Origin of the sequence: Serratia sp. CY29653, from assembly GCF_052169255.1 — a bacterium.
Taxonomy (GTDB): Bacteria; Pseudomonadota; Gammaproteobacteria; order Enterobacterales; family Enterobacteriaceae; genus Serratia; species Serratia sarumanii.
Genome location: NZ_JBJNLC010000001.1, coordinates 56012 through 283869, shown reverse-complemented (window position 1 = coordinate 283869; position 227858 = coordinate 56012). Strand labels below are relative to the sequence as shown.

Below are 227858 nucleotides of genomic sequence, written 5' to 3'. Positions count from 1 at the left end.
GCAGACGCGCTGCACCAGACTATTGCCGCTACGCCGGACGATCGGCGGCGCGTAACGGCGCTGCTGGCGCTGAAATCGGTGTTCGGCGAATCGCTGGCAACGCATGCGGCGTTTGCCGACGCGGTGACGCAAGCCTATTTGTCGCTGCGCGATCGCGGTGCGCGTGAAACGGTGAAGGAGTGGGTGCTGCGGTGAGAAGCCTGCAGGGCCGAGAATAACCATGCCGGCGTAACGTTACGCCGGCATGGCGGAACGACTTAACGATAAACGACCGTCATAACAGCGAGTTTCTTCTGTTGGTCTACCCACTTCATTTCGGTTGTGCCTAGATTTAGCGGAAGTTCTTTGCGTGTAGTATCAAAACCTGACAACGCTTGCTGGGCCTGATAACGCTGGCCGTTGCGGTAACATTGCGTATTCGCCTTAGAATCTGCAATATTGACCGTGCAAGGACTTTCAACGATAGAACCGACGAAGCGAATTACCCCGCCGGCCACTCCTGCATGACTCACTGCCGTCCATGAAAACAACATTCCTACGATCAAAAATAACCGAAAGGTATTCATGGCAACCTCATTTTTAGTTAAGCCAATTTAACCATAGAGGATCTTGTTAGGAATAATCGCAAGGAAAGGGACGAGATTTGATCGTTAATCGCGTCATTAACAATGTAAAAACAAGCTACTAACAAAAGTTAACCGCATCTAATACAGGGTTTTATCTAAGAATTTTCTTGTTATGAACGGTGGATTTTGTCGGTTGAAAAGCGCATGGTGACGTGCAAAATTTGCGAGATAGAGCACAAATTAAATCGCGGCGGTTTCACCGATAAGGCTGCGTAACTCATTTATTAAGCAGGTTAATTTTTGCTCCAGGAATTATTAATGACCAAAACCAATTTGATTACCGGTTTCCTCGGCAGCGGTAAAACCACCACTATCCGCCATTTGCTGGCTCATAAACCCGAACATGAGCGCTGGGCGGTATTGGTCAATGAATTCGGCGAGATCGGCATCGACGGCGCGCTGCTGGCAGACAGCGGCGCGGTGCTCAAAGAGATCCCCGGTGGCTGCATGTGCTGCGTCAACGGCCTGCCGATGCAGGTGGGCTTGAATATGCTGTTACAGCAGGCCAAACCGGATCGGCTGCTGATCGAGCCGACCGGGCTCGGGCATCCGAAACAAATTCTGTCGCTGCTGACCCAGGAGAGCTATGCCGGCTGGATCGATCTGCAGGCCACCCTGTGCCTGCTGGATGCCCGCCAGCTCAGCCAGCCCCGCTACCGCGACAACGAAAACTTCCGCGATCAGCTGGCCGCGGCCGACGTTATTTTGGCCAGCAAAAGCGATACCTATCAGCCGGAAGACAGGCGGGCGCTGGAAGCCTGGAGGGCGCAAGATCCGCTGCGGCGGCCCTGCTATGCCATCGCGCAAGGCGAAGCGGATGTCGCGCTGTTGTCACTTCCGCGCACGAATCGTACAGAATTGCCGGACGCGCAGCATCATCATGGTCAGGCGAAAACGCAGGGGCTGGCGGCGCTGCGGCTGCCGGAGCACGCCCGCTGGCGGCGAGCGTTGAACGAGGGGCAAGGCTTCACCAGCTGCGGCTGGATTTTTGACGGCGACACCCAATTCGACACCGTCGGCTTTATGGAATGGGTGCGACTCGCGCCGGTAGAACGCGCCAAAGGCGCGGTGCGCATCCCCGAAGGCACATTGCTGATCAATCGTCAGGGACAGGATCTCAACATCGAAACCCGCCCGGTCGCGCCGCTCGACAGCCGAATTGAGCTTATCCACAGCGAAAATGCCGATTGGAACGCCCTGCAATCCGCCTTGTTTAAGATTCGTTTAAGTTAGACCCCGTACCGTTGCCCCCCGGTTGCCGCAGGGCGGCCGGGTTTTATTTCGTTTTCATTTTGCCAACAGGTTATGTCATGACACGCCGCAATTTACCCCTCATTCTCCTCTTCAACTTACTGGGCGTTGCGCTGTTTTTGTCCTGGTTCCTGCCGGCCAATCACGGCGGCTGGTTTACCCTGGACTCGGCGATCTTTTTCTTCTTTAACCGCCATCTGGCCACCGACCCGGCGTTTTTGCACCTGGTCGCCATCACCAACAACCGCGCGTTTGACGTGATTTCGCTGCTCGCCATGGGCCTGCTGTATTTGTACTTCTACCTGAAGCAGGACGCCGCCGGCCGCCGACGCCTGGTGATCACCGGCGTGGTGATGCTGCTGACCGCCGTGGTGCTGAACCAGCTTGGCCACCTGCTGCCGGTGAAGCATCCGAGCCCCACCCTGACCTTCGACAATATCTATCGCGTCAGCGAGTTGACCGGCATCCCCACCAAGGACGCTTCCAGCGACAGCTTCCCCGGCGACCACGGCATGATGCTGATTATTTTTTCCTGCTTTATGCTGCGCTATTTCGGCCGCCGCGCCTTCGCCGTCGCCCTGCTGATTACGCTGCTCTTCTCATTGCCACGCGTGATGATTGGCGCCCACTGGTTTACCGATATTGCCGTCGGCTCGCTGTCCGTGGTGCTGGTTGGCGCCAGTTGGGTGCTGATGACGCCTTGCAGCGACTGGATCGTCGATCGGTTGAATCGCCTGTTGCCCGGCAAGCATCGCCCCGGCCAACCATAACTTGCGTCTATGACTCATGCCGGGAGGCGCTCGCCTACCGGCCTTAATCCCTTCGCTGAGCGCAAAATATCGTCACCGCCCGTTAACGCTTTTGCAACCTGATTTCACGCCAGATTCATACATCGGACAATTGGCGTTTTTTATATGAAGATTTACATTATGTTACATCACAAATTCATATAAAAAAGACGGGAAAAAGGCTCGCAATCCCCTATTTGTTCCGGTAATCTCAGATGCGTTTGTGCCTGGTTTAAGTCGAATCAGTATGGAATCCGATAAAAATGTGCGTTCTCGCACGTTTTCAACGGTAACTGGTTGTCGATGCAACAGGTGCGGACTAGGCTCGTTTCGTTTGGCATTTTTCAGGTAGCGACTTTCGTCGTTAAGGACTTCAAGGGAAAACAACAACAATGGTCAAATCTCAACCGTTTCTGAGATATTTTTTGCGGGTAGTCCCTGCAATTGCCGCTGCGGTTATGCTCTCCGCATGCAGCTCGACTCACACTTCGAACTTGAATAACGCACAAACTGAGATGCGTGCAGTTAATGACAAAGACGGTCTTTTACTGCAAGCCTCTCAGGATGAATTCGAAGCGATGGTCCGCAACGTTGACGTCAAGTCAAAGATTATGGATCAGTACGCGGACTGGAAAGGCGTTCGCTACCGTTTAGGCGGTGACAGTAAGCGCGGCATCGATTGCTCGGCGTTTGTTCAACGCACCTTCCGCGAACAGTTCGGCATGGATTTACCGCGTTCTACCTATGAACAGGAAGATCTCGGCAAGAAAATCCAGCGCACCAAGCTGCGCGTCGGCGATTTGGTGCTGTTCCGCGCAGGTTCTACCGGGCGCCATGTCGGCATCTATTTAGGCAACGATCAGTTCGTTCACGCCTCCACCAGCAGTGGGGTCATGATTTCCAAGCTGACCGATAACTATTGGAATAAACGTTATCGAGAAGCGCGCCGGGTGTTGACCAACGGTTAACGGCGCAATGCCTTGAAGATCCTGAATACCAAACGAGCGATAAGCGCCGCCTACGGGCGGCGTTTTTTTTGGTTGTCTAACAGATATCATCAAGATTGCTCCCTGCCTTATCGCCATCTTTCTCCGCTTAACGCTGCCGCACGCCATTATTTTGATAAACTGTTGGCAGGAAATCGCGCCATCGAGGAAAAACTCGCCTATTATCGTCAGATGACGGCAACGGCGCCCCGGCGTTATTTAAAACGTTTCCGCTTAAAATAGGCGCATTATATTTCTGTCGGCGACGCCGCATATTTAAACAACGCCGCCGGTTGGTACGGGATAAAAAGGCAAAAATGAAAAAAAAGCCGTTGGCACAATCCATTAAATGGCTGCGCGACACCCCTGACGCCCTGTTGCAGAGGACTCGGTTATGGGCTTGAAAAGAGCTTTTGCCCGCAGCGTGTCTCACCGACAGCGCAGCCTGGCTAAAAGCGGCGTCGCCGCCCTGGTATTTTTTACGCTCTTCACCGCGGTCACGCTTTCTTTGATTAACCACCAGCGCACGCAATATCAACATAAGGTCGAAGCGCGCACGCAAAAGTTCACGCTGGGTTATATCTCGCACCTGAAGACGGTGATGCAGCAAATGATGCCGCTGCTGGCCAAGCCTTGCCTCTCAAGCCAGTCGGATATTACCTACCAGGCGGCCTTTACCAGCGGCGTGCGCACCTTCCTGTTGGTCAAGGACGGCTACGCCTATTGCTCTTCCGCCACCGGCGATATGATGTTGCCGATGAAAAATCTCTACCAGGATATCGACTGGAATCTGGCCCTGGATCTCAAGCTGCAGCAGGGCACGCCGATCGTGCCGAACAAACCGGCGGTTGCGGTTTGGCTGCGGCATCCCGACGAAAAGGCCACCGGCATCCTCGCTACGCTGGACATCGATCTGATGCCTTATCTGCTGTTCACCTCGCACGACGAACAGGCGCCGGGCATCGCCATCGTGATGGGCAACCGCGCGCTGACCACCTTCAGCCCGAACCTGATGCCGGTCGATCAGTTGCCGAAGGGCAAGGCGGATAAACTGACGCTGCCCAATCTGCCGCTGACCATCCTGTTCTACAACGAGAAACTGACCCCCAACGACATTCGCCTGACGCTGCTGGGCAGCCTGGTGCTGTCATTGATGATCGGCGTACTCTGCTATTACATGCTGCTGCTGCGGCAAAGCCCGGAACGCGCACTGCTGCGCGGCATCAAACGCAACGAGTTCTTTATCGAATACCAGCCGGTGTTCCATACCGACAGCAACAGCATCGGCGGGCTGGAAGCGCTGATCCGCTGGCAGCATCCGATCGAAGGCCGCATCCCGCCCGACGTCTTTATCCCCTACGCCGAAAGCAACGGGCTGATCGTGCCGCTCACCCGCCACCTGTTCAGGCTGATCGCCGAAGATGCGCCGCAGCTCGCCAAAGCGCTGCCGCGGGGAGGCAAGGTCGGGCTCAACATCTCCCCCGCCCACCTGAGCGCGCCGTCGTTCCACCAGGACGTGTATGAACTGTTGACGCAGCTGCCGGGCGATTACTTTACGCTGGTGTTTGAAATCACCGAGCGCGGCATGGTGGAAGAAGAGAGTGCGCTGGCGGAGTTTGACTGGCTGCACAAACAGGGCATCGAGATCGCGGTGGACGATTTTGGCACCGGGCACAGCGCGTTGATCTATCTTGAGCGCTTCACCATGGATTACCTGAAGATCGATCGTGGCTTCGTCAACACCATCGGCCAGGACACGGTCACCGCGCCGGTGCTGGATGCGGTGATCTCGTTGGCGAAAAAGCTGAAAATGCTGACGGTGGCCGAGGGCGTGGAAACCGCCGAGCAGATGCAGTTCCTGCAAGAACACGGCGTCAACTTCATGCAGGGCTACTACTTCAGCAAGCCGCTGAGCATCGACAATTTCGTCGCTTACTGCAATGCTCATCAGGTCTTTGATTATCAGGCAAATAAATAGTTAGTCTTTAAGCATCTTTACCCTGCGCCCGCCCGAAGAATGTTATGCTGGGCGCAGGTTGTACTTTATTCCACAGCAGGAGCTTACCGTCTGATGTCCGTGCGCATTTTCGCTGCTCTGGTGCTCTCGGCACTGAGTTTCGGTCTGCGGGCCGAAGCCCTCAACGAAAGCTACGCTTTCGCCCTTCTCGGTGAACCGAAATACGCCACCGACTTCAGCCATTTCGACTACGTCAACCCGGCGGCACCCAAAGGCGGCGACGTGCGGCTGGCGGCCATCGGCACCTACGACAACTTCAACCGCTTCGCTACCCGCGGCGTGCCCGGCGAACGTACGATGGAGCTGTACGATACGCTGTTCACCAACTCCGACGACGAACCCGGCAGCTATTATCCGCTGATTGCCGAATCGGCCCGTTTCCCGGCCGACATGCGCTGGATGGAGTTGGATATCAACGCCCGCGCCCGCTTCCAGGACGGCAGCCCGATCACCGCCGCCGATGTGGCCTTCACCTTCAATAAATTCATGACCGAAGGCGTACCGCAGTTTCGCTCCTATTACAAAGGCGTCACGGTCAAGGCCATTTCCCGGCTGACGGTGCGCATCGAGCTACCTAAAGCCAACCGTGAGCAAATCCTCAGCCTGCTCAGCCTGCGCGTATTGCCGGAAAGTTTCTGGAAAAACCATAAGCTCAACGAACCGCTCAGCACCCCGCCGCTCGCCAGCGGCCCGTATAAAATCGCCGATTACCGCCTCGGCCAGTACATCACCTACCAGCGAGTGCGCGACTACTGGGCCGCCAACCTGCCGGTGAACCGCGGCCGCTACAACTTCGACAGCATTCGCTACGATTATTACCTGGACGATAAAGTATCGCTGGAAGCCTTCAAGGCCGGCGCTTACGATTTCCGCATCGAGCCGTCACCCAAAAGCTGGGCCACCCAGTATCAGGGCGGCAACTTCGCGCGCAACTACATCATCAAGCAGGACGAGACCAACCAGGCGGCGCAGAATACCCGCTGGCTGGCGTTCAACCTGCAAAAACCGCTGTTCGCCGATCGTCGGGTACGGGAAGCGATCGGCCTGGCTTTCGACTTCAACTGGATGAACAAGGCGCTGTATTACAACGCCTATCAGCGCGCCGACAGCTATTTCCAAAACACCGCCTACGCCGCCCGCGGCTACCCGGACGCCGCCGAACTGGCCTTGCTGGCGCCGCTCAAAGGCCAGATACCGCCGGAGGTGTTTACCAGCATCTACCAGCCGCCCTCCTCCGACGGCAGCGGCAACGATCGGCAAAACCTGCTGAAGGCGACCCAATTGCTGAAAGAAGCCGGTTGGGTGGTCAAAAATCAAAAGCTGGTCAACGCCAAAACCGGCCAGCCGTTCACCTTCGAACTGATGCTGCTGAGCGGCAGCAACTTCCAGTACGTATTACCCTTCCGCCACAACCTGCAGCGGCTGGGCATCGAGATGCAAATTCGCGAAATTGACGCCTCGCAGTACACCCGTCGCATGCGTGAACGCGATTTCGACATGATGTCGACCGTATATATGGCGATGCCGTTCCCCAGCGCCGATCTGCAAATCCTGTGGGATTCGCAGTACATCGATTCCAGCTACAACACGGCCGGCGTTAAAGATCCGGCGGTCGACAGCCTGGTGAGGCAAATCGCCGCCCATCAGGGCGACGAAAAGGCCCTGTTGCCGCTCGGCCGCGCGCTGGATCGGGTGCTGACCTGGAACAACTACATGCTGCCGATGTGGTACTCCAACCACGATCGCTACGCCTATTGGGACAAGTTCTCCACGCCGTCGATCCGCCCGGCCTATGCGATCGGCTTCGATAACTGGTGGTACGACGTCAACAAGGCGGCGCGTTTACCGGCTCAACGGCAATAAGGAGTCGGAATGGCGGCCTATCTGATACGCAGACTGTTACTGGTGATCCCCACGCTGTGGGCGATCATCACCATCAACTTTTTTATCGTGCAAATTGCCCCCGGCGGCCCGGTCGATCAGGCCATCGCCGCCATTGAGCTGGGGCATGGCAGCGGTTTTGGCAGCGGCGGCGTCAGCGAAGGCCTGGGCCATGCCCGGGCAGGCATCGCGGCTGGCGACAGCCAATACCGCGGTTCGCGCGGTCTGGATCCGGAGGTGATCGCCGAGATCACCCAACGTTACGGCTTCGATAAACCGCTGCACGAGCGCTACTTCACCATGCTGTGGAACTATATGCGCTTCGACTTCGGCAACAGCCTGTTTCGCGGCGCTTCGGTGATGCAGCTGATCGGCCAGAGCCTGCCGGTCTCCATCACGCTGGGCCTTTGGAGCACGCTGATCATCTACCTGGTGTCGATCCCGCTCGGCATCCGCAAGGCCGTCCACAACGGCAGCGCGTTCGATACCTGGAGCAGCACGCTGATCATCATCGGCTACGCCATTCCGGCTTTCCTGTTCGCCATCCTGATGATTGTGCTGTTCGCCGGCGGCAGCTACCTGGACTGGTTCCCGCTGCGCGGCCTGGTCTCCAGCAACTTCGACACCCTCTCGTGGCCAGCGAAGATCGCCGACTACCTGTGGCACATCACGTTGCCGGTGTTGGCGACGGTGATCGGCGGCTTCGCCACCCTGACCATGCTGACCAAAAACTCGTTCCTCGACGAGATCCGCAAGCAGTACGTCACCACCGCCCGCGCCAAGGGGCTGGATGAGAAAAAGATCCTGTACCGCCACGTATTCCGCAACGCCATGCTGCTGGTGATCGCCGGTTTTCCGGCCACCTTTATCAGCATGTTCTTCACCGGCTCGCTGCTGATTGAGGTGATGTTCTCGCTCAACGGCCTGGGGCTGCTGGGCTACGACGCCACGCTGCAGCGCGACTACCCGGTGATGTTCGGCACGCTGTATATCTTCACCCTGATCGGCCTGCTGTTGAATATCCTCAGCGATATCACCTACACCCTGGTCGATCCGCGCATTGACTTCGAGGCCCGCCAATGAGCCGCCTTAGCCCGATCAACCAGGCGCGCTGGGCGCGCTTTCGCCGCAACCGGCGCGGCTACTGGTCGCTGTGGATCTTTTTGGTGCTGTTCACCCTGAGCCTGGCCGCCGATCTGATCGCCAATGACAAACCGCTGTTGGTGCGTTATGAAGGCCGGCTGTACCTGCCGTTTATGATTAGCTACAGCGAAACCGCCTTCGGCGGCGAACTGAATACCGAAGCCGACTATCAGGATCCGTTCGTGCAGCGGCAGATCGAACGGCACGGCTGGGCGGTATGGGCGCCGATCCGCTTCAGTTACGACACCATCAACTTCGCCACCGAAGTGCCCTTCCCCTCGCCGCCTTCGCGTCACAACCTGCTGGGCACCGACAGCAACGGCGGCGACGTGCTGGCCCGGGTGCTGTACGGTTTTCGCATCTCGATGCTGTTCGGCCTGGCGCTGACGCTGTTTTCCAGCCTGATCGGCGTGTGCGTCGGCGCGACGCAAGGGTATTACGGCGGGCGTTTCGATCTGTGGGGGCAACGCTTTATCGAAGTGTGGTCGGGCATGCCGACGCTGTTTCTGATCATTCTGCTGTCGAGCATCGTCCAGCCCAATTTCTGGTGGCTGCTCGGCATCACCATCCTGTTCGGCTGGATGAGCCTGGTGGGTGTGGTGCGCGCCGAATTCCTGCGCACCCGCAATTTTGACTACATCCGCGCCGCGCGCGCCATGGGCGTGCCGGATCGCGTTATCATGTCCCGCCATATGCTGCCCAACGCCATGGTGGCGACGCTGACCTTCCTGCCGTTTATCCTGTGCGGCTCGATCACCACCCTGACGTCGCTCGATTTCCTCGGTTTCGGTCTGCCGATCGGTTCGCCGTCGCTCGGTGAGTTGCTGCTGCAAGGCAAAAACAATCTGCAGGCGCCGTGGCTCGGCATCACCGCCTTCCTGGTCTTGGCGGTGCTGCTTTCGTTATTAATCTTTATCGGCGAAGCGGTGCGCGACGCCTTTGACCCCAGCAAGGCGCATTGATATGGCCACTCCTTTGCTCGCTATTCAGGATCTCAGCATCGCCTTCCGCCAGGGCGACACCGTCACGCCGGTGGTCAACGAACTCTCGCTGCAAATCGCGCCGGCGGAAACGCTGGCGCTGGTAGGGGAATCCGGCTCCGGCAAAAGCGTCACCGCCCTGTCGATACTGCGCCTGCTGCCCGCGCCGCCGGTGGTTTACCCTGCCGGCGACATTCTGTTCAACGGCGATTCGTTGCTGCATGCGCCGGAAGCGGCGCTGCGCAAGGTGCGCGGCAATCAGATCGCGATGATCTTTCAGGAACCGATGGTGTCGCTTAACCCGCTGCACACCATCGAGAAACAGCTGGCGGAAGTGCTGATGCTGCACCGCGGCCTGCGGCGCGATGCCGCGCGCGCGGAGATCGTCGAGTGCCTGGAGCGCGTCGGCATCCGCCAGGCCAAAAGCCGGCTGCAGGACTATCCGCATCAGCTGTCCGGCGGCGAACGCCAGCGGGTGATGATCGCCATGGCGGTGTTGACCCGACCGAAACTGCTGATCGCCGACGAACCCACCACCGCGCTCGACGTCACTATCCAGGCGCAGATCCTGACGCTGCTGCAAGAATTGAAACGAGAGATGGACATGGGGCTGCTGTTCATCACCCATAACCTGAATATCGTGCGCCGCCTGGCGGACAACGTGGCGGTGATGCGCCAGGGGCGCTGCGTGGAGCAAAACGCCCGCGCGCGGCTGTTCAGCCGGCCGCAGCATCCTTACACGCAGCAGCTGCTGGCCGCCGAAGACGTCGGTGAACCGCTGCCGTTGCCTGCCGCGGCCAACGGGCGCCCCGGCGACGAGCGGCCGCTGCTCAAGGTGGAGAACCTGCAGGTGCGCTTCCCCATTCGCCGCGGCCTGCTGCGCCGCACGGTGGATTATCACTATGCATTGAAATCATTGAGTTTCGAGCTGCGGGCCGGGGAAAGCGTGGGGCTGGTGGGGGAATCCGGCTCGGGCAAAAGCACCACCGGGCTGGCGCTGCTGCGCCTGTTGGCCTCGCAGGGCGCCATCTGGTTCGACGGCGAACCGCTGCATCCGCTCACGATGAAGCAGATGCTGCCCTACCGCAGCCGGATGCAAATCGTCTTCCAGGATCCCTATTCCGCCCTGAACCCGCGCCTGAACGTGCAGCAAATCATCGCCGAGGGGCTGGAAGTGCACCAGCAGCTTAGCGCCGAGCAGCGGGAACAGCGCGTGATCGAGGTGTTGCAGGAGGTCGGCCTGGATCCGCAGCTGCGCCACCGCTATCCCACCGAGTTTTCCGGCGGGCAGCGCCAGCGTATCGCCATCGCGCGCGCGCTGATCCTGCAGCCGCAGCTGCTGATCCTCGACGAGCCGACCTCTTCGCTGGATAAATCGGTGCAGGCGCAGATCCTGGCGCTGCTGAAATCGCTGCAGCAACGCCACCGGCTGGCTTATCTGTTCATCAGCCATGACCTGCAGGTGGTGCGTTCGCTATGCCACCAGGTCATCGTGCTGCGACAGGGAGAAGTGGTTGAACAGGGAGACTGTCGGGCGATTTTCGCGGCGCCCGCAGCCGACTATACCCGTCAACTGCTGCAGTTAGCGGATTAGCGGCGAATTCAGAAAGGGTATTGCGCGCTGAGCGGTTCGGCGATCGCGGCGCCGACGTTTTTCAGGCGGCACATGGTGGCGCTCTCGTCGCTGCGCTGCACGAACAGGCAAGGCTCTCCTTCCCATTCGACAATCGCGCAGTCGACCTGAATCTCCTGCAGCGACAGATTGAGCTGTTGCATTACCTGCCAGGCCTCGGCCCCTTCATGGCTGAGCAATTTCAGCCCAATCAGGTTGTTATCTTCGTCTATTCCGTTAAACGGAATCGGTTCGACCTTCACGCCGGTGAAACCGGATAGCCAACGATAACTTTGCGGCAAGCGATGCACTACCGAAAGTTGGATACTCTCCACATGAAATCCCTAGTTTGAAAAGGTGAAACACTTTTACCTGACAGGGTTACTAAGTTATAGCCGTTGACTCCCGACTCTGCCGCGCACAAATGTTATTTAAATGTAAATTTTGCCGCAAACCATTAACCTGACCCCGTGCTTGCCGATGCCACGCCATTTTTTGGCGCGCCGTGCGGTGTTATTTCACGGCATTTTGCGACTCAGCTCGCATTTTTGCGTTATATGTAACCCTTTCCCGCAGCGATCTCAACTCTTTTTTCTTGCAATGCGACTACTTTTCCGTCGCCATATTTTTACATTGAAGAAACATTTTACCCGCCACGTTAGCGCAGCCTCTCCTGCTAATGCCTTGATTTACATCAATCCTAATACAAACCACTCGCGCGGCGCAGCCGACAGAACGCCGCGCCTCCCGGGGAATATCGGGCGGCACGATGGCGGAGTTTTTTAACAAAAAGCACACAGATGGGAAAATGACCGATTAATTAGCAGGCATATATTTAGCAACAAATTATTCATTGCCGGTTGCACCCTGAAATGGCAGGGCGCAACCCCATGACGCTGCGGGGCGAAACGCCCCAAGTCGGAAGAACGTCAGGCTGCGCGATCGCGCGGCCGGCTGGCGTAAACGTAGAACAGCACCGCCACGATGCTGCACAGCGCCATCGAGGTGACCATTGGCCAGGCGCTTTTGCCCGGCGCCATCGACAGCACCGCCCCCACCAGCGCGCCGATGCTGAAGCGCAACGTGCCGGCCAGGGAAGACGCGGTGCCCGCCATATGCGGAAAATCATCCAGGATCACCGCCATGGCGTTGGAGGAAATCATCGCGATGCACCCCAGGTAGACCGCTACGCCGATCACCAGCGCCCAGAAGCCCAGGCCGACGGCGCTTACCGCCAGCAGCCACAGCCCCATCGCCAGCTGCACCAGCAGCCCCAGCTTGAACATCTTGACCGCGCCGAACCGCCGCACGTTGCGGCTGTTGATCAGCGTCGTCAGGAACAGGAAGACGATGTTCAGCGCAAAATAGTAGCCGAAGTGCTGCGGCGAAACGTGGTTCAGTTCGATGTAGACGAACGGCCCGGCGCTGAGGAACGAGAACATGCCAGCAAACGAGAAGGCGCTGGCCAACATGTAGCTCAGCACCCGCTTGTGACGGAACAGCGAACCGAAGTTGCCCAGCGTGGTGCGCAGGTGGAACCGCTGACGCCGCTCTTTCGGCAGCGTCTCCTTGATGAACAAGGCCACCAGCAGTGAACCGATCAGCGCCGCGGCACCCATGGTCCAGAAGATGGCGTGCCAGCTGAACCACAACAGCAGCGCACCGCCGATCATCGGCGCCAGCAGCGGCGCGATGGTCATCACCAGAATGACGAACGACATCATGCGCGAGAACTCATCCTTGGTGAACATGTCGCGCATCAGGGCGTTAATCACCACGCTGGCGGCGGCGGCGGCCAGACCGTGCAGGAAACGCAGCCCGATCAGCTGATCGATAGACTGCGCCATGGCGCAGGCGCAGCCGGCGATGGCAAAGATCAGCGTTCCCCACAGGATCACCGGCTTGCGGCCGATGCTGTCCGACATGGGCCCATAGAACAGCTGCCCGAAGGCAAAGCCGAGCATATAGGCGCTGAGCGTCATCTGCACGCTGCCGGACTCGACGCCAAACTGGGCGGCGATCACCGGCATACTGGGCAGGTACATGTCGATCGCCAACGGCATCAACATGGACAACAGGCCCAGAATGAAAATCAAACCGAGATGAGAGGTTCGGTTCTGTTGCACGTTCCACGACTCCTTAATCGGCCGCAATCAATGATCGGTTATCAGTCCTGCAGGTGCGGCGCGCCCACGCTGGCGATCTCTTCTTCGGTCAGTGGGCGGTATTCGCCCGGCGCCAGATCGTCATCCAGCACGATGGCGCCGATGCGCTCACGGTGCAACTCGATCACCCGGTTGCCGACGGCGGCGAACATCCGCTTCACCTGGTGGTAGCGCCCTTCGCTGATGGTCAGGCGCACCACGCGCTCGTCGACCTGCTCCAACGTCGCCGGCCGCGTCAGATCTTTCTCGTTGTGCAGTTGCACCCCTTCGGCGAAACGCTGCGCGGTGTCTTCCGCCAACGGGTGCTCCAGCGTGACCAAATAGGTTTTCTCGCAGTGGTGGCGCGGCGACGTGACGCGGTGCGACCACTGGCCGTCGTCGGTCATCAGCACCAGCCCGGTGGTGTCGATATCCAACCGCCCGGCGGCGTGCAGCTTGTACGCGACCGGCTCATCGAGGAAATACAGCACCGTCGGATGATCGGGATCGTCGGTGGAGCAGACGTAGCCCTGCGGTTTGTTGAGCATGAAATAGCGCGGGCCGTTCTGCTGCTGCAGCGGATTGCCGTCGAACGCCACTTCTTGCTCCGGGGTCAGTTTGATCGCCCCGCTCTTCACCACCTCACCGTCAACGGTGACGCGTTTAGCCCGAAGTTCGCGCGCGACCAGCGCACGGCTGATGCCTAACTGCTGAGATAAAAACTTGTCCAATCGCATGGGATCTGCTTTGCCTGTCGTTGTTATGATCGCATTGATCGTATTGCCAAAATATGACGCCCGCCGTTGCACCGGGTGCAAATGGCAGGTTCAGGGGGGAAATCGCGTGGGGGAACAGCGATTGCTGTCACACGAGTATAGCGGCACAACGCGTTGCCCGACAGGGGTAATTTTCACGCTTCTCGCACCGCGCGCGCGCAGAAGGCATAATAATAGAAATTTTTCGGCCGCCCGGGGCGTAAAATGTCACGCTTTCTGTGGGAACAGAGGTGACAAAACCGCTTCCCGGCGGCCCATTCCAACCTACGGCGTTCACTTATGGCCTTTACCCTACGCCCCTACCAACTGGAAGCGGTCGAAGCCACCATCAATCATTTCCGGCGGCACCCCGAACCGGCGCTGATTGTGCTGCCGACCGGCGCCGGCAAAAGCCTGGTGATCGCCGAACTGGCGAAGCGCGCCCGCGGGCGGGTGCTGGTGCTGGCGCACGTCAAGGAACTGGTGGCGCAAAACCACGCCAAATACTGCGCCTACGGCCTGGAAGCGGACATCTTCGCCGCCGGCCTGCAACAAAAAGAGAGCGCCGGCAAGGTGGTGTTCGGCAGCGTGCAGTCGGTGGCGCGCAACCTGCCGCTGTTCGACGGTGCCTTCTCGCTGCTGATCGTCGATGAATGCCACCGCATCAGCGACGACAACGACAGCCAGTACCAGCAAATCATCCAGCATTTGCAGAAAACCAACCCGCAGCTGCGGCTGCTGGGGCTGACCGCCACGCCCTATCGCCTGGGCAAGGGCTGGATTTACCAGTATCACTACCACGGCTTCACCCGCGGCGACGGCGCCAGCCTGTTTCGCGACTGCATCTACGAGCTGCCGCTGCGCTACATGATTAAGAACGGCTTCCTGGTGCCGCCTGAGCGGCTGGACATGCCGATCGTGCAGTACGATTTCAGCCGGCTGGAGGCCAGAAGCAACGGCCTGTTCAGCGAAGCGGATCTGAACCGTGAGCTGAAGCGGCAAAACCGCGTCACGCCGCATATCATCAGCCAGATTGTAGAGTACGCCCAAGATCGTAAAGGGGTGATGATCTTCGCCGCCACCGTCGAGCACGCCCGCGAGATCCACGGCCTGCTGCCGAACGGCGAGGCCGCGCTGGTCAGCGCCGAAACGCCGCCCGCCGAGCGCGATGCGCTGATCGAGGCGTTCAAACAGCAGCAGCTGCGCTATCTGGTCAACGTAGCGGTATTGACCACCGGCTTCGACGCGCCGCACGTCGATCTGATCGCTATTCTGCGCCCGACCGAGTCCGTCAGCCTGTATCAGCAGATCGTCGGCCGCGGTCTGCGGCTGGCGCCCGGCAAGGAGGACTGCCTGATCCTCGACTACGCCGGCAACCCGCACGATCTGTTCACGCCGGAGGTCGGCGTCAGCAAGCCGCACGGCGACAGCCAGCCGGTGCAGGTGTTCTGCCCGGCCTGCGGCTTCGCCAACCTGTTCTGGGGCAAGTGCACCGAGAATGGCGACATCATCGAGCACTACGGCCGCCGCTGTCAGGGCTGGCTGGAAGACGACGACGGCCACCGCGAACAGTGCGATTACCGCTTCCGGTTCAAGAGCTGCCCGCACTGCGGCGCGGAGAACGACATCGCCGCGCGCCGCTGCCATCAGTGCCAGGAGGTGCTGGTCGATCCCGATGACATGCTGAAGGCGGCGCTGAAGCTGAAAGACGCGCTGGTGCTACGCTGCGGCGGCATGGAATTGCAGAGCGGCCGCGACGACAAGGGCGAATGGCTGAAGGCCACCTATTACGACGAGGACGGCACCAGCACCAGCGAGCGCTTCCGCCTGCAGACGCCGGCGCAGCGCAAAGCGTTCGAAATGCTGTTCCTGCGCCCGCACCAGCGCGCGCCGGGCGTGCCGTTCGCCTGGCACACCGCCGCCGACGTGCTGGCGCAACAGCAGGCGCTGCGCCATCCGGATTTCGTGGTGGCGCGCAAACGCGGGCAGTTTTGGCAGGTGCGCGAGAAAGTGTTCGATTATCAAGGCCGTTTCCGCCGCGCCAATCAGTTGGCCTGAGCGAACGGCCCTCAATCTGGGCAGGTTTTCGTTGCCCTGCAGGCGGCTTTCCGTTAAAATGCCGCGCGCTTTACCTGGGCCTGCCCAGCGTGAAAGCGGAATTCCGAACTTGCTACTTGGGTCGCCTGTAGCAGGGTAAATTTTCTTTTAAGAGAAAAAACAATGTTCACTATCAATGCAGAAGTACGTAAAGACCAGGGTAAAGGTGCGAGCCGCCGCCTGCGTGCAGCAAACAAATTCCCAGCTATCGTTTACGGTGGCAAAGAAGCTGCAGTTTCCATCGAATTGGACCATGATTCTGTCAAGAACATGGAAGCTAAACCAGAATTCTACAGCGAAGCAGTAACTCTGGTTATCGACGGTAAAGAAACCAAAGTTAAGGTTCAGGCTGTACAGCGTCACCCGTTCAAGCCAAAACTGGCTCACATCGACTTCGTTCGCGTTTAATCGCTACGTTTTCGAACCTTTCGGGACGCCGAAATAAAGAACGCCGCAATTGCGGCGTTTTTTATTGTCTGCGATTCGGCGCGCTTACTTGCCGCTGCCGGTCCGGCGCTGCAACTGATCGCGCAGATTCGGCGGCGTGCCTCTGATGGTCAGGGTGTCGGTGGCCGCATCCCAGAAAATGCGCTCGCCCAGCAGCATGGCGTCGAAGTTCAGGCTGATGCCGCCGCCGCTGCCGGCGAATTTGGTTAGCTGGCGCAGCGTGCCGCGATCCGCCGGGAAGCTCTCTTCCAGCTCATACCCTTGCTCGCTTGAGAACTGCATGAAGTCTTTCTCGCCGACCGGCGACAGCTCCTGCGACAGCACCTGCAGCTCAATCTCTTCGCCCGCCTGCAGCTGTTCGTTGCAGTAGCTGTACACCTGCTGGCGCACCGACTGGCGCTCGTTCTTGTCCAGCTGCGCATCGGCGCAGTAGTCGTCCACCGCCTGCAGCAGCCCACGGTTTTGCGCCTTGGCGTCCAACCCTTCGGACGCCGCCAGGAAATCCATGAAGAAGTCGGCGACCTTGCGGCCCACGCGCCCGCGCAGGAAGGTCAGGTAGCGGGTCGATTCCGGGTTGGTTTCCCATTCGGTCAGATCGATGCGAGCGACGATATCGGCGTTGTTGATGTCCAGATAGTGCGTGGTGTTGATATCCAGCTCTTCGTTAACGCGCATGCTGTTACGGCTGTTCAGCACCGCGATCAGCAGATACTCCACCGCCAGATAACGGTATTGGCCAAACAGCACCACGCCGCCTTCGGCGAACGGATACTTCGCCAGTTCGTCGCGCAGGCGGCCAGTCGCCGCGCGGCTGAAGGCCAGAAAGTCCTTATCGTCCTTGCGGCAGGTGCGCAGCGCTTCCGCCAGCTCGCTGCCTTCGTTGAACAGACCCAAGGCCTTGCTCTTGGCGCTATAGACGCGATGCAGTTCCGTCATCATTTCTTCCACCGCCGCGTTGGTGGGAAGCAAGGAATCGCGCAGCACCACGTCCAGCGTTTGCTCGTCGCGTTTCACCAACTGGTGCAGAGCGATCTGGTCGATATCCAGACTCATGGTAAATCCTCCTGTTCTTTAGGCGCGTATTCAAACACTGAAGGCCCCGCCCTGCAATACTAAAAACCGCGGCAAACCGGAAAGGCGCTGCGAGGGGCAGCCCCGGCGCGGGCGAACAATTTCCCGAATGACAGGAAGTGATAAAAGAGCGGAAAATCACTGCCCTATACGGTAAGATAGGGCACTTTGCAGATTACTAAGCGCAATTTTATGCCACAATCATCCCGTTACAGTGACGAACACGTTGAACAACTGCTCTCAGAGCTGGTCAATGTTCTGGAAAAACACCATACCCCCACCGATCTTTCCCTGATGGTGCTGGGCAATATGGTCACTAATTTGATCAACACCAGCGTTGCCCCCGCGCAGCGGAAAACCCTGGCGAGATCGTTCGCGGAAGCCCTGCAGGCTTCTGTCCGTGAAGATAAAGCACATTAATATTGACTTATGGTGACAAACCGTCAGCGTTATCGTGAAAAAGTCTCCCAGATGATCAGTTGGGGGCACTGGTTCGCCTTATTCAACATTTTGCTCGCCCTTGGGCTGGGCAGCCGTTACCTGTTTGTCACCGACTGGCCCGCATCCCTGCTGGGCCGGGTTTATGCCTTTGTCAGCCTGCTGGGGCATTTCAGCTTTATCGTGTTCGCCGGCTATTTGCTGGTGATCTTCCCGCTCACCTTCGTGGTGATGTCGCAGCGGCTGCTGCGATTTATTTCCGCCGCGCTGGCCACCATCGGGCTCACGCTGTTGCTGGTCGACAGCGAAGTGTTCTCCCATTTCCACCTGCACCTCAATCCGGTGGTGTGGGATCTGGTGGTCAACCCGGACCAAAGCGAGCTTTCGCGCGACTGGCAGCTGATGTTCATCTGCGTGCCGGCGATCTTCCTGGTGGAGATGCTGTTCGCCACCTGGAGCTGGCAGAAGCTGCGCAGCCTGAACCGCCGCCGCTTCGGCAAACCGCTGGCGGCGCTGTTTATCAGCGCCTTTTTCGCTTCGCACCTGATTTACATCTGGGCCGACGCCAACTTCTATCGCCCGATCACCATGCAGCGAGCCAACCTGCCGCTCTCGTACCCGATGACCGCGCGCAAGTTCCTCGAAAAACACGGCCTGCTCGACCAGCAAGAGTATGAGCGCCGCCTGATGCAACAGGGCAATCCGGAAGCGGTGGCGGTAGAGTATCCGCTCAGCGATCTCAGCTACGGCGATAAAGGCAGCGGCTATAACCTGCTGATGATCGTGGTGGACGGCATTCGCGCTAAAGACGTGGCGCAGGACATGCCGGCGCTGACGCGCTTCGCCCAGGAAAACGTGCGTTTCAGCGATCATTACAGTTCGGGCAACCATGCCGATACCGGGCTGTTCGGCCTGTTCTACGGCATTTCCCCGACCTATCTGGACAGCGTGCTCGCCGGCCGCAAGCCGTCGGCGCTGATCGCTGCGCTCGGCGATCGGGGCTACCAGCTGGGGCTGTTCTCCTCCGATGGCTTCAACGCCAGCCTGTACCGTCAGGCGCTGTTGACCGACTTCTCGCTGCCGACGCCGGCGCCGCAAAGCGACGCGCAAACCACGCAGCAATGGCAGCGTTGGCTGGCGGATCAGGGTAGCAAAGAGCCGTGGTTCTCCTATATCAGCTTCAGCGGCGCCGAGACTGTCGAAGGCGACAAAACCCCGGCGCCGGCAGACTTTATTCGGCGCTATCGCACCGGCGCGCAAGACGTGGACGCCCAGATAGCCCAGGTGCTGGACACCCTGAAACAGCGCGGCCTGCTGGATAAAACCGTGGTGGTGATCACCGCCGAGCACGGCGTCGAGTTCAACGACAGCGGCAAAGGCCAATGGGGCGCCGGCACCGGCTTCAACCAGGCGCAGCTGCAGGTGCCGTTGGTGATCCACTGGCCGGGCACCCCGGCGCAGACCATCAGCAAGCTGACCGGCCATAACGACGTGATGCGCACCCTGATGCAACGATTGCTGCACGTGAAGACCGCGCCGAAAGACTATTCGCAGGGCGAAGATCTGTTCACCGCCCAGCGCCGCAACGACTGGATCGCTACCGGCGATGGCAATCAGCTAGTGATCATCACGCCGACGCAGACGCTGATGCTGGACAACAGCGGCAACTATCGCGTCTACGATCAGAACGGCGATGAAATAAAAGACGAGAAACCGCAGCTTGCTCTGCTGTTGCAGGTACTGACCGATGTAAAACGCTTTATCGCCAACTAACTGCTTAAAACTAAAGCAATCAAGTGGTGAGGCGCTTGCATTAACATCGGGAATCGGTAGTATGATTTTTCATAGCGTCGGCATGTAGCGCAGCCTGGTAGCGCACCGTCATGGGGTGTCGGGGGTCGGAGGTTCGAATCCTCTCATGCCGACCAAATTTAAGAAAACCTGCTGTTACAGCAGGTTTTTTTTCGTCTGCCGTTTACGCGGAAAGTTTGACGATCGCCGCTGGAATCCCCTGGCGCACCGCCGCACCGGTCACCCAGTCCAGCCAGGTGTTCGGCACTTCACGCGTCGGATCGGCAAACCCCAGATCGTTGAGATTGATGCCGGCGGCAATGCGCTTATCCATCGCCAGCGGCTCGCCGTCCAGGTAGTGCTGGCTGGCGCCCATCTCCCGGTGGCCGTAGCCGTGTTCCACCGCGATCACGCCGGGCATCACCCCCGCCAGCAGACTGATCTGCGCCTCCCGACTGCCGCCCGGGGTGCTGATGCTCACCCAATCACCGTGTTGAATGCCGAAACGCGCCCCGTCCGCCGGGTTCAGCGCCACCAGGTTCACCGGCTTCACGTCGTGCAGGCGCCGGATCACCGCGGTGGAGCTGCTCATCACATTGGATTTGAAGGACATCAGCCGCAGCGGCCACTGCCGCTCAGGGTAGAGTTCTTCCACCGCACGGCCGTCAGACAAACGCGCCGGGTAGCAGGTTGGGCAGCCGCTGAAACGCTCGCCGGTAATCGCATGCCGGTGCTTCGCCACTTCCGCATTCCAGATCTGCAGCGGCTTCTCCCAGCGGTTGCCCACGCTGCCGTCGCGGCGGCCGCTGTCATGACCGGCGAAGCGGCCACCGCGGCTGTAGATAAACGCCACGCGGCCGATCTCATCGGCGCGCAGCGTCTGCGCAAGCTGCGGCAACAAGCGATCGACGCCGCTCAGCGCCAGCTCTTCCTCCCTCACGGCCGGCACCGGCGCCTTGCCGGCAAACGCCACGTTGGCGGCGGCGCGCAGATAATAATCCTCGGCGCGGTTGAGCGGCAGCAGCCCGCCCCGGCCGTCGCCGATAGCGCGATCGCCGAACCCCGGCAGCGCCAGGCGTTTGGCGACGGCGATGCAAAACGCCTCCATGGAGATCGGCTGCCCTTGCGCCGTTTTCGCGGTCGCCGGCGTCACTATCGGCCAGCGCGCAGTGGTGGCCTTGCTGGCGACGCCGCCCCAGGGGGCGCTGAATCCCCAGCTCTCAAAGTTATGGGTGTCCGGGACGATATAGTCGGCCAATGCCGTCGTTTCGTTGATAAACGCATCGATGGCGATAAACAGCGGCAAACGCGCCGGATCTTTCAGCCGCTCTTCCGCCACGCCGCGCAACCCGGCGATACCGTACAGGGGGTTGGTCATGTTCGAGATCCAGGCTTTCAGCCCGTACGGATATCCCGCCAGCGCCGACGTCAGCAGCTCGGTCAACTGCCCGGCGACGAACGGATACCAGGGCGCCCTGGCCGGCCAGGGCGAAACGCCCGCCGCCACTTTTTCGCGGTATTCGTCGGAGGTTTCATAGGCGGCCTTGCTGCGCGCGATATTCAACCCCTTCGGTTTTACCAGGCCGGGAAACTCGACCAGGTTATAGCGCGGCCCCTCGGCGAAACCGTTGAATTTGCCGCCGCCGACGAACACCCCGCCCGCCAGGCTCAGGTTACCGATCAACACGTTGAGCATCATCACCGACCAGGTATTGTAAAACCCGTTCGCCGCCATCATCCCGCCATGGGCGATCACCGCTGCCTTGCGCCCGTGGGCGGTAAAGGCCTCGGCCAGCGCCGCGATGCGCGCCACCGGTACGCCGCATTCCCGGCTGTAGGCTTCCGGCGACAGCTTGTCGGCCGCCTCTTTCAGACACTGAAAGCCGCTCTTCACCGCCACCTGCGCGCCGTCGTGCAGCGTCACCGTGCGGGTTACCCACAGCTCGGCGCTGTCACACGTCTCGGCCGCCACCAGTTTCCCCGCGCCGTTGACCACCAGCGGCGACGCCGACTCGGCGCCGTTCAGATGGGCCTGCGTCAGATGCTGCCCCGCCAACGGGTGCTCGCTCTCGGCGATCACCAGATGCGTGGCGTTGGTCCAGCTCTTCTCGCCGGCGCGTTGCATGGCCGCCTCCGACGGGATGGCGAGATAACCGGCCTGATAACGCCGATTGTCGAGGATCCAACGGATCATCGCCATCGCCAGCGCCGAGTCGGTGCCCGGCAGTATCGGGATCCAATGGCCATGATCGTCCGCCAGCGTGGTGGTCAACGGCAGCGCCGGCGCCACTACCGCGTAGCGGAATTCGCTGCGCAATCTGGCGCTGGCCAACTGCCGGGCCTGCCGCTTGAACGGGTTGCCGGACTGCGCCGGCGAGGTGCCCATAAACAGCGCGAATTCGACCTGTTCCCAGTCCGGTTTCACGTGCGGATTCTTGTCCAGATCGTTCATCAACGCGCCGGAACCGGCGCGGTAGGCCAGCCCGCAGTAAGCGCCGTGCGCACCGAAGTTTTTGCTGCCGAAGCTGTTCTGGGCGAAGCGCCGCAGGAAGCTGTCGCGCCCGTCATCACCGGCGTTGGTCACCAGCAGCTGGTTGGCTTTCGGCCCCAGCCCCGGCTGTCGGGCATCGATCGGCGTTTCCAGATCGCGGATCGCCCGCAGGCCGTCCACATGCCCCTCGCCGAACAGATCGCCGCCCTCCACCACTTCGGCGATCATCTGCTCGAAGCTGATGCGCTGCCACTTGCCCTCGCCGCGCTTGCCGACGCGCTTCATCGGCTCCAGCACGCGCAGCGGGCTGTAAAGCCCCTCCAGCAGCGTAGCGCCCCGCGCGCAGGCGGTGGAACGCGCGTCGAGGCCGCTCTCCCCGCCCAGCTGCGCCAACGCGTCCTGCAGCGGCAACGCAGAATCGAGGTGCCGCTCCTGAGACAGCGGATGATATGGGTTGCCGGCGATACGCAGTACCCGGTCGGTCTGCCTGTCCACCCGCACCCGCACGCCGCATTGCGTCCAGCAACCGAAGCACTGGGTCATCGAGATGGCCTGCTGCGGATTGCCTTGCCATTCCGGCATAGCCCGCCCTTCGGGCTGCAGAGAGTTGCCGTTGATGCGATCCAGAGTCACGCGCCCTGAGGTGCCGTGAATCAAGCCGTCGATCGCCCGTTTGGCGACCTCGCGATAGCTCAGGCCGAAAGCGGACAGCCCGCCGAAGGCCAGGCCCACTTTCAACCACTGACGCCGGGTGAGTTTAGCCATGTTGTTTTCTCCGCAGTAAAAACGCCTGTGCTTCACGCACCATGATCATTAACGCCAGCCACAGCCCGAAAGTGCCGACGATCGCCAGCAAGCCATCGGTACCAAGCGGCAGGCTATAGGGGGAATAAGACGCGTTGTATTTCGGGATGGTTTGCACTTCGATCAACAGCGTCCAGCGCATCAGCCAGCTCAGCCCCAGCGCGCCGGCCACCAGCAGCGGCGCGCCGCCGCGCGGCAAACGTCGATAGGCCGCCCAGGCGGCCCACGCCAGCGCCAGCCCCCACAGCGCGATCCAGCCGGCAGCATACTGGCGCGCCGTCGCCTGCGTCTGCAGCCAGTGGCGTACCGCCGCGCCGGATAGCGTATCGCCGCACACCCACAGCAGGATCGCCCCGCCGAGCGGCAGCAGCGTCAGCAGCATCCCGCGCGCCAGCGGCGCCTGCAGGCCGGGCCGTTTGCGCATCGCCAACAGCAACAGAGCCAAGAGCGCCTGCAGCGCGCTGAGGAACATCACGATCGGAAATGCGTAGCTGAACCAGATTGGGCGCGCGCGCACGACGGAAACCTCGCGCCCGGTGTACAACAGCAGGCCGATAGCCACCAGCGCGCAGGCGGGCGCGATCCCACGCAACAGCGCAACCGGTCTGCCCGTCAGCCGTGTAAATTCAATCGCGATAAACCACAGGCCGATCAGCAAGGTAAACAACGGCAAGAACAGCGCGCCCCACGGCATCCACGACCAGGGCGTCGGGTAGGCGTAAAAATGCCAGAAACGGGCGGTTTGATGCAGATCGGCGATCAACGCCAGCGGCGCGGTGATGGCGCACGTCAGCCCGATAAACAGCGCCGCGCGCTCCAAATGTGCGGCGTTGTCTCCACCGCGCCAGCGCCACACGCAGGCCAGCAGCGCGGCGCAGGCGGCAATGCCGATAAAGAAGAAATATTGCACGGCCCACGGCAGCCAGCTCACCGCCTGCGGCTGGCTCAAAACCTCTGCGATCATCAGTTGGCGGCTCATCGTCCCTCTCCCCATAAGGCGACCTGCGCCCGCCCCGGCAGCGGCGTGACGAAGGCATCATCCAGCCCCAGATAAAACACGTGGGGCGCGGTTTGGTTCTCCGGCTTGAGGACTTTGATCTCGGCCTCGTGACGCCGCAGCAGCTTGCTCAGCGTGCTGTGCGGATCGCGCATATCGCCGATGATCCGCGCCCCACCCACGCACGACTCCACGCATGCCGGCAGCAATCCCGCCTCCAGCCGGTGTACGCAGAAGGTGCATTTGTCCGCCGTTTGGGTGGCGTGATTGATAAAACGGGCATCGTACGGGCAGGCCTGCACGCAATAGGCGCAACCCACGCAGCGTTTGTTGTCGACCACCACGATCCCGTCCTCGCGCTGGAAGGTGGCCTGCACCGGGCACACCGGTACGCAGGGCGGGTTGTCGCAGTGGTTGCACAGCCTGGGCAGCAGCACGTTGGTCGCCACCGCTTCGCATTCGAGGCTGACCTGGTACTGGTTTACCGTAGTGCGAAACTCCCCGTGCGGGGTCTGGTTTTCAATGGCGCAACTGACGGTACAGGCCTGGCACCCGACGCAGCGCCGCAGATCGATCAGCATCGCGTAGCGGCGGCTGGCATCCCCCTCGCGCCGCGTCGGCGCTAACATCAGCCCGGCCTCCGCCACGGGGATCAGCGAAGCCCCCGCCGTCAACACGCCCAGCCGCTGCAAAAACTGCCGTTTACCGAAATCCATGCGCCTCTCCCATGCCCTGGGCATCATCCCGATCACGCTATTGATGCCCGTTAGATGAATAAACAATGTCGATGATTTACAGTGTAAAAATGACATTGGGCTCAGCTCTATTGTGGTTAACCACATACCGAACCCAACGTTGATCTAAAACAAGTGGCGGCAGGCAAATTGCCCATCAGGAGGGGCCGTGAGGGTCGTGTTATTACTGCTGTTCAGTCTCGGCTGGGGGATGGCGGCACAGGCGGGCGAGTGGTCGGTCGGCGTGCTGGCGATGCGCGGCGATGCGGCGACCGCGCGTGACTGGCAGCCGTTGATCGACAGGCTCAACGGCAGCGTCGGCGGAGAACGCTTCCGCCTGCGGCCGCTCGATCTGGCGCAGATGCGCGAAGCGGTCAATCGGGGCAGCGTGCAGTTCGTGGTCACTAATCCGGCGCAGTTTGTGCAGCTGAACAGCCACTATCATCTGCGCTGGCTGGCGTCGTTGCGCGCCGCCAACGGCGATCGGGCAACGGGCAACATCATCGGCAGCGTGATTCTGGTGCGGCGCGACAGCGGCATTACGACGCCGCAGGCGCTGATGGGAAAAACGGTGGGCGCCATCGATCCGCAGGCCTTCGGCGGCTATCTGACCGGCTATAAGGCGCTCAGCGACGCCGGCATACGGCCCGAGCGCGATTTTCACCTGCGCTTTACCGGTTTCCCTGCCGACGCCCTGCTCTATCTGTTGCGCGAGCGCGCCATTCAGGCCGCCATCGTCCCGGTCTGCCTGCTGGAGAAAATGGGCAAGGAAGGCCTGATCAACCCGGCGGATTTTCGCCCGCTGCTGCAACAAGCCACGTCGGCTCCCTGCGTCACCAGCACGCCGCTTTACCCCAACTGGTCGTTCGCCGCCCTGCCCGGCCTGGATAACTCACTGGTGGATGCGGTGGCGAGAGCCTTGCTGACCGCACCGCCCCAGTCTCCCTTCCTGTGGGGCGCACCGGCCTCGACCAGCGAGGTGGAAGCGCTGCTGCGCGCCGTCAATCAGCACCCGGAACAGCGGCGGCTGTGGCTGGATATCAAGAGCTGGCTGATCCAGCATCAGACGGCCGTCGGCCTGTCGCTGGCGCTGCTGGCGCTGTTGATCGTCAACCATATCTGGATCGCGCTGCTGGTGCGCCGACGCGGGCGACAGCTGCTCCGCGCCGACGAGCAACTGCGGCGGCAGGAACGGGCGCTGGAAAACGCCAGGCAGCTGAACGTGCTGGGGGAGATGGCCTCCGGCTTCGCGCACGAGCTCAACCAGCCGCTGGCGGCCATTCGCCACTATGCGCAGGGGTGCCTGATCCAACTGCGCAACACGGACGCCGGGCATCCGCTGCTGGGGCCGCTGGAAAATATCGACCGACAGGCGCAGCGCGGCGGCGAGACGATTCATAACCTGCGCCAGTGGGTGCAGCCCACCGCGGAGGCGATAGACCAAACGCGCTGGCGCCCCACCGCGGTAAGCGAAACCGCCGAGCGGGTGTGGACGCTGCTGCGCCTGACGCAACGCTATCCCGACCTGACGTTGTTCAATAACGTGGCGCCTTCGCTGACGCTAACCCTGCCGCCGGCGCTGCTGGAACAGTTGCTGGCGAACCTGCTGCTGAATGCGGCGCAGGCCGGGGCCAATGCCGTCTGGCTTTCCGCCGCCAAGAGCGAACGGGCGATGGAGTTGCATCTGCAGGACAACGCGGGCGGCATGACAACGGCCGGGCTGGAACAGGCTTTTCGCCCCTTCAACACCACCAAGGCCGGCGGCATGGGGCTGGGGTTAGCCATTTGCCGGCGCCTGGCCCGCTATGGCGGCGGCGAAATCCGCCTGGCTAACCGCCCGGCTCCCGACAGCCGCAACGGGCTGTGCGTAACGCTGCATTTCATATTGGATAACGAGGAAAACCATGTCGCTAATTTATCTGGTGGATGATGACGTCGCCGTCACCGACGCCTGCCATTTTTTGCTGACCAGCCTCGGCCACGGCGTGCAATGCTGGAATGACAGCGCCGATTTTCTGGCGCAGGCGGACCTGTTTCAGACCGGGATCGTCTTGCTGGACATGCGGATGCCGAAGCTCGATGGTCACCAGGTTTACGGGGAGCTGCGCCGCCGCGGCAGCACGCTGGCGGTGGTGTTCCTGTCCGGCCATGGCGACGTGCCGATGGCGGTGGAGCAGATGAAGTACGGCGCGGTGGACTTCCTGCAAAAACCGATCGCCGCTGAACCGCTGATCGCCGCCCTCGAACGGGCGCAGCAGGTCGCCGCCGAGGCCTGGCAACGCCATGAAACTTGCGGCCGCTACCGCACGCTCACGCCGAAAGAACGCGACATTGCGCAGCTGGTGGTGCGGGGCATGATGAACAGGGAAATGGCTGAGCGGTTGAATATCGCCCTGCGCACCGTGGAGGTTCACCGGGCAAAAGTGATGGAGAAAATGCAGGCCGCCAGCCTGGCGGAATTGGTGATTCAGCTGCAGGATTTACCGCACACCGCGCAAGAATGAACGCATCATGCAAAATTCCGCGCCCCCTCTTGCCAACCGGCCTTCCTCAGGCCAGAATACTGTACATTAAATCAGTGTTTACAGGTGAGACATGTTTGTAGAATTGGTGTACGACAAACGCAACGTCGCTGGGTTACCCAACGCCGCCGAGATTATTCGCAACGAGCTGGAAAAACGCGTGCATGCACTGTTCCCGGAAGCGGACGTGCGCGTGAAGCCGATGCAGGCCAACGGCCTGAACTCCGACGCCAGCAAAAGCGATCGTGAGAAGCTGAACCGAATGTTGGAAGAGATGTTCGAAGAAGCGGATCAGTGGCTGGTCACGGATATTTGAACCCTATCTGATAGCCGGCTCGTCCACCGGCTATATTTCTGCCAGAATAAGCCACATCCCCCCCAATCCCTCAGTGATAAATGCCCTAGGTTCCAAGCTCCGTGCGGCTGATAAAACCCCGGCTATAGGTTAATACCTATACTGTTTGTTCCTGCGGCAAGTGTAAAGATCATAACAAAAAGCCCCAGCATCGCTGCTGGGGCCTCTGTCATGGTGCCGGCTACCGGAATCGAACTGGTGACCTACTGATTACAAGTCAGTTGCTCTACCTACTGAGCTAAGCCGGCTGAATTTGGCGGAAGGACAGAGATTCGAACTCTGGGAGCTGTTACACTCGACGGTTTTCAAGACCGTTGCCTTAAACCACTCGGCCATCCTTCCAATGGGCGCTGATATTAGCGATACCGTTATGAAATGTCTATCGTTTTGATGCAAAAAAATGGCATGGGCGGCGCAGTTGCCTAAACTTCAGGCCTTAAACGCTTAAAAAATGAAAAGCCCCGCGCAAGCGAGGCTTTTTTGGTCGGCCAAAACGCGATTATTTCGGCTGAGAATCGTAGTCTGAACAGGTTTGATAGCCCTTGTTCATGACATGGCCCGTGTCGTTGTAGCTGACAAAGTACGTCTGCACCTTGCCGTCGCGCGGCGCCACCGCATAGGTGTCGCAGGTGCCCTGCGCATGGATCAGCGTGGCGGACGTCGACGGCGGACCGGCGATAGCCCGCACCTGCTGCTTGGTCATCCCTACTTTGACATCGCTGACCACCGGCTCATTGACATAACTGGCTGCGCGATCATAGGTGGTGCAACCGGCAAGAATGGAAAATACCGCCGCGGTGCCGACGGCCAAAACCAACTTCTTCGTCATAGCTTGTCCTCTTGGAGTGCATTTGTTGTTCCCTAAGTCTAGAAGCGGGAAGGCTTTTCTACAAATTCCCCTTTGTCGATCGGTGCGCTTTTGCACTCAAGAGGCCATCGCCGGCGTGCCAGCAGATTCAAAAACCGAAATCGCTCAGCGCTGGAACATCGTCCGGGCGCCGGCCGAGCGGCCAATGAAAACGCCGATCCTGTTCGCGAATCGGCATGTCGTTGATGCAGGCATGGCGGTTGATCATCAGCCCCTCCTGATTGAACTCCCAGTTTTCATTGCCGAAGCTGCGATACCAGTTGCCGGAATCGTCGCGCCATTCATAGGCGAAACGCACCGCGATGCGCGCGCCGTCAAACGCCCACAGCTCCTTAATCAGCCGATACTCCAGTTCTTTCGCCCATTTGCGTTGCAAAAAGCCGACCACCGCCGCGCGGCCGTCGACAAACTCCGCGCGGTTACGCCAGTGGGTATCGAGGGAATACACCTGCGATACGCGTTCGGGATCGCGACTGTTCCAGGCATCCTCCGCCAGCCGCACCTTCTCGATGGCGGATTCGTGGGTAAAAGGCGGCAATGGGGGTTTAATGCTCATGTTCATCTCCTGAGTGAAGGCATGTAGACAACTCTGTCTACACCTTTACGCTAGCGCAAGTAGACAGAGTTGTCTACAATCACTCGAAAATAGCCCCGGAGAAAATGATGACCGCCGATCTCAACGCCTTGCCCGCCCGCCAGCGCATCCTGCTGACGGCGCACGATCTGTTTTATCAAGAAGGGATCCGCGCCACCGGTATCGATCGCATCATCAAGGACTCGGGCGTGACCAAAGTGACCTTCTACCGCCACTTTCCCAGCAAGAACGATTTGATTACGGCGTTTTTGACCTATCGCCATCAGCAGTGGCTCAGCTGGTTCAGCACATCACTGGCCCGCCATGTGGCGCAGACCGGCGGGTTGCTGCCGGCGCTGGCGCCCTGCCTGGCGGAATGGTTCGACGATCCGCGCTTTCGCGGCTGCGCGTTTATCAATACTGCGGTGGAGATAGCCGATCTGCTGCCGGAAAGCCTGCACATCGCCGGCCGGCATAAGCGGCAGATGGCGGATGAACTGGCGCGCCACCTGCCCGCCGGGCCGCAGCGGGAACAGCGGGCGGCAATGCTGGCGATGCTGATCGACGGCGCCATCGTCAGAGTGCAGATAGAGCGGCAACCGCAGGCCGCGCTGCAGGTGCTGAATGCCGCGTTGGACATGTTGGCGCAAGGCGGGTTCGATCAGTAATTGGCCCAGATGCCCGGCGTCACCAGTTCCAGCAGGTGGGCGTCGGGATCGCGAAAATAAATGCTCTCCCCGCCGTGTTCCCAACGCATTCGCCCCTCAATCTCCACGCCGTTGGCCACCAGATGCCGTTCCCAGTGCGGCAGTTGCTCTTTCGCCACCGCCAGCCCGATATGCGCCGGCCCCACGCCATCGTGCGCGGGAATAAACCCGGTCGGATAGTGCGCCCCGCGCAGCGAATCGCCCTCGATAAACAGCAACAGTACGCTCCGATCGCCGACGTTATAGGCGCGAAACCTTTCATTGGCGACCATTGCCGGCAGCTTCAGCACCTGCCGGTAAAAAGCGTCCGCGCGTTCAATATCGCTGACGTACAGCACCGTTTCGATCACCTTATCGATCTTGAGTTCCATATCACCTCCGTTCTGTTTGCTGTACTCACAGCGTAGGCCGAGCGGAGGCGATCCGAAGCGCTTCCCATGCCGACAACGGATCAATCCGTGCTTTTTACCGGCAAAAAAAACGCGGCCCGAAGGCCGCGCTGTGTCATTCACACGCTGGAGCTTAGAACTGGTAAACCAGGCCCACGGCAACCACGTTGTCGGTGTTGATGCCGGCAGCGTCGGTGAAATCGTTGTTGTCCACCAGGTTGATTTTGTAATCAACATAGGTAGACATGTTTTTGTTGAAGAAGTAGGTCGCACCCAGGTCGACGAATTTGACCAGATCTTGATCGCCGTAGTCCTTGCCGTTGCCGGCGCGGCCCAGGTCTTTACCTTTGGTCTGGTTATAGCCCACGAACGGACGCAGACCGAAGTCGAACTGGTAGTGCGCGTAGGCTTCGAAGCTCTGCGCCTTGTTGGCGTAGCCATAAACGCTGCTGTCGGAACTGCCGAAACGCGCCGCGTTGTAGGACTGGGTGAACATCACCGCCAGGTAAACGTCGTTGGCGTCATATTTCAGACCGCCGGAGTAACCTTCCGCCTTGTCGCCGCGGCCCATAATATTGCGGTACGCGCCGGCGCCGTTCTGCTCGCTGGTGCGGCGAGAGTTGAAGAAGGCGCCCGCGGCGCTGATGCCGTAGCCCATGTCATAGCTCATGGACATACCGTAGCCTTCGCCGTTTTGGCCCAGGACGTCACGACCGTTGTTGGTCTCTTCGCCGTTGCCGTTTTTACCCTGGTACTGCAGGGCAAAGTTCAGGCCGTCAACCAGACCGAAGAAGTCGTTGTTACGGTAGGTCGCCAGGCCGCTGGAACGCTGGAACATGAACTGGTCGGCGCCGTAGGTCATACCGTCGAACTCAGGCTGCAAGTCGGTATACGCCGCGACGTCGTACAGCACGCCGGTGTTACGGCCGTAGTCGAAGGAGCCATAGTCGCCGAATTTCAGACCGGCGAAGCCGTAACGGGTGAAGTTCTTGTTGTCCTGGTTTTCAGCGTGGTTCAGGTTCGCCTGATATTCCCACTGGCCGTACCCGGTCAGTTGATCGCTGATTTGCGTTTCGCCGCGCAGGCCAAAACGCATATAAGACTGATCGCCGTCCACGCCGTTGTTGCTGGAGAAATAGTGAAGACCGTCGACTTTACCGTACAAATCCAGTTTATTACCGTCTTTGTTGTAGATTTCCGCCGCGCCTGCTGTGCCTGCAACCAGCAGTGCGGGTACCATCAGAGAGAGTACTCGAAGTTTCATCGTTATTATCCTCGTTAATTATGTCGAGCTACGGCCACTGCCCTTTTCGAGCATTATTAGCACGACTGTGCATTACCATTCTGGTAACAAGGGTTATATTAATCCAGAAAGAAAATGATACCAAGCATCCGATAGTGTTTCAGTGTAATTAATAAAGGTTTCAAAATGTAAATACGCGCGAACTTTCACAAAACCTTACAGACAAACAAAATAAAGCACTTAAAGACAAAGAATAGATTAATTGATAAAAAATCATGTAGTTATACATATCTTTAAGAAAAAAAAGCCAACCATACAATTGAGACGGGCAATAAGCACATTGTGCCAAAACGCTCCCCACACGCAGCCGCTATAATCACTTCGCTATCATCATTATTTTCATTATTACCTTCATTATCGGAAGATAATTTCTGCATTCCTTTTAACCGGCTTCTGGCCGGTTTTTTTATTTCCCTCCATACTCCCCTCACAATTTCGACTCGCACAAATAGCAAGCAAATAAATAACCCAATGATATAGTTTCATTAATTTACCGCCGCACTAATTGCTAATCTTTTCCCTTGTTTTAGCCTACAAATTGAGCTTGCTTTTCATTTCGTGCTTTATCTTGCCGATTATTTCCCGCCGCAGGCACAATTAGCCGCAGAGTTTCAGTTCTGGTAATCTGAAAAAAGCGCACCTTCAGCGAGTAAAATTCATGATGCCCTTTCAACCCGACGTGCTGTGGCGGCGGCTGCAAAGTTCCCCCTTCCGCGCTCGCTTTCGTTTAAATGCCAAAGACCAGGCTTATCTGGAGGGCAAAGGATTGCCCCTTATCCTCAGCCATGCCCGCGATTTTATCGATCGCCGCCTGGCCGCCGCCTACCCTAAAAACGACGGCAAGCAAACGCCGATGCGTGGCCACCCGGTATTCGTCGCCCAACACGCCACCGCCACCTGCTGCCGTGGCTGCCTGGAAAAGTGGCACGGCATACCGCAGGGCGTCGCACTGGACGAGCGGCAAAAGGACTATATTGTCCAGGCTATCGCGCTGTGGCTGGTGCGCAGGGGCGGCGCCAGGGATGTGTCAGGCACGAATATTTTCGACCCGGATCGCGGATTGTGATAAAAACTGTCAGTAACTTTCACCATTCTTTTGACCCAAGATCCTGACGCTTACATGACAGCCACCTTGTGCAATGAACAGCAAACGCCCGGCGTTCCTCAACAGATCGCCACCCGTCTGGCCTTTTTCGTCGCCGGTCTCGGCATGGCCGCCTGGGCGCCGCTGGTCCCCTTCGCCAAAGCGCGCATCGGCATCGACGACGGCTCGCTCGGCCTGTTGCTGCTCTGTATCGGCGCCGGCTCCATGCTGGCGATGCCGCTGACCGGTTTCCTGACCGGCAAATTGGGCTGCCGCTCGGTGATCTTGATGGCGGGGCTGGGATTGTGCATCGATCTGCCGCTGCTGGCGCTGATGGACTCTCTCGGCGGCATGGCCGTGGCGCTGCTGCTGTTCGGTGCGGCGATCGGCATGATCGACGTAGCGATGAACGTTCAGGCGGTGATCGTCGAACGCGCCAGCGACAAGGCGATGATGTCCGGCTTTCACGGTTTCTTCAGCATCGGCGGCATTGCCGGTGCCGGCGGCGTCAGCGCGCTGCTGTGGCTGGGGCTGACGCCGCTGCAATCCACCCTGCTTACCGTACTGGCGGTGATAGTGCTGCTGGCGCTCGCCAGCCGCCATCTGCTGCGTGAGAGCGGCGCCGACGACGGCGGGCCAATGTTCGTCTTGCCGCGCGGCTGGGTGATGTTCATCGGCATTCTTTGCTTCATCATGTTCCTGGCGGAAGGCTCGATGCTCGACTGGAGCGCGCTGTTCCTCACCACATTGCGCGGCGTCGAACACAGCCAGGCCGGTCTGGGCTATGCGCTGTTTTCCATCACCATGACGCTCGGTCGCCTCAATGGCGATCGGGTAGTGAACTCACTGGGCCGCTACCGGGTGTTGCTGCTGGGCAGCCTGTGCGCCGCTCTCGGCCTGAGTCTGGCCATCGCCTTCAATCACGCCACCGTGTCGCTGGTCGGTTTCATGCTGGTCGGCCTGGGCGCCTCGAACGTGGTGCCGATCCTGTTCAGCGCTGCAGGCAACCAGCGTGACATGCCGGCCAATTTGGCGATCGCCTCCGTCACCACCGTCGGCTATGCCGGTATTCTGGCCGGCCCGGCGCTGATCGGCTTCATCGCTCAGTTTTCCAGCCTGACGGTGGCCTTCGCCTGCGTAGCCGCTCTGCTGTTGGCGGTGACCGCCAGCGCCAGGGCCGTCACTCGCTGATTCAGGAATGCGCAGCCACTATGCAAAATAAACAATTGACCATCAGCTCCAGCAACATTACCCGCTGCTTCCTGCTGTTTATCGTGCTGCTAACGATCGGCATCGGCCTGTATGGCTACAACTACACCAATGCCTGGCTGGCGGAAAAGAAGTACGCGCTGAACAGCATTGCCGGTTCGCTGCAAAAGCGCATCGATACCTACCGCTATATGACCTATCAGGTCTATGACAAATTCGGCAATGCCCCGGCGCAGAATGTCGATCCCGGTTTGCAGGAAACCCGCCTGCGGCCCGACGTCTATTATATCGAGAAACCGCACAAGAAAACCGACGCGGTGATCTTCGGCAGCCATGACGAGAGCACGCTGGCGATGATCGCCAACATCTCGGATTACCTGGACACCCGCTGGGGCGCCAAGACCGAAAACTACGCCATGTATTACCTCAATGGTCAGGACAACAGCCTCAGCCTGATCACCACCCAGCCGCTCAAAGAGCTGGCTTCGCGCTTTCGGGAAAGCTACCTGACCACCTCGGCGGACGAACGCCGCGCCGAGATGCTGCAGCAGGCCAATATGCTCGACGAGCGCGAGAGCTTTTCCGATCTGCGCAAGCAGCGCTTCCAGAACGCCTATTCGTTCTCGATTCGCACCACTTTCAATCAGCCAGGGCATCTGGCGACGGTGATCGCCTTCGACTTGCCGATCAACGACATCATTCCGGCCAATCTGGCCCGCGCCAATTTCCTGTTGCAGCCGGACGATGTCGATCTCGACGACAGTACCATCCCGGCGGAAACCGTCCTCGGCACCCATGCGACGATGAGCGGCGGCTGGGTGGAGTTCAGCGCCGCCCTGCCCAATGCGCCGCTGAAGGTGGTGTATCGCGTTTCGGCCATCAATCTGGCCATCGACCTGCTGCGCAACAACATCTGGCTGATCGCGGTCAACTTGCTGCTGCTGGCGCTGTCGATGCTGAGCATCTACTTTATCCGCCGCCAGTACATTCGCCCGAGCGAAAACATGGCGGTGGAACTGGAGGCCGAGCGCGCGCTGAATCAGGAAATCGTCTCCAGCCTGCCTTCCGGCCTGCTGGTCTACAGCTTCGCCAACAATGCGGTGATCGCCAGCAATAAAATCGCCGAGCACCTGTTGCCGCACCTCAGCCTGCAAAAGATCGCCCATATGGCCGAACAGCATCACGGGGTGATCCAGGCGACGGTCAACAACGAGGTGTATGAAATCCGCATCTTCCGCAGCCAGCTGTCGCCGGACACCTACCTGTTCCTGATGCACGATCAGGATAAAGAGGTGATGGTGAACAAGCGGCTGCAGCAGGCACGGCGCGAATACGACAAAAACGTTCAGGCGCGCAAGCTGATGCTGCACAACCTGGGCATTGAGCTGAATCAGCCGGTACGCCAGATGCACGATCTGGTCGATCGTCTGCACGGCCGGCCGGATGAGGAACAGCAGCAGGCGCTGCTGGGCCAGCTGACGGCGGCGTCGGCTTCGGTGCTGGAATTGATCGATAACATCACCCTGCTGACCCGACTGGAAACCCAGGACTGGCAACCCTCGCGCGAGCCGTTTAGCCCGACGGCGATGATCGACGAGTTGCTGTTGGAGGCCCTGCCCGCCCTTAATCAGAAGGGGCTGGCGCTGTTCAAGCATTTCCAGCTGGACGTCGAGCAGAACTATATCGGCGACGCCAACGCGCTGCGCAAGGTGATCTCGCTGCTGGTGCATTACGCCATTATCACCACCGCCTGCGGCAAGATTTCCCTGGTTGTCGACCATGAGCCCGAGCACCCGGATCGCCTGATTTTCCAAATCAACGACACCGGCTCCGGCATCTCCAACGAAGAGATCAGCAACCTCAACTATCCGTTCCTCAGCCAGACGCTGGTGGACCGCTTCAACCACGGTTCCGGCCTCACCTTCTTCCTGTGCAATCAGCTGTGCAAGAAGCTTAACGGCCAGTTGGACATTCGCAGCAAGGTGGATATCGGCACTCGCTACACCATTCGCGTCGCCATGGAGATGGAGAAAAAAGAGCCGCAGGAGCAGGAAAAACTGCTCGACGGCGTCACCGCCCTGCTGGACGTCACGTCGGATGAAGTGCGCGGCATCGTGACCCGTCTGCTGCAGGCCTACGGCGCCGACTGCCTCGTCGCCGACGATCGCGCGGTCAATCGCGATTATGACGTGCTGCTGACCGATAACCCGCAGCGAGCCGATGATTACACCCTGCTGCTGGCGACCGATGAGCCGGGTTGGCAAGCGCTGGATAAACGCTACATTCGGGTGAACTACAACCTGAACGGCGCATTAATCGACGCCGTGCTGATACTGATCGAACAGCAAATGGCCGCGCTGGAACAGGAAGAAAGCCCGCTTTCATTGAGTTCAGAAGATATCCAACTCTATGAAAAACAATTGAAATCAAGTGATTACTATGGGCTGTTTGTCGATACAGTACCCGACGATGTCAAAAAACTGTATACTGAGGCGGGCAGCAGTGATTTCAATGCGCTGTCACAAACCGCACATCGCCTGAAAGGCGTGTTTGCCATGTTAAATCTGCTTCCCGGCAAGCAGCTGTGCGAATCGTTAGAACAGCGCATCGCAGAAGGTGATGCGCCCGAGATCGAGAATAACATCAGTCAGATTGATTTTTTCGTCAGCAGACTGCTGAAGCAAGGTAGCCAACAACATGAATAACCTGAACGTAATTATTGCTGATGACCATCCTATCGTACTGTTTGGCATCCGGAAGTCACTTGAGCAAATTGAATGGGTGAATGTCGTTGGGGAGTTCGAAGACTCAACCGCACTGATCAACAATCTGTCCAAGCTGGACGCCAACGTGCTGATCACCGATCTGTCGATGCCGGGTGACAAGTATGGCGACGGCATCACGCTGATTAAGTACATCAAGCGTCACTATCCGCAGTTGTCGATCATCGTGCTGACCATGAACAACAACCCGGCGATCCTGAGCGCGGTATTGGATCTGGATATCGAAGGCATCGTGCTGAAACAAGGCGCGCCGACCGATCTGCCGAAGGCGCTGGCCGCCCTGCAGAAAGGCAAGAAGTTCACGCCGGAAAGCGTCTCTAAACTGCTGGAGAAGATCAGCGCCAGCGGCTATGGCGACAAACGCCTGTCGCCGAAAGAGAGCGAAGTGCTGCGCCTGTTCGCCGAAGGTTTCCTGGTGACCGAGATCGCCAAGAAGCTCAACCGCAGCATCAAAACCATCAGCAGCCAGAAGAAATCGGCGATGATGAAGCTGGGCGTCGAGAACGACATCGCCCTGCTCAACTACCTCTCCTCCGTCAGCATGACGCCGTTGGACAAAGACTAAAGCCTGACTCACGGCAGGTTAACACCAAACAGGCACGGCATTCGCCGTGCCTGTTTGCTTTTCAAACCTCGCTGCGGCTGTAGCGCACCTGCTGGCTGTAGTAAGCCAACGTCTGTTCCAGCGTCTCCAGCGTGACCGGTTTCGACAGGCAATTATCCATACCCGCCTCAAGGCAACGCTGCTTCTCTTCCGCCAGCGCGTTCGCCGTCACGCCGATCACCGGCGCGCTGAACTGCATCTGCCGCAGCGCCTGCGTCAGACGATAACCGTCCATATTCGGCATATTGACGTCGGTCAGCACAATATCGACGCGATGCTGTTTCAGCACGCCGAGCGCGTCGACGCCGTCGTTGGCGGTCACCACCTGATATCCCAGCGATCCCAGCTGATCGGACAACAGGCGACGGTTGATCGGATGATCGTCGACCACCAGCAGATGAATATCGCCGTTGTCCGCCGCGCTGGCCTTGGCGGGCACCGGCAGCTGCACCAGCGCCTCTGCCGCGCCGCTGCCGACGCCGAACAACCGGTTGAGCAAGGTCAGCGTTTCACGCGGCGTGGAGGTGCTGTGCATCCAATAGCCCGGCCGGGTTTCCTGTGATGGGCCAATATGCTCGGTGGAGAATTGGATCTGAGCCAGCAGCGGCGCATCCAGCATCAGCGGATGATCGCTGAGCAGCACCTCTCCCGCGGCGGTCTCCTGCCCGTCATAGCGCTGGATATCGGCGCCGTAGCCGCCCAGGATCGCCATCAGGTAGCTTTCCAGCCGCTGATTGCGGATATCCAGCCACAGCCGACGCCCCTGCCAGGTATCGCTGGCCTGCGGGATCGGGAACTGGGCGTTAAACAATGGAATGCGAATGCTGAACAAGCTGCCCAGGCCCGGCTCGGACTCGACGGAGACGTCGCCGTCCATCAGGTTGACCAATTTCTCGCAGATCGCCAATCCCAGGCCGGTACCCTGGAAATGACGCTGCACGCCGGTCCCCACCTGGAAGAACGGATCGAACAGGCGCGAAATCTCCTTCTCCGGGATGCCGACGCCGGTATCGCGCACGCTGAACTCCAGGTAGCTGCCGCGGGTGCAGACCTGCAGCACGATACAGCCGGTATCGGTGAACTTGATGGCGTTGTTCACCAGGTTGGAGAGCACCTGCTGCAGCCGCACCGGATCGCCGAAGAAGCGCTCCGGCACGTTCTGTTCGATAAAGCAGTACAGCCCCAGACGTTTCTTGACCACCAGCGGCAAATAGTTGCCGGCGATATGGGTGATCACCTCCAGACAGGAGAACTCGCGCGGTTCAATCTTCAACTGCTCGGACTCGATTTTGGAGAAATCGAGAATGTCGCTGATGATTTTCAGCAGCAGGCCGGAAGAGTTGTTCATCGCATTGACCAGCCGATCGACCCCTTGCGGCAACGCCTTGGTTTGCAGCAGATCAAGGTTGCCGATAATGCCGTACAGCGGCGTGCGCAGCTCATGGCTGACGGTGGCCAGGAACATCGATTTCGACTGGCTGGCCTGCTCCGCCGCCGCCGCCATCTCCTGCAGCGACTCTTCCATCTTCACGCGCGCGCTGACGTCCACCAACACGCAAATCGCCACCTCTTCGTTACGGTAGCGCGAATGGACAAAGCTGATCTGCAGGTTGTTGTTGTTGCTGGTCATCACATCGACGAAATTCGCCTGCTGTTCGCAAATGATGCGCGTTATGCGATCGCGATCTTCGTGGGTCAACAGGTTGATGTAGTTATGCGCCAGCTCGTTACTCAAAATATTGGTGCCGTCGCTGATGCGCAGGATACAGATGCCCACCGGCGCCGAAGCGACGATCTTGCGGTTGAACTGCTCGTGCTCTTCCAGGCGGAAGGCGTTGTCCTCCGCCGGCAGGAACATCTTGCGCTCAAACAGCCACGCCAGCGTGAACAGCACGATGGCCGACAACAGGTTCAGCAACAGCGCGTTGAGGATCAGCATTTTGAAGCGTTCCACCACGCTTTTCACCGGCAGCGCATAGACGATGCTCAGCGAAGAAGGCGGCAGCGCTTTCTTCAGGATCAGGTCGCGGTAATTGTCGACATAACCGAAGTAGGCATGCTCTTCGGGGTAGCTGTTGAGCGCAGCGGCATAGCGTTCGCCATCCGCCAGGCGCAGCACCGGCTCGTTGTTCTCATCCAGCAGCGTGACGCCGATCGGCAGGTTGCCGGCGGTAACGAAATCTTCCAGCCGAACGGTTTGCTCGATGCCCAGCAACGCCTCCAGCTTGTTGCCGATATAGAGAGGCGTCAGCACGTACAGGTAACCGACGTCCGGCCGCTGCGCGCTGGGGCTGATCCAATACAGGTTGTTGTCTTTGTCGAGATTCTTGGCGTTGCGGTATTTCAGAATCCGCTCGTGCAGCAACTTCAGCATGTTTTCCCGATTGGCGCTCGCGTTGCCGCCGCCGAATTCCGCCATACACAGGCTGTCGCCGCCGATGAAGAACACCCGGTTGAGATCGTAGGCCGCCACGAAGTTCTCTTTCCAATACTGGATCAGGCCGCTCAGCGAATCGAGCGAACTGCGATAGGTGGTGCTCAGCGCGCAGTTGGACTCCGGGTACAGCGGAAAGAATTGCGGCGGGCTGCCCTTGCCGGGGATCACGCCGCTGAACATGTCCAGGCCGCTGACCGAACCGTTGAGGCGATTTTCCGCCATATACTTGATGTCGCGAATGATGTCAGCGGAGTGACGGATGTAGCCCTGCGCCTGGTCGAAGTTGAGGTTGTACTCCTGCCGGATGTCCGATTCTTTCTGATGCAGGATATTCAGAATATAAAAGGTGGTGAGCAGCGCACCCAACGACCACAGCAAAATCGCCAGTACCCGGAACAGATAGCGGGATATCTTCAGCGTAGTTCGAAAAGAGGCTAAGTATTTCAATCGGATACCATACGAAAGTCAGTGGCGGCGCACGCTGTCGCCGGCGCGGCGGCCGGCGGCTCGGTGCGCCAATTAAACCATATAACTGAAAAAGGGCCTAGCATCGCTGCCAGACCCTTTTGTCTCAGTGCATCATGGTGCCGGCATGCCGACGCCCTTTGCTTTAAACGTTGTCGTCATCCATCGGCTCAGCCGCGTCGTCGCCATCGTCCAGCGGCGTGGTGTCTTCTTCCACCGCTTCCGCGCCCGGCTCCAGGCTGTCCAGCTCTTCGTCTTCCACCGGCTCGGCCACGCGCTGCAGACCGACGACGTTTTCGTCTTCCGCCGTGCGGATCAGCGTCACGCCCTGGGTGTTACGGCCCACCACGCTGACTTCCGAAACGCGGGTACGCACCAGCGTGCCGGCATCGGTGATCATCATGATCTGGTCGCTGGTTTCCACCTGCACGGCGCCGACCACCTGGCCGTTACGCTCGCTCACCTTGATGGAGATAACCCCCTGGGTGGCGCGCGACTTGGTCGGGTACTCGGTCACCGCGGTACGTTTACCGAAGCCGTTTTGCGTGACGGTCAGGATGTCGCCTTCGCCGCGCGGCACGATCAGCGAGATCACGCTATCGCCTTCGCCGAGGTTGATGCCGCGCACGCCGGTCGCGGTACGGCCCATCGAACGCACCTGCGTTTCCGGGAAGCGCACCACTTTACCGTTGGCGGAGAACAACATCACTTCGTTGCTGCCGTCGGTCAGATCGACACCGATCAGCTCGTCGCCCTCGTTGAGGTTGACGGCGATGATGCCGGCGCTGCGTGGGCGGCTGAACTCGGTCAGCGCGGTTTTCTTCACGGTACCGCTGGCGGTGGCCATGAACACGTGGCGCCCTTCTTCATACTCGCGCACCGGCAGAATGGCGGTGATACGCTCATCGGCTTCCAGCGGCAGCAGGTTGACGATTGGGCGACCGCGCGCGCCGCGGCTGGCTTCAGGCAGTTGGTACACCTTCATCCAGTACAGGCGGCCACGGCTGGAGAAGCACAGGATCGTATCGTGGGTGTTGGCCACCAGCAGGCGATCGATAAAGTCTTCTTCTTTGATACGCGCCGCAGACTTGCCTTTGCCGCCGCGGCGCTGCGCTTCATAGTCGGACAGCGGCTGATACTTCACGTAGCCCTGGTGAGACAGAGTCACCACCACGTCTTCCTGGTTGATCAGGTCTTCGATGTTGATGTCGGAAGTATTGGCGGTGATCTCGGTGCGGCGGCCGTCGTTGTACAGCTCTTTGACTGCCACCAGCTCTTCGCGGATCACTTCCATCAGTCGCTCTGGGCTTTCCAGGATAAAGATCAGCTCGGCGATAAAGTTGAGCAGCTCTTTATATTCGTCCAGCAGCTTCTCGTGCTCCAGGCCGGTCAGTTTCTGCAGGCGCAGATCCAGAATCGCCTGAGCCTGCTGCTCGGTCAGGTAGTATTTGCCGTCGCGGATGCCGAACTCCGGCTCCAGCCACTCAGGGCGGGCGGCGTCGTCACCGGCGCGCTCCAGCATGGCGCTGACCTTGCCCAGATCCCACGGCTGCGCCACCAGCGCGACTTTCGCTTCGGCCGGGGTCGGCGCACGGCGAATCAGCTCGATGATCGGATCGATGTTGGCCAGCGCGATAGCCAGCGCTTCCAGGATATGGGCGCGGTCGCGGGCCTTGCGCAGTTCGAAGATGGTGCGGCGGGTAACCACTTCGCGGCGGTGACGCACGAAGGCTTCGAGGATGTCTTTCAGGTTCAGCAGCTTAGGCTGGCCCTGATGCAGCGCGACCATGTTGATGCCGAAAGTGACCTGCAGTTGCGTCAGCGCATACAGGTTGTTCAGCACCACTTCGCCGACCGCGTCGCGTTTGACTTCGATCACGATGCGCATGCCGTCTTTATCGGACTCGTCGCGCAGCGCGCTGATGCCTTCCACACGCTTTTCTTTCACCAGCTCGGCGATCTTCTCGATCAGACGCGCCTTGTTCACCTGATACGGGATCTCGTGAACGATGATGGTTTCGCGCCCGGTCTTGGCGTCGGCTTCCACTTCCGCGCGCGCGCGCAGGTAGACTTTGCCGCGCCCGGTACGGTAGGCCTCTTCAATGCCGCGACGGCCGTTGATGATCGCCGCCGTCGGGAAGTCCGGCCCCGGGATGTGTTCCATCAGCCCTTCGATGCTGATGTTTTCATCGTCGATATAGGCCAGGCAGCCGTTGACGACTTCCGCCAGGTTGTGCGGCGGGATATTGGTGGCCATGCCCACGGCGATGCCCGACGAACCGTTGACCAGCAGGTTCGGGATCTTGGTCGGCATGACGGCCGGGATCTGCTCGGTGCCATCATAGTTAGGCACGAAGTCGACGGTTTCTTTTTCCAGATCCGCCAACAGTTCGTGAGCAATCTTGGACATGCGCACTTCGGTATAACGCATCGCCGCGGCGGAGTCGCCGTCGACGGAGCCGAAGTTACCCTGACCGTCCACCAGCATGTAGCGCAGTGAAAACGGCTGAGCCATACGCACGATAGTGTCGTAAACCGCGCTGTCACCGTGCGGGTGATATTTACCGATCACGTCCCCGACGACACGGGCCGATTTCTTGTATGGTTTATTCCAGTCGTTACCCAATACGCTCATCGCGTACAGAACGCGACGGTGAACCGGCTTCAGTCCATCACGAACATCTGGCAGCGCACGTCCGACAATAACGGACATCGCATAGTCCAGATACGAGTTTTTCAACTCGTCTTCGATGTTTACCGGTGTGATTTCTCTGGCAAGGTCGCTCATGGAGCTGCTATCCCTCTACTAATGATTCATCTGCCCGCTGCCATAGTGGCAAAGGTGTAAAACTATATCACAAAGCACGCTTTACGGGAAAATAACCGCCGCTGTTTCACGGAAATTGTGCAGATAAGTGCGCTAAAAACGCATCGGCGCAGACGATGCCGCGCCGGAACATGTATAATCCGCGCAACGAGAACAAGGAGCCAGACAAGCCCATGAACGCAGAATCATCCAGCCGAGTGCAAAACGTTGACCACCAGGAAATCGCCAAGTTCGAGGCCGTCGCCTCCCGCTGGTGGGATCTGGAAGGCGAGTTCAAACCGCTGCACCGCATCAACCCGCTGCGCCTGAACTACATCATGCAGCGCGCCGGCGGCATTTTTGACAAGCAGGTGCTCGACGTGGGCTGCGGCGGCGGCATTCTGGCGGAAAGCATGGCGCGCGAGGGCGCCAAGGTGACCGGGCTGGACATGGGCGCGGAGCCGCTGCAGGTCGCGCGGCTGCACGCGCTGGAAAGCGGCATGGACGTCACCTATGTGCAGGAGACGGTGGAAAGCCACGCTCAGGCCAACCCGCAACGCTACGACGTGGTCACCTGCATGGAGATGCTGGAGCACGTGCCGGATCCGGCCTCGGTGGTGCGCGCCTGCGCCCAGCTGGTGAAACCGGGCGGCCACGTGTTCTTCTCCACCATCAACCGCAACACCAAAGCCTGGCTGATGGCGGTGATCGGCGCGGAGTACGTGCTGAAGATGGTGCCGCAGGGCACCCACGATCATAAGAAGTTCATTCGCCCTTCCGAACTGATCGGCTGGGTCGACGGCACGCCACTGCGCGAAAAGCACATGATCGGCCTGCATTACAACCCGATCACCGATCATTTCAAGCTTGGGCGCAACGTTGACGTGAACTACATGGTGCACACCCAGCACGAAGGTTAAGCGCTGTAAACCGCGCCGGCCCTGCATTACCGGGGGGCGGCGCCATTGGCGTATTCGGAAAAATACCTAATTTCCGCGATTTCGCTCAAAATACCCGTTGTAAACAGTTTTTTAGAATATTAAATCAGATCAATATGCCGTTTTTTTCTAACGTTTAATAAAGCGCCAAACGATCGATTTTTTCAGTTTTTCAGTAAAATCTGATCGCGCTTATTGAGAAGCTTGTCGCGCCAGTCACGGCGCGCACTGCGAACGGCAAGTTACATTTCACCCCCAAGTTATCCACAAATTAGGCCGGTTTTGTTCACTTGCAAACGCCGTTTTTTCTCACTATCTTGTTACCTCACCGACATACAACCCCTATATATAGTGTTTACATACTGAGCAGAGCGACTACACTTCTGCTTAGGGGCACCATACGGACAGGTAAAACACCACATGAACCAAAGTCTGCTTGTAACTAAACGCGATGGCCGTAAAGAGCGCATCAATCTCGACAAAATCCACCGGGTCATCGATTGGGCCGCAGAGGGATTACACAACGTCTCGGTTTCTCAAGTAGAGTTGCGTTCACACATTCAGTTTTATGACGGCATCAAAACCGCCGACATTCACGAAACCATCATCAAAGCCGCAGCCGATCTGATCTCCCGCGATGCGCCGGACTATCAGTACCTGGCCGCTCGCCTGGCGATCTTCCACCTGCGTAAAAAGGCTTATGGCCAGTTCGAGCCGCCGAAGCTGCACGCTCACGTGACGCGCATGGTCGAGATGGGCAAATACGATAAGCATCTGCTGGAAGACTACAGCGCTGAAGAGTTCGAGCAGATGGATTCCTTTATCGATCACTGGCGCGACATGAACTTCTCTTATGCCGCCGTCAAGCAGCTGGAAGGCAAGTATCTGGTGCAGAACCGCGTCAGCGGCGAGATCTATGAAAGCGCCCAGTTCCTGTACATGCTGGTGTCCGCCTGCCTGTTCTCCAACTACCCGCGTGAAACCCGTCTGGACTACGTCAAACGTTTCTACGACGCGATTTCCACCTTCAAGATTTCGCTGCCTACGCCGATCATGTCCGGCGTGCGCACCCCAACCCGCCAGTTCAGCTCCTGCGTGCTGATCGAGTGCGGCGACAGCCTGGATTCCATCAACGCCACCTCCAGCGCCATTGTGAAATACGTTTCGCAGCGCGCCGGCATCGGCATCAACGCCGGCCGCATCCGCGCGCTGGGCAGCCCGATCCGCGGCGGTGAAGCCTTCCATACCGGCTGTATTCCGTTCTACAAACACTTCCAGACCGCCGTCAAATCCTGCTCGCAGGGCGGCGTGCGCGGTGGCGCGGCAACGCTGTTCTACCCGATGTGGCACCTGGAAGTGGAAAGCCTGCTGGTGTTGAAAAACAACCGTGGCGTTGAAGGCAACCGCGTGCGTCACATGGACTACGGCGTGCAGCTGAACCGCCTGATGTACCAGCGTCTGATCAAGGGCGAAGACATCACCCTGTTCAGCCCGTCCGACGTGCCGGGGCTGTATGACGCGTTCTTCGCCGATCAGGACGAATTCGAACGCCTGTATACCCAGTACGAGAAAGACGACAGCATTCGCCAGAAGCGCGTGAAAGCGGTTGAGCTGTTCTCGCTGATGATGCAAGAGCGCGCCTCTACCGGCCGCATCTACATCCAGAACGTCGACCATTGCAACACCCACAGCCCGTTCGATCCGCAGATCGCGCCGGTGCGTCAGTCCAACCTGTGCCTGGAAATCGCCCTGCCGACCAAGCCGCTGGAAGACGTCAACGACGAAAACGGCGAGATCGCGCTGTGCACCCTGTCGGCCTTCAACCTGGGCGCGATCGACAGCCTGGACGATCTGGAAGAGCTGGCGACCCTGGCGGTGCGCTCACTCGACGCCCTGCTGGATTACCAGGATTATCCGATCAAGGCCGCGCACCGTGGCGCGATGGGCCGCCGCACCCTGGGCATCGGCGTTATCAACTTCGCCTATTACCTGGCGAAGAACGGCGTGCGCTACTCCGACGGCAGCGCCAACAACCTGACGCACAAAACGTTCGAAGCCATTCAGTACTACCTGCTGAAAGCCTCCAACCGCCTGGCTCAGGAACAAGGCGCTTGCCCGTGGTTCAAAGAGACCACTTATTCGCAGGGTATCCTGCCGATCGACACCTACAAGAAAGACCTGGATGCGGTCTGCAGCGAGCCGCTGCACTACGACTGGGAAACCCTGCGTAAAGAGATCCAGGAAACCGGCCTGCGCAACTCGACCCTGTCTGCGCTGATGCCATCGGAAACCTCTTCGCAGATTTCCAACGCCACCAACGGCATCGAGCCGCCGCGCGGCCACATCAGCATCAAGGCGTCGAAAGACGGCATCCTGCGCCAGGTGGTGCCGGAGTATGAGCGCCTGAAAGACAACTACGAGCTGCTGTGGGAAATGCCGAGCAACGACGGCTATCTGCAGCTGGTGGGGCTGATGCAGAAATTCATCGACCAGTCGATTTCGGCCAACACCAACTACGATCCGACCCGCTTCCCGGGCGGCAAGGTGCCGATGAAGCAGCTGTTGAAAGACCTGCTCACCACCTACAAGTTCGGCGTGAAAACGCTGTACTACCAAAACACCCGCGACGGCGCGGAAGACGCCCAGGAAGATTTGCAGCCTGCCAAGGCCGGCGATGACGACTGCGAAAGCGGCGCCTGCAAGATCTAAAGTTTGACCTAGCGGGCCGGAATTTTCCGGCCCCTTCATTTAGCCACGTTACGATGGATTCAGGCTTATGGCTTACACCACTTTTTCTCAGACCAAAAACGACCAGCTGCAAGAGCCGATGTTCTTCGGCCAGTCGGTAAACGTTGCGCGTTTCGACCAGCAAAAGCATGAAATCTTCGAAAAACTGATCGAAAAGCAGCTCTCCTTCTTCTGGCGCCCGGAAGAAGTTGACGTCTCCCGCGATCGCATCGATTACCAGGCGCTGCCGGAGCACGAGAAGCATATCTTCATCAGCAACCTGAAGTATCAGACGCTGCTGGATTCCATCCAGGGCCGCAGCCCGAACGTCGCTCTGCTGCCGCTGATCTCGATCCCTGAGCTGGAAACCTGGGTGGAAACCTGGTCGTTCTCCGAGACCATCCACTCCCGTTCCTACACTCACATTATCCGCAACATCGTCAACGATCCGGCGCTGGTGTTCGATGACATCGTCACCAACGAAGAGATCAAGAAGCGCGCGAAAGACATCTCCGGCTACTACGACGATCTGATCGAGATGACCAGCTACTATCACCTGCTGGGTGAAGGCACCCACCAGGTGAACGGTAAAACCGTCACCGTCAATCTGCGCGCGCTGAAGAAACAGCTGTACCTGTGCCTGATGAGCGTGAACGCGCTGGAAGCGATCCGCTTCTACGTCAGCTTCGCCTGCTCCTTCGCGTTCGCCGAGCGCGAACTGATGGAAGGCAACGCCAAAATCATCAAGCTGATCGCCCGCGACGAAGCGCTGCACCTGACCGGCACCCAGCACATGCTGAACCTGATGCGTTCCGGCGCCGACGATCCGGAAATGGCGGAGATCGCCGAGGAATGCCAACAGCAGTGCTACGATCTGTTCGTGCTGGCTGCCCAGCAGGAAAAAGAGTGGGCGGAATACCTGTTCCGCGACGGCTCGATGATTGGCCTGAACAAAGACATCCTGTGCCAGTATGTAGAATACATCACCAATATCCGCATGCAGGCGGTCGGCCTCGGTCTGCCGTTCGAAACCCGCTCCAACCCGATCCCATGGATCAACGCCTGGCTGGTGTCCGACAACGTGCAGGTGGCGCCGCAGGAAGTGGAAGTGAGCTCCTACTTGGTTGGCCAGATCGACTCGGAGATCAACGCCGACGACCTGAGCGACTTCGAACTGTAAGCGATGGCGACGCCAATCGTAACGCTGCGCGCCGCCGGCACGCAGCTCTCCTGTCCCAACAGTGAAAGCTGCCTGCTCGACGTGCTGGAGTTGCACGACGTGCAGGTAGAGTACCAATGCCGCTCCGGCTATTGCGGCGCCTGCCGCCTGAAGCTGGTGAAAGGCGAAGTGGCCTACCGCCAACAGCCGCTGGCGTTTATCAACGCCGGCGAAATCCTGCCCTGCTGCTGTATGCCGCTGACGGATATCGAGCTGGAAATGTAAAGTCGGGTGCCGGAAACCGCGCCTGGAGACCAGAAGGCGGGGTTGCCCCCGCCCTATGATTACCGCTTCACCTCACACGCCAACCTGATCAGGATAGTGATATTTTCCTGGTAGATTTTCAGCTCGCACAGCGAGTCTCTTATCATCCAGATAAATAACAAAACCGTAATACATACAACGGTTAGCGAGTGAAACACATGCTTTAAGCGCATGCTTGCCTCCTTGCTGTGAAGGGGCTACCATACCGGTGTCTAGGCGGTATGTGCAGCCCCATTCTGATTGAGAGTCAGTCTGGGGCTTTCATCTATCCGCCTTGCCACACAATGCCCAAGACGAACAGTCTCAAGCACCCGCCAAAAGAGTAACAGCATTCCCTCGCCGCGAATATCCCCTATAAGATTATGATTAATCAGGGATATATAACTATCCTCAAAGTAATTCGCTTAGCGCCCCTTTCCTGCCGAGGCGGAAAAATAACGCGCCGGAGAATCGCCAAAGGCTTTGCGAAACATGGAGATAAAATTACTCTGCGAGGCATATCCCAGCGTTTCCGCGATCTGCAGCACGGTTTCGCCGCGCAGGCACTCAGGAACTACGGTGCAGATCTGCAAACGCGGGGCGCGGCGGCGATACGCCTTTCACGCCTGGCGTCCGAACGGCTGCAGCAAAGCCGTGACGCCGGCAACTCGGCGCCATGACCGTCACTCGATAATTTCCACCACCTCCAGCCAGGCGTTTTTACCGCACACCTGGCCCCCATTTAGCCAACGGCGCAGCATATCCAGCGCCAGCATCGCCACCGACTCCTGCCGCAGCCGCAAGCCGTGGCGCGACGCACGATAACGCACGGTCTGGCCAATGCCGCCGCGCGGTGTGTGCAGCGCAATGCTCACCTGCTCGTCGCACATGGCGCTGACTGCCAACGCCAACGGCGCGCCGGTCAATTCCGCCAGCGAGCGGGCGCGCGCCAGCGTGGTTTCCAGCGTTTCGATGCAGTGCGCCGGCAGCAGCTCTCCCCCTGCCAGCGGCGCCCCTTCGCTCTGCAGCTGCAGATTGATCAACCCGGCGCTGAACTGTTCGCTCAACGCCAGCTTCAGCCCTTGCTGATTCAGGCGCTGCGTCAGCGTCGCCGGCAACCCGGCTGTGCCTTCAAAAATGCAGTTGTCCCCCGCCACCTCGCGCACACGCCGCCAGGCCTGATCCATTTCCACACGCCGGCTTTCCGGCCCGGTCAGCTTCAGCTCGATGATCGGGCTGGAGGAACGGTAACCCAGCACCACATCCGGCGGCAGCGGCATACCGTCCAGCTCGGCGGCCAGATCGCTCTCTGAGGTGCCGAAGGTGGTCAGGCGCAGGCAGAGTGGCGGCGTCGGCAAGGTGAAGCGTTGGCGTAGACGCGGCACGATCTGCTGTTCGACCATCACTTTGAATTCCGACGGCACGCCGGGGGTGAAGAACATCTGACATCGGTTCAGCTGCAGCGCGAACCCGCAGGCGGTGCCCACCGGGTTATCCAGCATTTCCGCGTTGGCCGGGATCTGCGCCTGCTTGCGGTTGGAAGGGGCCATCGGCCGCCCGCGCTCGGCGAAATAGGCTTCCATGCGCGCCAGCCAGTCGGCCCGTTCGACCAGCTCTACGCCACAGGCTTTGGCGGCGGCCAGCGCGCTGAGATCGTCGCTGGTCGGCCCCAGGCCGCCGTTGACGATCAGCACATCGGCGATATGGCTTCTTTCCTGCAGGATCTCGATCAACGCAGAGAGGCTGTCCCCGACCGTTTCCCGCCCGCTCATCGGCACTCCCTGCTGGAACAGGTAGTCCGCCAGCCAGGCGGCGTTGGTATCAATAATTTGCCCGTGCAGCACCTCATCGCCGGTGCTGAGCATCTCCACCCTTAACATTGATCTCTCCCACATTTTTTGGTCATTCCACTATAGAAGCCCGTAAATAACTTTTCACTAGCCGCCTGCGGATAATTTCAGCCATGGGCCCGTTCCTCATGTGCCATGCAGCTCGCCGCAATGTAAACATTAATGTACATCATGCGTAACGTCGGTTTGACACAAATTAGGGCTTCCACTATCCTGCCATCCTCATAAATCGTTACCTATAATTTTCAAAATCTTTCGGCTGGTAGAGAAAAAACGTGAAGAATCGCACTCTTGGCAGTGTTTTTATCGTGGCGGGCACCACCATTGGCGCCGGGATGCTGGCGATGCCGCTGGCGGCGGCCGGCGTCGGCTTCGGCGTCACGCTGGCCTTACTGGTCGGGCTGTGGCTGTTGATGTGTTACACCGCGCTGCTGCTGGTAGAGGTTTACCAGCATGAGCAGGCGGATACCGGTCTGGGCACCCTCGCCAAACGTTATCTCGGCGGCGGCGGCCAGTGGCTGACCAGCTTTAGCATGATGTTCCTGATGTACGCCCTCACCGCCGCCTATATCAGCGGCGCCGGCGAACTGCTCGCCACCAGCATCAGCCAGTGGACATCGCAGGACTTCCCGGTGTCGCTCGGCGTTCTGCTGTTCACCCTGGTGGCCGGCGGCGTGGTATGCATCGGCACCCACTCGGTCGATTTGTTCAACCGCATCCTGTTCAGCGCCAAAGTGGTATTTCTGGTGGTGATGCTCGGCCTGATGTTGCCGAATATCCACCAAACCAACCTGATGACGCTGCCGCTGGAGCAAGGCCTGGCGCTGTCGGCCATTCCGGTGATCTTCACCTCTTTCGGCTTCCACGGCAGCGTGCCGAGCATCGTCAACTATATGGGCGGCAACATTCGCAAACTGCGCTGGGTGTTTATCATCGGCAGCGCTATCCCGCTGATGGCCTACATCTTCTGGCAGTTGGCAACGCTGGGCAGCATCAGCTCCGACACCTTCGTCGGCATTCTGGCGCAGCAGGCCGGGCTGAACGGTTTGTTGCAGGCGGTGCGCGACGCGGTGGCTTCGCCGCACGTTGAACTGGCGGTGCACCTGTTCGCCGATCTGGCGCTGGCGACCTCGTTCCTCGGCGTCGCGCTCGGGCTGTTCGATTTCCTGGCCGACCTGTTCAAGCGGCAAGACAACGTGCGTGGCCGCCTGCAAACCGGCGCCATCACCTTCTTGCCGCCGCTGGCCTTTGCGCTGTTCTATCCGCGCGGCTTCGTGCTGGCGCTAGGATTCGCCGCCATTGCCTTGTCGGTGTTGGCGCTGCTGTTGCCTTCACTGCTGGTGTGGAAAACGCGCAAAAAACATCAGGCGCAGTATCGCGTCTGGGGCGGTACGCCGGCGCTGGCGTTGGTGTTTGTCTGCGGGGTGACGGTGATCGCCATTCAACTGGGCATCGCCAGCGGCATGCTGCCGGCGGTGGGGTAAACCAGGCAGAAAAGATAAAGGGGCCTGAAGGCCCCTTTTTCACAGTGTCAGAAGCTCAGACCCACGCCGACGTAAGGGCCATCGGCCAGCGTGTTGTCGCGACGCCCGTCTTTGCCTTCCATTTGCATGTAACGGTAGCCCACGTCCACGCTCAGCGGACGGAACTTCCAGCGCAGGCCGCCGCTGGCTTCGTTATAGGCTTTCACGCCGCTGGTGAAGGATTCAGGGGCAAAGTACCCTTCGCCGTGCAGGCTGAAGTAACGGTTGATCTCCCACTCCAGGCCGCCGCCCAGCGCCACCGCCCCGCCGCTCTTCCCATCTTTCGGGCTGAGGTACAGCGCTTTGGCACCCACGGTCGCCGTCAACGGCCCCAGCGGCACGCCGAAGTTCAGCCCCAGGCTGCCGACGTTACCGTCGTGGTCGCTGCGCGCCCAGTTGCCGGTCAGGCCCAGACCAGAAGAGCCGGTGCTCATGCCAACGCCCAGGTTGGTGTAGTGCTGCCCGGCTTCGCCCGACACGCTGATGGCGTTCGCCGCGCCGGTCACCAACAGCAATCCTGCCGCGCACGCGACCCAAGTCTTTTTCATCATCTTTCCCTCTGGTTTGTCATCCGTACCGAATGATCGAATCAACGCATAATAATAACGTCACGAGTCTATACCAAAGCGCAATGAGTATTTAAGGGATAAAAGCGAAAAAATTCTTCAATAATCAAATAAATGTAAATATTTGCAAACAAGATTCTATATTCGTCAAGGCAATGCCAACGATAACCGAGACCTATTTGCCGCCGCTCGGCAATAGAGCTACAACTAGTAGTGGCTTTGACCAAGGTCAGGGGAAGAAGCCCCGCCAAAGGACTATGCTGATGAACGCTTAAACCGCCCGAGTCTTTACTTAACTGCACTACGATAAGGAGCAAGTGATGAGCAAGAAAGGACTGACCACCGCAGCCGGCGCCCCGGTTGTCGATAACAATAACGTGATCACCGCAGGCAAACGCGGCCCGATGCTGTTGCAGGACGTGTGGTTCCTGGAAAAATTGGCCCACTTCGACCGTGAAGTCATTCCCGAGCGCCGCATGCACGCCAAGGGATCCGGCGCTTACGGTACCTTTACCGTCACCCACGACATCACCCGCTACACCCGCGCCAAGATCTTCTCCGAGATCGGCAAACAGACCGACATGTTCATCCGCTTCTCCACCGTCGCCGGTGAACGCGGTGCCGCCGACGCCGAGCGCGACATTCGCGGCTTCGCCATGAAGTTCTATACCGAAGAAGGCAACTGGGATTTGGTGGGTAACGATACGCCGGTGTTCTACCTGCGCGATCCGCTGAAATTCCCCGATCTCAACCACGTGGTGAAACGCGATCCGCATACCAACCTGCGCAACCCCGTCTACAAGTGGGACTTCTTCTCCCACCTGCCGGAGTCGCTGCACCAGCTGACCATCGACTTCAGCGATCGCGGCATTCCGAAGTCCTATCGCCACATGCACGGCTTCGGCAGCCACACCTTCAGCTTTATCAATGCCGCCAACGAACGTTTCTGGGTGAAATTCCACTTCCGCTGCCAGCAAGGCATTGAAAACCTGATGGATGACGAAGCGGAAGCGATCATCGCCAAGGATCGCGAAAGCTCACAGCGCGATCTGTTCGACGCGATCAAACGCGGCGACTTCCCGCGCTGGAAGCTGCAAATTCAGATCATGCCGGAACACGAAGCCTCGCAGACGCCATACAACCCGTTCGATCTGACCAAGGTGTGGCCGCACGGCGACTATCCGCTGATCGACGTCGGCTATTTCGAGCTGAACCGCAACCCCGACAACTACTTCTCCGAGGTTGAGCAGGTGGCGATGAACCCCGCCAACGTGGTGCCGGGCATCAGTTTCTCGCCGGATAAAATGCTGCAAGGCCGTCTGTTCTCCTATGGCGATGCGCACCGCTATCGCCTGGGCGTCAACCACCACCAGATCCCGGTGAACGGCGCCAAATGCCCGTTCCACAACTACCATCGCGACGGCGCGATGCGCGTGGACGGCAACAGCGGCAACGTCGCCACCTACGAACCAAACAGCTTCGGCCTGTTCCAGGAGCAGCCGGACTTCAGCGAGCCGCCGCTGAGCATTGAGGGCGCGGCCGACCACTGGAACCATCGTGAAGACGACGATTACTACAGCCAGCCACGCGCGCTGTTCAACCTGCTGAGCGCCGAAGAGCACCAGCGCATGTTCACCCGCATCGCCGGCGAACTGTCGCAGGTGCCGGAGCAAATCCAGCGCCGTCAGGTCGAGCTGTTCACCAAGGTGCACCCGGACTACGGCGCCGGCGTCGCCAAGGCGCTGGGGCTGAAATAACCCCCTGCCGTCATCCACTCAGCCGCCCTTTCGGGCGGCTTTTTTATGCCTGAGAGAGGCGCTGCGCCACCCATTGCTGCAACTGGCGGCGCGAAATCTTGATGCCGCCGTTTTTCAGCTCGTCAGGCAGCGGGAGCAGCACCGACGGGCGTTGGAAATTGGCCAGCTTGTCCTGCGACCAGGCGAGCAACGCCGCCAGCGACAGCGACGGATCGCCGTCGATTACCGCCACCGGCCGCTGGCCGAACTCGACGTCCGCCGCCGGCACCACAAACGCCTGCGAGATCTGCGGGTGCGCCGCCAACACGCGTTCGATATCCTCCGGCTGCACCCCTTCGCCGCCGCTGAAAAACAGGTTGTCCAGCCGGCCCAAAATGCGCAGTTCCCCCTCGGCCATCGCGCCGCGATCGCGGGTCGCGAACCAACCCTGTGCATCCGCCAGCGGCTGCAGCTGGCCATGACGCCAGTAGCCGAGCGCCAGGCTGTCGGCGCGGATCCAGACCTCTTCGTCCACCAGTTTTACCTCGCGGCCGCTGAGCGGCAGGCCGACGCCCGGCCGCGCATCGGCGCGCTTGGCGCACACCGTGGAAGCCAGTTCGGTCAGCCCATAGCCGCACCAGCAGCGGATCCCCGCCGCCTCCGCCCGTTCGGTCAGTTCCACCGGGATCATCGCGCCGCCGAGCAGCACCGCCTTCAGCGTCATGCCCGCCAGCGGTTGCGCCAACAGCCGCCACAGCTGGGTCGGCACCAACGAGGCGTGCGTGCATCCCGCCAACGCCTCGTTCAGCGGGTGCATCTCGCGCACCGCCAACCGGGCGCCCGCCGCCAGCCAGCGCCAGACAATGCCCTGTCCGGAGACGTGAAACAGCGGCAATGACAGCAGCCAGCAATCCTCGCGCTGAAACGCCATCAGCCCCAACACCCCGGCGGCGCTGGCCAGATGGTTGGCATAGCTGTGCGCCGCCGCTTTCGGCATGCCGCTGGAACCGGAAGTCAACGTCAGCGTCGCCAGACGCTGCGCATCCCACGTCGGCAGGTCTGGCCAACGCGGCTCGGTCGACGGCGGGGTCAATCGAATCACGTCTTCCGGCAGCGCCGGCAACGAGTCTGGGTCGAAGACAAAGGTCATATCCAATTCCGGCAACAGCTGCGCCAGCAGCGGCGTCGGCAAGGCGGGATTGAGCGGCAACAGGCGTGCGCCGCACTGCAACAGCGCCAGATAGGCCAGCAGCAGTGGATAGCTGTTTTTACCGCACAGCGCCACGCCGCAGCCCGGTTCAACGCCCTGATGCTGGAAATCCGCCGCCAGCTCATCCACCTGGCTCTGCAACGCCAGCCAGCTCAGCGGTTGTTCGCCGAGCATCAGCGCCGTCGCCTGTGGCTGAGTGCGCGCCCAGTGTCGCCACGGCCAATCGTTCAACGGCGCCATAGGCACTCCAGCGCCGAGACATCCAGCAGCGGCAACGCGATGCCCGGCCACGGGCGCAGCACCTGCGCCTGCATCAACCCCAGCGTGTCCAGGCCCGGCACGGTATCCGGCGTCAGCCAATGGGCAATGCGCGCCAGCTGGGTCAACCCCAGGCTGGATTCGAGGCTGGAGCTGATCACCGCCGTCAGCCCCGCCGCGTGCGCCTGCGCCACCAACGCCTGGCAGCGCGTCAGGCTGCCGACCAGCGTCGGCTTGATCACGATGGCCGCCACGCCCGGCTCGGCCTGGACTACAAAGTCCGCCTCGCGCACGCTCTCATCCCAGGCGATGGCGATGCCGGTCGCCCGGGCGAAATCGCGTGATTCATCACGGGTCTTGCAGGGTTCTTCCAAAAAGGCGATGCGATCGCGCCACGCCGGGTTGACGTATTTGGCGAAGCCGTCGGCTTTGGCGCGGGTCCAGCTGCGGTTGGCGTCCAGCCGCAGCCGCAGATCCGGCAGCGCCTCCAGCAGCACGTTGACGATCATGCCGTCACGCACCGCTTCATACAGCCCCACCTTCACTTTCGCGACTTTCTCGCCCGGCAAGGCGCTCAATGTCTCGAACAGCTCATCCGGATCGCCGGTACACAGCGGCGCCTTGCGAAAATCCGCCTGCGTCGGCAAGCGCTGCTCCAGCTCGGCCTGCGCGCAGCTGAGCCCAAAGGCCACCGAGGGCAGCGTGCTGTCATCCGGTTCGTTGCCCGCCAACCAGGCCTGCAGCCAGTCCAACGCGGCCTGTTCGGCCTGCGCCAGCGTTTCCCGGCTGAATTCCGGCAGCGGCGCGATCTCGCCCCAGCCTTCACGCTCGCCCTGACGCAGCTGCACCACCCATCCGTCACGCGTTTTCAACCGCTGATTGCGCAGCACCACACCCGCCTCCATCGGCAGGCTGTAACGGTAAAGCGCCGCGCTGCGGTTTACCCCGTTCATTACGGGTTACGCTTGAATTTGCTGAAGTCCGGCTGACGCTTCTCGTTGAACGCGTTGCGCCCTTCCTGCCCTTCGTCGGTCATGTAGAACAGCATGGTGGCGTTGCCCGCCAGCTCCTGCAAACCGGCCTGGCCGTCGCAGTCGGCGTTCAGCGCCGCCTTCAGGCAGCGCAGCGCCATCGGGCTGTTCTGCAGCATTTCGCGGCACCAGCGCACCGTCTCTTTTTCCAGATCGGCCAGCGGCACCACGGTATTGACCAGCCCCATGTCCAACGCGGCAGCGGCATCGTACTGGCGGCACAGGAACCAGATTTCGCGCGCCTTCTTCTGGCCGACGATGCGCGCCATGTAAGACGCGCCCCAGCCGCCGTCGAACGAGCCCACTTTAGGGCCGGTCTGGCCGAAGATGGCGTTATCCGCCGCGATGGTCAGATCGCACATCATGTGCAGCACATGACCGCCGCCGATCGAATAACCGGCCACCATCGCCACCACCGGTTTCGGGCAGGTGCGGATCTGGCGCTGGAAGTCCAGCACGTTGAGGTGATGCACGCCGCTGTCGTCGCGATAGCCGCCGTAGTCGCCGCGCACTTTCTGATCGCCGCCGGAGCAGAAGGCCTTATCGCCGGCGCCGGTCAGAATAATGACGCCGATGCCGTCGTCGTAACGGGCGTTGGCCAGCGCGTCGATCATCTCTTTAACCGTTTGCGGGCGAAACGCATTGCGCACCTGCGGCCGGTTAATGGTGATTTTGGCGATGCCGTCGGCGGACTTGTGATACAGAATGTCTTCGAAATCGCCGGTGCAATCCTGCCAGGCGATGGCGGCATACAGCTGTTCTTCATTCGGATAAAGCATGTTCGGTTCCTTTAACCAGGGTTAACGAGAAAGGTCTGCAGCTCGGCGACGAAATCCTGCGGATTGGCCAGATGCGCGTTGTGGCCGGCCTGCGGCACGATGCGCAACGGCAACCCGGCGTCGCGCGCCAGCCGTTGAAATTTGGGGTCGTTCTCACCGCACAACACCTGCAGCGGCACGCTCAGTTGGCGCAGCTGCGGCGCCAGATAGGGCTGCCGCCCGAGCGACGTGGCTTCGAGCATGTCGGCGATCGCCGGGCCGCTGTTGACCGAGCGCGCGGCGATCAGCGCCTGGCGGTGCACATGGCTAAGCTCTTTGAACACCGGCTGCTGATACCAGTCCGCCAGGACCTCGGCGATCGGCTCACTGCGAAAACGCGCCGCCCACAGCGCATCCTGTTCGCAGCGCCGACGGCGCTGCTCTTCGTCCTCCAGCCCCGGATTACCGCCCTCGACGATCACCCCCTGCAGGCCGGCATGGCGGCCGTGGCAGGCGTGATACATGGCGATGCGCCCGCCGAGCGAGTAGCCCACCAGCCAATAGCGTTCGATATTGCGCAGCTGCAGCGTGGCGGCAATCTGCGCGCTGATGTCGTCGAAGCCGCGGCAGCTCACCGCCACGGAATCACCGTGGCCGGGCAGATCGATGGCCAGCGATGGCCATTCCGGGCAGCGTGCGGCGATCACCCGCCATTCATTGTTGTTGCCGAGCAGGCCATGCAGCCACACCAGCCACGGGCGGCCCGCTTCGCCCTGTTGCAAAATTCGCGTCGCCAGCATCATTGCACCGCCATCTGTTGCACCAGGTATTGCAGGCTTTCGGCCCCCGCGCTCGGCGGCACCTGCAGTTCGATAAGCGTGGCGCCGCCGCGCCGCCAGCCTTGTTCAACCGCCTGTTGCAGCTGGCTCCAGTTCTCCGGCCGCGCGTAACCCAGTTGGAACATCGCCGCCGCGTGGCTGAACTCGACGTTCTGCGGCATGCAGTAAAAGCGCTGACGATCCTCTTCCGGCGTCGGCAGCAGCGAGAAAATTTGGCCGCCGTTATTATTGACGACGATCAGCACCGTCGGCGCCGAGCTCTGGCGCAGCAGCGCCAGCGCATTGAGGTCATACAGAGCGGAAAGATCGCCCACCACCGCCAACGTCGGTCTGTCGGTGGCGCGCTGCACGCCGGCAGCGGTGGAGATCAGGCCGTCGATGCCGCTGGCACCGCGGTTGCTGAATACCGGGTAGGCGACGGGCAAAGGCGTTAGCGCATCGATGAGCCGCACTACCAGGCTGTTGCCGAGAAACAGCTGGCCGTTCTCCGGCAGCAGTTCCGGCAGGCGGTGCGCCAGCTGCGCTTCGCCAAAGTTATCGTGCAGATGCGTGGATGCCGCCGTCAGCGCTTTATCCGCCAGCACGGCCAGCCCGGCGGCCCAAGGCTGGCGCGGCTGCGCCAGGTGCTGCGCCAACCACTGAGCTACGCCGGCGCGCAGGCGCCGCCCACGGTGCTGGGCCGGATCGAGCCGCCCCGGCAGCTCGTCGATGATCCAATACTCTTCAGGCCGGCACTGCGCCTGCCACTGCAGCAGGCGTTTGCCGGTCAGGCTGCCGCCGAACTGCACCACCAGCTGCGCATCTTGCAGTACGCGCTGCGCCTGCGGATGAGCGAGCCACAAATCGGCGCAGGGCAGCGGTTGCCCGGTCTGCGACAGCACGTCGCCGATCAGCGGCCAGCCCAGCGTTGCGGCCCATTCGGCCACCTGCGCGCCCTCTTGCGCGCTCATACGCCCGGCCAGCACCACGCCGCGTTTCTGCCGCCAGAAGAACCAGTCCGGCTGCGGCAATGGCGCCGTACGCGTCTCGCTTTCCTGCAGCCACGGGCGATCGCTCTGCCACCAGTCGCCCAGCGCGGCGGACCAATCGGCATAGTGACGTTCGTCGCCGCCGTACAGCGGCTCGGCGAACGGGCAGTTGATGTGCAAAGCGCCGTGTTGCAGGCGCGCCATCGCGCTGTCGACGCTGGAGGCCAGCCACGCGGCCGGAATATCCGGCGTAGGACGCGGCAGATCGATCGCCAGCGTCGGGTGGCTGCTGTAGAGGCCGTTTTGACGGATCGCCTGATTGGCGCCGCAGTCGATCAACTCCGGCGGCCGATCGGCGGTGAGAAACACCAGCCGCTCACCGGTCAGGCCGGCTTCGATCAGCGCGGGATAAAGGTTGGCCGCCGCGGTGCCGGACGTGACGATCACCGCCACCGGCTCACGCGCCGCCTTCGCCAGCCCAAGCGCCAGATGGCCGAGCCCGCGCTCGTCAAAATGGGTATGACAGATAAACGATCGGTTAGCCGCGGCGGCCAGCGTCAGCGGCGTGGAGCGCGATCCCGGAGCGATACAAACATGCCGCACCCCATGGCGGGCCAGCGCCTCGAGCAGCACAGCCGCCCACCGGCGATTAAAAACACTTGTCGACATAGTTCGCTCACAAGTCAGTTAACAGAGATCGTCTCCGGCGCAGCCGACGGACGCCGCGCCTGTAGTTACGCTCTGTATTATATGAGGTGTTATTTTCACGGCTTTTGCGCCAGCGCAAGAACGCCGTATATCCCTGGGCGTTTACACCAGATAATTATTTGATTTAGAACAAAAAACAAACAATAAAAACACAAATACTTTACACCCGCGACATTCTGAGCTCAATCCGCCCATACAAAAATCAGGGAAATACCCAGTGAGTTTATCCTGACGGATCTTCCCGCCACAGCAAGTCAACCTCCATGACATACCGTTGCTGATCGGGCATAGGTCAGAACGCCCCGCCTCGACAAATGTTTATTAAAATTAAACAATACGATTAAAAAACAGACACATCTCATTCTGAACAGCTATACTGGAAAGGTCTGTTCCTTCCTGCAACAAATCCACGCCATATGTTCCCGGCGCCAGATACAGGATGTTCACGCACTCCCAGCGGGTTTACCGGCTGCCCTTTTGGTCAGAAGTGAGGAGCTTTTGTGTGAAAGAAAAACTTATCAATTGGTTAAGAAGTCAACGCAAAAACAGCAAAATAAAGCCGCTCGCCGCCAGAAGCGCTAAAGGCGAACCGGAACCGCTCGGCGGCACCATCAAGGCCGAGCTGTTTTCCGTCGATCAGATGGAACGCTACGGCCAGCGTCTGGCACGCTCTCACAAACTGGCGACGCGTAAGACCCCCTACTATTTGCTGAAGCGGCTGGATCACAACGAACGGGTGCTGGCTGAGAGCTGCCGCCAGCTCAGCAACGGCAAAAAAAGCAGCATGACGCCCGCCGGGGAGTGGTTGCTCGATAATTACTATTTGATCGAAGAGCAAATCCGCGTGGTGCGACATCACTTGCCTAAGACCTTTGGCCGCGGCTTGCCGCAGCTGACTGCACCGCACAACTGCCCGCGCATTTACGACATCGCCGCCGAAGCCATCACCCACGGCGACGGGCGCTGGGACGCAGAGAGCCTGACACGCTATATCGCCGCCTATCAAAAGGAAACCAATCTGACGCTGGGTGAACTGTGGGCGCTGCCGGGCATGCTGCGTCTGGCGCTGATAGACAACCTGCGCCGCGTCAGCGTCGAGGTAGCGCAGGCTCAGCGTGAACGCAACCTGGCCGATGACTGGGTCAATAAAATGCTCGAATCGGCGGAAAACGATCCGGCCAATTTGATCATCGTTATCGCCGACATGGCGCGATCCAATCCGCCGCGCACCAGCGCCTTCGTCGCCGAGCTGGTGCGCCGTCTGCAGGGCCACGGCACCATGCTGGCGCTGCCGCTCACCTGGGTGGAACAGCGTCTGGCGGAGGTCAGCATGACCTCCGATGAACTGATCCACCGCTTCAACCAACAGTTGGCGGTCAGCCAACTGTCGGTCAGCAACAGCATCGCCGGCCTGCGCCAGCTGAGCGAAATGGATTGGGCGGAATTTGTGGAAACCATGAGCCTGGTAGATCAAACGCTGCGTCAGGATCCGGCTGGGGTGTATCCGATGATGCACTTCGACACCCGCGATCACTATCGCCACGTGATCGAAATGCTGGCCCGCCACAGCCCGCACGACGAGGTACAGGTTGCGCGACACGTGCTCAACATGGCGCGAGTGGCGGCGGAAGATCCCGTCGGCGATGCGCGCAACCATCACATCGGCTACTACCTGATCGACGACGGCAGACCGGCGCTGGAACAGCAGTTGGCGGTACGCCTCGGCCGCATTACCCGGGTGCGCCACGCGCTGAACCAGGCACCGCTGCTGTCCTGGCTCGGCAGCCTCAGCCTGCTCACCACCGCCAGCTGTGCGGAACTGTTGCGCCACGCGGCGGGCAGCGGCATCAGCTGGTGGGGATTGGCGCTGCTGTTTTTCCCGTTGGCGATCGTCGTCAGCCAATTCGTGCTTAACCTTCTCAGCGAGGTTACGACCCGCAGCCGGGAACCCCGACCTTTGCCGAGGCTCGATTTCTCCTGCGGCATTCCGGCCGAGTTCCGCACATTGGTGGTGATCCCCACCCTGCTCGACGAGAAAACCGGCATCGACCGGCTGCTCAACGCGCTGGAGGTCTGTTATCTGGGTAATGCGATGAAACACCTGCATTTCGCGCTGCTCACCGACTTTAACGACGCCCCGCATCAGCGGCAGGCTGACGACGCCGCGTTGCTGGCTTACGTCAGTGAAAAAATCGGCGCGCTGAATGCACGCTATCCCTGTGAAGGGCCGGGCCACTTTTTCCTGTTCCACCGCGATCGGCAGTGGAATGACAAACAGGGCGTGTGGATGGGGCTGGAGCGCAAACGCGGCAAGCTGAATGCGCTTAACGACTGGCTACGCAACCGCGACAACGCCTTCTCCAGCCTGGTTGGCGCCGGCCTTGAGGCTCTGAAAAACGTCAAATACGTCATCACCCTCGACAGCGATACCGTATTGCCGCGCGACACCGCTCACCAGCTGATCGCCGCCATGGCGCATCCGCTCAACCAGCCGCAGTATGACGAAAACAGACAGCGCGTGGTGGAAGGCTACGCCATTTTGCAGCCGCGCATGGCCGAAGAGATCCCGCGTTTTGGTCAGGGACGTTACGCCGCCTTATGCAGCAGCACGCCGGGCAACGATCCCTATACGCGCATGGCGTCGGACATTTATCAGGATCTGTTTGGCGAAGGCTCATTCATCGGCAAAGGCATTTACGACGTGGACGTGTTTGCGCGCAGCCTGCAAGGCACCTGCCCGGAGAATTTAGTGCTGAGCCACGATCTGCTGGAAGGTTGCTATGCCCGCTCGGGGCTGTTGAGCGATGTGCTGTTGTATGAGCAATATCCCAGCAACTATCTGGTCGACGTGGCGCGCCGTTCGCGCTGGATCCGCGGCGACTGGCAGTTGCTTAACTGGCTGCTGCCGCGGGTGAAAAAAGCGGACGGCTCACGCTGCGCCAACCCGCTGAGCGCGCTGTCGCAGTGGAAGCTGTTCGACAACCTGCGCCGCAGCCTGGTGGCCCCCAGCCTGTTGCTGCTTTTATTCTGCTGCCTGACAGGGTTGCCCAACACCGGTTACTGGCTGGCGGTGGTCTTTATCCTTCTGCTGCTGCCTTCCGCGCTGGCGCTGCTGCAGGACATCGCGCGCAAACCGCCACGCCGCCCGTTTCTCCAGCATGTGCGGCTGGCGCTGAAGGGCACGCTGCACCGGTTGGCACAAATCGGCCTGCGCCTCGCGGCACTCCCGCACGAAGCGCTGTACAGCCTGAAAGCGATCGCCGTTACCCTATGGCGCCTGCTGTTCAGCCAACGCAATCTGCAAGAGTGGACCAGCTACGCCCAGAGCAAAACGCGCCTGCGGGTGACGCCGACCAATTTCTATCGCGCCATGTGGGTCAATCCGCTGGCCGGGGCGGGGTTGCTTCTGCTCACCGCGTGGCATAACCCGATGGCGCTCGTCGTCGCCTTGCCGCTTTCCGCGCTGTGGGTATTCGCGCCGTTCTTGCTCTACTACCTGAGCCGCGAGCCGCAGCGCAGCAAAACGGCGATCGATGAGGAGCAACGGCGCTTCCTGCGCCATACCAGCCGCCAGACCTGGGACTTTTTCAACACCTTCGTCAATGCTCAGGAGAACTGGCTGCCGCCGGACAACTATCAGGAAATACCGGAACCGGTGATAGCGCACCGCACCTCGCCGACCAATATCGGTTTGTCGCTATTGGCCAACCTCACCGCCTGCGATTTCGGCTACCTGACGCTGTGCGAGGCGCTGCGCCGCATTGAACTGACGCTCGATACGCTGGATCGCATGGAGCACTATCGCGGCCATCTGTACAACTGGTACGACACGCGCACCTTAGAGCCGTTAAACCCGCGCTATATTTCCAGCGTCGACAGCGGCAACCTGGCCGGGCATCTGCTGACGCTCTGCGCCGGGCTGCCGGCGCTGGCCCAACAGCCGGTCATCGATCCGCAGCGGATAGTGGCCGGTCTGGGAGACAGCCTGGAACTGCTGGAACAGCAGTGGGGAAACGCAGCGCCGAAAAACCTGGCCAAACTGCGCCAACATTGGCAACAGGCGCAAAACAGCCCGTACGCCGCGCTGCTGCTTGAATTGGACGCCATGCGCAACTACAGCAACGGGTTGCAGGAGCCGGCGTTAAACCACGGCGAAGAAACTAAACGCTGGGCCGGCGCGCTCCATCAGCAGCTTAATGAACTCTGTGCGGAATGGGCGCAATGGTATGGCTGGCTGAGCGATGCGCCGCCGGATCTGGCGCAGCCGCCCAGCCTGCGCTGGTTGGCCGACGCCCCGGCGAACCTGGGGCTTTCGGCCGAGCAACAAAGTCGGCTCGATGCCGCCGCCGCGCTGGCGCAACAGCGCCTGGCGCAACTCGGCAGCCTGCGGCAGCGGCTGGAAAAAATGGCGCAGATGGACTTCCACTTCCTGTATGACGAATCGACCCACCTGCTGAGCGTCGGCTTCAACTGCGACCATAACCGCATGGACAGCAGCAAATACGATCTGCTGGCGTCGGAAATCCGTCTGACCAACTACGTGGCCATCGCGACCAATCAGGTGCCGCAGCGCAGCTGGTTCGCCCTTGGCCGGCTGTTCACCGTCATCGACAAGGAGCCTGCGCTGATGTCGTGGAGCGGGTCGATGTTCGAATACCTGATGCCGCAGTTGGTCATGCCCGCCTATCCCGATTCGCTGCTGGTGCAGATGTGCCGCGCGGCGGTGGCGCGCCAAATCGCCTGGGGTAAGGAGCGCGGCGTCCCCTGGGGCGTTTCCGAATCCGGCTATTTCGGCTTCGACGCGCAGCAAAATTATCAATATCACGCCTTTGGGGTGCCCGGTTTGGGGCTGCGGCGCGGCCTGGCCGACGATATGGTGATCGCCCCTTACGCGACGCTGATGGCACTGATCGTTGAGCCCGTCGCCGCTTGCAATAACCTGCTGACGCTGGAACACAACGGCGCCAAAGGGCGATACGGTTTTTACGAAGCGCTCGATTACACCACCGCACGCCTGAGCCGCGGGCAACTGTACACGATCGTCCGCTCCTACATGGCACACCACCAGGGCATGGGGTTCCTGGCGCTGTCGCACCTGCTGCTGGATGCGCCGATGGTGGCGCGTTTCGCCCGCTATCCCGCCTTCCAGTCAGCGCGCCTGCTGCTGCAGGAACGCGTGCCGGACGCAGTCGAGCTCTATAGCCCGCGTCGTCATTTCGAAACCCACGAAGGCACCATCCAGCCGGCCAGCTTCAGCGCGCGTGAATTCACCCGCGTCGATACGCCGATACCCGAAGTGCAACTGTTGTCCAACGCCAACTATCATCTGATGCTGTCGCAGGCCGGCGGCAGTTACAGCCGGTGGCAAAACCTGGCGCTGACCCGTTGGCGCGAGGACGCCACCCGTGATAACTGGGGCGCTTTCTGCTACCTGCGCGATCCGCAAACCGGCGAAGTGTGGAGCAATACCTGGCAACCGATCGGCGGCGGCGGCGCCAAAGACTATCGCGCGGTGTTCAACGACGCCGGCGCCGAATTCCAGCGCCATCTGGGCACACTTTCGGTCAAAACGCAGGTGGTGGTTTCGCCGGAAGATGATATCGAACTGCGCCGCCTGACGCTCATCAACCGCGGTAAACAGCCGCGCATCCTTGAGATCACCAGCTATGCCGAAGTGGTGCTGGCACCGGCCGGGAACGATCTGGCGCACCCGGCCTTTAGCAATCTGTTCGTGCAAACCGAGCTACTGCCAGACCAGGAAGCGATCCTGTGTCATCGCAGACCGCGCGAGCCCAAAGAGACGTGCCCGTGGCTGCTGCACATGATGACGGTACAGGGAAACAGCGCGCAAACCTCGTTCGAAACCGATCGCGGCATATTTATCGGCCGCGGCCGCACGCCGGCCAATCCGCAGGCGTTGTACCACAATGCGCCGCTGACCAACAGCGCCGGGCCGGTTATCGATCCGATCATCGCCATCCGCCAGCGCGTGGTGCTGGAACCCAACGTTCCGCTGACGCTGGATGTGTTTTACGGCGTTTGCGAGGATCGCGCCTCCTGTCTGGCGATGCTGGAAAAGTATCGCGATCGCCACTTGGCGGATCGCGTCTTCGAACTGGCCTGGTCACACAGCCAGGTGGTGTTGCGCCAACTGAACGCCAATGAGGAAGACGCCAATCTGTTCAACCGTCTGGCCGGCGCCGTGGTGTTCCCGGCGCAGGAAATGCGCGCCGGCGGCGGTGAAATCATCAGCAACCGCCGCGGCCAGTCCGGGTTATGGGGGCATTCGATCTCAGGCGATCTGCCGATCGTGCTGCTGACGGTCAGCGACGCGGAGAATATCGCGTTGGTGCAGCAGCTGATCCAGGCACACAACTATTGGCGCCTTAAGGGGCTGCAGGTGGATCTGGTGATCCTCAACGAAGACGTCGGCGGCTACCGCCAGGATCTGCAAAATCAGATCATGGGCTTGATCGCCGCCGGCATGGAATCCACCCTGACCGACAAGCCGGGGGGCATTTTCGTGCGGACCAGCGAACATATGTCGCCGGAAGACCATCGTCTGCTGCTCAGCGTGGCGCGCATCTATCTCGACGACCGACGCGGCGGTTTGGCGGAGCAGCTCAACCAACGCCTGCAGCTGCCGCAAACCCTGCAACAGCCGCTGTCTCCGGTCACCGCGTCGTCGAAGCTGGCGACGGTAGACAACCTGCCGCGCAACCTGCATTCGCCGCAGTTGCCCGCCATCGAAGACCTGCAATTCTTTAACGGGCTGGGCGGATTCTCCAGCGACGGACGCGAATATGTCATTGCGATGAACGAGAACAAGATCACTCCGGCACCCTGGTCAAACGTTATCGCCAACCCGCTGTTTGGCACGGTTATCTCAGAAAGCGGTCAGGCCTATAGCTGGTACGAAAACGCTCACGAGTACCGGCTGACGCCGTGGGATAACGATCCCATCAGCGATCGCGGTGGCGAAGCGTTTTATCTGCGCGACGAGGAAAGCGGCCACGTCTGGTCCCCCACGCCGCTGCCAGCCCGCGGTCGCGGCCACTATTTGACGCGCCACGGCTTTGGCTACAGCGTGTTCGAGCACCGCGAAGGCGGCATCGACAGCCAGCTGACGATGCTGGTGGCGCAGGACGCGCCGGTGAAGCTGTTTTTGCTGACGCTGACCAACGGTTCAGGCCGCACGCGCAAACTCTCCGCCACCGGCTACATGGAATTCATCCTCGGCGATTTGCGCAGTAAAACCGCCATGCACGTCGTGACACAGGCCGCGACGACGACGGGCGGCTGCGGCATTCTGGCCACCAACCATTACGGCGGCAACGGTTCCGAGCGCACCGCCTTTTTCGGCGTTACCGGCGCCCACTGTTCCATCAGCGGCGATCGGCGTGAATTCCTCGGCCGCAACGGCACGCTGGCCAATCCGGCGGTGCTGAAACTGCGCCGGCTTTCCGGCAGGGTCGGCGCCGGGCTGGATCCGTGCGGCGCGGTACAGTCGGCGCTCAGCCTGATCGACGGCGATCAGCGCAGCCTGGTGTTCGTCCTGGGACTGGGACAAAACGCCGACGAGGCCGACATGCTGCTGCAGCGCTACCTGGATGAAGATCGCCTGCAAGACGAACGGCAACAGGTCGCCGCCTATTGGGACGGCATCCTGAATAAGGTGCAGATCGGCACGCCGCATCCGGCGGTCGATCTGCTGGCTAACGGCTGGCTGCTGTACCAAACTCTCTCCTGCCGCATTCAGGCACGCAGCGGCTACTACCAATCCGGCGGCGCCTTTGGCTTCCGCGATCAGCTGCAGGACACGCTGGCACTGACCCACGCCGCGCCGCAACGGCTGCGCGAACAGATCCTGCTGTGCGCCTCACGCCAGTTTATCGAGGGCGATGTGCAGCACTGGTGGCATCCGCCGCAGGGCAACGGCGTGCGCACCCGCTGTTCCGACGACTATCTGTGGCTGCCGCTGGCGATGTGTCATTATTTGGACGCCACCGGCGACGAGAGCATTTTGACCGAACAGGTGGGCTATCTGGAGGCGCGCCAGCTGGCGCCCGGCGAAGAGTCCGCCTATGAACAGCCGGCGCAGAGCGCAGTGCGGGAAAGCCTGTACCAGCACGGCGCGCGCGCGCTGAAACACGGCCTGACCTTCGGCGAGCACGGGTTGCCGCTGATGGGGGCCGGCGACTGGAACGACGGCATGAACAGGGTCGGGCTGGAAGGCCGCGGCGAAAGCGTCTGGCTCGGCTTCTTCCTGTTTTCCATCCTGCAGCGCTACGGCGATCTGGCGGAACGCCACCACGATGACGACCTGGCCGCACAGTGCCGCCGCCAGGCCGCCGCCCTGAAGGACAACCTGCACAACCATGCCTGGGATGGCGAATGGTACCGCCGCGGCTATTTCGACAACGGCGAACCGCTCGGCTCACACCTGGCCGCGGAGTGCCGCATCGACGCCATTGCGCAAAGCTGGTCGGTGCTGTCCGGCGCCGGCGATCCGCAGCGCAGTCGGCAGGCGATGCAGTCATTGGATACACATCTGGTCGACCCGCAGGCCAGGCTGATCAGACTGTTGACGCCGCCGTTCGACGGCAACGGTCCCGATCCCGGCTATATCCGCGGCTATCTGCCCGGCGTGCGGGAAAACGGCGGCCAATACACCCACGGCGCGGTATGGGCGGTGATGGCCTTCGCCGAAATGGGTGACATCGAACGCGCCTGGCAGCTGATGGCGCTGATCAACCCCATCAACCACAGCCTGGACAGCGCCGCCGCCGAACGTTACAAAGTCGAACCTTACGTGGCGACCGCTGATGTCTACGCAGTTGAGCCGCATATCGGCCGGGGTGGCTGGAGTTGGTATACCGGCTCGGCAGGCTGGATGTATCGCTTGATTCTCGAGTCGTTGCTGGGCCTGAAACGCCGCGGCGATCGGCTGACGATCGATACGCGTCTGCCGGCCGACTGGCCGCAATTCACGATCAACTACCGCGAAGGCGCCAGCGAATATCAGCTGGTCGTGCGCCAGGGAGAAGGCGAAACGCAGATCATCGTTGACGGCATCCCTCAGTCGGAGCCGACGATCGCGCTGCGGGACGACGGCAGGATCCATCAGGTGGAAGTGATTTTGGGGAAAGAAGATACGTAGCTGTCGGGCGGCGGCGCAGGCCGCCGCCCGACGTCGTTATTTTCTGGCCAGCAGCAGCCCCAGCACCAGCCCGACGGTGGCGCCGATGCCTACGCTGTGCCAGGGTTTATCCCGCACGTAGTCGTCGGTGCGGTGTACCGCTTCTTTGGCGCGCGCATAGTAGGATTCGCCGGTGTTCGCCCAGCGCGCCTTAACCTCACTCAGCGCCTGCTCGGCGTGCGACTTGATGTCGATGTAGGCCTGATCCGCGCGATCGCCGGTGTATTGCAGCACTTCCTCCAGCGTCTCGGTCAGCATTCTCAGATCGTCATCCAGCGTAGTTTGCTCAGCATCCGTATGTCTTGCCATAGTGAGATCTCCGTGGTTGAAAAATTAAGCGTTCCTACACTATAGACAAGGATCGCCGCCTGCGGCCATCGGACTTTTACCCTAAAACACCAATTGCACCTTGGCGGCCTGGCGCTTATCGCCGGCAAACTCCAGCGCCTGCGCCAGTTGCCCGCTGGCGAACTCCGCCGACAGCAACGGCAGCGGATCGACCACGTCGTCGGCCAGCCACGCCACCGCCAGCGCAAACTCCGCCACGAAGCGGAAGGATCCGAGCAGGTTCAACTCCTTGGCGATCAACAACATCAGCGGAAAATCGGGGAAGCTGGCGCCCATGCCCACCTGCACCACGGTGCCTTTGGCGCGGGTGATCTCCAGGCAGCGCTGCAGCGACTGCGGATGCCCCGCCACTTCGAAGGCGACGTCGAAATACCCTTTGTCCTGCTGATAACCGCTAACATCGTCGTCCGCAGCATGCAGGCACCGATCGGCCCCCATTTGCCTGGCGATCGCCAGGCAGCGCGGGCTGAGATCGGCACAGACAATTTCGGCGGCGCCCAGCGCTTTCAGCGCCGCCACCAGCAGGCAGCCGATCGGGCCGACGCCGGACACGAAGATCTTTTTCCCCGTCACGTCGCCGGGCTGCTTCGCCGCGTGGATCGCCACCGCCAGCGGTTCAGCGAACACCATCACCCTGTCGTCGCGATCGGTGCCGTAAGGAATGCACTGCGCGCTGTCCACCACTTTGTATTGGGTAAAAGCACCGTCGACGTGCGGAAAATACATCGCGCTGCCGAAAAAACGCATCTCGACGCATTGATTGCTTTGCTGCGCCAGACAGTATTTGCACTGCCCACAGGGTTTGCTGGGATTGAGCGCCACCTTCTGCCCGACCGGCAGCTGCGGCGAATCGCTGGCGACCACTTCGCCGATCACCTCATGGCCCAGCACCATCGGCTGGCGCACCTGAAAATTGCCGACCCTGCCTTCCTGAAAGTAATGCAGATCCGAGCCGCAGATGCCGCCGCGGCTGATTTTCACCAGCGTTCCCTGCCCCCGGTAATCCACTTCTTGCGCAATCACCGCCACGTCGCGTTTGCCATTGACCACGCAGGACTGGGTTTGAATTTTCATCTCAACACTCCACGAAAAAAGGTTACACCGCCGCCGACATGCCGCCATCGACAAACAGCAGTTGCCCGTTGACGAAGGCGGAGGCGTCGGCGGCCAGGAACACCGCCGCGCCGATCAACTCCTGCGGATCGCCCCAGCGTGCGGCGGGCGTGCGTTGGGTCAGCCAGGCGGTGAAGGCCGGATCGTCGGCCAGCGCCTGCGTCATCTCGGTTTTGAAGTAGCCGGGGGCGATGCCGTTGACCTGAATGTTGTAGCGCGCCAGCTCCACGCACATGCCTCGCGTCAGCATTTTCACCGCGCCCTTGGAGGCCGCATAAGGGGTGATGGTGTCCCGCCCCAGCTCGCTTTGCATCGAGCCGATGTTGACTATCTTGCCGCGCCGGCGCGGCACCATATAACGCGCCACGGTTTGCGACACGATGAAAACCGCCTTCTGGTTGACGGCGATGATGTCGTCCCAGTCTTGCTCCGGAAACTCGGTGAACGGGTGGCGGCGCTGGATGCCGGCGTTGTTGATCAAGACGTCTATCGCGCCGATATCCGCTTCGATACGATCGATGGCAGCATGCACCGCCTGGGAATCGGTAACGTCGAACGCCGCCGCATCGGCGCGCAAGCCCTCTTCGCGCAGGCGATCGGCGGCGTGTCGGGCATGTTCGTCGGTGGTGGCGTTGACCAGAATATGCGCGCCTTGCTGCGCCAGGCCGCGCGCCAGCAGAAAACCGATGCCGCGCGAGGCGCCGGTGATCAAGACAATTTTGTTATCCAGTGAAAACAGGTTGTTCATGGTGATTCCCGGCCATCAGGCCTCCAATCGGACAGGCCTCTATCTCAGCCGATTGTTACCGGTAAAAACGTGATGGAAATCACTGAACATCATGTTACGAAACCCTGTTACCCTTAACGTGATCTCACGCAGGCAGCAAGCGGGCAAAAGCAGTTATCCAATTGAAAAATAGCTATTTTCAATAGGAGCGCATTCATTGTTATCGCCAAATCGATTTGTTAACATACCGCTATCCACCCTTGCCGCGCCGCCCGTGAAGGCCACCGAATGAAACACCCTCGCGTTACGCTACAGGACATCGCACAATTGGCCGGCGTGACCAAAATGACCGTCAGCCGCTTCCTGCGCACGCCGGAAAAAGTGGCGACCAACACCGCCGAACGCATTGCGCAGGTCATGCGGGAGCTGAACATCACTGACGCCGATACCGCACAGGCCGGCAGAAAACCGCGCATCGGCGTACTGATCCCCTCCTTCAACAACCAGATCTTCGCCGATCTGCTGGCCGGCATCGAATCCGTTACCCAAGCGCGGGGTTACCAAACGCTGGTGGTGAACTACGATTACAGCCCGCAGCGGGAAGAAGAGCAGATCGCACAGCTGTTGAGCTACCCGATCGCCGGGCTGATCCTCACCGACTCTGCGCATACCTTGCGCGCAGAGACCTACCTCGGCGCCGCCAAAATCCCCCTCGCGCAGGTGATGGATCTCGACGCGCCGCCGGGGCGGATTGCGGTGGGGTTTGATAATGAACAGGCGGGGTATGACATGACCGAAGCGCTGCTCGCCAGCGGCAAACGGCATATCGTTTACTTTGGCGCCATGTCGGACGCCCGCGACAATAAACGCTATCGGGGGTACTGCCGCGCCATGGCGGCTCAGGGGCAAACACCGCGCCAGATCACGCCGCATCAGGTCTCTTCGGTTTCGATCGGCGCCGACATGCTGGCGATGGCGCGCGAACGCTACCCGCAGTTGGACGGTATCCTGTGCACCAACGACGATCTGGCGGTGGGCGTGTTGCAGGCCTGCCTGCGTCTCGGCGTGCGCGTGCCGCAGGAGATTGCGCTATCGGGTTTTCACGGCCTGGATATTGGCCAGGCGACCACGCCGGGCATCGCCAGCGTGATCACGCCGCGCTTTGACATGGGGAAAACCGCCGCTGAAATGCTGCTGCTGCGGATCGCGGGCGAACCCTGCGCCGAGCGCCACGATCTGCACTACCGCCTCTCACTCGGCGGCACCGTTTGAGCCGGCATTCGGGCTGACCGGCTGTGCGGCACGGGCTTTTTCGCTGCGCGCCGCCCACCACAGACCGCTGTTTTTCATCGCATAGCCAAACAGCAAGCCCACCAACAGAGAAAGCGTCACCAGCGGCCAATCTCCGCCGCCGGCGAAGGTCGCACAGGCGCCGATAAAGGTGCCGGGCACAAACCCCAGCCACTGCTGTTTGGCCTGAATGCACATCAGAAACGCAACGACGCCGGTCAGCAGATACCCCAGCAGCTCCCACTGCGGCGCCAGTTCGCTGCCGTGGATGATCGCCATTGCCCAGAAGACGCCGCTGCAGCAGGTCAACGCGCCGATCAACAGCCCTTTCAGCCCGCCCTGCGGGCAGGCGAAATACGCCGTGCAGCCGAGAAAACCGGCCCAACCGATCAGCCCCAGGCTGACGGCAACCCAGCCCCACACGCCGGAGAGGATCCCGGTAGTAACGGCAATGGCGAAAAGAACGTTCATAAAGTGACCCGCGGCAAAAAGAAAGCGCGCAGTTTACCCGAAAGCCGGTTATTTCATGTGATTAAAATCACAACATAAATGCAATTAAAGAATAATTAATTAAATAAAAGAGACTTAAATCACAAAATCATTAACGTGGGAACCCTACACGTACCGTCATCCATGCCAACAACAGGCATACCGTGGTGCTGCTCAGGAACAGCAGATGGGTTGCCTGCTGCAGATCGACACGGTCGACCACGATCCCCAGCAAGATCGGCACCCAGTTGGCGATATAAGCGATAACGTAAAACAGTGAAAGCAAACGCGCATGGCTGGCCGGCGGCGAAATCAGGTTTACCAGGGTCGCGCTGCCGACGAAAATGGCGCCGTAAGCATAGCCGGCCACCACCAGGCCCGCAGCCGCCAGCCACAGTGAATGCCATTGGATCGCCGCAGCGAATACCACCGCCGCCAGCACCTGCGCCAGGCAACCGAACAACAGCGAATGACGGGCGTTAAGGCGGCGGCTCAGGATCTGGCTAATACCGGCGATCAACAGATACACCGCAATCGCATAGCCAAAGACGCCCCGCTGGTGCATGCCTAACAGCGTTTCCGCCACGCTGGGGCCAATAGCCAAAATGCTGGCGGCCAGAGCCCAACAGATAAACAGCGCCCCGGCACAGACAAAGAATTTACCGCCGGTGGCGCGCAGGCCGTCGAGCAGCATGCTTTTTTCTGTCGCCGTCGGCGCAGCGCGGGTCGGCGCCGTGACCACGCCACGCGGCCACGAGAACATCACGCCCAACGCCGCCACGGCGGCAATGACCATGATGAAAGCGAACGGCAGCGTCGTGGGATGAAAACCGGTCTGCAAAGCGACGCCACTGAAGATCGGGCCCAGCGCTAACCCTGTGGTAAAGGACAACGTGGCGATCAGCGCGGCGTTTTTACCGCCGTCTTGTGGCCCAAAACGCACCAGGGCGATGTTTGCCGCCCCGGTCAATGCCCCGGTGCCCACCCCGGCCAGCAGTCGCGCCATGAGCATCATGACAAAGGTATCCGCCAGCGCAAACAGCAGCGCACCGCTCAACACCACCAGCAATGCCGGCACGATCACGCTGCGCAAATCCTTCACTTTGCCGGCCAGATTGCCGACGCCGAACAAAGAGATCAGTACGCCGGCGGCGTAGGCACCGTAAACGACGGTCAGGCTGACGGAACTCAGCGCAAACTGCTGCTGATACAGCGGATAAAGCGGCGTCGGCGCACTGCTGTTCAGCAATGCCGACATCAAAGCCAGCGCCAGGAACAATAAAATGGTCCTGCGCGACGCCTGAGCATTTTGCGGCGCCGCGATCTGGCTGGCGGTATTTTCTGACATGTTTCAACTCCCAAAGTCGGCAGACGGCGGCCTGCCATCGACATCTTTCTCACCCGGCGGGCCGGGAACGGCGCTTATCATAGCGTTACGGCGACGGGCGAAGTATCGTCAAGAATGAATCACCCTGATGTATTCTTGCATCACCGGAGAAATAACCGCCGATGTGCAGGCCGCTAGCCGTCTTTCTCTCCCCCAGGGCAGAGCAACGCTTTATGATATAACCCGTTATCATTCGTCCGGCCCGGCCTGTTTCCTACCGCGCCGACAAATCTGCAGAGAGGAAATGGCATGATAAATTGGGACGACGCGCGCTTCTTTTTGGCCGTCGCGCGCTGCGGCACGCTACGCAAAGCCGCCAGCCAGCTGCATGTCGATCAGGCGACCGTCGGTCGACGGCTGTCCGCTTTCGAGGATGCGCTCGGCTCCAAGCTGTTTATCCGCACGCCGAAATCCTTCGCCCTCAGCCCGCTGGGGGAGCAAATGCTGGCGGACGTGATGAAGATGGAAAATGCGGTGCAGGCGATCAACCGCAAAGCCGCCAGCGGTGACGAAAGCCTGTGTGGCAACGTGCGCATCGCCACCACCGATACCCTGGCCGAAGCCTTCGTGATGCCGGCGCTGCAAGATCTGCGGGAACGCTACCCCGCCATCACCGTCACGCTGTTGACGGCGGTCAACATCGCCGATATTTCTTACCACGGCGCGGATCTGGCGATCCGTGGCGCCCGCCCCGATGACGATGAGCTGATCATCAAACGCTTAGCCACCATCGAAATGGGTCTGTACGCCAGCCCACACTATCTGGCACGGCGCGGCATGCCGCTCAGGGGCGAGCAGCTGCGCGGCCACGATCTGCTGATGTTCCCGCGCGATCTGGTGCCGCGCCACTGGAACAATTTCTGCGGCGAGGCCCTGCACGAGCCCAACGTGGTGCTGCAATGCAATTCGCAGCTACTGCTGCGTTCCGCCACCCGCAGCGGGCTGGGCATCGGCCTGCTCTCCGCGTTTTTGGCGGACAAAGATCCGGAGCTGGTGCGCCTGTTGCCGGAGAACAAAGACTGGGTGGATATCTGGCTGGTGTTGCATCCCGATTTGCAACGCGCCGCCCGCGTGCGCGCGGTAGTGCAGGCGCTGGAAACCTCGTTTAGCGCCCATTACGGCTGAGTGCCGTTTCCCCATAAAAAAAGGCCGCCGAAGCGACCTTTTTATCGTTTGAAGGGTTATCAGAACGTCGGCTGCGCCATCTGCACCAGCGAAATCAGCGGCTGCGGATAGACGCCCAGCAGCAGCACCAGCGCGGCGGAGATCAGCACCACGACGCCACCGGCGGTCAACGCCCAGTTGTTCGGGGTATCGCGCTGCAGCGATTCCGGCGCGCTGAGGAACAGGCTGACGGTCACGCGCAGGTAGTAGTACAGGCCGATGGCGCTGCCTACCACGACTGCGCCGGTCAGCCACCACAGGTGTGCGCTGACGCCCATCGCGATCACGAAGAACTTACCGATAAAGCCCAGCGTCATCGGGATACCGGCCAGCGACAGCATCATCACCGTCATCACCGCGGACAAGATTGGCTTATGCCAGAACAGACCACGGTAAGAGAACAGCGAATCCGCATCCGGGCCGCGGTACGGGCTGGACATCAGGCTGACCACGCCGAAGGCGCCCAGGCTGCTGAACAGGTAACCGGCCAGGTAAACGCCGGCGGTTTCCAGCGACAGCTGATGGGTTTGCACCGCAATCAGCGCCACCAGCAGGTAGCCCAGGTGAGCGATCGACGAGTAGCCCAGCAGACGCTTGATGTTGGTCTGGCTGATGGCCATCAGGTTACCGAACAAGATGGAGCAGAACGCGATGATCGACAGCACCATGCGCAGCGCTTCGTTGTCGGCGGCCGGGGCATACAGGAACAGACGCATCACGACCGCGAAGATCGCGATCTTGCTGGCGGTCGCCAGGAAAGTCGAGACCGGCGCAGGCGCGCCCTGATACACGTCCGGCGTCCACAGTTGGAACGGCACCAGCGACAGCTTGAAGCCCAGACCGACGATCATCATGCCCATACCGGCCAGGATCAGCGGCTGGTGCATCATGTTTTCCTGCAGGCTCTTGCCGAGGCCGGCCAGCGACAGATCGCCGGATTCGGCATACAGCAGCGCCATGCCGAACAGCAGGAACGACGACGCGGCGGCGGACAGCAGCATGTACTTGATGGCGGCTTCCAGCGGGCGCTTCTGGCGGTAGGCGTAGCCCACCAGGCCGAACAGCGGCAGCGAGATCAGCTCGATACCGATGAACAGCGAAGCCAGATGGTTGGCGCTCGCTAGCAGGATGCCGCCCATGGCGGCGATCAGCACCAGCAGGTAGAACTCTTCGCGGTTATCCGGATAGCCGACCAGCCACGGATAGGCGAAGGTGCAGGTCGCCAGACTCGCCAGCAGCACCAGCCCGGTGTAGAACATCGAGTAACCGTCAACCCGCAGCAGCGGGGTGACGTCCATTGGGCCTGCCTGGCCGACAAAGTACAGCGAAAGCAGCGCCAGGTTGAGACCGATCACGGTCAGGGTGGCGTTGATAAAGTGGTCGCGTCGCCACGCAATGCCTAGCATCACAACCACCACCGTCAATCCGACGATCAACAGCGGCAGCAGTGCGATCAGTTGTTGAGGAGTTATTGTCATGGCGAATTACGGCCTTGTTGTTGAAATTGCTGAAACTGACGAACCAAACCAGTGTTGCACGTTGCTCATCGCCGCGTTGGAAGTATCCAGAATCGGCTGCGGGTAAACCCCCAGCAGAACCAGCAACACCACCAGCAGCAGAATGATGAACAGTTCGCGCGCGGTCATGCCCTGCAGCGGCTGGTCGGATTTAGGCGCACCGTAGTAAGCGCGCTGCATCATGATCAGCGAGTAAACCGAAGCGAACACCAGACCGAAGGTAGAAATCACGGTGATCACCGGCACCACCTGGTAGCTGCCGAACAGAATCATGAATTCGCCGACGAAGTTACCGGTACCCGGCATCCCCAGCGTAGCCACGGCGAAGAACAGCGACAGCGCAGGGATGAACTTGATACGCCCCCACAGGCCGCCCATCTGACGCATGTCGCGGGTATGCAGGCGCTCATACAGCTGGCCGCAGATGATAAACATACCGGCGGCGGACAGGCCGTGCGCGATCATCTGGATCACCGCGCCCTGATAAGCCAACTGGCTGCCGGTGTAGATGGCGATCAGCACGAAGCCCATGTGCGAAACCGAGGTGTAGGCGATCAGACGCTTGATGTCGGTCTGCGCGAACGCCATCCAGGCGCCGTAGAAGATGCCGATCACGCCCAGCCACATGGCGATTGGCGCAAACTCGTGCGAAGCCTCAGGGAACAGCGGCAGGCTGAAACGCAGCAGGCCGTAGGCCGCGGTTTTCAGCAAGATGCCCGCCAGATCGACGGAACCTGCGGTCGGCGCCTGGCTGTGCGCGTCCGGCAACCAGCCGTGCAGCGGCACTACCGGCATTTTCACCGCGAAGGCGATGAAGAAGCCCAGCATCAACAGATATTGCACGTTGTGGGACATCGGCGTTTGCAGCAGGTCTTCGTAATCGAAGGTCCACACGCCGGTGGCGTTGTAGTGCACGAACACCAGGCCCAGGATCGCAATCAGCATCACCAGACCGCTGGCCTGGGTGTAGATGAAGAACTTGGTCGCCGCGGTGATGCGGGTTTTACCGTCCGACGCCTTGTGGCCCCACAACGCGATCAGGAAGTACATCGGCACCAACATCATTTCCCAGAAGAAGAAGAACAGGAACATGTCGATGGCGAGGAACACGCCGATAACGCCGCCCAGGATCCACAGCAGGTTGAGGTGGAAGAAGCCCTGATACTTCTGGATTTCACGCCAGGAACAGAGGATCGCCAGCACGCCCAGCAGACCGGTCAACACCACCATCAGCAGCGACAGGCCGTCCAGCGCCAGGTGGATGGAGATGCCGAAGCGCGGGATCCACGGCAGCAGGAATTCGCTCTGCCACTGCGGAATGCCTTTCGGCGTGGTCAAGGTATAGCCGCCCTGCAGCCACAGCTGCAGAGAGAGCGCCAACGTCAGCCCCATTGCGATCAGCGCTATCCAGCGCGGCACCTTAGTACCGAAGCGCTCAAGCTGCCAGCACAGCAGACCGCCGATAAAGGGGATAAGAATTAGCCAAGGTAATAGCATGGCGTTTTGTGTCCCTTATACGAATAATTTCAAACTTTGTACGTAGCGCCTGCCCGGCGCTACGCCCGAAAAATGCGTCTGTTTAAATTATTCAATTAAACCAAAATCAACAGAGCCAATACGACCACTGCACCCACACCCATAGACGCTATATACCAACGCACCTGACCGTTCTCGCTCACCGTCAGACCGCGGTTCCCCCAGCGGGAGAAGACGGCCGGCAGGTTCATCAGCGAGTTCAGCGGATCGCGCTGCAGCAGCTTCGCAATGCCCAAGTACGGCTTGACGAACACTTTGTCATACAGCCAGTCGAAGCCCCAGGCATGGAACCACCAGGTCGAGAAGAAACGCCCCGGCGCGCTGTTGGCGATGCTGTTGACCAGGCTGCGTTTGCCCAGCCACAGCGCGGCCGCCAGCAGAATGCCGACGATAGCCACCACGCCGGAGGTGATTTCCAGCGTCAGCACGCTGCCGTGCGCCAGCTCGGTCGTCTCCGGCAGCACGCCCTGCAACGGCGGCACGATCATCGCGCCGACGAAGGTAGACAGCACCAGCAGAACCAACAGCGGCAGGTGGTGAGTGATGCCTTTACCGGCATGCGCTTTGATTTTCTCTTCGCCGTGGAACACGATGAAAATCATACGGAAGGTGTACAGCGAGGTCATGAATGCGCCGACCAGGCCGGCCACCATCAGGTTGATGTGGCCGTTGGCCATCGCGCCCGCCAGGATCTCGTCCTTACTGAAGAAGCCGGCCGTGACCAGCGGCAACGCAGACAGCGCCGCGCCACCCACCAGGAAGCAGACGTACACCAGCGGGATGCTCTTGCGCAGGCCGCCCATCTTGAAGATGTTTTGCTCGTGGTGGCAAGCCAGGATCACCGAACCGGACGACAGGAACAGCAGCGCCTTGAAGAACGCGTGGGTCATCAGGTGGAAGATCGCCGCGTCCCATGCCTGCACGCCCAGCGCCAGGAACATGTAACCGATCTGGCTCATGGTGGAGTAAGCGAGCACGCGCTTGATGTCGGTCTGCACCAGCGCGGCGAAGCCGGCCAGCAGCAGAGTGACCGCACCGACGATGCCCACCAGGTGCAGCACTTCCGGCGCCATCAGGAACAGGCCGTGCGTACGGGCGATCAGATAGACGCCCGCGGTCACCATGGTCGCCGCGTGGATCAGTGCGGAAACCGGGGTTGGGCCCGCCATCGCGTCCGCCAACCAGGTTTGCAACGGCAGCTGCGCCGATTTACCGACCGCGCCGCCCAGCAGCATCAGGGTCGCCCAGGTGATGGCCGTATCGCCCACCGCCAGTTTCTGCGGTGCCAGGATCATCAGCTCGCGGATGTTCAGCGTGCCCAGCTCGTTGTAGAGGATGAACAGCGCAAACGCCAGGAACACGTCGCCCACGCGGGTCACGATGAAGGCTTTCATCGCCGCCGCGCCGTTGGCCGGATCTTTGTAGTAGAAGCCGATCAACAGGTAGCTGCACAGGCCCACGCCTTCCCAACCCAGATACATCAGCAGCAGGTTGTCCGCCAGCACCAAGACCACCATGCTGGCGATAAACAGGTTGGTGTAAGCGAAGAAGCGCGAGTAGCCCTCTTCACCGCGCATGTACCAGGAGGCGAACATGTGGATGAAGAAGCCGACGCCGGTGACCACCGACAGCATGGTCAGCGACAGGCCGTCCAGCACCAGGGTCACGCCGATATTGAAGTTGCCGACGGCCATCCAGGTCCACAGGCTTTGCTCAAACAGCTGCACGCCGGCGGCTTTCTGGGCGAAGAAATCCATCGCCACATACACCGTGACCAGCGCAGCCAGGCCGATAGAGCCCACGCCGACGGTAGCCGCCGTGTTCTCAGACCAACGACCGCGGGAAAATGCCAACAGCAGGAACCCGATCAGCGGTAGCAGAATTGTTAAATATAATAGGTTCATCCGCGCATCTCACTGACAGTATCAATATTCAGGGTATGACGACGACGGTAGAGCTGCAGCAGCAGCGCCAGGCCGATACTGGCCTCGGCTGCCGCCAGGCTGATCGCCAGGATGTACATCACCTGCCCGTCCGCCTGGCCCCAGTAGCTTCCCGCCACGATAAACGCCAACGCCGCAGCGTTGATCATCACTTCCAGGCTGATCAGCATAAACAGCAGGTTGCGGCGCACCAGCAGCCCGGTCAGCCCGAGCACAAACAGGATAGCCGCCAGGATCAGGCCGTGTTGAAGAGGGATCATGCTTGCTCCTCCGATTTTCTTCTCGCCATTTCTCCACTCGCCGGCGCGTTGCTCAGCACCTCGCCAGGCTTGTGCTCGCGGCCGATATGGAAGGCGACAACCAGACCCGCCAACAGCAGCATTGAAGCCAGCTCAACCGCCAGTACGTAAGGCCCGAACAGGCTGATGCCCACCGCCTTCGCGTCGACCATCTCGCCGCTGATACCCTGGTCGGATACGCTGCGGATCGCGACGATCAATACCACCAGCAGCGCCAGCGACAGCAGGCCAGGCCCGATCCACACCGACGGCTTCATCCAGTCGCGCTCTTGCTGCTGCACGTTGCCGAGGTTCAGCATCATCACCACGAACACGAACAGCACCATGATGGCGCCCGCATAGACGATGATTTCCAACGCTGCGGCAAAGTAGGCGCCGAGCGAGAAGAAGACTGCCGAGATCGCCAATAACGAAACGATCAGATACAGCAGCGCATGCACAGGGTTGGTATGGGTGATCACGCGAATCGTCGCGGCCACCGCAATCAAACCTGCCAGGTAAAATGCAATTTCCATGCTTGCTGGCTCCTTAGGGCAACAGACCTTTGACGTCGATCGGTTTGGCTTCGTTTTCGGCTTCGCCTTTGGCTTTGCCGTCAATCGCCATACCGGCCATCCGGTAGAAGTTATATTCCGGATATTTACCCGGCCCCGAGATCAACAGATCTTCTTTTTCGTACACCAGATCCTGACGCTTGTACTCACCCAGTTCGAAATCCGGCGTCAGCTGGATAGCGGTGGTCGGGCAAGCCTCTTCGCACAGGCCACAGAAAATGCAGCGCGAGAAGTTGATGCGGAAGAACTCCGGATACCAACGGCCGTCTTTCTGCTCCGCTTTTTGCAGCGAGATACAGCCGACCGGGCAGGCAACCGCACACAGGTTACAGGCGACGCAGCGCTCTTCGCCGTCCGGATCGCGCGTCAGCACAATGCGGCCGCGGTAGCGCGGCGGCAGGTAAACCGGTTCTTCCGGATACATCTGGGTTTCGCGCTTGGCGAAGGCATGCATGCCAATCATCCAAATGCTGCGCACCTGGGTGCCGAAACCAACCACTAACTCTTTCAATGTCATGGTTTATTCACCCCTTATTGAGCGTTGTACAAAATGACCGCGGCGGTTGCCAGCAGGTTCAGCAGCGTCAGCGGCAGGCACACTTTCCAGCCGAAGGACATCACCTGGTCATAACGCGGACGCGGCAGCGCGGCACGGATCAGGATGAACATCATCATGAAGAAGGCCGTTTTCAACGCGAACCAGATGAATGGCGGCAGGAACGGACCCTGCCAGCCGCCGAAGAACAACGTCACAATCAGGGCGGACACGGTGACGATACCGATGTATTCCCCCACGAAGAACAGACCGAACTTCATGCCGGAATATTCGATGTGGTAACCGTCGGCCAGTTCCTGCTCGGCTTCCGGCTGGTCAAACGGGTGACGGTGACACACCGCCACGCCGGCGATCGCGAAGGTCACGAAGCCGAAGAACTGCGGAATGACGTTCCAGACGTGCGCCTGGGATTCAACGATGGCCTGCATGTTGAACGAATCCGCCTGCATCACCACGCCCATCAGCGACAGACCGATGAACACTTCGTAGCTCAGGGTTTGCGCGGAGGCGCGCATCGCGCCCAACAGCGAGTATTTGTTGTTGCTCGACCATCCGGCGAACAGCACGGCGTACACCGCCAGGCCGGCCATCATCAGGAAGAACAGAATACCGATGTTGAGATCGGACACCGCCCAGGTCGGGCTGACCGGCACGATGGCAAATGCCAGCAACAGGGAAGTAAAGGCGATCATCGGCGCCAGGGTGAAGATCACCCGGTCGGAGAATCTCGGCACCCAGTCTTCCTTGAAGAACATTTTGATCATGTCGGCGACCAGCTGCAGCGAGCCGCCCCAGCCTACGCGGTTCGGTCCGTAGCGGTTCTGGAACAGGCCGAGCAGGCGGCGTTCGCCAAAGCTCATGAATGCCCCGCACGCCACGACCACCAACAGGATCACGACCGCTTTAAGAATGGCGATCAGAATGTCGATCACCTCAGGGGTAAACCAGCTCATCGTGCCGCCTCCCGCAGATTGTCTACCTTAGCACCCACCAAGATCGGCGGGATCCCTGGCAAGCCGAGCGGCAAACCAACCTGGCCCTGGGTCAGGGTTTCACTCAGACGCACCGGCAGACGCAGGGTCTGGCCCGCACAGCTGAACTCCACCAGGCTGCCCGCGTTGACGCCAAGCGTCGCCGCGTCGGCCGGGTTGACCATCACGTAGGCTTCCGGCATGCGCTGCTGGATCACGTGAGAGCGCTGCGACATTTCGTCGCTGCCGAACAGGTGGTAGTACGGCGCGACACGCCAGCCGTCGTTCGGATTGAACGCGGCAGGCACGCGGTCGAAGTAACCGAGGCTGCCCTCCCCCGCTTCGATCAGGCGCACGCCCGGATCGCCGTGGCGCAGTTTGCCGCCCACTTCGGCCTGGAACTTGTTCCATGCCTGCGGTGAGTTCCAGCCTGGCGCCCAGGCGAACGGGATCTGCTGACGATCGGCCAGCGGGCTGTTGTTCCCTTCCATCGAGAAGGCGAACATGGTGTCTTTATCCTGCGGCTGACGCGGCTCATGCACGCTGATGTTGGCGCGCATGGCGGTACGGCCGCTGGAGCGGTGCGGCGAACGCGCCAGCTTCTGACCGCGAATGCGGAAAGTCGCGTCCGGCGCGGCGTCGACGATGCCCTGCAGCTGCGGCAACGCGGCGACGCAAGCGGCGATCACGTCATCGAGCTGGGTCCAGTCCACGTGGCGGCTGGTGTAGGTGGAGTGCAGCGAGTGCATCCAGCGCCAGCTTTCCAGCATCACGGTGAACTGATTCTTCTTGGCGTCGTCGTAGTAGGCCGGATCGTATACCTGGAAGAAGCGCTGCGCGCGGCCTTCCTGGTTGATCAGCGTACCGTCGCTCTCGGCGAAGCTGGCCGAGGAGAGGATCAGGTTGGCTTTGTCCATGATCGCGGTGCGCTGGTGGTCGGCGACGATCAGGTTATTAACCTTGGCCAGCGCCGCGTCCACCTGCGCCGCCGGCGCATGACGATAGAGATCGTTTTCCATCACGATAGCGGTATCGGCTGCGCCGCTCGCCAGCTGTTCCAGCGCCTGATCGAGCGAACCGCCGCCGATCATCGCCAGGCCCATGCTGTTGGCTGCGCCCGCCACGAAGGTGATGCCGACATCGGAACCGCGGCCCTTCAACGCTTTGGCAATGTTGGCCGCCGCTTCGATGATGGCTTCGCTGCCGGCGTTGCTGCCGGTAATAATCAGCGGTTTGCGTGCGCCGGTCAGCGCCTGCACGATGATATCGACTTTCTTGTTCAGGCCTTCAGCCAGATCGTTCACCGCCGGCGCCGCGCTGTCCAGCGCGTGAGCGATGGCGAAGCCGAAGCGCGCCTGCTCTTCCACCGGCGCGCGGTAGTTCCAGGCGGCGATGTCGTCCAGGCGGGTGTTGTCGACGTTGGTGGTGAACAGCGGGTACTTGGCGTGCTGACCGATGTTCTGCACCGCCGCGATCTGCCAGTCGGCCACGCGTTGCGCCGCCGCCATCGCGCGGGCTTTGCCCTTGACGGCCTGGCGCACGGACAGCGCGATACGCGCACCGGTTTGCGTCAGGTCTTCGCCCAGCACCAGCACCGCGTCGTAATCTTCGATCTCACGCAGCGCCGGTGTATGGACGCCGCCGTTTTTCAGCACGTTCAGCATCAGCGCCAGGCGTGATTGCTCCGCCTGAGCGATACCGGTGTAGTAGTTCTCGGCGCCGACCAGCTCGCGCAGTGCGAAGTTGCTTTCCAGGCTGGCGCGCGGGGAGCCGATGCCGATGGTTTTCTTCGCCTGACGCAGGATGTCCGCCGCGCCCTGCATCGCCTGCTCGGCGTTCAGGGTGATCCAGTCATCGCCGCGCAGCTGCTGCGGTTGACGCGGACGATCTTTCTGGTTGACGTAGCCGTAACCGAAGCGGCCGCGGTCGCACAGGAAGTAGTGGTTCACGCTGCCGTTGTAACGGTTTTCGATACGGCGCAGCTCGCCATAGCGCTCGCCCGGGCTGGTATTACAGCCGATGCTGCACTGCTGGCAAATGCTCGGCGCGAACTGCATGTCCCATTTACGGTTGTAGCGCTCGGAGTGCGTTTTGTCGGTGAATACGCCGGTCGGGCACACTTCCACCAGGTTGCCGGAGAACTCGCTTTCCAGCGTGCCGCTTTCCGGGCGACCGAAGTAGACGTTATCGTGCGCACCGTACACGCCGAAGTCGGTGCCGTCCGCATAGTCTTTGTAGTAACGCACGCAGCGGTAGCAGGCGATACAGCGGTTCATCTCGTGCGAGATAAACGGCCCCAGCTCCTGGTTGTTGTGGGTGCGCTTGGTGAAGCGGTAGCGGCGGAAGCTGTGGCCGGTCATTACCGTCATATCCTGCAGGTGACAGTTACCGCCTTCTTCACAGACCGGGCAATCGTGCGGGTGGTTGGTCATCAACCACTCGACCACGCTTTCACGGAACTGCTTCGCTTCGCCGTCATCGATGGAGATGAAGGTGCCATCGGATGCCGGGGTCATACAGGACATCACCAAACGGCCGCGCGTATCTTCCGCGTTTTGGTATTGCTTTACCGCACATTGGCGGCAAGCGCCGACGCTTCCCAGCGCCGGATGCCAGCAAAAGTAAGGAATATCAAGGCCGAGGGAAAGACAAGCCTGCAGCAGGTTGTCCGCTCCGTCTACCTCATACTCTTTGCCGTCTACATGAATCGTAGCCATAGTCAGCATGCTTCCAAGTGGCCTGCCTTGCGGCAGGCGTTAATCAAAAATTCTGGCCGTGTTCGGGCGAGTCGGCTTACCAGCGCTGCTTCAGCAGATTGTTCGGCTGAATGCCGCCAATCGCATGGGCGTTGCTGAAGTGCTGCACGGCGATGCCCGCCTCGAACTCTTCACGGAAATATTTAATCGCGCTTTGCAGTGGCTCTACGGCACCTGGCGCGTGGGCGCAGAAGGTTTTGCCCGGGCCGAGGGAACGGCACAGCTGTTCGAGGGTTTCGATATCCCCCGGCTGCCCTTCGCCGTTTTCCAACGCACGCAGGATCTTCACGCTCCACGGCAGGCCGTCGCGGCATGGCGTACACCAGCCGCAGGACTCGCGGGCGAAGAACTCTTCCAGGTTACGCACCAGCGGCACCATGCCAATCTCGTGGTCTACCGCCATCGCCAGCGCGGTGCCGAGACGGCTGCCGGCTTTGCCGATCGCACCGTATTCCATCGGCAGATCGAGATGATCGGCGGTCAGGAAGTCAGTCCCCGCGCCGCCTGGCTGCCAGGCTTTGAAGCGCAGACCGTCGCGCATGCCGCCGGCGTAGTCTTCCAGGATCTCGCGCGCGGTGGTGCCGAACGGCAGCTCCCAAACGCCCGGATTTTTCACCCGGCCGGAGAAGCCCATCAGCTTGGTGCCTTTGTCCTCACTGCCGGAGATGCCGGTGTACCACTCCACGCCGTTCGCCAAAATGGCCGGCACGTTGCACAGCGTTTCGACGTTGTTGACGCAGGTCGGCTTGCCCCACACGCCGGCGCTGGCCGGGAATGGCGGCTTGGAGCGCGGGTTGGCGCGGCGGCCTTCCAGCGAGTTGATCAGCGCGGTTTCTTCGCCGCAGATGTAACGGCCGGCGCCGGTGTGCACGATCAGCTCGAAATCAAATCCGGTGCCGAGAATGTTTTTGCCCAGATAGCCGGCTTCGGTGGCTTCCGCGATGGCGCGACGCAGATGCGCCGCCGCTTCGATGTACTCACCGCGCAGGAAGATATAGCCGCGGTAGGCTTTCAGCGCGAAGGCGGAGATCAGCATGCCTTCCACCAGCAGGTGCGGCAGCTGCTCCATCAGCAGGCGGTCTTTATAGGTGCCCGGCTCCATTTCATCGGCGTTACACAGCAGGTAACGGATGTTCATGGATTCGTCCTTCGGCATCAGGCTCCACTTCAAACCGGTGGAGAAGCCCGCGCCGCCGCGGCCCTTCAGCCCGGAGTCTTTCACCAGGTTGACGATCTCGTCCGGTGCCAGGCCTTTGAGGGCCTTTTCCGCGCCGGCATAGCCGTTTTTGCTGCGGTATTCGTCCAGCCACAGCGGCTGCTTGTCATCACGCAGCCGCCAGGTCAGCGGATGCGTTTCGGGAGTGCGTACAATGTGCTTGGTCATTGATACTGCTCCAGTAGCGTCTCGATATCTTCAGGCTTCAGCTGACTGTGAGTGTCGTCGTCAATCATCATGGTCGGCCCTTTATCGCAGTTGCCCAGACAGCAGGTCGGCAGCAGCGTGAAGCGGCCATCAAAAGTGGTTTGACCCGGCTTGATGTTCAGCTTCTTCTCGATAGCGGCCTGAATGCCCTGGTAACCGGTGATGTGACAAACAACGCTGTCACAATAACGGATCACGTGACGTCCTACCGGCTGACGGAAAATCTGGCTGTAGAACGTGGCCACGCCTTCTACGTCGCTGGCGGGGATGCCCAGCACTTCCGCGATGGCGTAAATCGCACCGTCCGGAACCCAGCCGCGCTGCTTCTGCACAATTTTCAGTGCTTCGATGGAAGCGGCGCGCGGATCCTCGTAATGATGCTTTTCGTGCTCGATCGCATCACGTTCTTCCGCACTCAGTACAAATGCATCAACGCCGCTCTGAGGAGCGGCTGCGTTGATGGGCTCGAGCGCATCATTGACTGCGTGATTGTCTTTTTGAGAGTGCATAATTAGCGGTCCACATCTGACATAACAAAATCGATACTACCCAGATAGACGATCAGGTCGGAAACCAGGCTGCCACGGATGACCGATGGGATCTGCTGCAGGTGCGCAAAGCTCGGCGTACGTACCCGGGTGCGGTAGCTCATGGTGCTGCCGTCGCTGGTCAGGTAGTAGCTGTTGATCCCTTTGGTGGCTTCAATCATCTGGAATGATTCGTTGGCTGGCATCACCGGGCCCCAGGAAACCTGCAGGAAGTGGGTGATCAGCGTTTCAATGTGCTGCAGCGTGCGCTCTTTCGGCGGCGGCGTGGTCAGCGGGTGATCGGCCTTGAACGGGCCTTCCGGCATGTTGTTCAGGCACTGTTCGAGGATGCGCAGGCTCTGGCGCAGCTCTTCCACCTTCAGCATCACGCGGGTGTAGCAGTCGCTGGTGCCGTCGCCGACCGGCACTTCGAAGTCGAAGTTCTCGTAGCCGGAGTACGGACGCCATTTACGCACGTCGAACTCGACGCCAGTGGCGCGCAGGCCGGCGCCGGTCACGCCCCACTCCAGCGCTTCTTTGGCGTTGTAAGACGCTACGCCGATGGAACGGCCTTTCAGGATGCTGTTCTTCAGCGCCGCTTTCACGTAGGAGTCCAGACGCTTCGGCATCCAGTCGAGGAATTCACGCAGCAGGCGATCCCAGCCGCGCGGCAGATCGTGCGCGACGCCGCCGATGCGGAACCAGGCCGGGTGCATACGGAAACCGGTGATCGCTTCCACCAGATCGTAGATTTTCTGACGGTCGGTAAAGGCGAAGAACACCGGGGTCATCGCGCCGACGTCCTGAATGAAGGTGGAGATGTACAGCAGGTGGCTGTTGATGCGGAACAGCTCGGACAGCATCACGCGGATGGTGTCGACGCGCTCCGGCACCTTGATGCCGGCCAGCTTCTCGACCGCCAGCACGTAAGGCATTTCGTTCACGCAGCCGCCGAGGTACTCGATACGGTCGGTGTACGGAATGTAGCTGTGCCAGGATTGGCGCTCGCCCATCTTCTCGGCGCCGCGGTGGTGATAGCCGATATCCGGCACGCAGTCGACGATCTCTTCGCCGTCCAGCTGCAGAATGATGCGGAACGCACCGTGCGCGGACGGGTGGTTCGGGCCGAGGTTGAGGAACATGAAATCTTCGTTCTCGGTGCCGCGCTTCATGCCCCAGTCTTCCGGCTTGAAGGTCAGCGCTTCCATCTCCAGATCTTCTTTCTGCTTGGTCAGCACGAAAGGATCGAATTCGGTGGCGCGCGCCGGGTAGTCCTTGCGCAGCGGGTGCCCTTCCCAGGTCTGCGGCATCATGATGCGCGACAGGTGCGGGTGGCCGTCGAAGGTGATACCGAACATTTCCCAGGTTTCGCGCTCGTACCAGTTGGCGTTCGGGAACACCTTGGTCGCCGTCGGCACGTGCAGGTCTTTTTCAGACAGCGCCACCTTCAGCATGATGTCGCGGTTGCGTTCGATGGAAATCAGATGGTAGAAAACGGAGAAATCCGCAGCGGGCAGGCCGTCGCGGTGGGTGCGAAGACGTTCGTCCACGCCATGCAGATCGAACAGCATGACATACGGCTTCGGCTGTTTTCTCAGGAACGTCATTACTTCCAGCAACTGGTCAGGTTTAACCCATACCACGGGCATGCCGGTACGGGTGGCCTGAACAGTAAAGGCTTCCGGCCCAAAACGGTTGCGCAGTTCGCCGATCACCGGGTCGTCAAGGTGATCTCGGGTCTGCCAGGCAGGCAAGGCGTCGTGCGTCGTCAAATCTGTCATAATTTTTTTTCACCACACTAAAGGGTTATTCGCCGCAAGTTTCACTTTTCGCTGTGTTAACCAATAGCGCACTAAGATGGACGTTAAATGAACGTCTTAAATCTCGTCAGGCGTCCGGAGGTTGGTCACCGCGATGCGCTCGCCGTGTTTACGCTCTCTTTCAGACTGCATATTGGCGCGGTAAACGCCCTGATCGCCGACAACCCACGACAGCGGGCGACGTTCTTTGCCGATGGACTCCTGCAGCAGCATCAGCGCTTGCATATAGGCTTCCGGACGCGGCGGGCAGCCGGGAATGTACACGTCGACCGGCAGGAACTTGTCCACGCCCTGCACCACGGAATAGATGTCGTACATGCCGCCGGAATTGGCGCAGGCGCCCATCGAGATCACCCACTTAGGCTCCAGCATCTGCTCGTACAGGCGCTGGATGACCGGGGCCATCTTGGTGAAACAGGTACCGGCCACCACCATCAGGTCAGCCTGACGCGGGGAGGCGCGCAGTACTTCCGCACCGAAACGCGCCACGTCGTGAACGGCGGTAAACGACGTCACCATCTCCACGTAACAGCACGAAAGGCCGAAGTTATACGGCCAAATAGAGTTTTTACGCCCCCAGTTCACCATGTCATGCAGCGCATGTTCGAGTTTACCCATGTAAACCGTGCGGTGGACCTGTTGTTCCAGGGGATCGGCGACGATCTCCTGTTTTTGCAGGGGATAACGGTCGTTCTCACCGTTCGGGTCTATGCGGGTGAGCGTATAGTCCATCTTAATGCCTCGCTGTTACTGCGGATGACTGTTGGTGTTAGTGATCGTGCTCGGTTTGCTGCGGCGTTGGGAACGCGCCGGAGTCCAATCCAACGCGCCGACGCGCACCAGATAAACCAGACCGGCCAATAGCACCAAAATGAAAATGGCGGCTTCGATAAAGCCTACCCAACCGCTCTCGCGAACCGAGACCGACCAGGCGTACAGGTATAAGGCTTCAACGTCGAAAATAACGAAGAACATGGCCACCAGGTAGAACTTGGCGGACAAGCGCATGCGCGCCGTACCGACCGAGTCGATGCCTGATTCAAACGGGGTGTGTTTGGCGCGCGCCCGGGCTCTCCCGCCCAAGAAGAACGCACCCAGCAGCATTAAGCCGCAGAGCCCGATAGCCACGACGAGAAATACGGCGAGCGCCCAGTGATGAGCGATAACTTCAGTGGTTGTTGACATACTCTATGCTTACTCATCAAAAGTGGCGTCGATCGCGCTGCTCTTGTCACCGGCAGTTAGTGCGCCACATCGATTTAAGGGAAGGATAAATAACCACACAAACAAACTGCTTTTACAGCGAGTTAGGCAGCGTTTTTCTGTGGGCTTTTTACTCCTTTCTATAACCTTTTGTCAACTTTGACAAAAGTATCTACACACTAGTTTACATACGTATCATTTGATTAACATTTGATGCGCCAGGGGCTGGCTAAATCGTGTCAGTTAATTTTTGTGTAGAAACAGATAGATATAAACCAACGTGCACATTTCAGTTTTACTATACCATTGTCTCAGGAATTCCCTGTTCTTCCACTCACTACCTAGGGGTATTTTTTTGATCCAGGACACGTTTTCAGCATAAATCCTCAAAAAAAGTGTGGCCCTTTAACAATTTTCCTCAAATTAAGCCGCAAAAACGGCCGCTATAAGCTAACAAAATAACCCTGCTATTACCATGCCTTTAACCCATTCAATCTTATTGCTCAAAAAACACACTCAGCGTCTTAAACCCGGCCAAACTCTCTTTTCAGTAACGCTTAAAAGTTAATAAAACAGCCAACTCATAACAAAATCGTCATTAAATCCCTATAACAGTAAAAATCGCCAAAAAAAGGACAAAAAAAACCTCCGCCGAAGCAGAGGTTTTCATCAGATCTAACGCCGCGGCGTTATTCTTCTTCGTCTACCAGGCTGGCGTCATCCTGATCGCCCTGGAGACCGGCTTCCGCGCCGTTGAAGCCATAGCTGTCATTGCCGCCCTGCATTGCGCTGAAGATGGCCATCGCCAATTCGTTGCTGCACTGCGCGTTTTTGCACAGCGCATACTGGGTATCCGGCAGCGGCGGCAAACCTTCCACCGCCCCCAGCACCCGCAGGTCGGGGCTCATCATCTCGATCGGCCGCGCGGTCACGCCCAGGCCGGCCTTACAGGCCGCCCGCACCGCGGACAGCGTGGAGGCGACGTAGGCGATGCGCCACGGGATACCGGCTTCGTCCAGCTGCTTGATCGCCAGCGCGCGGAACGGGCTTGGCTCATCCATCACCACCAGCGGGATCGGTTCGCCGGCCTGATAGTGGTAATCGGCGGCGCAGTACCACAGCGTCGGCGATGTGCGCAGCACGATGTGCGGGTGCCCGGCCGGATCGGCCGTGGTCACCGCCAGATCGATCTCGCCCTCTTCCAGCAGATCGACCATCGTCGTGCTGCGCTTTACGCGCACGTCAATGGACAGCTTCGGATAGATGGCGGTCACGCGGTTCAGCAGGAAAGGCAGAATGGTATCGGCGGTGTCGTCGGAAGCGCCGATGGTCAGAACACCTTTAATATTGTTGTACATCAGCGAGGTACAGGCTTCGTCGTTAAAGCGCAGGATCTTCCTGGCATAACCGAGAAGCTGAATACCATGCTCAGTCAGGAGTTTGTTGCGCCCATGGCGGGCAAACAGTTCTTTGCCGACCAGTTGCTCTAATCGCTGCATTTGTTGACTGACGGCTGATTGAGTACGGCATACGGCGACGGCCGCCGCCGCGAAGGTATTCAAATCAGCAACCGCAACAAAGGTTCTTAGCAGATCGAGGTCGAGATTAAGTATCGGACGATTTGCAGTTGTCATAGTGTATTCTTCACTTTTTTAAATTCTAATTTACGAACTACTACCCTGGTGTGTTTCTCAGACGCCGTTGAAAAGGACGGAGCCTGTTATGACAGTACCCCACTCATAAGTGGAGGGCAAAAAAATTACTTATGATTCGTTACCTCTATCGCTTTTTAAAATGCGATCTATCGATGGTGCTTATAGAACGCGGGGGGCTGAATATCGGTAGAAAGGGAAAACCCCCACCGAACCTGAGATTTTACTCATTCATACTGCCTAATTTCCACTCCATTCGTGCTACTGAGAACCCTTATCAACCGGCGTTCAGACTGCATTACAGAGCAAAAAAGATAAATAATTAACGCTACCGACTTCATGTTACTACTCAATGAATTTAATAAATTCAATCAGTAAGATTTTTACTTTAAATAATAATCCTATAACCACATAAACAATGCTTAAGCTAAAATATAAAGTAAAGCTAATGTAAATATGCCATTTTCTTAGTGTGGTGCGCTAACCGACAACCCGCTATCAGACAACTCCGGTATTATCGTTCCTTTACAGTTTATTGAAGCCCATTCTCACTTTCGGCTTATCAGTTCACTGCTGCCGGCCGCGATCGCCGGCACGTCGCGTTTATCGACGCGGGATTTTACAGAACAAAACCCTAGTAAAATTATAGTTCATGAAATTATGAACCACAAAATAACTTTACCGTTGCTTATCATAACTAAAATCTCCCGTTACGACATGCATTTGCACCAAAGGCGTGCAAAACCCTTCAAAAGCAACTACGCCAGGAGTACATTGGGCGGGTTGCGGCGTCCCATGGTAGGAGCGCCCCTATCCCAGCAAAAGGCTCAACTTTTTATGTCCCCCATTGAGAAATCCAGCAAACTGGACAACGTCTGCTATGACATTCGCGGCCCGGTGCTTAAAGAAGCTAAACGTCTTGAAGAAGAAGGCAACAAAGTCCTGAAACTGAACATCGGCAACCCTGCCCCGTTCGGTTTCGACGCCCCTGACGAAATCCTGGTCGACGTGATCCGCAATCTGCCCACGGCGCAAGGCTATTCCGACTCCAAGGGCCTCTTCTCGGCGCGTAAAGCGATCATGCAGCACTATCAGGCGCGCAACATGCGTGACGTGACCGTTGAGGATATCTACATTGGCAACGGCGTCTCGGAACTGATCGTCCAATCCATGCAGGCGCTGCTCAACAGCGGCGACGAAATGCTGGTGCCGGCGCCGGACTACCCGCTGTGGACCGCCGCGGTATCGCTGTCCGGCGGCAAGGCCGTGCACTACCTGTGCGATGAGCAGGCCGGCTGGTTCCCGGATCTGGACGACATCATCAGCAAGATCACCCCGCGCACCCGCGGCATCGTGATCATCAACCCGAACAACCCGACCGGCGCGGTTTACAGCAAAGCGTTGCTGGAACAGATCGTCGAGATCGCCCGTCAACACAACCTGATCATCTTCGCCGACGAGATCTACGACAAGATCCTGTATGACGAAGCCGAGCACCATTCGATCGCCGCGCTGGCGCCGGACTTGCTGACCGTCACCTTCAACGGCCTGTCGAAAACCTACCGCGTGGCGGGCTTCCGCCAGGGCTGGATGGTGCTGAACGGGCCGAAGAAGCACGCCAAAGGCTATATCGAAGGGCTGGAGATGCTGGCTTCGATGCGCCTGTGCGCCAACGTGCCGATGCAGCACGCCATTCAGACCGCGCTGGGCGGTTATCAGAGCATCAGCGAGTTCATTCAGCCCGGCGGCCGCCTGTACGAACAGCGCAACCGCACCTGGGAGCTGCTCAACGACATTCCGGGCGTCTCTTGCGTAAAACCGCAGGGCGCGCTGTACATGTTCCCGCGCATCGACGCCAAGCGCTTCAACATCCACGACGACCAGAAGCTGGTGCTGGATCTGCTGCTGCAGGAAAAAGTGCTGCTGGTGCAGGGCACCGCGTTCAACTGGCCTTATCCGGATCACGTGCGCATCGTCACCCTGCCGCGCGTAGACGAGCTGGAAATGGCTGTCGGCAAGCTGGGCCGCTTCCTGGAAGGCTACCACCAGTAATCGCCTGGGGCGCAGCGCCTTGTTGCGCCCTTCTCTCACTGCCCGGTTGCAAAATTCGCCGTCACTGCTTCACAATGGGGCCCTCACTTGCCGTTAAAGAGAGCACCATGAGCCAGAGCCATTTCTTCGCCCATCTGTCCCGCCTGAAACTGATCAACCGCTGGCCGCTGATGCGCAACGTGCGTACCGAGAACGTTTCCGAACACAGTCTGCAGGTGGCTTTTGTCGCCCACGCGTTGGCGGTGATCAAAAACCGCAAATTCAACGGCAACCTCAACGCCGACCGCGTTGCGCTGCTGGCGATGTACCACGACGCCAGCGAAGTGATCACTGGCGACATGCCAACGCCGATCAAGTACTACAATCCGCAGATCGCCCACGAATACAAGAAGATCGAAAAGATCGCCCAGCAAAAGCTGCTGGACATGATCCCCGCGGAGCTGCGCAACGATTTCCGCACCATTCTCGATGAGCACTACTACAGCGAAGATGAAAAGCAGGTAGTGAAGCAGGCAGACGCACTGTGCGCCTACCTGAAATGCCTGGAGGAACTCTCTGCCGGCAATAACGAATTCACCCTGGCCAAGGCGCGGCTGGATAAAACCCTGGAACAGCGCCGCAGCCCGGAAATGGACTACTTCATGGACGTGTTCATCCCCAGCTTCAGCCTGTCATTGGACGAAATCAGCCTCGACAGCTCGCTGTAACCCCGCCGGCGCAGCCTCGCTGCGCCGTTAAAAGCCGTAGAGCCACGGCACCACAATCACGCTGACCGCCATCACCAGCAGGGTGAACGGCACGCCGAGACGCACGAAATCGCCGAACTTGTAATTGCCCGGCCCCAGCACCAGCGTATTGACCGGTGAAGAAACCGGCGTCATAAAGGCGGCGGACGCGGCGATGGCGATAATCATCGCGAACGGGTATGGCGAAACGCCCATTTCGCGCGCGGCGGCGATGGCGATCGGCGCCATCAGCACCGCCGTCGCGGTGTTGGAAATAAACAGGCCGATGGTGGCGCACAAGACGAACAGGCACAGCAGCATCACGCGCGGCCCCGCACCGCCGGCGACGTCCATCAGCCCGCTGACGATCAGATCCACCCCGCCGGTCTTTTGCAGCGCCTGCGCGAACGGCATCATGCCGACGATCAAAATGATGCTCGGCCAATGGATCGATTTATAGGCGCTTTCCATATCAATACAGCGGAACTTGCCCATCAGCAGACAGGCGATCAGAGCCGCGATCGGGTTGGGGATTTCGTCGGTCAGCATCATCGCCACCATCAGCGCCAGACAAAACAGCGCGTGCGGCGCCTGCGTGATCGCCGGCGCCACTTCGTCCACTTCGGCCGGCAGATTGAGCACGATAAAGTCGTGGGTTTTGGCCTGCAGCTGACGGATCGCCTTCCAGTCGCCGATCACCAGCAAGATGTCGCCCAGCTCCAGCGGCTCGTCCACCAGCTTGCCGCCCAGCGTCTCGCCGTGGCGGCGGATGCCCACCACGTTCAGATCGTAGCGGCTGCGGAACGCCGCTTCGCGCAGGCTTTTGCCCAGCAGCGCCGAGTCCGGGATCAGCGACACTTCGGCCATGCCGACGTTGCGCGACTGTTCCGAGAAGTAATCGCCGCGCAGCACCATCGGCTCCAGCCGCTGCTCGCCGCAGAATTCGCGCAGATCGACCTGGCTGTCCGACATGTCGATCAAGAGGACGTCGCCCTCGCGCAGCTCGGTGCTGCCGGAAGCGCTGACCATCACCCGCCGGAAGCGTTTCCAGCGCTCAATGCCCACCACGTTGGCGCCATAGCGCGCACGCAGGTGCAGCTCATCCAGCGAACGCCCGATCAGCGGCGAAGCGCTGCGGACAGCCAGCCGCCGCGCGCGGCCGGTCAGCTTGTAGTCGCGGATCAAATCGCGGAAGGTTCGGCGCTGCCAGTCATCGCCGGCTTTGCCCGTGTCACCGCTGCCCAGCCAACGCCGAGCGATCAGCATGTAACCGACGCCCAGCGCCAGCACCGCCAGACCGATGGGCGTCACGCTGAAGAAGCCGAAACCATGGATGCCTTCACGCACCAGTTCGCTGTTGACCACCATGTTGGGCGGCGTGGCCACCAGCGTCATCATGCCGCTGATGAGCCCGGCGAAGCTGAGCGGCATCATCAGCCGCCCCGGCGCAATCTTCATTCTCGCCGTCACGCTGAGCACCACCGGGATAAAGATCGCCACCACGCCGGTCGAGCTCATGAACGCGCCCAGCCCGGCGACCGTCACCATCAGCAGCATCAACATTTTGGTTTCGCTGCTGCCGGCCACTTTCACCAGCCAGTCCCCCACCTGATAGGCCACGCCGGTGCGCACCAGCCCTTCGCCGATCACGAACAGCGCCGCGATCAAAATCACGTTGGGATCGCTGAAACCGACCGTCGCCTCCTGCAGACTGAGCGTGCCGCTCAGCACGAAGGCGATGATCACCAACAGCGCCACCACGTCCATACGCAGCTTGTTGGTGGTAAACAGCACGATGGCAATCAGCAGTAAACTCAGCACCCACAGTAATTCGCTGTTCAAAACGGCCTCATCCGGCAAATGTCCAAGGGTCTAAAAAATAGCATAAAAAAACCCCGCCGAAGCGGGGTCTAATCAATTAGGGTGAAGATAATGCCGCTCAGGCCAGCCGGCGAACGATCGCGCCCTGCGCCGTTTTATCGACGGCGATCTGCGCCAGCGAATCCAGCCGCAGGTCGACCTGATCCAGCTTCGGCGCATCCGCCGGCGCGTTGACCGCAATCACCTGGCAGCCCGCGGCCAGGCCGGAGAGAATGCCGGCCGGCGCGTCTTCAACCACCACGCACTCGTGCGGCGCCAGCCCCAGGCGCTCGGCGCCCAGCAGATAGGCGTCGGGCTGTGGCTTACCGTGTTTAACCTGCTCGGCGGTGATGAACACCTCCGGCTGCGGCAAACCGCCGGCCTCGCGGCGAGCGCTGGCCACCGGCACCGAACCGGAGGTGACGATCGCCCAAGGGATGCCGAGCGCGTTCAGGCGCTCCAGCAGCGCGATGGCGCCCGGCAGCGCGCGAACGCCGTCGGTATCCTGCGCTTCCACCTGCTCCAGCAACTCGAACTCGCGCTGAATTTCCGCTTCGCTTTCGCCCGGCATAAAGTGGCGCAGAGAAGTAATGGCCTGTTTACCGTGAATGAAGTCCAGCACCGCTTGCGGGTTGACGCCGCGGCGTTCGGCCCAGTGCGTCCAGGCGCGCTCTACCGCCGGCAGCGAATCCACCAGGGTGCCATCAAGATCGAACAGAAAACCCTTACACTCCACAGAAAACCTCTTCTTAATCAAGCATTGATGATTTGCGCTATCTCAACGGCGCTCAAGTGATACTGGCGCGGACAGGCCAACCAGATCGCCAGCATGCGCTGGTATTTTTCCCACATTTTGGTCTGGGCGTTGAAACCGTGGCTGCCGGAATCGAAGTGAGTATAGCGCCCCTCGGTGCTGACCAGGAAACGCACGTAGCTCAGGTAGCGCGCCTCGGTGGCGGCGTCGAAGCCGAGAAACGCCAGGCGGCGCTCGTCCAGATCCTGCTTCTCTTTCAGGTTGCCCCAGGAAACCTGCAGCGCATGGTGCATCTCCATCACGTTGATGATGGTGCGGCACACCTCTTCACTCAGTTCGCCGAAGTCGCGATCCAGTTCGCGCATTTGCAAACCGAAGCCGCGTTCGACGATGGTTTGCAACCGGCGATAACGGTCGCCGTTGTCCGGATCGAGCAGGGTCATCATCTTGTACTGGTTCGACAGGATCAGCCGCTGGGCGTTGGTCATTTCCATCAGGATTTCCTCATTTCTGTGTGATGGCGGGAGCATCGCACAGCGCAAGAACGCAGGAAATCACAACTCGACCGTTCTTTGATTTAAACCGGGGTTATTGGCGCTTTGACGAGAAAGGCCGCACAACGCGGCCTTTTTCATTTACAGATCGTCGAGGAAAGTTTTGTCCAGCTGCTTGAAAGCGCGCTTGAGCAGATCGGCCAACGTCTGATAGGTCGGCGTGCCTTCGAGCGGCGCCACCGCCTGCCCGGCTTCCGTCAGCTTGTTGCGCACCTCATGGAACCATTGCAGCAGCGTCGGCGGCAGCGGCGTGACCGAACGACACCCCAGCCACCACAGCCCCTGCATCGGCAGGCTGCAGGCGAACAGCGCGGTGGCGATCGCCGGGCCGAGCTGGCCGCCGAGCGCAATCTGCCAGGTCAGCGTGAAAATCGCCAACGGCGGCATGAAACGGATAGCGAAACGGGTGGCACGCGCAACGCGGTTCTCCGGAAAGACCGGTGCCAGACGTTTGTCCGACGGCCAGGTTTTCATATAATGCTGCCCGCGCTGGAAGACCTGAAACCAGCTTACGGAACCGGACGGTTTGCTCGTCATTGCGTACCTCAACGTCACGTAAAGAAACTAAAAGCGTGCTGCCAGAGACCATACTAAAAAATTTGAAGCTTTAAATTTATTTTGTGTTTACACCGGGCTATCGGTATCCTAAGCCGGCCTTGTGGCCGGTAGAAGATGACGCAAACTTTGTCAACTTTTAGCCCTATAAAAATCAAGATTATTTAAACCGCAGAGAAATCATCGGTTTTTCCATCATCCTGTGATTTGTGCACGTCACATGATGTTAATCATAAATGTCATCGGCACTATGCGCTACGCTTGTTGTCTGATTGACGATTAATTCACCACGTGTTTTCGATTTTCTTTTAACAACACGACTATTTAAGTAGGTACTTCCATGTCGAGTAAGCTAGTACTGGTTCTTAACTGCGGCAGTTCTTCTCTGAAATTCGCCATCATCGATGCCGTTAACGGCGACGAATTCCTCTCCGGTTTGGCCGAGTGTTTCCACCTGCCTGAAGCTCGCATCAAGTGGAAAATGGACGGCGCCAAACACGAAGCTGCCCTGGGGGCCGGCGCTGCACACAGCGAAGCGCTGAACTTCATCGTTAATACTATTCTGGCACAAAAACCAGAGCTTTCCGCGCAGCTGACCGCCATCGGCCACCGCATCGTGCACGGCGGCGAGAAGTTCACCGCTTCCGCCGTGATCAACGACGAAGTTCTGCAGGGTATCAAAGATTCCGTGCCGTTTGCACCACTGCACAACCCGGCTCACCTGATCGGCATCGCGGAAGCGCTGAAATCCTTCCCTAACCTGGCCGACAAGAACGTTGCCGTGTTCGACACCGCGTTCCACCAGACCATGCCGGAAGAATCTTACCTGTACGCCCTGCCGTACAGCCTGTACCGCGACCACGGCGTTCGCCGCTACGGCGCGCACGGCACCAGCCACTTCTACGTGACTCAGGAAGCCGCGAAGATGCTGAACAAGCCGGTGGAAGAAGTGAACGTGATCACTTGCCACCTGGGCAACGGCGGTTCCGTTACCGCAGTGCGCAACGGCCAGTGCGTTGACACCTCGATGGGCCTGACCCCGCTGGAAGGCCTGGTGATGGGCACCCGCAGCGGTGACATCGATCCGGCTATCATCTTCCACCTGCACGATTCTCTGGGCATGAGCGTTGACCAGATCAACAAGATGCTGACCAAAGAATCCGGCCTGCTGGGCCTGACCGAGGTCACCAGCGACTGCCGTTACGTTGAAGACAACTACGACAGCAAAGCCGACGCCAAACGCGCCATGGATGTGTTCTGCCACCGTCTGGCCAAATACGTCGGCGCATACAGCGCGCTGATGGAAGGCCGTCTGGACGCGGTGATCTTCACCGGCGGCATCGGCGAGAACGCCGGCATGGTGCGTGAGCTGACCCTGAACAAACTGGGCCTGCTGGGCTTCGAAATCGACCACGACCGCAACATGGCCGCTCGCTTCGGCAAATCCGGCGCCATCACCAAAGACGGCAGCCGCCTGGCGCTGGTGATCCCGACCAACGAAGAGTTGGTCATCGCGCAGGACGCATCCCGCCTGACCGCGTAATGCTCTCAAAACACCGTCAGCCCAGGCTGACGGTGTTGTTTTAGCCTCATGTTAATCGTGAAGAGGACTATTCTGTGTCACGTACTATTATGTTGATCCCCACCGGCACCAGCGTCGGCCTGACCAGCGTCAGCCTGGGTGTCATCCGCTCCATGGAGCAAAAAGGCGTTCGTCTGAGCGTGTTCAAGCCTATCGCTCAACCGCGCACCGGCGACAACGCGCTCGACCAGACCACCACCATCATCCGCAGCAACTCCACCATCCCGGCGGCCGAACCGCTGCGCATGGACTACGTTGAGGGCCTGCTGAGCTCCAACCAGCAAGACGTGCTGATGGAAGAGATCGTGGCGCGTTACCACGAGAACACCAAAGACGCGGAAGTGGTGCTGATCGAAGGCCTAGTGCCGACCCGCAAGCATCAGTTCGCCAACGCGCTGAACTACGAGATCGCCAAAACCCTGAACGCCGAGATCGTCTTCGTGCTGGCGCTGGGCAACGACTCCCCGGCGCAGCTGAAAGAGCGCATCGAACTGGCGCGCACCAGCTTCGGCGGCAGCAAGAACAAAAACATCACCGGCGTGATCATCAACAAGCTGAACGCACCGGTCGACGATCAGGGCCGCACCCGTCCTGACCTGTCCGAAATCTTCGACGACTCCACCAAAGCCAGCATCGCCCACGTCGATCCTGCGCAGCTGTTCGCCAACAGCCCGCTGCCAGTTCTGGGCTGCGTGCCGTGGAGCTTCGATCTGATCGCCACCCGCGCCATCGACATGGCTCGCCACCTGAAGGCCCGCGTGGTCAACGAAGGCGACATCATGACCCGCCGCGTGAAGTCCGTGACCTTCTGTGCGCGCAGCATCCCGCACATGCTGGAACACTTCCGCCCAGGCTCTCTGCTGGTGACCTCCGCAGACCGTCCTGACGTGCTGGTCTCCGCCTGCCTGGCGGCGATGAACGGCGTGGAAATCGGCGCCATCCTGCTGACCGGCGGCTACGCCATCGACGAGCCGATCAAGAAGCTGTGCGAACGCGCCTTCCAGACCGGCCTGCCGGTGTTCATGGTCGATACCAACACCTGGCAGACCTCGCTGAGCCTGCAGAGCTTCAACCTCGAAGTGCCGGCGGACGACCACCAGCGCATCGAGAAAGTGCAGAACTACGTGGCCAGCCACATCAACACCGAATGGATCGACTCGCTGACCGCCACCTCCGAGCGTTCACGCCGCCTGTCTCCACCGGCGTTCCGTTACGAGCTGACCGAGCTGGCGCGTAAAGCCGGCAAGCGCATCGTGCTGCCGGAAGGCGACGAGCCGCGCACCGTGAAAGCGGCGGCCATCTGCGCCGAACGCGGCATCGCGGAATGCGTGCTGCTCGGCAACCCGGAAGAAATCCAGCGCGTCGCGGCAGCGCAAGGCGTTGAGCTGGGCAAAGGCATCGAAATCGTCGATCCGGTCGCCGTGCGTGAAAACTACGTGCCGCGTCTGGTTGAGCTGCGCAAGAGCAAGGGCATGACCGAAGTGGTCGCGCGCGAGCAGCTGGAAGACAACGTGGTGCTCGGCACCCTGATGCTGGAACAAGGCGAAGTCGACGGTCTGGTCTCCGGCGCGGTTCACACCACCGCCAACACCATCCGTCCGCCGTTGCAGCTGATCAAAACCGCGCCGGGCAGCTCGCTGGTGTCCTCCGTGTTCTTCATGCTGCTGCCTGACCAGGTACTGGTCTACGGCGACTGCGCGATCAACCCGGATCCGACCGCCGAGCAGCTGTCTGAAATCGCCATCCAGTCTGCGGATTCCGCCGCGGCCTTCGGCATCGAGCCGCGCGTAGCGATGATCTCCTACTCCACCGGCAACTCCGGCGCGGGTAGCGACGTCGAGAAAGTGCGCGAAGCGACCCGTCTGGCACAGGAAAAACGCCCGGATCTGATCATCGACGGCCCGCTGCAGTACGACGCCGCCATCATGGCCGACGTTGCCAAGTCCAAGGCGCCGAACTCACCGGTAGCCGGCCAGGCGACCGTGTTCATCTTCCCGGATCTGAACACCGGCAACACCACCTACAAAGCGGTACAGCGTTCCGCTGACCTGGTCTCCATCGGGCCGATGCTGCAAGGCATGCGCAAGCCGGTGAACGACCTGTCGCGCGGCGCACTGGTTGACGATATCGTCTACACCGTTGCGCTGACGGCGATCCAGTCTTCCCAGGCTGACGCTGCCGCCGCCAAGGCGTAATTCATCGCCAAACGAACAAGGGCCGGCATTGCCGGCCCTTGTTATTTCATTCATCCCTTCTCTCGCTTTATTACTCCGCACTGGCAATAACCTGCAAAATCTGTCCGTCGCTGATTTTCAGCGAGAAACTGCGCTGCCAGAAACGTTTGGAATCTGCATCCTGAGGATCTACGGTACTGATTGCCACGGTGTATGGCACATTGCTCTCAAATGCCTTGAACGAGTATGGGATACATTGGCCGGGCGTAATCGTCTCAACGGGCTTCGGTGGTAGAGTGGTCCTACGCCAGAGCTCATGCGTTTGGCTATCCAACCGTTGTTCAATAGCGATGCTGACCAGACTGACCCTGCCACTCTGTGTTGGGTAGGCTTGCGGTAAAGAGAAACAGAGATCATTTCCCCGCAGCGTAATATCCGCAGCGTAAAAACGTTGCTTTTCAAGCATACAGCCACTGAGCAACATCATCATGATGATGAGGGTATAGATTCTTCTCATTTCAGGTTTTTCCTGTCGGCAGGAGCATTAAGAAATCCTTTCAAAACATGCTCATAACGGCTTTTCAAATCTGGACCTATAATACCTTGCATCAGTTTCACCTCAAACCACCGTTCTTTGCCATAACGAGAAAGGATGAAGTAATCTGCAAGAAGGCTGGCTTGTGCCTCCATACCATAATCAGCTAAGGAGTAGTAATCAGGCAGCGAGTATTTATAAGTTACCGCCCAGCTCATTATTCCCCGCAGCCGGACGTTCATCCCCATCTGATACTGCCATACGTGGGCCATTTCATGCATGAACCACCATAGGTAGCGCGTTGTTTCTGTCGAAAAATCTTCCCTGAAGTGTTTTTCAGGCCAATAAAGTTCACCATTAGGCGTAACGGCCGTTTCCTCATTCTGCAAACCAAACGGGAAATAGCTCGCGTTATGCACTTTAACAAGACTGTAGTCGATGGCATTTTTATAGAGAAAACGGGATAGCGTGATCTCGCCTAGCGTCAGCCTTCTGAACGAGCCTCTTGCTGTTATCATTATTCACTCCATGAATATAACTTATTGTATTTATTAGACTGTTTTTATTATCTCTTTTTACCCAAGCATTGGCCATCTATTATCCATTAAAAACAAAAAGCCCCCTAAGGGGCTTCTCAGTTGATAACGCGTGAGTCATAACTCAGATACTGGGCAGGAAGGTATGTGCTTTATACATAGCACCAGACCTCATTCGTTACAGCAGTTGTGATTGACTCGAGAACTATTTTTGCAGCAACTGCCCGGCGGCCTCCAGAATATGCTCGGCGGTCAGGCCATACTCCTGTTGCAAGAACGCTTGGGTGCCCACCTGGCCGTAACGCTCCTTCACCCCCACGCGCCGCATCGGCGTCGGGCACTCTTCCGCCAGCACCTCCGCCACCGCCGATCCCAGCCCGTTATGAATGCTGTGGTTTTCACAGGTGACGATGCGCCCCGTCCTGGCCGCGTAAGTTTTGATCAGTTCACGGTCGATAGGCTTGAGGGTGAACATATCGATCACCGCCGCGCTGACGCCCTGCTGCGCCAGCCTCTGCGCCGCCTTCAGCGCCTCCGCCACCATGATGCCGTTGGCGATCAGCGTAATGTCGTCGCCGTCGCGCAGCAGGTTGCCCTTGCCGATGGTAAAGCGCGAGCCCTCCTGATAGATGCGCGTCGCCTGCTTGCGAATGGTGCGCACCCAGTAGAAGCCGCGCAGATCCATCAGCTGGCGCAGAATGTCGGCGAACATGGTGGCGTCGGTCACTTCCAGCACCACCGAATGCGCCAGCCCGCGCACGATGCCCATGTCCTCGAACGACATGTGGGTGCCGCCGTTGTGGCAGGCGCTCACCCCGGCGTCGGAGGCGATCACCTTGACGTTGTTGCGCTGATAATCCAGCGACATGAACAGCTGATCGAAACAGCGGCGGCTGGCGAAGGCGGTAAAGGTATGCACGAACGGCACCCGGCCGGTGAGCGACAGCCCGGCGGCGACGCCGATCACGTTGGCCTCCATGATGCCGCAGTTGATCACGTGCTGCGGGTGATCCTTGTGTACGCCATCCATCGCCATCGAGCTCATCAGATCCGCCTCCAGCGCGATGATCGGCGCGCCCGCCTCAATCTGCCGACGCACCGCGCCGGCGTAGACTTTGCGCATTTCGACGGCGTCGTTTTCCAACTGCGTCACTACGTTAAACATGGGCGGCCTCCAGTTCGGCGATGGCTTTTTCGATTTCCTGCTGCACGTCCGGCGTCAGGCGCAGGTGGTGAGAGTTCGACAGGTTTTCCAGATAGGCCACGCCCTGCCCTTTGATGCTGTCGAGCACGATCGCCAGCGGCCGCTGTTCGCCGCCGCGCGCCGGCGCCACCGCCGCCAACAGCGCCGCGATATCGTCGCCCTTGATGGTCTGCACCTCAAAGCCGAAGGCGCGGAACTTGGCGGCCAGATCGAACGGTTGGATCACCTCGTCCAGCGCGCCGTCCAGCTGTTGCTTGTTGTAATCGATGAACAGCGTCAGGTTGTTCAGATTGTGGTGGGCGATAAACTGGAACGCCTCCCAGCACTGCCCTTCATTCAGTTCCCCATCGCCGAGGATGCTGAACACCCGATTGCGGCGCCCCGCCAGCCGATGGGACAACGCCATGCCGGCGGCGATCGACACGCCCTGCCCCAGCGAGCCGGTGGTGGCGTCCACGCCGCGCGTGCGCAGCCGGTCCGGATGGCTCGGCAGACGCGTGCCGTTCTGGTTGAGGGTCTTCAGCTCCGCCAGCGGGAAGTAGCCCTTGATCGCCAGCGTGCTGTACAGCGCCGGGCCGGCGTGCCCTTTCGACAGCACGAAGTCATCGCGCTCCGGCCAGTCCGGATCCGCCGGATCGATGCGCATCACGCTGCCGTACAGCACCGCCAGCGTCTCCACCACCGACATGCAGCCGCCGTAGTGGCCGAAGCCCAGCCCGGTCAGCGCCTTCAGCGTTTCCAGGCGGATCGCACGCGCCAGGATATGCAGCTCTTCAATTTCCGTTTCGCTCGTTGTGTAGTTCATCAGTCTGCCCTCGCTATTTCTCGACGCGGTCAGCGGCCGGCGCGCCTTTGCGTTTGCCCAGGAAGTTATGCGCCACCAGCAGCGCGAACACGGCGACGATCGCCAGCATGATCATCTCTTTCGACATAAAGCGCGCCATATTGCCCAGCAGGATGCCGATCGCGCCGAAGTCGGCGTCGGAGAAGGTGGTGTTGGCAAAGCCCAACGCCCCCAGCACCGGCAGCAGCAATACCGGCAGGAAGGTGATCAGCAGCCCGTTGGCGAAGGCGCCCAGCATCGCGCCACGCCGCCCGCCAGTCGCGTTGCCGAACACCCCAGCGGTAGCGCCGGTGAAGAAGTGCGGCACCACGCCGGGCAGGATCAGCACCATCTTCAACTGCCCCAGCAGGAACAGCCCGGCCAATCCGCCAAGGAAGCTGAACAGGAAGCCGATCAGCACCGCGTTGGGGGCATAGGGATAGACCACCGGGCAATCCAGCGCCGGCCGCGCGTTAGGCACCAGTTTTTCCGAGAAGCCGGTGAACGCCGGCACGATTTCCGCCAGAATCAGGCGCACACCCTGCAGGATGATGAACACCCCGGCGGCGAAGGTGATGGCCTGAATGATCGAATACACCAGGTAGTTCTGGCCGCCGCTGAGCTCGCTTTCCACATAGGCCCGCCCGGCGCAGATCGCCAGGATCAGGTAGATGACGATCATGGTCATCGAGATCGAAATGGAGCTGTCGCGCAGGAAGCTGAGGTTTTTCGGCAGGTTCATCTCTTCGGTCGAGCGCGAGTTTTTACCCACCTTCGAGCCGATCCAGCCGGACAGCACGTAGCCCAGGGTGCCGAAGTGGCCGAAGGCGATATCGTCATTGCCGGTGATGCGGCGCATATAGCGCTGGGCGATCGCCGGGAAGAACGCCATCACCAGCCCCAGGGTCAGCGCGCCGGTAAACACCAACTGCACGCCCTCGAAGCCCGCCACCGTCAGGATGATGCCGATCATGCAGGCCATGTAGAAGGTGTGGTGGCCGGTCAGGAAGATGTATTTCAGCCGGGTGAAGCGCGCTACTACGATATTCGCCACCATGCCGAACGCCATGATCAGCGCGGTGGAGGCACCGTATTTCTCCAGCGCGATGGAGACAATGGCTTCGTTATTCGGAATGATGCCCTGAATATTGAACGCATGTTCGAACATGCCGCCCAGCGGATTGAGCGACCCGACCAATACCGTGGCGCCGCCGCCCAAAACGATAAAGCCGAGAATGGTTTTTACCGTGCCTTTCACCACGTCGGAAAACGATTTCTTTTGCGCCAGCAAACCGATCAGCGCAATAAGCCCGACCAGTACCGAAGGCACCTTTAATATATCCACCACAAACTTAAGCGTTTCCTGGATAAACATATCCACCTCGCCAATCGTTTTATTCAGATGATTGAGTGGGCTTCGAAGTAAGCGCGCAGCTTGGCTTCCAGCTCATTAATGTCGATGATGTTGCTGATCACCACCAGCTGCTCGGCCGGTACGCTGGCGCTGTCGGCGATGTCTTTCGCCATCACGAACACGTCGGCGGCGCCGGGGGTGGCGGACGACAGATCGGAGTGTTCGACCTCGGCCTCCACGCCCATCTTTTTCAGCACCTTTTTAATGTTCATTTCCACCATAAAACTGCTGCCGAGACCGGAACCGCAAATCGCCATGATTTTCATAATATCCACCTGTTGAATTTAGCGTGTAGGGTAGCGCCGCCGGTCATATTCCCGGCGTTGTTAGCATTAATCGTGTTCCTGGTGATTAAACGTTAATAGCGGGCGATAATATCCTCGATTTGCCGTTTATCTTTGGCGTGAAATAACGCCGCCATGGCCTGATTGTCTGAAAATAATTCCGCCAGTTGCGAAATCAATTCGATGTGGCTGTCGCCGTCGGGCGCCGAAAGCATCACCACCACCTGAACCGGATCGTTATCTGCGGAATGAAAGTTCACCCCCTGATGGATCTTCAACAGCGATAATCCCAACGCGTTGGCGCCCTCTTCGGGCCGGGCGTGCGGCATGGCAATGCCCGGTGCCAGGACGAAGTAAGGGCCGAGCTTCTCCTGCTGATGAAAGATCGCCGTCAGGTAATTCGGCGTGATCACGCCGTCTTGCAGCAGCGGCTGCGCGCTCAGCGTGACCGCCTGGCGCCAGTCCTCCACCCGTTCGCACAGCTGTATATGATCGGCGGTCAGCCACTCTTTCAGCACGTTACCCTCCTAAAGGTTGATGGTTTCGGCCGGTGATTAATTCACCGACGACGGTAAAACTTTAATCAACCCCTCCCGGCTACACAGTGATGGATATCACAAAGATAGCGCTACCAAAGCGCTATCATGCAGATCTGTGATAGCGCTATCAAAACGCCGCGCCGCGGCATGGCGTTAACCACAATTTTTTCTCGCTCTTTCGGGTAACGGGGTAGAATGTGCCGCATACGGGGATCGTCGAAGCCGCGCCGTCGGCTTCCCGCCCTCACCATTTTTATGCGCCGCGCGCGCATTTCAGTCGGGATTAGGCATGTCGATCGGTAAAAAACGACGCAGCACGGGCAGGGTGACGTTGGCTGACGTAGCGCAGCTGGCGGGCGTCGGCACCATGACGGTGTCGCGCGCGCTGCGCACGCCGGAGCAGGTTTCAGACAAACTGCGCGAGAAGATTGAAGCCGCGGTAAGCGAACTGGGGTATCTGCCCAACCTGGCCGCCAGCTCGCTGGCGTCGGCCTCGTCCTACACCATCGCCATGGTGGTGCCCAGCCTGTCCGAATCCGGCTGCGCCGAGATGTTCGCCGGCCTGCAGAAAGTGCTGCAGCCGGCCGGTTATCACATCATGCTGGCGGAATCGCAGCACCATCTGGAGCGCGAAGAGAAGCTGCTGGAGACCCTGCTTTCCTACAACCTGGCGGCGGCGGTGCTGCTCAGCGTCGAGCATTCGCAAAACGCCCGCAACGCGCTGATCGCCGCCAACATTCCGGTGGTGGAGATCGGCGCCGTGCGCGCCGATCCGATCGACATGAGCATCGGCATCGACTACGTGGCGGCAATGTATCAGCTGACGCAAACGGTGATCGCCAGCGGCTACCAGAACATCGGGCTGCTGTGCGCCAACCAGGAACAGTGGATCTTCCAGCAGCACCTGCAGGGCTGGCACAAGGCGCTGCTGCGCAACCATATGTCGCCGCATCGGGTGATCAACGCCGCGCAGCCCGCCAGCTTCAGCACCGGCGCGCAGCAGCTGCCGGAATTCTTGCTGGCCTGGCCGGAGCTGGACGCGCTGGTGTGCGCCTCGGACGAACTGGCCGGCGGCGCGCTGTATGAATGCCAGCGGCGGCGCATCAAGGTGCCGGACAATCTGGCGGTGGTGGGGTTCGGCAACAGCGAGTTCAGCCGGGTGTGCCAGCCGCCGCTGACCACCATGACCATTCCGCATCGCGACATCGGCATTCAGGCCGGCCAGGCGCTGCTGGCGCGGCTGAACGAGCAGCCCTGGCAGCCGGCAGGCTCCCTGCCCGCCACGCTGTGCCGCCGCGACAGCTGCTGAATCCGCACCATAAAAAAAGCCGGTCGATGACCGGCTTTCTTACGCGTTGGCGTCTCAGTGGTTGTCGAGCGGCTTGCCGTAATCCTGTTCGTTGTTGCGCGTCAGCCACAGCGACAGCGCCTTCAGCGAATCCGGAGTAAACTCGTCGCAGCGCGCGGTGATCTCTTCCGGCGTCAGCCAGCACACCTCGGCCACTTCTTCTTCCTGCAGCGCGAACGGGCCGTGCGATACGCAGCTGAACAGCGCGCCCCACACCCGGCACTGCTCTTCTTCGAAGTAGAACAGACCGTGTTCGGCGAAAGGCACGCCGGCGATGCCCAGCTCTTCTTCCGCCTCGCGGCGCGCCGAGTCCAGCACGTTTTCACCGCTTTGCACCACGCCGCCCGCCGTCGCGTCCAGCCAGCCCGGGTAGAAGTCTTTGATCTCGGTACGACGCTGCACCAGAATTTTTCCCATTCCATCATGCACCACAATATAGGTAGCACGATGACGCAGCCGCTCCGCCCGCATCTGTTGACGACTGGATTGCGCAATCACCTCGTTTTGCTCGTCGACGATATCAACCCATTCGGTATCTGCAGCCTGACCCTGTTCCGCCATCCTCTAAAACCTTCTATTTTGGCGCGATGCATCCCGCGCGCTGGTTAATCAATGAGTGTTTTTCAAAGATTTTTATTGTGTGTGTATAAATTAGTGCGTTTAGCGTGTTAACGCCACTTCCGCGACGACCTTGCCGTCGTCGAGCGTCAGCACGCGCAAAGTGCCCCGATCCAACATGCCGTAGCTGGCCGGAAAGCCCCCTTTGGGGATGCTGACCGAGCCCGGATTGAAGCAATAGATCTCACCCTGCCGCTCCGCCTGCGGCAGATGCGTATGGCCGTAGGCCAGGACGTCACCGCGGGATAATGGCGGCAGTGCCGAGGGATGATAAAGGTGACCGTGGGTCAAAAACAATCGTCTTTTTTGCAGTAAAACCTGTTGCCAGGGCGCCTCGATGGGAAACGTCAGCAGCATCTGGTCGACCTCGCTGTCGCAATTGCCGCGAACGGCGATGATCTTGTCGCTATAGCGATTCAATCGTTCGGCAACCTGAGCAGGTTGATACCCGGCCGGCAGCGCGTTGCGCGGGCCGTGATTCAGCAAATCACCCAGAAGAATCAACCAGTCGGCGCCGTTTTGTGCGAACAATTCCAGCACGCGTTCGGTAGCAGGCAGCGAGCCGTGGATATCCGAGGCGAACATCAGCTTCATAACCTTGTCCTATAGAGGGAAATAAGCGCCATTTTACCGCGCCGGCGCCGTGCGGCAAACCGCCGCCCGCCCCGGTGGAGAATTGTGATCCAACCGCGCAGATAGCATCGGACGAATCCCACATAGCCTGCTATCCTTAGCTGCTATTGTTGGATCTCTGATATACCTTTGTGCGCGGCGAAGACCGCAGCAACGTGTAATGAATTACAGATCACCTTACCGCAGGAGGCAACATGATTGACCTGTATTACGCGCCTACTCCCAATGGTCACAAGATCACCTTGTTTTTGGAAGAGGTCGGCTTACCCTACCGTATCCATCGCGTAAACATCAGCGCCGGCGAGCAGTTCAAACCGGACTTTCTGAGCATTTCTCCCAACAACAAAATCCCGGCGATCGTCGATCAGCAACCGGTGGACGGCGGCGAGCCGATCAGCCTGTTCGAATCCGGTGAAATCCTGCTGTATCTGGCGGAGAAGACCGGCAAACTGCTGAGCAAGGGCCTGCGCGAACGCGCCGCCACCCTGCAGTGGCTGTTCTGGCAGGTGGCCGGGTTCGGGCCGATGCTCGGGCAGAATCACCACTTCAACCACTACGCGCCGCAGCCGGTGCCCTACGCCATCGAGCGTTATCATCTGGAGACCAAGCGGCTGTATGGCGTGCTGGAAGCCGAACTGCAAAAACACCCGTACCTCGGCGGCGACAACTACAGCATCGCCGATATCGCCACCTACCCGTGGGTGGTGTCGCATCCGCGCCAGCGCATCGATCTGGCGGATTACCCGGCGGTGCGCAACTGGTTCGAACGCATCAGCAACCGCCCGGCGACCGAGCGCGCCTACAAACTGGCCGAACAAGGCTAAGTGCCTCCCCGACTCCCCTTTGACCGGGGAGTCACATCGTCCCTGCGTTATCATTTCCCTACTTTCCGTGTATTCTGAACGCCAATAATCAGACCTATGGAGAATCTCTGATGTCTTTCAGTCAACCCGACGCCGTTATTCGCATTAAAAATCTGCGGCTGCGCACGTTCATCGGTATCAAGGAAGAGGAAATCAACAACCGACAGGACATCCTGATCAACGTGGTGATCCACTACCCGGCGGACAAGGCGCGCAACAGCGAAGACATCGCCGATGCGCTCAACTACCGCACCATCACCAAAGCGATCATCCGCCATGTGGAAGATAACCGTTTCGCGTTGCTGGAAAAATTAACGCAGGATGTGCTCGATATCGTAAAAGAACACGCCTGGGTGACCTATGCTGAAGTGGAGATAGATAAACTTCTGGCTCTGCGCTACGCCGATTCTGTCTCCATGACCATGAGCTATCGCAGGGACTAACTCAGGGAGGTCGACCATGCGGATCCTGATCACCGGCGCAACGGGATTGATCGGCAGCAGCCTGACGGCCAGGCTGCTGGCGCTTTCTCACCATATTACGGTACTGACGCGAGACGAACGGCGGGCTCGGGCCCGGCTCGGCGACCAGCCGAGCTATTGGCGCACGCTGGACGACCGGCAGTCGCTGGATGACTTCGATGCGGTGATCAATCTGGCCGGCGAACCTATCGCCGACAAGCGCTGGAGCGCACAGCAGAAGCAGCGGCTGTGTCATAGCCGCTGGGATCTGACCGAACGCTTGGCGCAGCTGATCAAGGCCGGCAGCACGCCGCCCGGCGTGCTGATTTCCGGTTCCGCCGTCGGCTACTACGGCGATCAGGGGCAGGCGGTGGTCACCGAAGAGGAGCCGCCGCACGACGAATTCACCCACCAGCTGTGCCAACGCTGGGAAGCGCTGGCGCTGCAGGCGCAGAGCGACGCCACCCGCGTCTGCCTGCTGCGCACCGGCGTGGTGCTAGCGCCGCAGGGCGGCGCGCTGGCCAAAATGCTGCCGCCGTTCCGCTTCGGGCTGGGCGGCCCGATCGGCGACGGCCGCCAATACCTGCCGTGGATCCATCTCGACGACATGGTCAACGGCATTATTTATCTGCTGGATCACGCCACGCTCACCGGCCCGTTCAACATGGTTGCCCCCTACCCGGTGCATAACGAGCAGTTCGCCGCCCAATTGGCCAACGTGCTCGATCGCCCGGCGTTTCTGCGGGTGCCGGCGTTCGTCATGCGTTTGTTGATGGGGGAAGCGGCGGTGCTGGTGCTCGGCGGCCAGCGGGCGGTGCCGAAGCGGCTGGAGGAGGCCGGCTTCCACTTCCGCTATCTGGAGCTGGAGCAGGCGCTGGATGACGTGATTAATCAGCGGGCCGAAGCCCGCTGATCTGACGTTACTTCAACGCGCCGGACAGGAACTGCTGCAGGCGCGGGCTTTTGGGGTTGCCGAACAGCTCGGCCGGCGGCCCCTGTTCTTCAATCAACCCTTTATGCAGGAAGATCACGTGGTTGGAAACGTGGCGCGCAAACTCCATTTCGTGCGTCACCACCACCATGGTTTTCCCCTCCTCCGCCAGCTTCTGCATGATGCGCAGCACCTCGCCCACCAGCTCGGGATCCAGCGCCGACGTCGGTTCGTCGAACAGCAGCACTTCCGGCTCCATCGCCAACGCGCGGGCGATAGAAACGCGCTGCTGCTGGCCGCCCGACAGGTGCACCGGGTATTTGCCGCGCGCCCGCTCATCGATGCCCACCTTATCCAGATAACGCACCGCGCGCTCGTGCGCGTCGGCCTTGCTCAGCCCCAGCACCTGCACCGGCGCCTCCATCACGTTCTCCAGCACCGTCATGTGGCTCCACAGGTTGAAATGCTGGAACACCATGGTCAGGCGAGTGCGCAGCAGCTGCAGTTGCTTCTTGTCGAACACCTTCAGCTGGCCGTCTTTGTCGCGCACCATGCGGATGTCTTCGTTGTTCAGGCTGATCGAGCCCTCGCTCGGCTTCTCGAGGAAGTTGATGCAGCGCAGAAAGGTGCTTTTGCCGGAGCCGGAGGAGCCGATGATGCTGATCACATCCCCGGCGTTGGCCGCCAGCGAGACGCCCTTCAGCACTTCGTGGTCGCCATAGCGTTTGTGCAGTTCCGTGACGGCTAATTTATTCTCAGACATGGTTTTTCTTCCCGTCATTTATCAGTGACTAACGTGTGCCATCCAGCGTTTTTCAGCCTTGCGGAACAGGCTGATTAACACGTAGGAGATGATCAGGTACAGCACCGCCGCGATGCCGAAAGCGTAAAACGGCTGATAGGTCGCGGCGTTGATGTCGCGCGCAATCTTCAGCAGATCCGGCACGGTGGCGGTAAACGCCAGCGCGGTGGAGTGCAGCATCAGGATCACTTCGTTGCTGTAGGCCGGCAGCGCGGTGCGCAGCGCCGAAGGCAAAATGATGCAGCGATACATCTTGAAGCGCGAGAAACCGTAGGCGTTGGCGGCCTCGATTTCACCGTGCGGCACCGAGCGGATGGCCCCGGCGAAGATCTCGGTGGTATAGGCGCAGGTGTTGAGCGTCAGCGCCAGGATGGTGCAGTTGAGCCCGCTGCGGAAAAACGCATTGAGAAACTCGCTGCCGCGCACGATCTCGAGGCTGTACATGCCGGAGTAGAACACCAGCAGCTGCACGTACAGCGGCGTGCCGCGAAACACGTAGGTATAGAGCCACACCGGGAAACGCACCCAGCGGATGGAAGAGACGCGCGCCACCGCCATCGGGATCGCCAGCAGCCCGCCCATCACCACCGAAGCGATCAGCAGCCACAGCGTTACCGCCACGCCGGTGAAACGGTAGCCGTCGCTCCACAGCAGCGACTGCCAATACTGTTGCAAAATCTCGATCATAGCTCGGCCCTCTTGACGCCCAGTGAGTAACGCCGTTCAAGCCACAGCAGCACGCCGTTGGAAACGGTCGTGAAGATCAGGTACACCACGCCGGCCACGATGGCGAAGAAGAACGGCTGATAGGTGCCTTTCCCCGCCAGCTGCGTGGCTTTCACCACGTCGTTCAGGCCGAGGATCGACACCAGCGCCGTCGCCTTCAGGATCACCTGCCAGTTGTTGCCGATGCCCGGCAAGGCGAAACGCATCATCGCCGGGAACAGAATGCGCCGGAAGATCTGCGCGCCGCTGAAGCCGTAGGCCGTCGCCGCTTCGATCTGCCCTTTCGGCACCGCCAGATAAGCGCCGCGGAAGGTCTCGGTAAAATAAGCACCGTAGATAAAACCGAGGGTAATGATGCCGGCGCCGAGCGGATCGATATCGATCTGCGAGAAGCCCAGCAGCGTAGTGATATTGTTCAGCGCGATTTGCAGACCGTAAAAGATCAGCAGCATCAGCACCAGATCGGGCACGCCGCGGATCAGCGTGGTGTAAGCGCCGAACAGGCCGGAAATAAGGGGGTTGTGGGAGAGTTTGCCGCCGGCGCCGATCAACCCGATCACCACCGCCAACAATACGGAACTGAGGGCCAACTCCAGCGTCACCAGAGCCCCCTCGAAAATCAGTTGGGAATAGCCTTGCAGCATCTACTTCACCCTGTGGTCTAGGATCCGAACCATCGGGGCCGGCGCACCGGCCCCGCAGTCACAGCATGGAACGGTTAGCGGATTACCCGCCGTAGACGTCAAAGTCGAAGTACTTTTTCGCGTATTTATCGTAGGTGCCGTCTTTGCGCATTTCGGCGAAGGCTTTATCCAGCGCGGCTTTCAGCTCGGTATCGGCTTTGCGCAGCCCCATGCCGGTGCCGACGCCGAAGAATTTGTCATCCTTCACCGATTCGCCGGCGAACGCATAGTCTTTGCCCGGCGGCTGTTTCAGGAAGCCGTCGCTGCCCGCCACTTCATCCTGGAAGGCGGCGTCGATGCGCCCGGACGCCAGATCGGCGTAGACCAGATCCTGGTTCTGGTAAGGCACCACCGTGACGCCCTTCGGCTGCCACATGGCGTTGGCGTAGGCTTCCTGGGTAGTGCCCTGCAGCACGCCCACGCTCTTGCCTTTCAGGGCGTCCACGGTAGGCAACAGCTTGGAGCCCTTCGGCGCGATCAGACGCGCGTTGGCGGCATAAAGCTTGTCGGTAAAGGCGATTTCCTGCTGGCGTTTTTCAGTGATGGACAGCGAAGAGATGATGGCGTCGATTTTCTTCGCCTTGAGGGATGGGATCAGCGCGTCAAAGTCGCTCTCCACGAAGGTGCATTGGGTATTTATGCGTTTGCACAGCTCTTTGGCCAAATCGATATCGAAGCCGACCAGCTCGCCTTTGGCGTTTTTGGATTCAAACGGCGCATAAGTCGGATCGGTGCCGATCTTCAATGTCGATGGGATAGCGGCGAATGCGCTGTTTGCGGCCGCCAAAGCCAAGACTAAAGGAAGAACCTTAACCAGCTTTTTCATAAATTACCCTCAAATTGATTTTTTTGATGCCACTACGGGCATTACTTTTCCCCACCAAATCAATTTGCAGTAATCGTGCCACATTAGGTGCTACGGGCGGAGGGAACGGCTCCGGCCTTCACAATACTGTTTCCTGGGACGATAACCGCAAAATTAAATCGGCCGCTCGGGGCCGCGCCACTGGCAGCCGCGACAAGGCGGCGCCATGAAACAGTGAACGTGATGAAGTAGGATCATTATGGTGCATGCGCCGCCCTAATTCAGTGCGGTGTTGCACAAATGTACCAATTTGGGGATGAAAATGTTAACTAACGCCCTGCCAACGGGTGAACAGATCGGCCGGCAGTTCGATATCAAACTGATCGATCACCCGATTGACGGTCTGATCGATGATGTCTTCCACGCTTTTCGGCTGGTGGTAAAACGCCGGCACCGGCGGCATGATCACCGCCCCCATCTCCGCCGCCTGGGTCATCAACCGCAGGTGACCCAAATGCAGCGGCGTTTCCCGCACGCACAGCACCAAACGGCGGCGCTCTTTGAGCACCACGTCGGCGGCGCGAGTCAGCAGCCCGTCGCTGTAACTGTTGACGATGCCGGACAGCGTTTTGACTGAGCATGGCAGGATCGCCATGCCCAGGGTTTTGAAGGAGCCGGAGGAGATGCCGGCGGCGATGTCGCGCGCATCGTGCACCACGTCGGCCAGCGCCTGCACTTCCCGCAGGCTGTACGGCGTTTCCAGCGCCAGCGTCTGTCTTGCCGCGTTGCTCATCACCAGATGGGTTTCCACCTCTGCGACGTCGCGCAGAACCTGTAACAGGCGCACGCCGTAGATGGCGCCGCTGGCGCCGGAAATGCCGATGATGAGTCGTTTCATGGAAAATGGCCTCTGCCGTAAAAAGTAAGATCAGGCAGACTTTGCCGCAATGGCGAGGGATAAGCAAGTCACAGGAGCAAGGCGCACCGCCGCAGACGCGGCGATGCACCCTGATGGATCAACGCAGGCGGTTAGCCTTCGTTATGCAGTTCCAGATTTTCCGCTTCGGTTTGCACCCGCAGCGCCTTGGCGTCGTCGTTGCGCAGCGACTCCAGGTATTCCAGATAGCTTTGATCGACGTCTTTGGTCACGTAGATGCCGTTGAACACCGAGCATTCGAACTGGGTGATGTCCGGGTTCTCTTCGCGCACCGCTTCGATCAGATCGTCCAGATCCTGGAAGATCAGCCCATCGGCGCCGATAATCTGGCGGATTTCATCCACTTCTCGCCCGTGGGCGATCAGTTCGTTGGCGCTCGGCATGTCGATGCCGTAAACGTTCGGGAAACGCACTTCCGGCGCGGCGGAAGCCAGGTACACCCGCTTGGCGCCCGCTTCGCGAGCCATCTCGACGATCTGTTCCGACGTGGTGCCGCGCACGATGGAGTCATCCACCAGCAGCACGTTCTTGTCGCGGAACTCGGCGCGGTTGGCGTTCAGCTTGCGGCGCACCGACTGACGACGCGCCTGCTGGCCCGGCATGATGAAGGTGCGGCCGACGTAGCGGTTCTTCACAAAGCCCTGGCGGTAGGGCTTCTCGAGAATGCGCGCGATCTCCAGCGCGATGTCGCAGGAGGTTTCCGGAATCGGGATCACCACGTCGATATCCAGATCTTCCCACTCGCGGGCAATCTTCTCGCCCAGCTTCTGGCCCATGCGCACGCGGGCGCTGTAGACCGAGATCTTGTCCATAAAGGAGTCCGGGCGCGCGAAATAAACGTATTCGAACAGGCACGGGTTGGTTTTCGGATTCTCTGCGCACTGGCGGGTGAACAGCTGGCCCTTGGTGGTGATATACACCGCTTCGCCCGGCGCCACGTCGCGCAGGAACTCAAAGCCCAGGGTATCCAGCGCCACGCTTTCGGAAGCCACCATGTACTCGCTGCGGCCATCCTCCAGCGTGCGCTTGCCGATCACCAACGGGCGAATGCCGTTCGGATCGCGGAACGCCAGCAGACCGTGGCCGATGATCATCGCCACGCAGGCGTAAGCGCCGCGCAGTTGCTGATGCATGGCGGCGACCGCGGTAAAGATGTTGTCGGCCTCCAGCGGGTAGTGCGGGAAACGGTCCAGCTCGCTGGCCAGCACGTTCAGCAGGATTTCCGAGTCGGAGGTGGTGTTGACATGGCGGCGGCCGCTTTCGAACAGCTTTTGGCGCAGCTCATGGGCGTTGGTCAGGTTGCCATTGTGGGCCAGCGTAATGCCGAATGGCGAGTTGACGTAGAAAGGCTGGGCCTCAGAGGCGCTCGAGCTGCCGGCCGTCGGGTAACGCACATGGCCAATGCCCATGTTGCCCTGCAAGCGTTGCATATGGCGCGCCTCAAACACATCCTTCACCAGGCCGTTGGCTTTACGCAAACGGAACCCGTTGTGGGCGTCAATGGTGACGATGCCTGCGGCATCCTGGCCACGGTGCTGAAGCACCGTCAGCGCATCATAAATCGACTGGTTTACCGGCATGAAACCGGCGATACCGACAATACCGCACATGTTGTCTTTTCCTCATCAGCGCTACCGCCCCGGCAATTGGGTCGGCAAGAAACTCGACGTGCTCTGCAGGTAGTCAAAGAACCACCTGATGACGTAACTGAACTGGGGAATGAGCTGCGACTGTTTCCAGTCGGCACTCTGTGAAAAGCCGGTAAAGGTATCCAGGAAGAACAGGATCGCCGCGACGATCAATACTCCGCGCAGCGCGCCGAAGCAGATGCCCAGCACCCGATCGGTGCCCGACAACCCGGTTTTCTCTACCAGTGAGCTAATCACATAGTTAACAATAGCCCCTACGATCAAGGTCGCGATGAACAAAATCGCGATCGCGATGCCGTTTCGCACCAGTTCATCTTCAAAACGAGTGAAATAGACCGCAAGGTAAGAGTAGAAATGGCTGGCAACAAAAAACGCACATCCCCATGTCACAAGTGACAATGCTTCGCGAACAAACCCTCGGATCAGGCTCACCAGAGCCGAAAATCCAATTACCGCTATAATGACGTAATCAATCCAGACCATGAACTATTCCAATGATGAATCGCCCCTGCATCCAATTCGCGGCGAATTCTAACAGAAAAAGAAAACGTTTGCGTAGGGGATTTCCTACCACGTTACAAATAAAAAGCGGCGATCAAAAAATTCTCAATTGCCGCGCCTACATAGGTGATTTCGCCTGTAAAAGGCGCGGTTTTTCTCGCTTTCTCTCCACCACTCCTTCATTCAGGGGCGCATCGTGCTGCGCCCCTGCGGGGTTTAACGGCCGTACGGCTTCACCTGCCCGCTCAGCCCGCTGATCGAGTTCAGCGACGGCAGCGCCGCCTGCAGCTTCTGCCTGGAGGCGTCCGGGCCGACGTAGATGCGGGTGATCTGCCCCTGCACCGGCGTTGATGGCACGGTGAAGGCGCGATAGCCCGAGAGGCGCAGCGAGGCGACAATCTCGTTCGCCTTGGCGGCGTTCTTCAGCGCCCCGAGCTGCACGACGTAGGCTTGCCCGGCCGGCGCTTTTTCTTCCGCCGGTTTCGGCTGCGGCGCCGGCTCAGGTTTCGGCTCCGGCTTCGGCACCGGCTTCACTTCCACCGGCTTCGGTTGCGGTGCCGGTTTCGGTTTCACTTCCACCGGTTTGGTTTCCACCGGTTTCGGCTTGGGCTGCGGCACCGGCTGAGGACGCGTCTCGACCGGCGGCGGCGCCACCTGCGTCGGCTGCTGAGCGCTCTGCCGCACCGCCTGTTGCGCCGCCGCTTCATTGGCCGCCTGCTGCTCGACCAGCGCGCCCGCCCCTTCCGGCGGCTGCGCCGGCAGCGGTTGCGTCACCGGCGGCAGCACGTCGTTCTCCTCGACGTCGCCCGGTTTCGGCACCAACGGAATGGCCGCGAATTCATCCTCGTAATGCTTCTTTTTGCCGTCCAGCAGCCCTGGCAGGATGATCACCCCCAGCGCCACCAGAATCACGGTTCCGACCAGTCGGTTCTGAAATTTACTCGCCACTCACACTCCCCGCATCTCGTCTAACGCCGCCATCACCTGCGCCACGGTGTGGAACGATCCACAGACGATCACAATATCCTGTTTATCAGCATCCTGCATAGCCTGCCGCCAGGCAGTTTCGACATCATTAAAGCGGCGCGGTTCCTTCAGATGTTGCGCCAGCTGTTCGACGCTGGCGCCGCGCGGCCCGTCGAGCGGCGCGCAGTACCATTCATCCACCTGCTCGCTCAGGCAGGCCAGCGTGCCGGCGATATCCTTGTCCGACAGCATGCCCACCACCGCGCGCACCTTGCCGCCTTCGCGCGGCAGTTTGGCCAGACGCCCGGCCAGATAGCCGGCGGCGTGCGGGTTGTGCGCCACGTCGAGGATCAGCGTCGGCTCCCGCCGCACGATCTGGAAACGCCCCGGCAGCGTCGCCTGCTGCAGCCCGGTGAAGATCGCGCGTTCGTCGATTTCCAGCGGGGAGCAGTTCAGCGCCGCCAGCGCGGTAGCGGCGTTGGCCAGCGGCACGTTCGGCGTCGGCAGATCGGTCAGCAGCGTGTCGCCGCCCTGCCACTGCCAGCGATCGCCCTGCTCGCTGAAGCTCCAGGCTTCGCCGCGGCGATACAGCGGCGCGCCCAGCGTTTCGGCAACCTGACGAATGCTGTCCGGCATGTCGGGTTCGCCCACCACCGCCGGCTTGCCGCTGCGGAAAATGCCGGCCTTCTCGCGGCCGATGCTTTCGCGATCGTTGCCCAGCCAGTCGGTGTGATCGAGCGCGATGCTGGTAATCACCGCCACGCTCGGATCGACGATGTTGGTGGCGTCGAGACGCCCGCCCAGGCCCACTTCCAGGATCACCACGTCGAGCCGCGCCTGTTTGAACAGCTGCAGCGCCGACAGGGTGCCGAATTCGAAATAGGTCAGCGACGTTTCGCCGCGGCCGGCCTCAATGGCGGCGAACGAGCGGCTGTGCTCCGCTTCGCTCAGCTCTTCCCCCTGAATGCGCACGCGTTCGGTATAGCGCACCAGATGCGGCGAACTGTAGACGCCGACGCGCAGGCCGGCGGCCAGCAGAATGGCTTCGAGGGTGCGACAGGTGGTGCCTTTGCCGTTGGTGCCGGCAACGGTGAACACCGTGGGGGCGGGGGTCAGTAAATCCAGATGCGCCGCGACGCGCTGTACGCGCTCAAGGCCGAGTTCGATCGCCTGGCTGTGCAGACGTTCCAGATAATAAAGCCACGAGCTCAATGGCGACGTGGCTTGGGGAATTTGGTGGTTTTGCATGAGTCCCATCACTGAACTTGGGTTCATTAATCCATCAGGGCACCACCCTCACCGCGGTAAAGGCGATGCGCTTCGTGACTGCCGCCAGCCTGCAAACCGCAGCGAGATAGGCCACGGCCGGCAGGGAACGGGCATCAGCCGTCACTTAGCCACAAAGTGGCGGCTGAACCCGGGCGGGATCTGTCTTTGCCTCAGGCGTCGGCCTGCGGCTCCGGCTCAATGACCGGCGCGGCCTCATCGAAATGCGGCTGCGGCTGGTTGGTCAGCTTGGACAGAATGCTCGCCAACGTTTGGCGCATTTCCGGACGGCGAACGATCATGTCGATCGCGCCTTTTTCGATCAGGAACTCGCTGCGCTGGAAGCCCGGTGGCAGTTTCTCGCGCACGGTCTGCTCGATGACGCGCGGGCCGGCAAAGCCGATCAGCGCTTTCGGCTCGGCGATGTTGATGTCGCCCAGCATCGCCAGGCTGGCGGAAACGCCGCCCATGGTCGGGTCGGTCAGCACGGAGATGTAAGGCAAGCCGCGCTCCTGCATCTTGGCCAACGCCGCGCTGGTTTTCGCCATCTGCATCAGCGACATCAGCGCTTCCTGCATGCGCGCGCCGCCGCTGGCGGAGAAGCACACCAGCGGACAGTTGTCCTCCAGCGCCTGCTCAACCGCACGCACGAAACGCGCGCCGACCACGGAAGACATCGAGCCGCCGATGAAGGCGAACTCGAAGGACGCAGCGACGATCGGCATGCCGTACAGCGTGCCCTTCATCACCACCAGCGCGTCTTTCTCGCCGGTCGCTTTCTGTGCGGCAACCAGACGATCTTTATAGCGCTTGGAATCCTTGAATTTCAGAACGTCCTTCGGCTCCAGATCGCTGCCCAGCTCCACTTCGCTGCCTTCGTCCAGCAGGGTATGCAGACGCGCGCGCGCGCCCATACGCATGTGGTGGTCGCACTTCGGACACACTTCCAGATTACGCTCCAGCTCGGCGCGGTAGAGGACCTGGCCGCAGCTGTCGCATTTGGTCCAGACCCCTTCAGGAATGCTCGCCTTACGGGTTTGTGTGATATTGCTCTTGTTAAGAATTCGTTCAATCCAGCTCATCGATGACCTTTCTGTTTGAACCTGGCACACGCCAGTCCGCTGTTCATGCTTTAACAATCCCCCTGAAAACACCCCAATGAAAAAATGCCCGTTCGCGGCGCGGCAAGCGCGGCGACTGAGGCATCGGCTTCAGGGTTGTTCGCAGGAACAGACCATAATGTCGCTCATTAAACCATATCGGCCCGACGCTGTGGACAAAAAACTGGTCGAACCGACAGGTTAAGCGATGTTTTTACTGTTTTTGCTGGCGGGCGGCCGCGCGCTTGTGGCGCCAAATTTCAATCACGCCCGGCAGAATCGAAACGATGATGATCCCGACGATCAACAGTTTCAGGTTCTCCTGCACCACCGGCAGATCGCCGAACAGGTAGCCAGCATAAGTGAAGAGCAGCACCCAAACCAGTGCGCCAATCACGTTGTAGGCGGCGAAGTGGCGATAGGACATATGCCCCATACCGGCGACGAACGGCGCAAAAGTACGCACGATCGGCACAAATCGCGCCAGAATAATCGTTTTTCCACCGTGCTTCTCATAGAACTGGTGCGTCTTGTCCAGGTAGCTGCGGCGGAAAATTTTCGAATTCGGGTTGCTGAACAGCTTCTCGCCGAACAACCGCCCGATAGTGTAGTTCACCGCATCGCCGAGGATCGCCGCCACCACCATCAACGCCACCATGGTGTGCACGTTCAGATCGTTGGTCGGCAACGCCGCCAGCGCGCCGGCGACAAACAGCAAAGAATCCCCCGGCAGGAACGGCGTCACCACCAGACCGGTTTCGCAAAACAGGATCAGGAACAGAATAGCGTAGACCCACATGCCGTATTGTGCGACCAGTTCGGCCAGGTGCACATCAATATGCAGAATGAAATCAATAATAAACTTGATGATGTCCATAAATTCTCTCATTGATACCGGGTGTTTCAATCACCCGGCAGAAGCACAAGGGAGCGACGCGTTCAGGCGTGCCGGCGTTTAATCGTCGGGCAAAAACAGCGGCCCCATCGGCGGCCGCGGTAGACCAAAGTGGTCAGGATAATCCACGGCAACCAGATACAGCCCCTCGGCTCGCGCCGTCGCCGCCGCCAGATTGCGATCCTTCAGCGCCAGCAGCTCGGCCATCCAGTTCTCATCCTGATTGCCGCAGCCGATCTCCATCAGGCTGCCGACGATGTTGCGAACCATGTGATGCACAAAGGCATTCGCCTTGATATCTACCACAATATATTCGCCGTAGCGCGTAACCTTAACGTGTTTTACGCAGCGCCACGGGGTGCGCGACTGGCACTGCACCGCGCGAAACGAAGTGAAGTCGTTCTCGCCCAGCAGCGCCTGTGCCGCCCGATGCATGCGATCGGCGTCCAGCGGGTGATAAAAATGCGTCACTCCCTGTTGCAGCACCGCCGGCCGGTAGCGATGGTTGAAAATAATATAGCGGTAGCGGCGCGCGGTGGCGCTGAAGCGCGCATGGAAATCGTCGGCGACGGGGCTCACCCAGCGCACCGCGATGTCCGGCGGCAGATGGGTGTTCACCCCCATCGTCCAGGCGGCGTCCTTGCGGCGCGCGGTGGTGTCGAAATGCACCACCTGCCCGGTGGCGTGGACGCCGGCGTCGGTGCGCCCGGCGCACAGCACGGTAATCGGCGCATCCGCCACCTTGCTCAACGCCTGCTCCAGGCGTTGCTGCACGCTGGCCACTTCTTGCTGCCGCTGCCAGCCGTAGTACCGGCTGCCGTCATATTCGATGCCCAGCGCGATCTTCAGCGTCGGCTGAGCGGGCGAGACCACCTCAGACATCAGTACATCTGCTCCTGCACCAGACGCTCGGCGGTTTCGACAGCCATCAACGCGCCGCCGAAGCGCACATTGTCCGCCACCGTCCAGAACTGCAGCAGTTCGGGGATGCCGTAATCGTTACGCAGACAACCGATGCTGAGCGCATCGCTGCCGGAGGCGTCGGTGACCTGAGTCGGGTAATCGTCCTCTTCGCTCAGCTGAATGTCCTCGACCTCTTCCAGCTCGCTGCGCGCCTCTTCGGCGGACAGCGGGCGCAGCGCTTCCAGGTGCACCACCTGCGCGTGGCCGTAAAACACCGGCGACTGAACACAGCTCACCGAAATCGGCAGCCCTTCATCCTGCAGCACCTTGCGCACCTGATCGACGATCAGGCGTTCTTCGCGCACGCTGCCCTGCTCGTCGGCAATCAGCGGCAACAGGTTGAACGCCAGCTGCTTGCCGAAAACGCCTTCCTCCGCCGGGATGCCGTTCAGCAGGCGTGCGCTCTGGCCGGCCAAGTCGTCCACCGCCGCCTTGCCGCGCGACGATACCGACATCAGCGTGGTGACGTGCAAACGCGACAGCCCCGCCTGTTCGGTCAGCGGCTTGATCGCCGTCAGCAGCTGGCTGACCATGCTGTCGGCCACCGCCACAATATTGCGGTTGCGGTAATCCGCCAGCACCTGCGGGTTAACGCCCGGCACCACCAGCGGCACATCCGGCTCCATGGCGAACAGGCCGCTGGTGTCGATCACCAGGCAGCCCATGTTGCCGGCTTCTTCGGCATAGCGCGCGGAAGCGTCGCTGCCGGCGACGAAGAAGGCCAGCTGCGCCTGCGACCAGTCGAACTCTTCGGCGTTTTGCACCAAAAGAGACTTGCCGTTAAAGCGCACATTGGCGCCCGCGCTGCGTTCGCTTGCCAGAGGATAGAGCTCACCCACCGGGAACTGGCGATCCTGCAACAATTCCAGCAACGCTTCACCTACCGCGCCAGTGGCGCCGAGCAGCGCGATATTCCAGCCGTCAGACATCGGGTTTTCTCCAGAGTATTTCATTCATAAAAGCAGACGGGCAGTGCAGCCACCGCCCGATAATCTTTGCCGCTCACTGTAGCGGCGTTGGCTTAAGACAACCTTACGCGCTATGCCACGCTGAAGCCCAGCTTGCCGAGCAGCTCGGCGCTGGCGCTGTCATCGCATTGCACGGCCAGCGAAGACCACTCGCGGCGCTCCTGGTAGTGCTTGCGCAGGCGATCGAATTCGCCCGGTTGCCCGGCGACTTTGCGCAGCGGCGCATCATCGCGGCGCACATCATACACCAAGTGCATCAATCGTTTTAACCGCGCTTCATCCAGCGGCCCGTTGAGGCGGATCTGGCTGAACTCCGGCACCGGCAGCAGCGAGGCCAACGCCACCTGCTGCGGCTGCCCCAAATGGCGGCTGAACGCCTCGAACACCTGGGTGGTGCCGCGCGCCTTGCCTTCCAGCGTATACCCGGCGATGTGCGCAGTGCCGATATCCACCCGCGCCAGCAGCGGCAAGGAGAGATCCGGCTCCGGTTCCCACACGTCCAGCACCGTGCTCAGCTTTTTGCCTTTTTCCAGCGCCTGCAGCAGCGCGGCGTTGTCCACCACCGGCCCGCGGCAGGCGTTGATCAGAATGCGGTTGTCAGGCAGCGCCGCCAACAGCTCGGCGTCCGCCAGATGCAGCGAATGGTATGGGCCGGATTTATTCAGCGGCGTATGGAAGGTCAGCACGTCGGCCTCGGCCACCAGCTTCTCCAACGGCCAGAATTCCCCGGCGTCGCCGCGATCGGCGCGCGGCGGATCGCACAGCAGCGTGCGCACGCCCAGCGCCTTGAGGCGCGCGTCCAGGCGCGAACCGACGTTGCCCACGCCGACGATGCCGACGGTTTTATCCCGCAGGTGGAAGCCGTCGCGCTCGGCCAGCAGCATCAAGGCTGAGAACACATACTCAACCACCGCGATGGCGTTGCAGCCCGGCGCGGCGGAAAAGCCGATGCCCTGCCGTTGCAGCCAGGCGTCATCGACGTGATCGGTGCCGGCGGTGGCGGTGCCGACAAAGCCGATGCGGCTGCCGGCCAACAAGGCTTCATTGACCTTGGTGACCGAACGCACCATCAGCGCATCGGCATCCGCCAGCGCCTCGCGCGGGATCGGGCGGCCCGGCACCGCCTGCACGTCGCCCAGGCGGCTGAACAGCTCGGCCGCGTACGGCATATTTTCATCAACCAGAATTTTCACTGCGTTCTCCGACGGTTTACGGCTATTTGTCTGCGAAATAGTGTGCCACTGAATCATGCACGGCGAAAGCGCTCAGGGGTGGTGCCGGCGATCTGCTGGAACATGACGATAAAGGCCGACGCGGAGCTGTAGCCGACGTCCAGCGCCACGTCCTGCACCGTCTTGCCCTGCTCGAGCAGCGACACGGCGTGCAGGAAACGCAGACGCTGGCGCCATTCGCTGAACGACATGCCCAGATCCTGCTGGCAGCGGCGCGACAGCGTACGCTCGGTGGTGTAGACCCGAGCCGCCCACGCCGCCAGCGAGGTGTTGTCCGCCGGGCAATGTTCCAACGCTTCCAGCACCGGCGCCAAAAACTTGTCGTCCGACGACGGCAGATAGGTTTGCTGGCGCGGCGACAGACGCAGCTGGTCGATCAGCACCTGGCACAGGCGCAAATCCTCCTCCGCCTGCGGAATGTACTGTTTGCGCGCATAGAAATCCTCGGCGATGGCGCGGAAGATTGGCGTCACGCTCACCAGGCAGGGATCGGCGGGCATGCCGGCGCACAGTGCCGGCGTGATGTCCACCATGCGGCACTGCGCCAGCCGTTGGTTGTAACAGGAGTGTTCGATGCCCGCCGGCGCCCACAGCACGAACTCCGGCGGCGCCAGAAAGCGCTGCCCGCCGATGCGCAGCACCATCACCCCGGCTTTAACCCACATCAACTGGCCCCAGGTGTGGCTGTGCGGCTGGAATTCGGTGCGCGCATTGAACTCCTCGCAGCGGAACTGCACCGGGTTGGGAGCCGGGATCAGCGACTCGGGGAAATGGCGGATTTCTGGCATGGTTTCGTCCCGTGATTTGTCTTGTTTACGCCAATTTTTGTCTGGATATCGCTATATATGATAAACCGGACACGCGTAGACTAGCCAGCATGTTGGACGTTATTGAGAATAATTATCATGAATATGCTCTTCCCGCTGTTGGCCGTGCTGATTTGGTCGATTAACGCCGTCGTCAGCAAACTCTCCGCCACCGCCATCGATCCGGCGGCCATTTCGCTCTACCGTTGGCTGCTGGCGCTGATTGCCCTGACGCCGTTCGTGCTGCCGGGCGTGCTGCGCAACTGGGCGCAGGTGCGCGCCAACTGGTGGAAGCTGATGATCCTCGGCCTGCTGGGCATGGTGCTGTATCAAAGCCTGGCCTATTACGCGGCGCACAGCGTCAGCGCGCTGTTTATGGGCATCATCGTGTCGCTGATCCCGCTGCTGACCATCCTGATCAGTATCGTGCTGCTGCGCATTGCGCCGACCGTCGGCGTACTGCTCGGCAGCATACTCTCCTTCGGTGGTTTGATCTGGCTGGTCAGCGGCGGCCAGCCCGGCGTGCTGCTGCAGCACGGTATCGGCAAGGGGGAATTGATGATGCTGCTCGCCACCGCCTCTTACGCGCTGTATGGCGTGTTGACCAAACGCTGGGCCATCGCGCTGCCGAACTGGCAATCGCTGTACGTGCAGATCCTGTTCGGCGTGCTGCTGCTGCTGCCTAATTTCCTGATGGCGCAGGATGTCGGCTTGAACGGCCATAACCTGCCGCTGGTGCTGTTCGCCGGCATTCCGGCTTCGATCATCGCCCCGTTCCTGTGGATCCAGGGCGTGATGCGCCTGGGCGCCAACACCGCCTCGATCTTCATGAACCTGGCGCCGGTGTTTACCGCCGCTATCGCCGTGCTGTTCCTGCATGAGCAGCTGCACGGTTACCACCTGATCGGCGGCGGCATCACCCTGCTGGGCGTTATCCTGTCGCAGCGGCTGCGCACGCCGCTGACGCGTAAAGCCAAAGCCCCGGCGGCCAACGTCGAGTCCTGCAAAGAACAGGCTTAAGGCAGCAGCCTGAAGCGCACCCGCACCAACAGGCCGCCCAGCGCGGCGGAGCTCAGCAACTCCGGGCGGGTGCCGTGATAGGCGGTGATGTCCTTCACCAGCGCCAGCCCCAGGCCGGCGCCCGGCTGATCGCCCACGTTGTCCAGCCGGTGAAACGGCTGCAGCGCCAGCGCCTTATCCTGCAAGGCGATGCCGGGGCCGCTGTCTTCAATCTCCAGCACGCCTTCCCCCGCCGCCTTATCCTGAGTGAGGCGGGCGGTCACTATCCCCTGACGCGGCGTGTATTTCAGCGCATTGTCCAGCAGATTGGCGCACAGTTCGGCCAACAGCAGCGGCTCCCCCGCCACCTGACACGCCGCCTCGCCTTCGAAACCCAGATCGATCTGTTTGCTGCGCGCCTGCGGCAAGCGGGAAAAGCAGGCGTCGCGCAGCACCTGCGCCAGATTGACCGGCTGCAGCTGGCGCTCGGCCTGGTGCTCGCTGGCCTTCAGGCGTGAGAGGTGCAGCAGGCGATCGGTCAGCGCCACGGTATTATCCAGCGTCGCGCTCATCGCCTGCAGGCTTTCACGCCACTGCTGCGGCCGATCGCTGGCCAGCGCCACCCCGACCTGAGTCTTCAACACCGCCAGCGGCGTGCGCAGCTGGTGGGAGGCGTCGGCGCTGAAACGTTCCTGACGCGCCACCATCAGCCGCAGCCGTTCGATGTAACGATTGAACGCCACCAGCAGCGGCTGCATCTCCGACCACGGCAACACCCGCGGCAAGGGCGTCAGCTCACCCGGATCGCGCCGCAGCATGATGCCGGAGAGTTTACGCATCGGTTTCAACACCCGCTTGAGCAGCGCGAACGCCAGGATCAGGGTCAACACCACCACCGTGCCCTGGCTCAACAGCGCCGCGATCATCATCTGCCGCGCCAGGTAACGGCGCGACTCCAGGGTTTCCGCCACCAAAATGGTCGCCATGCCGCTCACCCCCGACTCGTTGACCGGTTGAAACAGCGCCGCCACGCGGATCGGCCGGCCGAGGTATTCCGCATCGTAAAAATGCACCAGCGCCGGGTAGAGCGTGGAACGCGGGATATGGGGCGGCAAAGGCGGCAAATCGTCATAGCCCGAAATGCTTTTCCCCTGCGGCGAAATCACCTCGTAATACAGCTGATCGTTCATGTTGCGCTCGAAGCTGTCGAGCACCACATAGGGCACATCGACCGCCAGCTTGCCTTCGCGCACCACCAGCCGCTCCGCCACGGTGCGCGCCGACGCCAGCAGCGTGCGATCGTAAGCCAGGGTGGCGGCGCTCATGGCGCTGAAATAGTGGGTGTAGATAGAGATGCCGCCCAACGCCAGCAACGGCAGGCCAAAAAACAGCAGCAGTTGATAGAACAGCGAACGCGGCGCGTTAAACCACCGCATTGCACAGCTCCAGGCTGTAGCCCAGGCCGCGCAGCGTGACGATCGCCACGTCGCTGCCCTGCAGCTTTTTCCGCAGGCGGTGTACGTAAAGCTCGATGCTCTCCGGGTTGGCTTCGTCGGACAGCGTGAACACCTGTTCGAACAGCTGTTGCTTGGCCACCGGACGGCCGCGCCTGTGCATCAGCGCGGTCAGCACCGCCAGTTCGCGCGGCGTCAGCGCCAGCGGCTTGCCCTCCAGCAGAAAATAGCCTTCGTCGTGATAGGTCAACGCGCCGTATTGCAACGCCGGCTGCGGGGCGCCGACGCTGCGGCGCAGCAGCGCCCGGATGCGTGCTTCCAGCTCGTCCAGTTCGAACGGCTTGGTGAGGTAATCGTCCGCCCCCAGATTCAGGCCTTTCACCCGGTCGGCCACGTCGGTGCGTGCCGTCAGCAGCAGCACCGGCAGATCCTGCCCGCGCTTGCGCAGGCGCGCCAGCAAATCCAGGCCGTTCATACGCGGCAGCGCCACATCCAGCACCGCGAGCGCATAGCGTTCGTTGAGCAGCAGGTGATCCGCCGCCACGCCGTCCGGGGCGACGTCAACGGCAAAGCCGGCGCCGGTCAGCGCCTTTTGCAACCAGTGAGACAGCTCGGGGTGATCTTCAACCAATAACAGTCGCATGTTCCCATTCCATTGATTTACCTGAACAACCTGGCGCCGACACGGCACCTGTTAACAGGCCGATAACAGAGAATGGCATGGAAAATAAGGGGATAAAAGAGCGCCGCGCCGCCAGTTTTGGGAGCTGGCACACAATTATGCGTATGGGGCGCGATCGCAGGGCGGTGTCAGATCAGCGGAATGGGGCTATCGGCAACGGCAATGTCCAGCACCGGGCGCAGTTTGTCGGCGGTAAACGGTGAAGAAACCAGCACGGAGCGGTTGTTGACGGCAAACACCAGATCGATGCCGGTCACGCAGGCGGTCATCTGGCAAGCATATTTTTCACCGTCGGCGTTGACAAAATGCAGCTCAAAAACGCCAACGTCGGCACGCAGTCGCTTTAAACGGCACTGCCCGGCTTTTCCCGTCATTTCAGCGTAAACCTCAGGCAACCGTTTAATCGCACCTACTTTGGCGCTGTCCCTGCCACCAAACAATTTCCCTAACGAAAACATATCACTGCGTCTCTATTCATTTCACCGATCGTGATTTTATCGCGAAAGCAGAACGGCAAACCTGATATTACGCAGGATTTTGCCCGGTTTTGCGCCCTGTTCTTGCCCGCTTTTCTATGGTAGCGCATCCGTTATTCGCCGGCGACAAGAGACCCTAATCACAGACTGGAAACTTTTCCGGCCACTGAAAGGTAAATGAAAGGTTGTTGTTTTAACAATCCTGCAACCGCACCCGGCGGGATTTCACAATCAGAACAATACCGAGGGCAAGTCACAATGAAAAAAATAATGACCCGTACCTTTACCGCCGCCGCCCTGCTGCTGGCAGCCAATCAGGCCTTTGCCGTGGAAGCGCCCAAACGCACCGAATGCATCGCGCCGGCCAAGCCCGGCGGCGGCTTCGATCTGACCTGCAAGCTGATTCAGGTGTCGCTGCAGGACACCAAGGCCATCGATAAACCGATGCGCGTCACCTATATGCCCGGCGGCGTCGGCGCGGTGGCCTACAACGCCATCGTCGCGCAGCGCCCGGCGGAGTTCGGCACCGTGGTGGCCTTCTCCGGCGGTTCGCTGCTCAATCTGGCCCAGGGCAAGTTCGGCCGCTACAACGTGGACGACGTGAAATGGCTGGCGGCGGTCGGTACCGACTACGGCATGATCGCGGTGCGCGCCGACTCGCCTTACAAAACCCTGAAAGACCTGATGGACGCCTTCCAAAAAGATCCCAACAGCGTGGTATTCGGCGCCGGCGCCTCCATCGGCAGCCAGGACTGGATGAAAACCGCGCTGCTGGCGCGCGAAGTCGGCGTGGATCCGCGCAAGATGCGCTACGTGGCGTTCGAAGGCGGCGGCGAGCCGGTCACCGCGCTGCTCGGCAACCATATCCAGGCGGTCTCCGGTGATCTGAGCGAGATGGTGCCTTACCTGCAGGGCGACAAGATCCGCGTCCTGGCGGTGTATGCTGAGCAACGTTTGCCGGGCCAACTGGCCGACATTCCGACCGCCAAAGAACAGGGATACAGCCTGGTGTGGCCGATTATTCGCGGCTTCTACGTCGGGCCGAAAGTCAGCGATGAAGAGTATCAGTGGTGGATCGACACCTTCCAGAAAATGATGGCGACCGACGAATTCAAGCAGCAGCGCGATCTGCGCGGCCTGTTCGAATTCAACATGACCGGCAAAGAGCTGGACGCCTACGTGAAGAATCAGGTTGCCCAATACCGTGAGCAAGCGAAAGTGTTCGGCCTGGCCAAATAACCGCAGGGGAAAACCATGAGCGATCGTATTTTTGCCGGCTTTTGGCTGCTGCTGTGTATCGGCGGGCTGTTCATCGGCTGGGGCATCCAAAGCGAATACAGCTATGAACCGCTGGGGCCGCGCCCGTTCCCGCTGGCGATCCTCAGCCTGATGGCGCTGTGCTCAGCCCTGCTGTTGCTGCGCCGCCCGCAGGCGGTGGAGTGGCCGCACAACAAGGTGCTGCAGCGGCTGCTGGTGCTGGTGATCACCCTGGTGCTGTATGCCTGGGGCTTTGAATGGCTGGGCTTCCCGCTGGCGACCGCGCTGCTGACGTTCAGCATCGGCCTGCTGTTTCAGGCCAGCCTGCCGGCGGCGGCGATCTCCGGCGTCGTCATGGGCGCAGTGCTGTATTACGCCTTTGACCGCCTTCTTGATGTCACACTGCCGCTCGGCGCCTGGCTGAGCTAACGGGAGCGATGATGGATACCTGGATGTATTTGACCCAAGGGTTCGAAGTGGCGCTGGTGCCGCAGAACCTGATTATCGCCCTGATCGGCTGCTTCGTCGGCACCATCGTCGGCCTGCTGCCGGGCCTCGGGCCGATCAACGGCGTGGCGATCCTGCTGCCGCTGGCGTTTGCCCTCAAGCTGCCGGCCGAATCGGCGCTGATCCTGCTGGCGACGGTGTATATCGGCTGCGAATACGGCGGGCGCATCTCGTCGATTCTGCTCAACGTGCCGGGCGACGCGGCGGCGATCATGACCGCGCTGGACGGCTACCCGATGGCGCAGCAGGGGCGCGCCGGCGTGGCGCTGTCCATCTCGGCGGTCAGCTCGTTCGTTGGCTCGATGATCGCCATCGGCGGCATCATCCTGTTCGCGCCGCTGCTGGCCCGCTGGTCGCTGGCCTTCGGCCCTGCGGAGTATTTCGCCCTGATGGTGTTCGCCATCGCCTGCCTCGGCAGCATGATGAGCCAGAACCCGCTGAAATCGCTGCTGGCGGCGCTGATCGGCCTGGGGCTGGCGACGGTGGGCGTCGACGCCAATACCGGCGTTTACCGCTTTACCTTCGACAGCGTGCACCTCTCCGACGGCGTGCAGTTTATCGTGGTGGTGATCGGCCTGTTCTCGGTCAGCGAAATCCTGCTGATGCTGGAAAGCACCAGCGCCGGACAAAAGCTGGTGCGTAAAACCGGCCGGTTGCTGTTCAACCGCAAAGAGGCGGCGCAGTGCGCAGGCCCTACCCTGCGCTCGTCGGTGATCGGCTTCTTCGTCGGCATTCTGCCGGGCGCCGGCGCCACTATCGCCAGCGCGCTGACCTACATGACCGAGAAGAAAATCAGCGGCAACAGCGACACCTTCGGCAAGGGCGACATCCGCGGCGTAGCGGCGCCGGAAGCGGCCAACAACGCCTCTGCCTGCGGTTCGTTCATTCCGATGCTGACGCTGGGGGTGCCGGGTTCCGGCACCACGGCGGTGATGATGGGCGCGCTGACGCTGTACAACATCACCCCCGGCCCGGCGATGTTCACCGAACAGCCGGATATCGTCTGGGGGCTGATCGCGGCGCTGCTGATCGCCAACGTCATTTTGCTGATCATGAACCTGCCGCTGGTCGGCCTGTTCACCCGCATGCTGACCATCCCGCTGTGGTTCCTGGTGCCGGCGATCGCCGCGGTTTCGGCGGTGGGGGTTTATGCGGTGCACAGCACCACCTTCGACCTGCTGCTGATGGTCGGGTTGGGCGTGTTCGGCTACATCCTGCGGAAAATGCACTTCCCGATGTCGCCGCTGATTCTGGGCTTCGTGCTGGGTGAGATGCTGGAGCAGAATCTGCGTCGCGCGCTGTCGATCAGCAACGGCGAGTTCGGCATCCTGTGGAGCAGCAGCATCGCGCAAACGCTGCTGGTGCTGGCGGTCGCGGTACTGGCGCTGCCGCCGCTGCTGCGCCTGATGCGCAAACGCCGCCAATCGGCGATCGAGGCCAAGGCCGAGTAACGTGAAACGGGCGGGGAATCCCCGCCCGTTGCGTTTAACGGCGCAAGGCCGCAATTCCCCTTTCCAACGCATCGATATCGTCATCGGCGAGCAGGGGCTGAATCACCGTAAAGTCCGCCTCCGACAAGTCATAGAGGCGCAAGGCAAGCAACCGCGCGATGACTTCCGGCGCGAACCGCCAACGGATAAACCTCGCCGGATTACCGCCGACGATGGCATAAGGCTCAACATCGCCGGCCACCACGCTGCCGGCGGCGACGATCGCCCCCTCACCTATCGAGATTCCCGGCATCAGCATCGCCCGCATGCCGATCCAGCAACCGTCGCCCAGCCGGGTATCGCCTTTGGGGCGGTACGCCTGCTTGATGGTTGCCATAAACGGATACAGGCTCAGCCAGTCGATGCGATGGGTATGGTTGCCGCCCATCAGGATCACCGCTTCGGCCGCGATGCACACGTAATCGCCGATCAGCAGGCGGTCTATGTCGCCCAGCGGCTGCCATTGCCGGCTGACCGCGTCGCCGTGCAGATAGCGCACTACCGAGCGTTCGAAGCCGTTATCCCAACAGTCGCTGTAGTAGCTGTGGGTGCCTTTGACGATAATATTCGGGTTGGTCACCGTCTGATGCAGCAGCTCGGTGTTGGACCAGTGTTTTTCGGACATGGCGTATTCTCTGGTTACGGGAATAAAAGCCACGGAACGGAATGTCTGTGGCCGTGTTGTCGTTCACTCAACACGGCCATTCAAGCGATAAGCGCTCGTTTCAATCTCGGGTTATTCATCATTACGGCCTCTCTTGCGAGGCGTAATGGTAGCCGATCACGCCTCGGCGGTCTTGCTTTTCAACAGCAGCACCCCGCCCATCACCAGCGCGCTGCCCAGCAGCTGCAGCTGATTCATGCTCTCCCCCAGCAGGAAATAGGCGATCACCGCGGTGAACACCAGCTCCAGCGACAGGATCAGGTTGGCCACCGCCAGCGGCAGCGTTTTCAGGCTGATATTGTACAGCCCGAAGCCCAGCAGCGTCGGCCCGGCGGCCAACGCCAGCAGCAACAGCCAGCCGCTCCATTGAATGCCCTGCGCGCCGTGCGACAGGAACCACAGAGAGCCGGCCATGCCGTGGAACGCCGCCAGCGGGAACGCCGTCAGCGCCGCGTTGAACACCAGCTGGTACAGCGCCGAAAAACCGAACACGTACAGGATGGTGTTCCACACCGGATAGCCGCGTTCGCTGGCCACCCGCCCGCCGAGGGTATACAGGGTATAGCCGATGCCCGACAACATCCCCACCAGCAGCCCCAGCAGATCGAAGTGGCTGTTCCCCATACTGTCGCCGTTGCTGACCAGGAAGCAGCCGCCCAGGCTGATGGCGATCACCAGCAATTGGCGCAGCGTCAGGCGTTCGCTGTACATCACCCAGCCGAGGAACACGGTAAAACCCACCGAACAGTAGGTCAGAATGGTCGCCACCGATGCGCCGTTCAGCGCCACCGACAGCGTCCACAGGCTGTTGAACAGCGCCAGCAACAGCCCGTAAAGCGCGTAGAAAGCCACCTGTTTACGGCGCAGGCGCGCCCACTGCGGTTTCACCAGCAACAGCAGCGGCAACAGCACCAGCGCCACCAGCGCCGCGCGCCAGAACGCCAGCACGAAGGTCGGCAGGTGATAGTACTCGGTCAGCGCGCGGATGATGATGGCGGTAAAGGCCAGCAGCATCGCGCTGATAATGGCGATGGCGTAACCCTGGCTGCTGCCCTGAAAAAGACGCGCGCCGGGCAGCGCCGGCCGGGCGGAAACGCCTGACGGTAATGACATGAGATCCTCGGAAAAATGGCGACATAAATGCTCAGGCGCACAGTGTAACGCGGCCATTTTTTCTCACTATAGCCACTTTGCGGCGTTGTCATGCAGGCCACTTTTCTGCGCTTGAAGCCCTGTTGACATGGGGTATAGTAAAAACCTCTCTCCATAACCGGGCCAATTTCCCATGCATATCCCGTTGGATCGCGAGCAGGACGTTCCGCTCTATTTACAGATCGAAGAAGCGCTGCGGCGCGCCATCCTCACCGGCGTGTTTGTCGATGGCGACAAACTGCCCTCGACGCGCACGCTGGCGGCCGAACTGGCGGTCAGCCGTTTAACGGTGGATAACGCCTACGCCGAACTGGCGGCCAAGGGCTTTTTGCATCAGCGGCGCGGCAGCGGCGCCTATGTCGCGCATCCGCAGATGCAGGCACGCCCGGCCCGGCCGAGCAGCGATGCCCCTTTCCCGCTGGAAAGCTTCACCACCCTCACCTCGCGGCTGGACGGCTACGCCGACGCCCCGCTGCCGGAGGGGCTGATCAACTTCGCCGCCGGCGTCGGCAGCCCTAAGGTGTTTCCGCTGGAGGCGTTTCGCAAAGTGCTGCTGTCGGTGCTCAGCCGCCACGCGGAAGAGGCCTTCAGCTACGGCGAATACTGCGGCTACTACCCGCTGCGCGATACGCTGAGCCGCATTCTCAGCGCACAGGGCATCCCCACGCAGGCGGAACAGGTGCTGATCACCAACGGCTCGCAGCACGCCATCAGCCTGGTGGTGCAAAGCCTGCTGGCGCCGGGCGATACGGCGATCGTCGAAGAGCCGACCTACACCGAAGCGCTGGGCCTGCTGCGCCAGCACCGCGTCAATATCGTCACCGTACCGGGCGACCGACACGGCATGCGGGTGGATTTGCTGCCGGAATTGTTAGAACGCCACCGCCCCAAACTGATCTACACCATCCCCAATTTCCACAACCCGACCGGCCGCTGCCTGAGCGAGGCGCGTCGGCGACGCCTGCTGGCGATCGCTCAACAGGCCGGCGTGGTGATCCTGGAAGACGACTTCGTCGGCGATCTGCGTTATCAGGGCAAACAGCTGCCGTCGCTGCGCGCGCTGGCGCAGCCGGGCGCGGTGATCTATGTCAGCACCTTCTCCAAAATGCTGCTGCCCAGCATGCGCATCGGCTATCTGGTGGCGGACAGCGAACACTATCAGCGCTTCGCAAGGCTGAAGCACGTCGACAGCTTCACCAGTTCCAGCCTGATCCAGCGGGCGCTGGACGCTTTCGTCACCGTCGGCCGTTACGACAAGCAGCTGCGGCGCGCCGGGCGCGTCTACCGCCGCCATCTGGAGGTGATGATTGACGCCTTGCAACGGCGGCTGCCGTCGGGATGCCGCTTTGAAACGCCGCAGGGAGGCTTGTTTATCTGGCTGACGCTGCCGGCGTCGGTGACCACCGCCGAGCTGATGCCGGTCGCCTGGCGATACGGCGTGACCTTCGCGCGCGGCGAATGCTTTTATGCGCAGGAACATTTGGGCGCGCACGGCCTGCGGCTGAATTTCGCCGCCAACTCGCCGCCGCAGATTGAAGAAGGTATCGCCCGGCTATGCCGGGCGATTGAGGAGGTGATAACGGAGAAAAACGCCGGTTAGACGGCGGCCCACCACAGCCGCAGCTTCATCCCCCAGTAGCTGGTCCAGCCGGTGGTGCTCTGCACCACCTTGCCCTGTGAGACCACCACGAAGGTCGGCGTCACGCCAATCTGCCACTGCGCCGAGAGCGTACCGGCCGGATCGTTGACCACCGGCAGCGCCAGCCGTTTGCGCGCCAGCCATTGTTTCACCTGGGCATCGTCGCCCGAGCGCAGCGCGACGGTCAGCACGTTGCCGCCCGCCGCCTGCAAACGGGCGACGTCCGGCGTGGTGAAACGGCAGACGCCGCACCAGCTGGCCCAGAAGTAAACCAGCAGCGGCCGCTCATGGCTGAGCTGCGCCAACGACACACTCTCGCCATCCAGCGTGGTCAGGGTCTGGGCATCGAAGGCCGGCGGCGCCTGCGGCGCGTTCAGCCAATCCATCACCGTCACCACCGCCAGCGCGATCAGCGCCAGCAGCAGCAACTCGCGCCCCCAGCGCTTGAGCTTAGCCATTGTTGGCCTTCGCCAGCTGCTGTTTCACCATCGCTTCCAGCTCTTCATAGGATACCGCCCCCGGCAGCATCCGATCGCCGATCAGCGTCGCCGGCGTCCCCTGCACGCCCAGTTGCTCCGCCAATTCCATGTTGGTGCGCAGCGTGGTCATGCTCTGTACGCTGGGCGCCACCGCCTTGACGCCGGTTTTCTCTTGCGCGGCGGCGATGCTGGCGTTGTCGTGGAAGCCCTTTTTCGCCATCAGCCGCTGGTGCAGGGCCCAGAATTGATCCGGGTGCTGTTGCCAGGTGGTGAGCGCCACGCGCGCCGAACTGACCGAGCTTTCGCCCTTGAACGGCAGCAGTTTCACCACCAGCGCCACGTCCGGGTATTGCTTGACGATCTTCTCCAGCATCGGATCGAAACGCTTGCAGTACGGGCAGTTATAGTCGGTAAAGGTCACCAGCGTCAGTTTGGGGTTGGCGGCGCCGAGGCGCGGGCTGGCCGGATCCTGATACAGCGTTTTGGCGTTCTGCTTGATAGCCTGGCTGATCTGCTGGCCGGCGGTTTGCTGCTGCCAGGCGTCCACCGCCTGCGCCAGAATGTCCGGGTTGGACACCAGCGTTTCGCGGATCATCTCTTTGATACGCGCCTCTTGTGCCGGAGTGAAAGGCTCGGCGGCCCACACCGGGGCGGCGATGATCATCAGTAAAATCAGTAGCTTTTTCATTGTTCGGTTCCTTTGGCATGGGAAAGGGTTTGCAGCACGGCGTCACGGGTCAACAGCGGGGATAACACCTCGCCCTCCGGGCTGCCGGGGCCATAGATTTGGTTGAAAGGCACGGCGACGCTGCCGCGCTTTTGCAGGAAGGCGCTGATGTCGGCCGACGGGCGGCTCCAGTCGCCGCGCAGCGCAACCACGTCGTCGGCGCTCAGCGCGCGCTGCACGTCATCGCGCAACAGCACATTGAATTTGTTGGCTTTACAGGTCACGCACCAGTCGGCGGTCACGTCGACGAACACCCGCTTATGCTGGGCCAGCGCTTCGGTAATCGCCTGTTCGCTCAGCGGTTGCCACTGCACCCGATCCTGCAACGGCTGGCGCCACAGGCCGGCGGTCAGCGATCCGGCCAGCAAGGCCACGCCCGCCAGCACTAACGTGCCGGCCGCCAGCTTGGCCGCCAACCGTGCGCCCTGTTGACGCCACACCGCCAGCAGCAACGCCAGCAGCGCCAACGCCCCCAGCCACAGCGTGGCCTGCACGCCGATATGGTTGCTCAACAGGCTCAGCAGCCACAGCGACGACGCCAGCATCAGCAGCCCCATCGCCAGCTTGACGGTATTCATCCAGCGGCCGGGGCGCGGCAAGCGCAGCGCCAGCGACGGCCAGGCGGCGATCAGCAGCCACGGCAGGCTCATGCCGATGCCGAGCGCGATGAACATGCCCCACAACACCGGCAGCGACGCCGCCAGCGCGAAGGCCACCGCCGTGCCGAGAAACGGCGCCGAGCACGGCGTCGCCAACAGCGTGGCGAACGCGCCCTGCCAGAAATGGCCGCTCAGCCCCTGCCCGTTATGGGTGGCCAGCGACGTATTCAGATCGGACGAGAGGCGCAGGTGGAACAGGCCAAACAGGTTGGCGCTGAACAGCAGCGTCACCAGCACCATAAAACCGATAAACCACGGATTCTGGAACTGAATGCCCCAGCCGAGCGCATGGTTGCCGAGCCGCAGCAGCGTCATCAACAGGGCCAGCGCCATAAACGAGGCGACGATACCCAGCGACGACGCCAGGAACTGCAAACGCACGCTGCGCCGATCGCGATGCTCCACCTGCAGGATGGAGCCGAGCTTGATGCCCAGCACCGGCAGCACGCACGGCATCAGGTTGAGGATTAACCCGCCCGCCAGCGCCATCAATACCGCCTGCCACAGCGGGAACGCCGCACCGACGGGCGCGGCCAACGGATCGCCAATCGGCAGCGTAATCTGCTGCGCCATGCCGCCGTCGTCGATCACCAGCGTCAGCGTTTTGCCGCGCAGATCCGGCGCCGCATCGCCCCAACCGTCGCTGACCGGCACTCGCGCCAACAGCTGAGCGCCGTCGGTCTCGACCTGCGGCTTGCCGAGATCGGCATCCGCCAGCGTATCGAAAAACAGCGCGGGCTGCTGCCAGCCAGCGGCGCGTTCGGCGGCAATCTGCAGCTCGCCGTTGCGGTAACCGGCCTTGACGCTCTCCGCTACCCCGGCGGCGATCGGCACCTGCCCCATCGCCTGCGCGAAGTCGTGGTTAAACTGCGGATCGTTCGGCGTCGTCAGATCCAGACTGAACGGGTAGTCGGTCAGAATGCAGACGTTGCTGCAGGTGGACAGCGTCAGGGTGCCCGCCAGCGGGCCGGATACCGGGCCTGACATCACGATCGGCAGCGTGACCCGATCGTGATAGCCCTGGGTGGAAATGCCGGCCACTTCGAAACGCTGCGGCGTCGGCCAGTGCCAGGTCGCCGGCGGCGGGTTGCCCTGCCAGACGATAGCCGGCGCGATGCCGCCTTCGCCAGGGGAACGCCAGTAGGTTTTCCAGCCCTTTTGCAGCTCGACCGACAGCAGCAGGCGGGTCTCCCCCGGCTGTGACGTGTCGGCGCGCAGCCGCACCTTGGCATGATCGTTGGCCGGATTTTGCAGCCAGCCGCTGTCTGCCGCCTGCAAGGCAGGTAGCCACAGCATAAACAGGCAAGCGCAGGCCAGCCTGATAATTTTCAACATGTTAATTCTCCATAAATGATTAAATCACCGCGAAAAACGGGCGATTAACTCATTCACGGAAGACGCATAATCGAAGGTGCACCCTGAGGGTGGGGGGTGAAATGGCGCGGGGAGGAGGAATGCGCAGGCGCGCGGCGATGGTCGGCGCCAACAGCGCCAGCAGCAGACCCAGCCCGAACAGCACGGTTTCGAACATCACCGGCGGCGCGGCCAGCAATGACTTGGCGCTCAGCTCACAGGGCGTCGGCTGCGCTTCGGCGGCGGTATCACCGGACTGAACGGCAGTGGCCGCCGGGATCCCCAGCGTTTGCTGCAGCGCATGCAGGCCCGCCATGCGCTGGGTCATGCACGTCAGCACCACCAGGCAAGCCAGGCATAAAAACCATTTTGCAATCCGCTGCCGTTTAACCATGCCATCCTCACGTTCGGGTCTGGGGCTATCTTAGCGGCGCGGGCGCGATTAGCAACGTTTTGTCGGTAAAGAAATGTCTGAGCGGCGGTATTGATGGCGGCGATTTACAGGTATCATAGTGGGTAAGCCTGCGCTTTTCGCCGGGTACGATGATGATTCTCTCCTCCAGGCATTCTGCGGGGATACACAGCGAAGGACTGGTGATATGCAACCTTTGAGTGGGCCGGGCACCCCAATCGCCGGCGAACGCCCTCCCTCCCCGGGCAAAACGGCGGCCACTGACGATCAACCCCTCTCTCCGGCGCAGCGCACGACGCTGGAAAAGCTGATCGTGAAAATCATGACGCTCAGCCCGGCAAAGCCGGCGGAGATCTGGGCGACTCTGCGTCACGATCTCGGCGCCGATAACGGCGGTGAACTGCTGGCGCGTCATTTTCAACCGGCGGAACAGCTGCTGCAAACGCGCCTGACGCAGGCGCAGCAAAACCATGCCGGGCGCCAGCTGTTGCAACAGCTGGCCGAATTGCTGCCGCAGGGCAACAATCGCCAGGCGGTCAGCGACTTTATTCGCCAGCAGTTCGGCCACACGGTACTGAGCCAGCTGAGCCCACCACAGCTGCAGCAGGTGCTGAATCTGTTGCAAACCGGCGGCCTGGCCATTCCCCAGCCGCAGCAAACCGCCACCAGCGATCGCCCGCTGCTGCCCGCAGAGCATCAAAGCCTGCAGCAGCAGGTCACCAAACTTAGCGCGGCCACCGGTGAAGCGCCGGCTAAAATCTGGCAAACGCTGTTTGATCTGGCGGGCGTGAAAACCAACGATCCGCTGCCGGCGCGCCACTTCCAGCTGCTGAACCAGTTTTTGCAGGTGAAGGTGGCCCTCAGCCCGCAGAGCGCGCCGACGCTGAACAATCTGCTGGCGGCACTCAAGCAGCCGGCGGACGAGCAAGAGCTGCAGCAGATGAACGACTACTGCCAAACGCGCTTCAACTGCGGCGCCAATGCGCCGCTGACGCATCCGCAAATGAGTGACGCCATTCATCAGCTGTTTGCCCGCCGCCTGGAGAAGGCCGGCCAGGCGCAGCCGATCGTCAGCCAGCCCGTAGAGCCGCAGCCGCTGCTCAACCCGCTGATCGCCGCCCTGCCGCTGCCGCTGCAAAAAGCGCTCAGCAAGCCTGCCGCGGCGCTGATCCTGCTGCTGGTGGCGCTGGCGATCGTACTGGCGCTGGTGTTTTAACGCCTCAGGCGCAGCCGCAGTCCTCAGCCGCCGCCCGATCGCGCAGCGATCCCGGCTGTTCGCCGGTGGCCAACGGATGGCCGTCGCGCAGCCAGAAATCCAGCCCGCCGATCAGCTCCTTCACCCTGAATCCCAGCTTCGCCAGCTTGTAGGCGCCTTTGGTGGAACCGTTGCAGCCGATGCCGTCGCAGTAGGTCACATACACCTTTTGGCGATCCAGCTGCGCCGTGCCGGCTTCATCCATCAGGCGATGCGGCAAGCTGATCGCCCCGGGGATATGCCCGGCGGCGTACAGCGCCTCTGCGCGGGTGTCGATCACTACTATCCCGTCCACGCCGTTGCGCAGATCTTCCGCCACGTCCCAGGCATCCGCATAGCGGCTCAGCTTGGCCGCCAGGTAAGCCAGGCTCTCTTCCGGCGCCGCCGGTGGAAAAGCCAGCACCAATGATTCTTTCGACATACCACTCACTCCCGTGCATCAAGACAGATGACAATAGTGCCTCATTTTGGTCTTATGATTGATACCAATTTTCCATAAATCATAAGACCAATTATGCGGCACTCGCTGGTCACGCTGTTTCAGCAATCGCCCCACACCGCCGGCACGCTGCGCGATCGCCTGTGCGGCGCACTGCGGCAGGCCATCCATCAAGGGGCATTGAACGTTGGGCAACGCCTGCCTTCCAGCCGGGTGCTGGCCAGCGATCTGAGCCTCTCGCGAGTAACCGTCGAAGCGGCCTACGGTCAGTTGGAGGCGGAGGGATATCTGCAGCGCCGCGTCGGCCAGGGCACCTTTGTGGCGATTACCATCGCCAAATCGCCGCCGCCGGCAGCCGGCTCCGGCATGCCGCGCCTTTCGCAGCGCGGCCAACAGATCGTGCAAACCGGCGGCTGCCGCGATCCGCAGCAGCCACAGGCGTTCGCCGCCGGTTCACCGGACCTGCGCGCGTTTCCGCTGGCCTTGTGGAAGCAGCTGACCGCACAGCGCCTGCGGCTACAGGGAGAAAGCCTGCTGCGCTACGGCGACCCGCAGGGCTATTTACCGCTGCGTGAGGCGATTGCCGCCCACGTCAACCAAACGCGCGGCGTGGTCTGCGATGCGCGGCAGATCATCGTGCTGACCAGTTCGCAGCAGGCGCTGCAGCTGATCGCCACGTTGCTGCTGGACAGCGGCGACAGCGTCTGGATGGAAGAGCCGGGTTACACCGGGGCAAGAAACGCCTTTATCAGCGCCGGCGCCGCCCTGACGCCGGTCGCGGTGGACGGCGACGGCCTGCGTGCTGAATCCTCCTTGCCGGACCCACGTTTGATTTATCTGACCCCCTCGCACCAATACCCTACCGGCGCCGCGCTCAGCCTGGCGCGCCGATTGGCGTTGCTGGCGCTGGCAGAGCGGCAACAGGCCTGGATCATCGAGGACGATTACGACAGCGAGTTTCATTACGACGGCCTGCCGATACCGGCGATGCAGGGCCTGGATCGCCGTGGCCGGGTGCTGTACCTCGGCACCTTCTCCAAGTCGCTGTTCCCTTCACTGCGGTTGGCGTATCTGATCGCCCCGCCCGCGCTGGTTGAAGCGTTCGTCACCGCGCGTACGGTGTATGACGGCCACAGCGCGCAGCTGATGCAGGCGGTCACCGCCGAATTCATCCACCAGGGGCACTTCGCCGCGCATATCCGCTACATGCGCCAGCTCTACCGCAGCCGGCGCGATGTGTTGCTGGCGGAAGTACGCGAAAAACTCGGCCACTTCGCCACGCCCGCTCCCGCCACCGGCGGCCTGCAGCTCAGCGTCTGGCTGCCGCCCGGCCAGGAGGCGGCGCTCAGCCGACAGGCGCGGCGGCTCGGCATCCTCACGCCCGGGCTGAAGGCGCAATACCAGACGGCGCAGGCGCAGCGCGACGGCTGGCTGCTGGGCTTTTCGGCCCTGACGCCGGGCGAGATCCGCACCGCCGTCGAGCGGCTGGCACGGATCGCCGTGGCTTAGCGCGGCCCCAATGGAATGCCCCCCGTTTATTGCTCGGTCAGGCGCATCTCCGCCACCAGCGGCAGGTGGTCGCTCACCGCCGGCCAATGCACGCCGTTCCAGTCGCCGCTGGCGTTCGGCACCGTCAGGCTGTCCAGATGCCAGCGCTGCGCGTTACCGGTGAAGATGTAATCCACCTTGATCTCGGCGTTTTCCGCCGGCCAACTGCGGCCGTCCTGCCCGTCAGGCATGATGTCGTTCCAATAGCGGCTCAGCTCCAGCCAGGTCACGCTGCCCGGCACATCGTTCATATCGCCGAACAGCAGCTTGATACCGCGTACTTCGATGGCGCGATCGTTCAGCTCCCGCACCTGATCCAGGCGCATCGTCGGATCTTCCTTGGTATCGAGGTGGGCGTTGAACAGGGTGATCGGCGCCGGGAACTCCGGCACGTCGACCTTGGCGCTGAAGGCGATGCGCTGTTCGCGCTGGCCGGACGGCAGCGGATAGATCACGGCATCGTGCAGCGGATACTTCGAGAGAAACGCCAGGCCATATTCGCCGCCGTCGTAATCGATCGCCCGGCCAAACACCGCCTGCATGCCGGTCAGCTTCGCCAGCTCCGCCGCCTGATCGACCCGGCCGCTGCGGGCGGTGAGTTTATCCACCTCTTGCAGCGCCACCACGTCGACGTTCATCGCGCGAATTGCCTTGGCGATGGCGGTCATGTCGCTGACCTTGCCGGCGGCGATATTGAAGCTGGCGACGCGGATCTTCGGCGCCTGTTCTAGTTCATAGGTTTTATTTTTCAGGCCACCCAACGCGCTGGCCACTTCGCGGCTGTTGGCGTTGCTGTTGGCATGGCCGGCATCGGCAGAGGCCCAGGCGCTGTGAGAGAGGCCCAGGGACAGTAAGGTGATAAGCAGAGCGTGACCGGTGTGCATGAATTCTCCTTGAGGGACAGATAAGTGTTATGTAGGCGCTTCCCGGCCCACAGCTAACACCGATTTTGCCGCAGAAACCTGCGACTATTTCCTAGTTGCACCGCTATTTTTCGTTTCTGCGCGATGCTTCGCATTCTGGCGGTTTACGCATTGCACCGTTGGACAAACGGCTGATTTCGTTTTAAAACCGGTAGATTGCCAACCGCGAGGAGTTCCGATGACCAGCCCGATTGCCGAACAGCTTACCGAACGTTTCTTCCGCTACCTGGCGGTCACCAGCCAGAGCAACGCCGCCGCAACCGCCCTGCCCAGCACGCCGGGGCAGCATGAAATGGCGCAGCTGCTGGCGGAAGAGCTGCGCCGGCTCGGCCTGGCCGACGTGCAGATAGACGACCACGCCACCGTCACCGCCCGCAAGCCCGGCACCCAGCCCGGCGCGCCGCGCATCGGCTTCATCACCCATATCGACACCGTGGACGTCGGCCTGTCGCCCGAGATTCGCCCGCAGCGCCTGCGCTTCATCGGCGAAGATGTATGCCTGAACGCCGAGCAAGACATCTGGCTGCGGGTCGCCGAACACCCGGAGATCCTGCCCTACCGCAACGAAGAGATCCTGTTCAGCGACGGCACCAGCGTGCTGGGCGCCGACAACAAGGCGGCGGTCACCGTGGTGATGACGCTGCTGGCCAACCTGGCCGCCGCCGATCGCCACGGCGATATCGTGGTGGCGTTCGTGCCGGATGAAGAGATCGGCCTGCGCGGCGCCAAGGCGCTGGATCTGCAGCGTTTCCCCGTCGATTTCGCCTACACCATCGACTGCTGCGAACTGGGTGAAGTGGTTTACGAGAATTTCAACGCGGCGGCGGCGGAAATCCGCATCGAGGGGGTGACCGCGCACCCGATGTCGGCGAAAAACGTGTTAATCAACCCGATACGTATCGCCAACGACATCATCAACCGCTTCGACGTGCAGGATACCCCGGAACACACCGACGGGCGCGAGGGCTATTTCTGGTTCACCGATCTGGCCGCCAATGCCAATCAGGCGACGCTGAAGGTGTCGATTCGCGACTTCGATAGCGCGGCGTTCGAGGCGCGCAAAGCCCGCCTTGAGGAGACGGTGCGTCAGGTGGCGGCCGGCTATCCGCGCGCCAACGTCAGCTGCAGCATCAGCGACATCTACAGCAACATCAGCAACGCCATCGGCGAAGATCGGCGCGCCATCGATCTGATCTTCGGCGCCCTTGCCGCCCACGGCATCCCGCCGAAGGTGATCCCGATGCGCGGCGGCACCGACGGCGCGGCGCTCTCGAGCCGCGGCATCCTGACGCCCAATTACTTCACCGGCGCGCATAACTTCCACTCGCGCTTCGAGTTTTTACCCGTCAGCGCCTTCGTGAAATCCTACCAGGTGACCCGCAGCATTTGCCTGCTGGCCGCCCGGCAGAGCGGTAATCAGAGTTAGCTCAATAGCCAGCCGACCAGCGCGGCCCACGCCAGCAGCGGCAGCGAGTAATAGTGGAAGCGCAACCAGATCTTGCGCTCCCCCGCCATGCGCAGCGCAATCAGGTTGGCGAGCGATCCGATCGCCAACCCGAAGCCGCCGGCATTGACCGCATAGGCCAGTTGCGTGCTGGAGGGCGCATAGTTGAGCAGCAAAATGGTGGCCGGCACGTTGCTGACGATCTGCGACAGCCCAACGCCCAACGCATACACCCCACCGTCGCTCAGCCCGGCGATGGCGGCAAACGCCGGCTGAAGCGGCGGCAGGCGGGTAAACAGGCCAACATCGATAAACATGGCGGCGAACACGAAAATCAGGCTCCAGTCGATCTGCAACAGCACCCGGCGCGCCAGCAACAAAAAGCCGGCGAACACCGCCAGCAACCCATACAGCGGCAGGCCGATATCCAGGCACAGCAGGAAGATCGCATACAGCCCCACGCAGCTCAGCAACAGCGGCCGTTGATAGGGGTAACCCTCGGTATTCGGCGTTTTCACGATGTCGCGCGCCGGGAAGCTGAACCAGGTCAACGCCAGCAGGCTCAGCATCATCGCGGCGCCAAACGGCGCCATCTGGCCGATGAAGCCGAGGAAAGAAAGGCCGGAGCGGCTCCACAGCAGGATATTTTGCGGGTTGCCGATCGGCGTCAGCAGCGAACCGGCGTTCACCGCCAGCGCCTGAAAGATGATCAAACGGCCAACCGGCAGCGCCGACAGCTTTTTCAGCGTGATGGTGAGCGGAATGACGATAAACAGCGCCACGTCGTTGGTCAGAAACGACGACAGCAGCGCGGCGGAAAACACCAGGAACAGCGCCAGCCGCCGTTCGCTGTGCAACCGGTTGATAATCTTGCGGCCAACGAAGTCGAAGTAGCCGCTGACCTCGACGCCTTTGGTCAGCAGCATCAGCCCCAGCAGAGTAATGAGGGTGCGGACGTCGATGAAACCGCCCAGCGCCGCCAGCGGCTGCGGATCAAAGGCGAACATCGCTGCGCCGGCCAGCAACAGCACGTGCAGGAAACGGTCTTTGACAAAGGGGTGGATAAGCCGGGAAATGGCGGTTGAACTCATGGTGGCAGCTTGAAACCTCAGCGAAAAGCATGAGCGAGACGTTAGCTCAGGCGCGGCATCTACGCCAGCAAAATGCTATTTTACCTTTATCCGCTTTCCATTTGCCGCGCTTTACTTTATTTGTAGCGGCTTTCTCGTTTTCAAAGGACATGTTATGGCTTCCCTGTTCGCCAAAGGGGCGTTGCTCAGCGCCTTATGCGCCCTGCTCGCCGCCTGCGACGATGCCGCCTCCCGCCCGCAAATCGATATCGACGGCAAGACCATGGGCACCTTCTACAGCGTTAAAGTCAGCGGTGACGTCGCGATCGGCAAGCAAGAACTGCAGCGGCAGATCGACGCGGTGCTCGAACGGGCCAACGACGATATCTCCACCTACCGCGCCGACTCGGTGCTGTCGCAATTTAACCGCAGCGCCGGCCTCGAACCGCAGCCGATCCCGCGTGGCATGGCAGACATCGTGCTGATGGCCCAGCGCATCGGCCGCGATACCGGCGGCGCCATGGACATCACCGTCGGCCCACTGGTGAACCTGTGGGGGTTCGGCCCCGACAAGCACCCGGTCAAAGTGCCGGAACAGGCGCAGATCGACGCGGCGAAGCAGCGCACCGGCCTGCAGTACCTGAAGCTGATCAGCGACAATCGCGGGGAGTGGCTGCAAAAAGATCTGCCGGATATGTATGTCGATCTCTCGACGCTGGGCGAAGGCTACGGCGCCGATGAACTGGTGCGCCTGATGAACCGCAACGGCATTACCAACTACCTGGTGTCGGTCGGCGGCGCGGTCTCTTCACGCGGCGTCAACGGCCAGGGCAAACCCTGGCGGGTGGCAATCCAAAAGCCGACCGACCGTGAAAATGCGGTGCAGGCGCTGGTGGATCTGCACGGTTACGGCATCAGCACCGCCGGCAGCTACCGCAACTACTTCGAACAAAACGGCCAGCGCTACTCCCATGTCATCGATCCGACCACCGGCAGGCCGATCAACCACCGCCTGGTTTCCGCCACGGTGATCGCCCCCACCGCGCTCGAGGCCGACGGCTGGGATACCGGCCTGATGGTGCTGGGCACGGAGAAAGCGTTGAAACTTGCCGAAGAGAAAGGGCTGGCGGTCTACCTGATCAGCAAAACCGACGACGGTTTCAGCGCCGTGATGACGCCGCAGTTCAAGGCGTTTTTGGTGCAGTGAAATAAAAAAGCCCGGCGCGCGATGGCCGGGCTGGTTGCATGCGCCCGCAGGCGCTGCGCCGATCACTTGGTCAGCGCGATGATGCCGAGAGTCAGGCCGGCAACCGCCGCCGCGCCGCCGGCGATCGCACCCGCGGTTTCCCAGTTATCCTGAGTGGTGCCCTTCATGCAGGTGTTGGTGTGCACCAGGCGCCCCTGGTCATCGTAGACCGGCACGCAGGGAGAATCGGTGGCGCATCCGGCCAACACGGCCGACAGTAACCCAACCGCAATTAACTTTTTCATACTTCGTGCCTCAATGTTCGATCACTTTGGAAAACTACGCCGAGCGATAATCACGCTACCCGGCTATTGTATGCCCAACGCGTGTAATGGCGAGGTAATGATGTGTCAGGGGATGTGATTTGGGAAAACTCCGAACGCCCGGCCGGCGGGCTTCGGCCAGTAAAAAGCCCGCGAAAACGCGGGCTTGATAGCGAGGTGAGACTCAGGCGGGATTATTTCGCCAGTTTGCGCATCACCAGGGTGGCGTTGGTGCCGCCGAAGCCGAAGCTGTTGGACATCACGGTGGTCAGCTCGCGCTGAGTCGGCTGAGTCACGATGTTCATGCCGGCCGCCTGCTCATCCAGAGTGTCGATGTTGATGCTCGGCGCGATAAAGCCGTGCTCCAGCATCAGCAGGCTGTAGATCGCTTCCTGCACGCCTGCGGCGCCCAGCGAGTGACCGGTCATCGCCTTGGTGGAGGAGATAGCCGGGGTATTGTCGCCGAACACTTCGCGAATCGCGCCCAGCTCTTTCACGTCGCCCACCGGCGTGGAGGTGCCGTGCACGTTGATGTAGTCGATCGGCGCATCCAGATCCTGCATCGCCATCTTCATGCAGCGCACCGCGCCTTCGCCCGATGGCGCTACCATGTCGGCGCCGTCAGACGTTGCGCCGTAGCCAACGATTTCCGCGTAGATGTGCGCACCGCGCGCCAGCGCGTGTTCCAGTTCTTCAACCACCACCATACCGCCGCCGCCGGCGATGACGAAACCGTCACGATCGGCGTCGTAAGTACGGGAGGCTTTTTCCGGCGTGTCGTTGTACTTGGTGGACAGCGCGCCCATCGCGTCGAACTCGCAGGCCATTTCCCAGCACAGCTCTTCGCCGCCGCCGGCGAACACGATGTCCTGTTTGCCCAGTTGGATTTGCTCAACCGCGTTACCGATGCAGTGTGCGGAGGTCGCGCAAGCGGAGCTGATGGAGTAGTTCACGCCGTGGATTTTGAACGGCGTCGCCAGGCAGGCGGAAACGCCGGAAGCCATGGCTTTGGTGACCACGTACGGGCCAACCGCTTTCAGGCCGCGCGGGCTGCGCATCGCATCGGCGCCGAACACCTGGAAGCGCGGAGAACCGCCGCCGGAACCGGCGATCAGGCCCACGCGCGGGTTGTTTTGATACTCTTCTTCCTTCAGGCCGGAAGAAGCGATCGCTTCTTGCATCGCCAGGAAAGCATAGATGGAAGCATCGCTCATGAAACGCACCGCCTTGCGGTCGATCAGGCCGGTTGTGTCGAGCTTAACTTGCCCCCATACGTGACTACGCATGCCGGAATCTTTCAGCTCCTGGGAGAAAGTGATCCCAGAACGTCCTTCCTGCAGGCTCGCCAGGACCTCCTGCTGGTTATTACCAATGCTGGAGACAACTCCCAGGCCAGTAATCACTGCACGTTTCATTCAATACCTCTTCCACTATTTACCTACGGGATTTTGCATCGCACTTTAGCGTACAGATGTAAGCCGAACAAGTCCGATCAGCGTTTTTCAGCTTTATTGTTGTCCAGTTTGCGCCAGGGCGCCAGCGCCGTTAGAATTCGCGGCATCCCTTGAATTTCGAGCTATTGACCGTGAACCACGCCCCCATCCAAACCGCAACGCTAACCTGGAACGAACAGGGTACACCTGTTTCGAAACAGTTTGATGACGTCTATTTTTCCAATCAGGATGGGCTGGAAGAAACCCGCTATGTCTTTCTGCACGGCAACCGGCTGCCGCAGCGTTTCGCCACTCACCCGCGCCCGCTGCTGGTGGTGGCGGAAACCGGCTTCGGCACCGGGCTCAATTTCCTTACGCTGTGGCAGGCCTTCGCGGGTTTCCGCCAGGCCGAGCCGGACGCCGCGCTGCAACGCCTGCACTTTATCAGCTTCGAGAAATTCCCCCTGCAGCAGGCCGATCTGGCGGCGGCGCATGCGCGCTGGCCGGAGCTGGCTCCCTATGCCGATGAGCTGCGCGCCCAATGGCCGCTGCCGCTGCCGGGCTGCCATCGCCTGCTGTTGGCCGAAGGCCGCATTACGCTCGATCTGTGGTTCGGCGACGTCAACGAACTGCTGCCGCAGTTCGACGCCAGCATGAATAACCAGGTCGACGCCTGGTTCCTCGACGGCTTCGCACCGGCCAAAAATCCCGACATGTGGACCGAGCAACTGTTCGCCGCCATGGCGCGTTTCGCCCGGCCGGAAGGCAGCTTCGCCACCTTTACCGCCGCCGGCTTCGTGCGCCGCGGCTTGCAACAGGCCGGTTTTCAGGTCAACCGTTGCAAAGGCTTCGGCCAAAAGCGTGAGATGCTCGCCGGCAGTCTGCCGGCCGATGCGCAGCCCACACCCCACCCGGCGCCCTGGTATCGGCGTCCGGCGGCGAACAACACCGTCGACATCGCTCTGATCGGCGGCGGCGTCGCCAGCGCGCTCACCGCGTTGGCCCTATTGCGACGCGGCGCCACCGTCACGCTGTACTGCGCCGACGAGCAGCCGGCCGAGGGCGCATCCGGCAACCGTCAGGGGGCGATTTATCCTCTGCTGAACGGCAGCGGCGACGCGCTGGAGAGTTTCTTCAGCGCCGCGTTTCCTTTCGCCCGCCGCCAATACGACGCCCTGTTGCAACAAGGCGTCGCCTTTGATCACCAGTGGTGCGGCGTCAGCCAGCTGGCCTACGACGAAAAGAGCGGCGCCAAGATCGCCAATATGCTGAAAACAGACTGGCCGCCAGCGCTGGCGGCGGCAGCCGACCGCGAGACGCTCAGCGAACTGTGCGGCGTCGATACCGGCTTTGGCGGCATCACCTACCCGCAGGGCGGCTGGCTCTGCCCGGCCGAGCTGACGCGCGGCGCTATCGCGCTGGCGCAGCGACAGGGTCTGGTCTGCTGCTACCGGCACGATGTGCAGGCGTTGGCGCGTGAAGAAAACGGCTGGCGCATCGATTTCGCCCACGGCGAAAGCCGCCGCCATGCGACGGTGATCCTGGCCAACGGCCACCGGTTGGCCGAGCTGGCGCCGACGCAAGCCCTGCCGCTGTATGCGGTGCGCGGGCAGGTGTCGCACATCCCAACCTCGCCGGCCCTCGGTCAACTGAAGCAGGTGTTGTGCTACGACGGCTACCTGACGCCGGTCAACGCCAACAACGGCCAGCACTGCATCGGCGCCAGCTACCAGCGCGGCGACACCGCCACCGACTACCGCGAGCAGGAGCAACAAGAGAACCGCGAGCGCCTGCTGCGCTGCCTGCCGGAGCAGGCCTGGCCGCAGCAGGTGGACGTCAGCGCTCATCAGGCGCGCTGCGGCGTGCGCAGCGCCACCCGCGATCATCTGCCGATGGTCGGCGCGCTGCCGGACTATCAGGCCACGGTGACGCAGTATCAGGATTTGCAGCGGCGAAACCAGCGCGGCGAAACCGTCGCCGATGCGCCGGTCTATCCCGGCCTGTTCGCTATCGGCGGGTTGGGATCGCGCGGGCTGTGCTCGGCGCCGCTGGCGGCGGAAATTCTGGCGGCGCAGCTGTTCGGCGAACCGTTGCCGGGCGATGCGCTCCTGCTGGCGGCGTTGAATCCAAATCGGATGTGGGTGAGGAAGCTGCTGAAAGGACGTACGGTTTAATTCATGAATGAGGGGCGCGGCGGCGCGCCCCGGCATGGCGGTCAGGCGGCAGGGGTGGCGGCCTGATAAAGGTTTTCCCACATGCCGCGCACCAGGATCTGATCCGGCGGCGAGAGTTCCCCGGCGGCGATCGCTTTGTGCAGGCTCTCTTCCACCCGCGCTTTCAGCGCTTCGGCAGTGTGCTCGCCCTGCTCTTCCGCTTCGGCCACCGCCAGCGTCAGATGACCGCGCAGGTAGCCACCGGCAAACAGTTCATCATCGCTGGCGTGCTCTACCATGTCATCAATCAGCGCCAAAATGCGCGCTTCGAATTCTGCGATCATCAAATTTCCTCATTAAATAACGGGCTGTGGCGTCAGTTGAGATCTTCCGGATACGGAAAATGCTCGGCCGCCAACGGTGGCGTATTGTAGAACGATTGCAACGCCTGAATAAAGCGCGCAGGCCGTGTGGGTATTCCCTGCTCCAGCAGCGTCAATACCCGGTCGCGCACCTTGCGCTGGAACGCGATGCGATCCGGCTCGCAGTCGCCGTTCAGGTTGTCGCAGCTGACGTTAAACGGGAAACCGGCCGCCACGCAGAACATCCATTCCAGCGCCTGCGGTTTGATCTCCACCGCTTCGAATTCACTCTGGGTTTGCGCGTCGCGCCCGTCCGGGCAATACCAGTAACCGAAGTCCACTCGTTGGCGGCGCGCTTCGCCGGCGATGCACCAGTGCGAGATTTCGTGCAGGCCGCTGGCGTAGAAGCCGTGGGCAAACACGATGCGGTGATACGGCAGTTCGTCGTCGGCCGGCAGGTAGATCGGCTCGTCGTCGCCCTTCACCAGGCGGGTGTTGTAGTCATCGCTGAAGCATTGATTGAAGATCTCGATCAGTTGCTCATAGTGATGGCGGGTCTGTGTGTCTGACATAAAAACTCTATAACCACAAAAATAAAGAGGCCATTATACCCGATAAGACAGGGCGCGTAAGCAGCGCCCTCTCTTCATCTTTAACCGTGCACCAGGGCGCTCAACCACTGCTGAATTTCCGCGCCGTGATTGTCGTACAGCAGCTTGAGGCTCATCACCAGCGAGACGATCACGATCATCGGCCGAATCAGCTTCTGCCCGCGGGTCAGCACCATGTGGGCGCCCAAACGCGCCCCCAGCACCTGCCCCACCAGCATCACCAGACCGATGCTCCACACCACCTTGCCGCCGATGATGAACAGCGCCAACCCGCCGACGTTGGAGGTGAAGTTAAGCACCTTGGCGTGCGCCGTGGACTTGGCAAGGTTGAAACCGCACAGCGTCACATAGGCCAGCGCGTAAAACGATCCGGCGCCGGGGCCGAAGAAGCCGTCGTAAAACCCGACGCAGCCACCGGCCACCAGCCCGAACGGCAAGGCGCCGAGACGGCGTTGACGATCTTCCTCACCCAGCCGCGGCATCAGCAGGAAGTAGAGGCCGATGCCGATCACCAGCAGCGGCAACATCTGCCGCAGCAAATCGGCGCGCATATGCTGCACCAGAATGGCGCCGGCGATCGAACCGATCAGCGTCAGAAAGATCGTCAGCTTCTGGTCGTTGAGGTTCACCGCCCGCCGACGAATAAAGTACAGGCTGGCGGAGAAGGAACCGCCGACCGACTGCAGTTTGTTGGTCGCCAGCGCCTGCGCCGGGGGAACCCCCACCGCCAGCAGAGCCGGCACCGTCAGCAGCCCGCCGCCGCCGGCGATGGAGTCGATAAACCCCGCCAGCAGCGCTACCGCAAACAACACCCCGAGCATCTCGGGGCCGATGACAAACCAGTCCATGTGTTATTCCGCTGAGAAATGGTGATCCAGCAATGCCTGACAGGTCGGCGGTAACGGCGGCGGCACCGGTTTACCCGGTTTGGCGTTCGGTTGATGCGGCACGAACCAGCTCGCCAGTTCGGCGCCGCAGCCGTCGCCCGGCGGCGGCGTATCCTGCTCTTTACATTCAAGGCTGCCCGCCGGGCAACGCAGGCGCACGTGCATGTGCGCGCGGTGACCGAACCACGGCCGCACCTTGTGCAGCCAGGCGCGATCGGCGCCGGCATCCAGACACAGACGCTGTTTGATGGCCGGATTGACGAAGATGCGCGTCACGTCCGCATCCTGCGCCGCCAGCTTGATCAGCGACTCGATCTGCGGCTGCCATTGGCGCACCACTACCTGCTTGCCGTCACTTGACACCAGATCGATAGGCTGCGGCTTCAGCAACTGCTGCGCGCTCCAGCGTTGACGCGGCAGTTGCAGCCAGATGTCGACGTCGAGCCCCGACTGGTGGCTGGCGTGGCCGCTGCTGAAGCGCCCGCCGGCCGGCATCGCCATATCGCCGATCAGCACCGTGCCCAGCGCTTTCTGATTCGCCTGGCTGCTGAGGCGCTGAATGAACGCCAACAGATCCGGGTGGCCGAAATAGCGGCGCTGGTCGGTACGCATCACCTGGTAGTTCGGTGAGTTCAGCGGCAACGGCTGGGCGCCGATAACGCAGCCGTTGGCGAAACCGCCCACCGCCTGCGGCGCGCCGGCCACCGGATGATCGATTTTCTGCCACGGCGTCAGCGCCATGGCGGAGGCGGAGGCCGTCAGGGCCACCAGGCCCAACATCCAGTTTTTCATGGCGATTACCAGCGCGGCACGTCGGAAACCACATCACCGTTTTGCGCACGCTGGCGCAGCAGGTGATCCATCAGCACGATCGCCATCATCGCTTCCGCGATCGGCACGGCGCGAATGCCCACACACGGATCGTGGCGGCCGCGGGTGACCATTTCCACCGCTTCGCCCTGGCGATTGATGGTGCGGCCCGGCACCATGATGCTGGAGGTCGGCTTCAGCGCCAGATGCGCCACCACCGGTTGGCCGCTGCTGATGCCGCCGAGAATGCCGCCGGCATGGTTGCTCTGGAAACCTTCCGGGGTGATTTCATCGCGGTTTTCGCTGCCGCGCTTGGTCACCACGGCAAACCCGTCGCCGATCTCCACGCCTTTCACTGCGTTGATGCTCATCAGCGCGTGCGCCAGATCGGCGTCGAGGCGGTCAAACACCGGCTCGCCCAGGCCAACCGGCACATTTTCAGCAATCACGCTGACCTTGGCGCCGATGGAGTCGCCCTCTTTTTTCAGCGCGCGCATCAGTTCGTCCAGCGCTTCCAGCTTGTCCGGATCCGGGCAGAAGAACGGATTCTGCTCAACCTGATCCCAATCTTTCAGCTCGCAGGTCACGTCGCCGATCTGCGCCAGATAGCCGCGCACCTGCACGCCGAACTTCTGCTGCAGGTATTTCTTGGCGATAGCGCCCGCCGCAACGCGCATGGCGGTTTCACGCGCCGAAGAGCGGCCGCCGCCGCGGTAATCGCGCAGGCCGTATTTCTGTTCGTAGGTGTAGTCGGCATGCCCCGGACGGAACACGTCTTTGATGGCGCTGTAGTCTTGCGAGCGCTGATCGGTGTTTTCAATGATCAGACCGATGCTGGTGCCGGTGGTCACGCCTTCGAATACGCCGGAGAGAATGCGCACCTGATCCGGTTCGCGACGCTGGGTGGTGTAACGCGAGGTGCCCGGACGACGGCGGTCCAGATCGTATTGCAAATCGGCTTCGGTGAGCGGAATGCCGGGCGGCACGCCGTCGACGATACAACCCAGCGCCACCCCGTGAGATTCACCGAAGGTGGTGACGCGGAAAATCTGCCCAATACTGTTTCCTGCCATCACGGCTCCTTACCGTTAGTCTTTTATCGTTATGAGGCCCGCCGTGCGGGCCTTGAAAATGCGGCTTAGCTGCGATAGAGGCTGAAGTGTTCCTTGCAATCCACCAGTTGCTGCTTGGTCAGCATGAACACGCCGTCACCGCCGTTTTCGAACTCCAGCCAGGTGAACGGAATATCCGGATATTGTTCCATCAGGTGTACCATGCTGTTGCCCACTTCACAAATCAGCACGCCGTCGTCGGTCAGGTAGTCCGGCGCGCAGGCCAGGATGCGGCGCACCAGCTTCAGGCCGTCGCTGCCCGCCGCCAGGCCCAGCTCCGGCTCAAAGCGGAACTCCTGCGGCAGATCGGACATGTCTTCCGCGTCGACGTACGGCGGGTTGGTGACGATCAGATCGTACTGGATCGCGGGAACGTCGCGGAACAGATCGGAACGGATCGGGATCACCTGGTGTTCGACGCCGTGCGCCTGAATGTTGCGCTCGGTCACCGCCAGCACCTCGCTGGAGATGTCCACCGCGTCCACTTCCGCTTCCGGGAAAGCGTAGCCGCAGGCGATGGCGATACAGCCGCTGCCGGTGCACATGTCGAGGATATGGCGCGGCGGGTGCGGGATCAGCGCGCTGAAGCGATCGTTGATCAGCTCGCCGATCGGCGAACGCGGCACCAGCACGCGCTCGTCGACGTAGAATTCCATGCCGCAGAACCAGGCCTTGTTGGTCAGGTAGGCGACCGGGATGCGCTCGTTGACGCGGCGGATCACACGCTCAACGATGCGATGGCGCTCGCTGGAGGTCAGACGGGCGGTGTGCATGTCCTCCGGAATGTCCAACGGCAGGAACAGGCTTGGCAGCACCAATTGCACCGCTTCGTCCCACGGATTATCGGTTCCGTGACCATAATAGATATTGGCGGCGTTGAAGCGGCTTACCGTCCAGCGCAGCATATCTTGAATGGTGTGCAGTTCGTTCACTGCTTCGTCGACGAAAATTTTGTCCAATTTGCCCTCCGGCAGGCGCTGTGTTTCATGATTTAGCCGCATAGTTTGCCATGAAGCCCGCGACAAATCACGCTTGCCCCTCGCGCTTTTCACTCTGGCCCGAGTTTTGCGTCGACAGCGCACATTCACAAGGTAAACTAGCGAAATAAACGATTTCCGGTGAATGAAGCATGAAGAACAAGCCCCCTCTGAGCCAAGACGAACAACAGCTCTTCAGAGAGTCGGTGGCGGGCGCGAAAAAGCTGCGCCAGGACACCATCGTCCACCGCCCGCCGAAGCCCAAGGTCAAACAGATTGCCCCGCAGCGGCTGCTGCAGGAGCAGGTCGATGCCAGCTATTATTTTTCAGATGAATACCAGCCGCAGCTGGAAGAAGAAGGCCCGACGCGCTACGTGCGCCCCGGCAGCAGCCCGTATGAGCTGAAGAAGCTGCGACGCGGCGATTACTCGCCGGAGCTGTTTCTCGATTTGCACGGCCTGACCCAGCTGCAGGCCAAGCAGGAGCTAGGGGCGCTGATCGCCGCCTGCAAACGCGAACACGTGCACTGCGCCTGCGTGATGCACGGGCACGGCAAGCACATTCTCAAACAGCAAACGCCGCTGTGGCTGGCGCAGCATCCCGACGTGCTGGCGTTTCATCAGGCGCCGAAGGAATGGGGCGGCAACGCCGCCATCCTGCTGTTGGTGGAGCTGGCCGAGTAGCCCCCGCCGCAGAAACGACTCAGGGCGATGTCAGACATCGCCCTGAGTTTATTCCGCACCGCATCCGCGGTTCACACTTTGGCCATCACCTGCGACGGGCTGACCTGCCATTCAAACTTGCCGTAGCTGCCGTCCGCCGGCAGATCGACGTTGGCAATCGCCGAGGTCGCGAACATCGGCGGGCACTCGCCCGGGCACAGTTCGGCCACCAGATAGCCCACCAGCGGCAGGTGCGACACGATCAGCACCGAGCTCACCCCTTGCATCGCCAGCGCCTGCAGATAGCTGCCGACCTGTTCGGCGTTGCCGCCCGGCGTCAGCTCGGGCAACACTTCTTCGCCCTCCGGTAGCGTCAAGGCTTCACGCACCGTCGCCAGCGTCTGTTCGGCCCGCAGATAGGGGCTGACCAGCACGCGTTCAATATCCACAGACTTGGTGTTCAACCAGGCCGCCATCTGACGGGACTCGTCGCGGCCGCACAGGGTAAGGGGCCTTACCGCATCGCTGGCTGCCTCGAGCGCCGCCTCTCCGTGACGCATAATCAAAACTTGCATATTGCACCGCTGTTGTTGACAAAGTAACGCTATACAGAAACGCCGTGCGTGCTGTACCGCCGAGTTTTACAACCCAAAGCCAAAGCTTTAAAACGATAACGCGCCGTCTCTTTATGGCGGCCGGGCATTTTGCCTGAAAGTTTGCCTAAAGAAAACGCTGTTTTTTACAGCAATCCTCCCCGGGCAAACCTCGATTGCTCACAGAACAATCAATTCAACGGGTTAAATTTTAACCTTTCCGCCATGAAATTTATTGATGGCGGTCAAGCTAACTTACCGCTGCCGCAGCCTCGCTGTACAGCCTCACCGGCTGACGCTGTCGCAAGGAGTGATGGCGATCACAACGCGGCCCTGTTGCAACTATAGTGCAAATCGGGCCGCCCTGCGTTCAGCTCCCCAGCGGGTAAAAGCGCTCGCCCTGCTGCGCCATGCGCTGCAGGCGTTCGCACGGGGCGAAATGCTCGCCGTGCTGCTGACGCAGGTAGTCCAGCGTCTTCACCACTTTCTCGGCGCCAAGCTCGTCCATATAGCGGAACGGGCCGCCGAGGAACGGCGGGAAGCCGATGCCGAACACCGCGCCGATGTCGCCGTCGCGCGCGCTGCGGATCACGCCTTCGTCCAGGCAGCGTGCCGCTTCGTTCAGCATCATCATCACGCAGCGCTGAGCGACGCTCGCCGGTAGCATGTGCGCCTTCGGCGTGACGCCGAGCAGCGTATACAATGAGGTATCCGCACGTTTGCGCCGCTGCCGCTGCTGCCCTTCGCTCGGGTAGAGATAGAAGCCCCGGCCGTTCTTGCGCCCTTTGCGCCCGTCTTTCAGCACCGCATCGAACGCGGCAGGCGCGGCGAAGCGCGGCCCCAGCGCCTCGACCAGCACGGGAATGATCTTGGTGCCGACGTCGATGCCCACTTCGTCCAGCAGGGTGATCGGGCCGACCGGGAAACCGAAGTCCACCAGCGCCTTGTCCAGCGACTCAATCGGCTCGCCTTCCAGCAGGCAGCGCGCCGCTTCGTTGATGTACGGCGCCAGGATGCGGTTGACATAAAAACCGGCGCTGTCACCCACCACGATGGCGGTTTTGCCCTGCTTGTGCGCCAGCGCCACGGTGGTGGCGATGGTCTCTTCGCTGGTGCCGGCGTGCGGGATCACTTCCACCAGCGGCATCTTGTCCACCGGGCTGAAGTAGTGCAGGCCGATCACCTGCTGCGGCCGCTGGGCCTGTTCGGCGATGCGGCCGATAGGCAGCGAGGAAGTATTGGAGGCGAACACGGTATGCGGCGCGCAGTTGGCTTCTACCTCGGCCACCATCTGCTGCTTCAGCGCCAGATCTTCGAACACCGCCTCGACCACGATATCCACCTGTTCAAAGCCGGTGTAATCGGTAGAGCCGGAGATCAGCATCATCTGCTTTTGCCGTTCCGCCGGGCGCATGCGCTTGCGGCGCACCCGCTTGCCGAGCACGTCCCAGCTGTATTTCAGCGCATGGTTGATACCGGTTTCATTGATGTCTTTGATGCGAACCGGCAATCCGCCGCGGGTGGCGGTGACGCAGGCGATGCCGCCGCCCATCAGGCCGCCGCCGAGAATGCCGACGCGATGCAGGGCGTGCGGCTGGGCATTGCCGCCCCGCTCCTTTTTCAGCGCGGTGGAAGCGAAGAACAGGCTGCGCAGCGCCGCCGACTGCGGCGTCATCGCCAGCTCGCCAAAGGCGCGCGCTTCAGCCTCATAGCCGCTGGCGCTGCCGTGATCCAGCCCGGTGCGCACCACCTGAATGATGCGCTCCGCCGCCGGGTAGTTGCCGTGGGTTTTCGCCAACGTTTTCTTGCGCACGATGCTGAACAGCAGACTTCTGCCCAGCGGGCCGTTGAGCAGGCGATCCTGCCACGGCAGCTCGCGCTGATGCTTCCAGCCCTGCTTCACCCGCTCGATGGCGGTCTGCAACAGAATCGACTGCGGCACGGCGTCGTCCACCAACCCCATGCGCAGCGCCTGGCGGGCGCGAATGTGCTTGCCGGTCAGGATCATGTCCAGCGCCTTGGCGGCGCCAACCAGGCGCGGCAGGCGCTGCGTGCCGCCGGAGCCCGGCAGCAGGCCCAGCTGCACTTCCGGCAGCCCGAGCGCGGTTTTGTCATCCAATGAACAGACGCGGCCGTGGCAGGCCAGCGCCAGCTCCAGGCCACCGCCCAGGCAGGCGCCGTGAATGGCCGCCACTACCGGCACCGGGAACGCGGCGATCTGCGCCAGCGTGCTCTGCCCTTTCCTGGCCAGCGTTTCCGCCTCTTTGGCGCTGGTGCAGGCGGCAATCATAGTGATGTCGGCGCCGGCGATAAACGAGTCCGGCTTGCCGGAAACGATCACCAGCCCTTCCAGCGCGCTATGCTGCTGCGCCCGGATCAGCACGTCGTTGACCTGTTCGACGAACTCGGCCTTGAGCGTGTTCACCTTGTCGCCCGGCACGTCGATGGTGATCACGCCGATGTTGTCGGGGCGAATCGTCAGCTGAAAGGCCGACGGTTTGGCGCGCTGTTCATGCAATGCGTTTTCGAAGCTCATCATTCCACCTCCACGATCATCGCGGCCCCTAACCCGCCGGCGGCGCAGGCGGTGGTCAGGCCCAGCCCGCCGCCGCGGCGTTTCAGCTCATGCAGCGTCTGGGTGATCATGCGCGCGCCGGTGGCGGCGAACGGGTGGCCATAGGCGATGGAACCGCCCAAGACGTTGAATTTGTCCATGTCCACTTCGCCGATCGCCTGGCTGCGGCCAAGCTTCTCGCGGGCGAACTCTTCGCTGGCGAACATCTTCAGGTTGGCCAGCGTTTGCGCAGCGAAGGCTTCATGCATGTCGATGAGCGTCAGATCGGCCAGACCGATGCCGGCGCGATCCAGCGCCAGCGGCGTAGCGTAGGAAGGCCCCAGCAGCATGTCTTCCCACACGTCGATGGCGGCGAAGGCGAAGCTGCGCAAATAGCCCAGCGGCTGCAGCCCCAGCTCTTTGGCACGCGACTCGCTCATCATCAGCACCGCCGCCGCGCCGTCGGTCAGCGGCGTGCTGTTGGCCGCGGTGACGCTGCCATGCTTGCGATCGAACGCCGGCTTCAGCTTGGCGTAGGAAGCCAGGCTGGAATCTTTACGGATGTTGTTGTCTTCAGAAAGCTGCGCGCGGTAAGGCGGCACATAGGCGGTCATCACCTCGTCGCGCAGCCACCCTTCCCGCCAGGCCTTGGCCGCCAGCTCGTGGGAACGGTGCGCCAGCGCATCCTGCGCCTCGCGGGTGATGCCGTGGCTCTTCGCCATCTGCTCGGCGGTATCGCCCATGCGCAGGCCGGTGGAATACTCCGCCACCGCCGGCGGCACCGGCATCAGATCGCGGAATTTCAGCCGGCTGAACAGTTTGAGGCGCTGCGACAGCGTGCGCGCTTTGTTGACGTCCACCAGCGTGCGCGCCAGCGCCTTGCTGACGCCGATCGGCAAGACGGAAGAAGAATCCGCCCCGCCGGCGATGCCAACGCTGATGCTGCCGGCCATGATGCTCTCCGCCACGTTGGCGATCGCCTGGAAGCTGGTGGCGCAGGCGCGCGACACGCTGTAGGCGTCGGTATGGACGCTCATGCCGGTGCCGAGCACGATTTCACGCGCGATGTTCGGCGCCTCGGGCATTTGCACCACCTGGCCGAACACCAGTTGTTCGATAAGCGCCGGATCGATGCCGCTGCGCGCCAACAGCTCGCTCACCGCCGTTTTCCCTAAATCCACCGCCGGAATGCCGTGATAGGCAGTCGCCTGTTTGGCAAAGGGGGTACGCAGTCCATTCACAATCGCAATGCGGTCACCATGACGGGTCACCAACGGCAGTGCCTTACTCATAAATGCTCCTGAAGAAAATAACGTCAGCGCAATGGGCAGAAAGAGGTCTGACCTGATGAGGTCATTGTTAACCAAACGGTTACATTTGGCAAACCGGCAGAGATCAAAACTGCGAGCAGGCGCACTTTCTATCGGGGGTGTGTGGGGAGAGCAATCCCCGGCACGCGGCAGGCGGCGCCGGGGTAAAACGGGGATTAACGCAGGCCGAGCTGGAAGATCAGGGTTTCCGCCTGGCAGGCGAAGGTAAAATCGGCCTCCAACTGCACGCCGCCGTCAACCGGTTTAATGCTACTGCTGATGTCACAAGGGTCGGATTCTACCGCGCGCGCCTTTTCGCTCAGGGCGGCCAGCATCGCCTCCGCATCTTGTTGATTGCTGAACACCTGGCTGTAGGACGCGGTGCAATCGGTGTTATCCATCACGGTGCCGACATCCACACAGCAACACGCGGCGGTTTCCTGGGCGCTGCATTTATTAATTGCATCTGACATGATTGGTTCTCCTCAAAGGCCTCGGTTATCAGCCCAAATTGCCGTTTTACTCACCGGCACAAAGCTACAAAATTCTGCAGGTATTTTACGCTCCCACGCCGGCAATCACTAGCACTTACTTTTAATGGGTGTTTTAAGTGATGGAAATCACAAATAAAAATGAGCGCCTGCTAAGAAATGGTAAGAATTTTGTTATTTACCGCTGGCGTTTTGTTAAGCAGATCTCTTTTTTGATATCAGGTTGGAAATATTTCAAAAACAAACTTGCAACATTTTCACAGGTCAGACCTATACTTCAGCCACTGGTCTGATTTGTCTGAACGATAACGGACCCTACAATCCCGCGCTCCTTGTTACCTCGTGTAACAATAGTTTAAATAATAAACACATAATGAGGTTTTGGTCATGAGCCAGAAAAACCTATTGACTAAATCAGCTCTCGCAGCTGCAGTGGCAATTATCTCTTCAAACGTGTCTGCCGCAGGATTCCAGCTGAATGAGTTCTCATCAGCTGGTTTAGGACGTTCGTATTCTGGCGAAGGCGCCATGGCGGATACGGCGGCCTCCGCAAGCCGCAACCCGGCGTTGCTGATGATGTATACCCGCCCGGAACTTTCTTTCGGCGCGGTCTTCATCGACCCGGACGTTGACATTACCGGTCAATCCCCTTCCGGCGCCAGTTTGGATTCGAAAAACATCGCGCCGACCGCCTGGGTGCCGAACCTGCATTATGTTCACCCGATTAACGATCAGTTCGCCGTAGGCGGCTCGGTCACCAGCAACTACGGTCTGGCGACCGAATTCAACGACGGCTATACCGCCGGCGCTTACGGCGGCAAGACCGATCTGACCACCCTCAACCTGAACCTCAGCGGCGCATACCGTCTGAATCAACACTTCAGCTTCGGTCTGGGCTTCGATGCGGTGTACGCCAAAGCCAAACTGGAACGTTACGCCGGTGAATTGCCGAAGCTCATCGCCGGTTCCGGCCAATTACCGCCGCAGCTAGCCGGCCCTGTTTCGCAGATCCCGGCAGATACCCAGATTTCGCACCTGAAAGGCGACGAATGGGGCTTCGGTTGGAACGCCGGTATTCTGTACGAAGTGGATGAAAACAACCGTTACGGCCTCACCTACCGCTCTGAAGTGAAAATCGACTTCGACGGCGACTACAAGAGCAGCCTGCCTTCAGCCTTCAACCCGCTGCTGGCCTCTCAAGGTCTTCCGTGGGGCACCAACGGCAACACCATTCCGGGTTCTCTGAGCCTGCACCTGCCGGAAATGTGGGAGCTGTCTGGTTACAACAAAGTGGCGCCGCAGTGGGCCATTCACTACAGCCTGGCCTACACCAGCTGGAGCCAGTTCCAGGAGCTGAGAGCCACCGGCAACAACGGCCAAACGCTGTTCGAGAAGCATGAAGGCTTCAAAGACGCTTACCGCATCGCGCTGGGTACCACCTACTTCTACGACGACAACTGGACCTTCCGTACCGGTATCGCCTTCGATGACAGCCCAGTGCCAGCACAGAACCGTTCGATTTCCATTCCGGATCAGGATCGCTTCTGGCTGAGTGCCGGTACCACCTATGCGTTCAACAAAGACGCGTCGGTCGACGTCGGCGTTTCCTACATGCACGGCCAGAAAGTCACCATCAAAGAAGGCCCTTACACCTTCAACTCTGAAGGTAAAGCCTGGCTGTACGGCGCCAACTTCAACTACCGCTTCTAATCTCGCCTGAGATGGATGCCAAAGCGCCCCGCGGGGCGCTTTTTCTTTGCCTGCCGCGTGCCGCCGGCATAAAAAACCCGCCTGCCGGCGGGTTTTCATTGGCGTGACGCCCGTGATTACTGCGAGTCGATCTCGTCCAGTTCGCCCTGAATCGCCTTGGCGTTCGGGTTCTCTTCCGGCTTGAGCGAGCCGCCGTTGGCGATGAAGTCGTGGCGCTGGAAGTAAGCTTCGCGCACCATGATGTAAGGATCGGAGGAGTTGCGCAGCAGGCCGTCGGAATCCAGCAACTGGGCGCGGGTTTCGATCCCCTCGACCACCCATTTGCCCGCCGACATCCAGAAGGTAAGGTAGCTCAGCATCGGATACAGCGTATCCGCAAAGTCGCCGCCGTCTTCACGCAGGGTGAAGCTGCCGTAGCCCGGCAGCATCACGTACGGGCCGTAACCCACATCGTAATGCCCCAACGTGCTGCCGAAGCGGTTCGGCTCTTCGCGCGCCAGTTTCGGGTTGGCCATGCCGGCCACGTCGATCAGGCCGCCCATCCCGAGCAGGGTGTTCAGGAAGAAGCGGTTGAAGTGAATCATCCCGCGGTAAGGGTCGCCCTTGAGGAAGGCGTTGACCATGCTGGCCGGCTCTTCCAGGTTGGAGGTGAAGTTGCTGATGCCGTTACGCGCCGGCATCGGCACGTAGTCACGCCAGGCCACCGCGACCGGACGCAGGATATAGGGATCCAGGACGTTGTAGTTGAAGTCGAACATCGTCCGGTTGAATCCTTCCAGAGGATCGGAACGCCCTTGCGGATCGTTGTCTGGCGCGCTGGCACAGCCCACCAGTAATACCGTTGCGAATGCCACCCCAGTCAGGCGAAAGTTCATATTTTTCTCCATAAAAACACGTTCGGTCTTATTTTTCAGTGACCTGCTTGTTTATCTGAACGCTAACCTGCTCTTTACCGCTGAATGTCTGCAGCGAGCTTTCGCCGAACCAGTCCCCCGGCTGCGGCGTGGCCAATCCGTCCTGTGAGAGGCGCACACGCACCTGCACCTGATGCTGCGCCGAGAGCAGACGCTCGGGCATCATGGCGTTGCCGTCATCCAGTGAGAAAGACAGCGGAAAACGGCTCAGCGGCAATTGTTTTACCGCCACCGGCACCGGGCTGACGCCGTCAGTGACCGAAATGACCAGCGTCCCCTGCGGCGGCAAGGCTTTCGCCGCCTGCGGTGACAGCGAAACGGTCACATTCAGTTTAACATTTTCTCCGCCTGCCTGGGCTTTTGCTTGTGCAATGCTGCGCTTTATCACTTCCGCGCGCGGATCGTTGGCCGGCAGCAGCTGCAGCATCACCTGCCAGGCACCGATCGCCTGCTTGAAATCGCCCTGTTCGAAGGCATTGAACGCCAACAGGCTCAGCACCCGCGGATCGCCGTGGTTTTCCGCGATCATGCGCCGCAGCAGCTGCGTCGCCTGCTTGTTATCCTCCGGATCGTTGGAGCGCGTCAAGACCTCGGCATAGCCGAGCCGCACTTCCAGACTATTCGGATCCAATTGATAAGCATGGGCAAACGCCTGCGTGGCGGTGGTGGCGTTGTTCAACGCCATGCCGACGCGCCCCAGCATCATCCAGTCGTTGATATTGCGATCGTCCTGCTGCAGCGCGGTGCGCAGCCCCAGCCCGAGGCGGGCGATCTCTTCCATGCTCAGCGGTTTGGCGCGCTCATTGGCAACGCGCTCGCGCAATTCCGGCATTTGCGCCTGCACCAGACGCCAGTCCAGCACCTGCGCCAATCCGCCGGTTTTCAGATAAAAGCCAACGGTCACCGCCAGCAATAACAGCACGCCCGGCACCAGCGCCCAACGATTGATCGGTTTCGCCTGCGCCGCTTGCTCGGCCGGGATGTCGTTCAACAGGTTCTGTTGCAGCTCTTTCACCAGCTCCGGGCGCTCGGCCACCACGCCCTGCTGCTCGTCCTGCTCCAGCTCGCTGAGACGATCCTGATAAAAAGCCTTGTTCAACGCATCGCGCGTGGCGGCGCTCTGCTTGCCGTGGCGCATTGCCGGCACCACCAGCAACGCGGCGGCGCCGGCCAGCAACACGCAAATAATCAGCCAAAAAGCCATTAGGGTTTCTTCCTGTCAGTCTCTTGCAACAGCGCCGCCAGGCGCTGCCGTTCCCGTTCGGAGAATGCATCGTCCACTGCCGCGTCGGGCCGGCGCCGGGCGCGCAGGATCACCACCGCCCCGCCGATCAGCACGAACAGCAGCGGGCCGATCCACAAGATCAACGTCGCCGGCGTTACCGGCGGCTCGTAGGTGACGAAATTGCCGTAGCGCGCCACCATGTAATCGATGATCTGCTGCTTGCTTTGCCCCTGCATCATCAGCTCGTACACCTTGGTGCGCATGTCGGCGGCGATAATGGCGTTGGAATCGGCAATGCTGTTGTTTTGACATTTCGGGCAGCGCAGCTGTTCGGTCAACTCGCGATACTGCTGCTCCTGCTCGACGGAGTTGAAGCGATAGGTATCGATCGCCGCAGCGGCGCTCCAGCTCAGCAGCGCGGCGCACAGCAGGACAATCAGCCTCATGCCTCACCTCCGTACTTTTTATACAGCGGCAGCACTTCCTGCTGCCAGACGCGCTCGTTCATGTCGCCGGCGTGGCGATAGCGAATAATCCCCTGGCCGTCGATGAGAAAGGTCTCCGGCGCGCCGTAGACCCCGAGATCCAACCCCAGCATGCCGTCGCCGTCGTACAGGCTGAGGGCGTAGGGATTGCCGAGGGAATTCAGCCAGGTCACCGCCTTGGCGCGATCGTCTTTATAGTTCAGGCCGACCACCCGCACGCCGCGCGCCGCCAGCGTGTTGAGATACTGGTGTTCCGCGCGGCAGGTCGGGCACCAGGTGGCCCAGACGTTGAGCAATATCGGCTTGCCGTCGCGCAGCACCGCCTGATCGTAGGTTTTGCCGGGCTGATCCAGCGATTCCAGCCTGAAGGTCGGCACCGGCTTGCCGATCAGCGCCGATTCCAGCATGGTCGGATCTTCGCCGCCGGCGTTGCGCGTCAGCTGCACCATCAGCGCCGCCACCAGCAGCAGGAAGAGGACCAACGGGATAAACAGCAGCTTGCGCTTCATGGTTGCGTCTCCAGCTTGCCTTCGCGCTTGAGTTTTTTGCTCATGCGGTAACGCGGGTCGAGGATGCACAGCAGGCCGCCGATCGCCATAAAGACGCCGCCGAACCAAATCCAGCGCACAAAGGGTTTGTAATACAGGCGCACCGCCCAGGAGCCGTCCTCCAGCTCCTCGCCCAGCGCCGCGTACAGATCGCGGCTGAAACCGCCGTCGATCGCCGCCTCGGTCATCATGCTGCGCGCCACGCTGTAGTAGCGTTTCTCCGCGCGCAGCGTCGCCTCCGGCTTGCCGTTGCGCGTGACGTCGATGATGCCGACGCCGCCGCTGTAGTTCGGGCCGCGAATGTCGTGCACGTCGCGGAACACGAAGTGATAGTTGTGGATATCCACGCTGTCGCCGGCCTTCATCCGCACGTCGCGCTCCACGCTGTAGTTCTGGCTGAAGGCGATGCCGATCACCGTCACCGCCACGCCGAGGTGGCCGAGCACCATGCCCCAGTGGCTGCGGGACAGCTGCCGCAGGCCGCGCCAGAAACCGTGACGGTGGGTGGCACGCTCATGCAGTTCCATCAGCGTCAGGATGATCACCCACAGCGCCATGATCAGGCCCACCACCGTCATGCCGGCGATGCTGTCCTGCAGCAGCCACGGCAGCAGAATCGACAGCGCCAGCGTCGCCAACAGCGCCACGCCGAGGCGGCGCCACAGCTTGCTCGGCTCATCGCGGCGCCAGCGCACCAGCGGGCCGATGCCCAACAGCAGCGCCAACGGCGCCATCAGCCAGGTGAACATGGTGTTGAAGAACGGCTCGCCGATCGAGATGCTGCCCAGCCCCAGCTGTTTGTGCACCAGCGGCAGCAGCGTGCCCAACAGCACCACCAGCATGGCGGCGATCAGCAGCACGTTGTTGCCCAGCAGGAAGGTCTCGCGCGAGAAGGTCTCGTGCTGCACCCGGCTGCGCACCTGGCCGCCCTTGACCGCGTACAGCAGCAGCGAACCGCCGATCACGATCACCAGATAGGCGAGGATAAACATGCCGCGCGCCGGATCGGAGGCGAAGGAGTGCACCGAGACCAGCACGCCGGAACGCACCAGGAAGGTGCCCAGCAGGCACAGCGAAAAGGCGGTGATCGCCAGCAGCACCGTCCAGGCTTTGAACGTGCCGCGTTTTTCGGTCACCGCCAGCGAATGCATCAGCGCAGTGCCGGCCAACCACGGCATAAAGGAGGCGTTTTCCACCGGATCCCAGAACCACCAGCCGCCCCAGCCCAGCTCATAGTAGGCCCAGGCCGATCCGAGCACGATGCCCAGCGTGAGAAACACCCAAGCGGCGGTGGTCCACGGGCGCGACCAGCGCGCCCAGGCGGTGTCGAGCCGGCCGGCCATCAGCGAGGCGATGGCGAAGGCGAAGGCGACCGAGAAGCCGACATAGCCCATATACAGCAGCGGCGGGTGGAAGATCAGGCCGATATCCTGTAGCAGCGGGTTGAGATCGCTGCCGTCGATCGGGAAATTCGGCAGCGTGCGGGTGAACGGATTGGAGGTCATGATGATGAACAGCAGGAAACCGGCGGTGATCATCCCCATCACCGACAGCACCCGCGCCACCGCATCCTGCGGCATCGCCCGACTGCACAACGCCACCGCCAGCGACCAGCAGCTCAGCAGCAGCACCCACAGCAGCAGCGAACCTTCATGCGCCCCCCAGGTGGCGGCGATGCGGTAATACACCGGCAGTTGGGTATTGGAGTTGGTGGCCACGTAGGCGACGGTAAAATCGTTGACCACGAAGGCGTGCACCAGGCACAGGAACGCCAGCGCAATCGCGGCGAACATGCCGTAGGTCAGCGGCCGGGCCACCGCCATCATGCGGCTGTCCTGCCGCGCCGCGCCCCACTGCGGGTAAATGCTCAGCAGCAGCGCGATCGCCAGCGCCAGGCACAGCAGAAAACTGCCCAGTTCCGGCATCATGACTTGGCGCCCTCCGCCTGCGGCGCGTTATACGCTTCCGCCGGGCCTTCGTGGTTCTCTTTCATCGCGTCGGCCACTTCCGGCGGGGTGTATTTCTCGTCGTGTTTGGCCAGCACTTCGCGCGCGTTGACCACGTTGCCCTCACCCAACACCCCCTGCGCCACCACGCCCTGCCCTTCGCGGAACAGGTCCGGCAGAATACCGGTGTAGGTCACGCCGATCGCGCCGCGCGCGTCGTAAATCTTGAAGCTGACCTGCAGCGTATTGGGATCGCGTTTCACCGAGCCCGGCATCACCATGCCGCCGATGCGCAGCCGCTGGCCGACCTCGGGCTTCTCATGATTCTCGCCCTTGCCCTGCAAAATTTCACCCGGGGTATAGAACAGATCGATATTGGAGCGCAGCGCGTACAGCATCAGGGTCGCGGTCAGCGCGATGCCGATCAGCACAATGATCGCCAGATAAAGGCGGCTTTTACGACGTGGATTCACAATGATTTCTCCCGCGGTGCGGCGGATTTTTGTTTTGATTGTTGCGCATGGCGAATGCGCCGCTCGCGCGCCTGACGGCGGCCGATCTCGGCGAGCAGCTGGCGCCGTTGCCAGACGGTGTGCGCCACCAGCCCCAACAGCGAAATCAGCGTGGCGGCGACCGCCAGCCAGACATAGAAGGCGTAACCGCCCATGGCGAAAAACGCCGACCAGGAATCGAATGCGGCATTCATGACTGACGCTCCTTATTCACCAGCCCGGCGACCCACGGGCGCTGGCGTTCCTGGAACAGGATCAGATTGCGCAGGCGCATCAGCGTCAGCGTGACGAACAGCAGCAGGTAGCCGAGGATCGCCCAGCGCAGCGGGGTGCGCATGCTGGGCGCGATGGACTGCTGCATGTTGGTCGAGCCCTGATGCAGCGTATTCCACCATTCGACCGAGAAATGGATGATCGGGATATTCACCACACCCACCAGCACCAGAATCCCGGCGGCGCGGCCCGCCAGACGGCGGTCTTCAAAGGCGTTGTACAGCGCGATGACGCCCATATAGAGGAACAGCAGCACCAGCTCGGAGGTCAGACGCGCATCCCACACCCACCAGGTGCCCCACATCGGCTTGCCCCAGGCGGAGCCGGTCACCAGCGCGATAAAGGTGAACACCGCGCCGATCGGCGCCATCGCCGCCACCACGGTATCGGACATTTTCATCTGCCACACCAGGCCGATAAACGCCGCCACCGCCATCGAGGCGTAGATGCCCATCGACCACATGGCCGCCGGCACGTGAATATAAATGATGCGGAAGCTGTCGCCCTGCTGATAATCCTTCGGCGCGAAACCAAAGCCCCATGCCCAGCCAAGCAGCAGGCAGGCCGCCGCCGCCAGCCCCAGCCAGGGAATAAAGCGGCCGCAGACGTGATACAGCCGTTCAGGCCGCGCCAGTTGATGTAACCATTTCCACATTGTCGTCAGTGCTCACGGTAATTTTTATGCGTCGGCCGCCCCGAGGGTTCGAAACGGCGAAAATCTTCTGCGGGGTACGCTCTTGTCGGCCTTGCCCGTCTGTTCATTCAATACGTTAGCTAGTGTACGCTCACTCGCAGCGCCGCCGCGGTGGCAAACGGCGCCAAAGTCACGCTGCCCGCCAGCATCGCGCCGAGTATCGCCAGGTAACCGTCGATCGGCATGCCCATCGAAGCGGCGTCGATCGCCCCGGTGGCGAAGATCAGCACCGGAATATACAGCGGCAGCACCAGCAGGCTGAGCAGCACGCCCCCTTTGCGCAGGCCGACCGTCAACCCCACGCCGATAGCGCCGATCAGGCTCAGCGTCGGCGTGCCGAGCAGCAGCGTCCCCGCCACCGCCAGCCAGGTCTGCATATCGAGCGACAGCAGCAGCGCCACCAGCGGCGACAGGATCAGCAGCGGCAGACCCGTCACGACCCAGTGAGCACACACTTTGCCCAGCACCGTCATCGGCAGCGGCGTCGGCAGCAGCAACAGCTGCTCCAGCGAGCCATCGAGGAAATCATCGCGAAACAGCCGCTCCAGCGACAGCAGCGAGGCCAGCAGCGCCGCCACCCACACGATGCCCGGCGCAATGCGCGCCAGCAGCTGCGGCTCCGGGCCAATCCCCAACGGGAACAGCGTGATCACTATCAGGAAAAACCACAGCGGGTTGACGATCTCCGAGCCTTTACGGCAGGCGATCTTCAGTTCGCGGCGCACCAGGGTCAAAAACATCACAAACTCCCCGCGTCGTGTTCCGCCAAACGAACTTTGCCCACCGTTTGGCCGACGCCGGCCAAATCCTGATGGGTGGTCAACAATACCATGCCGCCCCGCTGCGCATGTTGTTCAAAAAGGCTAATCAACTCGGCCACGCCCTGTTTGTCGATCGCCGTCAGCGGTTCATCGAGGATCCACAGCGGCGCCGCGCTGAGCCACAGCCGCGCCAGCGCCACGCGCCGCTGCTGCCCGGCGGAAAGCTGCGCCACCGGCAGATCTTCGTAACCCACCAGCCCCACCTGCTCCAGCGCGCGCCAGATGGCCTGATGCTCGGCCACGCCGCGCACCGCTTGATAAAACTGCAGATTTTCGAAGGGCGTCAATACGGCTTTGATACCGGGCTGATGGCCGATAAACAGCAAATCTTGCTGGTAATTCGCGCGATCGCGCAGCGTGTTGCGCCCGCGCCAGCACACCTCGCCGCCGTCCGGCCGCGCCAGGCCGGCGAGAATGCGCAGTAAACTGGTCTTGCCCGCGCCGTTCGGCCCTTCTACCTGAATGATATCGCCCGGCTGAACTGAAAAGCTTAGCTCGCTAAACAGGATGCGCTCATCGCGCACGCAACTCAGACTTTTGGCTTCCAGCATCGGGGAACTCATATTTTTCTTTGGGATAGCGAATCATAGCATAAGCCTTTCCCCGCACGCAGCCCGCGGCGGGCGCGCCTACGGGCCAATATGGCGAGCAGGATCAAGAATGCGTGGAAAAAATCGGCGGATTTTAACTCTTGTTACCTTTTTCTGTATTTCGCCGCATTTAACTACGCTTAATGACGTGAACTCACCCTTATGAAGCAGGAGCGACAGCATGAACGAACAGCGACGCCAGGAGCACGAGCCGGATGAGACGATGCAGGTAGAGAGCAAAGAACAGGAACAGGGCAAGCGCGAAATCGAAGTCAGGGAAGAAAATCTGCCGTCGCGCGCGGCGGCGGTGCATGAACAGATCCGGATGGAAGGCGAAAAAGAGCTGGAGCGCGACTGGCTGGCATTGCTGTGGTCGGCGATCGCCGCCGGGCTGTCGATGGGCGCCTCGCTGGCGGCAAAGGGTATTTTCCACGCCCGCCTGCCGGACGATCCCAGCCGCTTTTTCATCGAGAACCTCGGCTACACCTTCGGTTTCATCATTGTCATCATGGCGCGCCAGCAGCTGTTTACCGAAAATACCGTCACGGCGGTATTGCCAATCATGCATAAACCCACGCCGCGCAACCTGCTGATCCTGCTGCGCCTGTGGGGCGTGGTGCTGCTCGGCAACCTGATCGGCACCGGGCTGGCGGCGCTGGCGTTTACCCATATGCCGCTGTTCGACGCCGAGACGCGCGGCGCCTTCATCAGCCTGGGCGAAGAGGTGATGCGCCATACGCCGGGAGAAATGTTCGCCAACGGCATCCTGGCCGGCTGGATCATCGCCACCATGGTGTGGATGTTCCCGGCCGCCGGCGCGGCGAAAATCTGGGTGATCGTGCTGATGACCTACCTGGTGGCGATTTGCGATCTGACCCATATCGTGGTCGGTTCGGTCGAGATCCTCTATCTGGCGTTCAACGGCGCGATTGAATGGCAAGAATTCATTTACCCGTTCGCCCTGCCGACGCTGGCGGGCAACATCATCGGCGGCACCTTTATCTTTGCGCTGATAAGCCACGCGCAGATCCGCAACGATTTGAGCGCCAAAAATCGGGCGGCGCGCCTGCAAGAGGAAAAACGGCGCCACGGCGGGGAAAAACCGTGATCGCCGTCGGTTAGCCGAGGAAATTTCGGCATGAACTGGCGAGGTATTGAGCAAACGCGCCGCTAAGCGCTTATTCTGCGGGTAAAAAAAGGTATAATGCCCCGGCAGCTTCGGTTGCCGGCCCGCAGCGTCCCCGTAGTTAAACGGATATAACAAGCCCCTCCTAAGGGCTAGTTACTGGTTCGATTCCAGTCGGGGACGCCATTCTTTCTCATCCAGCCATTCCCCGTCATCTGCACCCGCAATCCGCCCTTTTCCCCCGTTCAGATTCGATTTCCCCCGAGCGTTATGATGGGCATTAATTAAAAAACTTAATATCCGTCGGCGTTGAAATCGCCGCCGCTTCACCTCTGGCCTGCAATCCGCCCTTTTCATCATCGAAATCGAACAGCATAACGGTGTTGGTGAACACATTCGTGACATAGAGGTAGCGGCCGCCGCCATCGAAAGCGAGCGCACGCGGCTCAATGCCGCCGGCCTCATAGCGCGTTGGTGCGCCCGGCAGCCCATCCTCGCCAATTTTTAATACCAGCAGGTGGTTATCGGCACCGCGATTGGTGGCAATAAGATATCTGCCGCTCGGGCTGAGGATTATTGCCCCACCGCTTTTCGCCTCCGCTGAATCCTTCCCGCCGTTCAGTTTCACCTTCCCTTGCCGCGTCAATCGATGGTCGCTGACGGCAAACACCTCGATTTCACTCGCCATTTCAGTGATGACGTAGGCGTATTCCCCTTCTGGCGAGAACGCCATGTGCCGTGGGCCGGCGCCGGGTGCGAAGGCGACATCGCGCGAAGCATCCGCTTGCAAAGGCTGCGCGTTGTCCGAGCGATAGCGGTAGGCGCGCAGCTTGTCCCCGCCGAGATCCGCCGCGTACAGGTATTGGCCATCGCGGCTGAAGGTGGTGGAGTGCGCATGGCCCCCTTCCTGGCGCCCCTGCACGACGCCGGAGCCGGGCGTGAACGGAAAATGCTGCACCCGTTCCCCCAGTTTGCCGTCGCCGCCAATCGGTAATACCGTCACCCCCGCGCCGCCTTTGGCGACGGAGTAGTTGGCGACAAACAGAAACTTGCCATCCGGGCTGAGGGTGGCATGCGTCGGCTGCCGGCCCGCGCTGCTCACCGTATTCAGCACCCGCACGGCGCCGTCTTTGTCTATCGCCAAGGCAGTGACCGTTCCCGCGTTCTCCTCATTGGTGACATAGGCGAAACGGCCATCGCGAGATTTTACGATCCATGACGGGCTTTTCATTTTAATCACGTCGAGCAGCGTTAATGTGCCGTCGCCATTAACCGCCAGACGATAGAGGCCTTCACTGGGGTGCGCCGGTTTCTGCACCGCAGGCGCATCCGGAATATGGGTCCAGGTGCCGACTAACGCTATTTGCTGATGCTCCCGATTATTTGCCATCGCATTTCCTGAAAACATGAAAAGAGTTAATGCCAACGCGAATTGAATGGCCTGCCTGGCTAAACCGGCCACGCTCGCTCCGCCAGACACAGACAATGTCAAAGGTAGCATACGGCGCGCATAATGACGCTTATTCATCGAATCGGGGGATTTCTCTATACTCATGATGTTTCCTTTTCTCAACGCTACGCTACAGGAATAAGTATATCGACATTGACGACGCGACTGTGTAAATGCTCATGTCTATATAGTTCGATAAAAAAACTTTCTCTCACCTTGACATTGATAGCCGGCAGATAGGCGTCATAGATATCTGCAAAAAAATCAATGTACTCAGACAACTCACCCATAAAGGGGATGACAATATATTTCCCTCTGGGTATGTAGAAATTGAAGATAGAATGAAAAACCTCTTGCTCCTTACCGTTTGAATGCCATTTTCCCGCTCTGTTGTTTTCCGCACGATAAGCCTTCCCATGCTTGCTTAACCATTTCTCATTAGTCTGCGTAATGTCACCGGCATCTCTGTATTTCCTTATGGAGTGGAAGATCAATGCCTTGTACTGCTTTAACAGCTCGATATCATCCGGCATGACCGTGTGATAAAAATAGGGTTTCTTGTCAATGCCATACGGTGGGATCTGGGTGGAAAAATCCCATCCCCGGCTGTTCCTAAAGCTGTTGGGCGTTTCGCCAAAGAAACGTTTAAACGCCCGCGTGTAACATTGCTGAGAGGCAAAGCCCGATGCCAAGGCGACATCCAATATGTTCCCTTGATGTTGTTTAAGCAAGATTGCGGATCGGCTCAGTTTTCTGTTTCTGATATAAGTCCCTAACGTAATGCCAAAATAATGTTTAAACAGCCGCTGTAAATGCCATTTAGAGTAACCCGAGATAATAGACACTTTCTCAACGGAAAGTCCCTCTATAATATTCTTCTCCATATACTCTAACACCTGTAAAAGAATATCTTTTCGATAGTCCATGCGCGCTCCTTGCTTTTATAAAAATCGTGTCCGTTTCATTAAAATCGTTAACCAACCAAATCAAGTCATTAAGATTAATCCTAAAAAAAATCACCCTGACAACGCCATTTTTACGGCATGGGAAAAGTCATCATATAAATAACTGAAAATGATCATGTTATATAAATACGCTTGCGAAAAACACGTGAATAAAAAATGCGCCACGCAAAATGCATCCATTAAAGATGCATTTGCCACGCCAGGGCAAATCACACTTTATGTTAATTGTTTTATCTTAAAGTGTTTTTTTGCATCCCAATTGCATGACCAAATAGGAATTTCATCATTGCAAATTAAAATGCATTTTATAATCAGGCTGACTGATAAAGCTTATTGAGGCTAATAAATAAAAGCATGAGCAGCGTTTGAAAAGAAGATAGGGACAGGCATATTTTCTGAACATCGGGCCAGAAAATCACAGATCGTAATAGGCAGCTTCTTTTATCTTTTTTCCTGCGCTGAGAAGAACCGATGTTTTAACACATCTTGCTAGATGCCCTATTTTACCCTCCACGCCAATTGGGGCGCTACTTTGCCCACCGTGAACCGCCGGCCCTCCAACGTAAAAGCCTCATGCCGACTCGCACCGTGCGTTGTTGCCAGAATAGCCTGATTGCCCAGTAAAAAGCCCAGCCTATAAGGCCGGGCCTTTCATTAACGGCCTGATTAATCAGCCAGGTTGTCGATCTCTGCGGATCTGTGCTTGCGCAACAGATACAGCAGCAAAGATACCCGCCGCTCGGTGCGTTCCGGGGTATCCGGCGGCAGGTTGTAGCGCAGGGTGTAGCGCTCGTTATTCTCGTTGCAAAAATCGATGACGAGCACGGGAGCAGAGGCCCCCGCTACTTTTCGATAATTCAGCGAGATGCACGACAGGTTTTTTTTCATCTCAACTTACCGCGACAGTGCGGCGGGTTGATTCGGCAATCCGCCCCACGCCGGCGCTCAGCGCAGCGCCCAACAGCAGCATCAACAGCGAACCCCAAGCGGCGCGCGACAGCTGTTTGGCCGCTTCGTCGGCCGCTTCACGCGCTTTCTGCTCGGCCTCGGCCTTGAGTTTTTCCACTTTCTGCACCGCCTGCTGGTAAGCCTGAGCATAGTTATCGACGATTTGGCTCGCTTCATCGCGGCTTTTGCCGGTGCGCGCCGCAACGATATTCACCAGCGCATCCTTGTCGGCGGCGCTCAACGTCGGCTCACCGGACTGCTTGATACGGTCGAACCACTGCTTGAGCTCGGAGGCGGCCTGCGCCGGATCGGCAGCCGCGTCCATGGCCGATTGCTTGCCGTCGGCGGTCGCCCTATCGGCCTTCTGTTCCAACCGAGCCGGATCCAGTTCCGGCTTGCCGGTCTGCTTGAGCGTGGCGTTCAACTGGTTTTCCAGGCTTCCCCAGTCAAGGCTGATGCCCTTTTTATCCAGCTGTTGCTTGAGGCCTTCGCCCACGTTTGGCGCCGCCGCCGCCAGGCCGCTGCCCGCCAGCGAAAGCCCTTTGCCCACCGCGCTGCCCGCCAGCCCCACCACGCCACTCGCCAATGAAACCACCAGCCAGGTGGTCAGCAAGGTGGTGATCGCCCAGCTCAGCAGGCCATGCAAGCCGCCGCGGTTCGGTGCGGTGCGGCCGGCGACGAACGCGCCTGCGGCCAGCGACGCCAGCGTTGAAACCAGCAGCCAGATCCCGGTGCCAGTGCCAAAGCCGCTCAGCGGGTTACCCTTTTGCATCATATCCACGGCCTGGGCGCCGATAGCCGTGCCCAGCACGCTGAAGATCAGATAAGTCACCAGCGCCACGGCACTCCCGGCCAATATCGAGCCCCATGACACCTGAAACGCAAAGCGATTTGATTCATAGACAGTGGTCATCGTTGTTCCTTATATTTTCTGGACAAGTGATTGCACGCACGGCGGATAACCGCGCAGACAGATGCAGTCTGCCGCGCGGCGTCGTCGGCCGTCCCGGTTCATTTGCGCCAGAATGACTAGTGCATTCACACCCTGCGAATACGCACGTTATGCACTAAGCTGCTCAGCGAGTAGCGTAACCCGCGGCCCCGGTCAGAGGCCGCTCCCTTCTGTCTAGCGGAGAACACATGAGCCAATCCGTCCTGGCCAGCGAAACCCACCGCGGCCACCTGCAGCAAATCATCTCCGGCTTGTCCGACGGCGTGATCCTGACGGATACCGATCGAACGCTGCTCTGGGCCAACGAGGCCGCGTTGGCCATGCATGGCGTGAGTCATCAGAAAGCCCTGGGGTCCAATGCCGGCGAGTACGCGGCGCGTTTTGCCCTGCGCTATCGCAACAATCATCCGCTGGCTTTGGAACAGTATCCGCTGAACCGGGTTGCCGATGGCGAGACCTTCACCGATGTGGTGGTGGAGGTTCGGCAAGCCGACGATCCGGACAGCTTCTGGGTGCACCGCCTGCGGAGCCTGATTATCACCGATGCGCAGGGGCAACCGGAGCTGCTGGCGCTGATCCTGAGCGACGCGACGGAGTGGGCCAGCGCCGAACAGCGCTTTGAAAAAACCTTCAACGCCAATCCGGCGCCGGCGGTCATTTGTCGGCTAAGCGACCTGCGCTACGTCAAGGTCAATCAGGGGTTCCTCGATATGACCGGTTACCAGCGTGAACAGGTCATGGGCCGTTCGGTTTATGAACTCGACGTTTTGGAACAGGCGGAGCACAAAGATCTGGCGATACAGCGCCTGGGGGAAGGCGCCACCATTCCGCAAATGGAGGCTGAGCTGAAACTGCCCGGTGGCGGAAGCAAGCTGGTGGTGGTTGCCGGCCAACCGCTGGACATCAATGAAGACGACTGCATGCTGTTCACTTTTACCGATCTCGAACCCCGGCGCCAGGCGGAATCGGCGCTGCGGGAAAGTGAAGAGCGGTTCGCCAAGGCATTTCGCCTGAGCCCGGTGCCGACGTTGCTGTGTACCGCGCACGAGCGGCGCGTGCTGGACGTCAACGAAGCCTTTACCCGCACCACCGAGTACGACGCCGAAGCCTTGATCGGCAAGACGATCGATGAGATCCCGTTTATTGACGATCCCGAGGCGAACCGCCGTTTGTTTGCCGCGCTGGAAAAAAGCGGCAACGTCGAAGGGCTGGACATCCGGGTACGCAAGAAAGGGAGTGAGTCGATCGACTGCGTGGCCTCGGCGGATGCCGTCAGCATCCACAATGCGCCCTGCTACCTGCTGGTGCTCATGGACATTACCGAACGCAAACGCTCGGAGCTGGAGCTAGTCAGCGCCATCGAAGAAGTGATGCAGGACGCCTCCTGGTTCAGCCAAACCCTGATTGAAAAACTGGCCAACGTGAAAAGCATCAACCGGCCCGACCAGGCCGGATTGACCGCCAGCGATCTCACGCCGCGCGAGCGCGATGTGCTGGAGTTGATTTGCGAGGGGCTGCCGGACAAGAAAATCGCGGCGCGTCTCAATCTGGCGCTCAACACCATTCGCAACCATGTCGCGACAGTCTATTCCAAGCTTGGCGTTCACAGCCGCAGCGAAGCCATCGTCTGGGCCAGAGAACGCGGGCTGTTTACCGGCGGGCTGGCCGCCAGGAACGGAAAGTAGCCTGCAAATGCACTATCCGCACCGATGCAAACGCCCCTTATAGGCTCAAAGTGAAGTGCATAACATGGAGGTGCAAATGCAGGCTTTCGCCCTGTGCGGAAGCCAAACGGATCGAACCTTAGGAGCGCATCACAATGAACAGCGAAAAAGCCAATGGCATGATGGAAAAAGTGGCGGGCAAGGCGCAGGAAATGGCGGGCGACGTCACCGGAAACCCACGTTTGCAGGCCGAAGGCGCCACGCGCTATGCAGCGGGCGCGCTGCAAGAAAAATACGGCGACGCCCTGAGCTGCGCCGGCAGCATGATGAAGAAAAACCCCCTCGCCGCATTAGCCCTCATTGCCGGCGCTGGCCTGTTGACCGGCCTGCTGCTGCGCCGCCGTTGATACGCGCCGGCGAGCAAACCGCTTTTCCCTGAACGCCGCGCCCGGTTAACGACAACCGGGCGCGGTGCTATCGGCCAACGGGCAATGCCGTGCGGGCATATGGCCTTTTCGATTTATTCATCCGTTACGCCGACAATGATGATTAACGGCTATTCAGCGGCATCGGATTATTATGGCGAAACGGCGATATCCCTCATGGAATAGGCGGCATTCTTTTTCATACCGTCGCACGCCGCCTTTACTCACTGCTTAACGACAGCCATTTTATTTTCCTCGCGTATTCCTGATTTTTATCGTCTTCTCAACCCAAACCCCTCGGCGGTTATTTACGGTCTTGGTGCAATAAATCGGCTTACCCTCAACATCATTAAAACTATCAGGTTAAAATTCGACTCCATTCGTCAACCTGGGTTTATCCTCCTCTCCATTAAATGTTAAGATCGCTGTATTGCGCGCACGGAGAAATAGCATGTTCCCCACTAAAAAACATTCACAGCGGGCCACCCCGCTGACCAGCTATCAATTTTCCCGGCTGCATACTTTCGAATGCGTCGCCCGTCATTTATCTTTTGCGCTGGCGGCGCAAGAATTGTCGATCACCCCCAGCGCCGTAAGCCACCGCATTAATTTGCTCGAAAAGGAGTTGGGTTTTCTGCTATTCCAGCGCTTTCATCGCAGAATTACCCTGACGCCGGAGGGCGAGCGCATGCAATGGGCGCTGGACAGCTCCTTCAACACGCTGAATCAGGAAATTCTGGACATCAAGAATCGCGAGCTGACGGGGACATTGACCCTCTATTCGCACCCGTCTCTGGTGCAATGCCTGCTGCTGCCGCGCATCGGCGATTTTATCGCCCAGCACCCCACCATTCACCTCAACATTCTGACCGGGCAGGAGATCATCAACCTGGCCAACCGCGGCGTGGATTTGGCGATGTACTTCGGCAAACTGCCCTCGGGGCGGCATCTGGACGAGGCCTTTATGCAGGAATCGATGGTGCCGATCTGTACGCCGCAGTACGCCGCCGCACATAGCCTGTACGATGCGCCGGAAAATTTGGCCCACTGCACGCTGCTGCACGATCGCTACAACTCCGGCGAAGACGAGTGGCAAACCTGGTCGCAACACTTTGCGCTGGGGCTGGATACCGACAGCAAAAGCATGGAGTTCGACCGTTCCGATCTCGCGGTGCTGGCCGCCACGCGGCACCTTGGCGTCGCCATGGGGCGGCTCAATCTGGTGCAGGACTGGATCAAAAGCGGCGAGCTGATCATTCCGTTCACCGACATGACCGTGCCCTGCGAGCACTGCTATTTTACCTCGACCATCTCCGAGCGGCAGTGGCCGAAAATCCTCGCGTTTAAGCAGTGGATCATGAAAATCGCCCCTCTGGTCTGATGGCCGGAGGGCTAGCGCATTATTTTAGGGGAATAAGAAAAATTCAGCGCGCAGGCGTAGAGCCGGCCGGCCTTTGAATAAGAGATATATTTGCGGTTTTTATCCCAGGCCAGCAGGGAGTTATTGGCAAAATAATAAACCTCCAATTGCATCCCATTAGCCAACCTCGACCAGCCTCGGCTTCGTATCACGGTAAAATCACCGTTATCGCCGAGCGTAATCAGCGGCACGCCCCAGGCATAGCGGGATATTTGCAGCTGAATAATGAATTGGCTTTCGCAGCTTATTTGGTAGTTCTGTACATCAACATCCATAATTTATATTTTTGGTGCCACCCTTCGATAAAAATAAATAAGATAAGAACAACTCACCACGCTTAACACCAGCGCGATCAGCAAACAGGCGCACAGCGTGGCGCGATCCCAGGTGAAGCGCTGGCCGCGGCGGCAGCCCTGCCGTCGATTCCGATTCTCGCATTCATAATAGGGTTCTCGCCGCCGCGAGAATAATAACAGGCTACCGTCGCGTTATTCTTTGTACACCACGATTTCCTGATAAAGCTTAATCACCTCACCATCGCTGTCGACGGAGTCGGTATATTCGGTTTGCTGCGCCAAATGAATCACCTTCCATCCTTTGCGTGCTAATTCGGGGATCGTCAGGCGCCCCACGCCGCGGCAGGAAAACAGGGTATCGTCAGACAACCTGAGCTTGCTAACCTCTGCATAATCATAGGCTTGAGAATGGCAAACGTGCGACTCCGCCGCCATCGCCGGCAGTGAAAACAGCCCCACTAACAACATTAACAGGTTTCTCATGGCGACCTCCCAATCGCTTATTCATGCCGGCCGATTACGCAGACAAAGGCAGACGTTAATACGCCGGCGAAAGGCTCGAATTAATTCTCTCTTGCACGGCTGAAATTACAGGCTGGCGCCGGTGACTGACAAATGAAAAATATAAACCTTGGCGTTAGATGAATTCATCCGAATCGCCAGACATGCGCAACGGCCCTTTTCACCGCACGAAATGGTTAAAAACCGGTCGATAATTAGCAAGAAAAGTAATTATTTATGTCACTGTTTATGTTACAAATGCCGCCCGCCGCTAACACACCAAAAAAAACCGTCAAAATGCGTGAAAACGCAGCGTTCTGCGCAAAACATCGGCATGGCGGCGCTGATGGGGCGGTCATACATAAAACAGGGATAACACATGGCAATCAAATTGCGCGTATTGACTCAAGCGGTGGCGCTGGGTCTGGCGATCGGCAGCGCGTCGTTCGCGGCTCAGGCGGAAATCACCCTGCTGAAGCAGGATCCGCAGGCCGGCGATCCGCTCAGCCGCCTGAACTTCACCGTTGGCGGCAGCATCCGTCCACAGTTCAACAACATGACGGGCGACGGCGACAAAGGCTCCTACAAGCGTAACGGCTTCGACGGCGGCACCCGCTTCCGTTTCGCGGCGGACTACTACCTGTTCGACGATATCAGCTGGATCAGCTACTACGAACTGGGCGTGAACATTCCGGCGCTGTTCGACTGGGATCACCACTATGCCGACGGCGCGAGAAACACCAGCCGCCGCATGCTGTACACCGGCCTGAAAAGCAACACCTGGGGCCAGATGACCTTCGGCCAGCAGAACAGCGTTTACTATGACGTGGTGGGCGCCAAGACCGATATCTGGGACTACGACATGCTGGCCCAGGCGCCGGGCAACGGCATCAACGGCGACTACGACGGTTCTTACCGTTCACGCAAGATGCTGAAGTACAAGAACCGCTTCGGCGATGCGGACGTTTATGCCTCGTACCTGTTCAGCGACAGCGACTACCTGCCGGGCAACGGCCTGCGCTATAAGCGCAAAGGCGGCGGCTCACTGGGCGTGGATTACCACATCACGCAGGATCTGACCTGGGGCACCGCCTGGAACTACACCCGCGCCGAAATGCGCAATCCGTCCACCAGCGGCAGCAAGAGCTACGATCAGCACATCGTCGGCACCGCCCTCAGCTGGAAACCGGACAACTGGACGCTGACTTTCGGCGGCGGTTACTACCACGACTTCCTGACCACCAAGAAAACCGACATCAACAATTACTTCGCCGGCGATGCCTGGGGTATCGAATACCTGGCCGGTTATACCGTGCCGGTGGGACAGTACGCGGTGAAATCGGTGATGCCGTACTTTATGGGCGATCGCCTGGAATACATCAGCGGCCGCAACTACCAGCGCATCGACAACGGCCTTGGGGTTACCGTGCAGTTTGACTACGGCTTCCGCGTTGACGTAGAGCACGTGCTGACATCGAGCACCGACAACCTCGGCGATATGACCGTGGTGCGTCTACGCTACGATTTCTGATTGTTCCGCACGTAAAAAAGGCCGCGCAAGCGGCCTTTTTCGTTATTGAAGCAGCGTCAGAAGCCGCCGCGCGCCGAGCGCCCTACCGCTTCGCCCAGCTGCCATACCGCCATGGCGTAGTGGGTGCTGTGGTTATAGCGGGTGATGACGTAGAAGTTCGGCAGGCCGTACCAATACTGGTAGCCGGTGCCGACGTCCAGCCGCAGCAGGCTGGCTTCCTGATTGTCGCCGAGCGAACCCTGCGGGCTTAGGCCGGCTTCCGCCAGCGCGGCGACCGAGTAGCGGGTCTTGAAGCCGTTTTCCAACCCCGGCGCCTGGCCGTTGGCCTGAATCGCGACCGGCTCGCCTTTGGACCAACCGTGCGCCTTGAAGTAATTGGCCACGCTGCCGATGGCATCGACCGGATCCCACAGGTTGATATGACCATCGCCGTTGAAGTCGACCGCATAGCTCTTGAAGGAAGACGGCATGAACTGCCCATAGCCCATCGCGCCGGCGAAGGAGCCGCACAGTTCGAGCGGATCGTCGCCCTCGGTGCGCGACATCAGCAGGAAGGTTTCCAGCTCGCCGGCGAAGTAATCGGCGCGGCGCGGGTAGTTGAAGGCCAGCGTCGCCAGGGCATCGATAATGCGGGTTTTACCCATTACGCGGCCCCAGCGGGTCTCCACGCCGATAATCCCCACGATGATCTCCGGCGGCACGCCGTACACCTGCCAGGCCCGCTGCAGCGCATCCTGATATTGATTCCAGAACACCACGCCGTTTTGCACGTTATCCGGCGTGATGAACTTGTTGCGGTAGCGCAGCCAGGAACCGTTCGGGCCGGTAGGCCCCTGGGTAGACGGTTTCGGCGCCTGCCTGTCCATCAGCCGCAGCACCGAATCCAGGCGCCGAGCCTGCGCCAGCACGTCGTGCAGCTGCTGTCGATCAAAGCCGTGTTCCCGCACCATCTTATCGATAAAGCGTGCGGTATTCGGGTTATTGGCGAAATCTCCACCCAGCGGCGCGCCGCTGTGCGCCGGGCTCAGCAAAAAGCCGCCCTTTACCGGGGTGCCCTGCGGCGTAGCGGTGGTACTGGGTTTCGGCGTGCTGCTACAGGCAGCAAGCAAGGTAATCAGCGGTAAAAGCGCAACCAGGTGACGCATCGGATATCCATATAGCCATGCAAGAGATAAGTGGGAGTTATGTTAATGCATTGTTCAACGCGAACAAACAGGATTATGCCGCCAATTACCGCGCCAGGTAGCCAAACGTGCCAAATTGTGACGTTTTGCACGGTGAAAGGACGCCCGGTGCGGCCGCGCGGAATCTCAACCGCGACTAAATGAGAAAAATTATCACCTTGACGCCCCCTTTTACCCCGATAAAATGCCCGGCTGCTTGCCATCCGGCTATCGCCGCAATGATCACGACAATGGACTGTAATGGAATCTCTCGGACAACTCGCCAAAGATCTTTACCGTGGGCGCATCTCGCGCAAACCCTTTGTTTTCTCGCTGGCGATCTTCGCCATTGGCATCGTGTTGCTGTCGTTTCTGTCGACCTACCTGGATAAAAACCATTTTCGCGCCCATGCGCACGGCGATACCGAGGAATTCGTCTCAGTGCTGCTGTATCTGCTGTGCATTATGGTCTGGGCGCTGTTCTGTTTCGGCCTGGTGGCGTGGTTCATGGCCAAAACCGCGTTCCGGCTCAACGATATCGGCCTGCCCGGCTGGGCGCTGGCCGCAGCGTGCTATGTTTGCTCGGTGCTCAACAACTACTCCCCCGGCCCGGTGGCGCGCTGGCTGCCGCTTTTCAGCCTGGCCGTCATGATCTGCGCTCTGCTGTTGCCGCCGGGCGGGCTGCGCCGCAGGCCGGGCGGCGACGCTGACGATTAACGCAGCTGCACCACCTTGTTCGTGGCCGGTTCGGCCGCCGTCAGCCTGCCGCTGACCTGGCTGATGCCGCCGCCGCTGTTATGGGACACCACGGCGATCGGCAAACGCCGCAGCTGCCGGGTCAGCTCGGGCGTGATATAGCCGATGTGGGTGTTCTGTTGCTGTTTCCGCCAGCGGTCGGCTGCCCTGCGACGGGAGAAATACTGGTTGTATTTGGCCCAGGCGATCAGCGTGACGGCATTGAACAACGCCACAATGATGTACAGCGAGATCACTTCCAGCAGCGACAGGGCGGAGCCCACCCCGTGCTGATCCATCACCGACATCAGGCCGCGGCTGAACAGATAAAGGAAGCCGCACCAGGCGAAAAGCGTCAGCAGGCTGTCTACCACGCGCGGCAACAGGCCGCGTTCGGAATAAATCAGGACGTCCGTCATTCTTTGATCCTCCCAATGCCCCGGTCGGGGCTGATCCAGCGCGCACGCCCGCGCCGAGCTTTCAACATCACTTTGGAAAACGCCACCAGCGTGGTCAGCAGGCTGAGCAGCCAATACACCAGCGGATACCAGATGATCCAGAACAGCGAGCGGCCGAAGCCCTTCTCATAACGCTTCTCCAGCAGCAGGCTGACGGTGAACTGCAGCAGGCACACCACGCCCAGCACCAGGCCGGTAAACGCCGGCGTCAGCAACGAGTGAATGCGGATGCCCTCCGGCAGCGGCACCGCCAGCCCGACCAGGAAAATCAGCACGCTGACCAGGTAAGTGAACGCCCACAACGTGGAGAGGCAATACTCGGCGAACAGCAGCCACATATGCCGGTGCTCCCAGGCCCACAGGTTGCGCAGATTCTTTAAAAACACCTCGGCGCCGCCCTGCGCCCAGCGCAGGCGCTGCTTCCACAGCCCGCGCAGGGTCTCCGGCATCAGGATCCAGCACAGCGCCCGCGGTTCGAAGAAGATAGCCCAGTGCTTGAGCTGCAGTTTCCAGCTGATGTCGATGTCTTCGGTGATCATGTCCTGGCTCCAGTAACCGACATCGGTAAGCGCTTGCTTACGAAACGCGGCCACCACGCCGGAGATGGTGAACAGGCGGCCATAAACGCGCTGCGTGCGCTTGATAAGGCCGATGATCGACGAAAACTCACCGACCTGGATGCGGCCGATCAGCGTGGAGCGCGTGCGGATGCGCGGGTTGCCGGTCACCGCGCCGACGTGCGGATTGGCCAACAGCGGCGCCACCAAATAGGCCGCCGCATCGCGATCCAGCAGCGCATCACCGTCGATGCACACCAGATACTCGCTGCGCGCCGCCGCCGCGCCCGCCTGTAGCGCGATCGCTTTGCCCTGATTTTGCGCCAGATGGATCACCCGCAGCCGGGGGAACTCCAGCGTCAACTGATCCAGCACCTCGGCGGTGTCATCGCTGGAGCCGTCGTTGATGGCGATCACTTCGATATTTTCATAGCGCTGCGCCATCGCCGCCGAAATGGTTTCACGCGCGTTCAACCCTTCGTTGAAACAGGGGATCAGCACGCTGATCGACGGGTTGCCCGGCAGCGCCGGCGCGGGCATGTCCGGGCTCCAGCGCCAGTGGCGCTCGCGGTGCAGCCAGAAATAGATGCCGCCGGCGATCCAGATGCCGGACATGAACAGCGGCCAGAAGAACACAAAGTTGAGCAGCACTTCGCCGGTAAACAGCAGGACGATGCCGAAAGGCACGCTCAACACCAGACACAGGATGAATAAGGCAATTAAACGATCGGTCATGGCAGTGGGAACCAGGCTGAGGACAACACCGGGCGAACGGCATCCAGCTTAGGCCGATCGTCGAGGAAGTTGTCGGGGTAATAACCAAAGCTCTGAGCGCCATTGCGCTGCAGGCGACGCATCCATTCGGCCAGCAGTTGACCGTCATCCAGGCTGATCCGGCGCTCCTTGCGCCAGTCGACGGCCTGCAACTCAAACACCGTTTTATCGAGCGCGCCGGGGTAAGCGGCCACTTTGCCCACCAGTTGATCCAGCCAGCGGCCGCTGTCGGCGCGCGGCACGTTTTCCATCAGCGGCATCGCCATCGGCGCCACCCAGTCGTAGGCCTGCAGGAAATCCGCCAGATTCTGGCCGAACCAGGCTTCGCTGGCGGGATCGAGCACCGGCATCGCATAGATGTTGCGCGCGGTTTGCACCTGCGGGCCGCGGATCGCCCGCACCCGCTCGGTCAGCGACTGGGTAAATTCGATCAGCGCCCGGCTCTTGAAGCGCGTCCAGCGCGCCATCGCCTGCGGATCCTGGCGTATCGCCGCCACCGAATCGGCGAAGCCGGCCTGGCGGTAGGCCGCAGCGGCGTCGGGGCCGGCGTCTTCGAAGTCCGACAGCAGGGCATCGTCGTGGAACAGGATCCCTTTGAAGGTGGCGTGAGCCGCCAGATCCTCGTAGATCTCACCGATGCGCTGGCGCGCCACCGGGCTGAACGGCGACAGGCGGCGGTACTGCTTGTCGTCTACCGACAGCTGCCCGTTTTGCGGATCGAGGCGCTGTACGCGCGGCACGTCAGATCCCAGCTCGAACGCCAACACCGGCATCCAGGCATACACGGCCACGCCGGTGCGCGAAGAGAGCTGCCAGGAGACCCGGTTGAACAGGTCGGCCTTCATCGGCAGCCAGCGGTTGGGGAAATAGAGCTCGCGCACGTTGCCGTCGCCTTTTGGATCGGCGAACGCCTGCAGGAAAACGGTATTGATGCGCAGGTCGTAGATGCGCTGGATCAGCTTGTCGAGGTTTTTGGCCTGCTGCTGCGGATCGGGATCGTAAAGGTAGTCGAGATCGACGTGCGCCACCCGCATGATCTGCCGGTTCTGTATCTGCGTCAGCTGCTGGGCGAAGCTCGTCAGCGACGGGTTGCCGGCCACCAGCATGCGTGGCACGTTCTCAGGCGCGTTGACGTCTGCCAGCCCATTCTCCAGCGTCAGCGCCATGCGGTAACCGTGCTTGCGCGCGATGTCCAGCGCCACGCCGCCGGCCGCGCCGTACGGCCAGACCCAGACGCGCGGCGCCTTGCCGGTGGCGGCGGTGATGCGCTGGGTGATCAACGCCACGTCCTTCTCGATGCGTTGGCGATATTCCGCCTCGCTTTCGTAACGGCCCTGTTTGGCGTCATACAACCGATTGGCAACCGCCGGTTCGGTATTGCCCTGCGGGTTGGCGATGCCGCCGTAATGCGAAGCGTAGGTGTGCGCGCCGATCTCCACCAAGCCGGAGTCCGACACTTCCCGCACCTGCTGCCAGGTGAGGAAGCGATCGCGCGGCGTCATCAGGCCGCCGAAATCGACCGGCTTGTCGGCCGGCGCATCCAGCCAGACGCCGACCGGCGCCAGCACCGCCGGCCAGTTGTAGGCCTTCAGCAGCGGGAAGACCCGGCTGTAGAAGCTGCGGTAGCCATCGTCGAAGGTCAGCAGCACCGCCTTGTTCGGCAACGCCGGGCCGCCGTTTTGCGCCTGCAGGATCTGCTCGACCGACACCGGCTGGTAGCCGTTTTGCTTCAGCCAGGCGAACTGTTCATTGAGCGCGCTGGTGCGCACCGACATGTAGCGCTGGTCCGCCGCGCCGTCTTCCACGTCGTGATACGCCAGCACCGCGTAACGGTTGGCCGGCCACGGGCGTTCCATCGGCCCCACGGGCCGCTCCGCCGGCGGCGTGAAGCGCGGCACGTCCGCCTGGCTGCAGGCGGTGGTCAGCAACGCGGCCAACACGAAAAGCGAAGATCGAATAAGCATGATTATTCCTTTAAAAACGATAATTCAGATCAAACGTCACGCCGATGTTCCGCTCGCGCTTGCCGTCGTAAGGATGCTTCTCAAACTGCAGCATCGCGCCGGCGTCCAGCACCCCGTTCCAGCTGATGCGCTGGCCGTAACCCAGCTGGGTGATCGGCTTGCGCGCATAGTCCCGCTGCCAATAGCTGCCGGCACCGGCCTGGAACTGCTGGCTCCACTCGGTCTGATAATGGCGATACAGGGTGTGATCGAGCGTTAACGACGGCAGCAGCGTGAAGTCGTGCTTCGGGTTGTAATACGGCACGTTCTCCTGGCTGTTGCGGCTGCCGGACAGCGTCAGGTTCATGTCCAGCCGATAACGGGCGCCGGCGAGCAGCCGTTGCCGCCCTTCCACGCCGTATTCCAGCCGGTTGTTGCCGTCCGAGAAGTGCGAAGGCGCCACGCTGGCGCGCAGCTCGCGGCTTTCGTTCTGCTGCCAACGCAGCCACAGGTTGCCGCCGTTGGCGCTGATGCCGTTGGTCAACGCGCGCAGCGGCGTCTCGGCCGACAGGCGCGCCACCGAACCGCCGAGGCGCCATTGATCATTCAGGTCATACCAGGATGAAAGTCGCAGGCCGAGCTCATTGCCGTGGCCGTAGTTGCGGTTGGCCACCTCGGCTTCCAGCCACAGATCGCGCGAGCGCCACTCGGCGCCGGCGCTGAGATCGCGGTTGATGCCCTTGCCCTCGTCGAACTGGCCGGTGTTGAATCCCCAGCCGGTGAACAGCCGCCAGTTGTCGTCGATCGGCGGTGAATAGAGCGCGGCGTGAATGCCGAAATCGTGGCTGCCGCTGACCGGCCCGTCGGAATCGATGCCCTGATTGCCGCTGATGCGCAGTTCAGACATGTGGTGAATGCGGCGCGAACGCTCGAGCTGCTGAACGGCAACGCTTTCCGGCGCGCGTTGGATGACGTCGTCGGCCAGCAAATCCAGCTGCCGCCACTCCTGCAATTCCTGTGCGACATAGCCCTGCTGGATCTCCAACGGCAGGCTGCGCGGCTCCAGCCCTTCCACCTGCTTCAACTCGTCCTCGGCGCGGCGCGGCCAGCCGCGCGCCAAATAAACGCTGGCCAATGAGATGCGCAGCCCCTGATTGCCCGGCGCCGTGCGCGCCAGATGGGTCAGCTGCCGTTCGGCCTCGGCCAGATCGCGTTGATAAACCCGTGACTGCGCCAGCAGCGATTGGCCGACCAGCCAGTCATCGTTGTAGGCCAGCGTCGGCAACTGGTACAGGCGGGTCGCGTAGGGATAGCGCTGGCTGACGCGCTGCGCCAGCAACGCCGCCCGATCGATGCGTTCGTCCTCCGCCTGCGCGTAAAACAGATCGGTTTCGTCTTCGGCGGTCACCGCCTGCGGTGCGGCGGCGTTCAGGCGGCCGAAAATGGCCTGCGCCTTGTCCGGCTGCTGCAGATAGAGGTAGGCGGACGCCGCCCAGCGCTGGGCATAATCCGGCACCGTGCGCCCTTCCGCCTGCAAGGTTTGATACTCGCTCACCACATCGGCCATGCGATAACGCGCCAGCAGCGCGCCCAGGCGATCGATACGCGCCTGCTGGTAGCTGTCCTGCGCCTCCGGCAGCGGCCGCCACTGCGTCAGCAGTTGGTCATAGCGCGCCAGCGCGCGGTCGGCGATGACGAAGCGTTCCTGTTCGCCACGAGCATCGATAAACGACAGCCGCACCAGTTCGGCGGCTTCATCCGCCTGCAGGCGCCGCTGCTGCGCGGGCGGCAATGCCAGCCCCTGGCTTGCACGCAGCGCCGGATCCGCGACCCGGTTCGCCGCCAGCAGCGTCACGTAATAAGCCTGAATGCCGGCGTCGGACGGCGCCAGCGCACGGGCGCGGGTCACGTTTTCCAACGCCGCCCAGCTGCGGCCGGCGGCCTGATCCACATAGGCGCGCGTCAGATACCACGTCGCCGGTTCCAGTAACTTCTCCGCTTTGGCCGCTTCCGTTTGCGCCTGCGCATCCCGCCCGGCATCCGCCAGCGTCATCACGTAGCCACGCTGCAGGCCGCCGTCGGCGGGAGCGAGCTGCAACGCCGCCCGCCACAGGCGCAGCGATGGTTGCCACTGCTTAAGATTGCGGTAGGCGCGGGCCGCCGTCGCCAGGCTGGCGCTATCCCGCTGCAGCGCGGCGCCGTCGGCACGCCAGAGTGCGACCACCTCTTCGTCATGGCCGGCCCAACCGGCCACCTGGATATAATCGGCTCGCTGCTGCAGGCTCAACCCCTCCCGAGCGCGCCGCTGCGATAAATACGCCAACACCGGCGCGGTATCGCCCGATCTGGCCTGACGGATCAGCGCGTCATAGCGCTCATCCGCCAGCGCGGCGGCCGGCAGGGATAAACCGATAAACAGCAATGACGCCGCATATTTGGTGACGTGGCGTTCGGTAAAGCGTAATGAACGCGAGTTAACTTTAGGCACGAGGTATTCCTTTAATCCGTGAGCTGCTGTCCTGGCAGAGCGCAAATGCGAGCAGGCACCCGAAAAGTCGGCTAGAGCCGTCGGGTAATAAGCATGGAGTAATGAATATTTCTGTCTGGCGCACGCTTAAATAGAATCGAATGCGCCTTTGCCTAAAAAGAGTATTTTATAAAGCTGCCGGTGAATACCGCGGCCAGGTGATATCTGCCTGAAACTGGAATTTCACAATTGTTAATAAGTGAAATAATAAAAATTAAACCACCACAAATCAAACACATGAACTTTTATCATGATCAATATTCTTATTTTCACCCTTCCGTGTGAAATTGTATAAAAACCGGCGTGATATTTGATTTTAATTCTCATTATCACCAATCAACAGGGATATTAATCCAAACACCTAATTAAATAATCTGCCTTCATGGAAAAAATAATAAGAATATTGCTCACCAGGAAATTAAATTTGCCTGCTAATAATTATTATTTTCAATTTAAATTCCCCCACGGCTGCGTTCATGCTGGCTATCTCCCGGGCATGCCGTCACAATAGCGCCTCATTCAGGCCTCAATCAGGGATTGCCATGTACAGCCACTACCCCGCCCATTACACCTTCGATCGCGACAGCGATGCCTGGCAGATCGGTTTTCACGACTTCCCCGAGTGGCAATCTGCCTGCTATAAACGCGAAGACATCGAGCTGGAAGCGCAGGAAAGCCTGCTGGCCGCCATCGCCGCCGCGATGGACGAAGGGCTGCCCCTGCCCGCCCCTTCCCCTGTGCAAACCGATGATCTGAGAGTACATCTGCCGACGCTGGTGGCGCTGAAGATCGAGCTGCACAACGCCATGCTGCGCAAAAACACCGGCAAAGCGGCACTGGCGCGCAAGCTGGGATTCAACGGCGGGCAAATGGAGCGGTTGCTGGATATCGGCTACGCCTCGAAGGTTGAGGCGTTGGAGCAGGCGCTGTATCTGCTGGGCTACGAAGTGCGCGTGACAATAAGCGAAGTTTGCCAATAGGTTAGCGGCAGGTAAGCGAAATATTATCCAACGGGGCTAAATTTTCCCCGTTTTGCGCCGATATGATCGCTACCTAATCACTTGTCGCAACAACGAAGGCTAAAAATGGAGTGGAGTCGCCGTCATATTTGGGCCGTTATTCTGCTGTCTTGTCTCGTTTTTTGGGTCATTTTGGCGACCGGCATCAACGCCGTCGCCTGAGCGCCTACCACCGCATTGCAATACCTAACGCTTAACGTCGCCCATGACTGAGTGATATCAGCCATGGGCGATGAAACAAAACCCCGTGCAGGCCTAAAGACCTAATATAAAAATATTATTTAATATCAATCAATTATCAATTAACCCTAAGCCTTCTTTCAATAACACGAATGATTACTGGGCTGACTATAAGCGTAATAACCAAGCAGCCGATAAGTAGCGCTATACCTACAAACCCCTCAATATCGCGTTCACCGAACAAGTTTGCTGCTTTTATCCAAAATGCACGCTCCCCCTGAGTCGAGGGGTCTGAAGGCCTCGCAAGCAAAAATGTCAGTATATAAATGCCAGCCCCTATCAGAAGTTTAATCCCTATTGGGACACGTCTGCTTTCCATTAAGAATGACCTCAATCGTTCCATAAGACATCAGGCCGTTAACTAACCTGACTGGCCGGGTAGAGACTAATGCCTGACGAATAGCTAAAAAGTCAGTCCGATGCTGCAATGTAATACAGCCCAAAGAAATACCTAAAGGGCCTGATGGATGCAAACGGAAATTTCCCCGCTTTACCCCATTGATCCATGTATAGTCGTCGATTTTCCCATCTTCACGATAGAGGGCAAACCACTCATATTTGATAACCGGTGTCGATGTCGGCCACGAATAGAAATCACGAAGATCGGTTCTCAACATTCCTTTCCAGCCGCCCGTTAGCCTGTTGACGATGTGATAACGGCCCTGAGGGATTGGGCCATTGTCAGGAACAGCCACGCAACCGGCTTGGTTACGATATATTCCATTGCCCGAGTAAGCCAGAAAAGTGCCAACACCGTATATGAGTAAAGGGGAGAACTGAGCATTATTAACGATAAACTCTCCATGTAGCGGCATAGGTAAAACTCCTTTTTACCGTTCATTAGTATAAAATTCACACTAACACAAAAATCATCTACCGAAAAAAATACCTGCGGCTATCGTGGGTCAGAAAGTTGGCCTATCCCGACTTAAAAAGCGTTATAAAACAGTCCGCGCTGTGCAAAAAACAGCCAAAAATTGTGATCAAAAACACAGTATTGAAATCAGACCAGTATTGAGAGTACATTAGCGCCGATCCTGTCGCGGTTCGGATTTTACCTCACGGAGCATGAGGCGCGACAACCGGACAACCCGCGCTCGAGGACGTTGTTCTTTCGCTTGGAAGAATCCGCCCGACAAGCAGGTTGCCCATAAAATACTCAGCACAACAATCGGGATCATTGCTGGCGAGGACTCCAGACAGGAGTTGTTCAGTGAAATATTTTTTGATGGGCGTGTCATTCATGCTGGTTGCCTGGGTTGGCACCTTCATGTTGATGGTTGCCTGACAGCAGCCTGACCGGGAACACAGACAAAGGGACGCGCAAGCGTCCCTTTGTCGTTTCGGCTAGCGATCATTTGCCCGGCATCATGCGGCGCAGGGTGTCGTCCTTGCGCAGATAGTGATGATACAGCGCCGCCAGCGCATGCGCGCCAATGATAAAGTAGCCAACGTTTGCCAGCGTCTCATGCACCGTTTTGACCAGCCGGCGCATCACCGGATCCGGCGTCATCCACTGCGGCACCGGCCAGCCCAGCAAAGACCACGATTTGCCGCCGTAGGCCAGGGTTAACATGCCCAGCAGCGGCAACATCAGGAAGACCACGTACAGCAGCCAATGGAAGATCTTGGCGCCCACTTCCTGCCATTCCTCCAGCGGGGGCGTGATCGGCGGCGCAGCGCGGAAAGCGCGCACCGCCAACCGAATCAGCATCAGGGCAAAGACCGATACCCCGAAATTAAAGTGCAGATTTTTGACCACCGGCCCCCACGCCTCCGGCATCGAATCCTTCAGCAACATCGCCGAATAGGTGAGGATCACCAGCAGCAGCGTCAGCCAATGTAAAACGATTTGCGATCGCGCGTAGCGGTTGCTCATACACTCAGTCCAAAAAATAAAACTCAGCGTAGTCGAGCATAATGGGGAAATAATGAAGAAAACCTTGGGACGGAAAAAATAAGGCCGGGCGAACGCCCGGCCTGACAGGATTATTTGGCGCTGCCCGCCTTGCCCGGCTTCAACAGCCCGTCCGCGCGGAACATCGCCTTGATGCCGCGCACCGCCTGGCGGATACGGTCCTGATTCTCGATCAGCGCGAAGCGCACGTGGGTATCGCCGTAGTCGCCGAAGCCGATGCCCGGCGAGACGCAGACCTTGGCTTCCGCCAGCAGGCGTTTGGCGAACTCCAGCGAACCGAGGTGGGCATAAGGCTCGGGAATTTTCGCCCACACGTACATCGACGCCTTCGGATTTTCCACCATCCAGCCGGCCTCATGCAACCCCTTCACCAGCACGTTGCGGCGCTGCCGATACTGCTCGGCGATATCGCGCACGCACTGCTGATCGCCCTCCAGCGCGGCGATGGCCGCCACCTGCAGCGGCGTAAAGGTGCCGTAGTCGTGATAGCTCTTGATGCGCGCCAGCGCGCTGACCAGCTCGGGATTGCCGACCATGAACCCGATGCGCCAGCCGGCCATGTTGTAGCTTTTCGACAGGGTGAAGAACTCCACCGCAATGTCTTTCGCTCCCGGCACCTGCATGATCGACGGCGCTTGCCAGCCGTCATAGACGATATCGGCATAGGCCAGATCGTGGATCACCAGCACGTTGTACTGCTTGGCCAGCGCCACCACCCGCTCGAAGAAATCCAGCTCCACGCACTGCGCGGTCGGGTTGGACGGGAAGCCGAGGATCATCATTTTCGGGCGCGGAATGGTTTCCCGAATGGCGCGCTCCAGCTCACCGAAGAAATCCACGCCGTCCACCAGCGGCACCGAACGCACCTGGGCGCCGGCGATCACCGCGCCGTAAATGTGGATCGGGTAGCTGGGGTTCGGCACCAGCACGGTATCGCCGTGATCGAGGGTCGCCAGCATCAGGTGCGCCAGCCCCTCTTTCGAACCGATAGTGACGATGGCTTCGCTTTCCGGATCGATATCCACCTGATAACGGTCGGCATACCAGCGCGAAATGGCGCGACGCAGGCGCGGAATGCCGCGCGAGGTGGAATAACCGTGGGTGTCGTCGCGCTGGGCGACGGCGCACAGTTTTTCCACGATGTGCGGCGGCGTCGGGCCGTCGGGGTTACCCATGCTGAAGTCGATAATATCCTCGCCGCGACGGCGCGCGGCCATCTTCAGTTCGGCGGTGATGTTGAATACGTAAGGGGGAAGACGTTCAATGCGCGTAAAACGGCGCTGTGGACTGTTATCAGCCATAGGGGATTCCTCGATAGACGTTAGCGCCCGGACCGTCCGAGCGACGCTGGCCAGCGAACTGACCGAATATCGAACATAGCGCAGCGCCGACGAGCTTGTCGATACCCGGCGCGATATTTTTATTTGCCGCCCTGAAACTCCGCCGCCAGCAGCCCGAACAGCCAGTCGTCGCACCACTGCCCCGCCAGACGGTAGTTGTCGCGCAGCGTGCCTTCCAGCTGAAAACCGCACGACTCCAGCAGGCCGCGCGAAGCGAGGTTGCCCGCGGTCACGGTGGCGGTCAGCTTGTGAAAACCGCAGGCGTTCACCGCAAAATCCAGCACCGCCCGCAGCGACTCCTTGCCATAGCCCTTGCCCTGGCCGGCAGGCAAACTCCCGTATCCCACTTCCGCCTGCCGATACGGCACCCACTGCGGGCGAAAGCCGGTAACGCCCACCGCCTCCCCGCTGTGCTTCTCACGCATCACCAGGCACAGCCACTGCTCACCGTGTTTGTCCCAGGCCGGCAGCCGCTCCTCGAACCGGGCGCGGATCTCCGCTTCGCTGCGCGGATCGGAGATGTAACGAATCACCTCGGGATCTTGGTACAGGCGCAAAAACAGCGGCCAATCCTCGGCGGTTATCGACTGTAAGTGCAGACGTTCAGTGACCAGCTTCATAAAATCTCCGAAAAACGAAAAAGAGGAACTTACGAATGAAAGATATCTCTTTATTTTCCCCGATTGATTGCCGATAATCATTCACGTTAAAACCACAAAACCATAACGTCTTGCCCGATTCCCTACAACCGCTCGCCGCAGTCACGCACGCGGCACGAGGAGAACACCATGGCCTCTTTAGTCATCGACGATATTCCGCAGACGATCGTTAACGTCAAGCGCCAGCTGCGCCAGGCATTGCCGAACTACCGCGACGTATTTCTGGCGCTGGAAGAGAACATCCGCGGCCAGGTCGAACAGATCCGGCGCGAGCTGGCCGCCGGCCACAATCCGGTGCCGCAGATCGACGCGGAAGATATCCTACAGCAGCGCGTCAGCGAGCAGCAGATAGCGCTGATCAAACAGCGCGGCGCCTGCGCCATTCGCGGCGTATTTCCCCGCGCCAAGGCCGAGGGCTGGAACCGGGAAATCGGCGACTACCTTGAGCGCAACAACTTCGTCGAGCGGTTGAAAAACGCCGCTGAAGACAACTATTTCGGCAAGCTGGCCGCCAGCAAACCGCAGATTTACGGCATCTATTGGTCGAAACCGCAGGTCGAGGCGCGGCAGGATGCGCGCATGCATGCGGTGCAGGTGTTCCTCAACAGCCTATGGGCCACCGAGAGCAACGGCAAACAGCATTTCGATCCGACCCGCGTCACCACCTATGCCGATCGTACCCGCCGCCGCCCGCCGAACTCCTCGTCGCTGGGTCTGTCGCCGCACGTCGACAGCGGCACCATCGAGCGCTGGCTGGACGAAAACTTCCGCTATGTGTATCGCCACGTTTTCTCCGGCGACTGGCAGCAGTACGATCCCTTCGCCGCCGACGGCCGCACCGAGGTGCGCGAGATAGCCTCGCCGGCGGTCTGTTCGATGTTCCGCACCTTCCAGGGTTGGACGGCGCTGACGCCGCAGCGCACCAATGCCGGCACGCTGAACCTGGTGCCGATCGCCAATGCCATGGCCTATGTGCTGCTGCGCGCGCTGCAGGACGACGTCGCAGACGACGATCTGTGCGATGCGGCGCCGGGCCGCGCGCTGTCGATCTCGGAAAAATGGCATCCCCTTTTATTAAGTGGGATTTCCCCTATTCCCGATCTGGAGCCGGGCGACACGGTATTTTGGCACTGCGACGTGATCCACGCGGTGGAGAACGAGCATAACGGCGAGTTCGACAGCAACGTGATGTACATCGCCGCCGCGCCGGGCTGCGAGAAAAACGACGCCTATCTGCAGCGCCAGCTGCCGAGCTTTATCGACGGCAGAACGCCGCCGGACTTCGCCCCCGACGACTTCGAGGTGGATTTCGACGGCCGCGCCACCGCCGACCTGCTGACGCCGCTGGGTAAAGCGCAGCTCGGCATGGGCTGATCCCCCGCCCGTGGCGCGCGCCACGGGCCCCTTTCGCTGTGGTATACTGCCGCCATCCGTAGGCCGCAGCGAGAACCCGTCGTGCACCCTTTTTTTGAAATGCTGTTGGCGGTGTTTGATCGCGCCGCGCTGATGTTGATCTGTCTGTTTTTCCTGACCCGCACCCGGCTGTTCCGCCAACTGCTGCAAAAAGAAGACCATACGCCGCTCGAGCTCGGCATCGTCACGGCGATCTTCTCGCTGTTCGCGCTGTTCAGCACCTACTCCGGCATCAACGTCGAAGGGTCGCTGGTCAACGTGCGCGTCATCGCCATCATGGCCGGCGGCATCCTGTTCGGCCCCTGGGTGGGCATCGTCACCGGCATCGTCGCCGGGGTGCACCGCTATCTGATCGACATCGGCGGCATCACCTCGGTGCCTTGCCTTATCACCAGCATCATCGCCGGCATCAGCGCCGGCTACATCAACCTCAAGGTGAAAAAAGAGCAGCGCTGGCGCGCCGGCATCGTCGGCGGCATGCTGTGCGAATCCCTCACCATGCTGCTGATCGTGCTGTGGGCCAAGCCGACCGAGCTTGGGTTGGACATCGTGTCGCAGATTGCCCTGCCGATGATCCTCGGCACGGTGTGCATCGGCCTGATCGTGCTGCTGGTGCAGAGCGTCGAGGATGAAAAAGAGGTGATCGCCGCGCGCCAGGCCAAGCTGGCGCTGGATATCGCCCACAAGACGCTGCCCTATTTCCGCAACATCAACAGCGAATCGCTGGCCACCATCTGCGATATCATCCGCCAGGACATCCGCGCCGACGCGGTGGCGATCACCGATACCCACCAGGTGCTGGCCTACGTCGGCGTAGGGCGCGAAGCCTACCCGATCGGCCGCGAAGGGCTGAGCCGCGTCACCCGCGAAAGCATTCGTCACGGCAAAATCATCATCAAGAACAACCTGGAAAACCCGGCCGCGCCGCAGATCCATTCGCAGCTGGTGGTGCCGCTGTGGGAAAAAGGCGAAGTGACCGGCGCGCTGAAAATTTACTACTGCCACGCCCACCAGATCACCAACACGCTGAAGGTAATGGCGGTCGGGCTGTCGCAGATCATCTCCACGCAGATCGAGGTTTCCCGCATCGAGCATCTGCGCCAGATGGCGGACAAAGCCGAAATGCGCGCGCTGCAGAGCAAGATCAACCCGCACTTCCTGTTCAACGCGCTGAACGCCATCTCTTCCTCTATCCGCCTGAATCCGGACACCGCGCGCCAGCTGATCATCAATCTGTCGCGCTACCTGCGCTACAACCTGGAGCTGAACGACGAACTGATCGATATCCGCAAGGAGCTGCATCAGATTCAGGACTATATCGCCATCGAACAGGCGCGCTTCGGCGCCAAGCTGACGGTGATTTACGACATCGACGACGACGTCTCGGTGCGCATTCCCAGCCTGCTGATCCAGCCGCTGGTGGAAAACGCCATCGTGCACGGCATCCAGCCCTGCAAGGGTAAAGGGGTGGTGGTGATCGCGGTGAAAGATCAGGGCGATCGGGTGAAGATTTCGGTGAAGGATACCGGCCACGGCATCAATCAGGAAACCATCGACCGGGTGGCGCGCAACGAGATGCCGGGCCACAATATCGGCCTGCTCAACGTGCACCACCGCGTGTCGCTGCTGTATGGTGAAGGGCTGCATATCCGCCGCCTGGAGCCGGGCACCGAAATCGCGTTCTACATCAGCAAAAACGGCGGCAAGCTGCATCAGGAACCGAGCGCGCCGCCGGTCGGGGAGGCCTCATGAAAGCCATCATCGTGGAAGACGAATTCCTCGCGCAGGAAGAACTCAGCTACCTGATCAAGAAACACAGCAATATCGATATCGTCGCCAGCTTCGAGGACGGCCTCGACGTCCTGAAATACCTGCAAACCCACCAGGTCGACGCCATTTTCCTCGACATCAATATCCCGTCGCTGGACGGCGTGCTGCTGGCGCAAAACATCAGCAAGTTCGCGCATCGCCCGTCGATCGTGTTCATCACCGCCTATAAAGAGCACGCGGTGGAAGCGTTCGAGATCGAGGCGTTCGACTATATCCTCAAGCCCTATCACGAAGCGCGCATCGTCACCATGCTGCAAAAGCTGGAGGCGCTGCACCAGCGCCCCGCCGGTGGGGCGGAACCGGCCAGCGCGCCGAGCCGCGGCAGCCACAGCATCAATCTGATCAAAGACGAGCGGATCATCGTTACCGACATCAACGACATCTACTACGCCGCCGCCGATGAAAAGGTGACGCGGGTCTATACCCGCCGGGAAGAGTTCGTGATGCCGATGAACATCACCGAGTTTTACGGCCGGCTGCCGGAAGCGCATTTCTTCCGCTGCCACCGCTCTTACTGCGTTAACCTGGCCAAGATCCGCGAGATCGTGCCCTGGTTCAACAATACCTACATTCTGCGGCTGAGCGATCTTGAGTTTGAAGTGCCGGTCAGCCGCAGCAAGGTGAAAGAGTTTCGCCAGCTGATGCGCCTGTAAGCGCTTACCAGCGTGGGCCCGGACGGTAGTAATAGCCGGGCGGCGGTGGCGGCGGCATGCGGTAATGCGGCCGGTCTCGCCAGTCGCGCCGCGGCGGCCCGTAGTAAATCACCCGTGGCGGCAGGCCATAATAGTACCCGCGCGGGCGTTCATACCGGTGGTGATCGGCCCACCAGCGCGGATCGCGCCAGCGATAGCCGTCCCAGTAGTGGCCGCGATTATCGCGATCGCCGATATGCAACGACAGGCCCGGCACGTTCACGCCGATGGACACGTCGGCCTGGCTCGCCAGCGGCAGCGCCAGCAGCGCGGCCAGTAACAACAGCGTTTTTTTCATTTCATGGACTCCTGCAGAGCGGACCTCGTCCGATCGCAGATAACATAGTCCCGCGCTCATCGCCGCTCTATAGGCGCAATGCCGATTTACGCCATTCAGACGCATCCTTCACAATTTCACCACAATCGTTCACCGGCAGTTAACAATAAATCGTTGATATCTTTGATGTAGATCACGTGCAACCCACGGCATTTCACGCGCTTTTCGGCGCAAAAACGGCAACTCACGCCGCATAACATGCATTTCATTCCTTCCGCCGTGCAACTCATTCCCGATCCGCCGCCCGCCGGGGGGGCCGGCCATATAATAAGCCCATACCGCGGGAACACAGCTTCACCCCGCAAATTTCAGCCAGCGGCTCACGCCCGGCAACGCACACACAGGAAGGAGACCGGCCATGAACACCAAACCGGCAAATCGCAGCTTAATCGTTCTCGGCACCATCATCTGTCAGATGGGCCTGGGCACCATCTACACCTGGAGCCTGTTCAACCAGCCGCTGGTCGACAAGTTCCACTGGGGGCTGGCGGACGTCGCCACCACCTTCTCCATCACCAGCTTCTTCCTGGCCTTCGCCACGCTGTTCGCCGGCAAGCTGCAAGAGCGCTTCGGCATCCGCAACCTGACGCTGTGTTCCGGCATTCTGGTCGGCCTGGGCCTGATCGCCAGCGCCCACGTCAGCTCGCTCGACATGATTTACCTGCTGGCCGGCGTGGTGGTGGGTTTTGCGGTCGGTATCGCCTACATCTCCACCCTGTCCAACCTGATTAAGTGGTTCCCGGCCAATAAAGGCCTGATTTCCGGCATCTCCGTCGGCGCCTTCGGCAGCGGCAGCCTGCTGTTCAAATACGTCAACGCCGCCCTGATCGCCGACGTCGGCGTTTCCGGCGCCTTCTTCTACTGGGGTGCCATCGTGATGGGCCTGATCGTCGTCGGTTCCCTGCTGCTGAAAGAGCCGGTGCTGGCGACCAACGCCGCGCAGCAAGGCGCCAACGGTCTGGGCAACGACTTCAGCGTGCGCCAGATGCTGGCCACCAAAGAAGCCTACCTGCTGTTCACCATCTTCTTCGCGGCCTGCATGAGCGGTCTGTACCTCATCGGCATCGTGAAAGACATGGGCGTTCAACTGGCCGGGATGGATTTGGCCACCGCCGCCAACACCGTGTCCGCCGTCGCCATCTTCAACACCGCCGGCCGCATCATCCTGGGTACGCTGTCCGATAAAGTGGGCCGCATGCGCGTCATCAGCTTCACCATGCTGGTTACCGTGCTGGCGATTGTCGCCCTGAGCTTCATGACCCTGAACCACACGCTGTTCTTCATCTGCGTCGGCGCGGTGGCCTTCTGCTTCGGCGGCAACATCACCGTGTTCCCGGCGATTGTCGGCGACTTCTTCGGCCTGAAAAACCACAGCAAGAACTACGGCATCATCTATCAGGGTTTCGGCCTGGGCGCGCTGGCCGGTTCGTTCGTCGCCAAATACTTCGGCGGCTTCCACGCCACCTTCATGGTGATTGGCGTCCTGTCCGCCGCCTCCCTGCTGATTACGCTGTTCATCAAAGCGCCGAAGGCGGTGGAAGCGGAAACGGCAGAAACCGCCCAGACGGCGGAGCTGGCCAAAGCCTGATCCCCCGCGAAAACGACAAGGGGCGCAACCTGCGGGTTGCGCCCCTTTTTTTATTACTTCATCTCCGGGCTTACAGATGCATGCCCAGCGTCTGGCGCAGATGCGCGCCGGCACCCAGCAGGCCCGGCTGGCCATGCGTTATCATGAACACCGGGATGTCGCGCACATAGTCGCGGAAGCGCCCCTTGTCTTCGAAGGCGGCGCGGAAGCCCGAGGCCTTGAAGAATTCCATAAAGCGCGGCACGATGCCGCCGGCGATGTACACGCCGCCGAAGGTGCCCAGATTCAGCGCCAGGTTGCCGCCGAAGCGCCCCATAATCACGCAAAACAGCGACAGCGCGCGGCGGCAATCGATACAGCTGTCTGCCAGCGCCCGCTCGGTGATGTCCTTCGGTTCCCATTTCTCCGGCAGGCGGTTGTCCGCCTTGACGATGGCGCGATACAGGTTGACCAGGCCCGGCCCGGACAGCACGCGCTCGGCGGAAACGTGCCCCACTTCCGCGCGCAGCACCTCCAGAATGATGTCTTCTTCTTCGCTGTTCGGCGCGAAATCGACATGGCCGCCCTCGCCCGGCAGGCTGACCCAGCGGCGATCGACGTGCACCAGGTGGGCAACGCCCAGCCCGGTGCCGGCGCCGTACACCGCGATCGGTTTGCCCGGCTGCGCATCGCCGCCGCCAAACTGCAGCACGTCGTCCGGCGAAAGCATCGGGATCGCCATCGAGACGGCGGTGAAATCGTTGATCACTTCCAGGTGGCTCAGCCCCAGGCTGGCCTTCATTTCTTTGATCGAGAACGCCCAGCTGTGGTTGGTCATCGCCACCCAGTCTTCGGTCACCGGGCAGGCGATCGCGATACAGGCGTCCTGCACCTCGATATCGCACGCTTTCAGGTATTGGCGGATCACCGCCTCCAGGCTGTCGAACTCCAGGCCGGAATAGGTTTTCGCCTGGGTAATTTCACCCGTCGCAACAGTGCACAACGCCAGGCGGGCATTGGTGCCGCCAACATCACCCACGAGGGCATAGGTCATTGATTTCGTCTCCGCAAAATGAAAAATAAAAAGCTGCCCACACTGTAAAATCCTGCTGCGAAAACAACAATCACCCGCCCCGGATCTGCACCCCAATAGCGATCCGGATCACAAAAAACGTTTCAGCTTGCCCGCGACGCCGCGCCTTGAAACAAATTGCGGCAAAAAACGCCCCCCGGCGACTGTTAACCGTCATCGCCGCCGGGCAATATCAATGCGTGCCTGCGCGCCGATAGTCTGGCAAGCTGTGGCCACAGCCCAACCACCCGCTCTCCCTGCCCTGCAGGGAGGCATCGACAAGGGATTACCCATGCTGCATCCGCGCGCCAATGCCATGTTGGCCTTTGCTTTGCCTGCGCTGATTATCGGTTCCGCTTCCAGTCTGGTGCTGCTGCTGGTGATGAAAGTCGCCGCCGCGCTGCAGCAATTACTGTGGGTGACGCTGCCCGATGCGCTGAGCCTGGATGCCCAGTCGCCCTGGTGGCCGGTCGCGATGCTGACGCTGACCGGCGTGGCGGTGGGCCTTATCGTGCGCTATATGCCGGGCCACGCCGGGCCGGACCCGGCGACGGAATCGCTGATCGGCATGCCGCTGCCGCTCTCCGCCCTGCCGGGGCTGGGGTTGGCGCTGATCGTCGGCCTGGCCGGCGGCGTCAGCCTGGGGCCGGAGAACCCGATCACCGCCATCAATATCGCGCTGGTAGCGGCCGCCGGTGCACGCCTGCTGCCGAAGGTGCCGCGCATGGACTGGATCATCCTGGCGGCTGCGGGCACCATCGGCGCGATGTTCGGTACACCGGTCGCCGCCGCGCTGATATTCTCGCAAACCCTGGCGGGCAATAACGAAACGCCGCTGTGGGATCGCCTGTTCGCCCCGCTGGTGGCCGCCGCCGCCGGCGCGGTCACCACCCAGATGTTCTTCGTGCCCAATTTCGCCCTGCAGCTCGACGCCTACGACGTGACGCGGCTGCCGGACATCTTCAGCGGCGCCATCGTGGCGCTGATCGCCATCGCGCTCGGCATGGTGGCGCTGTGGTGCTTCCCGCACGTTCACCGCCTGTTCCATTCGATGAAGAATCCGGTGTTGATGTTAGGGCTGGGGGGTTTTGTGCTGGGCCTGCTGGCGCTGGTGGGCGGAGAGATTACCCTGTTCAAAGGGCTGGATGAAATGAAGCGCCTCGCGCAAGACGACGGCTATTCGGTGCCGGCGCTGTTGGCCATTACCCTGACCAAGCTGGCGGCGCTGGTGATCGCCGCCGCTAGCGGCTTTCGCGGCGGGCGCATCTTCCCGGCGGTGTTCGTCGGCGTGGCGCTGGGGCTGATGCTGCATCAGCACGTCCCGGCGGTGCCGGCGGCGATCACCGTCTCCTGCGCCATCATGGGGCTGGTGCTGGTGGTGACGCGCGACGGCTGGCTCAGCCTGTTCATGGCGGTGGCGGTGGTGCCGGATCTGCACCTGCTACCGGTCTTGTGCATCGTGATGCTGCCCGCCTGGCTGGCGCTGGCGGGCAAACCGCTGATGCTGGTGAACCGCCGGCAACCGCCGCACGACGATTAGGCCAGCGCGAACGCCGCGGCGGCGCGGGCGTGGATCGCGGTGGTGTCGAACACCGGCACCGAGGCATCCTGCTCGCTCACCAACAACCCTATCTCGGTGCAGCCGAAAATAATCCCCTGCGCGCCCTGCTGCTCCAGATCGCTGATGATCCGGCGATACTCGTCGCGCGAGGCGTCGCGAATTTTACCGAGGCACAGTTCGTCATAGATGATGCGGTGTACGATGTCGCGATCGGCGCTGACCGGCGTCACCACCTCAATGCCGTGCAATTCCTGCAGGCGGCCACGGTAGAAGGTCTGCTCCATGGTAAAGCGCGTGCCCAGCAGCCCGACGCGGCGAATGTTTTTTTCCCGCACCTGCAGCGCCGTGGCGTCGGCGATGTGGATCAGCGGCAGGCCGCTGGCCTGCTCGACCGCCTCCGCCACCTTGTGCATGGTGTTGGTGCAGATCACGATGGCTTCGGCGCCGGCGGCGCGCAACGCCACCGCGGCGGCGGCCAGCAATCGGCCGGCGCCGTCCCAATCGCCCTGATGCTGCAATCGCTCGATCTCCTGAAAATCGACGCTGTAGAGCACGATTTTGGCCGAATGCAGCCCGCCGAGGCGCGCCTTTACCTGCTCGTTGATGGTGCGGTAATACGGAATGGTGGATTCCCAGCTCATGCCACCCAGCAAGCCCAACACTTTCATTTTTCTTTCCTCAGCCTGTTGCGACAATCCTCTGACCTTACCTGAGAATCGCCGGGCTGACGACGCCTTATTCAGCGCCGGAATTGATCGGCTGGCGCGCTTCGAACCAGCGCTGGCGCAGCGTGTCGTACAGCCAGTTATAGGCCATGGTGTACGGCAGGAAGAACAGGAAGAAACCGATCTCCAGCATAAAGGCCTGCAATACGGAAATATTCAGCATCCAGGCGGCGATCGGCACGCCGATCAGGATAAAACCGGCTTCAAAGCCGACGGCGTGCAGCACACGCACCTTCAGGTTGCGGACGACCCGGCTGACCGGCCACAGACGGTCGAACACCGTGTTGTAAACCATATTCCAGACCATGGCGATGGTCGCCAAGGCCACCGCCAATGCGCCGATTTGCACCATCGAACGATTAAGCAGCCATGCCCCCAGCGGAGAAACGATCATTACGGCAATCACCTCGAAACCGACGGCGTGGACGATACGTTCAATGAGAGACTTGTTTTGCAGTTGCATACATCACCTTTTTTCCGACAGTTGTTGCGAAAGTCAGGTGATTATCATCGCTTTTTTGGGTAGATTAAAAATAGGTTCCATCGATAAAGTAGATAGTTTATGCACTATTCCCCGGAAGCGCTGCACGCGTTTGTCGAAGCCGCCGCCCTCGGCTCGTTTTCCGCCGCCGCGCGCAAGCTGCGCAAAAGCCAATCCACCATCAGCACCGCCATCGCCAATCTGGAGGCCGACCTGGCATTGACGCTGTTCGATCGCAGCGCGCGCCAGCCGGTGCTCACCGCCGCCGGCCGCAAAGTGCTGGGGCATGTGCAGGCGATCCTCGCCGCCAGCGAGCGGCTCGACGCGCTGAGCATTCAACTGGCGGGCGAGGTCGAACCGCGCCTGAGCATGGTGTTCTCCGATACCTATCAACCCAAGCATCACGATCAATTGATGCAACAATTCGAACTGCGTTACCCGGAGATTGAGCTGGAGTGGATGATCGCCGAAGATGGCGACGTTATCGATCTGCTGCAAAGCGGCCGCGCGCATTTGGGCATGGTGGAAGTGCAAAAAAGCTACCCGCCGGATATCGCCTTCTCTCGTTTGCCGGAACAAACCGACATGGGGCTGTTCGTCGCCCACCAGCATCCGCTGGCGCAGGCCGCCGCGCCGACGCCGGAGCAGTTGTCCAGCACCCGACAGCTGATCCTGAACACCTACACCGGCGCCGAAGCGGCCAGACAAGGCGGCCTGGTTTGGTCGGCGCCCAGCTATCTGCTGCTGCTGGAGATGGCGGAACAGGGGTTCGGCTGGGCGGTATTGCCGCACTGGCTGGTGCAACAATACGGCCACAATATGCTGACCGAGCTGCGGCCGCGCGGCTGGCCGAAAATGATCTCGGTGGATGCGGTATGGTCAAAACTGGCCCCGCCGGGCCCGGCGGGGTTCTGGGTGCTGAAGCGCCTGCTGGGCGATTCCCTGCCTTAAGCGGCGGCGTTGCGCGCCTGGATGGCGCGCGAAACGGTGTCGAGCAGCTCGGGAATGTCCATCTTCGGCAGCATCACTTCAATGAAGGCCAGCCGATCGCCGTCGGCTACCTCGCGCAGCGCCTGGCGCAAGCCGTCCGAATCGCTGACCCGCAGCGCCTTCACCGGCCGCTCGCCGGCCAGCGCAGGCGGCAACTGCGTCCAGTTCCAGCGCGCGATGTCGTTATAACGTTGCTCCGGCCCGTGGATGGCGCGCTCGACGGTATATCCCTGATTATTCAGCACGAAGATCACCGGTTTAAGCCCGTCGCGCAGCATCGAACCCAGCTCCTGCACGGTCAGTTGCGCGGCGCCGTCGCCAATCAGCAGCACTGCCCGGCGCTGCGGTTCGGCGGTCTGCACGCCGAACGTCGCCGGCAGGGTATAGCCGATCGATCCCCAGAGCGACTGCACGATCAACCGGCAGCCGCGCGGCAACGTCAGCGCCGCCGCACCGAAACAGGCGGTGCCCTGATCGGCCAGCACGATATCCCCGGGCCGCAGGAAATCCTGCATCTGCCGCCAGAAGGCGTGCTGATCCAGCCCTTCCCCATCGCCTTCCGGCAGCGCCGGGCGGACGATCGGCGGCAACGGCCAACGCGACGCCAGCGACAGGCTCAGGCGATGCAGCGCCCGCACCGCGTCGCGCATCGGAATGCGGCTAAAGCGCTGCCGCCCGACCCAGGCTTCGAACGGCTGAATGTCGATGCATTTTTCCACCGGCAGATGATGCGTGAAACCGGCGGTAATGGTGTCGGTCAAACGCACGCCGACGTTGATCACCACATCGGCGTTTTCGATAAGCTGTTTCACCGCCGGATCGCTGGCACCGCCGCAGTAGGTACCGACAAAACCGGCGCGGTTCTCATCCAGCACGCCTTTGCCGAGCAGCAGCGTAGCGTGCGGAATGTCGACCTCCTGCAGCCACTCGTCCAGCGCCGCTTCGGCACCGAAGCGATCGGCCAGGAAGTCCGCCAGCAGCGATACCCGCCGCGCCGACAGCAGCTTTTCGCGCGCCGCGGCGATAAACGCCTGCAATGCGCTGCGCGACAGTTTGGCCTGGCGCAGCATCAGCGGCGCCGGTTTACTCGGCAGCGGCGCCTGCGCGACGTCGCTGGGCAACATCAGGTAAACCGGGCGATGTTCCAGCAAGGCGACGCCGATCAGGCGGTCGATCTCCTCTGCGGCGTTGTCGGCGGTCAGGTCGGCCTGCGCGACGGTCACCTCTTTGGCTATGCGGGCGAAGTGGGTGAAGTCGCCATCCCCCAGCGAATGGTGCAGCAAATCACCGGCGCGCTGAGCGCGCTGCGCCGGCGTGCCGACCACGTGGATCACCGGCAGGTACTCGGCGTAGCTGCCGGCCACCCCGTTCAACGCACTCAGCTCGCCGACGCCAAAGGTGGTGAGCAGCGCGGCCGCCGGTTTGCAGCGCGCATAGCCGTCGGCGGCGTAGGCGGCGTTCAGTTCGTTGGCGCAGCCTACCCAGGTGATTTGCGGATGGGCGAGGACGTGATCGAGGAATTGCAGGTTGTAATCCCCCGGCACGCCGAAGAAATGACGGATGCCGATTTGGGCCAGACGATCGAGCAGATAATCGGCCACCGTATAGGTCTGAGTCATGATCATCACCTGTCTGCAGCTGGAGCGATTACCTTTAAGTATCGAAGATGCTGTTCAAATTTCGAACAAGGATTCCTGCATCGATCGGCAACCTGGCGTTACATGCCGACGCTGTGATCGCTCCCCCGGCAGCGCGGTGTGAAAGCGTATACACTCAAAGCACTTCACCTCTCGCCGACAAGGATAACTATGTCCTACCCCGCCTCCCCCTCACGTTATCAAGACATGGAATACCGGCGCTGCGGCCGCAGCGGGCTGAAGCTGCCCGCCGTCTCGCTCGGACTGTGGCACAATTTCGGCGACGCCACGCTGTACGACAACGCCCGCGGCCTGATCCGCTGCGCCTTCGATCGCGGCATTACTCATTTCGATCTGGCCAATAACTACGGCCCGCCGCCCGGCGCCGCCGAGGAGAACTTTGGCCGCATACTCAACGCCGATCTGCGGGCCTGGCGCGATGAGCTGATCGTCTCATCCAAAGCCGGTTACACCATGTGGCCCGGCCCCTACGGTGATTGGGGCTCGAAAAAGTACCTGGTCGCCAGCCTCGATCAGAGCCTGAAGCGCATGGGGCTGGAGTATGTGGATATCTTTTATCATCATCGGCCGGATCCGCAGACGCCGCTGGAAGAAACCATGGCGGCGCTGGATTTGTTGGTGCGCCAGGGCAAAGCGCTGTATGTCGGCCTGTCCAACTACCCGGCCGAGCGCGCGCGGCAGGCATTCGACATTCTGCAGCGGCTCGGCACGCCGTGCGTGATCCACCAGCCGAAGTATTCGATGTTGGAACGCGGGCCGGAGACGGCGCTGCTGGATACGCTGGCGGAGCATGGCGTCGGCTCGATCGCCTTCTCGCCGCTGGCGGGCGGCCTGCTGACCGACCGCTACCTGCACGGCGTTCCGCAAGATTCCCGCGCCGCCAGCGGCAGCCGCTTCCTGCAGCCGGAGCAGTTGACCGCCGAGCGGCTGGACAAGGTGCGCCGCCTCGATGCGCTGGCGCGGCAACGCGGGCAGAAGCTGTCGCAAATGGCGCTGGCCTGGGTGCTGCGCGGCGATCGCGTTACCTCGGTGCTGATCGGCGCCAGCAAGAATGCGCAGATAGAAGACGCGGTGGGCATGCTGGCCAATCGCCACTTCAGTGAAGAAGAACTCGCGCAGATCGAGAAAATCTTACTGTAATCGCTTACAAATTCCGCCGCTCAATCGAGCGGCGATACCCCAGAAAAATCTCAAATCTTGGCCTTCGTCGCCGTTTTCAGAGTGGCTCTCAGATTCAACCCTATGCGCCGGCGCTATGATGCCGATATTGCAGCAAAAATAACGATAAGGCCGCTTTTTTAAACTGATGAACGCGCTTCATAAAGTGACAAACGGCCAGGCCGCGCAAGCGGAAAGGAGAAGTCATGTTTAAACCTCTGCTCTTGGCCGCCATCTTGGCGGCGACGGTACTGCCCGCCGCACAGCAGGCGCACGCCGAAGGGATCAGCATCGATCTGATGCCGGGCGTTTCACTGCGTATCGGCGATCGGGACAATCGCGGCCGTTACTGGGACGGTTACGACTGGCGCGATCGCGACTGGTGGCAAGGCCATCAGGGGCGCTATCTCGGCGACCGCAGCCGCCGCGGTTACTACTGGGACGGCTATCGCTGGCGCGACCGCGACTACTGGCGCAAACACTATTACTATCATGAAGGACGCTATCGTAAATACGACAGGCATTACGATAAGCACCACTGGAAGAAAGAGAAAAAGCACCACCACGATCATGACCGCGATCGCTGGCGCCGCCACGGCGATGACGACCGCGATTAACGACGACGGGCCGGCGCAATGCCGGCCCGCGCTATTTTCGCCTACAGTACGCTGCCGATCAGCAGGTAGCCGTTCAATCCCACCACCACCAGCACGATCAGCTTGCCCAGGTTTTGCACCACAGGGCCGTTGACCATCTCCCCCATCAGCGCCCGATTGCCGGTGAAAGCCAGCAGCGGCACCAGCGCCAGCGCAATGCCGAAGCTGAGCAGCACCTGGCTCAGCACCAGAATGCGCGTGGCGTCCATCCCCAGCATGATGACGATAAACGACGGCAGCATGGTCACCGCACGCCGCAGCCACAGCGGAATATGGAAATGCACGAACCCCTGCATCACCACCTGCCCCGCCAGCGTGCCCACCACGGTAGAGGAGAGGCCGGCGGCCACCAGGCTCAGGCCAAACACGGTGGCGGCGGCTTGCCCGAGCAGCGGTTGCAGCGTCAGGTAGGCCACGTCGAGATCGGCGATGCCGCTGTGGCCGCTGAAATGAAACGCGGCGGCGGCGGTGGCCATCATCGCCAGGTTAACAAAACCGGCAATGGTCATGGCCACGGCGACGTCGACTTTGGTGGCGGCATAGCGCTCCGCCTTGTCGTGCTCGCCGCCGATTTGGGTGAGCGAGGAATGCAGGTAGATCACGTGCGGCATGATGGTGGCGCCCAATACCCCGGCGGCCAGAAATACCGCATCGCCGTTGGGCAGATCGGGCAGCGCCATGCCCTTCAGCAGCGGCGCGAGCTGCGGCTGAGAGAACGCCAGCTCGACGATGTAAGCGGCGGCGACGAACAGCAGCAGGCCGCCAATCACCAGCTCTAGCGGCTTTTGCCCGCGCTTTTGCAGCATCAGAATTAAAAAGGTGGCGATGCCGGTCAGCACCGCGCCCTGCAGCAGGGAAACGCCGAGCAGCAGCTTAAAGCCGATCGCCGCGCCGATAAACTCGGCCAGATCGGTCGCCATGGCGATGATCTCCGCCTGCACCCAATAGGCCCACACCGCCGGCCGCGGAAAGCGATCGCGAATGTGCTCGGCCAGATTTTTCCCGGTGGCGATGCCCAGCTTGGCGGACAACAGCTGGATCAGCATCGCCATCACGTTGGCCCAAACCACCACCCACAGCAGGCTGTAGCCGAACGAGGCGCCGGCCTGGATGTTGGTGGCGAAGTTACCGGGATCGATATAGCCGATAGCGGCGATGAAGGCAGGCCCCATCAGCGAGAGTTTGATTTTTCTGGCGGAGCGACCGGAGGTGGTTTCAACCACGCGACTGTTCAGCATATGTTGAACCCTTACTGAAATTACGTTTATCTCCACTCTATATAAATGATAATAATTATCAAGCGCATTTAGAGCGGTAAAACTTATCTCTGTAATAGCCAACATTAACGGTTTTATCGAAGGGTTCAGCGCGGAGCTTGCCGATTTCCGTGCTTTTCTGATGGGATTTTGGCTGCAATACCCCTGAAAGACAGGTTAGTACAAGAATACGAATTTCCTATTGCCGATTTAACGTCTTGATTTTTTATGCTTTTGCGCAACACTTTAGGAGAACTCCCGCTATGATTTTCCATATTTGCAATAGAAGTCTCGTTTTTAAACGTAGCGTTACATAAAATGACAGCCGAAATTCAGCCTGCCTCAAATTTGGAGCAAACATGTCCCATATTGCGCACTTTGCGTTGGCGATAGTGGTGGTGGCGATCCTGGCCCTGTTGGTGTGCCGCGATCGCAAAAGCATCCGCATTCGCTATGTTATTCAATTACTGGTTATCGAAGTACTGCTGGCCTACTTTTTCCTGCATTCGGAAGCGGGTTTGGGCTTCGTAAAAGGATTCGCCGCGCTGTTTGACAAACTGCTCGGGTTTGCGGGACAAGGGACTGATTTCGTATTCGGCGGCATGGGCGACAAAGGCCTGGCGTTCTTCTTCCTGAAGGTGCTGTGCCCGATCGTCTTCATTTCGGCGCTGATTGGTATTCTGCAGTACATCAAGGTGCTGCCGTTCATCATCCGCATTATCGGTACCGTGCTGTCGAAAGTGAACGGCATGGGCAAGCTGGAGTCATTCAACGCCGTCAGTTCGCTGATCCTCGGCCAATCCGAAAACTTCATCGCCTACAAGGATATCCTGGGCAAGATGTCGGAAAAGCGCATGTACACCATGGCGGCGACCGCGATGTCTACGGTGTCCATGTCCATCGTCGGCGCCTACATGACCATGCTGGACGCCAAGTTCGTGGTGGCGGCGCTGGTATTGAACATGTTCAGCACCTTTATCGTGCTGTCGCTGGTCAACCCGTACGACACCAATAAAGAAGAAGAGCTGCACCTCGGCAACCTGCACGAAGGCCAGAGCTTCTTCGAAATGCTGGGTGAATATATCCTGGCCGGCTTCAAAGTAGCGATTATCGTTGCCGCGATGCTGATCGGCTTCATCGCCCTGATCGCCGCGCTCAACGGTGTGTTCAGCGCCATCTTCGGCCTGAGCTTCCAGGAAATCCTCGGCTACTTCTTCTATCCGTTCGCCTGGATCATGGGCATTCCTAAGCACGAAGCCCTGCAGGTTGGCAGCATCATGGCTACCAAGCTGGTTTCCAACGAGTTCGTGGCAATGATGGAGCTGCAGAAAGTGTCTGCCGAACTGTCGCCGCGCAGCCTGGGGATCCTGTCGGTGTTCCTGGTGTCCTTCGCCAACTTCTCTTCCATCGGTATCGTGGCCGGTGCGATCAAGGGCCTGAACGAACATCAGGGCAACGTGGTGTCGCGCTTTGGCCTGAAGCTGGTGTATGGCTCTACGCTGGTCAGCATCCTGTCCGCTTCGATCGCAGGCCTGGTGCTGGGCTAAGCCTCGAACCTACTGCGATAACAAGGCGCCTGCGGGCGCCTTTTTTGTTGGCCTGCATTCAGCGAAAGTGAAATGACGAAAAGCAAAAAGCCGACCCTAAGGTCGGCTTTTTAAATGGTGGTGGAGCTAGACGGGATCGAACCGTCGACCTCTTGCATGCCATGCAAGCGCTCTCCCAGCTGAGCTATAGCCCCACAAAAGTGGTACGCTTTGACCGGCGTTACGGTATTCCCCAACCTCTCTGAGAAGAAGATTGGTGGAGCTAGACGGGATCGAACCGTCGACCTCTTGCATGCCATGCAAGCGCTCTCCCAGCTGAGCTATAGCCCCGTTCCACAATCACTTTGTGCTGTGAACGGGGCGCATAATATGAAACCCGCTCTAAGCTGTCAACGGCTAAATTGAATTACTGAATCAAGCGTTGAAAAAGCCGCCAAATCAGCATGTTTGGCGCCAAAAAATCATCACTTTGCGCACAGTTCATCCATTTTGCGCGCTACATCTCAAAATGGCAAAAGACCCTGCATATCACGTTGATTTTTAATTAACGGAATGTTAGCGAAATGCGCTTGAGTCGGACTCCCGAGCGGCATAGACTGCCCGCGCCATAAACTTCATTACTATAAACCGAGTCCGTCATGTCTTTGCATTCACCAAAAGAAATCGCCGCCCTCGCCGTTCAGGCCGGGGTAAACAAAAGCCGCGCCCCGCTCGCTAATCTGCTGATTCTGGGCTTTCTCGCCGGCGCCTTTATTGCCACCGGCTTTCTGCTGGATATTCACGTCATCGGCACCCTGCCGGCCGAATGGGGCTCTTTCGGTGCCCTGTTGGGTGCCGCGGTCTTTCCTATCGGTTTGATCCTGACTATTCTGGCCGGCGGCGAACTGCTGACCGGCAACATGATGACCTTGCCGATGGCCTGGTTTGCCCGCGAAATCCCCGCCATCGCCGTGCTGCGCAACTGGTTTTGGGTCACCCTGGCCAACCTGGCCGGCAGCCTGGCCGTCGCCTACTTCTTCGGCCATTTGCTGGGCCTGACCGAAGGCGCATTCTTGCATAAGACGCTGGCGATCGCGCAGGCCAAAGTGGATGCGGACTTCCTGCACGCCTTCATTTCCGGCGTCGGCTGCAACTGGCTGGTGTGCCTGGCGGTGTGGTTAGCCTTCGCCAGCAAGGATGTGCCGGGCAAAGTGATCGGCATGTGGTTCCCGGTCATGGCTTTTGTCGCCATCGGCTTCCAGCACGTGGTGGCGAATATGTTCATCATCCCGGCGGCCATCTTTGCCGGCGGCATGGGCTGGGAGCAGTATCTGCCCAATTTCGTCGCGGTATTTCTCGGCAACGCGCTGGGGGGCGCCGGTTTTGTCGGGCTGATGTATTTCCTCGCCTACCGCCCGGGTTTGCCGGCCGGCGAGCAAGCCTGACACACCGCCATGAAAAAAGCCCCGGGATCGCTCCACGGGGCTTTTTCTTTAAAGCGTATCAGCGAATCAGGCTTGCGCTTCGCGCTCGGCGATGTAAGCCAGCGCCATGTCGATGCGCTGCAGCGAACGCTTCTGGCCGATAGCATGCACGGTCACGTCCATGCCCGGCGACTGACCGGCGCCGGTCACCGCAACGCGCAGCGGCATGCCGACTTTACCCATGCCAACACCCAGCTCATCCGCCGTGCCCTGAATGGCGTCGTGCACGTTTTCCGGCGTCCAGACGGTGATGGCGGCCAGCTTGGCGCGCACCGCTTCCAGCGGCTGACGCGCCACCGGGCGCAGGTGCTTCTTGGCCGCGTCGGCATCGAACTCGCTGAAGTCTTCATAGAAGTAGCGGCAAGACTCCGCCATCTCTTTCAGCGTTTTGCAACGCTCGCCCAGCAGCTTGACGATGTCTTTCAGTTCCGGGCCGTTGCGGGTTTCAAGGCCCAGTTGCTCAACGTGCCACGCCAGATGCACCGCCACTTCTTCCGCCGGCATATGGTTGATGTAGTGGTGGTTCAGCCACTGCAGCTTCTCGGTGTTGAACGCGCTGGCGGATTTGTTGATCGCTTCCAGCGTGAAGAACTCTTTCATCTCATCGATGGAGAAGATCTCCTGATCGCCGTGGGACCAGCCCAGACGCACCAGGTAGTTCAGCAGCGCCTGCGGCAGATAGCCGTCGTCGCGGTACTGCATAACGCCCACGGCGCCGTGACGCTTGGACAGCTTTTTACCATCGTCGCCGAGGATCATCGACACGTGCGCGTATTCCGGCACCGGCGCGCCCAGCGCTTTGAGAATGTTGATCTGGCGCGGGGTGTTGTTGATATGGTCTTCGCCGCGGATCACATGGGTGATTTCCATGTCCCAGTCATCGACGACGACGCAGAAGTTATAGGTTGGCGAACCATCGGTACGGCGGATGATCAGATCGTCCAGCTCCTGGTTGCTGAATTCGATCGGGCCGCGAATTTTGTCGTCGAAGATCACCGAGCCTTCCTGCGGGTTGCGGAAGCGCACCACGTGCGGCTCGTCGTCGGTGTGGCTGCACTGGCTGTCGCGGCAGTGGCCGTCGTAGCGCGGCTTCTCGCCGTTTTCCATCTGCTTCTCGCGCAGCGCTTCCAGACGTTCCTTGGAGCAATAGCATTTATAGGCAGTGCCCTGCTCCAGCATCTCGTCGATGACCGCGTTGTAACGATCGAAACGCTTGGTCTGGAAATACGGGCCTTCATCCCAATCCAGGTTCAACCAGTTCATGCCATCCATAATTGCGTCGATCGCGTCCTGGGTGGAGCGTTCCAGATCGGTATCTTCGATACGCAGAACGAACTCACCGCCCGCATGGCGGCTGAACAACCAGGAATAAAGTGCGGTACGCGCGCCGCCGACGTGAAGATAGCCGGTCGGGCTCGGTGCAAAACGGGTTTTGATTTTCATTGGGTTCACTGCCTTATTACGCAACGCGTGTCGGCGGTTGCCGACGATTGCTCGGAATTGAAAAAAGAGTGGACGACATTGTATCACCACGCGCTAATTCCTCAACGCCGACACGATATTGCGCCGGTCGATTTCGCGCGTTTTGCGGCGAGTTTCGCATAGCGTTGCGCAAAGAATCGGCGCCGTTGGCGATAATTATCGCGCCCTGCCTAAATTTGCGGCGAACGATTGAAATCATTTTAAAAACCGTTGACTCACTTTGAACTATCCCTATAATGCGACTCCAACAAGACGGGGCGATTAGCTCAGTTGGTAGAGCATCTCCTTTACACGGAGGGGGTCGGCGGTTCGAGCCCGTCATCGCCCACCATCTTGTTGAGAAAAATGAGAACGAATGAGGGTGATTAGCTCAGTTGGTAGAGCATCTCCTTTACACGGAGGGGGTCGGCGGTTCGAGCCCGTCATCACCCACCATCATTCTCTCGTTTAGCAGTACCTGGAAGTCCTGAAGTGGGTGATTAGCTCAGTTGGTAGAGCATCTCCTTTACACGGAGGGGGTCGGCGGTTCGAGCCCGTCATCACCCACCACTTCTGCGGGTCGTTAGCTCAGTTGGTAGAGCAGTTGACTTTTAATCAATTGGTCGCAGGTTCGAATCCTGCACGACCCACCAATTCAGAGAAAAGCGCCTTTTGGCGCTTTTTTCGTTTCTGCGCCCCCAACTCTGACTTTATCTTCTTGCAGGCATAGTTTACCGAGTCGTGAAGGATGAAGAGCCGTAGAGGTTCGAGCATCGCGCAGCGATACGACAACGCGCAGCGTTGCCCGCAGGGTGAGGCCAAAGGCCGAATCAATCCTGCACGACCCACCAATTCAGAGAAAAGCGCCTTTTGGCGCTTTTTTCGTTTCTGCCGCACTCACCTCCACTTTCTCCTTATTCTCACTATTCACCACACGCTGAGATACGAATGGTTATCATTTTGCCGGCTTGGATGGTAAATTAGCGGGCATCCACCACGCAGCCAATCCGCCGCCGGATTGATAAGCCTTAGTTCAAGGAAAGAAAGAGCCCGCTCATGACCCTATCCTTACGCCAGCTGTTCATTGCATTTATCGCCACTTCCAGCCTGCTGCTCAGCGGCTGCGGCCCGGACGACCAGAGCGACGGGCAGAAACCGTCCGCCCCCGCTGCCGACAGCAGTTGGCCGCGCACCATCGACAGCGTCAAAGGGAAATTCACGCTGGAAAAACCGCCGCAGCGCATCGTGTCCACCAGCGTCACCATCACCGGCACGCTGCTGGCTATCGACGCCCCGGTGGTCGCCAGCGCCGCCACCAGCCCAAATCCCCTGGTGGCCGATAAGCAAGGCTTCTTTACCCAGTGGAGCGAAGTGGCCAAACAGCGCCACGTCGAACGGCTGTACCAGGTGGAGCCCAATGCCGAAGCCGTCGCCGCCGCCGCACCGGATTTGATCGTCGTCGCCGCCACCGGCGGTGATTCGGCGTTGAAGCTGTATGACCAGCTGTCCGCCATTGCGCCGACGCTGGTGCTCGACTATGGCGACAAGAGCTGGCAGCAGCTGGCCAGCGAGCTCGGCGAGATCACCGGCCATGAAGCCGGCGCCAAACAGGCGGAGGATCGTTTCGAACAGCGCGTGGAGCAAGTGAAGCAGGCGATCGCGCTGCCGCCGCAGCCGACCACTCCGCTGGTGTATGCCGACAACGGCCGCGAGGCCATGCTGTGGACGCCGGGTTCCGCCCAGGGCAAGCTGCTGACCCAGCTCGGCTTCCAGCTGGCCACCCCGCCGGAAAGCGCCAAAGGCAACACCAGCATGGGTAAACGCCATGACATCATCCAGATCTCCGGCGAAAAAATGGCCGAGGGCCTGAACGGCAAAACGCTGATCCTGTTCGCCACCAACGAGCGCAAAGTGCAAGAGGTGCTGACCAACCCGTTCCTCAAACATCTGGAGCCGGTGGAACAGCGGCACGTCTACGCCGTCGGCAACGACACTTTCCGCCTCGATTACTACAGCGCCACCAACATGCTGAACCAAATCGAACGGCTGTTCAAAAAGCCCTGAACCACGCCGTCGGCGGGTCAGCCTCCTGCCGACGTTTGCCATAAACAGGGCAACCGTTCACATTCAATTAATTGAAATATCAATAGTTATTAACATCGTCAACGCACCTGCGCCACCAACCGGCGGGTGCATGCGGGCGTAAACTCGTGCTACTATTGGCACCCCGCATGAACGCAAATAACAATGAGAATAAAAATCATACAGGAGTTACCGGTGTGAACGTACCCACTCCGACTGAGCGGACGCTTTCGTCCGCACCGCACGCAGCTTACGCCAGTGGCTTCAAACGCATCGCCGGGTTCGGTATCGGCTTGGCGCTGTTGCTGCTGTGCATCATTGCCAGCCTGATGCTGGGTTCCAAAGCCATCCCCTTCCACACCGTCTGGCTCAGCCTGCAGGGCGCCGCGAGCGGTTCCGACAGCACCATCATTCTCAACGCCCGGGTGCCCCGTACGCTGGCGGGCATCTTGGCCGGCATGGCGCTCGGCGCCGCCGGCGCGCTGATTCAGGCCTTGACGCGCAATCCGTTGGCCGATCCCGGCGTGCTCGGCATCAACGCCGGCGCCAGCTTCGCCGTGGTCATCGGCATCATGTTTTTCGGCGCCGCCACCACCGAAAGCTATATGGCCTACGCCTTTGTCGGTGCCGCCCTCACCACTCTGCTGGTCTACCTGATCGGCACGCTGGCGGGCGGGCGCATTAACCCGGTGCGGCTGACCCTGGCCGGCGTGGCGATCGGCGCGGTGCTGCTCGGCATCACCACCGGGCTGTCGCTGATCGATCCGCAAACCTTCGACCAACTGCGCTTCTGGCAGGCCGGCACGCTGGATATCCGCACGCTGTCCACGCTGCCGGTCACCGCCCCCGCCATTTTGCTCGGCTGCCTGCTGACGCTGCTCATCGCCCGGCCGCTGAATACCATCGGCATGGGGGAAGATCTGGCTATCGCGCTCGGCGCGCGCGTGGTGCTGACTCAGGTCATCGCGGTGATCGCCATCACGCTGCTGTGCGGCGCGGCAACTGCCACCGTCGGCCCAATCAGCTTCATCGGCCTGATGGTGCCGCACATCGCCCGCTGGTGGGTCGGCCCCGACCAGCGCTGGATCCTGCCCTACTCCATGCTGCTGGCGCCGATTTTACTGCTGTGCGCCGACGTGGTCGGCCGTCTGCTGGCGGCCGGTGAGCTGCGGGTTTCCATCGTGGCGGCCTTCATCGGCGCGCCGGTGCTGATCTGGCTGGTGCGCCGCAAGAAAACGCTGGGGGGGCTGTGATGAGTCTGCCCCACACGTTGCATATCGGCCGCCCGGACGGCGTCATCAACTGGCGCATGCCGCTGCGCCTGCTGCTGGTCAACCTTTCGCTGCTGGCGTTGTGCCTGGCGATGGCCGTTGCCGCGCTGTGCTACGGCACGCTGCAGCTCTCGCTGGAGCAGGTCTTTGCCGCGCTCAGCGGCGAGGCGCCGAAAAATCTGGTCACCGTGGTTACCCAATGGCGCTTGCCGCGTATCGCCATGGCGCTGCTGTTAGGCGCCGCGCTCGGCATGAGCGGCGCCATCTTCCAGTCGATTATCCGCAACCCGCTCGGCAGCCCGGACGTGATTGGCTTTAACATGGGGGCTTACACCGGCGCGCTGATCGCCATCACCCTGTTCAACGGCGGCTATTACTACATCGCCGGCGGCGCGCTGGCCGGCGGCATTCTCGCCGCGCTGGCCATCTACCTGCTGGCCTGGCGGCAAGGCATCGCCGGCTTCCGGCTGATCATCGTCGGCATCGCCATCAGCGCGGTATTGGTCTCCACCAATACCTGGCTGATCATCACCGCCTCGCTGGAGCGCGCCATGGACGCCGCCATGTGGCAGGCCGGTTCGCTCAACGGCATGACCTGGCAGAAAGCCCAGCCCGCCACGGCGTTCATCGTGCTGGCGGCCGCGGCCGCACTGCTGATGGGCAAACGGCTGCAGCTGCTGGAAATGGGCGACGATACGGCGCGCGCGCTGGGCGTGAACGCCGAAGGCAGCCGGCTGTGGCTGATGCTGTTCGGCGTCACCCTCACCGCCGCCGTCACCGCCACCGCCGGGCCGATTTCCTTTATCGCGCTGGCGGCGCCGCAGATCGCCCGCCGCCTGGCCGGCCAATCCTCGGTCACCCTGACGTCCTCGGCGCTGATGGGCGCGGCGCTGCTGCTCGGCGCCGACGTAGTGTCCCAACATCTTTTCGCACCGATCCAACTGCCGGTCGGGGTCGTGACCGTCTGCATCGGCGGCCTGTACCTGATTTGGCTGCTCATCCGTGAGGCCCGCAGATAATGAAGAATGACAATGCCATGAGCCACCGCCTGCACGCCTCGCATCTGAAGCTGGGCTACGACAATAAAATCATCGCTGACGATCTGAGCGTGGCGATCCCCGACGGCGCCTTCACGGTGATCGTCGGGCCGAACGCCTGCGGCAAATCGACGCTGTTGCGCGCCCTGTGCCGCCTGCTGAAACCCAGCGCCGGCGAGGTGATGCTGGACGGCAAGAACATCAGCAGCTTCGCCACCAAGGCGCTGGCGCGCGAGCTTGGGCTGCTGCCGCAAACCTCGATCGCACCGGACAGCATTACCGTGGCGGATCTGGTGTCGCGCGGCCGCTACCCGCACCAGAGCCTGCTGAAACAGTGGACGCAGGCCGACAAACAGGCGGTGGAAGCCGCCATGGCGGCCACCAACGTCGGCCAGCTGGCGGACCGCAGCGTCGACGAGCTGTCCGGCGGGCAGCGCCAGCGCGTCTGGGTGGCGATGGCGTTGGCGCAGCAAACGCCGCTGCTGCTGCTGGATGAACCGACCACCTATCTGGACATCGCGCATCAGATCGAGCTGCTGGATCTGTTCCGCCAGCTCAACCGCGAGCACGGCCAAACCCTCATCGCGGTGCTGCACGATCTCAACCACGCCTGCCGCTATGCCGATCACATCATCGCTATGCGCGACGGCAAGATCGTGGCGGAGGGGAAACCGGCGGAGATCATCACCGCCGAGCTGGTGGAACGGGTATTCGGCATGCCGTGCATGATCATCGACGATCCGCTGTCCCACACGCCGCTGGTGATCCCGCGCGGCCGCTACCACTGCGACACGCCGCAGGCATGAAAAAGGCCGGGTTAACCCGGCCTTCGTTTATCCATGACTAGGGAGCCAACAGCGCCCGCAATCCGTCGAGCAAACCGCCGCGCCAGCAGACGGCATCATGCCCGCCGGCGAACACGCGATAATCGACCCGATGCCCCGCCTCCACCAGCGCCCGATGCATTTGGCGATTGACCTGATGAATATCCCTCTCCCCTTCACCGGCTTCCTGAAAGACGCGCAGCGGCGTCACGGCGCACAAGCCCTGCCGCACTTGTTCAGTCAACCAGCCGACGTCGGCGTCATACTCCTCAGCCGGGTTAATCATCGCTTCAATGTGCGGCCACCAGAAAGAACCCGACTGGGTCAATACGCAGCCGAAACGCTGCGGCCAATGCAACCCGGCATACAACGCCGCCAACCCGCCGTAACTCTGCCCCGCCACCACCGTGCGCTGCGGATCGTCGCTGTAAGGCGCACGCTCCGCCACCTGCGGCAGCAGCTCCTCTTGCACCGCCCGCCAGAAAGCCGCATTGCAGGCCAATTCTTCCGCACGCCGCGCCATGTCTATCACGTCGATAAACAGATAAAGCGCCGACGGCAGCCTTCCGTTAAGCGTCTCGGCGTCCAGTGCGGAAAAAATCGGTATGCCATGCAGCCAAAATTGCCCGTCCAGCAGTACGACTAACGGGCGGTCTTCCCCTGCGCCGGTGGCGTACAGCCAGATGTTGCGTCGGTTAGCCAATCGTTCGCTGTGCCAAAAGAAGTGCTGCAAACGCCCAGACGCGGCGGGCAATGCTTGCCCGGCGTCCAACGCCCGCCACGCTGATTGATCCGGCGCCGCCGGCAAATGTATCGCAGACAACGGGAAGCCGCGGCTGCTGCAGTGCGGCGCCACCGGATTGAGCGGATCATGGCGCATCAACGGAAACAACGAACACCACCACTGACGCTGCTGCTGCCGACGCTGAGCCGCATCGCCGGTAAAAGCGGGCGGCAGTTGCGCCGTCTCAATGGGTATAAAACTGTAACTGCCTCGCCAATCTTCGCGAACAGTGAACTGCCACCACCAAATATCGCTACCCGGCCGGCGTTCCAGACTCTGTGGCGAAGGGCTGTGATGGTCGGTCACGCAGTTGATATCGACATACACCTTTTTAATCGGCGAGCGCCGTTCATCGCCCCACGGGTCGCGCCAGAAAAAGGTAACGCGCACCTGCGCTGCGGGCAGCGATTCGACGAGCGGCGTTCCCAACTCCGCGAGCTGACGGCACCAATCTTCTCCGCCGAGATCGGGCCTTTGCAGCAGGTTGAGCACCAGGCCATCGGCATGAAGCGAATGCATTTTTCCTTTTTCCCCTGTTCACCGCACCCGGCGTTTTTTGTTTTCTTGAATAATGCAAATGGTATTGAGAATCATTTGTATTTTCAATAAAATGTAACCAATTATAAATCAACGCGCCTGAGGTCAACAAGGCCACTTCGAAGCGTGGCTCTGCAAAACGGTAAGCGATTCGTCCACCGTTCATTTATGGCAAGGAACTGCGCAGCCCTTCTCGGCGGCGCCAAATGAAAAAAGACAGCAATAGCTTGATATAAAATTGTTTTTTAAGGGATGAAAAATGTCAGAACACCCCCAAAATACCGCCAATCAACCTCTGCGTCACCCAGTCGCCAAGCTCTTGCTGACCTCAGCCATGCTGCTGGCGCCGGGCGTACAGGCCGGAACCGACAACGTTGAGCGTGATATCACCGTCGTCGCCGGCGCACAGGAAAACGTCACCGCGCCGCTGCAGGGCATCGTCGCCAAAGAAAGCGCGGCGGGAACCAAAAGCGCCGCGCCGTTGGTAAAAACGCCGCAGGCCATCACCGTCGTCACGCGCGATCAAATGGATCAGCAGGATGCGGCTTCCGTCGCTCAGGCGCTGCGATACTCCAGCGGCGTCGTGGCGGAATACCGCGGCACCTCTAACCGCAGCGACGAAGTGATCGTACGCGGCTTTCGTTACGCCCCAAAATATCTGGACGGCCTGAGCTATCAAAGCGGCCAGATCGATCCCTGGTTGCTTGAACGCGTTGAGGTGGTGCGCGGCCCGGCTTCTGTGCTGTACGGCCAAGCCAACCCGGGTGGGCTGGTGGCGATGACCAGCAAGCGCCCCGTCGTCCAGGCTATTCGCAAACTTCAATTGAGCGCGGGCAATCTGCATCAAGAAGAGGCCGCCTTCGACTTCGGCGGCGCATTGGACGAGGACGCCAAACTGCTGTACCGCCTTAACGGCATCGCCGGCACCAAAGAGACCGGTATCAAAGATCACAAGGAAAAACGCTTCGCCATCGCACCGGCGCTGACCTATATCGCCAATGAAGACACGACGTTCACCCTGTTGACCAGCTATCAAAAGGAACCGGAGAACGGCTACCGCAACTTCCTGCCGACCTCCGGCGTGGCGATCAAAAGCAGCGCCGGCTATCTGCCGTATGATTTCAACGTCAGCGATCCCGGTTTCAATCAGGCTCGCCGCGAACAAACCTCGTTCGGCTATATCTTCGAGCACTATATCAACGACGTTTTCTCTTTCCAGCAGAACATGCGTTACACCACGGTGGATGAACGTTACAAATATCTGGTGTTCATGTCGCAAGCCAAAAACAGCACGCTGCTGCAGCGCCGTCCGCAAAAAGATATCGTCAAATCCCATGAGCTGGGGTTGGATAACCAACTGAAAGCGCAATTCAGCACCGGCGACGTCGAGCACAGCGTGTTGACCGGCCTTGACTACAAGTGGAGCAAGGTCAATACCCAAAACTGGCGCGGCGACAGCGCTGGCTATTTCCTCGACTGGACTCGGCCGGTTTACGGCATGCCGGTCAACGAAAGCGCATTGCCGAAGGTCACCGATAACCGCAAGGTGCTGGATCAACTCGGCGTTTATCTGCAGGATCAGATGAGCTACGGCGGTTGGAATTTATTGTTGTCGCTGCGCAATGATTGGACCGAGCTACGCACTCAGGACATGTTGAGATCCAGCGACAGTCAGCAAAACGACACCAAGCTGACTGGCCGCAGCGGCCTGCTGTACGCTTTTGACAACGGCATTGCCCCGTACATCAGCTACAGCACATCGTTTGAACCCAACCTCGATACCGGCGCGCCGGGCACCGATCCGTTCAAGCCCACCACCGGTGAACAAACCGAAATCGGCGTGAAATTCCAGCCGAAAAACGGCAACACGCTGATGACGCTGGCGTTGTTCGATCTGGCGCAGAAAAACGTCAGTTCCACCAACCCGGTAACTAAATACAAGGAGCAGATCGGCAAAGTGCGCTCCAAAGGGCTGGAAGCCGAAGTGCATTCACAGCTCACCCCGGCCATTGAGCTCATGGCGGCCTATACCTATACCGACATCGTTACCAAAGAAACCTATGTCGACGATCAGCGCGGCAAGACGCTGGTGATGGTGCCGACGCACGCCGCCTCCGCCTGGGGAACCTACAGCTTCCTGCAAGGGCCGCTGAAAGGCCTCTCCACCGGCGCTGGGGTACGCTACAACGGCGCCAGCCAAGGCGATGCGACCAACACCTACAAAGTGCCGGCCTTTACGCTGTATGACTGGATGGCGCGCTACGAATTGGGAGAAGTGGCTCCGAGCCTGGCAGGCGCCGCGCTGCAGGTTAACGTCAACAACCTGACCGACAAGCATTACGTTTCGTCCTGTGGCGGCGTGGACGCTTGTTTCTACGGCAGCGGCCGCACCGTCACCGCCACGGTCAGCTACAGCTGGTAAAACCTTTGGGCGCCGCATTGCCGCGGCGCCCCGCTTTATTTCTCCAGCGACACCTGCTTGAAGATGTGTTTGCCGAACGGGTCTATTTCGTAGCCTTTCACTTCCTTGCGCACCGGTTCGAAAATGGTCGAGTGCGCAATCATCAACGCCGGCATCTGATCGTGCATCATCACCTGCGCCTGCTGGTACATCGCCACCCGCTTGGCGTGATCGTTCTCCTCGCGCGCCTGCAGGATCAGCTGGTCGAACGGTTTGTAGCACCATTTCGCCGAGTTGGAGCCGCCGAGCGAAGCGCAGGTGAACAGCGGGCCGAAGAAGTTGTCCGGATCGCCGTTGGCGGTGGTCCAGCCCATCAGCGCGGTCTGGTGTTCGCCGTTTTTAATCCGCTGCAAATATTCGCCCCACTCGAAGGTGACGATTTTGGCGCGCACGCCGATCTTGGCCCAGTCGGCCTGGATCATCTCCGCCATGCGCTTGGCGTTGGGGTTATAGGGCCGCTGCACCGGCATCGCCCACAGATCGATGTCAAACCCCTGCCCCAGCCCGGCTTCCTGCAACAGCTGTTTCGCCCGCTCCGGCGAATATGGGTAGTCTTCAAGCTGCGCGTTGCTGCCCCATTGGGTCGGCGGCAGCAGGTTCTTGGCCGGCTGGCCGGCGCCGTGGAACACCGCCTCGATGATCGCCGGTTTGTTGACCGCCAGCGCCAACGCCTGGCGCACCTTGACGTTATCCAACGGTTTCTTCTGGGTGTTGAACGCCAGGAAGCCGATATTCAAGCCGGATTTTTCCATCACCTGAAGGTTGCCGTCCTGCCGCATGCGCGCCAGATCCGCCGGATTGGGGAAAGGCATCACCTGGCACTCGTTCTTTTGCAGCTTGGCATAACGCACCGTCGCATCCGGCGTGATCGAGAACACCAGCCGATCGATCTTCGGTTTGCCTTCCCAGTAACGATCGAACGCCTTGTAGAGGATTTTCGCGTCTTTCTGATACTGCACCAGCTGGAACGGCCCGGTGCCGATCGGATCGTTGTCCACCCGCTGCGGCGTGCCGGCCTTCAGCATCGCGTCGGCATATTCCGCCGAAAAAATGGTGGCGAAGTACATGCCCAGATCGGCGACGAACGGCGCCTCGGCGCGGGAGAGCTCAAAGCGCACGGTGTTGTCGTCCACCTTGACGATCCGGTCGATCAGCGTGCCGAACTCCATCGACTCGAAGTTGGTGTAGGCGCCGTTGGAGACCTTGTGATACGGGTTGTTGGCGTCCTTTTGCCGCATAAACGAGAAGATGACGTCATCGGCGTTGAAATCGCGGGTGGGCGTAAAATATTTATTGCTCTGGAATGCCACGCCCTTGCGCAGGTGGAAGGTATAGCGCTTGCCGTCCTCGCTCACCTCCCAGCTTTCCGCCAGGCTGGGTTGCAGCTCGACGGTGCCGGGTTTGAAGTCCACCAGCCGGTTGTAGATCGCCGCCGAACTGGCGTCCACCGTGGTGCCGGAGGTGAACAGCTGCGGGTTGAAGCCTTCCGGCGAGCCTTCGGAACAGTAGACCAGCGTATTGGCCCGCGCGCCGCCGGCAATCGCCAACGCCAGCAGCCCTATCGTTATTGCTTTTCTTTTCATTGCGCTATCCCCAGTGGTGAAAAAACAGCCCAACGGTTA

General features: G+C 60.5%; 202 protein-coding genes, 10 tRNA genes and 1 other RNA gene (1 of these 213 cut by a window edge). 81 read left to right on the top strand and 132 right to left on the bottom strand.

Annotated elements, in window-relative coordinates:
• Positions 1-195, top strand: partial view of a mannitol dehydrogenase family protein gene (locus tag ACJ8HN_RS01340; protein WP_060443037.1) — the 3' portion only. Its footprint begins 1278 nt before the window's first position; 195 of the gene's 1473 nt are visible here — the last part of the coding sequence; the start codon falls outside the window, past its left edge; its stop codon occupies positions 193-195.
• 62 nt (positions 196-257) lie between these two features.
• Here the strand turns inward: ACJ8HN_RS01340 and ACJ8HN_RS01335 are convergent, their stop codons facing one another.
• Positions 258-566: a type 1 fimbrial protein gene (locus ACJ8HN_RS01335; protein WP_033635274.1), complete on the bottom strand. Its 309-nt coding sequence runs from the start codon at positions 564-566 to the stop codon at positions 258-260.
• Positions 567-884: 318 nt separating this feature from the next.
• Here ACJ8HN_RS01335 and ACJ8HN_RS01330 point away from each other — a divergent pair, with 318 nt between their 5' ends.
• The 9 genes from ACJ8HN_RS01330 to yejF all read left to right on the top strand — a co-directional run bounded on the left by ACJ8HN_RS01330 (position 885) and on the right by yejF (position 11266).
• Positions 885-1859, top strand: a complete 975-nt coding sequence (locus tag ACJ8HN_RS01330; RefSeq protein ID WP_033648007.1) for a CobW family GTP-binding protein — start codon at positions 885-887, stop codon at positions 1857-1859.
• Between the two features lie 77 nt (positions 1860-1936).
• Positions 1937-2647 carry a phosphatase PAP2 family protein gene (locus ACJ8HN_RS01325; RefSeq protein WP_033653795.1) on the top strand — a complete coding sequence of 237 codons (711 nt, stop codon included), beginning with the start codon at positions 1937-1939 and terminating at the stop codon, positions 2645-2647.
• Positions 2648-3057: 410 nt separating this feature from the next.
• A complete protein-coding gene (gene mepS / locus ACJ8HN_RS01320; RefSeq protein ID WP_033635277.1) occupies positions 3058-3633 on the top strand; it encodes a bifunctional murein DD-endopeptidase/murein LD-carboxypeptidase in 576 nt (191 codons plus the stop codon).
• Positions 3634-3645: 12 nt separating this feature from the next.
• Positions 3646-3894, top strand: coding sequence for a hypothetical protein (locus tag ACJ8HN_RS01315; RefSeq protein WP_125460721.1), 249 nt, complete (start codon positions 3646-3648; stop codon positions 3892-3894).
• Between the two features lie 151 nt (positions 3895-4045).
• Positions 4046-5629: a cyclic di-GMP phosphodiesterase gene (locus ACJ8HN_RS01310; protein WP_164105226.1), complete on the top strand. Its 1584-nt coding sequence runs from the start codon at positions 4046-4048 to the stop codon at positions 5627-5629.
• A 93-nt stretch (positions 5630-5722) separates the two neighbouring features.
• Positions 5723-7531, top strand: coding sequence for an extracellular solute-binding protein (locus tag ACJ8HN_RS01305; protein ID WP_039565061.1), 1809 nt, complete (start codon positions 5723-5725; stop codon positions 7529-7531).
• A 9-nt stretch (positions 7532-7540) separates the two neighbouring features.
• On the top strand, positions 7541-8632 hold the full coding sequence (locus tag ACJ8HN_RS01300; protein WP_039565059.1) for a microcin C ABC transporter permease YejB: 1092 nt from the start codon (positions 7541-7543) through the stop codon (positions 8630-8632).
• Complete coding sequence (locus ACJ8HN_RS01295) at positions 8629-9654, top strand: ABC transporter permease (RefSeq protein WP_015378535.1); 1026 nt, start codon at positions 8629-8631, stop codon at positions 9652-9654. The genes ACJ8HN_RS01300 and ACJ8HN_RS01295 overlap by 4 nt, the downstream gene beginning before the upstream one ends.
• Position 9655: 1 nt before the next feature.
• Positions 9656-11266 carry a microcin C ABC transporter ATP-binding protein YejF gene (gene yejF, locus ACJ8HN_RS01290; protein WP_049213405.1) on the top strand — a complete coding sequence of 537 codons (1611 nt, stop codon included), beginning with the start codon at positions 9656-9658 and terminating at the stop codon, positions 11264-11266.
• An 8-nt stretch (positions 11267-11274) separates the two neighbouring features.
• Here the strand turns inward: yejF and ACJ8HN_RS01285 are convergent, their stop codons facing one another.
• The 3 genes from ACJ8HN_RS01285 to rsuA form a co-directional block, all read right to left on the bottom strand.
• Entirely contained in the window at positions 11275-11619 is a 345-nt protein-coding gene (locus ACJ8HN_RS01285; protein WP_004935763.1) for a YejG family protein, read from the bottom strand.
• 594 nt (positions 11620-12213) lie between these two features.
• Positions 12214-13410, bottom strand: coding sequence for a Bcr/CflA family multidrug efflux MFS transporter (locus tag ACJ8HN_RS01280; RefSeq protein WP_025303559.1), 1197 nt, complete (start codon positions 13408-13410; stop codon positions 12214-12216).
• A gap of 41 nt (positions 13411-13451) precedes the next feature.
• Complete coding sequence (rsuA, locus tag ACJ8HN_RS01275) at positions 13452-14165, bottom strand: 16S rRNA pseudouridine(516) synthase RsuA (protein ID WP_033648013.1); 714 nt, start codon at positions 14163-14165, stop codon at positions 13452-13454.
• A gap of 318 nt (positions 14166-14483) precedes the next feature.
• On the opposite strand from rsuA, the gene ACJ8HN_RS01270 reads away from it, so the two are divergent.
• Both ACJ8HN_RS01270 and rplY read left to right on the top strand, forming a co-directional pair.
• A complete protein-coding gene (locus tag ACJ8HN_RS01270; RefSeq protein WP_049195152.1) occupies positions 14484-16241 on the top strand; it encodes a DEAD/DEAH box helicase in 1758 nt (585 codons plus the stop codon).
• A 162-nt stretch (positions 16242-16403) separates the two neighbouring features.
• Entirely contained in the window at positions 16404-16688 is a 285-nt protein-coding gene (gene rplY, locus ACJ8HN_RS01265; protein WP_004935776.1) for a 50S ribosomal protein L25, read from the top strand.
• Positions 16689-16772: 84 nt separating this feature from the next.
• On the opposite strand, the gene yejK is transcribed toward rplY, so the two are convergent.
• Positions 16773-17780, bottom strand: coding sequence for a nucleoid-associated protein YejK (yejK, locus tag ACJ8HN_RS01260; RefSeq protein WP_442522953.1), 1008 nt, complete (start codon positions 17778-17780; stop codon positions 16773-16775).
• A gap of 210 nt (positions 17781-17990) precedes the next feature.
• On the opposite strand from yejK, the gene ACJ8HN_RS01255 reads away from it, so the two are divergent.
• The 3 genes from ACJ8HN_RS01255 (at position 17991) to ACJ8HN_RS01245 (ending at position 20164) form a co-directional block, all read left to right on the top strand.
• Complete coding sequence (locus ACJ8HN_RS01255) at positions 17991-18218, top strand: YejL family protein (RefSeq protein ID WP_004935782.1); 228 nt, start codon at positions 17991-17993, stop codon at positions 18216-18218.
• Between the two features lie 9 nt (positions 18219-18227).
• Positions 18228-20009, top strand: a complete 1782-nt coding sequence (gene yejM / locus ACJ8HN_RS01250; RefSeq protein WP_049234600.1) for an LPS biosynthesis-modulating metalloenzyme YejM — start codon at positions 18228-18230, stop codon at positions 20007-20009.
• Positions 20010-20087: 78 nt separating this feature from the next.
• A tRNA-Pro gene (locus ACJ8HN_RS01245) sits at positions 20088-20164 on the top strand.
• Between the two features lie 47 nt (positions 20165-20211).
• On the opposite strand, the gene ttrA is transcribed toward ACJ8HN_RS01245, so the two are convergent.
• From ttrA to ttrB, 3 genes are read right to left on the bottom strand one after another with little or no spacing between them, the layout of a single operon-like run.
• Positions 20212-23283: a tetrathionate reductase subunit TtrA gene (ttrA, locus tag ACJ8HN_RS01240; protein ID WP_442522952.1), complete on the bottom strand. Its 3072-nt coding sequence runs from the start codon at positions 23281-23283 to the stop codon at positions 20212-20214.
• Positions 23276-24301: a tetrathionate reductase subunit TtrC gene (ttrC, locus tag ACJ8HN_RS01235; protein WP_442522951.1), complete on the bottom strand. Its 1026-nt coding sequence runs from the start codon at positions 24299-24301 to the stop codon at positions 23276-23278. The genes ttrA and ttrC overlap by 8 nt, the downstream gene beginning before the upstream one ends.
• Entirely contained in the window at positions 24298-25035 is a 738-nt protein-coding gene (gene ttrB, locus ACJ8HN_RS01230; RefSeq protein WP_442522950.1) for a tetrathionate reductase subunit TtrB, read from the bottom strand. Before ttrB ends, ttrC begins: the two co-directional genes overlap by 4 nt.
• Positions 25036-25264: 229 nt before the next feature.
• On the opposite strand from ttrB, the gene ttrS reads away from it, so the two are divergent.
• The 3 genes from ttrS to ACJ8HN_RS01215 all read left to right on the top strand — a co-directional run bounded on the left by ttrS (position 25265) and on the right by ACJ8HN_RS01215 (position 27891).
• Positions 25265-26983: a tetrathionate respiration histidine kinase TtrS gene (gene ttrS, locus ACJ8HN_RS01225; protein ID WP_440483118.1), complete on the top strand. Its 1719-nt coding sequence runs from the start codon at positions 25265-25267 to the stop codon at positions 26981-26983.
• On the top strand, positions 26958-27557 hold the full coding sequence (gene ttrR, locus ACJ8HN_RS01220; RefSeq protein WP_049213411.1) for a tetrathionate respiration response regulator TtrR: 600 nt from the start codon (positions 26958-26960) through the stop codon (positions 27555-27557). The genes ttrS and ttrR overlap by 26 nt, the downstream gene beginning before the upstream one ends.
• Positions 27558-27648: 91 nt before the next feature.
• Complete coding sequence (locus tag ACJ8HN_RS01215) at positions 27649-27891, top strand: DinI family protein (protein WP_004935803.1); 243 nt, start codon at positions 27649-27651, stop codon at positions 27889-27891.
• 211 nt (positions 27892-28102) lie between these two features.
• Here the strand turns inward: ACJ8HN_RS01215 and ACJ8HN_RS01210 are convergent.
• From ACJ8HN_RS01210 to ACJ8HN_RS01195, 4 genes are all read right to left on the bottom strand, one after another.
• Positions 28103-28178 (bottom strand) — tRNA-Thr (locus tag ACJ8HN_RS01210).
• Between the two features lie 6 nt (positions 28179-28184).
• Positions 28185-28272 (bottom strand) — tRNA-Ser (locus ACJ8HN_RS01205).
• 157 nt (positions 28273-28429) lie between these two features.
• Positions 28430-28759, bottom strand: a complete 330-nt coding sequence (gene osmE, locus ACJ8HN_RS01200; protein ID WP_033635291.1) for an osmotically-inducible lipoprotein OsmE — start codon at positions 28757-28759, stop codon at positions 28430-28432.
• A gap of 127 nt (positions 28760-28886) precedes the next feature.
• Positions 28887-29354, bottom strand: a complete 468-nt coding sequence (locus ACJ8HN_RS01195; protein WP_164063929.1) for a nuclear transport factor 2 family protein — start codon at positions 29352-29354, stop codon at positions 28887-28889.
• 107 nt (positions 29355-29461) lie between these two features.
• Here ACJ8HN_RS01195 and ACJ8HN_RS01190 point away from each other — a divergent pair, with 107 nt between their 5' ends.
• Positions 29462-30040 carry a TetR/AcrR family transcriptional regulator gene (locus ACJ8HN_RS01190; protein WP_060388055.1) on the top strand — a complete coding sequence of 193 codons (579 nt, stop codon included), beginning with the start codon at positions 29462-29464 and terminating at the stop codon, positions 30038-30040.
• On the opposite strand, the gene ACJ8HN_RS01185 is transcribed toward ACJ8HN_RS01190, so the two are convergent.
• Together ACJ8HN_RS01185 and ompC are read right to left on the bottom strand one after the other, a co-directional pair.
• Complete coding sequence (locus ACJ8HN_RS01185) at positions 30034-30450, bottom strand: VOC family protein (RefSeq protein WP_060427713.1); 417 nt, start codon at positions 30448-30450, stop codon at positions 30034-30036. The genes ACJ8HN_RS01190 and ACJ8HN_RS01185 overlap by 7 nt on opposite strands.
• 151 nt (positions 30451-30601) lie before the next feature.
• Positions 30602-31732 (bottom strand): porin OmpC, encoded by a 1131-nt coding sequence (gene ompC, locus ACJ8HN_RS01180; RefSeq protein ID WP_033635297.1) that lies wholly within the window; start codon positions 31730-31732, stop codon positions 30602-30604.
• A 697-nt stretch (positions 31733-32429) separates the two neighbouring features.
• Between ompC and ACJ8HN_RS01175 the strand changes: the two genes are divergently transcribed.
• From ACJ8HN_RS01175 to rcsB, 4 genes are read left to right on the top strand one after another with little or no spacing between them, the layout of a single operon-like run.
• Complete coding sequence (locus tag ACJ8HN_RS01175) at positions 32430-32837, top strand: DUF4186 domain-containing protein (RefSeq protein WP_089185413.1); 408 nt, start codon at positions 32430-32432, stop codon at positions 32835-32837.
• A gap of 54 nt (positions 32838-32891) precedes the next feature.
• Positions 32892-34046, top strand: a complete 1155-nt coding sequence (locus ACJ8HN_RS01170; protein WP_442522949.1) for an MFS transporter — start codon at positions 32892-32894, stop codon at positions 34044-34046.
• Between the two features lie 20 nt (positions 34047-34066).
• Complete coding sequence (rcsD, locus tag ACJ8HN_RS01165; protein WP_033653782.1) at positions 34067-36769, top strand: phosphotransferase RcsD; 2703 nt, start codon at positions 34067-34069, stop codon at positions 36767-36769.
• On the top strand, positions 36762-37412 hold the full coding sequence (gene rcsB / locus ACJ8HN_RS01160; RefSeq protein ID WP_004935900.1) for a response regulator transcription factor RcsB: 651 nt from the start codon (positions 36762-36764) through the stop codon (positions 37410-37412). The genes rcsD and rcsB overlap by 8 nt, the downstream gene beginning before the upstream one ends.
• A 61-nt stretch (positions 37413-37473) precedes the next feature.
• Here the strand turns inward: rcsB and rcsC are convergent, their stop codons facing one another.
• Both rcsC and gyrA read right to left on the bottom strand, forming a co-directional pair.
• Entirely contained in the window at positions 37474-40335 is a 2862-nt protein-coding gene (rcsC, locus tag ACJ8HN_RS01155; RefSeq protein ID WP_442522948.1) for a two-component system sensor histidine kinase RcsC, read from the bottom strand.
• Between the two features lie 163 nt (positions 40336-40498).
• Entirely contained in the window at positions 40499-43141 is a 2643-nt protein-coding gene (gene gyrA / locus ACJ8HN_RS01150) for a DNA topoisomerase (ATP-hydrolyzing) subunit A (RefSeq protein ID WP_442522947.1), read from the bottom strand.
• 212 nt (positions 43142-43353) lie between these two features.
• On the opposite strand from gyrA, the gene ubiG reads away from it, so the two are divergent.
• From ubiG to yfaE, 4 genes are all read left to right on the top strand, one after another.
• Positions 43354-44079, top strand: coding sequence for a bifunctional 2-polyprenyl-6-hydroxyphenol methylase/3-demethylubiquinol 3-O-methyltransferase UbiG (gene ubiG / locus ACJ8HN_RS01145; protein ID WP_004935909.1), 726 nt, complete (start codon positions 43354-43356; stop codon positions 44077-44079).
• A gap of 438 nt (positions 44080-44517) precedes the next feature.
• A complete protein-coding gene (nrdA, locus tag ACJ8HN_RS01140; protein WP_033635301.1) occupies positions 44518-46806 on the top strand; it encodes a class 1a ribonucleoside-diphosphate reductase subunit alpha in 2289 nt (762 codons plus the stop codon).
• Between the two features lie 67 nt (positions 46807-46873).
• A complete protein-coding gene (gene nrdB, locus ACJ8HN_RS01135) occupies positions 46874-48004 on the top strand; it encodes a class Ia ribonucleoside-diphosphate reductase subunit beta (RefSeq protein WP_019453694.1) in 1131 nt (376 codons plus the stop codon).
• Positions 48005-48007: 3 nt separating this feature from the next.
• Positions 48008-48268: a class I ribonucleotide reductase maintenance protein YfaE gene (gene yfaE, locus ACJ8HN_RS01130; protein ID WP_033635302.1), complete on the top strand. Its 261-nt coding sequence runs from the start codon at positions 48008-48010 to the stop codon at positions 48266-48268.
• Positions 48269-48327: 59 nt separating this feature from the next.
• Here yfaE and ACJ8HN_RS01125 read toward each other — a convergent pair whose 3' ends face one another.
• The 3 genes from ACJ8HN_RS01125 to ACJ8HN_RS01115 form a co-directional block, all read right to left on the bottom strand.
• Entirely contained in the window at positions 48328-48480 is a 153-nt protein-coding gene (locus ACJ8HN_RS01125; protein WP_033635303.1) for a Hok/Gef family protein, read from the bottom strand.
• A 231-nt stretch (positions 48481-48711) separates the two neighbouring features.
• Positions 48712-48834, bottom strand: a complete 123-nt coding sequence (locus ACJ8HN_RS01120; RefSeq protein WP_230200393.1) for a helix-turn-helix domain-containing protein — start codon at positions 48832-48834, stop codon at positions 48712-48714.
• A 135-nt stretch (positions 48835-48969) separates the two neighbouring features.
• The gene (locus tag ACJ8HN_RS01115) at positions 48970-50166 is read right to left on the bottom strand and encodes a nicotinamide mononucleotide deamidase-related protein YfaY (RefSeq protein WP_442522946.1); all 1197 of its coding nucleotides are present in this window, start codon (positions 50164-50166) and stop codon (positions 48970-48972) included.
• A gap of 245 nt (positions 50167-50411) precedes the next feature.
• Here ACJ8HN_RS01115 and tyrP point away from each other — a divergent pair, with 245 nt between their 5' ends.
• The gene (gene tyrP / locus ACJ8HN_RS01110) at positions 50412-51620 is read left to right on the top strand and encodes a tyrosine transporter TyrP (protein ID WP_033653776.1); all 1209 of its coding nucleotides are present in this window, start codon (positions 50412-50414) and stop codon (positions 51618-51620) included.
• Between the two features lie 47 nt (positions 51621-51667).
• On the opposite strand, the gene ACJ8HN_RS01105 is transcribed toward tyrP, so the two are convergent.
• A complete protein-coding gene (locus ACJ8HN_RS01105) occupies positions 51668-52207 on the bottom strand; it encodes a YfaZ family outer membrane protein (protein ID WP_016926923.1) in 540 nt (179 codons plus the stop codon).
• Between the two features lie 338 nt (positions 52208-52545).
• On the opposite strand from ACJ8HN_RS01105, the gene katA reads away from it, so the two are divergent.
• A complete protein-coding gene (gene katA, locus ACJ8HN_RS01100; protein ID WP_442522945.1) occupies positions 52546-53982 on the top strand; it encodes a catalase KatA in 1437 nt (478 codons plus the stop codon).
• A 43-nt stretch (positions 53983-54025) separates the two neighbouring features.
• Here katA and menE read toward each other — a convergent pair whose 3' ends face one another.
• The 5 genes from menE to menD are packed head-to-tail and all read right to left on the bottom strand — an operon-like array spanning position 54026 to position 59694.
• On the bottom strand, positions 54026-55411 hold the full coding sequence (gene menE, locus ACJ8HN_RS01095) for an o-succinylbenzoate--CoA ligase (RefSeq protein WP_442522944.1): 1386 nt from the start codon (positions 55409-55411) through the stop codon (positions 54026-54028).
• Entirely contained in the window at positions 55399-56382 is a 984-nt protein-coding gene (gene menC / locus ACJ8HN_RS01090) for an o-succinylbenzoate synthase (RefSeq protein ID WP_442522943.1), read from the bottom strand. Before menC ends, menE begins: the two co-directional genes overlap by 13 nt.
• Positions 56382-57239 (bottom strand): 1,4-dihydroxy-2-naphthoyl-CoA synthase, encoded by an 858-nt coding sequence (gene menB / locus ACJ8HN_RS01085; RefSeq protein ID WP_033635308.1) that lies wholly within the window; start codon positions 57237-57239, stop codon positions 56382-56384. The genes menC and menB overlap by 1 nt, the downstream gene beginning before the upstream one ends.
• A gap of 11 nt (positions 57240-57250) precedes the next feature.
• On the bottom strand, positions 57251-58021 hold the full coding sequence (menH, locus tag ACJ8HN_RS01080; protein ID WP_038876383.1) for a 2-succinyl-6-hydroxy-2,4-cyclohexadiene-1-carboxylate synthase: 771 nt from the start codon (positions 58019-58021) through the stop codon (positions 57251-57253).
• Positions 58018-59694, bottom strand: coding sequence for a 2-succinyl-5-enolpyruvyl-6-hydroxy-3-cyclohexene-1-carboxylic-acid synthase (gene menD / locus ACJ8HN_RS01075; RefSeq protein WP_049195948.1), 1677 nt, complete (start codon positions 59692-59694; stop codon positions 58018-58020). Before menD ends, menH begins: the two co-directional genes overlap by 4 nt.
• A 541-nt stretch (positions 59695-60235) precedes the next feature.
• Here menD and ACJ8HN_RS01070 point away from each other — a divergent pair.
• Positions 60236-68893 (top strand): GH36-type glycosyl hydrolase domain-containing protein, encoded by an 8658-nt coding sequence (locus ACJ8HN_RS01070; RefSeq protein WP_442522942.1) that lies wholly within the window; start codon positions 60236-60238, stop codon positions 68891-68893.
• A 36-nt stretch (positions 68894-68929) separates the two neighbouring features.
• Here the strand turns inward: ACJ8HN_RS01070 and elaB are convergent, their stop codons facing one another.
• The 3 genes from elaB to idnO form a co-directional block, all read right to left on the bottom strand.
• The gene (gene elaB / locus ACJ8HN_RS01065) at positions 68930-69241 is read right to left on the bottom strand and encodes a stress response protein ElaB (protein WP_025303653.1); all 312 of its coding nucleotides are present in this window, start codon (positions 69239-69241) and stop codon (positions 68930-68932) included.
• Between the two features lie 81 nt (positions 69242-69322).
• A complete protein-coding gene (idnD, locus tag ACJ8HN_RS01060) occupies positions 69323-70354 on the bottom strand; it encodes an L-idonate 5-dehydrogenase (RefSeq protein WP_060388061.1) in 1032 nt (343 codons plus the stop codon).
• 22 nt (positions 70355-70376) lie between these two features.
• Positions 70377-71141: a gluconate 5-dehydrogenase gene (gene idnO / locus ACJ8HN_RS01055; protein WP_033648038.1), complete on the bottom strand. Its 765-nt coding sequence runs from the start codon at positions 71139-71141 to the stop codon at positions 70377-70379.
• A gap of 267 nt (positions 71142-71408) precedes the next feature.
• On the opposite strand from idnO, the gene ACJ8HN_RS01050 reads away from it, so the two are divergent.
• Positions 71409-72392 carry a LacI family DNA-binding transcriptional regulator gene (locus tag ACJ8HN_RS01050; RefSeq protein ID WP_442522941.1) on the top strand — a complete coding sequence of 328 codons (984 nt, stop codon included), beginning with the start codon at positions 71409-71411 and terminating at the stop codon, positions 72390-72392.
• Here the strand turns inward: ACJ8HN_RS01050 and ACJ8HN_RS01045 are convergent.
• Both ACJ8HN_RS01045 and ACJ8HN_RS01040 read right to left on the bottom strand, forming a co-directional pair.
• Positions 72372-72881: a DUF1097 domain-containing protein gene (locus tag ACJ8HN_RS01045; protein ID WP_033648040.1), complete on the bottom strand. Its 510-nt coding sequence runs from the start codon at positions 72879-72881 to the stop codon at positions 72372-72374. The two genes, ACJ8HN_RS01050 and ACJ8HN_RS01045, sit on opposite strands and share 21 nt — an antisense overlap.
• A 130-nt stretch (positions 72882-73011) precedes the next feature.
• Positions 73012-74247: an MFS transporter gene (locus ACJ8HN_RS01040; protein ID WP_442522940.1), complete on the bottom strand. Its 1236-nt coding sequence runs from the start codon at positions 74245-74247 to the stop codon at positions 73012-73014.
• A gap of 288 nt (positions 74248-74535) precedes the next feature.
• Between ACJ8HN_RS01040 and ACJ8HN_RS01035 the strand changes: the two genes are divergently transcribed.
• Complete coding sequence (locus ACJ8HN_RS01035) at positions 74536-75411, top strand: LysR family transcriptional regulator (protein WP_033653764.1); 876 nt, start codon at positions 74536-74538, stop codon at positions 75409-75411.
• A gap of 59 nt (positions 75412-75470) precedes the next feature.
• On the opposite strand, the gene nuoN is transcribed toward ACJ8HN_RS01035, so the two are convergent.
• The 14 genes from nuoN to lrhA form a co-directional block, all read right to left on the bottom strand.
• Complete coding sequence (gene nuoN / locus ACJ8HN_RS01030; RefSeq protein ID WP_033635324.1) at positions 75471-76928, bottom strand: NADH-quinone oxidoreductase subunit NuoN; 1458 nt, start codon at positions 76926-76928, stop codon at positions 75471-75473.
• A gap of 6 nt (positions 76929-76934) precedes the next feature.
• The gene (gene nuoM, locus ACJ8HN_RS01025; protein WP_033648043.1) at positions 76935-78464 is read right to left on the bottom strand and encodes an NADH-quinone oxidoreductase subunit M; all 1530 of its coding nucleotides are present in this window, start codon (positions 78462-78464) and stop codon (positions 76935-76937) included.
• Between the two features lie 95 nt (positions 78465-78559).
• Complete coding sequence (gene nuoL / locus ACJ8HN_RS01020; RefSeq protein WP_015378577.1) at positions 78560-80407, bottom strand: NADH-quinone oxidoreductase subunit L; 1848 nt, start codon at positions 80405-80407, stop codon at positions 78560-78562.
• Entirely contained in the window at positions 80404-80706 is a 303-nt protein-coding gene (gene nuoK / locus ACJ8HN_RS01015; RefSeq protein ID WP_004936014.1) for an NADH-quinone oxidoreductase subunit NuoK, read from the bottom strand. Before nuoK ends, nuoL begins: the two co-directional genes overlap by 4 nt.
• Entirely contained in the window at positions 80703-81260 is a 558-nt protein-coding gene (gene nuoJ, locus ACJ8HN_RS01010) for an NADH-quinone oxidoreductase subunit J (RefSeq protein WP_442522939.1), read from the bottom strand. Before nuoJ ends, nuoK begins: the two co-directional genes overlap by 4 nt.
• 13 nt (positions 81261-81273) lie before the next feature.
• The gene (gene nuoI, locus ACJ8HN_RS01005) at positions 81274-81816 is read right to left on the bottom strand and encodes an NADH-quinone oxidoreductase subunit NuoI (RefSeq protein WP_025160170.1); all 543 of its coding nucleotides are present in this window, start codon (positions 81814-81816) and stop codon (positions 81274-81276) included.
• 14 nt (positions 81817-81830) lie between these two features.
• The gene (gene nuoH / locus ACJ8HN_RS01000) at positions 81831-82808 is read right to left on the bottom strand and encodes an NADH-quinone oxidoreductase subunit NuoH (protein ID WP_004936022.1); all 978 of its coding nucleotides are present in this window, start codon (positions 82806-82808) and stop codon (positions 81831-81833) included.
• On the bottom strand, positions 82805-85543 hold the full coding sequence (gene nuoG / locus ACJ8HN_RS00995; protein ID WP_080432011.1) for an NADH-quinone oxidoreductase subunit NuoG: 2739 nt from the start codon (positions 85541-85543) through the stop codon (positions 82805-82807). Before nuoG ends, nuoH begins: the two co-directional genes overlap by 4 nt.
• Positions 85544-85619: 76 nt before the next feature.
• On the bottom strand, positions 85620-86966 hold the full coding sequence (gene nuoF / locus ACJ8HN_RS00990) for an NADH-quinone oxidoreductase subunit NuoF (protein ID WP_033653762.1): 1347 nt from the start codon (positions 86964-86966) through the stop codon (positions 85620-85622).
• Entirely contained in the window at positions 86963-87514 is a 552-nt protein-coding gene (nuoE, locus tag ACJ8HN_RS00985; protein WP_033635327.1) for an NADH-quinone oxidoreductase subunit NuoE, read from the bottom strand. The genes nuoF and nuoE overlap by 4 nt, the downstream gene beginning before the upstream one ends.
• Before the next feature lie 2 nt (positions 87515-87516).
• Complete coding sequence (gene nuoC / locus ACJ8HN_RS00980) at positions 87517-89313, bottom strand: NADH-quinone oxidoreductase subunit C/D (RefSeq protein WP_004936036.1); 1797 nt, start codon at positions 89311-89313, stop codon at positions 87517-87519.
• 96 nt (positions 89314-89409) lie between these two features.
• Positions 89410-90084, bottom strand: a complete 675-nt coding sequence (locus tag ACJ8HN_RS00975; RefSeq protein ID WP_004936039.1) for a NuoB/complex I 20 kDa subunit family protein — start codon at positions 90082-90084, stop codon at positions 89410-89412.
• A 15-nt stretch (positions 90085-90099) separates the two neighbouring features.
• Positions 90100-90537: an NADH-quinone oxidoreductase subunit NuoA gene (nuoA, locus tag ACJ8HN_RS00970; RefSeq protein ID WP_033648046.1), complete on the bottom strand. Its 438-nt coding sequence runs from the start codon at positions 90535-90537 to the stop codon at positions 90100-90102.
• A 707-nt stretch (positions 90538-91244) separates the two neighbouring features.
• Positions 91245-92189: a transcriptional regulator LrhA gene (gene lrhA, locus ACJ8HN_RS00965; RefSeq protein ID WP_033648047.1), complete on the bottom strand. Its 945-nt coding sequence runs from the start codon at positions 92187-92189 to the stop codon at positions 91245-91247.
• A gap of 855 nt (positions 92190-93044) precedes the next feature.
• Here lrhA and ACJ8HN_RS00960 point away from each other — a divergent pair.
• Positions 93045-94259, top strand: coding sequence for a pyridoxal phosphate-dependent aminotransferase (locus ACJ8HN_RS00960; RefSeq protein WP_004936047.1), 1215 nt, complete (start codon positions 93045-93047; stop codon positions 94257-94259).
• Positions 94260-94366: 107 nt separating this feature from the next.
• The gene (gene yfbR, locus ACJ8HN_RS00955; protein ID WP_025303666.1) at positions 94367-94966 is read left to right on the top strand and encodes a 5'-deoxynucleotidase; all 600 of its coding nucleotides are present in this window, start codon (positions 94367-94369) and stop codon (positions 94964-94966) included.
• 27 nt (positions 94967-94993) lie between these two features.
• Here yfbR and ACJ8HN_RS00950 read toward each other — a convergent pair whose 3' ends face one another.
• The 4 genes from ACJ8HN_RS00950 to yfbV form a co-directional block, all read right to left on the bottom strand.
• The gene (locus ACJ8HN_RS00950) at positions 94994-96844 is read right to left on the bottom strand and encodes an SLC13 family permease (RefSeq protein WP_071883829.1); all 1851 of its coding nucleotides are present in this window, start codon (positions 96842-96844) and stop codon (positions 94994-94996) included.
• Between the two features lie 79 nt (positions 96845-96923).
• The gene (locus ACJ8HN_RS00945; RefSeq protein ID WP_442522938.1) at positions 96924-97580 is read right to left on the bottom strand and encodes a sugar phosphatase; all 657 of its coding nucleotides are present in this window, start codon (positions 97578-97580) and stop codon (positions 96924-96926) included.
• A gap of 17 nt (positions 97581-97597) precedes the next feature.
• Positions 97598-98092 carry a YfbU family protein gene (locus ACJ8HN_RS00940; protein ID WP_016926898.1) on the bottom strand — a complete coding sequence of 165 codons (495 nt, stop codon included), beginning with the start codon at positions 98090-98092 and terminating at the stop codon, positions 97598-97600.
• A gap of 141 nt (positions 98093-98233) precedes the next feature.
• A complete protein-coding gene (yfbV, locus tag ACJ8HN_RS00935; RefSeq protein ID WP_442522937.1) occupies positions 98234-98689 on the bottom strand; it encodes a terminus macrodomain insulation protein YfbV in 456 nt (151 codons plus the stop codon).
• A 358-nt stretch (positions 98690-99047) separates the two neighbouring features.
• On the opposite strand from yfbV, the gene ackA reads away from it, so the two are divergent.
• Together ackA and pta are read left to right on the top strand one after the other, a co-directional pair.
• Positions 99048-100250 carry an acetate kinase gene (ackA, locus tag ACJ8HN_RS00930; RefSeq protein WP_025303669.1) on the top strand — a complete coding sequence of 401 codons (1203 nt, stop codon included), beginning with the start codon at positions 99048-99050 and terminating at the stop codon, positions 100248-100250.
• A 74-nt stretch (positions 100251-100324) separates the two neighbouring features.
• Positions 100325-102484 (top strand): phosphate acetyltransferase, encoded by a 2160-nt coding sequence (gene pta / locus ACJ8HN_RS00925; RefSeq protein ID WP_033653759.1) that lies wholly within the window; start codon positions 100325-100327, stop codon positions 102482-102484.
• A gap of 70 nt (positions 102485-102554) precedes the next feature.
• Here pta and ACJ8HN_RS00920 read toward each other — a convergent pair whose 3' ends face one another.
• From ACJ8HN_RS00920 to ACJ8HN_RS00890, 7 genes are all read right to left on the bottom strand, one after another.
• Positions 102555-102980 carry a putative T6SS immunity periplasmic lipoprotein gene (locus ACJ8HN_RS00920; protein ID WP_049233918.1) on the bottom strand — a complete coding sequence of 142 codons (426 nt, stop codon included), beginning with the start codon at positions 102978-102980 and terminating at the stop codon, positions 102555-102557.
• On the bottom strand, positions 102977-103516 hold the full coding sequence (locus ACJ8HN_RS00915) for a hypothetical protein (protein WP_033635334.1): 540 nt from the start codon (positions 103514-103516) through the stop codon (positions 102977-102979). The genes ACJ8HN_RS00920 and ACJ8HN_RS00915 overlap by 4 nt, the downstream gene beginning before the upstream one ends.
• 223 nt (positions 103517-103739) lie before the next feature.
• The gene (locus tag ACJ8HN_RS00910; protein ID WP_193169442.1) at positions 103740-104699 is read right to left on the bottom strand and encodes a transketolase family protein; all 960 of its coding nucleotides are present in this window, start codon (positions 104697-104699) and stop codon (positions 103740-103742) included.
• Positions 104692-105543, bottom strand: coding sequence for a transketolase (locus tag ACJ8HN_RS00905; protein WP_049233922.1), 852 nt, complete (start codon positions 105541-105543; stop codon positions 104692-104694). Before ACJ8HN_RS00905 ends, ACJ8HN_RS00910 begins: the two co-directional genes overlap by 8 nt.
• A 13-nt stretch (positions 105544-105556) precedes the next feature.
• Entirely contained in the window at positions 105557-106936 is a 1380-nt protein-coding gene (locus tag ACJ8HN_RS00900; RefSeq protein ID WP_004936074.1) for a PTS ascorbate transporter subunit IIC, read from the bottom strand.
• A 23-nt stretch (positions 106937-106959) separates the two neighbouring features.
• Complete coding sequence (locus ACJ8HN_RS00895; RefSeq protein WP_025303676.1) at positions 106960-107241, bottom strand: PTS sugar transporter subunit IIB; 282 nt, start codon at positions 107239-107241, stop codon at positions 106960-106962.
• Positions 107242-107333: 92 nt separating this feature from the next.
• A complete protein-coding gene (locus ACJ8HN_RS00890) occupies positions 107334-107777 on the bottom strand; it encodes a PTS sugar transporter subunit IIA (RefSeq protein ID WP_033653756.1) in 444 nt (147 codons plus the stop codon).
• Between the two features lie 310 nt (positions 107778-108087).
• Here ACJ8HN_RS00890 and ACJ8HN_RS00885 point away from each other — a divergent pair, with 310 nt between their 5' ends.
• Positions 108088-109107, top strand: coding sequence for a LacI family DNA-binding transcriptional regulator (locus ACJ8HN_RS00885; RefSeq protein WP_004936083.1), 1020 nt, complete (start codon positions 108088-108090; stop codon positions 109105-109107).
• 54 nt (positions 109108-109161) lie between these two features.
• On the opposite strand, the gene yfcD is transcribed toward ACJ8HN_RS00885, so the two are convergent.
• On the bottom strand, positions 109162-109707 hold the full coding sequence (gene yfcD / locus ACJ8HN_RS00880) for an NUDIX hydrolase YfcD (protein ID WP_004936086.1): 546 nt from the start codon (positions 109705-109707) through the stop codon (positions 109162-109164).
• A 99-nt stretch (positions 109708-109806) separates the two neighbouring features.
• Positions 109807-110358, bottom strand: coding sequence for a phosphodiesterase (gene yfcE / locus ACJ8HN_RS00875; protein WP_033635338.1), 552 nt, complete (start codon positions 110356-110358; stop codon positions 109807-109809).
• Between the two features lie 233 nt (positions 110359-110591).
• Between yfcE and yfcG the strand changes: the two genes are divergently transcribed.
• The 3 genes from yfcG (at position 110592) to ACJ8HN_RS00860 (ending at position 112634) form a co-directional block, all read left to right on the top strand.
• A complete protein-coding gene (gene yfcG, locus ACJ8HN_RS00870; RefSeq protein ID WP_033635339.1) occupies positions 110592-111221 on the top strand; it encodes a GSH-dependent disulfide bond oxidoreductase in 630 nt (209 codons plus the stop codon).
• 110 nt (positions 111222-111331) lie between these two features.
• Positions 111332-111703: a dihydroneopterin triphosphate 2'-epimerase gene (gene folX / locus ACJ8HN_RS00865; RefSeq protein ID WP_033635340.1), complete on the top strand. Its 372-nt coding sequence runs from the start codon at positions 111332-111334 to the stop codon at positions 111701-111703.
• A gap of 16 nt (positions 111704-111719) precedes the next feature.
• Positions 111720-112634: a TIGR01777 family oxidoreductase gene (locus tag ACJ8HN_RS00860; protein ID WP_033648057.1), complete on the top strand. Its 915-nt coding sequence runs from the start codon at positions 111720-111722 to the stop codon at positions 112632-112634.
• Between the two features lie 7 nt (positions 112635-112641).
• On the opposite strand, the gene hisP is transcribed toward ACJ8HN_RS00860, so the two are convergent.
• The 15 genes from hisP to ACJ8HN_RS00785 form a co-directional block, all read right to left on the bottom strand.
• Entirely contained in the window at positions 112642-113415 is a 774-nt protein-coding gene (hisP, locus tag ACJ8HN_RS00855) for a histidine ABC transporter ATP-binding protein HisP (RefSeq protein WP_004936098.1), read from the bottom strand.
• Positions 113416-113436: 21 nt separating this feature from the next.
• On the bottom strand, positions 113437-114141 hold the full coding sequence (locus ACJ8HN_RS00850; protein WP_033635343.1) for an ABC transporter permease: 705 nt from the start codon (positions 114139-114141) through the stop codon (positions 113437-113439).
• The gene (locus tag ACJ8HN_RS00845; RefSeq protein WP_033635345.1) at positions 114138-114824 is read right to left on the bottom strand and encodes a histidine ABC transporter permease HisQ; all 687 of its coding nucleotides are present in this window, start codon (positions 114822-114824) and stop codon (positions 114138-114140) included. The genes ACJ8HN_RS00850 and ACJ8HN_RS00845 overlap by 4 nt, the downstream gene beginning before the upstream one ends.
• Positions 114825-114906: 82 nt before the next feature.
• Positions 114907-115689 carry a histidine ABC transporter substrate-binding protein HisJ gene (gene hisJ, locus ACJ8HN_RS00840; RefSeq protein ID WP_033635346.1) on the bottom strand — a complete coding sequence of 261 codons (783 nt, stop codon included), beginning with the start codon at positions 115687-115689 and terminating at the stop codon, positions 114907-114909.
• Positions 115690-115993: 304 nt separating this feature from the next.
• On the bottom strand, positions 115994-116566 hold the full coding sequence (locus ACJ8HN_RS00835) for a UbiX family flavin prenyltransferase (protein ID WP_033635347.1): 573 nt from the start codon (positions 116564-116566) through the stop codon (positions 115994-115996).
• A gap of 131 nt (positions 116567-116697) precedes the next feature.
• Complete coding sequence (gene purF, locus ACJ8HN_RS00830; protein ID WP_033653751.1) at positions 116698-118215, bottom strand: amidophosphoribosyltransferase; 1518 nt, start codon at positions 118213-118215, stop codon at positions 116698-116700.
• Positions 118216-118236: 21 nt separating this feature from the next.
• Positions 118237-118737, bottom strand: coding sequence for a colicin V production protein (gene cvpA / locus ACJ8HN_RS00825; protein WP_004936119.1), 501 nt, complete (start codon positions 118735-118737; stop codon positions 118237-118239).
• 234 nt (positions 118738-118971) lie between these two features.
• Positions 118972-119703, bottom strand: a complete 732-nt coding sequence (dedD, locus tag ACJ8HN_RS00820) for a cell division protein DedD (RefSeq protein ID WP_161764477.1) — start codon at positions 119701-119703, stop codon at positions 118972-118974.
• Positions 119704-120969, bottom strand: coding sequence for a bifunctional tetrahydrofolate synthase/dihydrofolate synthase (gene folC / locus ACJ8HN_RS00815; RefSeq protein WP_043147763.1), 1266 nt, complete (start codon positions 120967-120969; stop codon positions 119704-119706).
• A 191-nt stretch (positions 120970-121160) separates the two neighbouring features.
• Complete coding sequence (gene accD / locus ACJ8HN_RS00810; RefSeq protein WP_025303691.1) at positions 121161-122069, bottom strand: acetyl-CoA carboxylase, carboxyltransferase subunit beta; 909 nt, start codon at positions 122067-122069, stop codon at positions 121161-121163.
• 232 nt (positions 122070-122301) lie between these two features.
• Complete coding sequence (locus tag ACJ8HN_RS00805; RefSeq protein ID WP_019453745.1) at positions 122302-122964, bottom strand: DedA family protein; 663 nt, start codon at positions 122962-122964, stop codon at positions 122302-122304.
• A 78-nt stretch (positions 122965-123042) separates the two neighbouring features.
• The gene (gene truA / locus ACJ8HN_RS00800) at positions 123043-123864 is read right to left on the bottom strand and encodes a tRNA pseudouridine(38-40) synthase TruA (RefSeq protein WP_442522936.1); all 822 of its coding nucleotides are present in this window, start codon (positions 123862-123864) and stop codon (positions 123043-123045) included.
• On the bottom strand, positions 123864-124874 hold the full coding sequence (locus ACJ8HN_RS00795; RefSeq protein ID WP_033635352.1) for an aspartate-semialdehyde dehydrogenase: 1011 nt from the start codon (positions 124872-124874) through the stop codon (positions 123864-123866). The genes truA and ACJ8HN_RS00795 overlap by 1 nt, the downstream gene beginning before the upstream one ends.
• 110 nt (positions 124875-124984) lie before the next feature.
• Entirely contained in the window at positions 124985-126106 is a 1122-nt protein-coding gene (gene pdxB / locus ACJ8HN_RS00790) for a 4-phosphoerythronate dehydrogenase PdxB (RefSeq protein ID WP_043147765.1), read from the bottom strand.
• A 53-nt stretch (positions 126107-126159) separates the two neighbouring features.
• Positions 126160-126933 (bottom strand): AraC family transcriptional regulator, encoded by a 774-nt coding sequence (locus ACJ8HN_RS00785; RefSeq protein WP_033635354.1) that lies wholly within the window; start codon positions 126931-126933, stop codon positions 126160-126162.
• A 117-nt stretch (positions 126934-127050) separates the two neighbouring features.
• On the opposite strand from ACJ8HN_RS00785, the gene ACJ8HN_RS00780 reads away from it, so the two are divergent.
• A complete protein-coding gene (locus ACJ8HN_RS00780; protein WP_033648062.1) occupies positions 127051-127971 on the top strand; it encodes a DMT family transporter in 921 nt (306 codons plus the stop codon).
• On the opposite strand, the gene ACJ8HN_RS00775 is transcribed toward ACJ8HN_RS00780, so the two are convergent.
• From ACJ8HN_RS00775 to ACJ8HN_RS00765, 3 genes are all read right to left on the bottom strand, one after another.
• Positions 127968-129386, bottom strand: a complete 1419-nt coding sequence (locus ACJ8HN_RS00775) for a sensor histidine kinase (RefSeq protein WP_033635356.1) — start codon at positions 129384-129386, stop codon at positions 127968-127970. The two genes, ACJ8HN_RS00780 and ACJ8HN_RS00775, sit on opposite strands and share 4 nt — an antisense overlap.
• Positions 129373-130047 (bottom strand): transcriptional regulator TctD, encoded by a 675-nt coding sequence (tctD, locus tag ACJ8HN_RS00770; RefSeq protein ID WP_033648064.1) that lies wholly within the window; start codon positions 130045-130047, stop codon positions 129373-129375. Before tctD ends, ACJ8HN_RS00775 begins: the two co-directional genes overlap by 14 nt.
• A gap of 167 nt (positions 130048-130214) precedes the next feature.
• Positions 130215-130544, bottom strand: coding sequence for a hypothetical protein (locus ACJ8HN_RS00765; protein ID WP_033648065.1), 330 nt, complete (start codon positions 130542-130544; stop codon positions 130215-130217).
• 276 nt (positions 130545-130820) lie between these two features.
• Here ACJ8HN_RS00765 and ACJ8HN_RS00760 point away from each other — a divergent pair, with 276 nt between their 5' ends.
• The 3 genes from ACJ8HN_RS00760 to ACJ8HN_RS00750 are packed head-to-tail and all read left to right on the top strand — an operon-like array spanning position 130821 to position 133777.
• The gene (locus ACJ8HN_RS00760) at positions 130821-131801 is read left to right on the top strand and encodes a Bug family tripartite tricarboxylate transporter substrate binding protein (RefSeq protein WP_033635359.1); all 981 of its coding nucleotides are present in this window, start codon (positions 130821-130823) and stop codon (positions 131799-131801) included.
• Between the two features lie 15 nt (positions 131802-131816).
• Entirely contained in the window at positions 131817-132248 is a 432-nt protein-coding gene (locus ACJ8HN_RS00755) for a tripartite tricarboxylate transporter TctB family protein (RefSeq protein ID WP_033635360.1), read from the top strand.
• A gap of 11 nt (positions 132249-132259) precedes the next feature.
• Positions 132260-133777 (top strand): tripartite tricarboxylate transporter permease, encoded by a 1518-nt coding sequence (locus ACJ8HN_RS00750; protein WP_033648067.1) that lies wholly within the window; start codon positions 132260-132262, stop codon positions 133775-133777.
• Between the two features lie 34 nt (positions 133778-133811).
• On the opposite strand, the gene ACJ8HN_RS00745 is transcribed toward ACJ8HN_RS00750, so the two are convergent.
• Positions 133812-134441, bottom strand: a complete 630-nt coding sequence (locus ACJ8HN_RS00745) for a CatB-related O-acetyltransferase (protein ID WP_060445752.1) — start codon at positions 134439-134441, stop codon at positions 133812-133814.
• Positions 134442-134597: 156 nt separating this feature from the next.
• Entirely contained in the window at positions 134598-135593 is a 996-nt protein-coding gene (locus ACJ8HN_RS00740; RefSeq protein ID WP_048321839.1) for a DMT family transporter, read from the bottom strand.
• Between the two features lie 172 nt (positions 135594-135765).
• Between ACJ8HN_RS00740 and pdxR (ACJ8HN_RS00735) the strand changes: the two genes are divergently transcribed.
• Entirely contained in the window at positions 135766-137232 is a 1467-nt protein-coding gene (pdxR, locus tag ACJ8HN_RS00735) for a MocR-like pyridoxine biosynthesis transcription factor PdxR (RefSeq protein ID WP_442522935.1), read from the top strand.
• On the opposite strand, the gene ACJ8HN_RS00730 is transcribed toward pdxR (ACJ8HN_RS00735), so the two are convergent.
• From ACJ8HN_RS00730 to ACJ8HN_RS00715, 4 genes are read right to left on the bottom strand one after another with little or no spacing between them, the layout of a single operon-like run.
• Positions 137229-137729: a protein disulfide oxidoreductase gene (locus ACJ8HN_RS00730; RefSeq protein ID WP_039564960.1), complete on the bottom strand. Its 501-nt coding sequence runs from the start codon at positions 137727-137729 to the stop codon at positions 137229-137231. The genes pdxR (ACJ8HN_RS00735) and ACJ8HN_RS00730 overlap by 4 nt on opposite strands.
• On the bottom strand, positions 137722-138438 hold the full coding sequence (locus ACJ8HN_RS00725) for a DsbA family protein (protein ID WP_164105203.1): 717 nt from the start codon (positions 138436-138438) through the stop codon (positions 137722-137724). The genes ACJ8HN_RS00730 and ACJ8HN_RS00725 overlap by 8 nt, the downstream gene beginning before the upstream one ends.
• Complete coding sequence (locus ACJ8HN_RS00720) at positions 138435-140471, bottom strand: protein-disulfide reductase DsbD family protein (protein WP_164050016.1); 2037 nt, start codon at positions 140469-140471, stop codon at positions 138435-138437. Before ACJ8HN_RS00720 ends, ACJ8HN_RS00725 begins: the two co-directional genes overlap by 4 nt.
• Before the next feature lie 49 nt (positions 140472-140520).
• Positions 140521-140883: a hypothetical protein gene (locus ACJ8HN_RS00715; protein WP_033635372.1), complete on the bottom strand. Its 363-nt coding sequence runs from the start codon at positions 140881-140883 to the stop codon at positions 140521-140523.
• A gap of 205 nt (positions 140884-141088) precedes the next feature.
• Between ACJ8HN_RS00715 and flk the strand changes: the two genes are divergently transcribed.
• Complete coding sequence (gene flk / locus ACJ8HN_RS00710) at positions 141089-142117, top strand: flagella biosynthesis regulator Flk (protein WP_039564954.1); 1029 nt, start codon at positions 141089-141091, stop codon at positions 142115-142117.
• A gap of 4 nt (positions 142118-142121) precedes the next feature.
• Here flk and ACJ8HN_RS00705 read toward each other — a convergent pair whose 3' ends face one another.
• Complete coding sequence (locus ACJ8HN_RS00705; protein ID WP_047571161.1) at positions 142122-142577, bottom strand: rhodanese-like domain-containing protein; 456 nt, start codon at positions 142575-142577, stop codon at positions 142122-142124.
• Between the two features lie 93 nt (positions 142578-142670).
• Here ACJ8HN_RS00705 and pdxR (ACJ8HN_RS00700) point away from each other — a divergent pair, with 93 nt between their 5' ends.
• Positions 142671-144104 carry a MocR-like pyridoxine biosynthesis transcription factor PdxR gene (pdxR, locus tag ACJ8HN_RS00700; protein WP_333504969.1) on the top strand — a complete coding sequence of 478 codons (1434 nt, stop codon included), beginning with the start codon at positions 142671-142673 and terminating at the stop codon, positions 144102-144104.
• A 26-nt stretch (positions 144105-144130) separates the two neighbouring features.
• Here pdxR (ACJ8HN_RS00700) and ACJ8HN_RS00695 read toward each other — a convergent pair whose 3' ends face one another.
• Positions 144131-145027 carry an endonuclease/exonuclease/phosphatase family protein gene (locus ACJ8HN_RS00695; protein WP_060438447.1) on the bottom strand — a complete coding sequence of 299 codons (897 nt, stop codon included), beginning with the start codon at positions 145025-145027 and terminating at the stop codon, positions 144131-144133.
• 217 nt (positions 145028-145244) lie between these two features.
• Between ACJ8HN_RS00695 and pepT the strand changes: the two genes are divergently transcribed.
• Positions 145245-146492 (top strand): peptidase T, encoded by a 1248-nt coding sequence (gene pepT / locus ACJ8HN_RS00690; RefSeq protein WP_086580234.1) that lies wholly within the window; start codon positions 145245-145247, stop codon positions 146490-146492.
• Here the strand turns inward: pepT and ACJ8HN_RS00685 are convergent.
• Complete coding sequence (locus ACJ8HN_RS00685; RefSeq protein WP_033648079.1) at positions 146489-147601, bottom strand: SLC13 family permease; 1113 nt, start codon at positions 147599-147601, stop codon at positions 146489-146491. The genes pepT and ACJ8HN_RS00685 overlap by 4 nt on opposite strands.
• 154 nt (positions 147602-147755) lie before the next feature.
• On the opposite strand from ACJ8HN_RS00685, the gene apbE reads away from it, so the two are divergent.
• Positions 147756-148787, top strand: coding sequence for an FAD:protein FMN transferase ApbE (apbE, locus tag ACJ8HN_RS00680; RefSeq protein ID WP_060430718.1), 1032 nt, complete (start codon positions 147756-147758; stop codon positions 148785-148787).
• A 62-nt stretch (positions 148788-148849) separates the two neighbouring features.
• Here apbE and ACJ8HN_RS00675 read toward each other — a convergent pair whose 3' ends face one another.
• Positions 148850-149071 (bottom strand): hypothetical protein, encoded by a 222-nt coding sequence (locus ACJ8HN_RS00675; protein WP_004936201.1) that lies wholly within the window; start codon positions 149069-149071, stop codon positions 148850-148852.
• 212 nt (positions 149072-149283) lie between these two features.
• Positions 149284-150504: a beta-ketoacyl-ACP synthase I gene (fabB, locus tag ACJ8HN_RS00670; protein WP_041036107.1), complete on the bottom strand. Its 1221-nt coding sequence runs from the start codon at positions 150502-150504 to the stop codon at positions 149284-149286.
• 170 nt (positions 150505-150674) lie between these two features.
• Between fabB and mnmC the strand changes: the two genes are divergently transcribed.
• Positions 150675-152696 (top strand): bifunctional tRNA (5-methylaminomethyl-2-thiouridine)(34)-methyltransferase MnmD/FAD-dependent 5-carboxymethylaminomethyl-2-thiouridine(34) oxidoreductase MnmC, encoded by a 2022-nt coding sequence (gene mnmC, locus ACJ8HN_RS00665; protein ID WP_442522934.1) that lies wholly within the window; start codon positions 150675-150677, stop codon positions 152694-152696.
• Positions 152697-152737: 41 nt separating this feature from the next.
• Here the strand turns inward: mnmC and ACJ8HN_RS00660 are convergent, their stop codons facing one another.
• The 6 genes from ACJ8HN_RS00660 to prmB form a co-directional block, all read right to left on the bottom strand.
• Complete coding sequence (locus ACJ8HN_RS00660; protein ID WP_016926855.1) at positions 152738-153019, bottom strand: YfcL family protein; 282 nt, start codon at positions 153017-153019, stop codon at positions 152738-152740.
• 32 nt (positions 153020-153051) lie between these two features.
• Positions 153052-153609: an elongation factor P hydroxylase gene (locus ACJ8HN_RS00655; RefSeq protein ID WP_060424372.1), complete on the bottom strand. Its 558-nt coding sequence runs from the start codon at positions 153607-153609 to the stop codon at positions 153052-153054.
• Between the two features lie 80 nt (positions 153610-153689).
• Positions 153690-154496 (bottom strand): sulfite exporter TauE/SafE family protein, encoded by an 807-nt coding sequence (locus ACJ8HN_RS00650; protein ID WP_033635385.1) that lies wholly within the window; start codon positions 154494-154496, stop codon positions 153690-153692.
• 3 nt (positions 154497-154499) lie between these two features.
• Positions 154500-155327, bottom strand: a complete 828-nt coding sequence (mepA, locus tag ACJ8HN_RS00645; RefSeq protein WP_442522933.1) for a penicillin-insensitive murein endopeptidase — start codon at positions 155325-155327, stop codon at positions 154500-154502.
• Between the two features lie 5 nt (positions 155328-155332).
• Complete coding sequence (gene aroC / locus ACJ8HN_RS00640; RefSeq protein ID WP_442522932.1) at positions 155333-156418, bottom strand: chorismate synthase; 1086 nt, start codon at positions 156416-156418, stop codon at positions 155333-155335.
• A 65-nt stretch (positions 156419-156483) separates the two neighbouring features.
• The gene (gene prmB / locus ACJ8HN_RS00635; protein WP_028127753.1) at positions 156484-157416 is read right to left on the bottom strand and encodes a 50S ribosomal protein L3 N(5)-glutamine methyltransferase; all 933 of its coding nucleotides are present in this window, start codon (positions 157414-157416) and stop codon (positions 156484-156486) included.
• A gap of 170 nt (positions 157417-157586) precedes the next feature.
• Between prmB and smrB the strand changes: the two genes are divergently transcribed.
• Positions 157587-158117: an endonuclease SmrB gene (gene smrB, locus ACJ8HN_RS00630; RefSeq protein WP_033635388.1), complete on the top strand. Its 531-nt coding sequence runs from the start codon at positions 157587-157589 to the stop codon at positions 158115-158117.
• 71 nt (positions 158118-158188) lie between these two features.
• Here the strand turns inward: smrB and sixA are convergent, their stop codons facing one another.
• The 4 genes from sixA to ACJ8HN_RS00610 form a co-directional block, all read right to left on the bottom strand.
• Entirely contained in the window at positions 158189-158671 is a 483-nt protein-coding gene (gene sixA / locus ACJ8HN_RS00625) for a phosphohistidine phosphatase SixA (protein WP_004936230.1), read from the bottom strand.
• Between the two features lie 388 nt (positions 158672-159059).
• Positions 159060-161225 (bottom strand): fatty acid oxidation complex subunit alpha FadJ, encoded by a 2166-nt coding sequence (gene fadJ, locus ACJ8HN_RS00620; protein WP_442523536.1) that lies wholly within the window; start codon positions 161223-161225, stop codon positions 159060-159062.
• The gene (gene fadI, locus ACJ8HN_RS00615; RefSeq protein ID WP_033635391.1) at positions 161225-162535 is read right to left on the bottom strand and encodes an acetyl-CoA C-acyltransferase FadI; all 1311 of its coding nucleotides are present in this window, start codon (positions 162533-162535) and stop codon (positions 161225-161227) included. Before fadI ends, fadJ begins: the two co-directional genes overlap by 1 nt.
• Positions 162536-162729: 194 nt before the next feature.
• Positions 162730-163026 (bottom strand): YfcZ/YiiS family protein, encoded by a 297-nt coding sequence (locus ACJ8HN_RS00610; protein ID WP_072145088.1) that lies wholly within the window; start codon positions 163024-163026, stop codon positions 162730-162732.
• A 405-nt stretch (positions 163027-163431) separates the two neighbouring features.
• On the opposite strand from ACJ8HN_RS00610, the gene fadL reads away from it, so the two are divergent.
• Positions 163432-164754, top strand: a complete 1323-nt coding sequence (gene fadL, locus ACJ8HN_RS00605; protein ID WP_033648086.1) for a long-chain fatty acid transporter FadL — start codon at positions 163432-163434, stop codon at positions 164752-164754.
• A gap of 116 nt (positions 164755-164870) precedes the next feature.
• Here fadL and mlaA read toward each other — a convergent pair whose 3' ends face one another.
• From mlaA to ccmA, 10 genes are all read right to left on the bottom strand, one after another.
• Entirely contained in the window at positions 164871-165629 is a 759-nt protein-coding gene (gene mlaA, locus ACJ8HN_RS00600; RefSeq protein ID WP_033635394.1) for a phospholipid-binding lipoprotein MlaA, read from the bottom strand.
• 28 nt (positions 165630-165657) lie between these two features.
• The gene (gene ccmI, locus ACJ8HN_RS00595; protein ID WP_033653727.1) at positions 165658-166872 is read right to left on the bottom strand and encodes a c-type cytochrome biogenesis protein CcmI; all 1215 of its coding nucleotides are present in this window, start codon (positions 166870-166872) and stop codon (positions 165658-165660) included.
• Positions 166872-167339, bottom strand: a complete 468-nt coding sequence (locus ACJ8HN_RS00590; protein ID WP_033648088.1) for a cytochrome c-type biogenesis protein — start codon at positions 167337-167339, stop codon at positions 166872-166874. The genes ccmI and ACJ8HN_RS00590 overlap by 1 nt, the downstream gene beginning before the upstream one ends.
• On the bottom strand, positions 167336-167887 hold the full coding sequence (locus tag ACJ8HN_RS00585) for a DsbE family thiol:disulfide interchange protein (RefSeq protein WP_015378623.1): 552 nt from the start codon (positions 167885-167887) through the stop codon (positions 167336-167338). The genes ACJ8HN_RS00590 and ACJ8HN_RS00585 overlap by 4 nt, the downstream gene beginning before the upstream one ends.
• Entirely contained in the window at positions 167884-169854 is a 1971-nt protein-coding gene (locus tag ACJ8HN_RS00580) for a heme lyase CcmF/NrfE family subunit (RefSeq protein WP_033648089.1), read from the bottom strand. Before ACJ8HN_RS00580 ends, ACJ8HN_RS00585 begins: the two co-directional genes overlap by 4 nt.
• Entirely contained in the window at positions 169851-170345 is a 495-nt protein-coding gene (ccmE, locus tag ACJ8HN_RS00575) for a cytochrome c maturation protein CcmE (protein ID WP_442522931.1), read from the bottom strand. The genes ACJ8HN_RS00580 and ccmE overlap by 4 nt, the downstream gene beginning before the upstream one ends.
• Positions 170342-170578: a heme exporter protein CcmD gene (gene ccmD, locus ACJ8HN_RS00570; RefSeq protein ID WP_004936267.1), complete on the bottom strand. Its 237-nt coding sequence runs from the start codon at positions 170576-170578 to the stop codon at positions 170342-170344. Before ccmD ends, ccmE begins: the two co-directional genes overlap by 4 nt.
• Complete coding sequence (locus ACJ8HN_RS00565; protein ID WP_004936270.1) at positions 170575-171312, bottom strand: heme ABC transporter permease; 738 nt, start codon at positions 171310-171312, stop codon at positions 170575-170577. The genes ccmD and ACJ8HN_RS00565 overlap by 4 nt, the downstream gene beginning before the upstream one ends.
• Before the next feature lie 119 nt (positions 171313-171431).
• Positions 171432-172091, bottom strand: a complete 660-nt coding sequence (ccmB, locus tag ACJ8HN_RS00560) for a heme exporter protein CcmB (RefSeq protein ID WP_025303731.1) — start codon at positions 172089-172091, stop codon at positions 171432-171434.
• Positions 172091-172723 (bottom strand): cytochrome c biogenesis heme-transporting ATPase CcmA, encoded by a 633-nt coding sequence (ccmA, locus tag ACJ8HN_RS00555; protein ID WP_193146716.1) that lies wholly within the window; start codon positions 172721-172723, stop codon positions 172091-172093. The genes ccmB and ccmA overlap by 1 nt, the downstream gene beginning before the upstream one ends.
• 220 nt (positions 172724-172943) lie before the next feature.
• Here ccmA and ACJ8HN_RS00550 point away from each other — a divergent pair, with 220 nt between their 5' ends.
• Entirely contained in the window at positions 172944-173870 is a 927-nt protein-coding gene (locus ACJ8HN_RS00550; RefSeq protein ID WP_033648092.1) for a formate/nitrite transporter family protein, read from the top strand.
• 129 nt (positions 173871-173999) lie between these two features.
• A tRNA-Arg gene (locus ACJ8HN_RS00545) sits at positions 174000-174074 on the top strand.
• A 94-nt stretch (positions 174075-174168) separates the two neighbouring features.
• On the opposite strand, the gene ACJ8HN_RS00540 is transcribed toward ACJ8HN_RS00545, so the two are convergent.
• From ACJ8HN_RS00540 to ACJ8HN_RS00525, 4 genes are all read right to left on the bottom strand, one after another.
• A complete protein-coding gene (locus ACJ8HN_RS00540; RefSeq protein ID WP_442522930.1) occupies positions 174169-175443 on the bottom strand; it encodes a lactonase family protein in 1275 nt (424 codons plus the stop codon).
• A gap of 20 nt (positions 175444-175463) precedes the next feature.
• Positions 175464-176264: a helix-turn-helix domain-containing protein gene (locus ACJ8HN_RS00535; protein ID WP_033635401.1), complete on the bottom strand. Its 801-nt coding sequence runs from the start codon at positions 176262-176264 to the stop codon at positions 175464-175466.
• A gap of 705 nt (positions 176265-176969) precedes the next feature.
• A complete protein-coding gene (locus tag ACJ8HN_RS00530) occupies positions 176970-177191 on the bottom strand; it encodes a hypothetical protein (protein ID WP_004936288.1) in 222 nt (73 codons plus the stop codon).
• Position 177192: 1 nt separating this feature from the next.
• Positions 177193-178164, bottom strand: a complete 972-nt coding sequence (locus ACJ8HN_RS00525) for a hypothetical protein (RefSeq protein WP_060443010.1) — start codon at positions 178162-178164, stop codon at positions 177193-177195.
• Between the two features lie 227 nt (positions 178165-178391).
• Between ACJ8HN_RS00525 and ACJ8HN_RS00520 the strand changes: the two genes are divergently transcribed.
• From ACJ8HN_RS00520 to dsdC, 3 genes are all read left to right on the top strand, one after another.
• Positions 178392-179888 carry a helix-turn-helix transcriptional regulator gene (locus ACJ8HN_RS00520; RefSeq protein WP_103772925.1) on the top strand — a complete coding sequence of 499 codons (1497 nt, stop codon included), beginning with the start codon at positions 178392-178394 and terminating at the stop codon, positions 179886-179888.
• 134 nt (positions 179889-180022) lie between these two features.
• Positions 180023-180274 carry a CsbD family protein gene (locus tag ACJ8HN_RS00515; protein WP_033648096.1) on the top strand — a complete coding sequence of 84 codons (252 nt, stop codon included), beginning with the start codon at positions 180023-180025 and terminating at the stop codon, positions 180272-180274.
• Positions 180275-180743: 469 nt separating this feature from the next.
• Positions 180744-181673 carry a DNA-binding transcriptional regulator DsdC gene (gene dsdC / locus ACJ8HN_RS00510; protein WP_039564894.1) on the top strand — a complete coding sequence of 310 codons (930 nt, stop codon included), beginning with the start codon at positions 180744-180746 and terminating at the stop codon, positions 181671-181673.
• Positions 181674-181684: 11 nt separating this feature from the next.
• Here dsdC and ACJ8HN_RS00505 read toward each other — a convergent pair whose 3' ends face one another.
• Both ACJ8HN_RS00505 and ACJ8HN_RS00500 read right to left on the bottom strand, forming a co-directional pair.
• Entirely contained in the window at positions 181685-181987 is a 303-nt protein-coding gene (locus ACJ8HN_RS00505; protein WP_041036126.1) for a hypothetical protein, read from the bottom strand.
• A 213-nt stretch (positions 181988-182200) separates the two neighbouring features.
• Positions 182201-182491 carry a hypothetical protein gene (locus ACJ8HN_RS00500; RefSeq protein WP_015378635.1) on the bottom strand — a complete coding sequence of 97 codons (291 nt, stop codon included), beginning with the start codon at positions 182489-182491 and terminating at the stop codon, positions 182201-182203.
• 397 nt (positions 182492-182888) lie between these two features.
• Between ACJ8HN_RS00500 and ACJ8HN_RS00495 the strand changes: the two genes are divergently transcribed.
• On the top strand, positions 182889-184040 hold the full coding sequence (locus tag ACJ8HN_RS00495) for a porin (protein WP_033635409.1): 1152 nt from the start codon (positions 182889-182891) through the stop codon (positions 184038-184040).
• A 56-nt stretch (positions 184041-184096) separates the two neighbouring features.
• Here the strand turns inward: ACJ8HN_RS00495 and mltB are convergent, their stop codons facing one another.
• Positions 184097-185185 carry a lytic murein transglycosylase B gene (gene mltB, locus ACJ8HN_RS00490; RefSeq protein WP_442522929.1) on the bottom strand — a complete coding sequence of 363 codons (1089 nt, stop codon included), beginning with the start codon at positions 185183-185185 and terminating at the stop codon, positions 184097-184099.
• Positions 185186-185464: 279 nt separating this feature from the next.
• Here mltB and ACJ8HN_RS00485 point away from each other — a divergent pair, with 279 nt between their 5' ends.
• On the top strand, positions 185465-185920 hold the full coding sequence (locus ACJ8HN_RS00485) for a DUF805 domain-containing protein (protein ID WP_060430732.1): 456 nt from the start codon (positions 185465-185467) through the stop codon (positions 185918-185920).
• Here ACJ8HN_RS00485 and pgaD read toward each other — a convergent pair.
• Genes pgaD through pgaA form a run of 4 tightly spaced genes read right to left on the bottom strand, consistent with a single transcriptional unit; the run spans position 185917 to position 192158 of the window.
• Complete coding sequence (pgaD, locus tag ACJ8HN_RS00480; RefSeq protein ID WP_049197208.1) at positions 185917-186357, bottom strand: poly-beta-1,6-N-acetyl-D-glucosamine biosynthesis protein PgaD; 441 nt, start codon at positions 186355-186357, stop codon at positions 185917-185919. The genes ACJ8HN_RS00485 and pgaD overlap by 4 nt on opposite strands.
• Positions 186354-187688, bottom strand: a complete 1335-nt coding sequence (gene pgaC, locus ACJ8HN_RS00475; protein WP_041036130.1) for a poly-beta-1,6-N-acetyl-D-glucosamine synthase — start codon at positions 187686-187688, stop codon at positions 186354-186356. The genes pgaD and pgaC overlap by 4 nt, the downstream gene beginning before the upstream one ends.
• Positions 187685-189691: a poly-beta-1,6-N-acetyl-D-glucosamine N-deacetylase PgaB gene (gene pgaB / locus ACJ8HN_RS00470; protein ID WP_033653711.1), complete on the bottom strand. Its 2007-nt coding sequence runs from the start codon at positions 189689-189691 to the stop codon at positions 187685-187687. The genes pgaC and pgaB overlap by 4 nt, the downstream gene beginning before the upstream one ends.
• A gap of 10 nt (positions 189692-189701) precedes the next feature.
• On the bottom strand, positions 189702-192158 hold the full coding sequence (gene pgaA / locus ACJ8HN_RS00465; protein ID WP_442522928.1) for a poly-beta-1,6 N-acetyl-D-glucosamine export porin PgaA: 2457 nt from the start codon (positions 192156-192158) through the stop codon (positions 189702-189704).
• Positions 192159-192739: 581 nt separating this feature from the next.
• Between pgaA and ACJ8HN_RS00460 the strand changes: the two genes are divergently transcribed.
• Complete coding sequence (locus ACJ8HN_RS00460; RefSeq protein WP_060452513.1) at positions 192740-193177, top strand: antitoxin HicB; 438 nt, start codon at positions 192740-192742, stop codon at positions 193175-193177.
• A gap of 566 nt (positions 193178-193743) precedes the next feature.
• Here ACJ8HN_RS00460 and ACJ8HN_RS00455 read toward each other — a convergent pair.
• Complete coding sequence (locus ACJ8HN_RS00455) at positions 193744-194271, bottom strand: DUF2778 domain-containing protein (protein ID WP_071998130.1); 528 nt, start codon at positions 194269-194271, stop codon at positions 193744-193746.
• Positions 194272-194669: 398 nt separating this feature from the next.
• On the opposite strand from ACJ8HN_RS00455, the gene ypdK reads away from it, so the two are divergent.
• On the top strand, positions 194670-194744 hold the full coding sequence (gene ypdK / locus ACJ8HN_RS00450; RefSeq protein WP_099782600.1) for a membrane protein YpdK: 75 nt from the start codon (positions 194670-194672) through the stop codon (positions 194742-194744).
• 66 nt (positions 194745-194810) lie between these two features.
• Here the strand turns inward: ypdK and ACJ8HN_RS00445 are convergent, their stop codons facing one another.
• The 3 genes from ACJ8HN_RS00445 to ACJ8HN_RS00435 form a co-directional block, all read right to left on the bottom strand.
• Complete coding sequence (locus ACJ8HN_RS00445; protein WP_033648106.1) at positions 194811-195335, bottom strand: cytochrome b; 525 nt, start codon at positions 195333-195335, stop codon at positions 194811-194813.
• A gap of 110 nt (positions 195336-195445) precedes the next feature.
• On the bottom strand, positions 195446-196675 hold the full coding sequence (gene alaC / locus ACJ8HN_RS00440; protein ID WP_033648107.1) for an alanine transaminase: 1230 nt from the start codon (positions 196673-196675) through the stop codon (positions 195446-195448).
• Positions 196676-196794: 119 nt separating this feature from the next.
• Positions 196795-197334, bottom strand: a complete 540-nt coding sequence (locus ACJ8HN_RS00435; protein ID WP_033648108.1) for a GNAT family N-acetyltransferase — start codon at positions 197332-197334, stop codon at positions 196795-196797.
• 168 nt (positions 197335-197502) lie between these two features.
• Between ACJ8HN_RS00435 and ACJ8HN_RS00430 the strand changes: the two genes are divergently transcribed.
• The 3 genes from ACJ8HN_RS00430 to ACJ8HN_RS00420 all read left to right on the top strand — a co-directional run bounded on the left by ACJ8HN_RS00430 (position 197503) and on the right by ACJ8HN_RS00420 (position 201269).
• A complete protein-coding gene (locus ACJ8HN_RS00430; protein WP_060451740.1) occupies positions 197503-198747 on the top strand; it encodes a DUF1479 domain-containing protein in 1245 nt (414 codons plus the stop codon).
• Positions 198748-198846: 99 nt separating this feature from the next.
• On the top strand, positions 198847-200538 hold the full coding sequence (locus ACJ8HN_RS00425) for a sensor histidine kinase (RefSeq protein WP_033635418.1): 1692 nt from the start codon (positions 198847-198849) through the stop codon (positions 200536-200538).
• Positions 200535-201269, top strand: coding sequence for a LytR/AlgR family response regulator transcription factor (locus tag ACJ8HN_RS00420; RefSeq protein ID WP_033653705.1), 735 nt, complete (start codon positions 200535-200537; stop codon positions 201267-201269). The genes ACJ8HN_RS00425 and ACJ8HN_RS00420 overlap by 4 nt, the downstream gene beginning before the upstream one ends.
• 4 nt (positions 201270-201273) lie before the next feature.
• Here ACJ8HN_RS00420 and ACJ8HN_RS00415 read toward each other — a convergent pair whose 3' ends face one another.
• Positions 201274-201606 (bottom strand): DUF2502 domain-containing protein, encoded by a 333-nt coding sequence (locus ACJ8HN_RS00415; protein ID WP_442522927.1) that lies wholly within the window; start codon positions 201604-201606, stop codon positions 201274-201276.
• Between the two features lie 397 nt (positions 201607-202003).
• On the opposite strand from ACJ8HN_RS00415, the gene ACJ8HN_RS00410 reads away from it, so the two are divergent.
• Positions 202004-203233, top strand: a complete 1230-nt coding sequence (locus tag ACJ8HN_RS00410) for an L-lactate MFS transporter (protein WP_033653703.1) — start codon at positions 202004-202006, stop codon at positions 203231-203233.
• Between the two features lie 70 nt (positions 203234-203303).
• Here ACJ8HN_RS00410 and glk read toward each other — a convergent pair whose 3' ends face one another.
• The gene (gene glk / locus ACJ8HN_RS00405; RefSeq protein WP_197771691.1) at positions 203304-204266 is read right to left on the bottom strand and encodes a glucokinase; all 963 of its coding nucleotides are present in this window, start codon (positions 204264-204266) and stop codon (positions 203304-203306) included.
• Between the two features lie 310 nt (positions 204267-204576).
• Here glk and ACJ8HN_RS00400 point away from each other — a divergent pair, with 310 nt between their 5' ends.
• The gene (locus ACJ8HN_RS00400; protein WP_033648113.1) at positions 204577-205824 is read left to right on the top strand and encodes an ion channel protein; all 1248 of its coding nucleotides are present in this window, start codon (positions 204577-204579) and stop codon (positions 205822-205824) included.
• Here the strand turns inward: ACJ8HN_RS00400 and ACJ8HN_RS00395 are convergent.
• On the bottom strand, positions 205821-206513 hold the full coding sequence (locus ACJ8HN_RS00395; protein WP_033653701.1) for an aspartate/glutamate racemase family protein: 693 nt from the start codon (positions 206511-206513) through the stop codon (positions 205821-205823). The two genes, ACJ8HN_RS00400 and ACJ8HN_RS00395, sit on opposite strands and share 4 nt — an antisense overlap.
• 67 nt (positions 206514-206580) lie before the next feature.
• Entirely contained in the window at positions 206581-207033 is a 453-nt protein-coding gene (locus tag ACJ8HN_RS00390; protein ID WP_033635424.1) for a multidrug/biocide efflux PACE transporter, read from the bottom strand.
• Positions 207034-207132: 99 nt separating this feature from the next.
• Between ACJ8HN_RS00390 and ACJ8HN_RS00385 the strand changes: the two genes are divergently transcribed.
• Positions 207133-208002: a LysR family transcriptional regulator gene (locus ACJ8HN_RS00385; protein WP_346423330.1), complete on the top strand. Its 870-nt coding sequence runs from the start codon at positions 207133-207135 to the stop codon at positions 208000-208002.
• Here the strand turns inward: ACJ8HN_RS00385 and ACJ8HN_RS00380 are convergent.
• Positions 207999-209660 (bottom strand): alpha-keto acid decarboxylase family protein, encoded by a 1662-nt coding sequence (locus tag ACJ8HN_RS00380; protein WP_060388114.1) that lies wholly within the window; start codon positions 209658-209660, stop codon positions 207999-208001. The two genes, ACJ8HN_RS00385 and ACJ8HN_RS00380, sit on opposite strands and share 4 nt — an antisense overlap.
• A gap of 189 nt (positions 209661-209849) precedes the next feature.
• Here ACJ8HN_RS00380 and mgrA point away from each other — a divergent pair, with 189 nt between their 5' ends.
• Positions 209850-210839, top strand: a complete 990-nt coding sequence (gene mgrA, locus ACJ8HN_RS00375) for an L-glyceraldehyde 3-phosphate reductase (protein ID WP_049214195.1) — start codon at positions 209850-209852, stop codon at positions 210837-210839.
• A gap of 224 nt (positions 210840-211063) precedes the next feature.
• Positions 211064-211474: a DUF2502 domain-containing protein gene (locus ACJ8HN_RS00370; RefSeq protein WP_049195598.1), complete on the top strand. Its 411-nt coding sequence runs from the start codon at positions 211064-211066 to the stop codon at positions 211472-211474.
• Between the two features lie 41 nt (positions 211475-211515).
• Here ACJ8HN_RS00370 and ACJ8HN_RS00365 read toward each other — a convergent pair whose 3' ends face one another.
• Positions 211516-212751 carry an Nramp family divalent metal transporter gene (locus ACJ8HN_RS00365; protein ID WP_033635427.1) on the bottom strand — a complete coding sequence of 412 codons (1236 nt, stop codon included), beginning with the start codon at positions 212749-212751 and terminating at the stop codon, positions 211516-211518.
• Between the two features lie 377 nt (positions 212752-213128).
• On the opposite strand from ACJ8HN_RS00365, the gene ACJ8HN_RS00360 reads away from it, so the two are divergent.
• Positions 213129-214316, top strand: a complete 1188-nt coding sequence (locus tag ACJ8HN_RS00360; protein ID WP_004936373.1) for a NupC/NupG family nucleoside CNT transporter — start codon at positions 213129-213131, stop codon at positions 214314-214316.
• Positions 214317-214434: 118 nt separating this feature from the next.
• Here ACJ8HN_RS00360 and ACJ8HN_RS00355 read toward each other — a convergent pair.
• A tRNA-Ala gene (locus ACJ8HN_RS00355) sits at positions 214435-214510 on the bottom strand.
• A gap of 60 nt (positions 214511-214570) precedes the next feature.
• A tRNA-Ala gene (locus tag ACJ8HN_RS00350) sits at positions 214571-214646 on the bottom strand.
• A 308-nt stretch (positions 214647-214954) separates the two neighbouring features.
• Between ACJ8HN_RS00350 and ACJ8HN_RS00345 the strand changes: the two genes are divergently transcribed.
• Positions 214955-215740 carry a formate/nitrite transporter family protein gene (locus tag ACJ8HN_RS00345; protein WP_041036155.1) on the top strand — a complete coding sequence of 262 codons (786 nt, stop codon included), beginning with the start codon at positions 214955-214957 and terminating at the stop codon, positions 215738-215740.
• A 66-nt stretch (positions 215741-215806) separates the two neighbouring features.
• Here the strand turns inward: ACJ8HN_RS00345 and gltX are convergent, their stop codons facing one another.
• Positions 215807-217222 carry a glutamate--tRNA ligase gene (gltX, locus tag ACJ8HN_RS00340; RefSeq protein WP_015378659.1) on the bottom strand — a complete coding sequence of 472 codons (1416 nt, stop codon included), beginning with the start codon at positions 217220-217222 and terminating at the stop codon, positions 215807-215809.
• 294 nt (positions 217223-217516) lie between these two features.
• Between gltX and ACJ8HN_RS00335 the strand changes: the two genes are divergently transcribed.
• From ACJ8HN_RS00335 to ACJ8HN_RS00295, 9 genes are all read left to right on the top strand, one after another.
• A tRNA-Val gene (locus ACJ8HN_RS00335) sits at positions 217517-217592 on the top strand.
• A gap of 28 nt (positions 217593-217620) precedes the next feature.
• Positions 217621-217696: transfer RNA gene (locus ACJ8HN_RS00330), tRNA-Val, on the top strand.
• 38 nt (positions 217697-217734) lie between these two features.
• Positions 217735-217810, top strand: a tRNA-Val gene (locus ACJ8HN_RS00325).
• A 7-nt stretch (positions 217811-217817) separates the two neighbouring features.
• A tRNA-Lys gene (locus ACJ8HN_RS00320) sits at positions 217818-217893 on the top strand.
• A 74-nt stretch (positions 217894-217967) separates the two neighbouring features.
• A non-coding RNA gene (locus ACJ8HN_RS00315) (RtT sRNA) lies at positions 217968-218091 on the top strand.
• 205 nt (positions 218092-218296) lie between these two features.
• Complete coding sequence (gene fepB / locus ACJ8HN_RS00310; RefSeq protein WP_033649828.1) at positions 218297-219304, top strand: Fe2+-enterobactin ABC transporter substrate-binding protein; 1008 nt, start codon at positions 218297-218299, stop codon at positions 219302-219304.
• 215 nt (positions 219305-219519) lie between these two features.
• Positions 219520-220575, top strand: coding sequence for a Fe(3+)-siderophore ABC transporter permease (gene fepD, locus ACJ8HN_RS00305; protein ID WP_033635435.1), 1056 nt, complete (start codon positions 219520-219522; stop codon positions 220573-220575).
• Positions 220575-221612: an iron-enterobactin ABC transporter permease gene (fepG, locus tag ACJ8HN_RS00300; RefSeq protein WP_033635436.1), complete on the top strand. Its 1038-nt coding sequence runs from the start codon at positions 220575-220577 to the stop codon at positions 221610-221612. The genes fepD and fepG overlap by 1 nt, the downstream gene beginning before the upstream one ends.
• Positions 221613-221629: 17 nt before the next feature.
• Complete coding sequence (locus tag ACJ8HN_RS00295; protein WP_041038072.1) at positions 221630-222436, top strand: ABC transporter ATP-binding protein; 807 nt, start codon at positions 221630-221632, stop codon at positions 222434-222436.
• A gap of 37 nt (positions 222437-222473) precedes the next feature.
• Here the strand turns inward: ACJ8HN_RS00295 and fes are convergent, their stop codons facing one another.
• Positions 222474-223757: an enterochelin esterase gene (fes, locus tag ACJ8HN_RS00290; protein ID WP_442522925.1), complete on the bottom strand. Its 1284-nt coding sequence runs from the start codon at positions 223755-223757 to the stop codon at positions 222474-222476.
• A gap of 277 nt (positions 223758-224034) precedes the next feature.
• On the opposite strand from fes, the gene ACJ8HN_RS00285 reads away from it, so the two are divergent.
• A complete protein-coding gene (locus tag ACJ8HN_RS00285) occupies positions 224035-226197 on the top strand; it encodes a TonB-dependent siderophore receptor (protein ID WP_442522924.1) in 2163 nt (720 codons plus the stop codon).
• A 35-nt stretch (positions 226198-226232) separates the two neighbouring features.
• On the opposite strand, the gene ACJ8HN_RS00280 is transcribed toward ACJ8HN_RS00285, so the two are convergent.
• A complete protein-coding gene (locus ACJ8HN_RS00280; RefSeq protein ID WP_041036166.1) occupies positions 226233-227819 on the bottom strand; it encodes an ABC transporter substrate-binding protein in 1587 nt (528 codons plus the stop codon).
• Positions 227820-227858 lie beyond the last annotated feature (39 nt).

Excerpts from the sequence above, each read along its gene's own strand:
- ACJ8HN_RS01335 (WP_033635274.1), bottom strand. The coding sequence starts at position 566 with ATGAATACCTTTCGGTTATTTTTGATCGTAGGAATGTTGTTTTCATGG.
- ACJ8HN_RS01330 (WP_033648007.1), top strand. The coding sequence starts at position 885 with ATGACCAAAACCAATTTGATTACCGGTTTCCTCGGCAGCGGTAAAACC.
- ACJ8HN_RS01325 (WP_033653795.1), top strand. The coding sequence starts at position 1,937 with ATGACACGCCGCAATTTACCCCTCATTCTCCTCTTCAACTTACTGGGC.
- mepS (WP_033635277.1), top strand. The coding sequence starts at position 3,058 with ATGGTCAAATCTCAACCGTTTCTGAGATATTTTTTGCGGGTAGTCCCT.
- ACJ8HN_RS01310 (WP_164105226.1), top strand. The coding sequence starts at position 4,046 with ATGGGCTTGAAAAGAGCTTTTGCCCGCAGCGTGTCTCACCGACAGCGC.
- ACJ8HN_RS01305 (WP_039565061.1), top strand. The coding sequence starts at position 5,723 with ATGTCCGTGCGCATTTTCGCTGCTCTGGTGCTCTCGGCACTGAGTTTC.
- ACJ8HN_RS01300 (WP_039565059.1), top strand. The coding sequence starts at position 7,541 with ATGGCGGCCTATCTGATACGCAGACTGTTACTGGTGATCCCCACGCTG.
- ACJ8HN_RS01295 (WP_015378535.1), top strand. The coding sequence starts at position 8,629 with ATGAGCCGCCTTAGCCCGATCAACCAGGCGCGCTGGGCGCGCTTTCGC.
- yejF (WP_049213405.1), top strand. The coding sequence starts at position 9,656 with ATGGCCACTCCTTTGCTCGCTATTCAGGATCTCAGCATCGCCTTCCGC.
- rsuA (WP_033648013.1), bottom strand. The coding sequence starts at position 14,165 with ATGCGATTGGACAAGTTTTTATCTCAGCAGTTAGGCATCAGCCGTGCG.
- ACJ8HN_RS01270 (WP_049195152.1), top strand. The coding sequence starts at position 14,484 with ATGGCCTTTACCCTACGCCCCTACCAACTGGAAGCGGTCGAAGCCACC.
- rplY (WP_004935776.1), top strand. The coding sequence starts at position 16,404 with ATGTTCACTATCAATGCAGAAGTACGTAAAGACCAGGGTAAAGGTGCG.
- yejK (WP_442522953.1), bottom strand. The coding sequence starts at position 17,780 with ATGAGTCTGGATATCGACCAGATCGCTCTGCACCAGTTGGTGAAACGC.
- ACJ8HN_RS01255 (WP_004935782.1), top strand. The coding sequence starts at position 17,991 with ATGCCACAATCATCCCGTTACAGTGACGAACACGTTGAACAACTGCTC.
- yejM (WP_049234600.1), top strand. The coding sequence starts at position 18,228 with ATGGTGACAAACCGTCAGCGTTATCGTGAAAAAGTCTCCCAGATGATC.
- ttrA (WP_442522952.1), bottom strand. The coding sequence starts at position 23,283 with ATGGCTAAACTCACCCGGCGTCAGTGGTTGAAAGTGGGCCTGGCCTTC.
- ttrC (WP_442522951.1), bottom strand. The coding sequence starts at position 24,301 with ATGAGCCGCCAACTGATGATCGCAGAGGTTTTGAGCCAGCCGCAGGCG.
- ttrB (WP_442522950.1), bottom strand. The coding sequence starts at position 25,035 with ATGGATTTCGGTAAACGGCAGTTTTTGCAGCGGCTGGGCGTGTTGACG.
- ttrS (WP_440483118.1), top strand. The coding sequence starts at position 25,265 with ATGGCGGCACAGGCGGGCGAGTGGTCGGTCGGCGTGCTGGCGATGCGC.
- ttrR (WP_049213411.1), top strand. The coding sequence starts at position 26,958 with ATGTCGCTAATTTATCTGGTGGATGATGACGTCGCCGTCACCGACGCC.
- ACJ8HN_RS01215 (WP_004935803.1), top strand. The coding sequence starts at position 27,649 with ATGTTTGTAGAATTGGTGTACGACAAACGCAACGTCGCTGGGTTACCC.
- osmE (WP_033635291.1), bottom strand. The coding sequence starts at position 28,759 with ATGACGAAGAAGTTGGTTTTGGCCGTCGGCACCGCGGCGGTATTTTCC.
- ACJ8HN_RS01195 (WP_164063929.1), bottom strand. The coding sequence starts at position 29,354 with ATGAGCATTAAACCCCCATTGCCGCCTTTTACCCACGAATCCGCCATC.
- ACJ8HN_RS01190 (WP_060388055.1), top strand. The coding sequence starts at position 29,462 with ATGACCGCCGATCTCAACGCCTTGCCCGCCCGCCAGCGCATCCTGCTG.
- ACJ8HN_RS01185 (WP_060427713.1), bottom strand. The coding sequence starts at position 30,450 with ATGGAACTCAAGATCGATAAGGTGATCGAAACGGTGCTGTACGTCAGC.
- ompC (WP_033635297.1), bottom strand. The coding sequence starts at position 31,732 with ATGAAACTTCGAGTACTCTCTCTGATGGTACCCGCACTGCTGGTTGCA.
- ACJ8HN_RS01175 (WP_089185413.1), top strand. The coding sequence starts at position 32,430 with ATGATGCCCTTTCAACCCGACGTGCTGTGGCGGCGGCTGCAAAGTTCC.
- ACJ8HN_RS01170 (WP_442522949.1), top strand. The coding sequence starts at position 32,892 with ATGACAGCCACCTTGTGCAATGAACAGCAAACGCCCGGCGTTCCTCAA.
- rcsD (WP_033653782.1), top strand. The coding sequence starts at position 34,067 with ATGCAAAATAAACAATTGACCATCAGCTCCAGCAACATTACCCGCTGC.
- rcsB (WP_004935900.1), top strand. The coding sequence starts at position 36,762 with ATGAATAACCTGAACGTAATTATTGCTGATGACCATCCTATCGTACTG.
- gyrA (WP_442522947.1), bottom strand. The coding sequence starts at position 43,141 with ATGAGCGACCTTGCCAGAGAAATCACACCGGTAAACATCGAAGACGAG.
- ubiG (WP_004935909.1), top strand. The coding sequence starts at position 43,354 with ATGAACGCAGAATCATCCAGCCGAGTGCAAAACGTTGACCACCAGGAA.
- nrdA (WP_033635301.1), top strand. The coding sequence starts at position 44,518 with ATGAACCAAAGTCTGCTTGTAACTAAACGCGATGGCCGTAAAGAGCGC.
- nrdB (WP_019453694.1), top strand. The coding sequence starts at position 46,874 with ATGGCTTACACCACTTTTTCTCAGACCAAAAACGACCAGCTGCAAGAG.
- yfaE (WP_033635302.1), top strand. The coding sequence starts at position 48,008 with ATGGCGACGCCAATCGTAACGCTGCGCGCCGCCGGCACGCAGCTCTCC.
- ACJ8HN_RS01125 (WP_033635303.1), bottom strand. The coding sequence starts at position 48,480 with ATGCGCTTAAAGCATGTGTTTCACTCGCTAACCGTTGTATGTATTACG.
- ACJ8HN_RS01115 (WP_442522946.1), bottom strand. The coding sequence starts at position 50,166 with ATGTTAAGGGTGGAGATGCTCAGCACCGGCGATGAGGTGCTGCACGGG.
- ACJ8HN_RS01105 (WP_016926923.1), bottom strand. The coding sequence starts at position 52,207 with ATGAAAAAGACTTGGGTCGCGTGCGCGGCAGGATTGCTGTTGGTGACC.
- katA (WP_442522945.1), top strand. The coding sequence starts at position 52,546 with ATGAGCAAGAAAGGACTGACCACCGCAGCCGGCGCCCCGGTTGTCGAT.
- menE (WP_442522944.1), bottom strand. The coding sequence starts at position 55,411 with ATGGCGCCGTTGAACGATTGGCCGTGGCGACACTGGGCGCGCACTCAG.
- menC (WP_442522943.1), bottom strand. The coding sequence starts at position 56,382 with ATGAACGGGGTAAACCGCAGCGCGGCGCTTTACCGTTACAGCCTGCCG.
- menB (WP_033635308.1), bottom strand. The coding sequence starts at position 57,239 with ATGCTTTATCCGAATGAAGAACAGCTGTATGCCGCCATCGCCTGGCAG.
- menH (WP_038876383.1), bottom strand. The coding sequence starts at position 58,021 with ATGATGCTGGCGACGCGAATTTTGCAACAGGGCGAAGCGGGCCGCCCG.
- menD (WP_049195948.1), bottom strand. The coding sequence starts at position 59,694 with ATGTCGACAAGTGTTTTTAATCGCCGGTGGGCGGCTGTGCTGCTCGAG.
- elaB (WP_025303653.1), bottom strand. The coding sequence starts at position 69,241 with ATGGCAAGACATACGGATGCTGAGCAAACTACGCTGGATGACGATCTG.
- idnD (WP_060388061.1), bottom strand. The coding sequence starts at position 70,354 with ATGAAAATTCAAACCCAGTCCTGCGTGGTCAATGGCAAACGCGACGTG.
- idnO (WP_033648038.1), bottom strand. The coding sequence starts at position 71,141 with ATGAACAACCTGTTTTCACTGGATAACAAAATTGTCTTGATCACCGGC.
- ACJ8HN_RS01050 (WP_442522941.1), top strand. The coding sequence starts at position 71,409 with ATGAAACACCCTCGCGTTACGCTACAGGACATCGCACAATTGGCCGGC.
- ACJ8HN_RS01045 (WP_033648040.1), bottom strand. The coding sequence starts at position 72,881 with ATGAACGTTCTTTTCGCCATTGCCGTTACTACCGGGATCCTCTCCGGC.
- ACJ8HN_RS01040 (WP_442522940.1), bottom strand. The coding sequence starts at position 74,247 with ATGTCAGAAAATACCGCCAGCCAGATCGCGGCGCCGCAAAATGCTCAG.
- ACJ8HN_RS01035 (WP_033653764.1), top strand. The coding sequence starts at position 74,536 with ATGATAAATTGGGACGACGCGCGCTTCTTTTTGGCCGTCGCGCGCTGC.
- nuoN (WP_033635324.1), bottom strand. The coding sequence starts at position 76,928 with ATGACAATAACTCCTCAACAACTGATCGCACTGCTGCCGCTGTTGATC.
- nuoM (WP_033648043.1), bottom strand. The coding sequence starts at position 78,464 with ATGCTATTACCTTGGCTAATTCTTATCCCCTTTATCGGCGGTCTGCTG.
- nuoL (WP_015378577.1), bottom strand. The coding sequence starts at position 80,407 with ATGAACCTATTATATTTAACAATTCTGCTACCGCTGATCGGGTTCCTG.
- nuoK (WP_004936014.1), bottom strand. The coding sequence starts at position 80,706 with ATGATCCCTCTTCAACACGGCCTGATCCTGGCGGCTATCCTGTTTGTG.
- nuoJ (WP_442522939.1), bottom strand. The coding sequence starts at position 81,260 with ATGGAAATTGCATTTTACCTGGCAGGTTTGATTGCGGTGGCCGCGACG.
- nuoI (WP_025160170.1), bottom strand. The coding sequence starts at position 81,816 with ATGACATTGAAAGAGTTAGTGGTTGGTTTCGGCACCCAGGTGCGCAGC.
- nuoH (WP_004936022.1), bottom strand. The coding sequence starts at position 82,808 with ATGAGCTGGTTTACCCCTGAGGTGATCGACATTCTGATCGCCATTCTT.
- nuoG (WP_080432011.1), bottom strand. The coding sequence starts at position 85,543 with ATGGCTACGATTCATGTAGACGGCAAAGAGTATGAGGTAGACGGAGCG.
- nuoF (WP_033653762.1), bottom strand. The coding sequence starts at position 86,966 with ATGACCAAGCACATTGTACGCACTCCCGAAACGCATCCGCTGACCTGG.
- nuoE (WP_033635327.1), bottom strand. The coding sequence starts at position 87,514 with ATGCACTCTCAAAAAGACAATCACGCAGTCAATGATGCGCTCGAGCCC.
- nuoC (WP_004936036.1), bottom strand. The coding sequence starts at position 89,313 with ATGACAGATTTGACGACGCACGACGCCTTGCCTGCCTGGCAGACCCGA.
- ACJ8HN_RS00975 (WP_004936039.1), bottom strand. The coding sequence starts at position 90,084 with ATGGACTATACGCTCACCCGCATAGACCCGAACGGTGAGAACGACCGT.
- nuoA (WP_033648046.1), bottom strand. The coding sequence starts at position 90,537 with ATGTCAACAACCACTGAAGTTATCGCTCATCACTGGGCGCTCGCCGTA.
- lrhA (WP_033648047.1), bottom strand. The coding sequence starts at position 92,189 with ATGACAACTGCAAATCGTCCGATACTTAATCTCGACCTCGATCTGCTA.
- ACJ8HN_RS00960 (WP_004936047.1), top strand. The coding sequence starts at position 93,045 with ATGTCCCCCATTGAGAAATCCAGCAAACTGGACAACGTCTGCTATGAC.
- yfbR (WP_025303666.1), top strand. The coding sequence starts at position 94,367 with ATGAGCCAGAGCCATTTCTTCGCCCATCTGTCCCGCCTGAAACTGATC.
- ACJ8HN_RS00940 (WP_016926898.1), bottom strand. The coding sequence starts at position 98,092 with ATGGAAATGACCAACGCCCAGCGGCTGATCCTGTCGAACCAGTACAAG.
- yfbV (WP_442522937.1), bottom strand. The coding sequence starts at position 98,689 with ATGACGAGCAAACCGTCCGGTTCCGTAAGCTGGTTTCAGGTCTTCCAG.
- ackA (WP_025303669.1), top strand. The coding sequence starts at position 99,048 with ATGTCGAGTAAGCTAGTACTGGTTCTTAACTGCGGCAGTTCTTCTCTG.
- ACJ8HN_RS00920 (WP_049233918.1), bottom strand. The coding sequence starts at position 102,980 with ATGAGAAGAATCTATACCCTCATCATCATGATGATGTTGCTCAGTGGC.
- ACJ8HN_RS00915 (WP_033635334.1), bottom strand. The coding sequence starts at position 103,516 with ATGATAACAGCAAGAGGCTCGTTCAGAAGGCTGACGCTAGGCGAGATC.
- ACJ8HN_RS00910 (WP_193169442.1), bottom strand. The coding sequence starts at position 104,699 with ATGTTTAACGTAGTGACGCAGTTGGAAAACGACGCCGTCGAAATGCGC.
- ACJ8HN_RS00905 (WP_049233922.1), bottom strand. The coding sequence starts at position 105,543 with ATGAACTACACAACGAGCGAAACGGAAATTGAAGAGCTGCATATCCTG.
- ACJ8HN_RS00900 (WP_004936074.1), bottom strand. The coding sequence starts at position 106,936 with ATGTTTATCCAGGAAACGCTTAAGTTTGTGGTGGATATATTAAAGGTG.
- ACJ8HN_RS00895 (WP_025303676.1), bottom strand. The coding sequence starts at position 107,241 with ATGAAAATCATGGCGATTTGCGGTTCCGGTCTCGGCAGCAGTTTTATG.
- ACJ8HN_RS00885 (WP_004936083.1), top strand. The coding sequence starts at position 108,088 with ATGTCGATCGGTAAAAAACGACGCAGCACGGGCAGGGTGACGTTGGCT.
- yfcD (WP_004936086.1), bottom strand. The coding sequence starts at position 109,707 with ATGGCGGAACAGGGTCAGGCTGCAGATACCGAATGGGTTGATATCGTC.
- yfcE (WP_033635338.1), bottom strand. The coding sequence starts at position 110,358 with ATGAAGCTGATGTTCGCCTCGGATATCCACGGCTCGCTGCCTGCTACC.
- yfcG (WP_033635339.1), top strand. The coding sequence starts at position 110,592 with ATGATTGACCTGTATTACGCGCCTACTCCCAATGGTCACAAGATCACC.
- folX (WP_033635340.1), top strand. The coding sequence starts at position 111,332 with ATGTCTTTCAGTCAACCCGACGCCGTTATTCGCATTAAAAATCTGCGG.
- ACJ8HN_RS00860 (WP_033648057.1), top strand. The coding sequence starts at position 111,720 with ATGCGGATCCTGATCACCGGCGCAACGGGATTGATCGGCAGCAGCCTG.
- hisP (WP_004936098.1), bottom strand. The coding sequence starts at position 113,415 with ATGTCTGAGAATAAATTAGCCGTCACGGAACTGCACAAACGCTATGGC.
- ACJ8HN_RS00850 (WP_033635343.1), bottom strand. The coding sequence starts at position 114,141 with ATGATCGAGATTTTGCAACAGTATTGGCAGTCGCTGCTGTGGAGCGAC.
- ACJ8HN_RS00845 (WP_033635345.1), bottom strand. The coding sequence starts at position 114,824 with ATGCTGCAAGGCTATTCCCAACTGATTTTCGAGGGGGCTCTGGTGACG.
- hisJ (WP_033635346.1), bottom strand. The coding sequence starts at position 115,689 with ATGAAAAAGCTGGTTAAGGTTCTTCCTTTAGTCTTGGCTTTGGCGGCC.
- ACJ8HN_RS00835 (WP_033635347.1), bottom strand. The coding sequence starts at position 116,566 with ATGAAACGACTCATCATCGGCATTTCCGGCGCCAGCGGCGCCATCTAC.
- purF (WP_033653751.1), bottom strand. The coding sequence starts at position 118,215 with ATGTGCGGTATTGTCGGTATCGCCGGTTTCATGCCGGTAAACCAGTCG.
- cvpA (WP_004936119.1), bottom strand. The coding sequence starts at position 118,737 with ATGGTCTGGATTGATTACGTCATTATAGCGGTAATTGGATTTTCGGCT.
- folC (WP_043147763.1), bottom strand. The coding sequence starts at position 120,969 with ATGCAAAACCACCAAATTCCCCAAGCCACGTCGCCATTGAGCTCGTGG.
- accD (WP_025303691.1), bottom strand. The coding sequence starts at position 122,069 with ATGAGCTGGATTGAACGAATTCTTAACAAGAGCAATATCACACAAACC.
- ACJ8HN_RS00805 (WP_019453745.1), bottom strand. The coding sequence starts at position 122,964 with ATGGACATCATCAAGTTTATTATTGATTTCATTCTGCATATTGATGTG.
- truA (WP_442522936.1), bottom strand. The coding sequence starts at position 123,864 with ATGTCTGAGGTGGTCTCGCCCGCTCAGCCGACGCTGAAGATCGCGCTG.
- ACJ8HN_RS00795 (WP_033635352.1), bottom strand. The coding sequence starts at position 124,874 with ATGTCTGACGGCTGGAATATCGCGCTGCTCGGCGCCACTGGCGCGGTA.
- ACJ8HN_RS00785 (WP_033635354.1), bottom strand. The coding sequence starts at position 126,933 with ATGCCAGAAATCCGCCATTTCCCCGAGTCGCTGATCCCGGCTCCCAAC.
- ACJ8HN_RS00780 (WP_033648062.1), top strand. The coding sequence starts at position 127,051 with ATGAATATGCTCTTCCCGCTGTTGGCCGTGCTGATTTGGTCGATTAAC.
- ACJ8HN_RS00775 (WP_033635356.1), bottom strand. The coding sequence starts at position 129,386 with ATGCGGTGGTTTAACGCGCCGCGTTCGCTGTTCTATCAACTGCTGCTG.
- tctD (WP_033648064.1), bottom strand. The coding sequence starts at position 130,047 with ATGCGACTGTTATTGGTTGAAGATCACCCCGAGCTGTCTCACTGGTTG.
- ACJ8HN_RS00765 (WP_033648065.1), bottom strand. The coding sequence starts at position 130,544 with ATGTTTTCGTTAGGGAAATTGTTTGGTGGCAGGGACAGCGCCAAAGTA.
- ACJ8HN_RS00760 (WP_033635359.1), top strand. The coding sequence starts at position 130,821 with ATGAAAAAAATAATGACCCGTACCTTTACCGCCGCCGCCCTGCTGCTG.
- ACJ8HN_RS00755 (WP_033635360.1), top strand. The coding sequence starts at position 131,817 with ATGAGCGATCGTATTTTTGCCGGCTTTTGGCTGCTGCTGTGTATCGGC.
- ACJ8HN_RS00750 (WP_033648067.1), top strand. The coding sequence starts at position 132,260 with ATGGATACCTGGATGTATTTGACCCAAGGGTTCGAAGTGGCGCTGGTG.
- ACJ8HN_RS00745 (WP_060445752.1), bottom strand. The coding sequence starts at position 134,441 with ATGTCCGAAAAACACTGGTCCAACACCGAGCTGCTGCATCAGACGGTG.
- ACJ8HN_RS00740 (WP_048321839.1), bottom strand. The coding sequence starts at position 135,593 with ATGTCATTACCGTCAGGCGTTTCCGCCCGGCCGGCGCTGCCCGGCGCG.
- pdxR (WP_442522935.1), top strand. The coding sequence starts at position 135,766 with ATGCATATCCCGTTGGATCGCGAGCAGGACGTTCCGCTCTATTTACAG.
- ACJ8HN_RS00730 (WP_039564960.1), bottom strand. The coding sequence starts at position 137,729 with ATGGCTAAGCTCAAGCGCTGGGGGCGCGAGTTGCTGCTGCTGGCGCTG.
- ACJ8HN_RS00725 (WP_164105203.1), bottom strand. The coding sequence starts at position 138,438 with ATGAAAAAGCTACTGATTTTACTGATGATCATCGCCGCCCCGGTGTGG.
- ACJ8HN_RS00720 (WP_164050016.1), bottom strand. The coding sequence starts at position 140,471 with ATGTTGAAAATTATCAGGCTGGCCTGCGCTTGCCTGTTTATGCTGTGG.
- ACJ8HN_RS00715 (WP_033635372.1), bottom strand. The coding sequence starts at position 140,883 with ATGGTTAAACGGCAGCGGATTGCAAAATGGTTTTTATGCCTGGCTTGC.
- flk (WP_039564954.1), top strand. The coding sequence starts at position 141,089 with ATGCAACCTTTGAGTGGGCCGGGCACCCCAATCGCCGGCGAACGCCCT.
- ACJ8HN_RS00705 (WP_047571161.1), bottom strand. The coding sequence starts at position 142,577 with ATGTCGAAAGAATCATTGGTGCTGGCTTTTCCACCGGCGGCGCCGGAA.
- pdxR (WP_333504969.1), top strand. The coding sequence starts at position 142,671 with ATGCGGCACTCGCTGGTCACGCTGTTTCAGCAATCGCCCCACACCGCC.
- ACJ8HN_RS00695 (WP_060438447.1), bottom strand. The coding sequence starts at position 145,027 with ATGCACACCGGTCACGCTCTGCTTATCACCTTACTGTCCCTGGGCCTC.
- pepT (WP_086580234.1), top strand. The coding sequence starts at position 145,245 with ATGACCAGCCCGATTGCCGAACAGCTTACCGAACGTTTCTTCCGCTAC.
- ACJ8HN_RS00685 (WP_033648079.1), bottom strand. The coding sequence starts at position 147,601 with ATGAGTTCAACCGCCATTTCCCGGCTTATCCACCCCTTTGTCAAAGAC.
- apbE (WP_060430718.1), top strand. The coding sequence starts at position 147,756 with ATGGCTTCCCTGTTCGCCAAAGGGGCGTTGCTCAGCGCCTTATGCGCC.
- ACJ8HN_RS00675 (WP_004936201.1), bottom strand. The coding sequence starts at position 149,071 with ATGAAAAAGTTAATTGCGGTTGGGTTACTGTCGGCCGTGTTGGCCGGA.
- fabB (WP_041036107.1), bottom strand. The coding sequence starts at position 150,504 with ATGAAACGTGCAGTGATTACTGGCCTGGGAGTTGTCTCCAGCATTGGT.
- ACJ8HN_RS00660 (WP_016926855.1), bottom strand. The coding sequence starts at position 153,019 with ATGATCGCAGAATTCGAAGCGCGCATTTTGGCGCTGATTGATGACATG.
- ACJ8HN_RS00655 (WP_060424372.1), bottom strand. The coding sequence starts at position 153,609 with ATGTCAGACACACAGACCCGCCATCACTATGAGCAACTGATCGAGATC.
- ACJ8HN_RS00650 (WP_033635385.1), bottom strand. The coding sequence starts at position 154,496 with ATGGACTGGTTTGTCATCGGCCCCGAGATGCTCGGGGTGTTGTTTGCG.
- mepA (WP_442522933.1), bottom strand. The coding sequence starts at position 155,327 with ATGAAAAACTGGATGTTGGGCCTGGTGGCCCTGACGGCCTCCGCCTCC.
- aroC (WP_442522932.1), bottom strand. The coding sequence starts at position 156,418 with ATGGCAGGAAACAGTATTGGGCAGATTTTCCGCGTCACCACCTTCGGT.
- smrB (WP_033635388.1), top strand. The coding sequence starts at position 157,587 with ATGAAGAACAAGCCCCCTCTGAGCCAAGACGAACAACAGCTCTTCAGA.
- sixA (WP_004936230.1), bottom strand. The coding sequence starts at position 158,671 with ATGCAAGTTTTGATTATGCGTCACGGAGAGGCGGCGCTCGAGGCAGCC.
- fadJ (WP_442523536.1), bottom strand. The coding sequence starts at position 161,225 with ATGAGCTTCGAAAACGCATTGCATGAACAGCGCGCCAAACCGTCGGCC.
- fadI (WP_033635391.1), bottom strand. The coding sequence starts at position 162,535 with ATGAGTAAGGCACTGCCGTTGGTGACCCGTCATGGTGACCGCATTGCG.
- ACJ8HN_RS00610 (WP_072145088.1), bottom strand. The coding sequence starts at position 163,026 with ATGTCAGATGCAATTAATAAATGCAGCGCCCAGGAAACCGCCGCGTGT.
- fadL (WP_033648086.1), top strand. The coding sequence starts at position 163,432 with ATGAGCCAGAAAAACCTATTGACTAAATCAGCTCTCGCAGCTGCAGTG.
- mlaA (WP_033635394.1), bottom strand. The coding sequence starts at position 165,629 with ATGAACTTTCGCCTGACTGGGGTGGCATTCGCAACGGTATTACTGGTG.
- ccmI (WP_033653727.1), bottom strand. The coding sequence starts at position 166,872 with ATGGCTTTTTGGCTGATTATTTGCGTGTTGCTGGCCGGCGCCGCCGCG.
- ACJ8HN_RS00590 (WP_033648088.1), bottom strand. The coding sequence starts at position 167,339 with ATGAGGCTGATTGTCCTGCTGTGCGCCGCGCTGCTGAGCTGGAGCGCC.
- ACJ8HN_RS00585 (WP_015378623.1), bottom strand. The coding sequence starts at position 167,887 with ATGAAGCGCAAGCTGCTGTTTATCCCGTTGGTCCTCTTCCTGCTGCTG.
- ACJ8HN_RS00580 (WP_033648089.1), bottom strand. The coding sequence starts at position 169,854 with ATGATGCCGGAACTGGGCAGTTTTCTGCTGTGCCTGGCGCTGGCGATC.
- ccmD (WP_004936267.1), bottom strand. The coding sequence starts at position 170,578 with ATGAATGCCGCATTCGATTCCTGGTCGGCGTTTTTCGCCATGGGCGGT.
- ACJ8HN_RS00565 (WP_004936270.1), bottom strand. The coding sequence starts at position 171,312 with ATGTGGAAATGGTTACATCAACTGGCGCGGCCTGAACGGCTGTATCAC.
- ccmB (WP_025303731.1), bottom strand. The coding sequence starts at position 172,091 with ATGTTTTTGACCCTGGTGCGCCGCGAACTGAAGATCGCCTGCCGTAAA.
- ccmA (WP_193146716.1), bottom strand. The coding sequence starts at position 172,723 with ATGCTGGAAGCCAAAAGTCTGAGTTGCGTGCGCGATGAGCGCATCCTG.
- ACJ8HN_RS00550 (WP_033648092.1), top strand. The coding sequence starts at position 172,944 with ATGAACGAACAGCGACGCCAGGAGCACGAGCCGGATGAGACGATGCAG.
- ACJ8HN_RS00540 (WP_442522930.1), bottom strand. The coding sequence starts at position 175,443 with ATGAGTATAGAGAAATCCCCCGATTCGATGAATAAGCGTCATTATGCG.
- ACJ8HN_RS00535 (WP_033635401.1), bottom strand. The coding sequence starts at position 176,264 with ATGGACTATCGAAAAGATATTCTTTTACAGGTGTTAGAGTATATGGAG.
- ACJ8HN_RS00530 (WP_004936288.1), bottom strand. The coding sequence starts at position 177,191 with ATGAAAAAAAACCTGTCGTGCATCTCGCTGAATTATCGAAAAGTAGCG.
- ACJ8HN_RS00525 (WP_060443010.1), bottom strand. The coding sequence starts at position 178,164 with ATGACCACTGTCTATGAATCAAATCGCTTTGCGTTTCAGGTGTCATGG.
- ACJ8HN_RS00520 (WP_103772925.1), top strand. The coding sequence starts at position 178,392 with ATGAGCCAATCCGTCCTGGCCAGCGAAACCCACCGCGGCCACCTGCAG.
- ACJ8HN_RS00515 (WP_033648096.1), top strand. The coding sequence starts at position 180,023 with ATGAACAGCGAAAAAGCCAATGGCATGATGGAAAAAGTGGCGGGCAAG.
- dsdC (WP_039564894.1), top strand. The coding sequence starts at position 180,744 with ATGTTCCCCACTAAAAAACATTCACAGCGGGCCACCCCGCTGACCAGC.
- ACJ8HN_RS00505 (WP_041036126.1), bottom strand. The coding sequence starts at position 181,987 with ATGGATGTTGATGTACAGAACTACCAAATAAGCTGCGAAAGCCAATTC.
- ACJ8HN_RS00500 (WP_015378635.1), bottom strand. The coding sequence starts at position 182,491 with ATGAGAAACCTGTTAATGTTGTTAGTGGGGCTGTTTTCACTGCCGGCG.
- ACJ8HN_RS00495 (WP_033635409.1), top strand. The coding sequence starts at position 182,889 with ATGGCAATCAAATTGCGCGTATTGACTCAAGCGGTGGCGCTGGGTCTG.
- mltB (WP_442522929.1), bottom strand. The coding sequence starts at position 185,185 with ATGCGTCACCTGGTTGCGCTTTTACCGCTGATTACCTTGCTTGCTGCC.
- ACJ8HN_RS00485 (WP_060430732.1), top strand. The coding sequence starts at position 185,465 with ATGGAATCTCTCGGACAACTCGCCAAAGATCTTTACCGTGGGCGCATC.
- pgaD (WP_049197208.1), bottom strand. The coding sequence starts at position 186,357 with ATGACGGACGTCCTGATTTATTCCGAACGCGGCCTGTTGCCGCGCGTG.
- pgaC (WP_041036130.1), bottom strand. The coding sequence starts at position 187,688 with ATGACCGATCGTTTAATTGCCTTATTCATCCTGTGTCTGGTGTTGAGC.
- pgaB (WP_033653711.1), bottom strand. The coding sequence starts at position 189,691 with ATGCTTATTCGATCTTCGCTTTTCGTGTTGGCCGCGTTGCTGACCACC.
- ACJ8HN_RS00460 (WP_060452513.1), top strand. The coding sequence starts at position 192,740 with ATGTACAGCCACTACCCCGCCCATTACACCTTCGATCGCGACAGCGAT.
- ACJ8HN_RS00455 (WP_071998130.1), bottom strand. The coding sequence starts at position 194,271 with ATGCCGCTACATGGAGAGTTTATCGTTAATAATGCTCAGTTCTCCCCT.
- ACJ8HN_RS00445 (WP_033648106.1), bottom strand. The coding sequence starts at position 195,335 with ATGAGCAACCGCTACGCGCGATCGCAAATCGTTTTACATTGGCTGACG.
- alaC (WP_033648107.1), bottom strand. The coding sequence starts at position 196,675 with ATGGCTGATAACAGTCCACAGCGCCGTTTTACGCGCATTGAACGTCTT.
- ACJ8HN_RS00435 (WP_033648108.1), bottom strand. The coding sequence starts at position 197,334 with ATGAAGCTGGTCACTGAACGTCTGCACTTACAGTCGATAACCGCCGAG.
- ACJ8HN_RS00430 (WP_060451740.1), top strand. The coding sequence starts at position 197,503 with ATGGCCTCTTTAGTCATCGACGATATTCCGCAGACGATCGTTAACGTC.
- ACJ8HN_RS00425 (WP_033635418.1), top strand. The coding sequence starts at position 198,847 with ATGCTGTTGGCGGTGTTTGATCGCGCCGCGCTGATGTTGATCTGTCTG.
- ACJ8HN_RS00420 (WP_033653705.1), top strand. The coding sequence starts at position 200,535 with ATGAAAGCCATCATCGTGGAAGACGAATTCCTCGCGCAGGAAGAACTC.
- ACJ8HN_RS00415 (WP_442522927.1), bottom strand. The coding sequence starts at position 201,606 with ATGAAAAAAACGCTGTTGTTACTGGCCGCGCTGCTGGCGCTGCCGCTG.
- ACJ8HN_RS00410 (WP_033653703.1), top strand. The coding sequence starts at position 202,004 with ATGAACACCAAACCGGCAAATCGCAGCTTAATCGTTCTCGGCACCATC.
- glk (WP_197771691.1), bottom strand. The coding sequence starts at position 204,266 with ATGACCTATGCCCTCGTGGGTGATGTTGGCGGCACCAATGCCCGCCTG.
- ACJ8HN_RS00400 (WP_033648113.1), top strand. The coding sequence starts at position 204,577 with ATGCTGCATCCGCGCGCCAATGCCATGTTGGCCTTTGCTTTGCCTGCG.
- ACJ8HN_RS00395 (WP_033653701.1), bottom strand. The coding sequence starts at position 206,513 with ATGAAAGTGTTGGGCTTGCTGGGTGGCATGAGCTGGGAATCCACCATT.
- ACJ8HN_RS00390 (WP_033635424.1), bottom strand. The coding sequence starts at position 207,033 with ATGCAACTGCAAAACAAGTCTCTCATTGAACGTATCGTCCACGCCGTC.
- ACJ8HN_RS00385 (WP_346423330.1), top strand. The coding sequence starts at position 207,133 with ATGCACTATTCCCCGGAAGCGCTGCACGCGTTTGTCGAAGCCGCCGCC.
- ACJ8HN_RS00380 (WP_060388114.1), bottom strand. The coding sequence starts at position 209,660 with ATGACTCAGACCTATACGGTGGCCGATTATCTGCTCGATCGTCTGGCC.
- mgrA (WP_049214195.1), top strand. The coding sequence starts at position 209,850 with ATGTCCTACCCCGCCTCCCCCTCACGTTATCAAGACATGGAATACCGG.
- ACJ8HN_RS00370 (WP_049195598.1), top strand. The coding sequence starts at position 211,064 with ATGTTTAAACCTCTGCTCTTGGCCGCCATCTTGGCGGCGACGGTACTG.
- ACJ8HN_RS00365 (WP_033635427.1), bottom strand. The coding sequence starts at position 212,751 with ATGCTGAACAGTCGCGTGGTTGAAACCACCTCCGGTCGCTCCGCCAGA.
- ACJ8HN_RS00360 (WP_004936373.1), top strand. The coding sequence starts at position 213,129 with ATGTCCCATATTGCGCACTTTGCGTTGGCGATAGTGGTGGTGGCGATC.
- ACJ8HN_RS00345 (WP_041036155.1), top strand. The coding sequence starts at position 214,955 with ATGTCTTTGCATTCACCAAAAGAAATCGCCGCCCTCGCCGTTCAGGCC.
- gltX (WP_015378659.1), bottom strand. The coding sequence starts at position 217,222 with ATGAAAATCAAAACCCGTTTTGCACCGAGCCCGACCGGCTATCTTCAC.
- fepB (WP_033649828.1), top strand. The coding sequence starts at position 218,297 with ATGACCCTATCCTTACGCCAGCTGTTCATTGCATTTATCGCCACTTCC.
- fepG (WP_033635436.1), top strand. The coding sequence starts at position 220,575 with ATGAGTCTGCCCCACACGTTGCATATCGGCCGCCCGGACGGCGTCATC.
- ACJ8HN_RS00295 (WP_041038072.1), top strand. The coding sequence starts at position 221,630 with ATGAGCCACCGCCTGCACGCCTCGCATCTGAAGCTGGGCTACGACAAT.
- fes (WP_442522925.1), bottom strand. The coding sequence starts at position 223,757 with ATGCATTCGCTTCATGCCGATGGCCTGGTGCTCAACCTGCTGCAAAGG.
- ACJ8HN_RS00285 (WP_442522924.1), top strand. The coding sequence starts at position 224,035 with ATGTCAGAACACCCCCAAAATACCGCCAATCAACCTCTGCGTCACCCA.
- ACJ8HN_RS00280 (WP_041036166.1), bottom strand. The coding sequence starts at position 227,819 with ATGAAAAGAAAAGCAATAACGATAGGGCTGCTGGCGTTGGCGATTGCC.